Source organism: Myxococcus qinghaiensis (assembly GCF_024198215.1).
Classification (GTDB): Bacteria; Myxococcota; Myxococcia; order Myxococcales; family Myxococcaceae; genus Myxococcus; species Myxococcus qinghaiensis.
The window spans coordinates 1-197,656 of the sequence record NZ_JAKCFA010000024.1 but is presented as its reverse complement, the minus strand read 5'-3'; the positions used below and the strand labels follow the sequence as shown (position 1 = coordinate 197,656).

Here is a 197,656-nt window from a genome sequence, read left to right as displayed (position 1 = left end):
CAGGGAGCCAGCGGGCCCTGTCGCCGGTGCGGTAGAGGCGGGAGCCGGGCGTGTCGCTGAAGGCATCGGGAATGAAGCGCTCGGCGGTGAGGTCCGGGCGCGCGCGGTAGCCACGGCCGAGGCTGGGGCCAGCGATGAAGAGCTCACCCGGGACGCCGACGGGGAGGGGCTGGAGGGAGTCGTCGAGGACGTAGAGGCGGGTGCGAGCCAGGGGCTTGCCGAGCGTGACGGGCCGCTCAGGCGAATACACCGCGCCGGTGACGCAGATGGTCGTCTCGACGGGCCCGTAGGTATTGATGAGCCGGGTCTGCGTGAAGGCCAGTGCTTGGATGAGTGACTCGGGAAGGACCTCTCCACCCGAAATCAACACGCGCAGGTGGCGCAGGGCTTCGAGTGCACCGGGCTCCTCGATGGCGGTGGCGAGCGAGGAGGGCGTGGTGGAGACGTGGGTGATGCCGTGCTGGAGGATGTCACGGCCCAGGTTCAGGGGGCCGACCGGGCGCAGCACCACGCGAGCGCCACGCGTGAGACTGAAGAGCAGTTCCTCCATGTGGATGTCGAAGGAGACGCTGCTGGACGCGGCCCACGTCGCGCCGGGCGCGGTGTCATAGAGCGCATCGAACGCGGCGAAGCCATGGACGAGGTTGCGCTGAGTCAGCTCCGCGCCCTTGGGTTCACCGGTGGAGCCCGAGGTGTAGATGACATACGCGAGGTGGTCCGGACGCGCGGGCGTGGGGAGCGCGAGCACGGCGCCGGGCTTCGCGGCGTCCTCGGGGCGCACGAGGGGAATGTCGAGCGAGGCACCCTCGAAGAAGGACTCACGAGAGACGAGCAGCCGCGCACCGGACTGTCGCAGCAACGAGGCGCGACGGGCGGCGGGATGCGAGGGCTCCAGAGGGAGGCAGGCCGCGCCGCTCAAGTGGATTGCGAGCAGGGCGACGACGGAGTCCGCGGAGCGCTCCAGGCACAGACCCACCACCGTCTCCGGCCGAGCACCGAGGGCCGCGAGATGCGAGGCGAGCTGAGACGCCCGAGCGATGAGCTGGGCGAAGGTGAGCGAGCCCTCGGGAGTCACCAGCGCGACGGCGTCAGAAGTCCGCGCGGCGGAGGCGACGAGGAGCGAGGCGACAGTGGCCTCTTCATCGAAGGGCTGCTGTGCCGAGTGGAACCCGTGCACCACCTGCTGGCGTTCCTCTGAACTCAGCAGGGACAGCGCGCCCACGGAGTGCGTCGGCGCCTCCAACGCCTGCTCCAGAAGACGCACGTAGTGGGACAGCATCCGCGTCCCGCTTGCCTCCGTGAACAGCGAGGTGTCGTACTGGAGATACAGCTCGAACCCCTCCGCGTCTTCGATGACGGAGAGGCTCAGGTCGAACTGGCTGGTGCCGTTGTCGACGAAGCGCGGCCGGGTGGAGAGTCCCGGGAACTGTCCCTCCCCGGAACGGTTCATCCGGTTCAGGTCGAACAGGACCTGGAAGAGCGGCGTCTGGTGGAGATTGCGCTCCAGGTGGAGCGCTTCGATGACGCGGTCGAACGGGACCTGCTGGTGAGTGAACGCCTCCAAAGACGTCGCGCGGACGTGGGACAGCAGGTCGGCGAAGGACGTGCTGGCGCTCACGCGGGTGCGGAAGACGACGGTGTTGATGAAGAGACCGACGACGTCCTCCAGCGCGGGATGCGCGCGGCCGGAGACGGGAATCCCGACGCACAGCTCGTCCTGCCCGGAGTAGCGCTGGAGCAGCGCGGCGAAGGCGGCATACAGCGCCATGAACGGCGTCACCTGCTGCAGACGGCACAGGGTGGCCAGGGCTTGCACCAGCTCGGGGCTCAGCCTGTGCGGCGGGCAGAACGCGCCTTCGTCTCCGCGCACGGCGGGGCGTGGCTTGTCGAGCGGCAGTGCCAGCGCCGAGGGCGCTCCCTCGAGCCGTTGCTTCCAGTAATCGAGGTGGGCGTCCTCACGAGCACGCACGGCGGGCGTGCGCTGCCATGCGGCCACGTCCGCTTGCGTGAGCGTCACCGGGGGAAGGGCGGGCTCTTCGTGCTGGCTCAGGGCGGAATAGGCCACGGCCAGCTCACGCAGCAGGATGTCGACCGACACGCCGTCGACGAGGAGGTGGTGCAGCACGAGCAGCAGCACATGGTGCTCGGCGCCCAGTCGGAAGAGTCGGAAGCGATAGAGGGGCCCTTCCGCGAGCGGGAAGGCACGGCTGGCTTCCTCCCGGGCCCGGATGCGCAGGGCTTCGTTGGCATCCACGTCCGTCGAAGCGAGGTCCTCCTGTTGAAGCACCTGCGACGGAAGCGGACTGACCCGCAACATGGGCCGACCGTCCTCGGGGACGAAGACCGAGCGCAGCGAGGCATGGCGCTCCAGCAACAGCCGGAGCGACGACTCGAGGGCGGCGATGTCGAGAGGGCCCTTCAGCTCCATCGCCTCCGGGATGTGGTAGGCGCGCAGCGAAGGCTGGAGCTCGTGCAGGAACCAGAGCCGCTCCTGCGCGAACGACGGGAGCGGGGGCTCGCCGGCGGGACGAGGCGTCGGCGCGGGAAGCGGCAACGCGCGGTCCATCGGATGCGCCGAGAGGACGCTGGCGAGCGAGGCGACGGTCGGGGTGGAGAAGAGCGTTGCGAGGGGCAGCTCCACTCCGAAGGACTGTCGGATGCGAGCCACCAGCCGGGTGGCGCTGAGCGAGTGGCCTCCCAGCGAGAAGAAGTCCGCGTTCCGGTGCACCTTCTCCACGCCGAGGACCTGGCGGAAGAGGAGCGCGAGCAACTCCTCGGCGGGGCCTTGAGGGGGCTGCTGGTGCTCGGTCTCGTCGGCGTCGGGCTCGACGGGGAGCGCGGCCAGGGCCTTGCGGTCCACCTTGCCGCTGGTGTTGGTGGGCAGCGAGTCCAGCGCGCGCATGCGCGAGGGGACCATCGCCTCCGGCAACAGCTTGGACAGCGCCTGACGCAGGGCGCGGAAATCAGGGGACGCGACCTCCGTCACCAGGTACGCGACCAGCTCCATGTCCCGGACGCTCTGTCGCGCGATGGCGGCGGCCTGCCGGATGCCAGGAAGGCGCAGCAGGGCGGCCTCGACTTCCTCCAGCTCCACTCGGACGCCGCGAATCTTGAGCTGGAAGTCCGTGCGGCCGAGGAAGGACAGGGTGCCGTCTGGCATCCAGCGCGCCCTGTCACCGGTGCGATAGAGGCGCGCGCCGGGAGTCTCGCTGAAGACATCGGGAATGAAGCGCTCGGCGGTGAGGTCCGGGCGCGCGCGGTAGCCACGACCCAGGCCCTCGCCGCCGATGAACAGCTCGCCCGGCACGCCCACGGGCAGAGGCTGGAGCGCGTCGTCGAGCACGTAGAGCTGGCTGCGGTCCAGTGGCCGTCCCAGGCTGACGGGGCGCTGGGGCACGCACACATCCACCGCGACGCAGACGCTCGTCTCGGTGGGACCATACGCGTTGACGATGCGGGTCTGCGTGAAGGCGAGCTGCCGCACGAGGGAGTCGGGCAGGGCCTCGCCACCCGTGACGACCACCCGGAGCTCGCGGAGGGCCTCGGGCGCACCGGGCTCCTCGAAAGCGGTGGCGAGCGAGGAGGGCGTGATGACGATGTGGGTGATACCGTGCTGGAGGATGTCGCGGCCCAGGTTCAGGGGGCCAACGGCGCGCATCACCACGCGAGCGCCACGCGTGAGGCTGAAGAGCAGCTCCTCCAGATGCATGTCGAAGGACAGGCTGCTGGACGCACCCCAGGCGTGGCCCGGAGCGGTTTCATAGAAGGCATCGAAGCTGGCGAAGCAGTGGACCAGGTTTCGCTGGGTCAGCTCCGCGCCCTTGGGCTCACCGGTGGAGCCCGAGGTGTAGAGGACATAGGCGAGGTGCTCCGGGCGCGCGGGAGTGGGGAGCGCGTGCACGGCACCGGGCTTCGCGGCGTCCTCGGGCCGCACGAATGGAATGTCGAGTGGCGCGCCCTCGAAGAAGGACTCGCGCGAGATGAGCAACCGCGCGCCGGACTGGCGCAGCAGCGAGGCACGACGTGCGACGGGATGCGAGGGCTCCAGCGGGAGGCAGGCCGCGCCGCTCAAGTGGATGGCGAGCAGGGCGACGACGGAGTCCGCGGAGCGCTCCAGGCACAGGCCCACCACCGTCTCGGGTCGAGCGCCGAGGGCGGCGAGGTGTGAAGCGAGCCGCGAGGAGCGGGAGTCGAGCTGCGCGAAGGTGAAGGAGCCCTCGGGGCTCACCAGCGCGACGGCGTCGGGCGTGCGCTCGAAGGAGGCGCGCAGCAGCGTGGCGAGGGTGGCCTTCTCATCGAAGGGCCGTCGCGTCGCATTGAAGTCGCGCACCACCTGCTGGAACTCCGCGCGCTCAATCAGCGACAGCGTGCCGATGGGCTGCTCGGGCGTCTCCAGCGCGTGCTCCAGCAGTCGCTCGAAGTGGCCCAGCATCCGCTCGAGCGTGGTCGCGTCGAACAGCTCGGTCCGGTAGCGGAAGTACACCTCGAGCCCATCGCGCTCCTCCGCGACGGAGAGGCTCAAGTCGAACTGGCTGGTCCCGCTGTCGACGGGAAGGGCTCGGGACTGGAGCGTGGGGAAGGCAGCCGGGAGCGGGTGCTCCATGCGGCTCATGTCGAACAGGACCTGGAACAGCGGGGCGTGGCTGAGGCTGCGCTCCACGGGGAGCGCCTCGACGACGCGCTCGAAGGGGACCTGCTGGTGGGAGAACGCCTCCAGCGAGACGGTGCGCACGTGGGCCAGCAGGCTCGCGAACGAGGCTCGCGGGTCCACCCGGGTGCGGAGCACGACGGTGTTGAGCAGCAGGCCGACGACGCCTTCGGTGGCCGCGTGGGAGCGGTCGGAGACGGGAGTGCCCACGCACAGCTCGTCCTGACCGGAGTAGCGCTGGAGCAGGGTCGCGAAGGCGGAGTACAGCACCATGAACGGCGTGACGTGATGCTGACGGCACACGTTGTTCAGGGCGCGGTGCAGCGAGGCGCTCAGCCGGAGATGACGACTGAGGGCGCCGCTGTCGCCCAGGACGGCCGGACGGGGCCGGTCCGTGGGGAGCGCGAGTCGAGACGGTGCTCCCGCGAGCTGCTGCTTCCAGTATTCGAGGTGTGCCTCCTCACGGGCGCGCACGGCGGGCGTGCGCTGCCAGATGGCGATGTCCGCCTGGGTGAGGGTGACGGCGGGCAGGGCAGGGACGTGCTTCTGACTGAGCGCCTCGTAGGCCACGGCCAGCTCATGCCGGAGGCCGTCGAGGGACACGCCATCGACGAGGATGTGGTGCAGCACGAACAGCAGCACGTGGTGCTCGGCGCCCATCCGGAAGAGGTGGAAGCGGTACAGCGGTCCCTGCGTCAGGGAGAACGGCCGGATGCACTCCGCGGTCAGCCGCTCCCAGGGCAGGGCGGTGTCTCCCTCTCCTGTCGCTTCCACGCTCTCCACTTCGAGCACCCGCGCGGGGATGGGCTCGATGCGTGGAGCAGGGCGGCCTTCCTCGGTACCGAAGAGCGTCCGCAGTGCGGCATGGCGCTCCAGGAGCAGTCTCAGCGCGGCGTCCAGGGCGTCCACGTCCAGCGGGCCGCGAAGCTCGACGGCCTCGGGGACGACATAGGCGCGCAGGTCGGGAAGCAGCTGGTGGAGGAACCAGAAGCGCTCCTGCGCGAACGTCGGCAGCAACGGAGCGTCGGGAGGCTTCGGCGTCGGAGCCGGAAGCGGGGTGCTCTGGGCGTCAGCGCCGCGAGCGAGGATTGCCGCGAGGGCGGAGATGGAAGGCGAAGCGAAGAAGGAGGCGAGAGGAAGGTCAACGCCGAAGGACTGACGGATGCGGGAGACGAGACGGGTGGCGGAGAGGGAGTGGCCACCGAGGGAGAAGAAGTCGGAGTCGCGAGAGACGGAGTCGAGGCCGAGGACCTGGGAGAAGAGAAGGGAGAGGAGCTCTTCGGTGGGGCCGCGAGGAGGAGAGAAGGACTCGGCGAGAGGGAGGGAGTCGGGGAGGGGAAGGGAGGCGAGGGCCTTGCGGTCGACCTTGCCGGAGGAGGAGAGGGGGAGGGAGTCGAGGACGCGCAGGAGCGAAGGCACCATGGCGTCGGGGAGAGAAGAGGAGAGGGACGAGCGCAGGGCGCGCAAGTCATGGAAGGGAGAGTCGAGGACGAGGAAGGCGAGGAGGGAGTCGCGAGTGGCGGGGTGGGGAATGGCAGCGGCGTGACGGACGCCGGGGAGGCGAAGGAGAGCGGCCTCGACTTCCTCGAGCTCGACGCGGACGCCGCGAATCTTGAGCTGGAAGTCGGAGCGGCCCAGGAAGGAGAGGGAGCCGTCAGGGAGCCAGCGGGCCCTGTCGCCGGTGCGGTAGAGGCGGGAGCCGGGCGTGTCGCTGAAGGCATCGGGAATGAAGCGCTCGGCGGTGAGGTCCGGGCGCGCGCGGTAGCCACGGCCGAGGCTGGGACCAGCGATGAAGAGCTCACCCGGGACGCCGACGGGGAGGGGCTGGAGGGAGTCGTCGAGGACGTAGAGGCGGGTGCGAGCCAGGGGCTTGCCGAGCGTGACGGGCAGCTCGGGCGAGCACGGCGCGGACGTCACACAGAGGGTCGTCTCCGTCGGACCGAAGGCGTTGGTGAGCCGGGTCTGCGTGAAGGCGAGCTGCTTCACGAGTGCATCGGACAGGGCTTCGCCACCGGTGACGACGACCTTGAGCGTGCGAAGCGCCTCGGGCGCACCGGGCTCCTCGAAGGCCGTGGCGAGCGAGGAGGGTGTGATGACGATGTGGGTGATGCCGTGTTGGAGGATGTCTCGGCCCAGGTTCAGGGGACCGACTGGCCGGAGCACCACGCGAGCGCCGCGCGTGAGGCTGAAGACCAGCTCCATGATGTGCATGTCGAACGAGAAGCTGCTGGAGACAGCCCACGTCGCGCCGGGCGCGGTGTCGAGGAAGGCGTCGAAGCTGGCGAAGCCGTGGACAAGGTTCCGGTGTGTGAGCTCGACGCCCTTGGGCTCGCCCGTGGAGCCAGAGGTGTAGAGGACATACGCGAGGTGGTCCTGACGCGCGGGCACACAAGGCGCGAGCGCGGCGCCGGGCCGGGAAGCGTCCTCGGGGCGCACGAGGGGGACAGGAAGCGCGGTGCCCTCGAACAAGGCCTCGCGGGAGATGACCAGTCGCGCGCCGGACTGTCGCAGCAGCGAGGCGCGACGGGCGGCGGGATGCGAGGGCTCCAGGGGCAGACAGGCCGCGCCGCTCAAGTGGATGGCGAGCAGGGCGATGACGGAGTCCGCGGAGCGCTCCAGGCACAGGCCCACCACGGCCTCGGGACGGGCGCCAAGGGCGGAGAGGTGCGCCGCGAGCTGTGTGGCCCGCGAGGAGAGCTGGGCGAACGTGAGCGAGGTGTCGGGCGTCACCAGCGCGACGGCGTCCGGAGTCCGCGTCGCGGTGCTCAGGAACAGCGAGGCGGTGGTGGCCTCCTCGTCGAAGGGCCGCTGCTCCGAGTTGAAGTCCCGCAGCACCTGCTGGCGCTCCGCCTCCGTGTGCAGCGGAAGCTCCCTGAGCGCGGACGTGGGCGCATGCAGCGCGTTGCCCAGGAACTGGAGGTAATGGGTGAGCATCCGCTGGACGCTGGAGTCGTCGAACAGCTCGGTCCGGTAGCGGAAGAAGAACTCGTATTCCTCCTGGACCTTGTGGACCGTGAGGTGGAGGTCGAAGGCGCTGGAGCCCGGGCCCAGGTGCAGCGCCCGGGGGGTGAGCGTGGGGAACGCCGACGCGAGCGGATGCTCCACGCGGCTCATGTCGAACAGGACCTGGAACAGCGGCGAGTCGCCGTGGGTGCGCTCGACCTGGAGCCTCTCGACGACGCGCTCGAAGGGGACCTGCTGGTGGGAGACGGCCTCCAGCGAGGTGGTGCGCACCTGCGCGAGCAGGTCCACGAAGGAGGCACGCGCCTCCACCTTCGTGCGCAGCACGACGGTGTTGATGAACAGGCCCACGACGTCGTCGGCGGCGGGGTGCGTGCGGCCGGAGACCGGGGTGCCCACGCACAGCTCGGCCTGACCGGAGTAGCGCTGCAGCAACACCGCGAACGCGGCGTAGAGCACCATGAAGGGCGTCACCTGATGCTGCTGGCAGACGGCATCCAGGGCCTGTCGGAGCGCGGGTGTCAGCCGGTGCCTCGGAGTCGCCGCGCCCCGGTCGCTCACGACGGCCGGTCGGGGCCTGTCGGTGGGCAGGGACAGCTGGGAGGGGGCTCCTTCGAGCTGGCGCGTCCAGTACTCTAGGTCCGTGTCCTCGCGGACCTTCATCTCCGGGTTGCGCTCCCAGGCCACCAGGTCCGCGAAGGTGAGCTCGGGCTCGGGCAGGAGGGCGCGTCGCTGTCCCGCTGGAGCGGCATAGGCCTGCCCCAGCTCACGGAACAGGATGTCCAACGACAGCCCATCCATGACCAGGTGGTGCAGCACCACCAGCAGCACGTGGTGCTCGGGCGCGAGCTGGAACAGCAGGAAGCGGTAGAGCGGTCCCTGCTCCAGGGAGAAGAGCCGGGAGGCCTCTTCCCGCAGCCGCGCCCAGGGCAGGCCCTCTTCTCCGGAGCCCCGCACCTGCTCGACGCGCAGCACGTGCGCCGGCACCGGCTGCTCGCGGGGGACCGGATGTCCCTGATGGGAGACCACGAGCGTGCGAAGCGCGGGGTGCCGCTCCAACAACAGCCGCAGGGAGTCCTCCAGCGCCGCCACGTCCACCGGGCCCCGGAGCTCCACGGCCTCGGAGTGGATGTACGCGCGCAGCTCCGGCTGCAGCTGGTGCAGGAACCACATGCGGTCCTGCGAGGCCGAGACGAAGCGCGGCGCCTCTTTCGGGAGGCGCGTCGGCTCGGGCAGCAGGGGCAATGCGGAGCGGGAACGCTCGGCGACTTCGCGGGCGAGCTCCAGGACGGTGCTCGTTCCGAACCGCGCACTGAGCGGCAACCGCACGCCCAGGGTCTGCTGGATGCGGATGATGAGTCGCGTCGCGCTGAGGGAGTGTCCACCCAGGTCGAAGAAGCTCACGTCTCGCGCCACGTCCTGGCGGCCCAGCACCTGACCGACCAGGTGCGTGAGCATCTCCTCGACGAGGCCGCGAGGTGCTTGTCCCGCGGGGGCCTGGAGTCCGTCCTCCTGGGCTGGAACCGGTTGGGTGGCGACGGCTCGACGGTCCACCTTTCCATGGACCGTCAAGGGCAGCGCGCCGCGCACCACCACCTCGGAGGGCACCATGAACTCGGGCAGGCGCTGACGCAGGTCCGCGCGAAGCTGGCGGGGCTCGATGCGCAGCCCCACCGCGGGCACCACGTGGGCCACCAGTCGCTTGCCCGATGAAGGGTCGGCGACCGCGAGCACCACGGCGTCGCGTACGGAGGGATGGGCGCGCAGCGCGGCCTCGACTTCGGGCAGCTCGATGCGGAAGCCGCGCACCTTCACCTGGTAGTCCGCGCGGCCGAGGAACTCCAGCACGCCGTCCTCCCGCCAGCGCACCAGGTCGCCCGTGCGGTACATGCGCGCGCCAGGGACGCCGTGGAAGGGGTCCGGCAGGAAGCGCTCGGCGGTCAGCGCGGGCTGCTCCATGTAGCCCCGCGCGAGCCCCTCGCCGCCGACGAACAGCTCGCCGGTGGCTCCGATGGCGACCGGCTCACCGTCCTCGCCGAGCACGTACGCGCGGACGTTGTCGATGGGGCGGCCAATGGGGAACGTCTTCGCGGCCTGGGCGGACGCGGTCGCGATGTACGAGGTGGCGAAGACCGTGGTCTCCGTGGGGCCGTACCCGTTGATGACGGGAATCCCCAGCGTGTCGATGACCCGGCGCACATGGGTCGCCGCCACGATGTCGCCACCGGCGAGGAGCTGCTTGACGGGGCGCAGCAGCTCCAGGTGCTCCTCCACCACCTGGGAGAACAGCGCCGACGTCAGCCAGAGCGTCGTCACGCGGGCCTCGCGGACCACCCGTGCCAGCTCCTCCAGCGACGGGACTCCCGGAGTCATCACCACCAGCCGGGCCCCGTGGAGCAGCGCTCCCCAGATTTCGAACGTGGAGACGTCGAAGGAGAGAGGCGTCATCAACAGCTGCGTCTCGTCCGGCCCGAAGCGCGCGTAGCTCACGCCCAGGTGGTTGCGCAGCACGCCCTGGTGCGTCGTGCCGACCCCCTTGGGCCTGCCGGTGGAGCCGGACGTGAAGTCCACGTAGGCCAGCGAGTCCGGCAGCGCTCGGAACGGTGGGGCGTGAGGGGCCGGGCTCTCCAGCGAGAGGTCCTCCAGCACCAACAGTCGCGATTGCCCGACGGGCATCCGGGAGACGAGCGCGCGTGTGATGATGATGACCTGGGGCCGGGCGTCCTCCACCATGGCCGCCAGTCGCTCGCGCGGGTACGACGTGTCCATCGCGACGTAGGCGCCACCGGCCTTGACGATGGCGACCGCGGAGATGATGACCTCCAGCGAGCGCTCGACGGCGAGCCCCACGCGCACGTCGGTGTCCACGCCCGATTCGCGCAGCTTCAGGGCGAGCACGTTGGAGCGCGCATCCAGCTCGCGGTACGTGAGCCGGCTGTCTCCGAACTCGACGGCGACCTTGTCCGGGAAGCGCTCCACCACCAGGGCGAAGACCTCCGGCAGCGTGGAGTCGCGAGGGTACTCGGACGTCGTCGCGTTCCACTCCACCAGCACGCGCTGGCGGTCGGACTCGGGGAGCCTCGCGGGCGGAATGAAGGTGTTCTCGCGTTCCGCCGGCCCGACCTGCGCGGGCCCGGAAGTCGTCTGCTCCGGGAGGGGGGACTGACCGGGGAGGACGGAGTCAGGGGGAGTGGTCATGTGAAAGGGCGTCAGGGGCTACAGCCGGAGGCGGAGGCTCATGCCGGCTCGAAACATTCCCAGGTCCGTCGCGGGGAGGGCCGCCACGGAGGGGTCGGGTTGGAAACGGAACTCACCGCCGCGAGCGCCGAAGGGCGCCTCGACGAACGCCGCGACGTTCACGTTGTTGCGCACGAAGCCGAAGTCCAGGCGGCCCAGGAACGACGGGTCCCCCAGGTTGCCGAGCACGGTGAGCGTCCACGACGGCTCATAGATGCTGCGGCGGGTGACGGTGATTTGACCCAGGCCATACGTCCGGCCGAAGTACAGGGCGCGGTAGTCCCCGGTCGACTGGACCCACGTGAGCAGCCGTCGGTCGTCGTCGCCCAGCTGGTTGTAGAAGCCCTCCGCCCGGAGGACGGTGCGGTAGAGGTCTCCCATGCGCAGCTCGGCGGCCACGCCCGCGCTGGCCTGCACCTGCGTGCCCGTCACGGTGCGCTCGACGAAGCTCCCCTCCGGCGTGGACCGCCACAGCCGGGTGTCCGAGTCGCGCACGAAGGCGACCTCGGCGTTGAGGTCCAGCCTCCCGATTCCCAGCGAGTAGTCCAACCCGTAGCGCGGGCGGCGCCGCTCCAGGAAGGACGCGGAGGCGATGAGCTCGCTGGTGCCGAAGGCGATGTCTCCGCGCACCGCGCCGCCGTAGCGCGCGCGAGGGAGCGCGCCGGTGACCCCGGTGTCTTCCAGGGTCGCCGTCGCATACCCCCACAGGTTCGCGCGCAGCGACTCGAAGGGCACGTTCACCTTCACCATGTCCACGCCCTGGCGCAGGTCGAACACGCCGAGCGGATCCGGGTTGGGGGAGCGCAGGAAGTCGGTGGTGTTCCAGATGCGGGAGCTTCCCCACTTCACATGCTGGCGTCCGGCCGTGACGTAGACGCTGTCGAAGAGGCCGAAGTAGAGCCACAGCTTGTCCAGGCTCGTCCTCGGCGTGGAGAGCGTCGGGTCCAGCGGGTCATAGACCAGGCGGCCCACCACGTAGGCCCGGATGTCGTCCTGGGGCCTGAAGTCCAGGTAGACGTCCACGAGCCCCGGGAAGTACGGCTGCGCGGCCGTGGTGGCGTCCGTGGCCCGCTGGGACACCACCATGTCCGCGCGCTGGAAGTAGAACCCGCCGAGCGTCAGCACCTCGGGCTGCACCGGGTCCGCGAGCCGCGGCGCCTGCGTCTCCTCGGGCTCGTTCAGCGGGCGCGGTCCCTGCGTCGTGTCGCTGTCCGCGGTGGGACTCGGCGCGCCTTCGCCGCTGTCCATCATCGCGGGACGCAGCAGGTCGCTCGAGCTCGAGCCGGTGTCCGCGCTCGGGACCTCCACGCGTGCCACCGTGAGCTCCGGGACGACGGGGGACGTGGCGATGGGCTCCACGGCCACGGTCTCCGAAGGCGCTTGCGACGCGGTGGTGGGAGTCGCTTGAGCGAGGCCGTCGTCGGCGGGCGTGTTCGTGCTCGCGCGCGGCTCGGGGCTCGCCGTGGGAGCCTCCTGCATCAGGGGTGGCTCCACCGGAGCGATGCGCGCCTGACGCGCTCGCGCGGCGGGGAGGTACGTCAGCGCCTGGAGCTCTCCGCGCGCGAAGAACACCGCGAGCCCGCGCGCGACATAGTGGAGGTAGGGCTCGTTGGTGGCAGAGAGCCTGACCTCGTGACACGGCTTCTTCGCGCGGCCTCCGCCCTGGCACGCGGGGCCGAACATCCGCTCCACCGCTTCGCGAGACGGCGCGGGGGAGGGATACACGTCGAGGCGGCGCAGGCGCTGCGTCCTCTCATCGACGTGGAAGTCCGCGCGCACGGTGCCCGACGGCGCCGAGTCCGCGTCATACGTGAGCACGCGCGCGCCGCCGGCCGAGTGTCGCCGCGTGGGCTCACCGAAGCGGCTCAATACCTGCTGCTCGGTGGTGGCGCCCGGGCGCACCTGCTTCCAGACCTCTGCTCCCGCTGTGCCTCCAAGCAGGAGGCAAAACACAAGCAAGGCGCGGGTGAGCGGGGCTGGCATGGGGGAGCCGCACTCTAGCCTCCTCTTAATCAATGTCGCGAGGCACCCACCCCACCAGATTGCCTGTCAGGGCGTTACGTTTCATGAACACACCGGCCGCCGAGCCGTTCACGCATTGCGTGAACACACCCGCCGCGTGTTGACACCTCGCCTGGATTCCCACGAGCATGGCAACCCCTTTGCTGCGAGTGCCAGGAGGAGTCATGGCTTCGGAAGCGTCAGAGTCGGTCCAGTCGCCCAACACGTCCACGGTGGTCTCCGAAGCGGCTGCTCCCTCTGCGGAGCCCGCCGCCGCCGCTGTCTCGGCGGCCCCCGAGAAGCTCGATGAGATTGAGGAGATCGACTTCTTGCTCGAGGAGATTGAAAGCAAGATCGCCCCGCTCGCCCTCGCGTGAGCACCCCCGCCATGCCGCGCCCCTATGAGGAGGCGCTCGCCGCGTTCTGGCATCCGGTCGCCTTCTCCCGCGAGCTGAACGAACGGCCGCTTGCCTTCCGACTGCTCGGAGTGGATGGCGTGGTCTGGCGGACCGCGTCAGGCGTCGCGGCCACGCAGCGCTATTGCGCGCACCGGGGCGCGGACCTCTGCGACGGCGAGCCCGTGGGAGAGGGGCTGCGCTGCGCCTTCCATGGCTGGACGTACGGGGTCGATGGTGGCTGCGTGAGGGTGCCCTCGCAGCTCTCGGCGCCCATCTCCCAGAAGGCCCGGCTCGCCGCGTACCGCTGCGCCGAGCGCTACGGGCTCATCTGGGTCTGTCTGTCCGCGACGCCGTCGGCGCCGCTGCCGGAGTGGCCGGAGCTGGAGGACGGGGCCCTGGCCACCGTGGCGTTGCCGCTGCTGGACTGGGACGTGTCAGCGGGGCGGATGATGGAAATCGTCCTCGACGTGGCGCACCTGTCCTGGGTGCACCGGGGGACGTTCGGCAACCCCGAGCAGCAGGAGGTGCCCGCCTATGACGTGGAGCGGCACGCCTCCGGGCTGAGGACCCGCATCGTCTACCCGGCGCTCGGACCGAGCATCGGCGGGGCGCCCCCGCGCGTGGACAAGACGACGCTCACCTATGACGTGACGTTGCCCTTCTCCGTGCGGCTGGAGTTCAAGCCGACGCTCTTCTACACGCACACCGTCTACGCGGTGGCACAGCCGCTCTCGGAAGAGAAGATGCGGTGCTTCTACTTCTGCTCGTACCACCCGAAGATTCGCAACTTCGGGGAGATGTTCGTGAAGTCGGAGCTGGCCATCCTGGAGCAGGACCGGCGCATCGCCGAGGGCCAGCGTCCGAAGGCGCACCCGCTGGGCTTCGACGGGGAGGTCCACGTCAAGGCGGACCGGTTGCCCATCGAATACCGCCGCGCCATGGCGGCGCTGCGGCTGGGTCAGGCGCCAGACGACCCTAGGATGGAGTGAGAGCGCTCATGCATGCTGGCGGAGTGGGGCGGCTGGGTGCCGTCGTCGTGCTGACGCTCTTGTGGGGGCCCGCGTGTCGTCAGCGCGAGGAGGCCCCGAAGCCAGTGCCTCCCTCCACCCCCAGCGTGGTGGCTCCCACGGCCGCCGTCGTCCCGGACCTGGCGAAGGCCACGGAGCGCGTGCCCCGGGGCCGCTATCTCGTGGAGGCGGTGCTCGGCTGCGGCGCCTGCCACACGGCCCGGGACTACTCCCGCTATGGCGGCCCCGCGAAGGCCGAGCCGCTGGCGGGCGACTGCTTCGGCGAGGGGCATGGCATGCCCGGCCGGGTCTGCGCGCCCAACATCACCTCGGACCCCGAGCATGGCATCGGCCGCTGGACGGACGAGGAACTGCTGCGGGCGCTGAGGGAGGGCCGGGGCAGGGATGGCAGGACCCTCTTCCCCATGATGCCGTACTCGGAGTGGCGGTCCCTCTCCGACGAGGACGCACGCGCCGTGGTGGCGTTCCTGCGCCAGGTGCCACCCGTCCCGCGCTCCGTGGAGCGCACGCAGCTTCCCGAGGCGCTGGTCGCCCAGCTGCAGGGCCTGGCCAGCGCGTTGCCGGGACCCGTGCCCCCTCCGGGCGGGGACGTGGTCGCCAGGGGCCAGTACCTGGCCACCGTGGCCCAGTGCTCCTTCTGCCACGGAGGGCTGGAAGAGACGCCCGTGCCCTTCGCCGGCGGACTCCCCCTGCCCACCCCTTTCGGTGAGGAGAAGGCGCCGTCGCTGCGCCCCGAGGGCGCCATCATCAAGGGGGGCGAGGACGCCTTCGTCGCGCGCTTCACCGCCTGGAAGGACGTGGCCCCAGCCCCCAGCCGCCGGGGTCAGGTCAACAAGCTGGCCATGCCCTGGTCCCTCCTCGCGGGACTCCACGAGGACGACCTGCGCGCCATCTACCGGTACCTGAAGACCCTGCCCCCGGTGAGCGCGCAGATCGCGACTCCCCCGGCCGCGAGCCCCCCCACTGTCGGGAAGTAACGCAGCTGACTGTTGGCGTATTGGGTGGAGGGCCTATAGGATTCTCGGGTTCTCATTCGCTAGAAACCCGCCAGCCGATACAGCGAAGAACGGTACCGGCCTGGCACGAGTCCTCATGAAATCGCCTTTCAAGTCGCTGCTCCTGACGCTCCCGGTGCTGGCGCTCATCACAGGCTGCAACCTGTTCGATACGTCCGACGCGGAGGGTACGCGCGGTCGCGGCGCGACGGCCTTCGACCCGTACGACAGCTCCGCCTCGGGTGCCATCTCCCTGTCGCTGCTGTCCTTCAAGGGCTGCGCGATCCTGCCCAACGGTGAGCCGGTCACGAAGGGGGGGCTCGTCCTGCCCAGCTACCCCGACACGTGCCTCAACCTCAACACGGCCATCCCCCTGAGCAGCGCCATCCCCCCCGTGCCTCCTTCGGCGCGGATGAACGTGAAGCCGGGGGAGCTGTACTTCCTGCGGGAGTTCTCCGCGGTGGACCTGGCCCACGACGTCCACACGGACTACAACGACCGACGCACTCCGGCCGCCTGGGCGCGCATCCAATCGGACTTCAAGGACCTGGACTGGAGCGGCCTGACGGTGGGCCTCGACGACTGGAAGGTCCTGGACCCGGGAGCGATGCAGCGCGAGACGTTCTATGAGAACGCCGCCTGGATGAACTCCGACACGGACACGCTGCTCCTGGAGGTGCTCGACGCGGACGGCAACGTGCGCACCAGTGAGACCTACAAGCGCAGCGATTTCATGGCGGAGAACGCGGCGACGGGCCACACGCGCGTCTCCTTCGCCGTCACGGGCCTGGCGCCGCCGAAGTTCGCGGACGACCCCGTCCCCGTGGTGGCCGCGACGCGCGAGGCCATCAACTACCTCACCACGGTGAAGGTCTCGTTCGCCAACTCCACCAACCCCTTCAAGTCCTTCACCATGCCGGACCTCCGGGGCGAGGGGCTCATCCGGCTCACCTGGAGCCTGATGCCCCTGAAGCCGTTCCTGTTTCCGGTGACCTTCGTCCCGGAGAACGAGCGCCCCGACTCCTGCTTCGAGATGGGCCCCAACGGCCTGCCCACCGACGTGGCCGTGCGCTGCGGCTTCGGCCTGAAGCAGAGTGTCGTGGTGGCGCCGCCGCAGAACGGCCGCTTCCTGCTGCCGGGAGAGTCCCTGGACTTCGTCGTGGCGCTGCAGGACGGCGACGGCCACGCCCTCCACCCGCGCGACACCATGCCGAGCTTCAACGACTACATGGGGGACGGCTCCAACGGGCTCGCGTACTTCAACAGCAACATGCTCATCAACTGGCGCGACACCAGCGCCTCCGAGTCGGGCTTCAAGGTGGTGGGACCCCTCCAGGACCTGAAGGTCGTCAACGGCGCGCATACGCCGCCGTACTTCGCGTTCCCCACGGGTGTCGAGCCGGCGTACTACATCCATCCCGCCGCGGCCTACCGTCCCGGTGGCAAGTCCCACCGCCCCAGCACGCGCTACACCGTGGAGCTGCCGCCGGACGCGAAGCCCGGCACGTATGCCCTGCTCCTCAAGGGACACCGCAACTACATGGGCGAGCGGCTCAACCGCCTGGACCCCTTCTTCTTCCAGGTCGGTCAGGCGGAGCCCACGAAGTACCCCAACACGATTGGCAACTGCCAGGTGTGCCACAACGGGCCCAACTCGCTGAGCAACCTCCACCACGGCGTGAGCGTGGACCACGTGGAGACGTGCAAGGTGTGCCACTACGACGAGTCGGTGGGGCACGTGTCGGACTTCATGCACCGCATCCACGTCAGCTCGCGCAAGTACGCCCAGAACAAGGGTGACTGCACGCTGTGCCACCTGACGCGTGAGAGCACCCTGCGGCCCAGCCTCATCGCCTGTGCTGGCTGCCATCCGGGCACGCATGGCAACGAATACAAGAACCTCGAGTTCGAAAACCTCGCGTCCGCTCCCAACATCTACGGGAACTGCGCCAACGCGTGCCACGTGACGACGCCCCCGGCCGAGCACGTGCTGCCCCTCCGATGATTCCGAACAGGACCGCCATGAAGGCCCGCTCCCTCACCGCCACCTTCCTGCTCGCCGCCTCGCTGGGCGGATGCTCCGACTCCGAACCCATTCCTCCCGAGGAGGGGACGAACGCTCCCATCGGAGAGCTGCCCGAGCGCCGCGCCACCGTCTCCGGCGTCGTCTATGACCCCGAAGCCTTCTTCCTGACGGTGCTGAACTTCCCGGGCGAGGAGACGCCGCCGCCCGCCCTCTTCGAGGACACGCCGTACCTGCTCTTCTCGGCCATTCCCGGCGCGACGGTGCGGCTGGCTGGCAGCGGGGGCTCCGCGGTCTCCAGCGGCGCGTCGTCCTTCGCGGGCATCTGGCAGGTGGAGGGTGTCCCCCTGGATGCCACGACGCCCTATCTGGCGGAGGCGATTCCTCCCGCGGGGCCGGTGGAGTTCTTCACGGAGGGCGCGCCCTTTCCGCTGCCGCCGGCGACGCACTACCCCACCACGTACCTGCGTCCCATCCAGGTCAACGTCAACGAGTGCACCTCCCAGACGGCGCCCATGGTCGGCAGCGCGGGCGCCCTGGACGCGGTGGCCCAGTACCTGACGGGCGAGGGCACGCCGACGACGGTGGAGCAGTTGCTCGACCCGGCCCGGACGGGCGGCGTCGTCCTCTTCTGGGTGCATCCGCCCAGCTTCTTCTACGACTACTTCGTCATCCCGCTGGACAGCGTGGTGGGTGAGACGAGCGCCGGCACCTTGTTGTCGGTGAACTGGGCGCCTCCTGGAGTGGGGCCGCCGGGCCAGTCGCCCATGGGCTTCTTCGCGTCGCCGGACCCGACGGGCTTCTTCGGCTACTACGCGCTGGTGTTGCCTCCGGGGCTGACGACGCCCGTGACGGTGACCTTCAGGGACACCTACGTCCCCGCGCCGGAGGAGCCTGCGGGCCCGTACCCGCGCCCCCTGGTCATCTCGCCCGTCACGGTGCAGCCGCGTCCCGGTGTCTCCGTGCAGCGCGTGTTCGCGTATCCCGACCCCAACCTGCCGGCTCCTCCGGTGGACCCGCTCGAGGACCTGCCGCCGCCGCCGCTGGATGAGCGCTGGCTGTGCCAGCCGTAGACGGATAAGGCGACAAGCGCGCGCTCAGCGCCAGGGACGGACGGTCAGCCCGCGGAAGCGCACCGCGGGTTGTCCGAAGGACACGGGCAGGGCGCCGTGGTCCAGCTTGCGACAGCCGCGCGTGGCGAAGAGGTTGCGCGAGTCGGCGCCCACCGCGTCGATGGAGGCCAGGGCCTCCAGGCCGTTGCCGGCGAGGATGCCGGGTGACACGCGCTGGCCCACGCGGCCATCTCGCACCTCGCGCGCCTCCACGATGTAGAAGCTGAAGTCCCCCGACAGCAGGTCCATGTGCCGGGGCGTGAGGTGCTGGACGAGCAGGCCGTGAGGCACTCCGGCCAGCACCGATTCCAGGTGGCCTTCGTGAGGCTCCACGCGCGTGTGGGCCATGCGCGGCAGCGGCGGATGGCGGAAGCCCACGCGTCGACCGTGGCCATTGGGGATGTGCCCCAGCAGCCTGGCGCTGCGCGCGTCGAGCATGGGCGAGCCCACGACGCCTTTGTTCAAGAGCGGCACGGACTGGGCCGCGTGGCCCTCGTCATCCCATTGAAAGCCGAGGGCGCCGTGTCCGTCGGTGGGGTCGTCCGACACGGAGAGCCAGGGGCCAGCCACGCGTTGCCCCAGTCTGCGCGCGAGGTACGAGCCTCCGCGTGCGACGACGTCCCCCTCCAGTGGATGCCCGCAGACTTCATGGAAGAAGCAGGCGGAGGCGGCGCCCGGAGGAAAGACGATGGGGAACATCCCCGTGGGACAGGGGATGCCGGGGCTGGACTCGCGCAGCTCGCGCGCCAGTCCGTCCACCAGGGACTCCAGGGTCGGAAGCGCCGCGTGCAGGTGGTTCAGGTCTGGGAAGGCGGTGGCGCGCCAGGCATCGAGGACGCCACTGTCCGTCGTATGGAAGGTCTTCACTTCGAGGATGGCGTGGCGGGAGTCCTGTCGCACGGCGCGTCCGTCGTCGAAGCACAGGGTGCGCCGCTCGACTTCCCGCAGCAGCACGTCCAGGTGCGTGGCTCCGGCCGCACGGGCGGTGTCGACCAGCCTGCGCGTGACTTCCGTCGCCAGCGCCGCCGTCGTCTCGAGGACCGGAGTCGGGTCGAGCAGCTCCCGCGCACCGGTCCTCAAGTCCCCGGGCACGCCGTGGACGGGGAGGGTGCCATCGACCAGGACTTCCCACGTGTGCTCGACGCCGCCGTCCACGGTGAGGGCGTGGGACAGGCCCTGCTCCTGGTGGAGGGCCTGGACGCGCGTCCCCGAGCGGGAGTGGGCGACCTCGGTCGCTTCCCGATGCTCCACGAACCAGCTCGACGTGTTGGGCTTCTCGACGGGCACGTCGCTCCGTTCTACCACCGTCGTGGCGAGGGGCCGAGACCCACGCCGGGAATCGCGCGGCGCCCACGGACGGTCCACCGGGGAGATGGGGCATGATGGGGACGCGTGAGCATCGGCAACGGGCATGGCGAGCGGCGTGACGAAGCGAAGGTGACGGCGCCGCACGTGCTGGCCGAGGCGGCGCGCGATGTGCTGGAGGGTTTTCGTCGGGCGCATCCGAGCCTGGAGGCCGAGCTCTTCGTCGTCGTGGAGGGGAAGCTGACGCTGGAGCTGGAGGCCGCCACGGGCGCCTTCGCCGCGAGCCAGGGCGTGGCGTGCTCGGTGGCGGCGCGGGTATGGGACGCGCAATCGCGTGGCTTCGTGTCGGGCCCCGTGCGGGGTCGCGAGGACCTGGAGCGCTGGCTGGATGCGGCGGTGCGAGGAGTCGCCGCTGGGTCGCGGCCCCCTCCCATTGGCTTCCTGACGGTGACCCCGCTTCCCGCGTGGAAATGGGAGCCCTCCGTGGAGCGGGCGCGGAGCGAAGCCGCGCGGCTGGTTCGGACGGTGGTGCCCTCGGGCACCGTGGTGCAGGCGTTGGTGTCCACCCATCGCACCACGTGGTCCGCGTTGCTGCGAAGCAGCGGTGGTGTGGTCGCGCACGTGGAGGACAGGGAGGAGGCCTTCGTGCGCTGCGAGACGTCTCGTGGCGCAGTGGTCGATGCCGTGGCGCGAGCCCCAGGACAGGACGCGCTGGAGCTGGAGTCCCTGCGCGAGCGTCTCCTGGAGGCAGTGGCGGCGCTGGAGGCTCCGGCGAAGCCACGCGCGCGAGACTCCGCGACATCGCTCATGGAGGCACCGGCGCTCCTGTCGTCTTCCGAGGAGCCAGTATCGGAGGTCGCGGACCCGACGTTGCCACTGGTGCTGCGTCCCGCCGTCGCGGCTCCGCTCGTCGCCGGCCTCTCCTGGCTGCTTCGCGGAGATGTGGCCGCCGCGACGCCGGGCCTGGCGCGCGCCGTGGGGAAGAAGGCCTTCCCCTCCGTGCTCTCCGTGGAGGATGACCCGCTACACCCCCAGGGGACACGGCGCCGCGAATGGGATGACGAAGGTCGTGAGGCGCGCGCGGTGCGGCTCGTGGACGAGGGCCGCCTGCTGGGCTTCCTCCACTCGGAGCAGACCGCGACGCGCCTCGGCGCGCAGCCGTGTGGCCGCGGACTGCGCGAGGGCGCCTCCGAGCCGTCCGCCACCGCGCTCAACTTCTTCATCGTCCCACGCGGCGACGCGCTGCCCGCGCACTACACGGAGCTGGTCGCCCGCGTGGAGACCTTCACGACGATGCCCCGTCCCGGGCGCGTGTCCCTCATCGCCGGAGGCTGGGAGGTGCGAGAAGGACGTCGCGTCCGTCGCATCGCCCCCATGTCACTGGAGCTCCCGGTGCTGGAGACGTTCCGGGCGCTCAGGGGCGTGGGCGCCGACCTGACGTTCTTCCCCACCGCCGAGGGCTGCGGCACACCCACCCTGGTCCTTCCTCCCCCATCGGAGTGAAGCCCGCCCGGCCTGCCCGGGCGAGAGGTGCGGCCCCCGCGTCTCGGTCCAGGAGCCCGTCGCCAGCCGCTACCGGCGAGCCATGCGGCGGGCGATACTGCATTCGCTCCGCGCTTCGACGCACGGGACCCGAGCGCCAGGGTGTCGCTCGAGGAGGAGATTCGAGATGGGGTCGGATTCATCGTCCGCGGCACGTGCCACGGGCTCGGCGGAGCGCGGCGTGGTGGCGCTGTGGCCCGCGAAGCAGACGGAGCTGGTGGGTGACTCACGCGTGCTGCGAGCGCTGCCCCGCGTGGAGCTGCGACGCGTGGGGCCCTTCGTCTTCTGCGACCAGTTCGGCCCCTCGCCCGCCGTCCCAGGTGCGATGGCCGTGCCGCCCCATCCCCACGTGGGACTCCAGACGGTGACGTACCTCTTCTCGGGGGCCATCCGTCACCGCGACTCGCTGGGCACGGTGCAGGACATCCACCCGGGCGATGTGAACTGGATGACCGCGGGACGCGGCATCGTCCACGCCGAAGACGTGGACTCCAGCCCGGGCGCCGCGCCGCTGCACGGCATCCAGACGTGGGTCGCCCTGCCTCGCGCGCAGCGCCAGGTGGACCCCGCCTTCGAGCACGTCCCCTCGTCGCGACTGCCCCTGGTGGAGCACGAGGGCGCGCGCGTGCGGGTCCTCGCGGGACGGCTCGGCGAGGCCCTCTCCCCCGTGCCCGCCTTCCATCCGCTGACGTACCTGGACGTCGAGCTGGAGGCGGGCGCCTCCGTGTCCCTGCCGGTGGAGCCCACGCACGCGCTCGCCGTCTACGTCGCCGAGGGTGACGTGGCCGTGGGCCAGACCTCCGTGGACAAGGGCGTGCTCGCGCACCTGGACGAAGGCGCGCCCACGTTGTCGCTGCGCTCGGCGCGAGGCGCACGGGTGATGGTGCTCGGTGGCGAGCCGCTGCCGGACCCCCTCGTCATCTGGTGGAACTTCGTGGTGGACAGCGTGGCCGAGGGCCGCGCGCGTCTGGCGGACTGGGAGGCTGGACGCTTCCCGCCGCTCGCTCCCTGAGCAGCCCTGGCGCCGGGCCCTCGTACCCGAGGGCCGAGGCCCCACGACCCGAATCCAGTGCATGCTGCGCCCCGCACTCGGGAGGACATGGATGTCGGGTCAGTCGTTGGCGCTGAAGCTGCTGGAAGGCGCGAGGGAGTGGGCGAAGCGGCTGCCGTCCACGCTGTCTGGAGACCTCGCCGTGGACGTAGGGGGCAAGCGGCTGCGGCTGTCCCACGTGCGCGTGGAGGCCGTGGTGCGCCAGCTCCTCGTCAAGGTGAAGCACCTGGAGCTGCGCCATTGGGAGGCGCGTCCGGAGCTGTACGACATCCGCCTGTCGGTGAAGGGCTGGAAGCTGCGCGTCGAGACGACGCTGGAGCGCGTGGAGTTCGCCTCGGGGCGCTATCGGCTGTGGCTGCGCACGCCGGGACGCGTGGAGCTGGAGGAGTCGCGGGGCGCGTCGTCACTGGTGATGGGGGTGTTGCGCGCGGGGGCCGGGCGCTCCGCCGTGCGCGCCCTCGCCGAGCGACTGCTGCCTCCCGGCATGCGCTGGGACGGGCAGGTGCTCCAGGTGGAGGGCAGGCTTCCTCCCGAGGGAGTGCTGTCCGCGAAGCTCTTCGAGAACGCCTCGCTCGCGATGAGCGTGGAGCACGTGGAGGAGGGACTGTGGCTGGGCGCCGAGGCGTGGCCCGGCCTGCTGGACTTGCTCCAAGCGCTGTTCGGCACGGAGCTGCCGCGCACGCCACCCGGGACATGAACCGCGGCCCTCGCGGCTACTCGTCGTCCTCCACCTTCAGCTCGCGTTTGGCCATCTCCATCACCGTGGCCATGGCATGGAACGCCAGCCCCATGCCCCAGCCCAGTGCGGGCCAGTGCACCCACCAGCCAGGGCCGGAGAAGAGGTCTATCAGCGTGAGCCCGCCGATGACGATGGTGTAGCTGAGGCCGTGCGTCGCGAGGCCCAGGAGCTCCTTGCGGTCCTTGCGCTGGTTCTGCTCCTTCTGGGCGCGGGAGACCAGGGCGACCTCCACGGCCGCCTCGCTCAGGCCCATCTCCCGCGCCATGGCGAGCACTTCCTCACGGGTCAGCGTCCGCGCCGGCTCGCGACTCGCGAGCGCATGAGCGCTGGCCTCGCGGATGATCTCCGCGGCCTCCCGCTCGGTGAAGTGCGTGGGAGGAGCCTTCTGTCGGGTGTCCGCCATGAGCCCCGGACAGTAATGCTTCGCCCGGGCCCGCGTCGATACACCCGGGCGGCGCCCGCGAACCTCAGCCCCCCTTCTGCGCCGACTTCGGAGGCTGGTAGGCGCCGGGCACCGAGCGCGCGGCGATGGCCAGCCGGTTCCACGCGTTGATGGTGGCCACCGCGCCGGTGAGGTCCGCCAGCTCCTTGTCCGTGAAGTGCGGCTTCACCGCCTCGTGTACGGCGGCGGACACGTGGCCGTGCTTCAAGTCGGTGACGGCCTCCGTCCAGGCCAGGGCCGCGCGCTCCCGCGCCGAGTAGTAGGGGCTCTCCTCCCACGCATCCAGCCCATAGAGGCGCTGCTCCGTCTCGCCAATGGCACGCAGGTCCTTCCAGTGCATGTCGATGCAGTACGCGCAGCCGTTGAGCTGCGAGGCGCGCAGCTTGATGAGGTGCAGCAGGCCCACCTCCAGCCCGCACTGGTGCAGGTACTTCTCCAGCCCCATCATCGCGGTGTAGATGCCGGGGGCGACCTTCGCGGTATCGAAACGCTGGGCTTCCATGGTCTTTCGTCTCCTTCCGAGAGGGACCTCGTGTCCCCATCGCTGAGGCGTGAAGTAACCGGGGCGGTCATCCCGCGCGAGGGCCACTCGCGCACCGTTCGATGGTGCCACTTCGGGCCCGCGTGGGGGCCACTTCCCAGTCAGACGAGGCAGGGCTCTGTTCAGCTCAGGGCGCGCGCGATGAGGCGCACACCCTCTTCGATTTCCTTCTCGGGCACACACGCGTAGCCGAGCAGGAGCGCCCCGGGGCCCGAGGACTCGAGACGGAAGGCGGACAGGGGCATCGTCATCACCCCGGCCTCGATGCCTCGCGCGGAGGCCTGGCGGTCATCCACGCCCTCCGGCAGCCAGCCCACCAGGTGCATGCCCGTGTGGAGGGGGGACACGTCCAGCCGCCCCCGCAGCTCGCGCCGGGCCGCTTCGACGAGGGCCTCCTGGCGGTCGCCGTACAGCACGCGCATGCGGCGCACGTGGCGGCTGAAGTGGCCCCCATCCAGGAAGTCCGCGAGCACCGACTGCTCGACGATGGGCGTGTGGCCGTCGGCGAAGCGCCGCGCCGCGCTGAAGGCCTCCACCAGCGACTCCGGCACCACCAGGTAGCCCACCCGCAGCGCCGGGGACACCACCTTGCTGAACGTGCCGATGTAGATGACCCGCGCGTCCGGCGAGAGCCCCTGGAGCGCGGGCAGCGGCCGGCCCACGTAGCGGAACTCGCTGTCGTAGTCGTCCTCGACAATCCACGCATCCGAGCGCGCGGCCCACGCGAGCAGCGCCTGCCGCCGCGCCTCGCTCATCGCCACGCCCAGCGGGAAGTGGTGGGCCGGGGTGACGATGGCCAGCCGCGCGTCGGGCCGCAGCCGCATGCCGGCCTCCACGTCCAGGCCCTCGGCGTCCACGGGCACCGGCACCAGCGTGGCGCCCGCGGCGATGAGCGCGCCCCGGCTGGCGAAGTAGCCCGGGTCCTCCACCCACGCGGCGTCGCCCGGGTCCAACAGCACCTGCGCCGCCAGGCTCATCGCCTGCTGAGCGCCGTTGACGATGATGACCTGCTCCGGGACACACCGCACACCCCGCGACGTCGCCAGGTAGTCCGCGACGGCGCGCCGCAGGGGGCCATGGCCCGCGGGCTCCGCGCGCTTGAGCAAGTCCCCCCACGAGCGCCGCCAGCGCGTGTGCAGCAGCCGTCCCCACAAGTCACTGGGGAAGGCATCCACCGACGGCGTGCCCATGCGGAACGCCATCCGACTGGCGGGGATGCCGGGCGCGGCGATGCGCAGGTCCGTCAGCCGCGCCACCGCGAGCCCGCGCTGGGAGATGCCCGGCGTGTGCTTCGGCGCGGCCACCTGCGCCCGTGCGTGTCGCGAGGCATGCAGCCGCTCCGGCAGCTCCTTCGCCACATACGTGCCCGAGCCGGGCTGGCCCTCCAGATAGCCCTCCGACAGGAGCCGCGAGTACGCGTTGAGCACCGTGTTGCGGGACAGGTCCAACTGCTCCGCCAGCGCGCGCGTGGACACCAGCCGCATGCCCGGGCCCAGCCTCCCGGCGACGATGGCCGCGCGCAGCGCCTCCACCAGCTGCGTCTGGAGCGAGCCGCCCGAAGTGGCGTCCAACACCAGCGAGGTCGCCGCCATGACCGCCGGCCGCTTGCGCGACCTCCGCTGGCGGGCCGCTCCCTTCACGCCGGGTCTCGAGGGCGTCATGCCCCGCGCGCCCCAGCGCTGGAGGATTCACACCGGTGATGTTTGGAATCACGAGCCATCACTGTTGGAAACATCCGCAAGCAGGTTACGTGACGGCCTTGGTCCGAGTCGCGGCCGGGGTCCGCCCTGGGTCCGGCGGCCTGAAGCAGGAGAAGGGGGAACGTCATGCTGGGGTGGCCCTGGTTTCACCTCATCGTCGCGCCGCCGCGCGCCAGAATCGAGGAGGGAATGCGCGCACGGCTCTTGCGCGTGGCCGAGCAGCTCGTCCGGGAGCGGGGCCTGGAGGCGCTGACGCTCGCGGCCGTGGCCCGCCGCGCGCACGTGGGACGCGGCGCGCCGCGCTACCACTTCGGCTCCAAGCGCGGACTGCTGGACGCGCTCTCCCCACGGACGCGCCGTTGAGTCCTTCACAATCGGGGTGGACGCCGTGCCCGGGTCCAGGCATGACGGGGGCCGCCCGGAAACCAGGGGGGGCGCGGGGGTGTTGCCCGCCTGCCCGTGGGCGCTCTGTCAGAGGCTGGATGCGGGGTCTTCTCACCTTCCGGAATACAGCGGAGGGGAGCGCCCACCGTTAAACTGAAACGAGAATTGTTCGGGTAGCTCGTGCGTTGTTCCGCGCGGGGTTGGGGTAGGTTGGTTTTTCGAGGCCTGGATGTGATGACAGAGGCCTCCTATCAGGCTAGAGGCAGTCCGGCACCCCAGGTTCGGGGTGGAAGGCGGCCTCGACTGCCGCAAGACGAAAGAAGACGCATATGGCGACTGGTTCCGTGAAGTGGTTCAACGACGCGAAGGGCTTTGGCTTCATCGCGCAGGATAATGGCGGCCCTGACGTGTTCTGCCACCACACCGCCATCCAGGCGGACGGTTTCCGGACCCTGGCCGAGGGTCAGAAGGTGGAGTTCGAAGTGCAGAAGGGGCCCAAGGGACTCCAGGCCTCGAACGTTCGTCCGATCGGCTGAGCGCGTCCGCTCCAGCACTCATGCCCGGTCTCCTTTTGAGTGAGGTCGGGCTTTTGCTTTCAGGAGGGAGGCGACATGCAAGGAAGGTCGACGAAGCGTCAGAAAGAGCAGGCGCGCAAGCAGCATCAGCAGGAAAAGGATGCCAAGCGCGAGCAGCGCAAGAAGGACAAGGGGGACAAGACGCCCCGCCAGCCTGGTGAAGTGGACCCGGACATCGCGGACATCATTCCCGGTCCGCAGCCGGTTGTGGAGTACTAGGTCCCCACCGCAGTCGGGCCCACCACGAAGCACCGTGGTGGGCCTTGTTGTATCCCGTCTCCGGGGTGACGCCCTGGGTTCCCCGAAAGCTCACCGGTGGATAGTCGCGAGCGTCGCCCGTCGACAGGCGCTTCGGGTCCGGGCTACGCGTCGTCCCCCATGCCACTTTCCGGGCATGTGGCGACGCAAAGGTCGCGACAGGGAGGATGCCGCGTATGGCGACGGGTACCGTGAAGTGGTTCAACGACGCGAAGGGTTTTGGCTTTCTCGCGCAGGATGACGGCGGCGCTGACGTGTTCTGCCACCACACCGCCATCCAGACGGATGGGCACCGCACCTTGACGGAGGGGCAGAAGGTGGAGTTCGACGTGCAGAAGGGGCCCAAGGGCCTTCAGGCCTCGAACGTCCGCCCTATCTAGGGAGTGACGCGGGGGCCTGTCTGCTCCACGGTGCTGCAATCGCTCGGGGAGCCGGAGCGTAGCAAGGCGGTCATCCCTACCGCCCCACCGCGCTCCCCATGCTGCGAATCTCCGCTGTCTCGAAGTCGTATCCCAATGGGGTTCGAGCCCTCCAGGGCGTCGACCTGACCATCGAACGAGGACTCTTCGGCCTGCTCGGGCCGAACGGCGCGGGCAAGTCCACGCTGATGCGCATCCTCGCCACGCTGCAGGCGCCTGACTCCGGGCAGGTCGTCTTCGACGGGCTGGACGTGCTCGCCCAGCCGCAGGCCCACCGGCGGCACCTGGGCTACCTGCCCCAGGACTTCGGCGTGTACCCGGGAGTGTCCGCCGTGGAGCTGCTCAACCACCTGGGCCTGCTCAAGGGCCTGACGCGCGCCAAGGAGCGCCGGGAGCAGGTGGACGCGCTGCTGCACCTGACGAACCTCCACGCCCACCGCAAGAAGGCCGTGAGCGGCTTCTCCGGCGGCATGCGGCAGCGCTTCGGCATCGCCCAGGCGCTGCTGGGCAGCCCCCGGCTGCTCATCGTGGACGAGCCCACCGCGGGCCTGGACCCGGAGGAGCGCCAGCGCTTCCACAACCTGCTGGGCGAGGTGGGGGAGCACGTCGTCGTGTTGCTCTCCACGCACATCGTCGAGGACGTGCGCCAGCTGTGTCCGCGCATGGCCATCCTCTGCGACGGGCGGGTGCTGTGCGAGGGGGCGCCCGAGGCGCTGGTGGCGTCCCTGCAAGGGCGGGTGTGGCGCAAGACGGTGGAGAGGGGGACGGTGGAGCGCTACCGCGCTGCGTTCCCATTGTTGTCCACGCAACTGCAGGCGGGCCGCACGCGCGTGCACGTGCTCGCGGACGCACGGCCGGAGGAGGGCTTCGAGCCGGTGGCGCCCGACCTGGAGGACGTCTACTTCTCCACGCTGTCCCACCGGCGCGCGGCGTAGGGCAAGGACACGCCATGCTCCGGGGCATCCTCCACTTCGAGTGGCGCTACCAGACGCGCCAGGCCGTCTTCTTCGCCGCGTCCGCGTTCTTCCTCGGGCTGGGCGTCCTGTTCGTCGCCACGGGCTACGGCGGTGACGGTCTCCACGTGAATTCGCCGTACAGCGTGGCGCAGTCGCTGGGCCTGTTGTCGCTCACGTCCCTCTTCGTGCTGGGCATCTTCTGCGCGAACACCGTGCAGCGCGACGCCGAGCACCGGATGACGGAGCTGCTCTACACCACGTCCGTCACCCAGCGGGACTACCTGCTCGGCCGCTTCCTGGGGGCGCTGCTGGCGACGCTCGCCGTGTTCGCCGTGGCGGCGCTGGCGCTGATGGTGTCGCCCTTCGTGGTGGAGGTGGCGCCCGAGCGGCTGGGGCCCCTGCGCGTCGCGAGCTACCTGTGGGCGATGCTGGTGCTCGTGGTGCCCAACGTGGTGTTCGCCGCGTCGCTGCTGTTCGCCGTCTCCGCGCTGTCGCGCAGCACGCTGGCCAGCTACGTCGGCGGCATCCTCGTGTATGCGCTCTACATCGTCGGCGCCATGTGGGCGGACTCTCCGCTGATGGCGGGCGCGACGCCGCAGACGCCGGAAGCCCTGGCGCGCGCGGCGCTGTTGGACCCGTTCGGCCTGTCCGCCTTCTTCGAGCAGACGCGCTACTGGACGGAGGCCGAGCGCAACACGCGGCTGCTCTCGTTGACGGGCCACCTGCTCTGGAACCGGCTCCTGTGGCTCGGGGTCGCCGCGTGCGTGCTGGGCCTGGTGCACTGGCGCTTCTCCTTCCGGAGCGCGGCGGTGAAGCCCCGGCGGGACGAGCGCTCCCCGGAGCTCGAGTCCACGGCCGCCTCCCCCTACCGGCCCGTCGCCGTGGAGGCCGCGTCCCAGGCGGGCTCGTCGTGGGCGGTGCTGGCCTCCGCGACGCGGCTGGAGCTGCGGCACCTCTTGCGAAGCTGGCCCTTCCTGGCGCTGCTGGCGCTGTGGCTGTTCATGGTCGGCATGGAAATCGTGACGGGCGCGGGGCGAGGGGAGTACGGCACGCGCCGCATCCCCACCACGGGCCGGGTGCTGGAGAGCATCTGGACGCCGCTGTCCCAGCTCGGCACGCTGGTGCTCATCTACTTCGGCGCGGAGCTGGCGTGGCGCGAGCGCATGGCGCGCTTCGACGCGCTGCTCGACGCGACGCCGGTCTCCAGCATCGTCTTCGTCGTGTCCAAGCTCGCGGCGCTGGTGGCGTTGGTGGGTGTGTTGACGGGGACGCCCATGGTGCTGGGCGTGCTCTTCCAGCTCGCGCGCGGCCACCCGCTCCTGGAGCCGGGGCTCTACCTGTCGCTGTTCTACTTCGCGGGGCTGCCGCTGGTGCTGTTCGCGGTGGCGGTGCTGTTCATCCAGACGGTGAGCCCGCATCGCTACGTGGGCATGGTGCTGAGCCTGCTGCTGGCCATCGTCGCGGGCCAGGGCGCGGGCTGGGGGCTGGAGCATCCGCTGACGCGCTTCGGAGCGGCGCCCGTGCTGTCTCACACGGACCTGAATGGCCATGGCCCGCTGACCGCGTCCTTCACTGCCTTCATGGTGTACTGGAGCGCCTTCTCCGCACTGCTGGCCCTGACGACATGGGGCCTGTGGCGGCGCGGACTGGCGCCCCGGCTGGCGGCCCGCCTCCAGGCGCTGCCGTCGCGGTGGGGGAGAGGTGGCCTGGCCTGCGCGGTGGCGTGTGGCGCGGTGCTGTTGGGCACAGGCGGGCTCATCCTCCATGACACCTACGGCCTGAATGGCTACGAGTCCCGCGACACGTTCTCCACGTGGCAGGCGGACTACGAGCGCGCGTACAAGGTCCACGAGGCGCTCCCGCTCCCCAGCATCGTCGCGGTGAAGTCCGCGGTGGACCTGTTCCCGGAGGAGGGCCGCTACCGCGTCACCGGCACGTACCGGCTGGAGAACCGGACGCTGTCGCCCATCGACACGCTGTGGGTCGCCGTGCCCCGGAGCGCGCGGCCCGTGTCGCTGGCGCTGCGCGGCGCGGAGCTGGTGGCGCATGACGAGCGCTTCGGCATGTACCGCTTCAAGTGGGCGTCGCCACTGCTCCCGGGCGACGTGTCGGAGCTGTCCTACGACGTCACGCGGGAGGAGCGGGGCGTGAGGGCGGGGGACTTCGAGCTGGCACTGGTGGAGAACGGCTCCTTCATCCGGGAGACGGAGGCGTTCCCCACGCTGGGCTACCGACGCACGTACGAGATGGGCAACCCGGCCCGGCGCAGGGAGTTCGGCCTGCCGGAGATTCCGAGGATGCCCCCGCTGGATGAGAGCGGCGCCGCGCCTGCGCATGCGGCCCAGACCTGGCACACCCTCGACGTGACGGTGTCCACGGTGGAAGACCAGACGGCGATTGCGCCGGGGACGCTGCGCAGGGAGTGGCGCGAGGGAGGTCGGCGCTACTTCCACTACGTCGTGGACCGGCCGATGACGCCGATGTTCGCCATCGTCTCCGCCCGCTATGCGGTGGAGCGGACGCGGCACCAGGGCGTCGACGTGGAGGTGTATTACCACCCCGCGCACCCCTACAACGTGAAGGCGATAGTGGCCGCGATGACGCGCTCGCTCGATGACTTCGGCGCGCGCTTCCACCGCTATCCGGACACGCAGCTGCGCGTGGTGGAGATTCCCTCGTACTGGGACTTCGGCGCGCTGGCGATGAGCCAGGTCATCTACTTCGTGGAGGACCGGGGCTTCCTCACGGACATGAGGGGAACGGATGCGGTGGACCTGGTGACGCGGCGCACGGCGCACGAGGTGGCGCACCAGTGGTGGGGCCACATGCTGGACCCGGCCACCGTGGAGGGCGCGACGATGCTGGTGGAGTCGCTGACCAAGTACTCCGAGCAGCGGGTGCTGGCGGGCCTGCACGGCGAGCGCTCGCTCTTGCCCGTGCTGGCGTTCGACCGGGACCGCTACCTGGTGGGACGCGCGGAGGAGGTGGAGCACGAGCCACCGCTCTACAAGGGCACGGGCCAGTCGTACCTCTACTACGGCAAGGGCGCGCTGGTGATGAACGCGCTGCGGGACTTGCTGGGCGAGGCGAAGCTGGACGCGGCGCTGCGCCACCTGCTGCATGCGCAGGGGCGGGAGAGTTCACTGACGACGTTGGACCTGCTGGACGCGCTGCACGCGGAGGCGTCCGCCGAGCAGGTGGTCCTCATCGACCAGTGGTTGAAGGAGGTCGTCCTGTACGACTTCAAGGTGGAGGCCGCCACGGTGGAGGCTCGGGCGGATGGGCGCTTCCAGGTGACGGCCTGGGTGACGACGTCCAAGCACGCGCGCCGGGGGAGCGAGGATGTTCCTTTGCCCATGGATGAGGCCCTGGACGTCGCCGTCTACCGCGAGTCCCCGCGAGATGGCTCCGGAGAGGACGCCCCGCTGCACGTGGAGCGCCTGCGCTTCCAGGGCGCGTCCACGCAGGTGTCCTTCGTGGTGGCCGAGCGCCCGACGTACGTCGGGGTCGACCCGTTCTTCCTGCGCATCGAACGCGAGCGCGGCGACAACTTCCGGAAGCTGGAGGAGCGGCGGGAGGCGTCGGCGTCGCGTTAGTCGAGCACGGTCCGCTCTCCAGCGAGGCACGGGCCGTCCCTGCGTCGACCGGAGCGACGAGGATGCCGCTCCGGCCGACGTGACGTCACCTGGAACTCAGGCGACCTTCTTCTCGCGCAGCTCGCGCCGCAGAATCTTGCCGACGTTCGTCTTCGGCAGGTCCGTGCGGAACTCGATGTGCTTGGGCCGCTTGTAGCCGGTGAGCTGCTCACGGCAGAAGTCCATCAGCTGGGCCTCCGTGAGCGACGGGTCCTTCTTCACCACGAAGAGCTTCACCACCTCGCCGGAGTGCTCGTCGGGGATGCCCACCGCCGCCACTTCCAGCACGCCGGGGTGCATGGCCACCACACCCTCGACTTCGTTCGGGTACACGTTGAAGCCGGACACGAGAATCATGTCCTTCTTGCGGTCGACGATTTTGGTGTGGCCGCGCTCGTCCATGATGCCGATGTCGCCGGAGCGGAAGAAGCCGTCGGGGAACATCACCTTCTCCGTCTCGTCCGGACGGTTCCAGTAGCCGGCCATGACCTGCGGGCCGCGGATACAGATTTCGCCCGACTCGCCCATCGGAACGTCGTTGCCGTCCTCGTCGCGGATGGCGATTTCAGTGCCCGGGACCGGCAGGCCGATGGTGCCCGAGTACTCCGTGGCGATGGGCGTGTTGCTGGTGGCCACCGGAGACGTCTCCGACAGGCCGTAGCCCTCGATGAGCGGCACGCGCGTGGCGGCGAACCACTTGTCCGCCACCGCCTTCTGCACCGCCATGCCTCCGCCGTTGGAGACCATCAGGTGGGAGAAGTCGAGCTTGCTGAAGTCCGGGTGGTTGACCAGCGCGTTGTAGAGCGTGTTCACCGCCGGGAGGATGTGGAAGGGCTGCTCCGACAGCGTCTTGATGAACGCCGGGATATCGCGCGGGTTGGGGATGAGCACGTTCATCGCGCCCATGCGCATGCCCATCAGGCCGCACACGGTGAGCGCGAAGATGTGGTACATCGGCAGCGCGCAGATGATGTTCGCCTGCTCGATGTTCCGGCCCTTCATCGCGGGCTGGAGCCACGCCTCCACCTGCAGCAGGTTGGCGATGACGTTGCGGTGCAGCAGCATCGCGCCCTTCGACACACCCGTCGTGCCACCCGTGTACTGCAGGAACGCGATGTCATCTCGCGTCGTGGTGGCGGGGGTGAGCGTGCGCGTGCCGCCCTCGGCCAGCACCTGCTTGAAGCTGGTGGCGCGCGGAAGCTGGAACGCGGGCACCATCTTCTTGACCTTGCGCACCACGAAGTTGACCAGCGTGCCCTTGAAGCCGCCCAGCAGGTCGCCCATCGTCGCGACGACGACGTGCCGCACCGGCGTCTTCTCCAGCACCGCCTGCAACGTGACGGCGAAGTTCTCCAGGATGAAGATGGCCTGGGCGCCGCTGTCCTTGAGCTGGTACTCCAGCTCGCGCGGCGTGTAGAGCGGGTTGATGTTCACCACGATGTAGCCGGCGCGCAGGATCGCGGCGATGCACACCGGATACTGCAACACGTTGGGCATCATGATGGCGACGGTGGCGCCCTTCTCCAGCCCCCGTGACTGAAGCCACGCGCCCACGCGCCGCGACAGTGCGTCCAGCTCCCGATACGTGATGAACTTGCCCATGCACTTGAAGGCGGGCCGGTCCGCGTACTTGGTGAACGACTCCTCCAACAGGTGCGTCAGCGTCGGGTACTGCCGGTCATCGATTTCCGCCGGGACTCCAGGCGGATAGTGCTTCAACCAGGGCTTCTCCATCGGGCTCGCCTCCAAGGCGCGTGTCGTTGATGGGTTGGGGGACGCGGATGGTATCCCGATTGCGCGCCAGTCCAGCCCCCGGGTCGGCGGATGTTCGTTGTCTGCCTTTGCCGCGCTGCGGCATGGAGGCCCGCGCCGAGCGTCGTCAGGTGCCGAAGGCGCGCGTGACTTCCGCCTGGACGATGCGGTCCACGCGGTAGTGCCTGCGCTCGCCGCTGCGCACGTCGAGTGCGTCCAGGCGAGTCTCGTGTCGGTCCATCACCACCGAGACGATTCGCACCTCTCGCGTGGTTTCCAGGAAGTTGCCGTCCACGTAGGTGATGCGCAGCGGCTGCTGCTCGAACCAGGCGCGCTCAATCGCCGCCCGGACGGACGCCTTGCTGGGCAGCGACGGCACGCCGAGGAAGGACAGCTCCTTGAGCCTGTCGAGCAGCTCGCGCTGCGCGGACGTGGAGAGGGCCGCCCGCACCTTGTCCAGCGCCGACTCCAGCGTCCCGGTGAAGGGCAACAGCCGCATGTCGATGGCGAAGCGCCCCAGCGCCACCAGCAGTGCGGCCTCCCGCGCCGTGAAGTTCACCGGCGGCAGGCTGTAGCTGCGGTCCAACGCGTAGCCGCCGCCCCGCCCGCGCTCCGCGGCCACCGGCATTGACGCGGCGCGCAACGTGTCGAGGTCCCGGTAGATGGTGCGCACCGTGACGCTGAAGCGCTCCGCCAGGGTCTCCGCCGTGACGCCGGTGCGGCGGCCTCGGAGGTACTCGGCGAGGGCGAAGAGTCGCTCGGTGCGTTGCATGGGGGTGATAACTGACATACCGCTGACAACCGTGGGCGGCAAGCTGTGAGGCATGATGAGCGGCATGTTGGAGGACGAGTGGCTGTGGGGCTGGGACGCGACACCGGGCATCGTCTCGGTGTGGGCGGAGCCCGACGGCCGCGCCTTCGTCTGGCGGCGGATTCCCGGGACGGGGGAGCTGGTGCGCGAGGACGTGCGCTTCCGGCCCTGGCTGGTGCTCTCCAACCTTGAAGACCTGGACCACCTGGGCGCGCGGCTCCGGCCGGAGCGCGAGGGTTATGCGCCGGGCCGGGTGACGTTCCAGGAGCTGTCGGGGCCTGGGGTGCTGCGCTTCCTGGTGCGCGCGGAGGACGGGCGGGCGCTGGCGGCGGACGTGCTGCAAGGCGCTTCGCGGCGGCTGGGGCGTGCGTACTCCAACCTGCGGGACCTGGGCCCGAGCACGGTGTTGTCGCTGCCGCCGGAGGAGCAGTACCTCACGGCCTCCGGGCGGACGTACTTCCGGGGGCTCGGCTTCGGCGAGCTGCACCGGCTCCAGTTCGACCTGGAGACCACGGGGTTGGACCCGGGCAAGGACCGCATCTTCCTCATCGCGATGCGCGGGCCGAAGGGCGAGCTGGAGGTGCTGGAGGCGCATGGACAGGGTGACGCGGCGGAGGCGGACCTGCTGCGCCGCTTCGTCGAGCGGGTGCGCGAGCTGGACCCGGACGTCATCGAGAACCACAACCTGCACGGCTTCGACCTGCCCTTCGTCGCGCGGCGCGCGAAGCTGCTCAACGTGCCCGTGTCGCTGGGGCGCATGGGAGGCCCGGGGCTGCGGCACCGGCCCTCCGCGCGAGGCTCGGCGCTGGGGCGCGGCGCGGAGCGCAACGCGGACTCGATGCGGCGCGCGCGCTACACGGTGCCCGGGCGTGAGTTCATCGACACGATGGACGCGGTGCTGCGGCACGACTTCTCCGCGCGAGACTTGCCGGGCCACGGGCTGAAGGCCGTCGCGCGGCACTTCGGCATCGCCGGCCCTGCGCGCGAGTACATCCCTGGCGCGCGCGTGCACGAGGTCTTCCAGACGGACCCGGAGCGGGTGCGGCGCTACGCACGCGACGACGTGGGCGAGGCGGAGGGGCTGGCGCGGCTGTTGGGTGGCGCGGCCTTCGCGCTCGCGCGCATGGCGCCCCGTCGCTACGAGCGACTGGCGGACGCGGGCGCGGCCACCGGGGTGCTGGACCCGCTGCTGGTGCGGGCGTACCTGCGCACGGGGGCGGCGCTCCCCGCGCATGAGGACGGGGATGGCACGTCGCACAACGGCGCGGCGCTGCACCTGTTCGCCACGGGGGTGGCCCGGCGCGTGGTGAAGGCGGACGTGGCCAGCCTCTATCCGTCGCTGATGCGCGAGTACCGCATCGGCCCCAAGCGGGACAGGCTGGGCGCGCTGCTGGCGATGGTGGACCGGCTGGTGGACCAGCGGCTGGCGGCGAAGAAGCGGGCGCGCGCGGCGGCGCCGGGCTCGTCCGAGCGACACGAGAACGAAGCGCTCTCCGCGGCGATGAAGCTCGTCGTGAACTCGGCCTATGGCTATCTGGGGGCCTCCGGGCTGACGCGCTTCTCGGACGTGCATGCGGCCAACGAGGTGACGCGGCGCGGGCGCGCGGTGCTGGCGCTGCTGTGTCGCGAGTTGGACCGCCGGGGTGTCACGCTGCTGGAGGCGGACACGGACGGCGTGTACTTCGCGGTGCCGGAGGACTGGCGCGAGGAGGACGAGCGGCGCGTGGTGTCGGAGGTCGCAGCGCTGCTGCCCCAGCGCGTCCAGCTCGAGTTCGACGGGCGCTACGCGGCCATGCTCTCGCACGAGCCGAAGAACTACGCGCTCCAGTCCTATGATGGGACCTTGCACCTCAAGGGCGTGGCCTTCCGCTCCAGCCGCGCGGAGCCCTTCGGTGAGGCCTTCCTGCGCCGCGCGGTGCGGTGCCTGCTGGCTGGAGACGTGGTGGGAGTCCGGGAGGTCTACGTCTCCACGGTGTTGGCGCTGCGCAGGCGCCAGGTGCCGACGATGGAGCTGGCCTCGCACGTCCGGCTGACGAAGGACTCCGCGCAGTACGGCGCGCTGCGCGAGCGTCGCCGCGAGCTGCCCTACGAGGCCATGCTCGCCGCTGGCAGGAAGACCTGGGTCTCCGGAGAGCACGTCCACGTCTACCGCGCGGTGGGGGGACGCGCGGGGCTGTTGCCGGAGCCGGAGCCAGATGACATCGGAGGCGGGCCGGCGGATGCGGTGGAGGCGCCGCGCGACTACGACGTCGAATACTACGTGCGGCTGTTGAAGGAGACGTTCGCCGCGAGGCTGGAGCGGGGGTTGACCCGGCTCGACTTCTCCACCGTCTTCGACGACCCGGGCCAGCCGTCCCTCTTCACGCCCTCGCTCGCGGATGCCAGGCCCATCCTCACCGTGGTGGCGAAGCCGCCGGAGGATGAGACGCAGGAGGCCGCGCGGACGGACGAGTCCTCAGGGGCGCCGTAGGTTGATGTGCCTGCTCGGCGCGGTGCGCTGGCATCGAGCGCGCGCCGCCGAGGGGCGCGGGTGACACATGAGCGCCGAGGACCTCACCCGGTGCTTTCATCCCTGCGCGGGGCTGTCGATGAAGCGGCGCGGCGACTTGAAGTCTTCCGTTGCTGCGCCGAGCTGTCGATGAAGCGGCACGGCGACTGGAAGTCTTTTGGTGCTTCCCTTGCTGCGCGGGGCTGTCGATGAAGCGGCGCGGCGACTGGAAGTCTTCCAGCGAGCGCTCCGGCGCCGCATCCGCGAGTCGGGCCCGCGGGACGCCTGACGTTCGAGTGCGTCGCGGTGTTCAGAAGCCGGCCTCTCGTGGAGTGGGGACATTGAATCCGTGAGGGCCGTGCTGCAGAGCTGACGCGTCCGGGAGGTCAGGTCCACGGGGCATCGGAGGGGAATGGGATGCGGCCCGCATCGATGGTCGACGCACCGGCTCGCGGCATGCCGCTGATGCTCCTGACGGCAGGGGACCTGGCCGGCACCCTCGTCTTCGCTGTCGAGGGCGCGCTGACGGCGGCCCGAGCGGGGCTCGACGTCTTCGGCGTGCTGGTGCTCGCGTTCGCCACGGCGCTGGGCGGTGGGCTCGTGCGGGACGTACTCCTCGGCGCGGTGCCACCGCTGGCGATTCGCGACTGGCGCTACGCCACGACGGCGTTCGGCGGGGGCGTGCTGGTGGTGCTGGTGAGCGGCCCCTTGGGGCAGGTTCCTCCTACGTTGTCGCTGGCCCTGGACGCGGCGGGGCTCGCCCTCTTCACGGTGACGGGCGCGAGCAAGGCCCTCTCCTTGGGCGCCCCCGCGCTGACGGCCTTGTTGCTGGGCGCGATGACAGGCGTGGGGGGAGGAACGATTCGCGACCTGTTCTTGGCGAGAGTCCCGCTGGTGTTGCGCGCGGATGTGTATGCGGTGGCGGCGCTCGTGGGCGCGGGTGTGCTGCTCGTGGCCCGGAGGGTGGGTGCGCCCGCCGTGCTCGCGGCGAGCCTGGGGGCCGTGGCCTGCTTCGGCTTGCGGATGCTGGCGGTCCTCCTGCACTGGCGTCTGCCATCCGTACCGGGGCAATGAATGAATGACGGTGCGAGGCCTTCCCGTACAGGCTTCCGCGCTAGAGTCCCCGGGTATGCGAGAGAAAGACCAGCAGTATGTGTTGGATTGGATTGCCATCCAGGAACTGGTGGCGGAGTACGGGCAGGCCATCGACTTCGGCAAGGACACGGGGGACTGGAGTCGGTGGGCGAATGTCTTCACGCCCCAGCTCACCGCGGACTACAGCCGCTTCATGGGAGGCGAGCCCATCCAAATCACTCGCGAGCAGGCCGCCGAGTACGGCCGCGTGGCGGTGGGCGCCTTCAGCCGCGTCCAGCACGCCACGGCCACCACCGTGAGGATTCACTTCAAGAGCGCCACGCAGGCGCAGGTGATGGCCTACGCGGAGGTCGCCCACTACTTCACGCTGGGCGGCGTCCAGCAGGAGTGGACCATCGTCGCCCGCTACACCCACGACGTGGAGAAGACGGCCGAAGGGTGGCGCATCCAGAAGGTGCTGCTGGACCCCGTCCACTACCGGGGCAACCCGCTGGGCCTGGAGATGGTGAAGGGCAAGCGGCTGACGTGAGTCGCTACGTCCCCGACTGCTTCGGCTCGCAGACGTGGCAGAGCCGGAGGGGGCGCTGGGCATCCCAGCGCGCGGGGTAGTCCTCGCAGCGCTTCTCCGCCCTGGCGTCCAGCGCCCGGGCCACGTCCAACAGCGAGCCTCCATTGGTGGCCTTTGTCTCGGCCAGCTCCTGGAAGTCGCGCTCCGTCGCGTACCAGAACACGCACAGGCCCGGGCCCTGCTTCACCAGGCCGTGGAGGTACTGCTGCCAGCCGAAGCTCAGCGCGTCCTCGCCCGTCGTCTTGCGCAGCCCCGCGTTCATGAAGTTCATCAGCGGCCAGTTCGCGGACACGAGCCCACCGAAGTCGGCGTGCTCTCGCGCGAGCGTCGCTTGGATGCGACTCCAGCCCTCGCCATCCGCGAGCGGGATGAGCGTGCGCCACGGCGCCTTGCCGGACCCGCGCTCCTGGAGGCTCTCCTCATAGGGCGCGACGGCCTTGTGCAGGTTGAACACGCCGACGCCGACCAGGACGGCCAGCGGCACGAGGCCCGGGTGAACCGGTCTCCCCTGACGCCGCCGTGCCCACCGTGAGAGCGCCTGGGCCAGCACCGTGGAGACCAGGACCAGCGTCGCGCACAGCACCAGCACGGCGCCGTGCAGGTGGTACTTGATGAGGTAGTACTCCCGACTCGTCACGAACCCCAGGCAGAGGAGCTGCACCAGGCCGCTCACGGCGCCGAAGAGGCCCGCATACAACGCCAGGCGTGTTCCGGTGTCGCCCAGGGCCAGCCCCATGCGCCTCGCGGCCAGCGGGAGCAACAGCAGTCCCAGGGCCAGCACCAGTTGTCCCCGCAGCATCGCGTGGAAGCGAGGCGCGACGATGCCGCCCGTCACCGGAATCAGCGGGAGCAGCTTCCAATAGGCGAAGAGGGCCGCGAGCCCCAGTCCGACGGCCAGGATGCGCAGTGCCATCCGGGCGCGCCGTGCATGGGGCACACCCATGGACTCGACGCCCGCCAGCACCGCGGTGACGAGGAGCACGTCGCCCAGGTTGAGCCCGTAGGTGTAGCGGTGGAGGACGACGGCGAAGAGCAGGGCTCCGATGCGCAAGAGCCGCGAGGTGAAGAACCCGAAGAGCATCCAGCCCAGCAGCGTGGGCACCAGTCCGAACAGGTGGGCGTAGAAGCCCTCGGCCTGGTGGTAGTGGAGCATCGGGAAGAGGATGGACGTCCCCGCCAGCAGGCCCGCGAGCAACAGCCACGGCGCCACGCGCGCGCCCGGCACTCCCGCTTCCTCCTGACGGTGGTTCATCGCCAGGAGCGCCGCGAGCATGCAGAGCGTCAGCAGGAAGGGGATGGCGTAGAACCCCGCCCGGAACGACTCGAAGGCGTTGAGGCCGAAGAAGACCTCCAGCCAGTGCGTGAAGGCGTAGAACGACACGAACTGCTGGTAGGTCTCCGGAGCGTTCTCGACGAACGCGCGCCGGAGCGCGACGTGATTGCCCGCGTCTCCACCGCCCATGGACATGAAGCCGTCGAAGGCGGGGGCGTAGAGCGCCTGGAAGGTCGCCAGCATGAGGCCCCCCAGCACCAGCAGCGCAGGGAGGACGTGCCACCCGCGCCTCACCTGGAGCCCTCCCGCGAGCGCGGCCAGGACCACTCCACCCGCGAGCAGGATGACCGCCAGCCCCAGGGAGGCGGTGATGCCCAGGCGCAGCGCCGCGCGGAAGACACCGGACAGCAACAGCGCCAGCACGGGCAACAGCGCCAGCACCAGCCAGGTGGCCGGGCCGGGGGATTCGGAGGGCGAGCCGCGAGTGTCGAGGCTGCTCAGCGCCCGGGTGAGCCGCTCGCGAAACGTCGCCATCCGCTCAGCCTCCCACCAGCGAGCGGACGCGCAGCCCCAGCAGCGCGGTGGTGACCTTGACCATGAACCGGATGCTCTTCAGTCCACTCAAGCTGGAGACGCCCTGGGTGCGCGGCGTCATCTCCACCAGGACCTCTTCGATGCGCAGGCCGCGGAGGGCGAGCAACGCGATGGACTCGGGCTCCGGATATTCGTCCGGCATCGCGCGCAGCAGCTCCTGCACGGCCCGCCGCGAGTAGACGCGGAAGCCGGAGGTCGGGTCGCTCACTCGCGCCTGCCGGCCGAACAGGCCCAGCACGAGCGTGACGAGCATTCCACCCGTGCGCCGCAGCGGGGTGGTGCTGCGCAGGGGATTGGACACCGCGTTGGCCGTGGGCTCCGGCGGCACGAAGCGTGAGCCGATGATGAGGTCCGCGCCCCGCTGACGGGCGAGCGCCACCAGGCGGGGAATCTCCTCGATGGGGTGCTGGCCGTCGGAGTCGCATTGGACGACCTGGTCCGCGTCCAGGACCCGCGCGAGCTTGAAGCCCGTCAAGAGCGCTCCGGCCACGCCGACGTTGGTGCTGTGGGTGACGTGGCCCAGGGGCGCGAGCGTGGCGAGCAGGCGAGGCGTATCGTCCAGGGAGCCATCGTCCACCACGCAGAAGGCGAAGCGCTCCTCACCGGTGCTTCGGGATTCGAGCGCGGCGAGCCGGGGGAGCACCTCCGGCAGCGAGCCGGCCTCGTTGAAGCAGGGCAGGAGGATGAGCACCTTGCGTCCCTCGCCAGCCAGGTGCCGCGCGGCCTCCTTGGGGAACTGCTGGGCGGCGAAGCTGGTGGTGAGCTCGACAATCTGTCGGGAGAAGCGCCGGTTCTCCGCCTGCTGCTCCACCATCTGGAAGAACAGGAACATCATCATCCCGCCGAGCACGAAGTTGCTGACGAGCTCGATGCCCAGCACCCGGATGACCGGGCGGAACAGGTCGGGATTGATGACGGTGGTCAGGAGGAACAGCGCCACCAACCACCAGATGAGCGAGTTCCTCGCGGGAAGTCGATGCCCGAACTGGGAGAAGAGGATGGTGAAGAATCCCGCGGTCAGCAGGATGACGAGAAAGGACATGCGCTCCCCGAGCCCTAGCTAGGTCTCTCCGCCCCGGCCCGGCAAGCGATTTCTGGCCCAAGGTCGAAGGGGGAGGGACGCCCCTGCGGAAGGGAATCCAGGACGCCGCCAGATGACCCGTTCCACGGGCTGGGTCCGTATGGGGGCGCGGCGATGGTTGGCGGACGTTTCCGATGCGGGCCTCGCTCGTCGTGTCGCTCCTCCGGACGTCGTGCCGGGACGCCCGTGCTTTACTCCCGCCGTTCAGGCCGTCCCCGCCAAGGAGCAGGAACCGGTGAAGAAGCTCGTCAATGAGCCCAGGGCCGTCGTGAGGCAGATGCTGGAGGGATTCGTCGCGCTTGCTCCAGGGCAGGTGTTGCTCGACGACGAGACGGTGGTCATCCGCGCCGACACACCGGCCGACCCTCGGCAGCGCAAGGTCTCCGTCATCTCCGGTGGCGGCAGCGGACATGAGCCGGCGCACGCGGGTTATGTCGGCGCGGGCATGCTCGACGCGGCGGTGGCGGGGGACGTGTTCACCTCGCCCAGCACCGACGCCGTGCTCGCCGCCATTCGCGCGGTGTCAGGCCCCGCGGGCTCGCTCCTCGTGGTGAAGAACTACACCGGAGACCGGCTCAACTTCGGCCTCGCCGCCGAGTTGGCTCGCGCGGAAGGCATCCCGGTGGAGGTCGTCGTGGTCGCCGATGACGTCGCCCTGCGCGACACCGTCGAGCCCGCGCGACGTCGCGGCATCGCTGGCACCGTCCTGGTCCACAAGGTGGCGGGAGCCGCCGCGGCAGCGGGGCTGCCCCTGAAGGACGTGCTCGGAGAAGCCCAGGCGGCCTCGGCGGAGCTGGGCACCATGGGCGTCGCGCTCGGCCCGTGCACCGTGCCGGCGGCGGGCCGTCCTGGCTTCACCCTGGGCGACGACGAAATCGAGCTGGGCCTGGGCATCCACGGAGAGCAGGGCGTGCGCCGCGCGCCGCTCCAGGCCGCTGATGCCCTGGTGGAGTCGCTGCTCGCCACCATCCTGGAGGACCGGAGCTTCGGCGCGAGCACCCGCGTGGCCCTGCTCGTGAACGGACTGGGCGGCACGCCCCCCATGGAGCTGGCCATCGTCACGCGCCGCGCGCTGACCCTTCTCGGCGAGCGCGGCCTGCGGGTGGAGCGCGCGTGGACCGGGACGTTCCTCTCCGCGCTGGAGATGCCGGGCTGCTCTCTGTCCGTGCTGAAGCTGGATGACGCGCGCCTGGGCTGGCTCGACGCGAAGACGACCGCGCCCGCCTGGGGAGGCGAGGGCCGGCTCGCACCCGCGCGGCCTGCTCGGCCCGTTACCGCCACGCCGTCCGCGCCTCCCACCCAGGAGCCTCGTCAGCCTGGAATGGAGCGCGTGAGGGACGCCGCGCTCGCCGTCGCCGCCGCCTTCGAGGCGAGTGAAGTCCGCCTGACTGAACTCGACAGCGCGGCGGGAGATGGCGACCTGGGGCTCAGCCTGTCGCGCGGCGCGGCGGCGATTCGCGCCCTGCCCGAGTCCTCGTGGACGACTCCCTCACGGGCGCTCACGGCCATCGGCGATGCCCTGCGGCGTGCCATCGGCGGAAGCTCGGGGCCGTTCTACGCCACCGCGTTGCTGCGCGCCGCGCGCCGGCTCTCCGAGGGCTCCACCGATGCTCCGGCCTGGGCGGACGCGTTCGTCCTCGCCGTCGACGCGGTGGCGCAGCTCGGCGGGGCCAGGCCCGGAGACCGCACGATGCTGGATGCGCTCAAGCCCGCGGCCGATGCCTTCGCGCGAGAGCTGAAGGCCGGAGCGCCGACCGCCGAGGCCTGGGCCGCGACGGTGCGCGAAGGAGCGCGGGGCGCGGAGGCCACAGCGGGCATGCAGCCCCGGCTCGGACGCGCCAGCTACCTGGGGAGCAGGGCGCTCGGTGTGCCCGATGCGGGCGCGGCCGCCGTCGTCGTCTGGCTGAAGGCGCTCACGCCCTTCATCGGATGAGCGACGGGGGGTTGCCCTTCGCCGGAGCCTGCTCCGGCGTGCCGCCGATGGGGCGGACGGCTTCCCTGGCACGACGGGGCGGACGCCAGCCGAGCGACACCCTCAGATAGGGCGCCGGGCCCGTGGACTGGAGCATCCCCAGCTCCACCCGGTCCCGGTTTTTGTCGAGCAGCGCATAGTCGTTCAGCAAGTCGAGCCCGATGGACGAGCTGACCCAGAGGTTTCCACTGCCCAGGCGCGCATTCACCGTGGGGCCGAAGCGCAGCGCCGTCTCACGGATGTACTGCGGCATGGGGCCCTGCCCGTCATACGGGATGCGCGAGCGGAAGACCTGCTGGTCGAACATGCCGGTGATGCCCAGCTCCACCCCGTCGCCCACCTTGTACAGCATGGCGAGCCGAGGCAGACCCACCTCCAGGATGTACGGCCCCTTGCGGTAGGCGAAGGCCAGCATGGGGATGACGGGCGTGGCGTCGAACGGATACAGCGCCACCAGGCCGAACGTCAGCCTCACGTCCGGGTCTCCACCAATCAGGTAGTTCGCCATGGCGAAGCCCACCCACGAGGTGTCCAGTCCGAAGTCGAAGGAGCTCTTGAAGTCCGTGCGCGTGTTCGCCACCGCGCCCGTCACCAGCATCCACCGGGGCGAGAGCGGACGAATCAGCGTGAGGCCGAGCTGGAAGCGATGGAACTGCCGACCCAGCTCCTCCTCCGACACGTCGGCCAGCGGACCGTGCTGCTCCAGTCCCATGAAGCGCGTCTCGTAACCGAAGGAGGGCACGAGCACCGTGCGGCCCAGGAACAGGGGCGGGAGGGGGATGCGCAGGTCCAACTGCCTGCGCTCATCCAGTCTGCCGCCCTGTGAGCCAATCTCGGTGCCGCGCGCGAAGGTGACGCCAACGTAGGCCCGGTCCTCCGTGGTCTGCGCGACCGCCGCATGGGCGAAGAGCAGCGCACAGGCAAGCAGCGCGCCCCGAGCGCTCACACTCCCGAGCGTCGAAACCCTTGGGACAGTCCTGGTCGATGCCACGCGGACCTCACACCGTTTTCCCGGCCGAGTCCCCAGTATACCCGGAGCCGGGCGGCCGAGGCTTCCCAGGGAGATCCGGCCCGGACATTTCGCTCGTCAGCTCCCGGGTGGACTTCTAGCCTGTGAACATGACGCTCTTCGAAAAGTTGCTGCAGGAAGGCTCGCTCCACGCACAAGCTGGCTCGGCCGGCAAGCGAGCCGCGCTCAAGGCGAAGCTGACACCGTCCGCCGAAGTGAAGCAGGTGGCGCAGGGCCTGACCCTCTCCGAGGGCCAGGACCAGACCTTCGACGCGAAGAGTGTCACGGTGAACGGCAACCTCATCCTGGAGGACCAGGGCCGCCTGCTCGTCGCGGGAGACCTGGTGGTGGAGGGCAACATCATCCACGAGGGCTTCGACTACTCGCTGCTCTTCGTCGGCGGCTCGCTCAAGGCCCACAACCTCCTCTTCCACGGAGAGATTGTCGTGCTGGGGGACTTCTCCCTCCAGGGTGTGGCGTGGACCTACTACAACGACTACTCCACCTACGCCGACACGCTGTCCGCCCGGCTCGTCGTCTCGGATGACCGCGAGGACGCCATCGACAAGGTGCGCGCGGACCATCACCTCATCGGCCACTCCAGCGAGATTGGCCCCCAGTTGAGCAAGCTGCTCGCCAAGGGGCTGGTGGATGAAGAGGGCGAGTGGTCCTACACGACGCTCGCGAAGAAGCTGAAGCGGAAGGAAGCACTGCTGCCATGACGTGAGCGTGCCGATGTGTCGCGCGGCTCAATGACTTGCAGGAAAAGCGCGAAAGCGTGCGCCATCTGGGGACCTCCCGTGTCCCGAGGGTAACCCCCTCTTCATCCCCCCGGATGAAGCGCCCCTCGAGGTCGACCGATGCGCATCACCATGGAGTTCGCCAGGGCGCGGCTCGCCGCGTTCTTGTTGGCACCCCTGCTCTCGATGTCGTGCGCGGGAGGCGCCCCGGACGAGTCGCTTCCCACCGAGGACGGAGCACCCGAGGCGGGCGTGTTTCCCACGGCGCCGGAAGCCGACCTGGTTGCCGCCGCGGCACCCTCGCTGACGACGGTGCTCGTCGCGACGGGCGCTTCGTGGCGCTACCTGGACACAGGGGTGGACCTGGGCACGGCGTGGACGGCGACGGGTTTCGCGGACGCGGCCTGGGCAGCGGGAGCCTCGCCGCTGGGCTACGCGGAGACGGACCTGGCCACGTCGGTCTCCTACGGCGCCAACGCCACCAACAAGCACATCACCACGTACTTCCGGCACGCCTTCACCGTCGCGGACGCGGCGCGAGTCCGCGAGTTGTTGGTGCGGTTGCAGCGGGATGACGGCGCCATCGTCTACCTGAACGGCACGGAGGTCTTCCGCAGCAACCTGCCCGCTGGAGCGGTGGGCTACCGCACGCTGGCGCCCGCCACCATCGCGGTGCCCGCGGAGGAGCAGACGTGGGTGAGTCAGGGCATCGACGCGGCGGCGCTGCGCACGGGGACGAACGTCCTCGCGGTGGAGCTGCACCAGTCGGCGGCGAACACGTCCGATGCGCGCTTCAACCTGGAGCTGAGCGCCACGCTGGCGCCCGCGCCGACGCCCATCTCCGAGTGCTACCCGTTCGACATGCCGACGACGGCGGTGCTGCGCGCGGCGCCGAAGAAGGTCTTCGGTTTCTATTACCCCATCTTCCCCATCTCCATCGACAACGCGCAGCCCGCGTCGGACTACTGGACGGGCTGGATGACGCCCGAGTCGCGCAACGGCGAGTACGCGAACATCGGCGGACTGATGCGGGACAGGCCGTTGCCCCGAGCCCCCTGGGCCGACAGCGCGTGGCGGCAGCGTGACTTCGAGACGGAGGTGCGCCGCGCGATTGCCTCCGGGATGGACGGCTTCATCTACGAGCACCCGTACCGCGTCTCGTCGGACACGCGGAACAATCAGCTCACCGTCATGCTCGCGGCGGCCGCGGCGGTGGACCCGGAGTTCCGCATCGTCCTCAGTCCGGACTTCCCCACCGAGGCCACGGGCACCACGGATGGACTGGTGTCGATGATTGCCTCCGTGGCGCAGCACCCGTCCGTGCACAAGCTCAACGGGGCCATCGTCCTGGCCAGCTTCAACCCGGAGCGCAAGTCGGTGTCCTTCTGGACGGAGCTGAAGACGCGGCTCGCGGCGCAGGGCATCCAAGTCACGTACTGGCCGCTGCTGTCGTACACGGGCGACGTGACGAAGTATGCGGAGTGGAACAACCTGGTGACGGGCTTCTCCACGTGGGGCGAGCGCACCGCGCAGTCCGGGGAGAACATGCGCCGCTGGAGCGTGGAGTCGCACCGCCGAGGCAAGCTGTGGATGTCCCCCGTCGCGTTCGAGGACGTGCGCCACAAGCTCACCGACAGCGAGAACAGCAGCCGCGTGTACTGGGAGGCGCAGAACAGCCTCGCGTTCCGCACGCAGTTCGAGAAGGCGATGGAGGGCGACGCGGACTGGATTACGTTGCTGACGCTGACGGACTACGGCGAGTCGTGGATGACGGCGTCCCAGGAGCGCGGCTACGTCATCATGGATTGGATTGCGTACTACACGACCTGGTTCAAGACGGGGCAGCGCCCCACCATCGTCCGCGACACGCTCTATTACACGCACCGTCGGCACCGCACGGACGCGCCCTACAACGCCGCGAAGCAGACGGCGCGCGCCATGAAGCTGCGGGGCGGGGTGGCCGCGTCCAACCAGGTGGAGCTGCTCGCCTTCCTCAAGGAGCCGGGCCGGCTGGTCATCACCCAGGGCACCGACGTGCGCACGCTGGACGTGACGAGCGCGGGAGTGACGGCCTTCCAGGCTCCGCTGGTGCCCGGCACCACGCCTGTCTTCGAGCTCCAGCGCGGCGGTGTCACCGTCCAGCGCCTGGAGAGCAAGACGCAAATCCTCGCGCAAACCGTCTACCAGGACCTCATGTATCACGCGGGCGGTGGACGCTCCTGCGCGCGGCCGTGAGCATCGACGCGCCACGGCCCGGACGGTAGGGTCCCTGGCGTGAAAACGCGTTACGGCTTCATCGACACGAAGGGGGAGCTGGTCATCCCCAGCCCCCATGGGACTCCCTTCACCTTCAACGAAGGCCAGGCCCGCATGCCCGCCGGCGATGGCTGGGTCTTCATCGACGTGAAGGGACAGACTTCGCTGAAGGTGACGCGCGCCTTCAGCGGCTTCAGCGATGGACTGGCCCTGACGGACGAGGGCTTCATCGACGTGAAGGGCACGCTCGTGTTGCCGGTGGAGTTCAAGGCGAACTTCACGAAGTACGTCGTGGCCGGGGCCACCTACGTGAATGTGGGGCGCTTCGGCTCGGGGCTCGCGCCGGTGATGCGCGCGGGGGCGAAGGCCTCTGACTCGTACATCAACAGGAAGGGCGAGGTGGTGCTGGACGGGTTCGGCGGCGGACTCGCCCGGCCCTTCGTCGACGGCAAGGCGCACGTCGTCCTGAAGAAGAGCCCTCCGGGCGAGGAGAGCCGGCTCATCGACCCCAAGGGCCAGTGTCTCGCCAGCTTCGACTTCAAGACGATGGGCCGCTTCTCGGACGGGCTGGCGCTCGTCATGAAGGGCAAGAAGTTCGGCTTCGTGGACGAGTCCGGCGCCTGGGTGCTGGAGCCCGGCTTCTCGAGCTGGGACGAGTGCCTGACGGAGTGCGCGTTTCGCGAGGGACTCGCGCCCGTGAAGGTGAAGGGTGTCTATGGCTTCATCGACCGGAAGGGGGCCATGGTCATCGAGCCCCGCTTCCAGGCGGTGAATGGCGCGTTCTCGGAGGGGCTGGCGGCCGTGAAGCAGGACGGCAGGTTCGGCTATCTGCGCGCGGACGGAAGCTGGGCGGTGACACCCCGCTTCGCCTCCGCCCAGCCCTTCTCCCACGGCCTGGCCGTGGTGCTGAACGACTGACGGCGCGCGCTACAGCGACGGCGTGTCGGTGCCCGTGGTCAGCAGGTGCGCGGGCACGGGCGTGGCGGTGGCCACGTTCCAGCTGTCGGGTCGGCCCGCCACGTCACCGGTGGGCCTCACGCCATTGCCCAGCACGCCCGTCTTGTTGCGGCCCCAGGAGTAGATGGTGCCGTCCGTGGCGGTGGCATAGCCGTAGAAGGACTGCGCCGTGTTGTGCAGGGCCTTGAAGGTGACGCCCGGGGCAACCTGCACGGGACGGAAGACCATCTTCTGGTAGTTGGACCAGTCCCAGCTGTAGGGCGTGTGGTAGGTGGCGAAGTCCAGCATCACTCCGTTGCCCACCTCGCCCATCGCGCTGTCGCCCCAGCCCCACAGCGAGCCGTCGTCCAGAATCACGTGCGTGGCATGGCCACACGCGGACACGTGGACGATTTTGCGCGAGCCGAACTCGGGGAACGACAGTTGGACTGGGGTGGCCTTGGGAATCCAGCCGCCCGTCGGACTGCCGATGCCCAGGAAGGTGCCCTGGACGCCCCATCCCCACAGGCTCCCGTTCTCGTCCAGCGCCACCGCCCAGCGGCTGCCTCCGGCCGCGAGCTCCTTCACCTTCACGGGGATGTTCAGCGGGTTCGGCTGCGCATAGCCCGCGAAATTGCCCGTGCCCAGGTTCTCCGCGGCGGACCCTCCGCCCCACGCCCACGCCTTGCCGGTGTCATCCAGCGCGAAGATGGTGTTGTCGTTGGTGGTGAAGCTCGTGATTCGCACGCCCTGCGGCAGCGGGACGCGCGTGGGGCGGGTGATGTTGCGCGGCGCCTGGTTTCCGTCTCCCGCGATGCCCAGCGTATTGCCAATCGCCGTGCCGCTCATGCCCCAGACCCAGACGGAGCCGTCCGCCTTCAGCGCCATGTTGAACAGCAGCGCGCTGCGCACCGCGACGACGTTGTCGAACACCGCGCCGGTGGAGTCCTGGAGGATGAGGTACGGCTGGCCGTTGTTCGGCGTCGTCGTGCGGTTTGGGTAGTCGTTCGTGGTGCCGTCGCCCCGCTGACCGTAGAGGTTCTGTCCGAAGGTCCAGACGCGTCCCTGGACATCGAGCGCGAGGCTCTGGAAGCCGCCGCCCGCCACGTCCTTGAAGCGCAGCCCCTGGGGCAGGGCGATGTCGATGGGCGGGACCTGGTTGTACGGGTTGGAGTGGCCCACGCCGAGCTGGCCCGCGCGGTTGGAGCCGATGCCCTTCACGCGGCCATCCACCAGGTAGAACAACTGGTACTCGGCGGTGGCGATGCGGGTCAGCCCCGCGAGGCTGTCACCCGCGTCGGCCGGGCCTCCACCCGCGTCCGGTATCCCCGCATCCTGCGTTCCGGCGTCGCTGACGGACGCCACTCCGAACTCATCTTCGGGCGACTCCTCCTTTCCCGAGTCACCCGACGACCCGGAGCACCCCAGGAGGACCACCGCGAGCGAGACGAAGAGCGTGCGTGATAGTGACATGTGTCTATTGTCACTGAATTGCTGGAGGTTCGCCAAAAACAGTTGCCGGATGGGGGCTGGATTGCCTGCTCACTCATGTGTGCGGGCCTGCCCGTCAGAGGGGAGACGGGCATGGATGTGAAAGCCGGCGCGAGTCCGTGTACCTTGAGGCCATGTCACGCGGACGCGGTTGGATTTTATGGGTGGCGGCCTTCGCCTACTGGACCTTGCAGGGGCTGGCGGCCTCCAGTGAAGCGCACTCCGTCCGGGGCGTGTCCTGGTCTCATGCGCTGCTCACGGATGGCTTCGCCACCGCGCTGTGGGCGCCCATCACCGTCGCCGTCGTGTACTTCGGCCTGCGCTTCCCCTTCGAGCGGCGTCGCTGGCGCTCTCGCCTCGCCCTGCACGTGGGCGGTGCGCTCGCCGTCTCGTTCTTCCGTGCCACCGTCATCTACTCGCTGGACCCGTACTTCCACTGGTACGACGCGCCCCCCGCCTACACGGCCGTGCTGGAGCATGCGCTGCTCTACAACCCGTTCATCTATCTGACGCTCCTGGGTGTGGCGCACGCCATCTACTACGCGGAGCAGGTCCGGTTGAGGGACACGCAGCTCGCCCGCGCGCAGCTCCACGTCCTCAAGTCCCAGCTCCACCCGCACTTCCTCTTCAACACGCTCAACTCCATCTCCGCCCTGGTGCACCGGGACCCGATGGGCAGCGAGCGGATGATTGCGCGGCTCAGCGACTTGCTGCGGGGCACGTTGGATGCTGCGGGCCGCGAGGAGGTGACGCTGCGGGACGAGCTGCGCACCTTGCAGCTCTACCTGGACATCCAGGGCGTGCGCTTCACGGACCGGCTCCAGGTGAAGCACGAAATCGAGCAGGACACGCTCGGTGCCCACGTGCCGCACCTGTTGCTCCAGCCCCTGGTGGAGAACGCCATCCAGCACGGCATCGCCCCGCGCTCCGCTCCGGGCACGGTGACGGTGTCCGCCCGGCGCGAGGGCCCGGCGCTGCTCCTGGAGGTCCGCGACGACGGCGTCGGCCTGCGCGAGTCGACGGCCCCCAAGGCCTCGGGGAGTGGCAAGGGCCTGTGGATTACGCGGGAGCGGCTCGTCCAGCTCTACGGCCCGGACCATCGACTGGAGCTGCGGGGGCGCTCGGAGGGCGGGGCGTTGGTGTCCCTGGCCATTCCCTTCCGGACGGAGCCCGCGACGTGACGCCGCCCATCCGCGTGCTCATCGTCGACGATGAGCCCCTGGCGCGGGAGCGGCTCAAGGAGCTGCTCGCGGACGAGGCGGACATGACCGTCATCGGCGAGTGTCGCGACGGCGTCGAGGCCATCGCCGCCATCGGCAAGGAGCGCCCGGACCTGGTGCTGCTGGACGTGCAGATGCCGGAGCCCGACGGCTTCGGTGTGCTGCGCGCGGTGGCCCAGGAGCGGCAACCGGCGGTCATCTTCGTGACGGCGCACCGGGACTTCGCGGTGCAGGCGTTCGAGGCCAACGCGCTCGACTATCTGCTCAAGCCCTTCGACAGGGAGCGCTTCCGCCTCAGCCTCTCGCGGGTGCGTGAGCGCCGCCGCACCGGGGCCACGGAGCTGGACGCGGACCTCATCGAGCGGCTGGACGCGCTGTCGCAGCGCCTGCCTCCCGCGTCGGAGCCGTACGCGACGAAGCTGGTGGCGAAGGTGGGCTGGCGGATGCGCTTCCTGCGCGTGGAGGACATCGACTACCTGGAGGCGGAGGGGAACTATGTCTCCGTCCACCTGGGCAAGCAGTCGTACCTGGCGCGCGAGACGATGAACGCGCTGGAGGCGAAGCTGGACCCGAAGGACTTCGTGCGTGCGCATCGCTCGCTCATCGTCCGGGTGGACCGCATCGAGGAAGTGGAGCCGCTGCCTCCTGGCGAGTTCGTGCTGACCCTGCGGGATGGGACGAAGTTGACGTCAGGACGGAGCTACCGCGCCCGGCTCCAGCGGGCGTTGGACCTGCCCTCCTGAGCGGGGTGGGGCGGCGGTTCCACCGTTCGCCCCAGGACCTCCTCCGTTCGTCACAACTCCATCGCGAGTCTCGGGAGGCCGGGCGACTGTGTCTCCATCACAAGGAGACGTCGCATGAATCGTTTCATCGCTGGGAAGTCGTGGTCTCTGGGCCTCTTCGTCGCCATGTCCTCCATGACGATGGCGTGCGCCGCGCAGGAGCCGGAGTCCGCCAAGGTGGCGGAGGCGCTTGGTGCGCATGAGGTGTCCAGCGACTCGCTGCGGTTCCTGACCTGCCCCGCGGGCGGCAGCATCTTCGCTCCGGGAGAGGTCTCCCTGCCGGACCGCTCGGAGTACCGGCTCACCCTCTCCGCGGACGGCAACACGGCGTACTACCACGTGGATGCGGCGGAGGCGCCGTTCCAGGCCATCTACGAGACGCACAAGGTGAACGGCCACTTCACCCCGGGGCAGCTGGTGTCCTTCTCCGGCACGTACCTGGACACGGACCCGTTCCTCACGCCGGATGGCAACTCGTTGTTCTTCTCGTCCACCCGTCCCGTGACGGGCACCGAGGAGCGCGCGGACTCGGACCTGTGGGTGGTGCACAAGCAGGCGAATGGAAGCTGGGGCACGCCGCAACACCTGGGCCCCAACGTGAACTCGGACCGTCAGGAGCTCTACGTCAGCGCGACGCGTGATGGCACGGTGTACTTCGCCAGCGGCACGTTCGACTCGGACTTCAACATCTACCGCGCGGAGCGCCGTGGCCCCGGCTATGCGCCCGCGGAGAAGCTGGGCACGGGCGTCAACAGCCCGGACTATTGGGAGTACAACTCGCACATCTCCGCGGACGGCCGTGTGCTCATCTTCGCCTCGCTCAACCGGCCGGAGGGCCATGGCCTGGGAGACCTGTACGCGAGCATCAACATCGGGGGCCGCTTCACCAAGGCCATCAACCTGGGCCCGGCGGTGAACACGGAGAAGGATGAGTTCCACCCGTCGCTGAGCGTGGACGGGCGTCACCTCTACTTCGTGCGGCAGACGTGGAACCCGTTCGTGCCGTCGGACTTCTACGGGCTCGACACCTATTGCCTGTTGTTTCAGTGACGGCCGGGGAGCCCGCCGCCCGGGGCGGCGCTCCTCTGACGTGAAGCAAGGCGGGGCGGGCGGGGAGTGGCGCAGGGGCACTCCACGCTCGCCTCGCTGTTTCATTGCCTGTTGGAGTAGAGGCGATGCTGCCCGATGCTGAATGCAGGGTGATGGGACAGGTGTCTATCGGGAAGCGCGCTTCCCACGCGCGGCCGCTGCCTGGGCGGCGTACTGCCCGGGCGCGCGACCGACGAGCGCCTTGAAGTCCCGGATGAAGTGCGACTGGTCGAAGTAGCCGAGCTGGAGCGCCAGGCTCGCCATGTCGGGAGCATCGGGTCGCGCGAGCTGCTCGGCGGCCTCATGCAGGCGATAACGCTGGATGACCCACTTGGGGCTCACGCCCACGGCCGCGCTGAATCTCCGCTGGAGGTTGCGCGGCTCCAGCCCCGCGAGCGCCGCCACCTGCTCCATCCTCGTGAGCGTCGTGTCCACCGCGAGCCGCTCCACCAAATCCCTCAGCCGGGCAATGGACTCGGGCATGAGCGGCAGGCGGGGCCGCAGGAAGTCCTCGGCCAGCGTCATGCACCGGCGCACGTCCGGCTCCGCGAGGATGGCGTCCTTGAGCGCGATGCTCTCCCGTCCGAACACGGACCGCAGGCTCACCGTGCGGTCCGTGAGGCGCGACAGCGGGGCCTTGAGCCAGGGCTGGAAGGCCGCGGGACGGAACTTGATGCCGAACACCCGGGACTGGCCCTGCAGCCTGCGGCGGAACCGGCGCGACTGCACTCCCGCGATGCGCGCCTGTCCCCGCTCGAACACCACGTGCACGCACGGGTGGGGCAGGGTCTCCGCCAGCAGCGGCGGCTCCCCGCGCAAGTCCCAGCGCACCGTCCAGAAGTGCTGGACGAAGGCCTCCAGGTCAGCCGAGGGCGCGAAGCGCTCGTGCGCAATCCTGCCCTCGGGGGCGGGGCGCTGAAGGACTCCACGGGGCGCATCGATGCGAGGGCGACTCACCGGCGCGCATTCTGTCGGCGTGTCGCGTTTTTGCAATCGGCGGCGCGCAGGCACCGGTATTGGATGGGCCACTCGATGAGGGGCCATCCATGATGAAGGCCAGAACGATGATGTGGACGTGGGTGCTCGGCGCCGTGCTCGCTCAGGGCTGCGCGGGCAGTCAGGCCACGGTTTCCCCACGGACAGGGAGCGAGACGAACATGACGAAGCGTGTGCAGGGACCCTTCGACGTCAAGGTGAAGCCCCTGGCGCCGGACGAAGGCGCGGCGGCGACGCCCATCGGCCGGATGTCCATCGACAAGCGGTACCACGGCGACCTGGAGGGCACGGGCGTGGGGCAGATGCTCGCGACGATGGATGACGGCAAGTCGGGCGCCTACGTCGCGCTGGAGCGCGTCACCGGCAGCCTCCAGGGCCGCAAGGGCAGCTTCTCCATCCATCACACCGGCCGCATGACGCGCGGCGCACCCGAGCTCTCCATCCTCGTCGTCCCCGACTCCGGAACGGATGAGCTCAAGGGGCTCACCGGCTCGATGCAGATTCAAATCGACGAGAAGGGTGGCCACACCTACGTGTTCGAGTACGCGCTCCCCGACGCGCCCTGAGTCCCGCGCCTGGGCCGCTCAGCGCAGGACGGAGCGGCCCGCCTTCAGCTCCTGATGGAGCGCATCGCCGAGGACCACCTTGCCGTCCTCGCTGAGGACATGGTCCTGGAGCACCGTCTCGAAGTCGCCGATGACGGCCTCCGGCTTCACCTCGCGCCATGTCTCGTCGTCGGAGATGAGCGTGCCCACCTCGAACGCGCCGAACTCCACCTGGTGTCCATCTTCGATGAACACCTTCGCGCTCAGCTTCCCGCTCACGCCCAGGGTGTCCACGTCGAACGAGTTGGCGTAGAGCACGTTCTCCACCGTGAGGTTCCCCGTCACGCGAACCTCCGAGCCGCAGACCATGTCCCGCGCGCTCAGGTTCCCGAGGACGTACACCTTGGAGAAGTCGTCCTCGTTGTAGAACTGGTCCGCGAGGCAGCCCGTCACCGTCAGGTTCCCCACGACGATGACGACTTCGTTGGGCTCCATCTCGAAGTCCCCCTCGACGGTGAGGTTCCCCTGGCGCAGCAGGAACTGGAGGTGGTCGTCGTCCTCGCTGAACGGCGTGTCGAGGAGGCTCTCCAGAATCATGTTCGCGCGCGCACTGTCGATGGGGTCGAAGTTGTCAGCCATGCGAGGCAATCTAACGACTGCCCCCGAGGCCTCAAGCGCTCCGTGGCGTCACCTCCTTCACGGGCAGGGTGAGTGCTGGACTCTCAGCGCTCACTCGCTTCGCAGGGCCACTTGCGGATCCACCCGGGTGGCCCGGTGCGCGGGCAGCCAGGTGGCCAGCAGGGCCACGATGGCCACCAGCAGGGACAGCGAGCCGAAGACGACGGGGTCCGTGGCGCTCACGCCGAACAGCAGGCTGGACAACACGCGCGTCAGTCCCCAGGCACCGAGGAGTCCCAGCGCGACCCCCCCGAGCGCCAGCCGCAGGCCCTGGCCCAGCACCATGCGCAGCACGTCCGAGGCCTGCGCCCCCAGCGCCATGCGGATGCCAATCTCCCGCGTGCGCTGCCGCGCCGTGTACGCCATGACGCCGGACAGGCCCACACTGGCGAGCAGCAGCGAGAGGACCGCGAACACCGCCACGAGCACTGACACGAAGCGAGGCCGCGCGGTGGACTCCGCCACGCGCTGCTCCATCGTCAGCGTCACGCCCACGGGCAGGTCCTTGTCCAGCGAGGCCACGACGGAGCGCACCGCGGCGGCCAGCGCCATCGGCTCGCCCTCCGTCCGGGCGACGAAGGACATGAGGAAGAGGGAGCGCTGGAGCGCGGGCAGGTAGGCCTCCGGTCGGGTCTCCTTGGTGAGGCCGTCGTACCGCACGTCGCCCACCACGCCCACCACCGTGAGCCAGGGCGTCTCCGCGTCCCCCACGCGAATCCGCTGGCCCACCGGGTCCATCTTCGGGAAGTGGAGCCGCGCGGCCGTCTCGTTCAGCATCACCACGGGCTGCGACTTGCTCGTGTCGGTGCTCGTCACGTCCCGGCCCTGGCGCACGGGGATGCCCAGCGACTCGAAGTATCCCGGCGTGACGACCTGGAAGCCCACGCTCGCGCGCTCCTGGGGAGAAGGCGCCGGACGTCCCTCGATGTCCAGGTCGAACCAGATGTTGGCGCCTCCCAGCGGGAGGTCCGTCACCGCGCCCGCGCTCCGGACGCCCGGGAGCGCCGACACGTGCTCCACCACCTGCTGGAAGAAGGCCCCCTGTCGCGCCTCGTCAGGGTACTTCTCCTTCGGCAGCTCCAGGGTCCAGGTGAGCACGGATTCCTCGCGGAAGCCCGGGTCCACGTCCTGGAGGCGCGACAGGCTGCGCAGCAACAGTCCCGCGCCAATGAGCAGCACCACCGCCAGCGCCACCTCGCCCACCACGAGCGCGCCGCGCGAACGGCCGCCGCCCACGAGCTTTCCTCCACCCGCCTGTCGCAACACTCCGTCGAGGTCCGGACGCGAGGCCTGGAGCGCGGGCAGCAGGCCAAAGAGGAGCCCCGTGCCCAGCGACATGCACAGCGCGAAGGCCAGCACCCATCCGTCCACGCGAACCTCGTCGAGCCGGGGCAGCTCCGCCGGCACCAGGCTCAGCAGGCTGTCCATTCCCCAGACGGTGAGGAGCAGGCCCAGCGCGCCCGCGAGCAGGCCGAGCAGCACGCTCTCCGTGAGGAGTTGACGCATCATCCGTCCGCGTCTCGCGCCCAACGCCGCGCGCACCGCCATCTCCTGCCGCCGCGCCGCCGCGCGCACCAGGAAGAGGTTGGCCACGTTCGCGCAGGCGATGGCCATCACCAGCCCCACCGCCGCCAGCAGCACCCACAACACAGGCCGCACGTCGCCGAGAATCTGCTCGCGCAGGGGCACCAGGGTGATGCCGGAGTGCAGGTTGCTCGAGGGGTACTCCTGCTCCAGCCGCTGGGCGACGGCGCTCATCGCCGCGCTCGCGCGCTCCATCGTCACGCCGGGCTTCAGTCGTCCGAGCACGCGCAGGTAGGTGGTGTCTCGGGACTGGCTGAGGTCCAGCGTCCCATCCGAGCCGAGCTGCGGGATGTCGTGCGACGGCGCGGGAACCCAGAGCTCGGGTGCATCGGCCGGCGTGGACGTCTGCGGTCCGATGCCGGGCAGGGTGAATCGCTCCGGCATCACTCCGACGACCTGGTAGCCGCGGTCATCGAGGCGCACGTCACGACCGATGATGCGAGGGTCCGCGCCGAAGCGGCGCTTCCACAGCGCGTGGCTCAGCACCACGACGTGGCGAGGCCCTGTCTCCCCCTCGACGGGTTGAAACGCGCTGCCCAGGGCCGCCGGCACGCCGAGCACCTGGAAGTAGTTGGCGGACACGCTGGCGCCGCGCAGGCGCTCGGGCGTGCCATCGCCTGTCAGGCTGAGGCTGAGGCGGGAGAACGCCGCGAGCTCGTCGAACACGTCGCCCTGTGCGCGCCAGTCGAGGAAGTTGGCGGGCGCCACGGTCCACCGAGGGGTGCTCGGCATCCGCGTCCAGGCCAGCACCAGTCGGTCCTGCTCGGGGAAGGGCAGGGGCGACAGCAGCACCGCGTTGACCACGCTGAAGATGGCGGTGTTCGCCGCGATGCTCAGGGCCAGCGTGAGCACCGCGACGAGGGTGAACGCCGGATGCCGGGCGAGCATCCTCAGGGCGAGGCGAAGGTCTTGGGTGATGTCGGACAAGGCCCCTCCGGGGCGAAGGCTGCGGCTCCCCGCACGAAGCAAGGGTCGAGCCATGCCTCTTCTCCCAGGGCGCGTCGAGTGAAGGCCCGTGCTCGCCGCGTGTCGGGTTGCCCGACCCTGGGAAGTGGCTTCCCAGTTCCGGAACACCGGGTCAGGCGGGTGGCGGAGGCGGTGTGATTCCGAGCGACTCCTGCGCCAGCGCGAGCGGGTCTCCCAGCTCCGGCCGGGCGCCGCGCTTCGCGAGGGCCTTGGTCAGGGCCGCCAGCTTCTTGGCGAGCCAGGGCTCGAAGGGGCCCTCCTCCCGCAGGGGCAGGCTGTCCTCCACGAGCCAGATGACGAGGGAGTCAACCTGCTCGCTCTTGCCGAAGCAGTAGCCGTTGACGTCGTTGCGGTCCTCGGACGCGAACATCAGGAAGCGGTAGACGTGATGGCCCGCCTCTCGTTCCCAGCGCACCCGGTCCCAAGCGCGACCCGGCTCGCCCATGCCTTGTGACTCCCGTGCGCGCCAGCGGGGTGGCAGGAAGGCCAGGCCCTTCTTGCCGGTGTTGAGCCAGCCATAACCCACGGCCTCGACGAAGCGCTGATACGTGTCCGGCAGGAGCCCCGTGACGTCGGGGACCTGCTTGAAGGTCAAGTGCAGGGGCTCCAGGTCCACCGGGTACTGCCCCGTGGCGCGCGGGCCCAGGGCCTCTCGGAACTGCTGCTCCAGCGCCCGCCAGGAGACCTCGAGCGGGACGGCGGGAGCCGTCGACGCCTTCTTCGAGGGGGAACGAGGGGCCGCGGTCTTCTCTTGCGCCATGGGGTCCTGGCTCGTGGTGGTGGCCCCGATTCCCTACCGCCCCGTCCATGGACCAGCAAGCGTCATGAAGAGGGCGGCTCCGCGAGGATGGGATGCACGGACGGCCGATGCCTCACCGGCAGTGATGAGCGGAGGGGATTCCGCCTCGACTCGCGCCTCGGTGAGGCGCGTGACGCTCAGCGCAGGACGCGGGTGAGGACCGCGAAGTCGTCCTGGCCGTGTCCCGCCTTCAAGGCCGCCTGGATGAGGGCGTCCATGGCGCGAGGGATGCCGTCGTGGATGCCGCGCTCCTCACACAGGTGCAGCAGGTGCTGGAACGCGACGTTGTGCGTCTCCAGGGTGGCCAGGGTCGCCTCGTCGGCGCCCAGCGTGTCCTTCTGGACGCGGGCGAGCACGTCCGCCACGGCGCCGTCGACGACCGGGGCGAGGGCCTTGGCGAACGTGGCCAGCGTCGCGAGCGGGAGCTTCTCCGCGCGGCAGATGGCCACGGCCTGCAGCACGCCGAACAGGGAGCCCCACATGTGGACGAGCAGGGCGCTGTCGAGCGCGGACGCATGGCCCACGTCCTCGCCCACGTGCTGCGTGTTGCCTCCGAGCACCAGCAGCGTGGACCGGTGTTTCTCGAACAGCGCGGTGGGGCCCGCGTACAGGAGCGTCCCCTCGGGCAGGCCGATGAAGTCCGGCGTGCCCATGATGGCTCCGTCCAGGTAGTCGATGCCGTGCCGCCGCGCCCAGTCCGCCTGCTCACGCGCGAGGGCAGGGGAGCCGGACGTCAACTGCACGAGCAGCTTGCCTCGCAGCGCCTGCGTCACCTCGTCCTGCCGGAGCAGGTGGTCGCTGGTGTCGTAGTCATTCACATTCACCACGATGACGTCGGAGGTGTGCACCGCGTCCCGCACGCTCTCTGCGATGCGCGCGCCCAGCGCCGCGAGGGGCTCGGCGCGGGCCCGCGTGCGATTCCAGACCGTCGTCGCGTGTCCGCTCTGGAGGAAGGCCCTGATGAGCGCGGAGCCCATGCGGCCCGTGCCGATGACACTGATGGATGGCTTCATGTTGGTATGTCTCCCTGTCTCGAATCAGAGCTGCGAGAGGCCGCCGTCGACGGGCAGCTCCGCGCCGGTGGTGAATGTCGCCTCGAAGCCGAGGAACAGCGCCGCGCGCGCCACCTCCTCCGCGGAGCCGATGCGCTTCATCGGTGTGATTTCCGCGCCCTCCTTCTCGAAGGCCACCACCTCTTCGGGCGTGGCGCCGCTGACGCCCAGCGTGGGTGTCTTGGTGAAGCCGGGGCTCAGCGCGTTGACGCGGATGCCCCGGGGCAACAGCTCCGAGCCGAGCACGCGCACGAACGAGCGCACCGCCGCCTTCGCGCCCGAGTAGGCGCTCATGCCCGGGTGACCGGACTCGTCCGCCACCGAGGTGGTGAAGACGAACGCCCCGCCTTCCCGGACGTGAGGCACCAGCCGCTGCGCGGTGAAGAACGCGCCCTTGGTGTTGATGCCGAACGTCTCGTCGTACTCGGCCTCCGACACCTGGTCGAAGGGCCGCAGCTTCGCGTAGCCCGCGTTGATGAGGACGAAGTCGACCGCGCCCAGCTTCTCCTTCACGAGCGAGGCCAGCGCGTCGATATCGCGCAGGCTCGCCGTGTCGGAGCGCACCACGTGCGCCCGGGGGCCCAGCTCCTTTCGCGCCGCGTCCAGTCCCTGCTCGTTGCGCCCGGTGAGCAGCACCTCCGCGCCCTCCGCGAGCAGCGCCTTCACCGTCGCGAGCCCGATTCCCGCCGTGCCTCCGGTGACCACGGCTTTCTTCCCTGAGTACCTGCCCATGTCCATGACTCCCGACCGCCTGCCTGGAGGTGGGGCCGCTCGCGCCCACCTCGCGTTGGATGTGGGAGAGGAATACCGACGGCCTCCGCGCGGGTCGCGCACGCGCGGATGTTTCGGGAGCACGAAAAGCCGGTGCCCCCTATATTCGGGGGCCATGAGCGAGCACGCGCGCCGACGTCCTCGAATCAGCCTCGGTGTCGAGCTGCGGGTGACGAGTGTGGGCGACGTGCTGCACGCCGCCAGCGCGGACCACTTCATCAGCATCCATTCAGGCAAGCCCGTCCGCGTGGCCTGTCACTCCAGCCGGATCAGCTCTCTGCGCACGCGCGGTGATTTGAACCTGATGCCCGCCGGCGTGTCGGACACCTGGGTGGAGGATGACGCGAGCACCGCGGTGGACCTGCGGCTGCCCCACTCGCTCTTGCGGATGGCCGCCGAGGACATGGGGTTGGACCCGGACAAGGTGGGGCTGGAGGAGCGCCACCACTTCCGCGACGAGCAGATTGAGCACATCGCCTGGGCGCTGGAGGCGGAGTACCACGCGGACTTCCCCAACGGGCTGCTCTACCGGGAGAGCCTGGGGCTGGCGCTCGCGGCGAGGCTCCTGGCCAGGTATCGGACCGAGGCCGAGGTGCGTGGTGGACTTCCCGCGTCCCAGCTCCAGCGGGTCATCGAGTACATCGAGAACCACCTGGACGAAGACCTCGCCCTCGCGTCACTGGCTCGCGTGGCGGGAGTCAGCGCGTCGCACTTCAAGACGCTCTTCAAGCGCTCCACGGGACTACCCGCCCACGAGTACGTGATTCAGCGCCGGGTGGAGCGCGCCCGCACCCTGCTGCTGCGCGGGGAAATGCCCACGGGGCAGGTCGCGCTGGAGGCGGGCTTCTCCCACCAGAGCCACATGGCCCGGTGCATGCGCCGGGTCCTGGGAGTGACACCGGGCGCCATCGTCCGCTCGCGCGCGTGATTCCGCGTTGCCCGTGACGTGAGGGGCGGCTCGACCTGCTGCGTCAGGCCCGAAGGTCAGGGGGCCTCGCGGAAACCTGACATACTCCTGTCACTGACAGGGTCCATAACTCCCTCCATCAACACGCCGCACCGAGGAGAACCCTGCCATGAGCGAGACCGCCCCCCAGAAGTCCCCCACCCTCAAGACGTACGTCGGCGGCTGTCACTGCGGCGCCGTGCGCTTCGAGGCCGAGTTCGACCTCTCCGCGCCGGTGAACCGCTGCAACTGCACCGTCTGCACCAAGATGGGCGGCACGACGACCTCGGTTCCGCCCAGCCAGTTCCGCGTCACCAAGGGCGAGAGCGAGACGAGCGAGTACCGGGTGGGTGACAGCCCCAACTACCGCCGCTTCTGCAAGCACTGCGGCGTCCAGTGCTACGGCGGAGGCTTCGTCGAGGAGATGGGCGGCCACTTCCGCTCCATCAACCTGGGCTGCCTCGACGGCGTGGATGTCTCCAAGCTCACCGTCCAGTACTGGGATGGCCGCTACAACAACTGGGAGGCCGGCCCGAGCAACCAGCCGTTCCCGCTGCGCGCCACCGCCTGAAGTCGCCACCTTGAGCGTGTCGCCCCCGCGGAGGGTGACACGCTCGCGCGGGCCCGCGTCAGCGGCGGGCCACCGACTCCTCCATTCCGCGCAGGATGAGCTCCAGGCCGCGTCGGAACTCTTCCTCGGGGGCCATCTTCTGGGCGCGCCGCGCGGTCTCCCGGAGCAGCGGATACGTGGTGACGTCCAGCTCCGCGAGCGCGGCGGTGCCTTCGCCGGACAGCGAGCCCAGGTGCGTCAACTGGACGGCGCCGAACACGTAGCTCACCAGCGTGCGGAACGCGATGACGCGCGCCGTGCCGTCGAAGCCGCCCTCCGTGAGCAGCCCCAGCAGCGCCTCCGCCCACGCGAGCGTTCCCGTCGTGGAGTGGCGGCGGGTGAGCAGCAAGGGCGCGACGGCGGGGTGCTGGAGCACCGCTTCCCGCACGCGCGTCATCAACCCCATCACCCGCGTCGTCCACTTCACGCTCGATGACGGCGCCGGCAGCTCGATGCCGCGCATCACCGTGTCCACCACCAGCGACTCCAGCGCCTCGCGGCCCTCGACGTAGCGGTACAGCGACATGGTGCCCATGCTGAGCGCGCTCGCCACGGAGCGCATCGTCAATGCGTCCAGCCCCTCCCGGTCGATGACGGTGAGCGCGGCGGCGGCGATGCCTGACGGAGTGAGCGAGCGGGGACGGGGCATTCGGTTGACAGCGTAAGGGGCACCTTCTTAGTTTAGGAGTACAACGTACGCCTACGCTGGAGGAAAGATGTCGGTGCGTCCCGAAGGCAGGAAGTTGTCCATGGGGGACCGGTTTACCGCGAGGGAGCTGGAGACGATTTCCGGCGGGAAGGTCCGCATCCCCGAGCCGGGCCTGACGGTGCATCTCCAATTCCGGCGCTTCGCCGGGTGCCCCATCTGCCACCTGCACCTGCGCTCCCTGGCGCGGCGGCACGAGGAGCTGAAGGCGGCGGGGCTTCAAGAGGTCATCGTCTTCCACTCGAGCGCGGAGGAGCTGCGCACCTATGAGGGGGCCCTCCCGTTTGCCATCGTGGGGGACCCTCAGCGCCGCCTCTATCGGGAGTACGGAGTGGAGGCCGCGCCCCGGGCGCTGCTGAATCCTCGGGTCTTTGGCGGGCTGGTCCGGGCGCTCGTCAACGGCTTCGGGGACTTCTTCACGGGCCGGCACCCGGCGCCACCGGTGCTCCCGGCCGGAGGGCGCCTGGGGCTCCCCGCGGACCTCCTCATTGGCGGCGATGGGGAAATCCTGGCCGTGAAATACGGCGAGCATGCGGACGACCAGTGGTCCGTGGACGAACTGCTGGCCCTCGTCCAACCCGCTCCAGCACGTCCCCAGCCCGTCCCCGGGCAGTGATTCCAAGGGGTTGCCCGCAGAGACGGGAAGTGTGTGCGTTTTCCTCCCACGGAGACACAACCCTGGGCTCGCAAGAATCGAGAATACCCACGTAAGCCGCACTTCAACCTCTGGGCACCCCCACCATGAAGATTCGCGCCGACCTCCCGAAGCTTCCCGTCACGCGTCCCGCTGACTCGCGCCCCGCCGCCGCCACCGAGGTGAAGAACACGGCCGTGGGCTTCGCCGGGGGCTCTTCGTTCGAGGCGCCGGTGCGTCCCGCGCAGGTGAAGCCGGCCGCCCCGCTGGCCCCGCCGGTGAAGTCCGGCCCCGTGGCCCTGGACAGCGAGGCCAGCAAGGCCGCCATCCAGTCGACGGTGGACTTCCTCCAGAAGCAGGGCGCGCCCACCGTCTCCCAGCTGCTCGCCGGCAAGCCGGGCGTCAACGCCGCGGACTTCGCGCCGCGCGCGGTGGAGCAGGACGACCTGGGCATGACGCACGTGCGCATGGACCGCAAGAGCGAGGGAGTGCGCGTCTTCGGCGAGCAGGTGGTGAGCCACCTGACGGCGGACGGCAAGGTGGACAGCGTCACCGGCGACGTGGCGACCATCCCCGCCGGCCTGGGCAAGAGCCCCACCAAGCTGTCCGAGAAGGACGCGCTGGCCGTGGCGCAGAAGGAGTTCGGCGGCGCGACGGACCGCAAGCCCGTCACCGAGCGCGTCATCTTCAAGGACGCCAGCGGCGAGTACCGCGCCGCGTACCACGTGCAGCTGAGCAACACGACCGACCTGGGCCCGGGCAAGGACCCGCGCCGCATGAACTACCTGGTCGACGCGAACACCGGCAAGGTGCTGGAGCAGTACAACCAGATGGGCGGCGTGGGGAACCACGCGCACGGCGCCGACCATGCGCACGCGAAGAAGCCCTCGCTCGTCGCCACCGAGCCCACCACGCCGGGCGCGGAACCCACCACGACGGGCAAGGCGGACGACACCACCCAGTACAGCGGCAAGGTGGAGATCGGCAGCACCCAGACGAAGGACGGCAAGTACGCGCTGGAGGACAGCACGCGCGGCGGCGGTGTGGTGACGCGTGACGCGCTCAACCGCAACCCGGACACCGACTGGACGACCAACGCCCCCATCACCGACGACAACAACGTCTGGGGCGAGAAGACCGACTCCGCGCGCAACAAGGACGCGGTGGACGCGCAGTACGGCGCCCAGGCGACGTACGACTTCTACAAGGACGTGCTCGGCCGCGACTCCATCGACGGCAAGGGCGAGAAGCTCATCTCCGACGTGCACGTGGGCAAGGACTTCGCCAACGCCTTCTGGGACGGCGAGAAGATGAACTACGGCGACGGCGACGGCGACCAGTTCGGCTCGCTCACCACGCTGGACATCGCGGGCCACGAAATCACCCACGGCCTCACCGAGCGCACCGCGGGCCTTGAGTACCGCAACGAGTCGGGCGCCCTCAACGAGGCGTTCAGCGACATCATGGGCGTGGGCGTGGAGTGGCACGCCAGCCAGACGAACGACGCGGTGAAGTTCGACTGGACGGTGGGCGAGGACACGTTCACCCCGAACAACGGCGACCCCACCGACGGCCTGCGCGACTTGAGCGACCCGTCCAGCGACGGCATGTCGCCGGACCACTACTCCAAGCGCTACAAGGGCACGCAGGACAACGGCGGCGTGCACATCAACTCGGGCATCGCCAACAACGCCTTCTACCTGCTGTCCGAGGGCGGCAAGAACCGCACCTCCGGCACCGAGGTGAAGGACGGCATCGGCATCGAGAAGGGCCTGAAGATCTACTCCCGCGCGCTGAGCTTCTACATGACGCCGCAGACCAACTTCGCCCAGGCGAAGGAGGCCACGTACAAGGCGGCGCAGGACCTCTACGGCAAGGACTCCGTCGAGGCCGCGAAGGTGCTGGAGAGCTGGGCCGCGGTGGGCGTGAAGTAAGGCCTGCGGCGTTCGTTTCATCCCCGCCGCGCTCGAGCCACCCGCTCGCGCGGCGGGAGTATTTCCTCGCGCCAGGTGTCCTGTCGTGGTTCCTCCTCGGACCTGGCAGGGCATTCCATGGACGACCCCGCGAACTTCGTGCTGCTGACGTGTGTGGCGACGCTGGCCGTGCTGCTCCTTTTCGCCGCCGGCCGCTCTCCCCTCCAATCGCCGACGGTGGGCAGGGGCTTCCTGCATCTCTGCCTTGCCCTGGGGCTCGCCGGCGTGACGGCCACCCTGTTGTCGGTGACGGGCGTGCTCCCACGCACGCCGGCCGTTCGACTCGCGGCTCGGGTCCTGCTCTTCCGTGGCTGGGTCGTCATCGGCGTCTCACTGGCCGCGACGCTCGTCGCCATCGCGGTCCAGGCCCGGCGGCACACCGCGGGTTCGAAGTCAGGCGCCCATGCCTTCCCCCTGGCAGCGAGGGACTCCATGGTGCTCGGCCTCTGCGTCACGGTGGCCGCCGCCCTCCTCTCGGTCGAAATCGGGAAGCTCACGCACGATGCGGACATGCGGCGGTTCTTCGTGGCCTCGGGGCTCCCTGTCTGGCTGCACTACTCGACGGTGGCCCTGGAGCTCGCGGGTGCGGTGGGATTGCTGCTGCCCAGGTGGCGGCGGCCGAGCGCCGCGGGCCTGTTGCTCATCATGCTTGGAGCCATCGGCACGCACGTGCGCAATGGCGACCCGCTCTCCGACTCGCTGGAGGCCATTCACCTGCTGGTGATTCTCGCGGGCATCCTCGTGCTCACCGGCTCGACACGCCCGCGGGCCTCCACGTCGACCTCGCCGGGCACCGCGCACGCGGCGAACGAGGATGAGGCCCAGGGAGCTGGCCGCCACGGCGAAGCCCGCGAGGCGCAGCTGTGAGCCGATGACTCCGGCCACGCCCACCGTCACCCCGAGCAGCGACAGGTACGCGGCGATGCACAGGGGACACTTCGGGATGAGCGTGGCCAGGAGCCCCAGGGCCAGCGACACGCCAGGCCCGCCCATGGTGGGGCGGCGTGTCACCGGGTCAGCGGCCATACTGGTCTCGCAGGCGCACCCAGTGCATCGGCCAGGGCAGTCCGCCCTCGTCACGTCCCTTCGAGACGAGGTCGAGCACATGGTAGGCCGTGTTGATGACCTCGATGCCGCGCCCGTACGTCCCATAGGTGTGGAAGACGTCGCCGCGTTCGTCCTTCGCGAAGGCGCTGATGCCCGGCATGTCTGAGTTGGACTCCCGCAGCGGTCCGTAGTTGTAGACGGCTTCGCCGCGCTCCAATTCCTCCGGGCTGAACGACACGTTGAAGTCGAAGTTGAAGGTGTTGGCCTGGGAGGACAGCCACTTGAAGCGCCAGCCCATGCGCTGCTGGAACGCCTGCAGCTTGGGCGGGGCCGCGCGGGAGATGGCGACGAAGCTCACGTCCCGCTGCGCCAGGTGCTCGACGACTCCGTTGAAGGAGTCCGCCCAGAACGAGCAGTTCTTGCAACCCACCTCCCACTCTGGCGCGAACATGAAGTGGTAGACGACGAGCTGGCTTCGGCCCGCGAAGAGCTGCGCCAGCGTCTCCTGTCCGTCGGGGCCGTCGAACACATAGGGCTCGGCCACGCGCAGCCAGGGAAGGGCGCGGCGGGTGGCGCTCAGCTCGTCGTTCATGCGCATGAGGGCCTTCTCCCTCGCCAGCAGCTCCTTGCGTGCGGCGAGCCACTCACTCTTCGATTCCGTCATGACGGGTGTCATGTGATTCCTCCCGGGGGTTGGGACTCCAGACGTAATGGGCACGAGGCGCGGGCCGGGAGTAACAAAGGCGACGGGCTTCCCAACGCCGGTGGGGTGCTGGAGGATGCGCGGCATGGATGCGCTCGTCACCAGGGCGGCACGAGCACTTCGTGAGGGAGACCCGCTCGGTGCGCTCCAGCGTGTGGCGCTCCGGGAGGACGCACCGGCGTTGGCCCTGAGAGGGGTCGCGATGGCGCAGCTGGGCGAGTTCGCCAAGGCCACGCAGCTGTTGAGGCGTGCCGCGCGCGCCTATGGCTCCGGAGACGACCTGGCACGGGCGCGCTGTGGCGTCGCGGAGGCGGAGGTGGCGCTCGCGTCCCGCGACTTCGAAGGGGTGGACCTCCTGCTCGTCGAGGCGCTTCGAACCTTCGAACACCACGGTGACTCCGAGAACGCGCGCTACACGCGCCTGTTGCAGGCACGGCATGCCCTGGTGTTGGGTCGGGTCGAGGCGGCCGAGCAGGTGCTGGCCGGGCTCGACTCGCGCGGTGTGTCTTCGATGCAGTCGTCCCTCGCGCGGCTGCTGTCGTTCGAGGTGGCGTTGCGTCGGGGGAAGATTCACGCCGCCCGCACCGCGCTCGAACACGCCCGCGTCGCCGCCCGGCAGGCGCGCATCCCCGCGCTTGGCGCCGAGGTCGAGCAGGCGGCCCGGGTGTTGAGCATCCCCGCCGCGCGCGTCGTCGTTCGGGGCGAGGCGCGGCCCGTCATGCTCGACGAGGTCGAGTCGCTGCTCGGCTCGGAGCACCTCGTCGTGGATGCCTGCCGTCGCGTGTTCCGCTCGGGCTCGCGGGTTGTATCGCTGTCCACGCGCCCCGTGCTGTTCGCGCTCCTGCGGGTGCTGGCCGAGGCCTGGCCGGGTGACGCCTCTCGCGACGAGCTCGTCTGGCACGTGTTCGGGGCGCGGCGGGTGAATGCCTCGCATCGCGCGCGGCTGCGCGTGGAGCTGGGGCGTCTGCGCACGCAGTCGCGCGACCTGGCGGACATCCAGGCGACCCCGCGTGGGTTCGTCCTGGTTCCCCGGCGTCCGGTGGAGGTCCGGGTCCTCACTCCGCCTGTCGAGGGGGCGGGAGGGGCCGTGGTGGCGCTGCTCGCGGACGGTGAGCACTGGTCCACCTCCGCGCTCGCGCACGCGCTGGGGGCGAGTCAGCGCACCGTGCAGCGGGCGCTCGCCGCGCTGGAGGAGGCCGGACAGGTCCGAGTGCTGGGGCGTGGCCGCGCGCGACGCTGGGTGGCTCCTCCCGTCAGTGGTTTCACGACGACCTTGTTACTCCCCACCTCGACTTTCCCTGGTTAGAGCGGACCCGAGGGGCACGGGAAGGAGCGCGGACATGGACAAGACCGGGAGCGAGGTGGAGGAGACACAGCCAGCGGAGGTCCTCCGGGAGTACGGCCCGTTCGAGGGTGCCTCGCGCGTCCACGGCGTGACGTTCGACGGCGCGCATGTCTGGTTCGCCAGCGATGAGACGCTTCACGCCTTCGACCCGGTGAGTGGGGAACCCGTGCGCACCCTCGCCGTCGCGTGTGACGCGGGGACCGCCTTCGATGGGCGACATCTGTTCCAGCTTGGCGGAGGGCGCATCCGGAAGATCGACCCCGAGACGGGACAGGTGTTGAAGACGCTCCCTGCTCCGGGCAATGGCAGTGACTCGGGGTTCACCTGGGCCGAGGGCTCGCTGTGGGTGGGCGAGTATCGCGGCCGGAAGATTCATCGCATCGACCCCGAGACGGGCACCATCCTGCGCACCATTGAGTCCACCCGCTTTGTCACGGGCGTGACGTGGGCGGAGGGCGAGCTGTGGCACGGCACCCTGGAAGACGGCGCCAGCGAGCTCCGTCGGCTCGACCCGGCCGACGGCCGCGTGCTCGTCAGGCTCACGTTGCCCGAGGGGATGAGCGTCACCGGGCTGGAGTCCGACAAGGGCGACATCCTCTACGCGGGCGGCGGCACGAGCGGCAAGGTGCGCGCGGTGAAGCGGCCCCGACGCTCGCGCCGCTGAAGAGGGCCCCCGCGGGCCACACGGGGCTTCGAGACAACCCGCACCCTCCAGGTGGAGCGGGCGGCTGCCCGTCGGCCTGCCCCTCTCCCGGAGACGACGCCCTTCCGGGCGGGTGACGCCATCTCACATCCCAGTGACGCCTTCACCGTGCACCACCGCGAGGAGAGACACATGCCCCTGCATGGCAAAGATGAAGTCCGGGACCGCCTGAACGATGACGTCTACGCCTCCCCGGACCTGTCCGTCCCGATGCCGAAGTATCGCATCCCGGACGAGGAGCACAGCGCCGAGCACGCCTACGCCGTCGTGCACGACGAGCTGCTGCTGGACGGCAATTCCCGGCAGAACCTGGCCACCTTCTGCCAGACCTGGTCCGAGCCCCAGGTGCACAAGCTGATGGATGAGTGCCTCGACAAGAACATGATTGATAAGGACGAGTACCCGCAGACCGCCGAAATCGAGACGCGCTGCGTGAACATGCTCGCCGACCTGTGGCACGCGCCGCACGCGGCCAACACCATGGGCTGCTCCACCACTGGCTCCAGCGAGGCGGCGATGCTGGGCGGACTCGCGCTCAAGTGGCGCTGGCGCAAGCGGCGCGAGGCGGAAGGCAAGCCCACCGACAAGCCCAACCTCATCTGCGGGCCGGTTCAAATCTGCTGGCACAAGTTCGCGCGCTACTTCGACGTGGAGCTGCGCCAGGTGCCGCTGGCCCAGGGCTGCATGGTGATGACGCCCGAGGAGGTGCTCAAGCTGTGCGACGAGAACACCATCGGCGTCGTGCCCACGCTGGGCGTCACCTTCAACCTGCTCTACGAGCCGGTGCAGGAGATCGCCGCCGCGCTGGATGGCCTCCAGAAGCGCACCGGGCTGGACATCCCCATCCACGTGGACGCGGCCAGCGGCGGCTTCCTGGCGCCCTTCATCCACCAGGACGTCGTCTGGGACTTCAAGCTGCCGCGCGTGAAGTCCATCAACGCCTCCGGCCACAAGTTCGGCCTCACGCCGCTGGGCTGCGGCTGGGTGGTGTGGCGCGACAAGGAAGACCTGCCCGAGGAGCTCATCTTCCGCGTGGACTACCTGGGCGGCGAGATGCCGACCTTCGCGCTGAACTTCTCGCGGCCGGGCGGGCAGATTGTCATCCAGTACTACAACTTCCTCCGGCTGGGGCGGGAGGGCTACCGGCGCTTGCAGCAGTCGTGCTCGGACACGGCGAACGTCATCGCGAAGGCCATTGAGCAGATTGGCCTGTTCGACATCGTCTACGACGGCCGGGGCGGCGTGCCCGGCGTGTGCTGGAAGCTGAAGGACGGCACGAATCCGGGCTTCACCCTCTACGACCTGGCGGACCGGCTGCGTGAGCGCGGCTGGCTGGTGCCCGCGTACCCCATGCCCGCCAACCTCGAGGACCTGGTGGTGCAGCGCGTGCTGGTGCGCCACGGCGTCAGCAGGGACCTGGCCACGCTGCTGGTGACGGACCTCATCGCCTGCATCGAGCACTTCAAGCGCCACCCGGTGAGCGCGCCGATGACGCGGGAAGAGGCGTCCGGCTACCACCACTGAGCGACTGTGGGCGGGAGCGTGTCGCGACGGGCACGCTCCCTCCCCTGTTTCTACGGTGCGTCGTGGCGCTGGAGGAACCGGGTGCGCATGAAGTCGATGTACCGCGCCTCGGAGGTCTCTCGACGGGCCTGGACGAGCGGTTCGATGTCGCGCGTCGCCACGTAGCGCAGCCGGTCCGTGCCGTCGGTGGCGGCGTCGTAGATGGCCTGGGCCACGTCCTCGGACGAGGCCAGCCGGGTTGCGCGCAGCTTCGCGAAGATGTCATTCACGCCGGAGACGAAGGAGGCGTAGTCCGGGGGCGGGGTGGCGCGGCCCGCCTCGGCGCCCAACCGGTCGCCGAACTTCGTGGTGGTGACGCCGCCGGGCTCGATGATTTTCACGACGATGTTCTGCGAGAGCAGCTCGTAGGAGAGCGCCTCGGAGAAGCCCTCCAGCGCGAACTTGCTGGCGCAGTAGAGGGAGAGCATCGGCAGGGTGAAGACGCCGGCCCCCGAGCTGATGTTGAGGATGACGCCGGCCCGGTTCTTCCGGAAGTGCGGCAGCAGGGCCCGCGTCACCTCCATCACCCCGAAGACGTTGACGTCGAACTGCTCCTGGACCTTCTCGCGGGGAATCGACTCGAACACGCCGAAGAGGCTGAAGCCCGCGTTGTTGATGAGCGCGTCGATGCGCCCGAAGCGGTCGATTCCGGCGGCGATGGCTTCGTTGATGCTCTCCGGCTCCTGGACGTCCAGCCGAGTGACGAGCACGTCGTCCAGCCGGTTCAGCTCCGTCTCCGAGGCGGGCGTCCGCATCGTCGCGACGACGTTCCACCCGTTGCGCGCGAACAGGCGCGCGGTGTCCTTGCCGAAGCCCGAGGACGCTCCAGTGATGAGTACGGTCTTCTTCATGGCTCTTGCTCCCACCCGTGAAAGTTCCTGGGTGAGGGCAATGTAGCGGCGGCTATTGTTGAGGCCATCCACTGGAACCGGCATGCCTTGATGCAGGAATTCGAACAATGCCCAAAGCGGGTCTCACCGAGCTGAACGCCGTCGTCGCCGTCTCGCGCCACAAGAGCTTCCGCAAGGCGGCGGCCGAGCTGGGCATGTCTCCGTCCGCGCTGAGCCACGCCATCGCCACGCTGGAGGCGCGCATGGGCGTGCGACTCTTCAACCGCACGACGCGCAGCGTGTCGCTCTCCGAGGCCGGGCAGCGGTTCCTCTCACGCGTCCAGCCCGCGCTGCGGGAAATCTCCGAGGCGATGGAGAGCGTCAACGAGCTGCGCGACTCTCCCACGGGCACGCTGCGCTTCAACACCTCCGAGGGTGCGGCCCAGCAAATCCTCACGCCCATCCTCCTGGAGTTCCTGGAGCGCTACCCGAGCATGCGCGTGGAGGTGGTGACGGACGGGAAGCTGGTGGACATCGTCGCCGGGGGCTACGACGCGGGTTTCCGGCTGTCGGATGCCGTGCCCCAGGACATGGTCCGTGTCCCCTGTGGCCCGCCCCAGCGCTTCGTCGTCGTCGGCGCTCCCGCCTACTTCCGGCGCCATCCCAAGCCCACGACACCCCACGAGCTGACCGAGCACGACTGCGTGCGCTACCGCTTCGGCAGCGGCGCGTACTACCACTGGGAGTTCGAGAAGCGGGGACAGGCGCTGTCCGTGGAAGTCACGGGCCGGCTCTCGCTCGACAACGCCAACCTGATGCGGGAGGTGGCCTTGCAGGGCAGGGGACTGGCCTATGTCACCGAGTGGGCCGTGAAGGCGGACCTGGCGGCGGGACGGCTGGTGCGCGTGCTGGAGGACTGGACGCCGCCGTTCCCTGGCCTCTGCCTGTACTACCCGAGCCACCGGCTGGTACCCGCGGGCCTGCGCGCGTTCATCGGCGTGGTGCGCGAGGTGGCCGCGAAGTCGAAGCGCGGCGGGTAGGGCGCGCGCGCTTCAGTGCTGCGCGACGGTGGCCTCGGCGGGGACGGGCGTGCCGGCGTTGCGCTGGACGCGGGGGAAGAACAGGCCCGCGACGAAGGCTCCCACCGTGAAGAGGCAGATGAGCCAGAAGTTCACGGTCAGCCCCGACGTCAGCGCGCCGCTCAGGGTCCTCAGCATCCCCTCCGGAACGGCGGAGTGGCCGTGCTCGGGGCTGAGCAGCGCGTTGGCGGCCTCGATGGGAATGTGCGGGTCCGCCAGCAGGCGCGACACCATCACTCCGCCCATCAGCCCCACGCCCAGCACGCCGCCGATGGTGCGGAAGAACATGTTGCTGGCGGTGGCCACACCGCGCAGCTCCCAGCCCACGCTCGTCTGCACCGCGATGAGCAGCGCCGTGGACGCGAAGCCCAGGCCGATGCCGAACAGCGCCATCGACACCTGGAGCGCGAGCAGGGGTGCGTCCTGCTTGAGCAGGAGCGCCATCAACGTCGTTCCCACCACCGTCAGCCCCAGCCCTCCGACGATGAGCGGCCGGAAGCCCACGCGCAGCAGCAGCTTCCCCGCGAACACCGCCGCCAGCGGCCAGCCGACAATCATCGGCGTAATCATCCCGCCCGCCACCGTGGCCGAGCTGCCCAGCACCGCCTGCACGTACAGCGGCACGTACGTCGTCGCTCCGAACATCGCCGCGGAGAAGAGCGCTCCGGCGATGGAGGAGATGGCGATGGCGGGGGACTTGAAGATGGCCATGGGGATGACGGGCGCGGCGGCCCGAAGCTCCACCTGCACGAAGGCCACCAGCAGCACCAGCGCGGCCGGCAGGGCCCACAGGTTCATGCCCACGCCCTGCACGCCGAACAGCAGCGCCACCACGCCCGCGCACAGCAGCGCCGCGCCCGCGTAGTCCAACTGCTGCGGCTTGCGCTGCACCCGCTCGTGGAAGAAGGTGACGATGAGCACGAAGGTCAGCATCCCCACCGGCACGTTGATGAAGAAGATCCAGTGCCAGCTCAGGTACTTCACGATGAGCCCGCCCGTGAGGGGGCCCACCAGTCCCGCCACGCCCCACACCGCGCTGAAGGCCCCCTGCACCCGGGCCCGCTCCTCCATCGTGTACAGGTCTCCAATCATGGTGAGCGCCACCGGCTGGATGGCCCCCGCGCCCAGGCCCTGCAGTGTCCGGAAGGCGATGAGCATCCCCATGGTGGACGCCAGCCCGCTGGCGATGGAGCCCGCGAGGAACAGCCCGATGCCGAACAGGATGATGGGCTTGCGACCGTACAGGTCCGCCAGCTTCCCGTAGATGGGCACCGTGATGGTGGAGGACAGCATGTACGCGGTGAAGACCCACGCGTAGCTCTGGATGCCACCCAGCTCTCCCACCACGGTGGGCATCGCGGTGGACACGACGGTCACCTCCAGGGCCGCCATGAAGAGACTCAGGGCCAGGGCCACGGTGGTGAGGGGACGGTGGGTATTTCGCATGGTGTCCGGCGTCGAAGAGGCCGCCCACTTCTAATGGGAGCCCTCCGGAGGTGCCAGCATCAATCATTCCGCGTACTTGGAAAGACCAGGAAAATCGCAAACCCCGTGTCGATCTGAGGGGTCCTCATTCGTCGCCGCTGCAGAGCGGCGATTGAGCGCTCGGTGCATGGCCCGGGGGGGCCCGACGTATCCATCCTTTTGAACGTCCGGGAGTTTTCATGAAGAGGACATCAGGCATCGTCTCGATGGTCGCCGTCGTCGTGTTGCTCGTCGCCATCAGCCAGCGGCCCGGCACGTTCCGGGTCGAACGCAGGGCGAACATCCAGGCACCCGCCGAGGTCGTCTTCGCGCTGGTGAACGACTTCCAACACTGGGAGCAGTGGTCGCCCTGGTGGAAGCTGGAGCCCACCCAGCAGGTCTCCTTCGAGGGCGCGTCCTCGGGTGTGGGCGCCGTCTACGCGTGGCGGGGCGAGCGGACGGGTTCGGGGCGGATGGAAATCGTGGAGAGCCGCCCGAACACCTCCGTGCGAATCCGGCTCGACTTCACCGTGCCCATGCGGGCCACCAACACCACCGAGTACCTGCTCACCCCCACCGACGAGGGCGTGACGCTGACGTGGGTGATGACCGGGGAGAACACCTTCGCCGGCAAGGCCCTGCAGCTCTTCGCCAGCATGGACGAGGTGATGGGCCGGGACTTCGAACGGGGCCTGGCCGACCTCAAGAGCGTGGCGGAGGCCCGGCGCGGTGTCTCCGCCCCTTCCGTGGGTGAGGCCGGGTTTCACGGAGACGCCCTCAACCGCGACGCCGCCCCGGACGTCGTCGTCGCCCGGGACCCGCACTTCCCGCACGAGTAGCGCCCGGTCGGGTGGGAGTCAGTCCCACGATGTGGGGCGCGCGGATATCAGCCGTGGATAACGTGTATTTGTTTTCAGGTTGATGCTGTTTCAGCGGGCTCCGGCAGTGGCTGTCACATGCCTCAAGCAACCTCGAGGGCGTGTGCTCGATACTGATTCTGGATTTCTCCAGACAACGGCCGAGCCATGCCCACCCGGATTCCCCCACCGAGCCGTCCCGCCTCTTCCTCCACGTCCCGTTCCACCGAGTCCGAGTCGCCGCGTCCCGCGTCCAGTGGGAAGGCGGCTGGCGCGCGCGGGCCGGCGGTGAAGGACTTCTTCGACGACGTCCGGCAGACGCGCAACGCGGAGGCGCGGCGTGCTCCGGCGGACCATGGGCCCGCGGGGAGAGACCTGGTCCGCAAGGATGGGAGCCTCGTCGCCGAGCTGCCCCGGGCCACCGCCGTCCCCATGCCGTCCCAGCCCTCCAGCCGTCCGGGCATGGGCGCCATCCCCTACGACGGAGGCACGACGTTCCGCGTCTGGGCGCCCAACGCCCAGCGGGTGCAGGTGGCCGGTGACTTCAGCAACTGGGAGTCGGTGGAGCTGAAGCGCGAGCCGAGCGGCAACTTCTCCCTGGACGTCCCCGGCGCGAAGGCCGGCGAGCAGTACCAGTACGTCATCCAGGGCAAGCACGGCGACTGGCGCTGGAAGGGAGACCCGCGCGCCAACGACGTGACGAACTCCACGGGCAACTCCGTCATCGTCGACCACAAGTCCTACGAGTGGAAGCACGACTGGGAGTTCAAGATGCCGGCCTGGAACGAGGCGGTCATCTACGAGATGCACGTGGGCACGTTCAACGACTCCCCTGGCTGGGGCCCCGGCAACTGGCAGAGCGCCATCGACAAGCTGGACCACCTGAAGGATTTGGGCATCAACGTCGTGGAGCTGATGCCCTCGGCGGAGTTCGCCGCCGACTTCAGCTGGGGCTACAACCCCGCGTTCCCCAACGCGCCGGAGAGCGCCTACGGCAGCCCCGAGGACCTCAAGCGCTTCGTGGACGAGGCGCACAAGCGCGGCATCGGCGTGGTGATGGACGTCGTCTACAACCACCTGGGGCCCAGTGACCTGCCCCACTGGGACTTCGACGGCGAGACGTACGGCAAGGGCGGCAGCTACTTCTACACGGACTGGCGCGCGAAGACGCCGTGGGGCGACACGCGCCCGGACTACGGCCGCCCGGAGGTGCGCGACTACCTGCGCGACAACGCGATGATGTGGCTGCGCGACTACCACATGGACGGCCTGCGGCTGGATGCCACCAAGGAAATCAGACAGGCCAGCGGCGCGGACAACCCGCAGGGCTGGCAGTTGCTCCGGGACATCAACGACGCCGTCAACCGCGAGTTCCCGCAGAAGATCATCATCGCGGAGGACCTGGGCAACGAGGGCGGCCTCACGCATCCGGATGGCGCCAACTTCGACACCCAGTGGGACTCCAACTTCGTGCACCCGGTGCGCACGGCGCTGACGGCCTTCTCCGACGCGGACCGCGACATGAACGCCGTCGCCCGCGCGATTGGCTTCAAATACAACGGCAACGCCACCCAGCGTGTCATCTACACCGAGAGCCACGACGAGGTGGCCAATGGCAAGCAGCGGCTGCCCAGTGAAGTGGGCGGCTGGGATTCCGGGGGCTACCACGCCAAGAAGCGCTCGCTCATCGGCGCCGCGCTGACGATGACAAGCCCTGGCATTCCCATGCTCTTCCAGGGCCAGGAGTTCCTCGAGGACGGCCACTTCCAGGACGGCGACCCGCTCGACTGGCAGAAGAAGGAGTCCTTCGCCGGCATCAACCAGGCGTACACGGACCTCATCAAGCTGCGGCGCAACTGGAACGACAACACCGCGGGCCTGCGTGGGGAGAACGTCAACGTCCACCACGTGAACAACAATGACAAGGTCATCGCCTTCCACCGCTGGGACAAGGGCGGGCCGGGCGACGACACCATCGTCGTCGTCAACTTCGGCGGCAAGCAGCTCTCCGACTACGAGCTGGGCCTGCCCTCCGACGGCACGTGGAAGGTGCGCTACAACAGCGACTGGCAGGGCTACTCCGGCGACTTCGGCAACGCGCAGAGCTTCGACGTGGGCGGCAAGTGGAACGGCAAGGACGGCCTGCCCGCCAGCGGCTCCCTCAACAACCTGGGCCCCTACAGCGTCGTCATCCTGTCGCGGGACAAGTAGGCCTTCACCCGGCGCCCCAAGGGCCGTGGCCACCGGTAGCCTGTAGCGCTGTCGCCTCACGTGCGGTGCCCGGAGCCAGCGGTCTCCATCCTGGACGCGCCCCGCAGCGACACCGTGGGGCGCGTCCCGTCACTTGAGCGACAAGGGGGAGGAACCCCTGGGCAATGTCGTGCCCGCCCCGCATCCGGCACAACCGTCGCCATGGTGGGAAACACGTTGGTGGTGGTGGCGCGCCCGGAGTGGGTGTCGGGCGGTAGACCTTCGTGGTCGACCTTCAAGGTGACGTTGCTGAACCTGTCGGACGAGGTGGTGGTCAATCCCGTCATCTCGTTCAAGGTGGGAGCGGGACAGGTCCTCCAGAACAACTACGGCCTGGTCTGGAGTCGCAGCGGAGAGGTTGTGTCCGGCACCCTGGTGTCCGAGCGCAACGTCATCCCGCCGCGCGCCGCGAGCGAGTTCCGGCTGTCGGTGCGGGGCCAGGCCCAGGGCCGGCTTCCCTTCGACTTCACCGTCAACGGGCGCCCCGCGGACCCGCCGCTCGACACCGAGCCGCCCACGACGCCCAAGCGGGTGCACGCCACGCTGGTGGGCTCCCGGCTCATCACCGTGGGGTGGGACGCGTCCACGGACAACGTCGCCGTCGCGGGCTATCGCGTGACGTACTCGAAGCAGGGCGGTGGCGAGGCCTGGACGCTCATGACGAGCCGGCCGGCCATCACCTTGATGGGCTTGTCAGCGGGGTGCGAGTACCGAGTCTCGGTGGTGGCGCTGGACCTGGCCGACAACGCCTCGGCGCCCTCGGAAGTCGTGAAGGTCCGCACGGCGGCGGCGCTGCCGGACGCGGGGGACTGGGACGTGCCCCGGGCTCCCTTCGTGGACTACACGGCGTGGCCCACGCCTCGCGTGTCCGCGTACGCAAGGCAGTCCGGCCTCGACGGCGTCTTCCTCGGCTTCCTCGCCGTGCGGCCGGCCGGTGACAGGTCGGCGTCCTGGGGCGGAAGCACCCTGCTCGTGGACTCGGAGGATGGCCAGACGTACGCGGGGGACGCGACGGTCTCCGACTACGGCAAGTTGGATTTGGACGACTTCCGGCGCGGCGGCGGCACGGTGGTGCTGTCCTTTGGCGGTGCGTCCAACGTGCCCCTCGAAGCCGTGGAGACGGACGTGTCCAGGCTCGTCACGACCTACGCGGCCGTCTTGCGCAACTACGGCGTGCGCCACCTGGACTTCGCCTTCGAGGGCGCCTTCCTCCACGACGACGAGGGCCAGGTGCGGCACCTGGCGGCCCTCTCCCAGCTGCTCTGCGTCCATCCCACGTTGAAGCTCTCCTACACGCTGCCCGTCGCAGGTGCGCCGGGCGCACTGGCCGGGTTCAACGACGGGGGCGTGAGGTTCCTCCAGCGGCTGTCCTCCGCGGGCCTCGAACCGGCGCTCATCAATGGGCGGATGATGGAGTTCGGACCTTCGGCGCCTTCGGACGTCCTCGAGTGCTGTCTGCATGCGCTGCGGGGCATGCACGCGCATGTCGCCGCGGCCTTCCCTCAATGGGATTCGGACAGGGTCTGGCGGCGGCTGGGCGCCTGTCCTTTGTTCGGCCGCCACCCGGATGGCAGGGAGTTCACCCCGGAGCATCAGCGCGGACTGGAGGCCTTCGCGCGCGAGCATGACCTGGGCTGCGTGTCGGGCTGGGGGCAGGGTGCGAAGAGCCCCGGCACGGAGCGCGCCACGGGGTAGCGGTGACGAAGTACGACGCTCGTCGTTGACAACATACGATTGCAGTCGTACTTTGGCCGCATGACGACGGATGCCATTCCCACGGAAGTGGAGCTCGCCATCCTTGGTGTGCTCTGGAAGCGCGGTCCGAGCACCGTGCGAGACGTGCACGAGGCGCTCGGACGCGAGGACGGCAAGAGCGCGGGCTACACCACCACGCTCAAGCAGCTCCAGGTGATGTCGGCCAAGGGGCTGGTGAGCCGTGACGAGAGCGCGCGCAGCCACGTGTACGCCGCGAGCGTCGCGGAGGCCCGCACCAAGCGCCAGCTGGTGAAGGACCTGCTGGACCGCGTCTTCGGCGGCTCCTCGGGCGCGCTCGCCGTGCAGGCGCTGTCGCTCAAGCCCGCCTCGAAGGAGGAACTGGAAGACCTTCGCCGGCTGCTGGATGAGGACAAGGGGAGCAAGCGATGAGCCCCGCCTGGCTGATGGAGGAGTGGGGGCGCGCGGTGGCCCTGTGGCTGGCTCATGGCGTGTGGCAGACGAGCGTCATCGTCCTCATCACGGGTGTCGCGCTGTGGTTGCTGCGGCACCGCTCGGCGCGCGCGCGTTATGCCGTGGGGTGTCTGGCTTTGGCCGCGCTGGTGCTCGCGCCCGTGGCCACGCTGGTGCTGTCCTCTCCGGCCTCCACCCCCGTGGCGCGGGCGCTGGTGGCGGCGCAGAGCGAGCGCCCGACGTCCATCGTCGTGGACTCCCAGCGGCTCGCGGGGGGCGCCCTGCCGAGCCCGTCTTCCCGGGCGATGCCGGAGCCCGCGCCGGAGTCCTTCCTCACGCGCTGGCCCCTCGTGTTGGGCGGGCTCTGGCTCGGCGGCGCATGTGTGGCATTGCTGCGCCTGGTCCTGGGCTGGCGGCGGCTGACGCGACGGCTGGTGCGGCCCGCGGCGCCCGCCTCCTCGGCGCTGAGTCTGCTGGTGTCGCACGTCGCCGGGCAGCTGGGCCTGCGTCGCGCGGTGAAGGTGCTGGAGTCCGCCTTCGCGCCGTCTCCGCTGGTGTTGGGGGTGGTGCGCCCGGTGCTCGTGCTCCCGCGCGGCATGCGTGAGCGGCTCTCCCCGGCGCAGCTGGAAGCAGTGCTGGCGCACGAGCTGACCCACGTGCGGCGCCACGACACCGTCGTCAACTTCGTGCAGTCCCTGGTGGAGGTGCTGTTCTTCTTCCACCCCGCGGCCCGCTGGTTGTCCGCCCAGGTGCGGCTGGAGCGCGAGCACTGCTGTGATGACGCGGCGGTCGGCTTCTGCGGCAACGCGCGGCTGTACTCCAGCGCGCTGTTGGGGCTGGAGGAGCTGCGGCAGGAGGGCCCGGTGGTGGCGCTGGGCGCGGGCACCCAGCCCCTGGCGGAGCGGGTGCGGCGGATGCTCGGGCAGGCGCCACGGCGCGAGGTGCCTCGCAAGGCGCGACTGGCCGGCCGTGTCGGCGTGGTGCTCGCGGTGCTGGTGGCCTCCGGCGCGGCCTGGGCGTGGGAGGTGCCCGAACCGCTGTCCACACCCGCGCAGCCGAGGGCCGGGCTCTCGGCGGCGGTGTGCTCGCGGGCTGTCTACCCGAAGGACTTCACCGCCATCACGACCCACGAGAGCGGTGGGAGGACCATCCGCAACCGCATCTCCGTCTCCCGCTGCGGTCGCATCCGCCTGGAGGCCGAGAATGGCCGTGCCCGACTGGTGATGCTCTATGACGTCAACAGCCGGGAGCGGGTGTCCCTGGATGTCAGGGAGCGCGACTACTACGTGATGCCCCATCCGGGAGACCTGGGGCTGCCGCTGCACCTTCCGGGCGGCTGCTCGGAGCGTCAGACGGACTGCCAGCTCCAGGGGGAGGAGGTCGTGGAGGGACGACTCACGCGCCGGTGGCGCCGCGTCCATGCGCCGCACGACACGGTGACGCAGTGGGTGGACGCGGAGCTGGGCTACGCCATCCGCGAGGAGTCCGACCTCTTCGGCACCCTGCGCGTCTCCAACATCCAGTTCATCGAACCGGACGCCACGCGCTTCGTCATCCCAAGCGACTACCAGGAGAACGTCTCGCCGTAGCGTTCGCCGTCGACGGTCCGCGACACCCGGACGCTGGAGCGTGGGAGCGTGGCTCCCCGCTTCGGCTCCGTTCCCTCCCGAGCACGTGAGCGCCGCCGCCTTCGGGGTGAGCGCGCCGATGCCAGGTGGGCGCATCGCCCCCTCCATTCCGATGTCCCTTCACGGCGGATGTGCCGGGCCTTCCAGGCCCGGTGCGTCCCGGCCGAGCACCCGTCGTCCACCCCGAGGTCCGCGTGAAAGTCCTTCGTCTGTTGTGGCTCGTGCTTCCACTCGCGTGCGCCAGCTCCGGCGCTCCGCGTGTTCCCTCTCCTGCGGCCGCTCCCGTCGACAAGGTGGCCCCCGCCGTGACGACCGCCACGGTGGAGGGCCAGGTCCAGAGCGCTGCTCACACACCCGTGGAGGGCGCGGTGGTCGCGCTCATTCCCGCGCGTGAGGACTGGAATCCGGACCGCTCACCTCCCGCGGCCCGCATGCGCACGGGGCCGGATGGCCGCTTCCACTTCGACGGCCTGCCTCCTGGTGAGTACGGCCTCACCGTCAGCGCGACGGGCCACGAGGCGGCCTTCCTCATGGACGTGAAGCTCGCGGCAGGCGCTTCCCCGCGTCGACTCGAGGTGGTGCTCGCCCCCTCCGCGCACGTCCTCCGGGGCGTCGTGAAGTCGGAGTCGGGCAAGCCCGTCGCGGGCGCCTGGCTGCACCTGGGCCGCTACAGCGACTTCCTGGGGGACATGCTCTACGTCCAGGCGGATGCGCGCGGGGCCTATGAGGTGGCCCTGCCCGTCGGCGGGTATGGGGTGGCCCTCCTCTCCGAGGGCTTCATGCCCACCGGGCGAGACCTGCAGGTCTCCGCCGAGAGGTCGGTGACGGACCTGGACTTCACCCTGCGGCCGCTGCCCGAGAGCTCGCCGCCCTCCGCGGAGGTCGTGTCGTGGGTGAAGCAGTCGCTGGTGCCTCTCGCCACCGTGGAGGCGGGCCATGGGTTCGCCGACCTGCAGCCGCTGAAGCAGGTGCTCGGCGGAGCCCGCGTCGTCGCCCTGGGGGAGGCGACCCACGGCACCCGCGAGTTCTTCCAGCTCAAGCACCGGATGCTGGAGTTCCTCGCCACGGAAATGGGCTTCACCGTCTTCGCCATCGAAGCCAGCTTTGGAGACTCGCTCGCGCTCAACGAGTACGTCCTCACCGGCAAGGGGGACCCGGCGAAGGGACTCGCGGGCCTGGGCTTCTGGACCTGGGACACCGAGGAGGTGCTGGCCCTCATCCGGTGGATGCGGGCCTACAACGCGGACCCGAGCCATCCGAGGAAGCTCAAGTTCTACGGCGTGGACATGCAGGGCACCGCTGCCTCCGCGCGGGCCCTCGTCGACTTCTTCGAGCAGGAGGACCCAGCCTTCCACCAGCGCCTGCTCGGACCCATGGCGCCGTTCCTCGACGAGAAGAAGGGCCCCGAGGCGCGCTCGGTGGAGACCGGGAAGCAACTCGCCGGACTCGTCGCGGAGGTCGACGCCCGCTTGCGGCGGCTGCCCGTCCGGAAGCGCTCGGAGAATGCCCGGGCCCTGGCAGCCCGCCACGCGCGCGTGCTGGGCCAGCTCGCCGAGGTTGTCGTGGCCCCGCTTTCGAGCAATGACCTCAGGGACCGGGCGATGGCGGAGAACGCGCGCTGGGTTCTGGAGCACGAAGGCCCTGAGGCCCGGATGGTGCTCTGGGCGCACAACGGCCATGTCGGCACCTCGGACCGTGGCGGCTCTCTGTCCATGGGCCAGCATCTGCGCGAGGCCCTGGGCTCACGGATGTATGTCTTTGGCTTCGTCTTCAACCAGGGCTCCTTCCAGGCCGTGCACCTGCCGAGCGAGCCGAACGAGCCGCGACGGGGCGTCATTCCCCACACCGTCCCGCCCGCGGAAATCGGCTGGCTCGATGGAACCCTCGCGCGGGCACAGGTGTCGGCGTTCGCCCTGGATTTGCGAGGCCTTCCCCAGGAAGGCAGCGTGTCTGATTTCTTCGTGCAGCCCCGGTACACGCGCAATTACGGGGCCGTCTTCAGCAAGGACATCCAGCCCCGGGTCGTCCGGGCCGCCGGGGCGTATGACGGGCTGCTCTTCGTGGACCACACCCAGGCGGCAATCCCCACTCCCACGGGACGGCGCCTTCCTCCGGGGCAGCAGGCCCAGGGAGCTCCTTGAGCCGGGTGTTTTCGCCGCCATGTCTCGCTTTTCGTAAGACATTCCTGGAGCACACCCGTTGATGCGGTGAGTGGAGCCGTCGCGGCTCCGGTCCGGCGTGCCTGTCGCGCGCCGGTCCTCATCAACGGGAGTCCGAATCATGCTGAAGAAGGTCGTTGTTTCCTGGTGCCTCCTGGTGAGTGGTGTGTCCCTGCTCGCCGCGTGTGACGGTGCGCAGAAGAAGGCGGAGGTCATCGACTCGCACGGTCCTCCCGGCACGGTGGTGCTGCTCATCGAGCGTGAGGGCGGCGAGGGCCCCTATGTGGAGGGGACGCAGGAGCGCTTCAAGGTCACCGCCTCGGGGGAGTCCTTCAAGGCGGTGCGCTGGAGCGCCAACGCGGGCGCTGTCGCGGCCGAGGCGGAGCGCGTGACGTGGACGCTGCCGGAGGAGGGGACCGCGTCGCTGTCCGTCTCCGTGGAGACGACGTCGGGGAAGACGGCGGAGGGCCTGTTCAACTTCAACGTGGTAGCCGCCGCGGTCGCGCCGGGGACGGCGATTGACGCCGGGCCGGACGTGACGGGCGTGCTCTGCGAGCTGGCCTTCGACACCGCCGGCAAGGGGCACCTCGTCTACACGAACGAGACGCACAAGGGCCTGTGGTACGCGACGTGGGATGGCACCACGTGGACGACGGAGCAGATTGACGGCCCGGGCTTCAACAACGGCGGCACCTACGTCCTGAACTGGAACATCGCCCTGACGCTGGACGTGGCGAGCGGGACGCCGCACGTCGTCTACCTCAAGGGGCCCGGCCTGCCCGGTACGACGGCGGCGAACTGGCGGATGACCTATGCCACGCGCGTCAACGGCAGCTGGGTGCGCGAGGAGGTGGACCCCGCCAACCGCACGTCCTACACGCGCGTCAGCGTGGCGCTCAATCCGAACCAGGGCCTGCAGCCCGTCGTCGTCTTCAGCGATGGCTCGCTCGGGACGGGTGTCCGTGTCGCCACCCGGACGGCGCCTGGCACCTGGGGCATCGCCCAGCACAACACCGCGATTCTCATGGGCGACGTGAACTTCGACGCCTCGGGCGCGCTGTACATCCCCTACAGCCCGGGCTCCGGCACGGAGTCCTACGTGGGGGTGCGGCCCGGCGTGGCCACGGACATCTTCCAGTTGGAGGGCGTGAATCGGAACAACACCCTGTGGCTCTCCGCGGTCTGGGGGCCGAGCCAGCACCTGCTGCTCCTGTCGAGCGGCGCCCTCGACGGCACCAGGAGCGCCCTGCAGGACCTCACGGTGAAGGCCCCGTTCACGACGAGCACCCTGGTCGCCTCGCCGGTGGACTTCGAGAACGACGCGAACGACCTGACCTACGGCGGAGGCAAGCTCTTCATCGCCCAGCGCCATGCGACGACGCTGGAGCTCATCACCCCGGATGCGCGCGGCTACTGGACGTACACCCAGCTGGGCACGGTGCAGGAGGGCTCGCGTCCGAGCGTGGCGGTGCGCCCCACGGACGGCACGGCGCACGTCTGCTACCAGCGCGACGGCAAGGTGAGCTTCCAGTAGGCCCACCGGCAACAGCGGGACGGGTCGCCAGCCTCGATTCGCGGGCTGGCGTGCCCGGGGCTCAGGCGTGGGGAATCGACGCGGTCGGGTTGCCGGGCGTCATCGCCGTCCTCGGCACCTTGAAGGTGAAGGCCGAGCCCTTCCCCGGCTCGCTCTCCACGTGGATGCTCCCGCCGTGGGCCTCGACAATCTGCTGGGTGATGAAGAGGCCCAGGCCCATGCCTCCGTAGTTGCGCTCGGAGACGGCGCGCACGAAGCGCTCGAAGATGCGCTGCTGCTGGGTGGGCGCGATGCCGATTCCCTCGTCCTTCACGGTGAGGACGGCCACCGTGTCATCGGCGCGCAGGCACAGGAGGATGGGCTTTCCCGCGCCATACTTGATGGCGTTGGTGAGCAGGTTCGTCACGGCCTGGTCCATCCGCCGCCGGTCCCACATCCCCTCCACGCCAGGGGGCGTCTCCACGTCCAGGTGACACCCCGCGGCGGCGGCCTGGGCGCCGTAGCGCGTCGCCACGTCATGGACCAGGGCGGCCAGGTCCAGGCGCGCGGGCTCCAGCGGGAGCCGGCTCACGCTGATGCGCGAGACATCCAGCAGGTCGTCGATGAGGTCGGCCAGCTTGCGCACCTGCCCGCCCGCCGAAATCAACTCCCGGACGAGCCGCCCGTCCGCCAGCAGCGCCTCCGGGTTGCTCTCCGCGAGGCGGCGCAGGGAGGACAGCTTCAACTGGAGGGGCGTGAGCGGCGTCTTCAGCTCGTGCGAGGCCACGGACAAGAACTCGTCGCGGGCGAGCAGCGCCTCGCGCAGCCGCTCCAGCTCCCGCGTCTCCTCCGCCTGCTTGCGCTGGGTGAAGTCCCGCGTCACCTTGCCGAAGCCGCGCAGCTCCCCGCTCTCGTCGAAGAGGGCGGTGATGACGACGTTGGCCCAGAACCGCGAGCCGTCCTTGCGGATGCGCCAGCCCTCGTCCTCGAACCGGCCCAGCCGGATGGCGCACTCCAGCTCCCAGGCGGGCTTGCCCCAGGCCACGTCCTCCGGGGGGTAGAAGACGCTGAAGTGCTGGCCCAGGATTTCGTCGGCCAGGTAGCCCTTGATGCGCTCCGCCCCCGGGTTCCAGCTCGCGATATGGCCGCGCTCGTCCAGCGTCAGGATGGCGTAGTCAACGACGCTCGAGATGAACAGCCGGAGCTGATCCTCCGTGTCGCGCTTGGAGTGGTCTCTTTGCGAGTAGGTGATGCCTCCGTCACCGGTGTTCAGGAGGTCGTCGTGGTCGTCGCCCAAGGTGCCCCTCTTCTCAGCCACCTAGGAGAACACGTCAGTGTTGGCTTGCAAGCGGGAGTCTCGCTCTTTCGTCCAGTAGACGAAGGCCCCGTTTCCTCCGGAGGCGGTGGACGGGGCGCCAGCCCCCCTGTCCGGCGGCCTGGGTCGGACAGGGGGTGAGGGCAGGCGAGGGAGCCTCAGCTCACCGCGCCTTCGCTGAAGGCCCGCTCGATGAGCGCCTTCATCGGGGCATGGGCGGGCAGGGTGCCGAAGCAGTTGCCGTGCGCGCCGCCGAGCCGGGACTCGCAGAAGGCGTCGGCGACCTGGCTGTTTCCCGCGCGCAGGAGCAGGGAGGCCTGGAGCGCCAGGGCCAGCCGCTCGACGACGAAGCGCGAGCGCGTCTCCAGCGTGGCGGTGTCCGAGAAGTCCTTGGCGATTCGCGCCAGCTCCGCGTCGAGCGCGGGGTGGCCGCCCTGGGCCGCCATCAGCTCCTGGAACAGGGCCTCCCGGCTGGCCGGCTCACGGGTGGCCGCGCGCAGCACGTCCAGACACTGGATGTTGCCGCTGCCCTCCCAGATGGAGTTGAGCGGCGCCTGCCGGTACAGCCGCGCCAGGTTGGACTCCTCCACGTAGCCGGCGCCGCCCAGGCACTCCTGCGCCTCGTTGACGAAGGTGGGGGCGCGCTTGCAGACCCAGTACTTGCCCACGGCGGTGGCCATGCGGGCGAAGGCGGCCTCGCGCTCGTCGCGGTGGCTTGCGTCCACGGCGCGGGACACGCGCGCCGTCAGCACGGTGTGGGCCTCCGACTCGAGCGCCAGGTCCGCGAGCACGTTCATCATCAGCGGCTGCTCGATGAGCCGCCGGCCGAACGCCTTGCGGTGCCGCGCGTGGTGGATGGCCTGCACCAGCGCCTGACGCATCAGGCTGCTGGAGCCAATCATGCAGTCCTGGCGCGTGAGGGCCACCATCTCCAGGATGGTCGCCACGCCCCGGCCTTCCTCGCCGACCATGAAGGCCACCGCGCCCTGGAACTCCACCTCCGAGCTGGCGTTGCTCCAGTCCCCCAGCTTGTCCTTGAGCCGCTGGATTCGGATGGCGTTGCGCGTGCCCTCCGGCGTGAAGCGCGGCAGGAGGAAGCACGACAGGCCCCCCTCGGCCTGGGCCAGGACGAAGAAGGCGTCGCTCATGGGCGCGGAGAAGAAGAACTTGTGCCCCACCAACGCGTAGGGATTGCCCGGACCGCGCGCTCCCAATTGGTGCGCGCGCGTGCTGTTGCTGCGCACGTCGGAGCCGCCCTGCTTCTCCGTCATGCCCATGCCGATGGTGACGCCCTTCTTCTGCTCGGCGGGCTGGAAGCGCGAGTCATACGACGTGGACGTGACGAGCGGCAGCCACTTCTCCGCGAGCCCCGCGTGCGCCCGGAACGTGGGCACGCATGCGTACGTCATCGTCAGCGGACAGCTGGTCCCCTGGTCCGCCTGGTTGTGGAGATAGGAGAGCGCCATGCGCGCGACGTGGGCGCCCACCGTCTTCTCGTGGCGCCACGCGAAGTTGGGGATGCCGTGGGCGACGGCCGCCTCCATGATGCGGTGGTAGGCCGGATGGAACTCCACCTCGTCCAGCCGGTTGCCATAGCGGTCGAAGGGCTTGAACTTCGGCTTGTTCTCGTTGGCGGTGAAGCCCAGCTGCATCAGCTCGCCGCCCACCAGCGGGCCGTACTTCGCGATGTCCGCCTCCGCCCAGCTCCCACCCTCGCGTGCCACGGCCTCGCGCAGCGGGAGGTCTGTCTTCCAGGCGTCGTACACCAGGGGGGGCGCCTGATTGGTGACTTCATGGGTGACGAAGGTCGTCGCGATGGGGTCGGAAGAACTCATGGCGCGAGGATAGGCGAGCCGTCCAGGCTGGCGCGAGCGCGACGTCCGCGCCGGAGCGCCCCTGCCAGGCGCATGCCCCCGAGTCCCGGCCGTCCCCGCGGGACTCATACGTGGCGTGAGCGGGGGGGCGCCAGGGCGTCAGAAGTTCAGCGTCACCACCACCGTGTCGGAGTAGGCGCCCGCCACGACGCTCTGCTGGGCGGGAATGCGGCCGTAGATGGTGACGGTGATGTCCTCGTCCAGCGGGGGGACGACCGGGCCGTAGCGGGACGTGCCTGAGAGGCCGTCTCCCCAGATGCTCAGGTAGGTGGCGTCCAGGAAGAGGTTGTATTCGAGAGGGGTGGAGGACGGGCCCTGCAGGTGCCGAGTCGCGTAGGAGCCGGAGCTGCCCTCGCTCAAGTCGATGGTGATGGGCGTGGTCTGGACGGCGGTGCACCGGAAGGTGACGCTCCCCGTGGAGTCGAGTGGCAGCGGGGGGAGGCTGGTGTAGTTGAGGAAGCTCGGACCCACCACCGCGCGAATCTCACAGGCCGCCCGGGCGCTCGCGGGTGCCAGCCCGCACAGGCCCGCCAGCATGAGCGCCTGGGTTCTCGTCGTATCACCGCCCAGTCTCATCCACGCACCTCACGGTTCCCAGGTCGATGACCTTGTCCGCGAGCGATGGGATGTCCAGCGTCGCGACGCATTGTCCCCCGGTGTAGATGACTGTCGCTTCGTGTCTTCCCGCGGGGAGACCCACCAACTCGAACTCGCCATTCCTCCCCACCGGGGAGCTGAAGTGCTCTTCCTCGAAGTCGACCCGGAGCTCGCCCAGGGCGGGCGTGCGCTTGGCCGCGTCGTCGGCGAGCACCAACTGCCCCCGGAGCGCGCGCACCACGTCCAACTGGAAGTCGAGTACCACGCCGCCGCGACGCCATGGCGCCGCCACCTTCTCCGACGTCCGGAGATAGACTTCCAGCGGCAGGTCCTCGTCTGTCAGCGACACCCGGTTCGCACCATAGGACTGGAGCCGCGTCACCATCAGCTCGCCCCGCTCATCCGTGCGTCCGATGAGATGGTTGTCGAGCCGCACGCCGACGCCTTCCACGCCCTCCACCCGCACCAGCGCATACCCCTGCTGATTCACCGCCCGGGTGGGACGCAGGCGTCCGCCGAGCGCCACCAGTCCGCCGGACACCTCGGCCGCGCCGACCCACCTGCCCTCTCGCCACTCCATACCGGCCCCATAGCGGCCCACGTTCGTCTCATACTCGACGCGGCCGAGGGCCTGTTCGTAGCGGCCCACCTGGCCCTGGACCTGGAAGCCCAGCCCGCCCTCCACCGGCACCCCCCGTGAGACATTCACGGAAGTGGTGCCGCCGTCCCGGTTCTGGCTGTGGCCCACCGTGCCCGTCGTCCTCGGGTCCAGGATGGCGACCAGGTTCAGCATGCCTTCCAGCGTGGAGGCCCCCAGGAGCCGCTGGCCCCGGCTGGCGGAGAACGAAATCAGGGTCCGCTCGGTCAACTGCGCGGAGGTCGACGCGCTCAGCCACGTGGTCCAGCCGCGGTTCCTCCAGCGTGTCACGACCGCCTGTCCGCCCACGCCCACGCGGCGGCCCAGCGAGGCGAAGAGGTTGCCGCCCACCTCCACCAGGGGGTGCGGCCCGGCCGGGGTGAGGTTGGCGTGGGCGTAGTGCGCGCTCATCGCCCGGCTGAAGACGGAGCCCCCCCACTGCCGCCCCTGGACGGCGTACGCGGCGCCGGCCGCCACGCCGGTGCGTCGCTCCGAGCGGCTGATGGACTGGGAGACCTCCATCTGTCCAATCGGAAGCTGGAACCACTGCATGGCTCCGGTGCTGAGCAGGTCGGGCGACAGCTCCAGCCGTACGCCCGGTGTCCACCAGGGGGTTGTCCCCATGCGGAAGGTGCCCAGCAGCAGCGGTCGTCCGTAGTCGAAACTGCGCGAGTTCAGCGACTCGCGCTCGATGCCCAGCGACAGGTGATAGTCCGCCACGCCGGGCGCCAGCAGCTGCGCGCCCAGCGAGTACGACGTATTCACCTCGCTCACGCGACCGAAGGCGTCGCGCACGACGTAGCGCGCCGTCCCATCGCCCCGGGGCATGGTGAGGTTCTCCAGCCGATAGGGGCCCGGGGGCAGCTCCGTGCGGCGCACCAGCCGGTTGTTGACATAGACCTCCAGCGTCGAGGGCGTGGTGACGTCGCCCGCCAGGTCCTGCACCGGGTTGCGCACGAAGTAGGGGTTGAGTTCGAAGGAGCGCATGACGTGGAGGCCCGCCACCACCGCGCCGCCTCCGAGCACGCCGCCGTAGCCGGTGGCCTCGCCCGCGAGGACGCGCACCATGGCCTCCGGAAAGTCCACCGACAGTTGCGTCAGGCCCCGCAGCGGCGCCGCGCCGGGGTTCCACCGCCCCTGGGTGGTCAGCAGGCCCCTTCCCACCGACGCGCCGACCTCGCCGAACAACGCCAGGCTCGCGTTGCGCAACTGGGCCGCGTAGTTGACGAACCCGCTCGGAGTTCCGGAGACGGCGTAGCCCGCGGGCGGCCTGGGGCCCAGGTCGACGCGGGTCGCCACGAAGGCGGAGGGCGGCAGCTCGCAGCGCAGGGTGGCGGTGCGCTCGTCGAGCTTGAAGCTGCCTCGGGGCGCCAGGGATTGAAGCGAGACGTAGGTCTGACCATTGATGACCTCGACGTCCGCCCCGAGCCGTGCCAGGTCGACCCCCCGGGACTCCAGCGCGATGATGGGTATCAACACGTCGTCTCCCCTCACCAACGGGTAGGTGTCCCCCTGGGGAACGCCATTCAGGGTGAGCTCGACGACGATGGGGATGGGGGGCGCGGGTTCGGACGCTCGCGCGTTTGGAAGCCCGAGGGCCAGCGCCAGGGCCAGCGCCGCCCGCGGCCTCGCCAGGAGTCGTCGGTTCATGGCGGGGACAAAGGCTTGCAGGGCTCGGCCGCGGTGATGGGGCCGGCGTGGCGGAACACGCCCTGGTCCGTCTCCACCTCCAGCTCCAGCGAGCGAATCTGGCGACACTTCTCGGCGCTGGCATCCAGGGCGAACACTTGCGAGTCACCCGCGAGCACGTACCAGCCCGGCTTCTGTTGCTCGACCAGCTTCTTGCCGCGGGCATCCAGACCTCGCACCCGCGTGTTGCGGATGAAGAAGTTCACGGTGCCCGGGTTCTTCACGCGGAAGCGGAACTGCGACTGTCGCAGGTCGACATCTTCCAGACGGACCCGTGACTCCTTCTGTTTCGGTGCGGCGAACACCGGAATGGAGACGCGGGTGAGAATCTTCAGCCCCATGACGGAAGGCCTTGGCGCGAGCGGTGGCAGCTCCTCCACGACGAGCCGGTACGCCCGCTCCTTGTCGCGAGGCGCCGAGGAAATCCCTACCCGAATGGGACGGGACTCCCCCGGCTCCAGCGTCAACATCGACGGGAAGAAGAAGACTTCCTTCGTCGGTTCCAGCTTCATGCGCCCGTCTTCGTCCTGGGCCCAGGTATGGACCGAGGCCTGGAAGCGTGTGGTCTCCAGGCTTTGATTCTTCACGGTCACCACCACGCCCCTGGCTCCCGGCGCCAGTTCGACACGAACAGGATTGACCTCGAGCGAGGCGGCCTGCCCTGGCGTGGAAACAATTCCTGTCAGGGTGCCCAACAACCCCAGACAAAGACTCCGGAAGAAAGGACGGATGCGCATGATACCCCCGGCTACGACTTCAGAAGGTGATGGTGGCGACGACCGTGTCGATGTAGCTGCCGGCGGGAACGTTCTGACCCAGCGGCACGGTGCCGTAGACCGTCACGTCCTCGGCCTCGCCGGTCCCGGTGTACGGCAGGCCCGTGGGCTCCGTGTTGCCCCAGATCTCCAGCCGCGTGGTGTCCTGGTACAAGTCGTAGGACAGGTAGTCGGCGGAGAGCGTGTTGAGCATCCGGCGCGCTGGCGCCGCCTCCGTCGAGCCCGCGTCGGGGTTGGCGCCCTGACCCAGGGTGATGACGGCGGTGCCCGCCAGGGTGCACGTCACGGACAGCGTCCCCGAGCCGATCAGGTCCACACCGGTGGGGGAGTTGACGCCCACCGGGTCGTAGGGCCCGAAGTCGAGCGTGCCAGACTCGATGGAGCACGCGGACGCCACGGTAGCGGTCACCGTCAGGGTGGCCGTATCGGTCTGCGCGGCCGCGTTCGATGCGAAGGCCAGAGTCGCCGTAACCGCGGCGGCGGTGAGGATGCCTTTGATTGCTTTCACTTGAACTGCTCCAACTGTAGAAGACCGGTGAAGCCCGGTCGGCATTTGGTGACTGCAGATTGGGAGCCAGGATCACGAACGCCAAGGCAACATCGGCTCGGTTTGGGCTGCTTCACGTTGCATGTGTGTGTCGGCCGCCAGTTGGCGACGCCGGATGGAATATGTGTTTTATTTCAGGTGGCCGACATGCCCTGGCAGGGCTCCCCCTCGGCCCGGTGGGGTGATGCCCTGGGAGGCCGAGGAGGCCCCGCGGGTGCGGGGCATGAGGGGCATGGGATGCCCACTCAGGGAAACCGCGTTCCCTGAGTGGGCATCGCCTGTCTTCCGCTACGGAAGGAAGGCGCCCTTCACCGCGTCGAGCGGAGGATTGGCGCCCGTCACCGGGTTGGTGCAGCCCTGGTTGAGGCTCCAGATGATGGTGCCGCCGAAGCCGTTGGCGCGCGCCCAGGCGCCCTTGGCCGCAATCGCTTGCGGCGAGTCATAGGAAATCCAGCGCACGGTGCCATCCACCACCGGCGTGGTGAAGGTCACGTAGCTGGACTGCGCCAGGGAATCCCAGCGGTACGTCCCACCCTGGGCCGTCAACTGGAGGATGCGCGCGTAGGTGAAGTCATTGTCGCTGCCCACGTAGTCCGACCAGTCGGTATAGGGCTGATAGGGACCGGTGATGTGGCGCCAGGCCATGCCATAGAATGGCAGCCCCATGCCCAGCTTGGCCCTGGGGATTCCCGCGCCCACCCAGGCACTCAGGCTGGAGGCCACCGAGGTGGGGTGGGCGCTCGTCTCCGCCGTCAGCGCGGAGGAGTACCAGGACGTCCAGCCATCCCAGGGGCCCGTCATCTCGTAGGTCATGACGTTCATCTGGTCCAGGTACGGCACCAGGTTGGTGAACCACGGGTCGGCGTCCTCGGGGAAGTTGGCGTTGACCCAGCCCATGGGGAAGGTGAGGAGCATGCCGGGCCGCGCCGCTCGCAGCTCCCGCACCAGCGCGAGCAGGAAGGGCTTGTCGGCGGCCTCCACCGGCTCCCAGTCGATGTCCAGGCCGTCGTAGCCGAAGCTGTCCATGGCGGCCAGGAGGTTGCGCACGAAGCGGGCGCGGTTGGCATTGGATGCGGCGCCTACCCAGCCGTCATGTTCTCCGGCGCCGCCCACCATGATGAGGGCCTTGCGGTTGGCCGCGTGGGCGCGCGTGGACAGGGTGCGGGCGATGGCGGGGCCGTTGTCATTGTCGAACTGGGTGTTCACCGTGCCGTCGGGATTGGGGGTGACGCGGCCGACCATGATGTGGGTCATCGCGCTGAAGTCGACCTTCTCCGGCGGATAGAGGTCCGCGTTCCAGCCGGTGTAATAGCCAGACACCCACAGCCCGCCAGGCGGCGGCGGGGTGACCCTGATGGGCGCCGTCGCGGACTTCGTGGGGTCCGCGACGCTGGTGGCCACCAGGTGATACGTGCCTGGCTGCCTGGGCGCGGTGTAGCGGCCCGAGGCGGTGACGGAGCCGCCCGCTGGCCCCTCGCGCACGGACCAGGTCACCGCCGTGTTCGCGGTCCCCGTCACCGTGGCGATGAAGGTCCGGGAGGTCCCTCCCGTCATGGAGAGGGAGGCGGGGTTGAGGGTGACTGTCACGGGGGAGGGGACGCTCAGTCCCTCCACGCGCAGCTCATCGAAGTAGAGCGTGGGCAGCGTCACGCCGCGCCCCTCCTGGAGCACGAGGCCCTTGATGCGGGCCCCCGGGGGCGCGAGCGCGGAGAGCGGCACGTTGCAGGTCACCCAGGTGTTGGCCTGGATGCGTCCCCCGGAGCAGCGCGCTCCCAGGTCCGTGCCGGCGGTCAGCACGTCATCCGCGAAGGCGCGGACCTTGACCGCCGCGCCCGTGCCACTCGTTCCGCCGTGCACGCGCAGGATGAACACGGCGCTGGAGTCGGCGACGCGGGAGGGCGTGTAGAAGAACAGGGCCTCCTCGGCGCCCATCGTCGCGGAGATGGAGTGCCTCCCCCCCGACACCGGCGAGGTGGCCACCAGGGAATGTGTCGTCCAGGAGGCGTCCACCCAGGGCGACGCCATGGAGTCCTCGTAGATCCAACTCGTGGCGAACGCGTCCATCTCCGAGGCGTCGGGAAGCTCCGGCTCCGTCGCGCCCGCACCCGCGCTGCAAAACAAGGCCATCCCCAAGGCCATCCAGCCCATCCACCGCGACATCATAGGTGCTCCTCTCGAGACCCATCCGGCACCAGGCTCGCCATGTCTCGGGCGTGGCGGAATTCCAGAGGCTCCGAGGCCTGTCCGGGATGGACGGACCCCGGCCCAAGCTGGGTGCGCCAGGCCCCTCGGTAAATCCCGACTGGGGTACCGGGAGGAGACCCATGAATCGACACCTCGGGGGAGCGCTTGTCGGAAGGGAATCAGACCCATCCCCCACGGACCCGGGTGCGAGACGGACCGACGCGCGCCCTTCCAGGGGGTTGGACACCGCGTCAGGGGATTGTCAAAGCGGGTGGACAGTCCTGGCCATGAGCTGGCCGTGCGTCACTCCACGGCTCATCCTGGCGTGCCCCCTGCAAGGAGGTCTCCGAGGCCTGGCGGGCACGGCCGACTTCTTCGGCGCCATGGGTCAGCCGGGCCGCGCGTCGGCGCTCTACGGCAAGGCGACGCTGGGCGTGGCCTTGCTCAAGAGAGTCCGCCTGAACCTGACGAAGGTCGTCCTGGGGCCGGAGAAGCTGCGCGGCCCCTGGATTGGGTCGCTCGCGGTGTCGCCGTCGCCGGCGCTTCACCGCAGCAGGGAGCGGGGCGTGGGCTCCAGCAGCAGGGACTCGGGGGCCGCCTTCAGGTGCTGGAGCAGGGCGGGGCGCACGGTGTCCGTCCAGCGGCGTGAGCGGGCCAGTTGCTCGACGTGGGCCTGGTACTTCTCCCGGCTGGCGAACACGGTGAACGCGACGAGCACGTGTTCTCCCTCTCGCACGGGGAGGGCGGGGAAGGTGTTCGGGGCGGACTCCGTCTGGAACAGGGCGAGCGGCGCGCCGCCCGTCTCGCGCAGGACGGGCACGAGCTGTTGCTCGACGAAGCGCAGGAACCCGGCGTCCAGGGGCGCGTCACGGTGGAGCAGCGTGACGCGGACGACGGAGTCCGGTGTCGAGGCGCTCCCCTTGTCGGGCCGTGGGGAGCTCGGCGGGGGGAACCCTCGACTTCCGGCGAGGGGGCGCAGCAGCAGCACGTTCGTCGCGTCCAACATCGTCGCGTTGGCCGCTTCGCGATGGGCCTTCCACACGGGGCCGCCGTAGAAGCGCTTCAAGGTCTGCTCGCGCGACACCATGTCCGGGAAGCCGCGCACCCAGACGAAGCGCTCGGAGCGGGCCGAGTCCCGGAACTGTCCGACGAGGTGAGCGCCCTCGGCTTCCTGGCTCTCGATGAACTCCCGCTCGAACAACTCGATGAGGACGTCGCGCTGGCCTGGGCGCAGCGTGTACTGCCGCAGCTCCAGCACGGCACAGCAATCACGGGAAGCGGGCTTCACGGCGGAGGCTCCTGTCGGAGGTGTCCGCGGGCGCGCACCCGCCTCGCACGTGAGCAGCAACAAGAGCGTGAAGAAGAGCGGTCGCATCGGGCCTTCCGGTAGTGGGTATCGGAAGGCACCGTAGGGGCCATCTAGGACAGTTCCGGTCCTGATTCGGACCGTGGGGCCCGCACCCGTCTCAGGGCACGTAGGCGATGCAGTCGATCTCCACCAGCAGGCCGGCCTCGGGGAGCGCGGCCACCTGCACCGTGGTGCGGGCGGGCCGGTGCCCGGCGAACACGCGCTCGTAGACGGCGTTCATCCGGGAGAAGTCCTTCATGTCGACGAGGAAGACGCCGCAGCGCAGGACGTGCTGGAGGCTGGAGCCACCGGCCAGCAGGATGCGCTCCAGGTTGCGCAGGACCTGCTCCGTCTGCGCCTCGATTCCCTCGGCCTGCTTCCCGGTGGCGGGGTCCGTGGCCGCCTGTCCGGACACGAGGAGCAGCGAGTCCAGCCGCATGCCCGGAGAGTAGGGGCCCACGGGCTTCGGCAATCCAGGCGCGGTGACGGGCTGGTGCTTCGTCGCGGTCATGGTGCTCCTCCAGGAAATCCAATGAGGCCGCAGCCTGCCACTGTGTCCAAACCTCCAGCGTCCTTTTTTCGAGGCGTCGGCCAGGACCCGGAGGGGTCAAAGCGTGATACAGCCGGATGTAACACGCGCACGCTCGCCCGTCGTGGAGTCCCCCGCGCGTCAGCCCGTGCCACACGCACGGGTGTGGAGGGTGACAGATGCAGTCGAGATGCGTCTCGCAACGCCTGGTCGTGGTGCTCTGCTGTGCCTTTTTCGCCGCGTGCGAACAGAAGCGCGACCTGCCGGACTCGGCGCAAGCCGTGGCCCTGACCCGAGCCTATTTCCCGGAGCTGACCCCGGAGGAGGCACCGTCGAAGGTCTACTCCTCCTCGGAGGTTCCCCTCACCGTCGCGGATTCCCGCGCCCTCACGTCGCGGCTCTCCGGGAGCGGGACGCTGGAGCTGACGACGCGGGGCCTGCTCTTCCGCATCGAACAGGGGGCTTCCGCCGATGACGCCGGGGCCCTGCGCCGCGAGCGCACGGAGGTCTTCGCGGGCCCCCGGCACTTCTGGTTCCCGGTGGGTGCTTCCGCCGAGGTGAGCCAGGGCTGGCGCTCCTCGCGACTGGAGGAGGCATGGGTGGTGGATGGCTCCGAGCCGCTCCACCGCGCGGAGTACCACGTCACGCTGCCGCCTTCGGTGACGCGCCTGCGGGACGTGGGCGAGTACGTGGAGTTCCTCGACACCGACGGGCAGCCCGTCCTGCGCTTCCATCCGTCCGAGGTGCGCGATGCGCGGGGCGAGTCCCGACGCGGCGTCACGCGACTGTCGGGCGTGCGCGCGTCCTCGGTCGCGAACGTGTTCGACGTCGAGGGTGTTCGCGTGAGTCTCTCCACGGAGGTGGCGCTCGCCGGACTCGCCGCGCCGCTGGTGGTGGACCCGGCCTGGTCGTCGACGGCCGGCATGGCGACCCCGAGAGCGCAGCACTCCTCGCTGCTCCTGACGGATGGCACGGTCCTGGTGTCCGGAGGGGTCAACAGGCTGGGCTTCGTGTCCACCGCGGAGCGGTTCGACCCGGAGCGTGGGACCTGGGCCTCCGCTGGGAGCCCCGGCATCCAGGGCAACATCACCGTGGGCGTGATGCTTCCCACGGGACGGGCGCTGGTGATGGCGGACGGCAGTACGACGGGACGCATCTACGATGCCCAGACGAACACCTGGACCGCCACGGGAGCGATGTCCGAGACGCGCAGCCTGCCATCGGCCACCGTGCTGCCCTCGGGCAAGGTGCTTGTCGCCGGTGGCTCCAACCTGGCGACGGCGGAGCTCTACGATGCGGTGACCAACACCTTCACGCCCACGGCTTCCATGGCGGCCATCCATCGCGCCCACACGGCCGTGTTGCTGAGGGCTGGACGGGTGCTGGTGGTGAGCGGCTTCAGCAACGTCATCCCGGGCGAGGTCCCCGAATGCGAGCTGTATGACCCCGTCTCCGAGACATGGTCTCTCGCGGCGCCTGCCCTGGTCCCTCGGCACTACGCGACGGGGACCCTGTTGCCGGATGGCCGGGTGCTGCTCGTGGGAGGCTTCGCGGCGGGAGGGGTCACCACCCACGCGGAACTCTATGACCCCGTGGCCAACACGTGGACCGCCACGGAAGCGCTCGGCTTTCCGCGCAATGGCCACTCCGCCACGCTGCTTCCCAACGGCCAGGTGCTCATCGCGGGCGGCGCGGACGCGGCTCGCAATACCCAGGTGGTCTCGGAGCTGTATGACCCCGCGACGGGAACCTGGAGCTCGGCCGGGTCGATGGCGGTGGGGCGTGAGAACCTGATGGCGACGCTGCTGCCCACGGGCCAGGTGCTGGCCAACGGTGGTTACTCCTCCACCCCGAGCCTCACCTTCTACGCCGACGCCGACGTCTATGAGGCGTCCAGCGATGTCTGGGCCCCTGCCGGCAATCTCGCGGCGGCCCGTGCCTCCAAGGCGGCCGTGCTGTTGCCCACGGGGCAGGTGCTCGTGGCAGGGGGACGCGGTCCGGGAGGCGTGCTCGCGACGGCGGAGCGCTACTCGCGCGCGAGCAACACCTGGGCGCCCGCTGCATCCCTGGGGACGGCGCGCGAGCGGGCCACGGTGAGCCTGTTGCAGTCGGGCCAGGTGCTCGTCGTCGGCGGTGCCGATGGCGGGGGCGCGCTGGCTTCGGCCGAGCAGTATGACGCCACGGCCAACGCCTGGACGCCCGCGGGCTTGCTGGCCACGGCTCGCGATGGACACACCGCGACGGTGCTCGGCTCGGGACAGGTGCTCGTGGTGGGAGGCGCGGGCTCGGCGTCGGCGGAGCTGTATGACCCGGCGGCCAATGCCTGGAGCGCCGCCGCATCGGCCTCCACGCCGCGCTCGGGACATGCCGCCGTGTTGCTCCACGACGGCCGTGTCCTCGTGGCGGGTGGGCAGAACGCGGGAGGGCTGCTGGCCTCGGCGGAGCTGTATGACCCGGTCTCCAACACCTGGGCTCCGGCGGCGAGCCTCGCGCAGGGGCGCGAGTCCTTCACGCTGACGCTGTTGTCCTCGGGCCGCGTGCTGGCGACGGCGGGCTCCACGCTCGCGGCGGAGCTGGCCTCGGCGGAGCTGTATGACCCGGTCTCCAACACCTGGACTCCGGCGGGCCCGCTCACGGGGGCGCGCGCCTTCCACTCCGCGGTGCTGCTGCCGTCGGGCCGCGTGCTCGTCGCGGGAGGCCAGGGCGCTGGAGGCGCGGTGCTCGACACCGCGGAGCTGTATGACGGCACGACGAACACCTGGAAGCCGGCGACGAACCTCGGTGGACCCAGGGCGCGCTTCGCCGCCGTGGTGCTGCCCACGAGCGAGGTGCTCGTGCTCGGGGGAGAGTCCGCGGCCAATACGTGGCTGGCGAGCTCCGAGCTGTACGAGGACACGGGAGCGCAGCCCGCCTGGCGCCCGGTGGTGACGGGGCCGGACGAGGGGCTGCGCGCGTGCCCCATCCGCGTCACCGGCACGGGGTTCCGGGGCATCTCCGGGGCCAGCTCGGGCGACTACAAGGACTCCGCGACGAACTTCCCGCTGGTGCGGTTGCAGCGCGTGGAGGGAGGCCGGCTCTGGAGCCCGCCGGGGACGGACCACTCCGACACGGGCGTGACGGTGCCCATTCCCGCCAGCGCGACGCCCGGCACCTATGTGCTCTCCGTCTTCGCCAACGCGATTGGCGGCGGACGGACGCTGACGGTCCTTCAGAACACCGCGCCGGTGGCGCAGGTCCAGACGCTGGATGTGCTGCGCGACACCTCGGTGAGCGTGACGCTGGTGGCCACGGATGCGGAGGCGGGAGCGCTGACCTACGTCATCGTCACGCCGCCCGCGAATGGAACGCTGAGCGGCACTCCGCCCGCGCTCACGTACACGCCGAATCCCGGCTACGAGGGACCGGACAGCTTCACCTTCGTGGCCCGGGACTGCGGACTGGAGAGTCCCGCCGCCACGGTGGCGGTGAACGTGGTCACCGACCCGCCGCCCGTGCTGACGTGCCCCGCGAACCAGACGGCGGAGGCCCAGGACGCCTCCGGGGCGGTGGTGACGTATGAGCCCGCCATCGCCACGGACCCGGGAGGGCCGGACCCGGTGGTGACGTACTCGCCGCCGTCGGGGAGCAGGCTGCCGCTGGGCGAGACGACCGTCACGGTGACGGCGGTGGACTCGACGAACCATCAGTCCACGTGCTCGTTCCAGGTGACGGTGCGAGACACGACGGCCCCCGCGGTGAGCTGCCCGGAGGACATCCGGGTGACCCTGGATGAAGCGGGCGGCACGGAGGTGACGTACGCGCTGCCCACGGCGACGGACTCCGTCTCCGGGCCCGCGACCGTCACCGCGTCGCCGGAGTCGGGCTCGCGCTTCTCGCGAGGCCAGACTCGCGTCACCGTCACCGCGACGGACGCGGCGGGGAACTCGGCGCAGTGCTCGTTCGAGGTCTCCGTGCAGGCCCGCGTGGTCTCGATTGCCGGAGGTGGCTGTCAGTCCTCGGGGGGCGGCGCGAGCGCGGCGCTCGTCGTGCTGTCGGTCGTCGCCCTCTGGGCAGGCCGCCGTCGCGGCCGGGAGCGAGCCACCCCGTGAGCCTCCTGAATCCTCTCATGCGACTCTTCAGCTCGAAGGACCTTCCCTTGCGTGAATCGGCACGGACTTGTGTGCTCGTCGCGGCGCTGGTCGCCACGGGCGCCTCGGCGCAGACGCTCTCCAGCCCCCTGGTGGCGTTCGACGCGGAGCGCCTGCGTCTCAGCCCCGCCGCCACGGACTCGTTGATGGTGGACACGGGCCGGGTGCTCTCGGAAGGGGGCTATCGGCTCAGCCTCCTCGCCAACTACGAGCGCGGCATCCTCTTGTTGGAAGGCAGCGACGGGAGCGAGCACTCCATCATCCACTACCGGACCTCGGCCTGGTTGATGGGCGCGTGGTCTCCGGTGGACCGGTTGGAGGTCTCCGCCCGGCTGCCCGTCATCATCTCGCAGGGCGGGCACGGCGCGAACCAGTTGGAGGGTGTCGCGGAGCCCTCGTCCGCGGGGCTCGGGACGCCCGAGGTGGGCGCGCGCTACTCGCTGCTGCGGCGCGAGGAAGGTGCGCCGTTGTCCCTCGCGGTGGGGCTCGACGTGGGGCTCCCGGGTGGACGGGCGAGCGCCTTCGGACGGCAGGAGCACTGGGCGGGGCTCCAGTTCTCGCCGCGAGTCTCGCTGGGGCGCGAGGTGGGGATGTTCGCGCTGGGCGCGAGCGTGGGCGCGAGGATTCGCTCCACGGAAGTGGAGCCGGGCCGTGACGTGGGCACGGAGCTGGAGCAGTCCGTGGTGGTGGCGACCCGTGGCGACGGCCTGCGCGCCGAAGTGGCCCTGCAGGTGGCGGAGTCGCTGGTGCATCCGGACGTGGCGGTGGAGCTGCTCGGCGGCGTGCGGTTGCCCATTGGCATGGGCTTCGAGCTGAACGCGCTCGGCGGGCATGGCTTCACGGACATCCCGGGGACGCCCTCATGGCGTCTGGGCGCGGGAATCGCGTGGGCGCACAACCCGCCGCGCGAGGATGTCTGCAAGGGCGGACGCAAGCACTCGCCCGAGCAGTGCCCGGACTCCGATGATGACGGTGACTCCGTGCTGAACAAGTCGGACCGCTGCCCGCTGGAGGCGGGGTCGCCGGACAACGCGGGCTGCCCGGACCGCGACTCGGATGGCGATGGCGTCGTGGACCGGCTGGACAAGTGCCCGAACCAGGCCGGGAGCGCGGAGACGAACGGCTGCCCCGACTCGGACGGCGATGGCGTGGCTGATTCCGAGGACAAGTGCCCGAACGAGAAGGGCACCGTGGAGAACCAGGGGTGCCCCGCGCCCGCGAAGGACTCGGATGGCGATGGCGTGCCGGATGACTCCGACAAGTGCCCGGACGAGAAGGGGACGGCGGAGAACCAGGGCTGCCCCGCGCCCGCGAAGGACTCGGATGGCGACGGCGTGCCGGACGACTCCGACAAGTGCCCGAAGCAGAAGGGGACCGTGGAGAACCAGGGGTGCCCCGAGCCGGAGAAGGCGCCGACGGAGGAGCGGCTCTCGCTGGCGGACCGTCGCATCACCTTCCAGGTGGGCCTCGCCCAGATTGAGGGTGAGGGTGCGAAGGTGCTCGACGACATCGCCGAGCAGCTGAAGGCACGGCCCGACGTCGCGGTGCGAATCGAAGGACACACGGACAACACCGGTCCGGAGGAGCTCAACCGCACGTTGAGCCAGGAGCGCGCGGAGGCCGTGCGCGCCTACCTCATCCGCCGAGGTGTCGCAGGCTCGCGGTTGGAGGCCAAGGGCTTCGGTCCGGCCCAGCCCATCGCGTCGAACGACACTCCGGAAGGCCGCAGCGAGAACCGCCGCGTGGAGTTCGTCATCAAGCGGTGAGCCGGAGCGCAGGAAGTCGCGGGGCCATGTGCCCCGCGACCCGCTGGGGCTGAGCACTCGAGTTGCCGTGCTCGGCCCCGGCGGACCGTGAGGAGGCGGGATGGACCGGCTGGACGTCATGCGGTTGTTCACGCGCATCGTGGAGCGGCGCAGCTTCACGGTGGCCGCCCAGGACCTGGAGCTGCCGCGCTCGACGGCCACGCAGGCCATCAAGCAGTTGGAGTCCCGGCTGGGCGTGCGACTGCTCCAGCGCACGACGCGGCATGTCCGGCCGACGCTCGATGGAGAGGCCTACTACCGACGCTGCGTCACCATCCTCGGCGAGGTGGAGGACGCGGACTCCGCCTTCAGCGGCGCCAAGCCCCGAGGGCCGCTCCGGGTGGATGTTCATGGCACCCTGGCCCGGCACTTCGTGCTGCCCGCGCTGCCTGGGTTCCTGGCCGAATACCCGGACCTGAAGCTCCACCTGGGAGAAGGGGACCGGCTGGTCGACCTGGTGCGGGAGGGCATCGACTGCGTCCTCCGCGCGGGAGACCTCCAGGACAGCTCCATGGTGGGACGGCGCGTGGCGCTGCTCGAAGAAGTCACCTGTGCGAGCCCCGCCTATCTGGCCCGGCACGGCACGCCCACGAATCTCGAAGAACTCGAAGGCCACGTGGCGGTGGGGTTCATGTCCTCCGCCACGGGCGCGGTGCTGCCACTGGAGTTCATGGTCGACGGCGAGCCGCGAACCCTCACCCTCCCGGCGACCGTCACCGTGGCGGGAGCGGAGACGTACGCCTCGGTGGCGAAGCTGGGGCTCGGGCTGATTCAGCTCCCGCGCTACCACGTGGAGCAGGAGCTTCGGGAGGGGACGCTCGTGGAGGTGCTCCCCGAGCATCCGCCGTCACCCACGCCCGTGTCGCTGCTCTATCCCCAGAGCCGCCAGCTCTCGCCCCGCGTGCGCGTCTTCATCGACTGGCTCACCCGGGTGTTCGCGAATGCGTCCTCGGTGGCGCGCGCCGTCGAATAGCGTGACGGAGACTCGGGTACTGACTGGCCCCGTGACTCGCCCGGCTTCGCGGCGTGAAGAGGGCCCGGCCTGAACGAGCGCCGGGCCATCCAGGTGCACGCGTCACCGACGCGCCCGCCTCACTCGCAGGGGTTGCCGTTCAGCGTGCAGTTGAAGGGCTGCCCCAGTCCGGTGGTGGTGAAGCCGAACTCCTTGCTCGCGCCGGCCTTGATGACGGTGTTGTGGCTGACGGGAAGGAACGTGTAGTGGTTCCCGTTGCGCGTCATCGTGGAGGAGAACGGGTTCTGCGCCGTCGTGCCGGCCGGCAAATCGAACTCCAGCTGCCACCCGCTGACGCTCGTCGTGCCCAGGTTCTCCACCGTGTACCGGCCCGTGTAGCCATTGGACCAGGAGGAGCTCACGGCGAAGTGGGCGACGAGTCCGGAGGCCGCCGCCGGGGCCGTGGTCGCGATGACCGCCGCGCTCGGCGCCGACACGTTGCCCGCCGCATCCCGCGCGGTGACGGTGAAGGAGTACGCCGTGGCCGGGCTCAATCCGAGCAGCGTCACACCCAGGCCCGCCGTGGCGGCGGCCACGTTGCCGCCGAGCCAGACGGAATAGCCGGTGACGCCCCGGTTGTCGGTGGCCGCGTCCCAGGCCAGGGTGACGCTGGTGGACGTCACCGCCGTCACGCGGAGATTGGAAGGAGCGCTCGGCGGGGTGGTGTCGGGAGGAGGAGGCGCGCCGATGCTGACGAGGAACAGCGACGGTGCCGAGTCCGTCCTCGTGGTGTCCACGCCATGGCCTCCGGAGTAGTCGAGCGTCTCCGCGTGCGCCCAGTCGGCGATGGGCGTCCCGTTGATGTCCAGGTGCTTGTACGCCGAGCCGGACCAGCCGAACTGGTAGACGCGGGAAGGCTCCGAATAGAAGTCGGCGTAGGGGGCCGTGTCATTGCCCACCTGCTTGCGCAGGACGTTGTTGAAGAAGACGTTCTGCGGCCCCGTGGCGCCGGACCACTTCACCGCCTTCTTTCCGGCGCCCCACCAGATGGGATACCAGTTCGAGTCATCCGGGCCGCCGCCGCCTTCCTCGCCGCAGTGGGAGTTGCAGTTGCCGGAGCGGTGCGCGTACGGGACGGCGCTGACGTTGCGCTCGAAGAGGTTCCTGCGCTCCCAGCCGCCGTGCAGGTTGAGGTCGGAGTCGAAGTCGTTGCCGATGACGACGTTGTCGGACGCGGACCACTGGAAGGTGAAGTGCCGCAGGTTGCGTGACGTGTTGCCGGCGTAGAGCGAGTCCCAGACGCGGGAGCCTCGGAAGTAGCCGTTGCCGCCCTTGCCCTTGTTCCACGCGCCGTCGAACACGTTGTCGACAATCTGGAGGTTCTTCGCCTCCTCCGTGACGATGGGATGCGAGCCCGTCATCTCCGCGCGGATGCCGCGCACCCAGGAGTCCGCGGCCCACTTGAAGACGATGCCGTGCATCTCGTACGCGGGCGCCAGGTTGCCATAGTTGTGGAGCGCGGCCGACGCGCTCACCCCCGGCACCTCCTGCGTGAAGTACAGGTTCTCGATGCCGACGCCGACGATGGGGTCGACGAGCGGAGCCGCCTTGGAGTCGTACACCGTGCCGTCGATGGAGGCCGAGCCATCCGAAGTCGACGTCACCGGCACGTCGTACTCCAGCGGCTTGTCCAGGGTGAGCGTCCTGTTGCCCGAGTCCACGGCGACGATGCGGAAGAGCTGCTGACGCATGTGCAGGTTGGACAGCGCGTGCTCGGTGGGCAGCGCCTGCTGCTCCGCGTAGAAGGCGCGCGAGTTGGCGGCGCGGATGTTGACGAGCCTGCCCACGGCCAGCGCGGAGGAGTTGGTCGCCAGGTACACCACCGTGTCGCCGGTGCGCGCGGCGAAGCCCGTCTCGCCCGGCTTCGCGCGGAGCTTCACGCCGGCCTTCCAATGGACATTCACGGTGCCTTCGAAGATGTCGGCGCGGTTGGCGGGGGCCGTCTCGTAGTCGTCGTCGTACGCCGTGTGGACCTGGCGCGACTGCACCCGGAACAGGCCCCGGCCGGGCCACAGCCAGCCGCCCTTGCCCTCGCCGTGCGTCATGGTGTCCTCGTCCCAGTCACCCCCATCCGACGTCAGCGTGTCGTAGCGGGTGTTCACATCGGGGCGGAACACCAGCTTCGTGCCCGTCACCGGAGAGGAGCCCGCACCCCGGATGATGACGTAGCTGGCGTCCACGCTGAGCTGACGGGACACGTCGAGCTGGCCCGCGGGCAGTGAGAGCAGCGAGAGCTTCGTGAACGAGGCGCCAGGGGTGCACACCGTACGCAGGGAATCGAGGGCGGCCTGGAGGCCCGCGGTGTCGTCCACGCCATCATTCGGAATCACGCCGTGGTTCGCCGCCAGCTCCGCCGGTGTCACCCGGCACGCCGCGTCCGGATTGATGTCCGCCTCACCTGGCAGGTTCTGCCCGCCCCGGTAGCCCGCCTTGGACCAGTCTGGTAGCCCGGCGATGGGTGCGCGCCGATTCGACGGCGACAGGTCCAACACCGTCTGGGCCCAGCCAGGCGTCGAGCCCAGGACCGCCACGGAGGAAAACGTCAACAACACCAACCGGAGCAGGCCGGTTCTTTGAGTGAGCATGAACATCTCCAGTCGCGGATGTCTGTGTGGCAGGTGTTTCACCCCTGATAATGATTTATCCGAGATTGGCTTTGTATGCTCGAATAACAGCTTTGTCCCGTCCGACTCCCGGGCGGCCAGAAAGGCCCCACACCCATGAAGTCCTTTTCGCTGCGTGCCGCGCTCTGTGTGTTGTCCGTCGTCGCCGCTCCCGCCGCCTTCGCGTGGGGCAGCACCTATTCCATCCCCTTGTTCGAGTCCCGGATGACGGCGGCCCGTGCGAGCGGCAGCACTGGTGGGACGACGGTGGTGCGCTCGGAGATGAAGACCGCGCTGGAGGCGTTCCTCAGCTCCGACGACGGGCAGACGGATGCCGCCGAGTACACCTATCTCGCCGGCAAGGTCGCGAGCCCCACGTTCCTCGCGGGCATCGACACCTCGGCGCGGGACTACCTGCTCCGCTATCACGAGCTGAATGACGGGGCGGCGACCTCCTCCCCGCTCGACGTGGCGTCACCGGCCCAGACGCCCGCGCAGATTTTCGGCGCGAGCGGCCGCCTGGCGAGCAACGCGTGGATTCAGGAGGGTGGCCTCTTGGATGACGAGGGCGTGGTGAACCAGACGACGCTCATGTGGACCTATTACGGCTACTTCGGTCCGCAGCCGTCCACCTTCGCTCCCGTCACGTACGCGGAGCTGAGCGCGAAGCTTGGCTCGACGATTTTTGGCCAGGCGCCGAGCGCGGCCGAGGTGAACGGCGCGCTCGCCTGGCTGAGCGCGAACGCGGGAACGGGAGCCCGCTACTATGTCGCGTCCTGGCATGACTCCTACGGCCGCACGGGCCCGGGTGACATTGGCGGCTACGTGGTGGTGTCGGTCAACCCCGCCCGCGACTCCGTCCGCTTCATCGAGGTGATGACCTGGTCGGACTAGTGACTCACGCGACGGCCACGTAGGCGGCGACGGCGACCATGCAGGCGCCGAACGTCCAGCCCTGGATGCGCAGGGCGCGCTCGGAGCGGAAGCGTCCCAGGATGAGCTTCCCTCCGTAGACCCAGGGGAAGTGGCACGCCACGCAGACGACGAGGAAGGCCGCGGTGAGCTGCGCGGCCTGCGAGAGCATGCCTCCCTCCGGGTTCAGGAACTGGGAGAACATCACCACGATCATCGAGTGAATCTTGGGGTTGAGGGCCACCGTGACGAGGCCCTCGACGAAGCCGAGCCGCTCCGGCTCCTCCGTCGTTGCGGAGGACGGGCTGGAGGCGCGGAAGAAGCCCCAGGCGAGGTAGAGCAGGTACGCGACGCTGCACCAGCGCAGGAGGTCGTGCAGCGCGGGAATCCCTTGCAGCACGCGTCCCAGCCCCAGGCCGTAGAGCAGACAGAGCGCGACGTTGGCCACCTCGAAGCCTGTCCAGAACGGCAGCGAGCCCCGGATGCCGAAGCGTCCGCCCGCGGTGGCGAGCACCGTGTTGCCGGGCCCGGGACTGAAGACCATCGGCACGGTGTAGCCCAGGAACATCACCCACACTTCAGCGGGAATCATGGCGAAAGCCCCCACGCGCCCCCTGTCGTCGTGGTGGGGCGCGAGCCACCACACAAACTCCATTTCGAGTCGGTCACCCAGCGAGCTATCCTCGCGCGCTCGATAAAGGGAGCTCATCGAGCATGCGCCGCATTCCACCGCTCGGCGCCCTGCGGGCCTTCGAGGCCGGGGCGCGACACCTGAGCTTCACCCGCGCCGCCATGGAGCTGCGCGTCACCCAGGCGGCCATCAGCCACCAGGTGCGCCAGTTGGAGGACTGGCTCGGCGTCTCCCTCTTCGACCGCCGGGGACACGCGCTGACGCTGACGGCGAAGGGGCAGGCGTACCTGCGCGAGCTGACGCCCGTGTTCGAGCGCCTTTCGGAAGCCACCACGCGGCTGTACGAAGCGGAGCAGGGGCCCCTGCGGCTCACCGTGCTGCCCTCGTTCGCCTCGTCCTGGCTCCTTCCCCGCCTGGAGGGCTTTCGTCGGCTCCATCCGGATATCGAGCTGCACCTGAGCAGCGCGTCGGAGCTGTGGGACTTCCTGGACGACCGCTTCGACGTGGGCATCCGCTCCGGGCTGGGACGGTGGACGGGGCTGAAGGCGGAGCAGCTCGCGCCGGAGGTGCTCGCGCCCGTGTGCAGTCCGGCGCTCGCCAGGAAGCTGCGCTCACCGTCGGACCTGGCCAAGGTGCGGCTCCTCCATGACACGCCGAAGGATGGGTGGCGCCGCTGGCTGGAGGCGGCCGGCGTCGACGGCGTGGACACCGGCAAGGGCTTCGCGTTCAACGACGCGGGGCTGGTGCTCCAGGCCGCGCGACAGGGTGATGGCGTGGCGCTCGGGCGATTGCTGCTCGCCGCGGATGACCTGAAGGCGGGCCGGCTGGTCCAGCCCTTCACGCAGGTGTTGCCCAACGACTTCGGCTACTGGCTGGTCCACCCCCGACCCCTGTCGAGCCGCCGGGACGTGGTCGCCTTCAAGACCTGGCTGCTCGCCGAGGCCCGGGCCACGTCGAAGGCCCTGGGGCTCCTGCCAGAAGTCGCTCGGAGGCGGGAGTAAACCGCCTCGCGCCCGGTTACCCTCCCTCGGAGGAGATGACCCTGCGCCTCGATAAGACATCTTCCGTTGTAGCTGTCATCTGGTTGCTGGTGCTTGCCCCGGAGGCCCGCGCCACCGATACGGTGGGGATTCGCAAGGCGGGAGAGCTGGTGGTGGAGACCGGAACGACGAAGACGCCGTCCGGCGAGACGCTCCGCTACGAGCTGGGCACCTTCTATGTCCCGGAGAACCGGAGCGCGAAGCGAAGCCGCGTCATCGGCATCGGGTTCGCTCGCATCCGCGCGGCGAAGCCCACCAGTGCTCCGCCGGTGTTCATCCTTCCGGGAGGCCCGGCGCGCTCGTATCTCAACGCCTTCACGGACCACGACGACGCGGCGAAGAGCCAGCTGGAGGGAATCCTTCCCTACCGGGCCGTGGGTGACGTGGTGGTGGTGGACCAGCGGGGCTACTCGCCGCGCGGGGAAATCCTGACGGTGTCCCGGCGGACGCTGTCGCTCGGGCAACCGCGCTCGCTGGCGGCGGATGCGGAGGCGATGGTGACGCTGGCCCAGGACGCGGTGGCGGCCCATCCCGACAAGGACCTGTCCGGCTACAACCTCGTCGAGTACGCGGAGGACGTGAAGGCGCTGAGCAAGGCGCTCGGCTATCGGCGGATTTCGCTGTCGGGACAGAGCTTCGGCTCGCAGTGGAGCCTGGCGGTGATGCGGCTGCATCCCGACCTCGTGGCGAGGGCGCTGCTCTCGGGCGTCGAGCCGCTCGACAACAGCCATGACATGCCTTCGCACATCTTCGCGTCCCTCCAGCGCATCGCCTGGGATGCGGACCGCTCTCCCGCGCTCCAGCCCTACCTGCCCCGGGGCGGAGTGATGGCGGCAGTGCGCGCGGTGCGGGAGCGCCTCTCCGCCGGGCCCATCGAAGTCACGGTCCAGGACGCGAAGACGGGGACGGCGCGAACGGTGGCGCTCGGCCTGGAGGACTTCCAGGGCTCACTGCTCCGGCCCGCGGCGTCCTGGCCCGCCTTCGTCCTCTCCCTGTACTACCGCCGCTATGACGACTGGGCGCGCGAGGTCCTCTCGGAGCGTCAGGACGTCGAGTCACCCGTCCGGCTCATCGCGCCACTGATTGACAGCAGTCTCGCGGTGTCCGCCGAGCGCCGACATCTGTTGAAGACCGACGCGGGCCTGGAGCTGCTGGGCGCCGTCGACTTCGACGCGCTGATGGCCTCCGAGGAGGCGTGGCCGACGCCCGATATCGGTGACGGGGTGCGCCTCCCGGTGCAGAGCCCGATTCCCGTGCTCATGTTCCACGGAGACTGGGACACCTCGACACCCCTCGAGAACGCGCTGGGCCTGCTGCCCTGGTTCGCCAACGGTCGCGTCGTCCAGGTCCACCGGGGCGCGCACCACACGCGGGCTCCCGTCTTCGCGAAGTACCCGGAGCTGCTGGCCCAGGTGGTGAAGTTCCTCAAGACAGGCGACACCCGCGGGCTCCCGGCGCGCGTGGAGCTGCCCGTGCCCGCCTTCCAGCCGCCCCCATTCCCTCCGCCCGGGCAGTGAGGGCTTGGAGGCGCGTGGCTACTGCGCGGAAACCGCTCCCGGGGGACAGTGGATGCCCACGGGCGTGGACCAGAGCTGATGTTCGCTCGTCTCATCGCTCGCGAAGAAGTAGACGCGTGAGCCCAGCCGCGCGAAGCCGCCCGGCGAGGAGCCCCAGATGCCGGGGTTGATGTCCGCGAGCTGGCCCGTGGTCGCTGGCGTGCCTCGGGTGAACCAGGGTTCGGTGAACAGGCCATCCTGCGAGGCGCTGAAGAAGACGGTGCCCTCATCCGTGGCGAAGAGGGACGAGTCGACGTCGTCGCTCAAGTCCAGCGGGTGATGGAGCAGCTGCGTCCCATCCGCCGTCCCATCCGTCGCCCACAGCGACACGTCCCGAGGCAAGGGGCCGGTGCCGCCAATGGCCAGGGTGAAGTAGAGCCTGCCTCCGGAGCTTGTCGTCCGCTGCAGGTAGGGCATCGCGTCCGGCAGGTTCGCGTACGGGTTGGGCAGGGTGGTGATGCGCGTCCTGCCTCCGCCGCTCAGCGAGACGCGCTCGACGTGCAGCCGCTTCGCATCCGTGGACTGCGTGGCCAGGTAGACGGATGAGCCCAGCACGCCGACCAGACTGGTGGACCGGCCGAACGACTCCAACCGAACGGTCCCCGCGGCGGTGCCATCCGTCTTCCACACCTCGTCGTTGGGACCGTCGTCCAGCACGAACAGTCCCAGGTTCCCCTCCCGCGCCGCGTGGTGGACGTAGGTGTGCCGCGCGTCCAGCCGCTTGACGGCGAACGACCCGGCGGTGGTGCCGTCGGTGCGCCAGAGCGTGGTGCCATGGGACTTCGACGACAGGAACAGGTGAAGCGCCGAGCCCACCTTCAGCGAGGTGAAGCGGACATCGACCTCCGACGGAAGCACGGCCACGCGATAGGTGCCGGTGTCGGTGCCATTCGAGCGCCAGACCTCGCGTCGCATGAAGACGGGGGCGGGGACCGCCACGTTGCGGACGAAGACGAGCAGCCCGTTGAGTGAGGTGAGGTGTTGCAGGGAAGCGCCCTCCATGCCGGGCGCCAGCTCCTTGACGAGCCGGGTTCCTCGCTCCGTCCCGTCACTGACCCACAGTTCGTTCCCGGTGGCGGTGTCATCCAGCTCGAAGAAGACCTGGTCGCCCACGGCCACCAGTCCACCCAGGCGGGGCGGGCCGCGCATGGACGGCGGAAAGGCCTTCACCCGCATGGTCCCGGAAGACGTTCCATCCGTGCGCCAGAGGACGGCGCTGCCGTCGTGGAAGTTGGTGCCGAAGTAGAGCGCTTCATTCGACTGGACGAGCTGGTCGGTCCCGAAAAGCTGTCCACTGATGATGACGGGGCCCCTGCCTGGAGGCGTGATGACTCTCAGGCGCGAGGCGACCCCGGTGGGACAAGCCCATTGCTTGACGTCGCGTCCATCCGCGCCCGGCTGCATCTCTTCGGTGCTGGGGGGAACTCCACACCCCGCGAGTGCCAGTCCGAACAGGACCCATCCATGTCTTGCCCGCATGTCTTCTCCTCCCTGGCCCGGAAAAAAATGGCACGGGAGGGTGGGGTGCCTGACCTGGACTGCCAACGTGCGCTTCAGGGAGGGGCCCGCGTTCACAATCCGCCTGCCGCGTCTCCTCGGGGCGCCGCCCTGGTGCGTGGTCGCGCCCGGGGCCGCGCGACTCACCAGGCCGCGCCGCTCAGGCTGCTCTCGCGGAGCAGACCGTCCGGCATCACCGTCAGGAAGCGGCGCGCCGCCGGGTGCCACGCCGTGGGCACCACGGTGGGGTCCTGGTGGAGCTGCTCTCCCGTCTCCACGTCCCACACGGAGGTGCCCTGGTCCTTCGCGCTCGCCAGCAGCAGGTTGCCATCGCACCTGAACTCGCCGCGCGGTCCGGGGAACCAGCGCAGGAGCTTCCCGGTCTCCACGTCGTGAATCATCGCGGCGTCGAGCAAGGCGTCGGCATCCCCGCCGAAACCCCAGAAGGCCAGGGCGCGAGGGCCCACGAAGCAGCGCGGGCCATCCCAATGGTAGGTGCACTCGCGCAGGTGCTTCAGGGAGGGGCCGTCCTCGGACTCCCACACGTTCTCGTGCACCCAGCGCCGCAGGGAGAAGGTCGTCAGGATGCCCAGCGGGTGCCAGACCCAGCCATCGTCCACGAGCCACGCCTCGTCCGGGGACACCGTCAGGCCGCAGTGGAAGTAGTCGCGCTCGTGGCGGGGCATGGGCTCACCGGGCCTGCCCCGTCCCCCGGGCTCGCGCGGCGTCAGCAGCTCCCCCGTGGCGGGGTCCGACAAGTCCAACCGATTCCAGGTCGACGCGTGGGCGAGGAGCGTCCGGGTGCCGTCGCGGAAGAAGGCCACGGGAAACTCGCAGCGCGTCTCATGGTACGAGCCCCGGTCCAGCGTCATCGTCACCCTGCCGGTGGCCAGCTCCAGGACGAGCCCCCGGGCGCCGTGCAGGTTCACCACCGCGGCGTAGCGCCCGCAGGGGGAGACGTGCAGCGCGAGCCTGGCGGAGAGGTCGAGTGTCTCCGCGCCCACGGACCCCAGTCGCGCAAGCGAGCCTTCATCGAGGTCCAGGCGGAGCAGCTCGCCGTGCGCGTTCACCGCGAGCCACAGGGAGCCCGGCAGGGAGCCCAGCGCGGTGATGGCCCGAAGTGACTGGCCCGCGAGCGGGGGGAGTGACTGCTCCCGGTGCTCGAAGTGGAGCCCCGTGGTCCGGGTGCGCACCTGGGGGCGTCCGATGATGCCCATCAACGCGGAGCTGTGTCCCAGCCTCACGTGCTGGCAGTCGACGCAGATGCTCTTGAACTGCTGGCCGGGCAGCGCCACCCGCGCGCAGTCCTGACAGAGCAGGTCGTGGTGGACGCCCTGCCCCGTGAAGCGGACGTGGTGTCCCGCGTCGTCGTCGTCCAGGAGGTGGACACACCAGTGTCCCGCGTGGGGTGCGGCATGGCCACAGGCGAGCTGGTTCATCGGCGTCCTCCTTCGGATGACTTCAAGTCGAGACGGCCCCGTGGACCGCGGGCCGCTGCGTGTGTGGCTTGACGGAGCCGGCCAGGCACGGAGGGCCGTCGAGCGGGCGGGTGGCTCGGGTTCCTGGCATGAAGTAGCGCCTCACGAAGTGCCCCCTGGCTGCTCGCCTCGCGCGAGAGCTGCCCGGCAAGGTACCCGAGGCAGCTCGACTGCGCATCCGACGCGAGCGCTGGGTCGCTCATGAAGCCCGTGACTCACTTCGCCATGACGACGCTGCTGTCGCGGTCCGACGATGTGAGCGCGGGGTGATTGGGAAACGTCTGTTCCCAGCGGACGAGGTCCGGCGGTTCAGCCGCCCGCGGGCCCGGCGTTGGCACCTCTTCCCGCGCCGTGGCCGCGCGCTTCAGGAGCGCGGAGGAGGGGGCAGGTGCGCTTGTGCGTGGACGTCGACAATCTCGACGTTGCGGAAGTCCTGGCAGGCCTGCCGGAAGCCGAGCACGTACTTGAGCGAGCGCGCCTCCTGCGTCAGCTTGTGCCACCACCTGCGCAGCAGGCTGGGACCCGGGGCCGCGGGCAGCTCCTGGCCGCTCTCGTTGAGGTCCAGGTAGTGCGTCGCCGTGCGGCCCAGGCCCTCGAACTCGTGCTCGAGCCCGCGCGTGTGCTGGCGCAGCTCCGGTTCGAGCCGCTCATGCACCGAGTCGGTCATCAGCACGTACTCGGACACCGGGACGTCGTTCTTCAGCATCCGGTGCACGAGGATGACGTCGACGCCCGCCAGCTCGGTGAGGTGCTTCACGCGCTGGAAGGCGACCTCGCCCGAGTGCGCCACGAACTTGAGCGTCAGGGCGCCCACCTGCATGCACCCGTCGCACTTGCACATGCGGTCGACGATGAGCCGCTCGCGCCGGGCGAGGAAGGCACGGCGGAGGTTGGCGACCTGCCGGGCGAAGGCGGAGCAGTCGTCTCCGACGGCGTAGAAGAACGCCGCGTCCCCTTCGAGCTTCGCGAGCTTCAGCTTGCCGGAGGCATCGATGAGGGCCTCCAGCAGCTGCGCCACCGTGTCCTGGGCGTGCGCGAGGCTGAACCGGTGGTGCTTCATGAACCGGGTGTAGCCACCGATGTCCGCGATGAGCAGCAGCGCCTTCTCTGTCGCCATTCGCGCGTCAGCGTATCGCAGGGGTGCCAGTCAGGCCACCCCGCACCCGCTTGAGGGCTAGCCGCTCACGACGACGTCGGCCTTGGCCTTCTGCTTCTCCGCCCAGGGCAGGTAGTGCTGCTCCATGAACTCCGCCTTGAAGTCCCGGTACGAGCTGATGGCTCCCAGCCAGGACCAGCCGCGGATGAAGTGCCAGGCGGGGTCGAACTGGTGGGGCAGGAAGCCCGCGCGGGCGCCGTGCGGGTACAGGTGGTGGTTGTTGTGCCACTCGCCCGTGATGAGTCCCGGCCAGAGCTGGTTGATGGACTGGTCCTTCATGTTGAAGTCCACGCCGTCGCGGCGGCGATCCTTGCCGCCTCCGTGCCCGTCGTAGTTGAACGTCCGCACGCCCACGGCCCACACGCCGGACCAGCCGAAGAGCGCCAGCGCCAGCCCGTGTCCGCCGATGAGGAAGAACAGGCCGTACCAGACCGCCCAGTTCGCCAGGAAGTGCGCCACCGTCCAGGCGGGGTGACAGAGCGAACCCCACTTCTGGTACTGCTCATAGCTGTTCACGTGGACGCCCGTGTGCTCCACCAGCTTGCGCAGCTGCGAGTAGTCCTTGGCGCTCAAGTCCCTGCGGATGCCCTGGTGATTCACATCCGCCAGGAAGCAGTAGAGCCAGCCCGCCTTCGCGTTGTACGGGTCCCCCGGCTGCTCCACGCGGGCGTGGTGCACGTGGTGGGAGACGACATACGCCTCTTCCGAAATCGTCTTCACCACCAGGTTGCGGCACAGCTCCCGGAAGAACGCGTTCTTGAACGTGAAGGCGCGGTGCGTGGAGTAGCGGTGGTACCAGATGGTGCCGTGCGTCCCCAGAATCACCATGCTGTAGATGAAGCCCGCCAGCAGCAGCCACCAGCTGAAGTGGTGGGTGAAGAAGAGCGCGAGTGGGATGCCGAAGCCCAGCGTGGTGACCCAGGCGATGAGGGCCAGCCAGTTCTTACGCGTGCGGAAGATGTTCAGGCGCGTAAAGAACTCCGAGAAGATCTCCCGATGAGTCGGCACATAGAGCGCGCCGTTCTTTTCGTAGCCGTAGCTCGGAGGATCGAGGATGCGGTCCAGAAATGACATGAATTCCCTGAGCAGGCGGCGGGGGGCGCGTGAACTTTCGCGGAGTTTCTCATGAAACGCCGGTGGCGGCGCGAAGTGCTACCCGACATTTCTGTCACGGGAGTCCGTGACGCCTCCGCGTGGGCGGAAGAATGGGCTCCCAACGGAGTGGAACGGGGCTCGAGGTCGCGCAAATCCTGGCGGTCCCCGTCGACCCTGCCCCTGCCTGGTGCGCGGGTGTCAGCGAGGGGCAGCACCGTTGGTTGCCCTCGATGACCGCGAATCGCTTGCTTGCTCGTCCGCATGGACGCGAGAACCTCCGGGCGAAGCGCCTGTCGCTACCGTCGACGGAGCTCCTGGTCCACGTCCTCGCGAAGGCGGTGCAGGGCCTCCGCGAGCGGGTTGTCGGAGCCCACCCGAATCCAGGCGCGCGGGCCCAGCAGGGCTTCCAGCTCGACGAAGGCCTTCAGCACCCGTCCGGGCTCCAGGGTGTTGACCCGGACCGAGAGGCTGTCGTTCCCGGGCGTCGACTCCACGCGGTCGTCCACCGTCAGGTACGGGCGAAGGTGAGGGATGACGTCGGGCGGTCCGCGTTTCGGCTGTGAGAAGTGGCCCCTCACGATGACGCGCTTGCTGGTGAGCATGAGCGCGGTGCCACCCTGGCGCTGGGCCAGGTAGCCGAGGCGGGGTCCGAAGTGGTCCTCCTCCAGCAGCACGTGCGGGCCCGCCACCGTGACGTCGCCGCCCAGGTCCTTCGCATACCGGGCCGCCGCCTCCGCGGACTTGAACAGGACCCACAGGCGCAGCCGTCCCGTTTGAGGGGCGCGCGAGGCGAGGCGTTGCTCGAGGCGAACGTCCTTGGGGACATCCACCAGCTCCGCCGCGACGGCCGCGCCGTTCGCCAGGGCGAGTGCCTTCAGCTTCGCCACCTCCGTCCCCAGGGACTCCTCCTGGTCAGGGATGCCCCAGAAGTCGACGAGCCCGTGGAGCTGGTTCGCATGGCGGAAGAAGGCGCCGAGCTGCTCCTTCTCCAGCACACGCTCCAGTGCCCCGAGAGCAGCGGCGTCCTTCACGCCGAACACGGTCGCCAGCGCGAGCCGCCCATGGCCGTGAATCTCCGAGTGGACCATGCGCCCCTTGCGCTTCCACAGGAGGGTCCGCAGCGCGGGGAAGTCATCTCCCAGCGTCATGTCCGTGTACAGCATCACCACGCGACCCAGAGACGTCATCACCTCCGGCGCGACCTCCTGCTCGCCCACGGGGATGCCCTCCGCCGCGAGCAATTCCTTCCATCGCTCGGGGTAGGCGTGACCTGACTTCCAGTCCGGCAGGAGCGCGTCGAGGTACGCGGTGGCCTCGTCGGTGGTCTCGAAGCGGCCCACGAGCACGCAGTCGCCGCTGTTGTTCCCGGAGAACCCGCGCCACACGCGAACACCGTCGGACAGCGCCTCCGCCTGGGGCGTCCCCGCGCGTGCACAGCCCGCCAGCGGCGACGGCGCGGACAGCACGTCACGCCGCCCGTTCCAGCCCGCGAGCACGTCCTCGGCCGAGGTGATGGGCAGTCCACCGCCCTGGAATGAGCAGGCCTTCAGCCGCCGGTCCGACGTCAGGGTGACGAAGTCGAGCCCCGCGCCACAGTCACCGCCGAAGAGCCGGGGGACCTCCGTCAGCGTGTCCCCGAAGCAGACCGACAGCCGCGTGCGCAGCGGGCTCTCCGCGAGCACCTCCGTGAGCCGCGCTTCCTCCTCGCCACTGAGTCGGAGCTTCGCGTCGTTGCCGACGTAGCGCAGGAGCGCGGCATCGCGACAGCCCAGCGCATGGAGCGTGCGGAGCTGTTCCGGCAGCGAGGGCAGGCGCTCCGGCGTGGCGAGGATGTTCACCCCGAACGTCTGTCCCGCGCGGGCGAGCCGCTCGACGCAGGCCTCCCAGTCGTTGTCGTCGTAGAGCGACACGCGGACCTCGCCCAGGTGGGGCGCGAGCCTGGCGAGTCGCTCGTCGGAGAGCAGCGTCCCGTTGGTGGTGAAGTGGAGGGCGAGCGGCGTCTCGTCCGACAGCCGCCGCACCAGCTCATCGAACCCGCGAAACGCCAGGGGCTCGCCGCCGCCGAAGGAGACCTCCAGCGTGCCCGCGCGGGCCAGCCCCGCCAGCACGTCGAACGCCGAGTCCACCGTCCACTCGCTCCGCGCCTGCTGCTCTCTCGAGCAGAAGGTGCACGCGAGGTTGCACGCGTTGGTGATGCCGAAGAGGACCAGCCGGGGCGCCCTTCGGCGCAGGTGGCGTGTGGGAGGCGCATCGACCCGGACGTTCGTGCCCGTCTTCCGGTGGAACCAGAGGAGGGCGCCATCGAGCGCGTGCGGGCGCCAGTCGGAGTGCGGCTGCATGGAAATGACCTCGAAATCGCGGCGCCGACGCGGCCTGTCATGATCCAACCCACACCCCGCAAACCCCTAGAATCATGGGAAGTCTGGAGGTGGGCTCGTGGCTCTCAGCCTACAAGAAACAACCGGGGTTCCGGGCCCGATAACTCCTGAGTCAGCCGCAGTCCGGCCGCCCACACCCCCCGAGGTCCCACCCATGGGTTTCAGGATCCCCAGCTTCAACGACGTTCGGAAGACGGTGACGAGCACCGTCAACGACGTGAAGGACACGGTCGTCGACAAGGCGGCCGACGTGAAGAAGGCCGTCGTCGACACGAGCAAGGACGTCAAGAAGGCCGTCGTCGACACCAGCAAGGACGTGTTCGAGGACGTGAAGCACAACCCCGTCACGGACGCCTTCAAGAAGGCCATCACCGACCCGAAGGACCTGGCGCGCGACGTGTTCCAGACGGGCCTGCGCACGGCCTACCACGGCGTGCAGAAGGTGCTGCCGGACGGCGCGGCCGACCAGCTCGTGAAGGCGGCCGAGGGCGGCATGGATGGCCTGGCCAAGACGTCCGAGCTGCTCCTGGGCAAGGACTCCTCCGTCACCCAGAGCCTGAAGACGCTGGGCCGGGTGGACCTGGAGGGCATCACCCGGACGACGGACCCGGTGACGGGACAGAAGCTCCAGGGAGACTGGCCCAAGCTGTGGGGGACGTGGCTGCTGGAGGAGAAGCCCAAGGACCTGGGCACCTGGGACAAGGACAAGAATGGCACCGAGCGCGTCACCGTGCGCGACAACGCGTACACCGACGACCTGGCGGGCCGGCCCCACCAGCAGCAGGTGACCGAAGAGTTCTTCAAGATGTACCCGAATCCGAAGCCGGGCGATGTCTTCCCTCCCAAGGACGCCACCAAGGAGCAGAACGACAAGGCCCTGTACCGCTTCACGGGCCCGGGCACCGACGAGAAGAGCAAGGAGAAGTACACCTCGCTGGAGTGGTTCATCGGCTCGTACCGCACCGAGGTGAAGTGCACTGGCATCGACGAGAAGACCGGCAAGCCGAACCTCTCGTACGAGGTCGTGAACAACTCCCACATGGAGTCCGGCACCCGCGTGCCGGCCAGCTTCCAGGAGAAGGGCCTGCCTCCGGCGCTCGTGCAGGACCGCCAGCGTGAGACGGGCCTGGGCGTCGGTGGTGACTGGGTTCAGCGCTACCAGTGGACCAGCACCGGCGTGGACAACCCCACGAAGTAGCCGTCCCGTCTCCCGTTGCTGACGAAGGCCCGGTGGTCGCTCCCAAGCGGCTCCCGGGCCTTCTCTCTTTCACGCGGGGGCCGTGGGTGGGCGGACCGCACGTCTGGCTCTGCTCGCGGAGCGCCGAGGTGACGCAGGGCGCCGTGGGTCGCCGACGGAGGGAGTGACTTCCCGCGTCACATCGTGTCCCCCGGTTTTTCCCACGCGTCAGGAAACATTTTCGGCTGATTCGCGAAGATGTAGGCATCCCCCTTCAACACGAGGCGCTGTCATGGCCGGTATCTCCTCTGTGAACAGCAGCGCCGCCGAGTCCGCCCGTCGTCGCGCGGAGGCAGCGCGCGTCGCGGCCCAGCAGCAGCCACAGCAGACGGCGACCGCGTCCAAGCCGAAGGCGAAGCCGGTGGAGCTGGCCTCCACCTCCGCGTACGAGGGGCCTCGCAAGACGGGCGCGGAGAAGCTCACGGGGGAGAAGGCCCCGCCCGCCGCGAAGGGGCCGCTGGACAGCGCGCCCGCGGACCCGAAGGCGCGCGCGACGTGGTGGAAGCAGCTCTCGCCCACGGAGCAGATGCAGGCGGTCAGCTCGGACCCCAAGAAGGTCGGCTCCATGGACGGCCTGCCGGCCTCCGTGCGCGACACGGCGAACCGCACGCAGCTCAAGAACGAAATCGCGCAGCTCAGCGCGGAGAAGTCGCCGTCGAAGGAGCAGCAGCGCCAGCTGGAGAACGCGCGGGCCGTGCAGGCGCAGCTGGACCGGACGGCGAAGGAGGCGGGCTCCGCGCAGCTGCTCATCTACGACTCCACCTTCGTGAACAGCCAGGGCCGCGCGGCCATTGTCGCCGGCAACCTGGACACCGCGAAGCACGTGTCCGTGAGCGTGCCGGGCCTGAACTCGGACGTGCGCGGCTCCATGGACAGCATCACCAGCGAGTCGCTCCGGCTGCACGAGGCGTCGGGCGCGGCGAATGGTGAGGTCGCGACGGTGGCCTGGATGGGCTACGACGCGCCGGGCTTCCATAACGTGGCGTCCGACAACGCCGCGGAGAATGGCGCGAAGCTGCTGGCCGCCGACGTGGCCGGCATCCGCGCCAGCCGCGAGGGAAACCAGCCGCACCTGACTGTCATTGGCCACAGCTACGGCAGCACCACCGCCTCCATCGCCGCCGACAAGAACGGCCTCCAGGCGGATGACCTGGTGCTCATCGGCAGCCCTGGCGCCGGCAGCGCCAGGTCGGTGAAGGACTACGACGGCCCGCTCGCCAACGGCCACGTGTGGTCCGGCTCGGCCAGCCGCGACCTGGTGTCCTGGCTCAACGGCAGCAACCTGCCTGGGGACCCGCTGGGACAGGACCCGTCCGAGAACAAGTTCGGCGCCAACCGGTTCACCGCGGAGGCGAAGGACCGCGGGAACAACAGCAACATGGGCGACCACTCCAAGTACTACAACGAGGGTTCCGAGTCCCTGGCCAACATCGCGGACATCGTCACCGGGAACTACGGCGGCGTGGACCGGGCTCAGCAGCGCTACGGGGAGCATGACTGGTGGAAGGGCAACCGCGTCATCGACCCCGAGGTGAAGCGCGCCGTGGAGTGAGCCGGGTGTAGAGCGGGCCCGGGGTCCGCTCCACCGGCATCCATCACAGAACATCGTCTTCGCGGGACCGGCCGGAGCACTGGCGGGTCCCGCTTGTCTTGAGTGGACCTGGGAAGGTCGTGCATGCGCTTGTCGAACGTGGTGTTGAAGGGCCCTGACGTGGGCCCGCGGTTGACGTCTGTCGAAGTCGCGCAGGGCAGTCTGGTGAACGGGCGGGAGCGGGTGCTCGTCAATGCGTCCAACACGAATGGACAGCTCGGCTCGGGGGTCTCCGGCGCCATCCGCCGGGCGTGTGGCGCGGGCTTCCAGGAGCACATCCTCGCGGCCTTGAACGCGCGCTTCGGCGGGCCCATGGCGCCGGGCGAGGTGCTGGTGACGGAGGCGGGCGCGCACCCCACCGCGAAGTGGGTGGCCCACGTCGCGGTGATGGACTACCGCGAGGGCATCCACGGGGGCTCGTTCCCGGACACGCAGCGCATCCGCGACGCGTGCGCGCGGCTGTGGGCGGCGCTGGAGCAGGTGGAGGAGGAAGACCTCTCCGTGGCCATGGTGGCGCTGGGCGCTGGCACCGGAGGGCTCTCGCTGCGCGAGTCGGTGGAGCTGGCGTGCTCCACCCTGAGCGAGCACCTGAAGACTCGCGAGCAGTCGCGGCTCGGGCGGGTGGTCTTCTACGGCTACAACCTGCCGGAGTACATCGCCACCGTGGACGTCGTCTCGCGCCACTTCACGCTGCCGGAGGGCTCGGTGTCGCGGGAGGTGCTGGACTTCGTGGAGCGCAGTCGCGAGCAGGAGCGGCAGGGCAGGTAGCCGCCTCTTCGCCCGCGCTAGCCGAACCGCTCGCGCAGCGCCGACGCGTGGCTCCGGCTGAGTGGCAGCGGGGCCTCCAGCCCGCGCAGGTAGACTTCACCTCCTCCGCTCAAGCCCCGGTCCACGCGCTCGACGAAGGTGAGGTTGACCAGCGCGGAGCGGTGGATGCGCGCGAAGGTCCGCTCCGGCAGCCTCAGCTCCCACTCCTTGAGGGGGCGCGGCGATAGCGTGCGCTGGCCGTCCGCCGTGACGAGCTCCACGTAGTCGCCCGCGCCGCATAGACAGACGAGCTGCTCCACCCGCACGAAGCGCGACTTCGCGCCGTTCTCCAGGAACAGCACGTCCGCCTCGGTGAGCTTCGGGCGGGTGGGCCCCTGCGTGGGCGCGGGCTTGCCCTGCTCCCGGGCCACCAGTCTCTCCACGGCCCTGGCCAGCCGGTCCGGATGCACGGGCTTGAGCAGGTAGTCGAGCGCGTTGACCTCGAACGCCCGCAGCGCGTGCGTGTCGTGGGCCGTGACGAAAATCACCTGGAACGGCCGCTCGGGCAGGCGGGCGAGCAGCTCGAAGCCGCCCTCTCCGGGCATCTGCACGTCCAGGAACAGCAGCTCCGGCCGCAGCTCCTCGATTCGCGCCAGCGCGGACGTCACGCTGTCCGCCTCGCCCACCACCTTCACGTGGGGAGACGACGACAGCAGCTCGCGCAGCTCGACTCGGGCGAGCCGCTCGTCATCCACGAGCAAGGCGCGCAGGGGCGTCATGCGATTCCTCGGCGAGTATCGGGGTCCATTCCATGGCGGGGAGCTCGACGACGATGTGGACCCAGCCGTCCGTCTCCGACGTCTCCAGCTTCGCGCGCTCTCCGTAGAGGTGGGACAGCCGCTCGCGCACGTTGCGCAGGCCGGTGCCCGTGCCCTGGGGCCCCAGCTCGCGGGTCGCGGGCGCCCACGTGCCGGTGTTGTCCACCTGGATGCGCAGCACGTCCTTCACCCGCGTCACCCGCACGCGCACGCGCACCGGTAGGACGCCCGCGGCCAGGCCGTGCTTCACCGCGTTATCCACCAGCGGCTGGATGAGGAAGGCGGGCACGGTGAGCTGCTCGGTGCCCGGCTCCACGGAGAGGCTCGCGTCCAGCTTCTCCTCGAAGCGCACCGACTCGATGCTCAGGTAGCTGCGCACCATGGCCAGCTCCTCCTCCAGCGGGACCTGTGGGGCGTCCCCCTTCTGGAGCGAGAAGCGCAGGAAGTCCGCCATCTCCGTCACCATGCGCCGCGCCCGGGCGGGGTCCTCTCCGATGAGGGCGCGCACGGAGGTGAGCGCGTTGAACAGGAAGTGCGGATGCATCTGGTGCCGCAGGGACGCGAGCCGCGCCTCCTGCGCGAGGGTGTCCGCGCGCAGGGCCCGCTCGCGCTCCTCCTGCCACGCGCGGGCGTGCTTGATTCCGAAGTAGAGCCCGCTCCAGCCCAGCAGCGTGACGCCGTACTCCAGCGAGAGCCGGGGAAGCGACATCTGGTGCCGCTGCCAGTCGTACGTGGGATAGAGCCAGACCGCCCACAGCTCACCCAACACCGCCCAGAGGGCTCCGAATGCCGCGCTGGTGACCATGGCCCAGAGCGTCTGCCGCCGGAAGGTGCTCGGGAAGAGGGGCCGGTAGAGCAGCCTCATCACGCTGGTGAGCGCCAGCCCGTACAGCGCGCGGTGCGCCTTGGCCACCACCAGGTGCAGCGCGCCGCCATCCGCGTTGATGGCGGGATAGAAGGTGATGATGAGCAGGAGGGCGTAGAGCCCCCAGCCCCCGAGCTGCAACTTCCAGAAGGCCGGCGCGGGGGCGGGGCGGTGTTCCATGCGCGGCAACCTACCAGAGCGGCCCCGGCCCGACGACACAAGCGCGGAAGGACACAAAGGCTCGTCTGGCTGCCCTCACGTCTTCAGCATGTTCTTCAGGAGGGGGCCGAACGCGCGCATCTCCTCCACCGTGCCCAGCGTCAGGCGCAGGGCCGACACCTCCGCGGAGATGGGGACGTCGGGTGTCGTCGTCAGATGGAAGCCATGGGGCGCGAAGCGCACGGGCAGGTCCAGCTGCTTCGCGGTCAGCGGTATCCAGAGGAAGTTCCCGTGGCCTCCGACGTACTTCATCCCCAACTCGTCCAGCACGCGCGTCGTGACTTTGCGGGACTCAGCGGTGAGCTTGCGCATGCGCGCGAGGAAGAGCGGGTCCTGGAGGCTGGCCAGCGCGGCCATGATGGCCGTGGGGTTGGGCAGGGCCATCCGCAGCCCGGCCAGTCGCTTGACGACGTGGGGCTGGGCCAGCGCGTAGCCCACGCGCATGCCCGCCAGGCCATAAATCTTGGAGAAGGAGCGGGTGATGATGACGTTCCGTCCCGCGCGCACCTGGTCCACCATGGACTGGCCCGGCGCCGGCTCCAGGTAGTTCAGATACACCTCGTCCACCAGCACGGTGGCGCGAGGTGCCACCGCTTCGCAGAAGGCGCGCAGGCGCACCGGGTCGACGACGGTGCCCGTGGGGTTGTTGGGATTGCACACGGAGACGAGCTTCGTGTCCGCGCCCACGAGGGCCTCCATCGCCGCCAGGTCATGCGTCAGCGTGGCGTCCAGGGGGACGCGGTGCACCTTGCCTCCGACGCGCTCGGCATAGTCTGCGACGACGGGGAAGCTGGGCCTGGCGCACACGACGCCGCCTCCACCCGTCGCGTACTCGGCGGTGACGAGCGTCAGGGCCTCGAAGGAGCCGGCGGTGACGAGCACGTGCTCCGGCGTCAGGCCCTCCTGCTCGGCGATGAGGCGCGTGAGGGCGGAGATGCTGTCGGACGAGGCGTAGCGGCTGCTGAGATGCAGCGACTCACGGATGGCCCGCTGGGCGCCCTCACAGGGGCCGTAGCGGTTCTCGTTGAAGAAGAGGCGGATGGGGTCCTTGAGCGTCGCGCGCTGGGGGGCGGCGGCCTGGACGGGCTGGGGGCGGAGCGCGAGTCCCGCGGTGGTCGCCGCGACACCGGCGAGGAGGGCCCTGCGGGTGGGAAGGAATTGGGGCACGGTCGATTCTCCCGGCGCTGAAGGGGTGTGGGGCACAGCGCGGGGAGGATGTTAGGGCTTGACGCGGTGCGGGGTGGTCCGCGTGCCAGCCCAAGCACCTTTTCCCCGCCATTCCCCGACAATTGAGAATCGGAGGTCGCACCATGCCTTTTGAGCACGGCGGTCGGATTGGTCCCAGGGTCGTCCCGCTGCTCCCCAAGCCGCAGCCGCCGCCTCCGGTGGCCGAGGCGAAGGCCACGACTCCGTCGACCGCGCCCAAGGGCTATTCCCAGACGGACAGCTTCCAGGCGAACACCGTCAGCGCGAAGTCCGCCGAGTCCTCCACGCCGGTGGACAACACCTGGTCCAAGGGCCAGCCGCTCTCCGAGGCGCGCAATGCGCATCGCACCAACACGAAGCAGGAGTTCGAGGCCGCGCTGAACAGCGGCGCGAACTGGTTCGAGGGGGATATCCGGAAGGAGATCAACAACGACACTCCGGAGATGCGCCACGACAAGGGCCACGAGGATGGAGACAACCTCACGCTCAACGAGTGGCTGACGATGGGCAAGGAGTCCGGGCGCGGCCTCAAGCTCGACATCAAGGAGGGCGACCAGATTCCGGCCGTCCTCGACGAGCTGGAGAAGGTGGGCATCTCCGAGGACAAGCTGATGCTCAACCTCGGCTTCGGGGACATGCAGAAGTACGGCGCCGAGATTCGCGAGCGCTTCCCCAATGCCATCCTCGCCATCAACCCGCCCACCGAGGGACAGGTGAAGGGGGCGGATGCGCAGAAGATGGTCGACCTGGCGAAGGAGCTGGGTGGGCCCGTCACCTTCGTGGTGCGTCACGACAAGCTGACGGATGACGCCATCAAGACCTTCCTGCCCGCCGGCACCGTCTCGGTGTGGGGCGACTCGAAGGACCCGGTGAAGGCCGCCGAGGACCTGAAGGCCCGAGGCGTCAACGGGATGATCGACATCGCGGGGCCACATGGGAACAACTGGGGTGACGCGGCCAGCGCGGTGAAGAACTGGCTCAAGACTGGCTGGGACAAGGTGTTCTAGGCGCTGTCCCCGCGCTCAGCCCGCTTCGACGCGGTCGCAGTAGGCGTCGAACGCCTTCTTCCAGGCCGGGCGAGCGATGCAGCGCCTCTGGAAGGCGAGCACGTTGGGGTAGTCCTTGACGATGCTCTCGTCGGTGCCGGCGCCCAGCACATGCGTCAGCAAGAGGTCCGCGACGGTGAACTCGTGGGTCGCGACGAACTCCCGGCCCGCGAGCCAGCCGTCGAGCTGCTTCAGGCGCATGCTCCCCCATTGGTGAAGCGCATCGCTTCCCGGGGAGCCCTTGCCGCCGCTGATATCGACGAACCACGCGCTCAGGAGCGGGACTTCAATCGAGTTCAGCGCCGCGACGCACCAGCGCAGCACCTGCGCTTCGCCGGCGAGGTCGCGCGGCATCAGCTTGCCGCTCTTGCGGGCGAGGTAGAGCAGGATTGCGCCCGACTCGGTGACGACCACGCCGTCGTCGTCAATCACCGGAATCTGTCCGAATGGATTGAGCGCGCGATACGCGGGCGTATCGAGGTCGTGCCGCGGATGATCCATCCCCACGATTTCATACGGCAGCCCCATCTCCTCCAGCGCCCACAGCACGCGCAAGTCCCGGGTCTTGCCGCGGGCCATCTTGTTCACTCGGGAGAAGCCGTAGACCTTGAGCATGCGCGCATCCTACTTCGCGAGGATGAATCTTCCAGGTCGCGTGAGCCACCGACGGGCTCCGCGGGTACCCTCCTCGGACTCTGGAATCTGCTGCGGGCCTTGGGCGTGTTCCTATTCCAGTCAGCGCCAAGGGAACGCGTGGACGGCGAGCGGTGTCAAATCCGCCCGCGTCTTCCTGGCATCGCGGCCACGCCAGAGATGTGTCGCTTTGCCGCGCCGCCGCGTGGCGTGCCACGCTCCGGTCATGGTCTTCAACACGTGCAAGGGCTTCGGGGCGACGCTGTGCGGCTTCGCCTCGCGATGGGCCGCCAGCTCCTGGCTGGGATGGAGCCTCTGCCTGCTCGCGCTGCCCGGCGCGGTGCATGCCCAGACGGAGCCGCCTCGAACGTCTGGTGTCACCTCTCCCAGTGAGCGCTTCGTGCGCGCCGCGCGAGAGGTGTTGGGCGTGCCCTATGTGCTGGGCGGGCGACTGCGTGAAGGTGGAGCGGGCCTCGATTGCCAGGGCGTGTTGTTCTACGCCGCCGAGCGCGTGGGACGCTGTGGCTGGAAGTCGTTCTCCGTGCTGCCCACCGTGGCGGTGCCCTCGGCGGAGCTGGGCGCCTCGGTGTCGGGCCTGTCGCCCGTGGCCTCCTCGTCGCTCGACGTGACGCGGCTGCTGCCCGGCGACGTGCTGTGGCTGGTGGGGTTCGACGCCAATCCGGCCGAGCCCGCCATCGGCGAGCTCTCAGGTCGCCCCGTCTGGGTCTGGCATACCGGGCTCTACAGCGGCAACGGGCGCTGGGTTGTCGGGGACCACTTCGCGGGCGAGGTGGTGGAGGTGGACCTGGTGGCCTACTTGAAGGAACACGCGGACACCTACTCCGGCCTGGTCGCGACTCGGATGGAGCAGGGCCCCCGCCCCGGTCGCTGTCGCCAACATGCGCCCATGCGGAAGCCGTCGTCACCTCCCGCGCGGCCCCACGGAAGGCCAGGAGAGTAGGACTCGCGTGCCGTGCGGCTCCAGGGGACGGATGGACAACTCCCAGGAGAACCGACGCGCCAGCCGCTCCACGAGCGACAGGCCGATGCCGAAGCCCTCGTGCTCGGGTTGTACGTGTCCGAAGCCCACGCCCGTGTCGCGAATGCTCCAGCTTCCGGGGGCCACCTGGATGACGATGCGTCCCTGGCTCGTGTAGTCGAGCGCGTTCTTGATGAGGTTGCCCAGCATCACCCGCGCCACGGCTCCCGGGAGTGGCGCGAGGACCTCGTCCGAGGCCTCGATGACCAGCTCCACGCCGTCGTGTTGGCGACGGTCCCCGTACAGCGCGGCCAGCTCGCGGGTGATGCCCACCAGTCCGCACGTCTCGTCGGAGCGGCCCGCGCGGGCAAGCCAGAGGATTCCCTCGGTCAGCAGGCCCATGTGGCGCACCGCCTGGCGCAGTCGCTCGAAGGTCTCCCTGTCCGACGGCGGATCCAGCTCCAGTATCTCCACCGCGCCCTGGGCCACGGCCAGCGGGGTGCGCAGCTCGTGGCTCGCATCACGATTGAAGGCGCGCTCCCGCTCCAGCAACTCCTGGATGCGCAGGTCCCTGGCACGCAGGGCCGCCGCGAGCAGGTGCACTTCGGCGATGCCGCCATCTTCTTCCGGGCTCGGAGTCGCATCCGCCCGCACCCGTGACACGAGCTGCTCCAGGGGACGGCTGAGCCGCCTCGCGACGAAGCGGGAGAGCAGCGCGGCGCCCAGCAGGGCCAAGAGGGCGCTGGTCACCAGCAATCCGGCCGTCCGTTGGAGGTGGCGGGTGGTGCTCGTCAGCGCCGTGGTGTCGAAGACCACGTAGCGCGTGAGCCCTCGGGTCGCGTCCGGGCGCACCGCGACATGGAAGTGTCCATGCTCTTTCGTGAAGACCTCGCGCTCGCTCCGGGGCGCGTCCTCCGGCAGCGACTCCCCGAGCCACGGCGGCAGGCTGGCGTGGCCCACGTAGGTCGTCATTCCGGATGGGACGACGCTCGGTGCGTCCGGGCGGCGGTCCGCCTCGGTGGCCACGAGCCGGTCGAAGATGGCGTCCTCGAGGTCGTAGCTGAAGGCGGTGAAGAAGGCTCCCATCAGGACGAGCGCGAGCGCGGCGGACAGCGCCATGGCGCCCAGGAGGAGGCCTCGGACCGACCTAGTCTTGGGGCGCATCCAGGCTGTAGCCCTCGTTGCGCCGCGTGGTGATGGAGGGACTCATTCCCAGCTCCGCGAGCGCGCCTCGCAGGGCATAGACATGGGTGCGCAGCGCGCTCGACTCCGGTGCTTCGTCTCCCCAGAGCTGGTGGGCCAGCTTCTCCGTGGAGACGGGCTTGGGCGCGGCCTCCATGAGCAGCTTCAGGATGAGGGCCTCCGTCCTGTTGAGGCGCACGGTGCGCTCACCCAGCCGGGTGAAGCCGGTATCCGGCTCCAGGGTGAGTGCCCCCACCGTCAGCCGTCGTCCGCTCGGAGGAACGGGGCGCCGCGCCAGGACTTCCAGGCGCAGGCGCAGCTCCCGCAGGGAGAACGGCTTCACGAGGTAGTCATCCGCGCCCGCGCGAAAGCCCGCCTCCTTGTCATCGAGCGTGTCCCGCGCGGTCAGCATCAGGATGGGCACCAGCCGGGGTGCGAGCTCCCGGTAGCGCTGACACAGCTCGATGCCGTCCAGGCCCGGCAGCATCAGGTCCAGGACGATGACGTCGTACTCATGGCCCAGCGCGAGCGTGAGTCCCTGCGGCCCGGTGGTGGCGAAGTCCAACTGGAAGTCCGCGCCCAGGAACCGGGCGATGTTCGCCTGGAGGTCGCGGTTGTCTTCGACGATGAGCACTCGCATGGGGATGCCCGGGGGCGGGCAGGGGGCCTTGGAAGGAGAGGGCCGCAGGTTATCAGTCGCCGCGTCAACCGGAGGTCAACCGCGCGTTGACGCGTGGCTGACGTCGGAAACCGCAAGGTGGCGGGCCTCTCACTTCGAGGAATCCCGACATGACCCGCCTGCTCTCGCTGTACCTGCTGCTGCTGTCCGCTTCCCTGGCCCACGCCGCCGACCCGGTGGCGCCGCTGGAGGTCCGGGGCTCGGACGGAGAACGCATCCCCACCGTGGTGCTGGAGCCCGAGGGCGGCGCGGCGAACCCGCCGGTGGCCGTCCTCCTGCACGGCCTCACCCGCAAGAAGGAGGACTGGCTGTCGGACGCGGCCCCGACGCATGGTGGAGTGCTGAAGGACACGCTGCTGCGGGCCGGGTACCGCGTCTATCTCCTGGACGCGCGACGACACGGCGAGCGGGCGACCCCCGAGGCGAAGCCGGGTGCGCTCGCCAAGCAGGCGCACCGGGGCGAGCCCGGGCCGTATGTGGCGATGGTCGCCGACACCGTCAAGGACGCCCACGCACTGCTCACCGCCGTGCTGGCGAAGGGCAAGCCGCCTCGGGTGCTCGTCGCCGGGTACAGCATGGGGGCCCAGGTGGCGCTGCTGCTCGCGGCGCGTGAGCCTCGCGTCACCCACCTCGTCACGATGGTGCCGCCCCACATCGACCCGACGATGGAGGAGATTGCTCCCTCGCGACACATGGCGCGGATTCAACAGGACTGGTTGCTGCTGACGGCGAACCAGGACGACTTCGCTCCTGTCGCGGACAGCAAGGCGCTGTTCGACGCGGCCCCGTCTCGACGCAAGACGCACAAGACCTTCGACAGTGGCCATGCGCTCCCGCGCGAGTACCTGGACGAAGTGAGCCGCTGGCTGCAGCGGGTCAGCGGCCGTTGAAGAACGCGGCCTGTTGAAAGCGCAGGCCCGCGAGGACCTGCTCCACCCGTTGCGCGGAGAGGGTGCCGATGAACTCTCCCAGCCGGGTCTTCTCCACGGAGGACACCTGGGAGACGACGATGACGCTGTGCCTGGGCAGGTTGCCTTCACCCTCGTCGAGGAGCACGTTGCCCGGCTCGTTCGCGCGCTTCAGGTTGGACGTCAGCGCGCAGACGACCACGGTGTGGATGCGCGAGTGGTTGAGGACATCCTCCTGAATCACCAGGTGGGGATGCACGATGGGGGGAATCGACCCTCGCGCCTCATCGGACTCCATCCAGTAGAGGTCGCCTCGGTGGAGAGGCCGTGGGGGCCGGGGCTCTTGCATGGCGTTCTTGTATCCCTCCCGATGGAGCGTTGTCCCCGCTTCAGCTCAGGCGTGCGAGCAGGGCGTCCAGCTCGCCCGTGAGCTTCGGGGACTTGAGCGCGCTCTTGAGCAGCCGGGTGAGGGGCTCGCGCTCGTCTGGCGTCGCGGCACTCAGTCGAGGTGCCCACTGCGTGCCCAGCTCCTCGGCGAGCTTCCTCTGCGGACCCGGGTGCGCGAGCAGCCAGGCGCGCAGCTCCGTGACGAGCGCCGAGTCGGGGACTGCCGGCGCGGGCTTCACCTCGACGCCCGGCTTCGTTCGTCCGTTCAAGACGGCGTCGAGGTGGTCCCACGCATCGAGCAGACTCCAGGCCCCCCGCGTCCCAGCGCCAGTGTGAGCGCACAGCGTCAACACGCGCTCCACGTTGCTCTCCGTCCGGTCCGACAGCGCGAGCGCCGCGGCACGCGCGAGGATGCGACCGCGTCCCTCGGGCGTCGCGAAGTCGAGGGCGCGCTCCGTCCACCCTTCCAGCGAGACGTGTCGCAGCAGCTCCCGCGAGCCACGCACTCCCGCCTGTAACGCCTCCATCGCGGAGCGAAGCCCTTCACCGCCTGTCGTCCGCCCGCCAGCGCGTTCCAGGGCCCAGCCCATGACCTTTCCTCGCTCCGCTTCGTCGAGGCGCGCCGCGAGCTGCCCCGGACCCGGGTAGTCCCAGGGCCAGGTCACGCCCTGTGCCAACAGGTCGAAGGGAATGCCAGGGCGTCCCTTGCGCCGGTCCTGCCGCACGCTCTCCAGGACTCGCTGGAGCAGCGCGGAGTCACGGGTGCCGCTCGCGACGCGGCGCCAGTCGACAGCGAGAGTCTCCCAGCGGAGTGTGCCTTTGGCGATGCGCGCCTCAGCCGCCGCGAGCGCCATGGCTTGCTGGGCCTCGAAGGACTCCATGTCGGAGGAAGGGGACATCGCCTGTTCGAGCACCTCACGAGGCAGGCTCCGCCACCGGGCCTCGAGGTCCTGAAGCCTCGCGGCGAGCCAGGCGTGGACGTCGGGGGAGGCGAGCGGCAGCGGCTCGGTGGGACCCACCGGTTGGGTGCAGACGAGGTCCTGGTGGTACTGGCCGACGCTCGGGCCATTCTCGCCCACGAAGCGGGCATCGAGCGCCCAGGCCGGCTCGAGGTCGCGCTCCGTGGTGAACAGCATCCACTGCTCCGCGCCAGGCACGCCGTTGAGCTCCGCCAGCTCCAGGTGACGGTCGTGCTCGTCGAGCAGCCGCACGTCGCTCAGCAGGCGCAGCCCTGGGAGTGTCTCGCCATCATCGGACTCCACGGGAGCGGCCCAGACGATGCCGCGTGCTTCGAGCAGCTCGCGCAGGTCTCCGGTCAGCTCGAACCCGCGCCGCCAGAACGCGGCCTCGTAACGTTCGAGTTGTTCGCGCGAGAGGGGCTCACCGCCATGGAGTGCGCGGAGCCCCGCCTGTGTCTGGCGCTCGCTCCACGCATCCCACAGCTCGACGATTCGCGACATGGTGCGCTCTCTCCGGGTCCACCGTGGAGCGATGTCCCACACGCCCCAGGCACCGAGCTTCGCCGCCGAGGCCTCCCGAGGCCACGGTGAAGTGGGCGGGGAGATGCACATGTGGTCATTCCGGGAGCCATCGCGGCGTTTCGTTGCGCTGACACGTCAACGGACACGTCAAGACCCGCGAGGGCGGCTCCTGACACACCCGACGCGCGCTTCAATCAGGCTTCGCTCCCCTGGAGTGGGTACTGGCCTGGTTGTTGCTCTCGCGCCGTGCGCAGCCATTGCTTCCCCCGAAAGCGATAAGCCCCCCATGAAACCAGCTCTGAAGTTCGCGAACCTCGCGGCCCTGTGTCTGGGCTTGATGTCCGTCACCGCCAGCCCCCCGGCCGGTGCGCAGCCCCTCCCCGCGATTGCCCAGGTCCCGCCGAGCCCCCCTCCCGCGCTCCCCGCCGGCACCAAGGTGACCTGTACCCAGGGCCCCGGCACGGGGGCCGCCTCCGCCACCTGTCCGGTGCTCAAGTACGACGGCTACACGTACTGGGCGCTCTGCTATGGCGACAACCGCATCGGCATGGTCATCGCGGCGTATGACGCCACGGGTGCGCTCGCGGCGCAGTGGGAGAAGCCGGGTGCGCGGTATGTGTATGGCATCACCGTGAACCCCGCGAACAAGACGGTGACGTTCGCCGGGCAGACGGACGCGAAGATAACGATGACCTGGGACGAGCTGGTGCCGCCCCCCGTGGTCGTCCAGGTTCCTCCCGCGCCGACGCCCGCGATTCCCCCGGGGATGAAGGTGACGTGCACGCAGGGGCCCGGCACCGGAGCCGCCGCCGCCACGTGCCCGGTCATCAAGTGGAAGGGCTACACCTTCTGGGCCTACAGCTACACGGACAACCGCGTGAGCATGGGCATCGTCGCCTACGACGCCCTGGGCAGGATGGTGGCGCAGTGGGAGAAGCCGGGTGCGCGGTATGTGTATGGAATCACCGTGAGCACCCTGGACAAGACGGTGACGTTCGCCGGGCAGACGGACTCGAAAATCACCATGAAGTGGAGTGACTTGCTGGCGGCTCCGGCGCCGCAGTGGGTGCTCCAGCCGGGGCCCCAGGGCGCGACGCTCAAGCAAATCTCAGTGGGGAACGCGAACGCGGTCTGGGGGCTCGACACCGCGGGCTTCCACTGGAAGTGGACGGGCGCGGCCTGGCAGAAGATGGGCGGTACGGTGGCGAACATCTCCACGGCCTCGGACGGGACGCTGTGGGCCACCAATCCGGCGGACTCGCTGCGCGTGCTGAAGTGGGACGCGACGGGCAACAAGTGGACCTGGAACGTGCCCACGGGGATGAAGCAGGTCACCGCCATCAACGCCAACACGGCCTGGGGCCTGGACAACGGCGGCTCGCTGTTCCGGTGGACGGGCTCCGCGTGGGAGAAGAAGGGCTGCTGCGTCAGCCAGCTCTCCGTGGGCGCGGATGGCGAGCTGTGGGCGACCAACCCCCCGGACGCAAACCGAGTGCTCCGCTGGGACGGCACCAAGTGGACCTGGAACATCCCCGCCGGCATGACGTTCGTCTCCGTGGGCAACGCGAAGAACATCTGGGCGCTGGATGGCTCCGACCAAGTCTACCAGTGGAGTGGGACGGCCTGGCAGAAGGTGCCCGGTGCGCTGCGCAACATCTCCGCCGCGGGGGATGGCTCCGTGTGGGGACTCAACGCGCAGGGCCTCGTCTACAAGTGGCAGTGACGGACGGGTAGGGCGCGTGGACACGTTTCACGCCCGAGGGAACGGATGGACGGGCCAGGGGTGTCTCTTCGAGTCACGCCTGGAGGTCCACCGTGTTGTCCCTCGTGTTGCTGAGCCTGCTGGCCGCGCCTCCCGCAGTGGAGGTCGAGGTCTTCGTCCCGCTGTGTGACAACGCCTTGATTGAGTGCGGCCGTGCACCGGCGGGCGCCCCTCGCGCCCTGGACACGAACCTCTACTGGGGCGCGATGTATGGGGCGGAGCGGTTCCTCTCACGGGCCCCGGGCTTCAAGGTGGTGAGCCGCGAGGCGGGGCCGGAGGACTCCGCGGTGTTGCGTGTGCTCGTCCTGGAGCGGACGGCCGCGAAGGGAGAGCGGCCCGTGCGGCTGCGGCTCCACGCCTATGCGGGCGACCGGATTGATACCGCGCTGGAGGACTTCCTGCGTGCGGCGGCGGGCGCGAGCCGGGCCGACCTGCTGGTGTGGGCCGGGCATGACCGGCTGATGGACCGCGCGCCTCCTCCGGTGGAGTCTCCGCCGGGGGCCTCGCCCAGGCCTGTCGTCGTCCTGGCGTGCATGAGTGAGCAGTACTTCGGCCCGGTGCTGAAGACGCTGGGCTCAAGCCCCATCGCGCTCACGCGAACGTTGATGGCGCCCGAAGCCTATCTGCTGGAGGCACTGGCCACCACCGTGGCGCGGCATGGGCCCACGGAGGCCACGGCCATGCGCAGCGCGCTCGTGGAGGCCTATGCGCGCTATCAACGCATCTCCCACCGCTCCGCCAGCTCGGTGTTCTCCAATCCGAAGCAGTCATCGTCGGGCGCCGCGCCTCGGTGAGGCTCACGACCTCCAGGCGGGAATCCCGGCGAACAGCGCGGAGCGTGAGCAGGGCCTCGGCGGACCCGACTCACCGCTCGCGGAAGAGGGCTTCCATGTTGTTGCCGTCCGGGTCGAACACGAAGGCGGCGTAGTAGCCCGGCGGATAGCCTTGCGCGGTGGAGCGGAGCCCGGGAGGCCCGTTGTCGGTGCCTCCGGATTTCAGCGCGGCCGCATGGAAGGCGTCTACCTCCGCGCGGCTCCGGGCCGCGAAGGCCGTGTGTTGCTTCACGCTGTGCGGATGGAAGCGGTCAATCCAGAAGACAGGATAGTCGACGCCGTAGCCGACCGCATCGCGTCCATCGCTCTCGGGAAGCTGCGCGACCCGGCGCATTCCAAAGGCGCTCAGCACCGCATCGTAGAAGATGGCGGAGCGCGCGACGTCCGCGACACCGATACCCGTGTGGTCAATCATGGTGCCAAGGCATAACACCCCCGGGAAACTCACTGTGCGGCGACGAGGGCGCCACCTGGCCTGGGCAGCTCTGCTGGAAGAACATGCCGATGGTCAATGGCACCAGGTCCGCGGGGTCCAAGGAGCACATCGCCTCGGACCCCGGCCAGGTCCGCGCCTGCGCCATCGGCGTGACCGTCCAACAGGGAAGTGCGCTTTCGCGTCAGCGCCCGGCCTGGGCCAGGAACTCCGCCGTCGGAACGAGGCGGGCGTAGCCCATGCCGAGCGCGGCGAGGAACGCGGCGTGGACATCCGGCGCGGAGACCTTCTGGCCGTTGAACTCCAGGGCACGGGCCGCGCAGGCATCCGGGAGCACGGTGACGGTGTAGCCCTGGTCCGCCGCCGCGCGCACCGTGGCGTCCACGCACATCAGCGTCATCATCCCGGTGACGACCAGGTGCTTCACGCCCAGCGTCCGCAGGCGCTCCTGGAGGTCCGTCTCCCGGAAGCTGTTGGGGAAGTGCTTGAGCACCACCGCCTCGCCGGGCCGGGGCTCGACGCGGGAATGAATCTGGGCCCCTGGCGTCCCCGGCAGGAAGAACGGAGCCCCTGGCTGCGGTGACTCGTGACGGACGTGGATGACCGGCACACCCCGCTCGCGGAAGAAGTCGAGCGCCGCCCGGGCCTGCGTGGCCGCCGCGTCGGTGCCGTCCAGCTCGAACCGGCCTCCGGGGAAGTAGTCGTTCTGGATGTCGATGAGCAGCAGCGCGGCGTTCTCCAAAGGCTTGTCCATGGGGTTCTCCTCCATCCGTGGTCGTCCGTTGTCCGGCTGAATATCCAGACGTCGCTTCCGGCGGCAGTGCTCGGATTGACAAAGTCCGGGCGGAAACCGACAAGCGCACATGGCCGACAGGTCCTCGTCCCTCCACATCGCGGTGCTGGCCCTGGAGGGCTGCGTGGCCTCCAGCGTGACGGGGCCGCTGGACGTGTTCGCCATGGCCAACCTCCTGTGCCGTGAGCAGGGCCGGAGCGAGCCCTTCACCGCCGAGCTGGTGGCCGCGCGAGCAGGCCCCATCCGGAGCTTCCACGGCCTGGAGCTCGCCGCCGCGCGGGTGCCGGCCCCGTCCGAGCGCTTCGATGTCGTCTTCGTCCCCGCCGTCATCGGCGACCTGGGGGGCAGCGTGGCCGACCCTTCCACGGCCGACTGGCTGGCGGGCCAGCACGCCCGGGGCTCCACGCTGGCGGCGGTGTGCGCCGGGGCCTTCCTGCTCGCGAAGACAGGCCTCCTGGACGGGAGGGAGGCCACCACCCACTGGGGGCTCGCCCAGGACTTCGTGGCGCACTATCCGCGCGTGGCGCTCAAGCCGGAGCTGCTGCTGGTGGACCACGGCGACGTGCTCACCGCGGGCGGCGTGACGGCCTACCTGGACCTCTGCCTGCACCTGGTGGCGAAGCACGCCTCGCCGGAGCTGGCGGCGCTGTGCGCGAAGATGCTCCTGGTGGAGCCGGGCCGCAGGTTCCAGGCGCCCTATGCGGTGCACGCCGTGCCCCGGGGCCACGGGGACGAGGCCGTGCTGCGCGCCCAGGAGTGGCTGGAGGCGCACCTCGTCGGCCCGGTGAGCTTGGCGGGCGCGGCCGTGGCGGCGAGCCTGGGAGAGCGCACGCTGCTGCGCCGCTTCCGCAAGGCCACCGGCGACACCCCGCTGGATTACGTCCAGCGCCTGCGAATCGAAGCCGCCCGGCACCTGCTGGAGACCACCCCCCGCACCGTGGAGGACATCTCCCAGGCCGTGGGCTACGCGGAGACCACCTCGTTCCGTCGCCGCTTCAAGGCCCGTACTGGCCTGACTCCGGACGCCTACCGGCGGCGCTTCGCCCTGCGCTGAGCCAGGGTGGATGCGTGCTTTCCTCGGGAAGCAGCCCTCTCAATCCTGACACTCCGCTGTCAGCGAGGTGGGGGAGGGTGGAGGACATTCTCGGAGGTCGAACATGGGGAGTCCCGCGGAAGTGGTGAAGGCGTACTTCGATGCGTGGAGCGAGAAGGACGAGGCGAAGCTGCGCGCCACGCTCGCGCCCGACGTGAGCTTCGTCGGCGCGCTCGGCACGGCGGAGGGGGCAGAGGCCTGCGTGAAGGGCCTGGTCAACGGCATGTGGAAGGTGTCACCCCAGGTGACGGTGCTGCACCGCTTCGTGGACGGTGCCGAAGTCCTGACCTGGTTCGAGATTCAGCCCTCGGAAGGCGCCCCCCTGCCGGTGGCGAACTGGAGCCACGTCGAGGATGGGCGCATCTCCCGCATCCGCGTGACGTTCGACCCGCGCCCGCTCCTGGCGAAGCGCTGACGAACGTCGTCGGGCCCGGGCCCTGTCCTCACTCCTCCTGGGTGAGTGGCAGGGCCGGGATGTCCTTCACCGTCGTGTGGTGGTTCACCCGCGTGCCCAGGATGAAGTTGGGCCCGAAGGGGAGGAAGGAATCCGCGCCGGCGTAGGCGGTGAAGAACAGGTCAGCGCCCTGGGCCACGTCTGGCAGGTACTCCTGGGGCTGGTCGCCCTGGGAGATGGCGAAGCCCGTGGGGTCCCACACGTCGCCGTCTTCACCCAGCCGCGCGCCCCAGACGCGGTGCGGGCCGCCTCGCGTGTCATCCCAGACGACCAGGGACTTGGAGTTGTGGTGCGCGAGGCGCGGGACGGTCTGCTCCCCGATGGCGGTGGAGATGGGAATGCCGTCCGGGTCCTCCACCGTGCCATTCCCATGCACCCGGGCTCCGAAGATGTCCGTGTCGCCATCGCGGTTGTCGGACCAGACCACGTGGTAGCGGCGGCCCGACCACGCCACGTCCGGCGTCAACTGGGCGCCGGGGGCCATGGCGATGGGAAAGCCGACATCATCGAGGATGGTGCCGTTCTCCTTCACGCGGTTGCCGTAGATGTCCTCTTTCCCCGCGCCGGCCCCGCGCTCGTCGGACCAGACGACCAGGAACTCCTTGCGGCTGTTGTTCCACGCCACCGCCGAATCGCCCGCGAAGTTGTAGGCTGGACTGAGCGTCCGCTCACTGTCCGCGATGACCTCGGCATGCTTCGTCACGCGTCCGAAGAAGATGACCGTCTCCGCGTCACCCGCGATGGTGAACGTCACCAGACACAGCTTCGGGGAGCAGGCGATGGCCGCCGGCCCGAAGGACTCGTCCGTCTGGATGACCCGGAACTCGGGGCCGACGACAGTGCCATCCGGCTTCACGCGCACGCCGTCGATGCCGTCCGACGTCTCCCAGACGACGAAGAAATGCGTCCCGTTGAAGGCGATGCCGGGTCGTCCACTTCCGACGGGACCGTCGCCCAGGTTGAGGCGGATGCCTTCGGGGTCCAGGAGGGTGCCGTCCGGCTTCACGCGGGCGCCGTACACTCCGCCCTCGCGCACGTCGTTCCAGACCGCGAAGAACTTCCCTCCCCCATATGCCACCGCCGGTCCACGGCGACCGAGCGGTGCGGGTGAGGGCCACTTCCGGCTCCACTCACGCGCCTGGGCCTCCCCATCGGCCTTGGCCTCCACGGGTGCCAGGTCCTTCGGGGGCGCCGCCTCCTCCTGGCCGGGGGCCATCTGACAGCCCGCGAGCAGGGCCCCGAGCAGCATCACCCCACGGCCTCCGGCGATGCCGGACCTTCCACTCCGCCTCATGCGTCTCTCCCCTGTGAGACGCAAACCTGACGTCTCCCAGGGGCCGTGCCATCTACCCGGAAGGAGCGGTCCCGGATGCGCGGCCAACGTGCGCATCGAGCCCTCGTCCGGGGGGCGACCTCCGGCTGTCCCACGGAGTCGAAGCTCCTCCAGGACAGCCGGGGCGGCGGGCCGCTACTCGACGGAGGCGACCTTGTCGTCCTTGTCGAAGGTCACCTTCACCTTGACCAGCTTGCTCTTCCAATAGGTCCAGACGGTGGAGTTGAACGACGGCGTCTCGTGCGGCGGCGGCGGTCCCCACGCCATGCGCACGGCGGTGCGGGACATGCCAGTCACGACCTCCGACGCGGAGACCTTCTTGCGGTCCTCGGCCGACAGCGCCTCCAGCTTGGGGGCCTGGTCCTCGGGGGCGAACGCGGCCTGGAACAGCGCCCAGGTGTCAGCGCCCGAGCGCGAGTCGTTCTCGAACACGAACTCCTTGCCCGTCTCCACGACCTTGAACTTCACCTTCGAGCTGCCCTTGTCCAGCACCTCCACCCGGGTGTTGAACGGGAGGATGGGGCCCTTGAGGTAGTTCACCCAGGACACGGTGTCGTCGTCGAAGTGGAAGTTGGCCGTCGCGTGGTGGAAGACCTTCTCGGACGGGGCCGGAGCGGGAGCGGCCACCGGCGCGGGCTCGTCACCGAACGACACCACCTTGCCGTCGGCATCGAAGATGACCTCGAACGTGGAGAACTTCGAGCTCCAGTAGGTCCACGTCTTGCTCTCCAGCGACAGCGTCCGGTGCGGCGGCGGCGGGCCCACCGTCAGCAGCACCGCGTCCCGGGACATGCCACGGGCCAGCTCACCCGCCTTGACCTGCTTCTGCTCCTCCGGCGTGAGCGCGGCGATGCGCGCCGCGGGGTCCTTCGCGGAGAAGAAGGAGGGGAACAGCGCGGCGGCGTCCTTGCCCAGGCTCTTGTGCGAGACGAACTTGAACTCGGCCCCCGAGTCGACCACCCGGCAGCGCACCTCGTCGTCGCTCCGCTTGAGGACCTCCACCTTCGTCCCCACGGGCAGCGACAGGCCCTTGCCGCGATAGTTCACCGCGGAGAGCTGGTTCTTGTTGAGCAGGAGGTTGGCCTGGGAGAACAACACCTCGGCCTGGGCACTGAGGGTCGTCAGCAGCCCCAGTGCGAGCAGGGTGCTGAGCGCGTTCTTGCGATTCATGCGGTGGATGAGCCTTGGATGAAGGAGGGGCGTGCTTCTAGGCGTCCCTCCCTGTGTTTGCCAGCCTGGAGGGCGCCGCGCCTGATGACGGCGGTCATCAGCCCCTTGTTCACGGTCATCAGCGGCGGCTCCCGGACGCGCTCCGAGGCCAGTGGAACCTCTTGAAATCAGGTCGCTCCAGGGCCGCGCCCCGCCACGGGGAGGCTGGCACACCGGATGCTCTAGGGAGCCTCGTCACCGACTCCCTCCAGAGGCGCTCCCCCATGAAGCTCCGCTCCAAGCCGTCTTCCGTCCTCTCCCCGTCCTCCTCTTCGTCGTCCTCCCGCTCCCGGAGCAACAGCGCGCCCCCGAAGCTGGAGACGAGCACGCCCAAGGCACCGGAGAAGACGCCCGCGAAGACGCCGGAGAAGAGCCCGCCGCGGACGACCGAGTCGGCCGGAGGGCCTTCCCAGCCGCGCCCGTCGCCCGCGGAGCTCCAGGACGGCAGGAACAACCTCAAGCCCACGGACCATGGCGTGGTGCACCCGGACCTCCAGGGCATCCGGACCCGCCGCGACAGCAACCAGACGGGCGCGGACTTCGCCGACTTCACCCAGGACGCCCGCAACTCCACGCACCGGCTCACGAGCCGGCCCGAGGGCGGCCGGATGATGACGGAGCTCAACGACAGGACGTCCGCGGTGAACCCCGGCGCCATCGGCACCCAGCGCAACCCGCTGACGGTGGCGGACCTCTACTCGGGCCGCGACGCCTCGATGCCCATGTCGCACGCGCCCCGGCACAACGGCACGCTCGACTCCCTCCGCCCCGCGTACCGCTACGAAGGCCAGCCCGGCACGGGCACGGCCAGCCGCATCAACTACAACGAGAACGACCCGGGCCAGCGCTTCAACAGCCTGGGCCACGAGTCGGTCCACGCCTGGCGCGCGGCCAACGGCGTGCAGGTCAGCCCCCTGGCGGCCAGCAAGCACGCCGACGCGCCTGTCTTCCAGCAGTACCCGACGCACTCCGCCAACATGAAGGAGACCGTCGAGGACCGCCTGCGCCTGCGCGAGGAGTTCGAGACGGTGGGCCTGAAGCCCACGCCGCACACGCCCGCGGGCTGGGCCCCCACCGAGAACAAGATTCGCGCGGAGCACGGACTGCCGGCCCGCCAGGACTACTCGGGCATGCTGCCGGACGGGAAGAACTCCAACGACGTCAACTTCAACAACTACGACGTGGGCTCGGACAACCGGAACCGGTTCCAGAAGATGCTGGGCACGCCGTCGCCCTTCGGGAAGATTGTCGGTGACCTGGAGGGGTGAGCCCGAAGGCCGCTGCCCTTCCAGGCGGAGGGCCGCGGCTTTGTCTAGCGCGGCGCGGAGCTGCGCGCGTGGCGGGGCAGGCTCACGATGAACGTGGTGCCCTTGCCGGCCTCGGACCGCACCTCGATGTGCCCGCCGTGCGCGTCGACAATCGACTTCACGATGAACAGGCCGAGCCCCACGCTGCGCCCCGTCTTGTCCACGGTGCCCGTGCCCCGCTGGAAGGGCTCGAAGAGGGCGGAGCGCTGGTCGGCGGGGAGGGGCGCGCCCTCGTTGTGCACGCTGAAGGTGACGTGCTCGCGGTCGCCCCGGGCGGCGACGAGGACGGGCGTGCCGGGCTCGCCATACTTGAGGGCGTTCGTCACCAGGTTCTGGAGCACCTGGGAGAGCCGGTCTCCGTCCCACAGGCCCAGCCCGTCGCCGCTCATCTCCACCTTCACCCGGGCGGAGGGGTTGGCCGCCTCCACCTCGTCCACCATGGTGCGCAAGAGGGAGTGGAAGTCCGTGGGGTTGCACTCAATCCGGATGCCGCCGCCCATCCGGGCCTGCGTGAAGTCCAGGAGCTCATTCACCATCCGCACCGCGCGCGCCGCGGACGAATGGATGCGCGCCGACGTCTTGCGGACATTCGAATCCAGCCCGTCCTGCTGGTTCAGCCGGGATGCCCCCATCAGGATGGCGCCCAGGGGATTGCGCAGGTCATGGCTCACGATGCCGATGAGCTGCTGCTCGAACTCGGCCTGCTCCCGCTGCTGCTGGGCGGAGCGCTCGCGCTCCTTCGTCAGCCGCCGCTCCGCGGTGATGTCCTGGAGCAGCGCGACATAACCCCCCGCGGGCTGCCCCGCCTCCCGGTGCGCGATGAAGGTGACCCTCACGTCACGCGTGCCGCCCAACCGGTAGGGCACGTCATGTTGCTCGAAGGAGAGGTCCTCTCCCGCCAGCCCCCGCTTCACGTAGGGCCCGAGCACCTCGTAGGCGGCGTCCCCGACGACCTCCCGGATGGACCTGCCCCGGAGGCTGTCCTGGGCGATTCCGAACCAGTCCTCGTACGCCTTGTTGACCCGCCCGTAGGTCTCCTCTGGGGTGACATACGAGACGAGGACGGGAATCGCGTCGAGCAGGATGCGCAGCTCGGCCTCGCTGGCGCGGACCTTCGCGTCGAGGGCCTCGTTGCGCAGCTGTGTCTTGCGCTGCTCGGTGACATCCCGGAAGACGAGCACGACGCCCGTCAGCTCGCGGGTGCCCACGCGGATGGGGGCGGCGCTGTCCTCGATGGGGACCTCCGAGCCGTCCTTGCGCAAGAGCAGCGTGGGCCCGATGAGCCCCTGGACCGTGCCGCGCGTGAGGACGCGGCCTACAGGGTCCTCCACGAGGGCCCGGGTGGAGGCGTCGATGAGCCGGAAGACGTCCGTCACGGGGCGCTGGCGTGCCTCGGCGTCGCTCCAGCCGGTGACCCGCTCGGCCACGGGGTTGAGGAAGGTGATGTGCCCGGCCTGGTCCGTGGTGATGACCGCGTCGCCGATGCTGGAGAGCGTCGTGGCCAGATACGCCTCGCGCTCGCGCAGTTGCTGCCCCTGGGCCCGGATGCGCAGCAGGCCGCCCACGCGCGCGAGCAGCTCCGCGTCGTCGTAGGGCTTGGAGACGTAGTCGCTGGCCCCGGCCCGCAGGCCCTCCGCGAAGTCCGCGTGGGCTCCCCTCGCGGAGAGAATCAGGATGGGCAGGGTGACGTCATCATATTGCTCGCGCACGTAGCGGCACGCATCCAGGCCGGAGACGCCCGGCAGCTGCCAGTCCAGCAGGAGCACGTCGGGAGGAGGACCCTGGTGGAGCCGCTCGAGCATCGCCTCTGCGTCGCGGAAGGTCTCGACCGCGTGGTCCTTCGACAACAGGGCCCGGGCCCTCTCCAACTGCATGGGGCTGTCATCGACCATCCACACCCGCGCGGAGTCCGCCCCAGGCGGGGAGGCACTCGCGAGGCGGGAGCCGTGGAGAGGTGGGTTCACGAGGGAAGGGGAGGACTGACGCGCCCAGGAGAAGGCGCGGCCGTTGCGTTGCGTAGCACGGATGGCGAGGCGCCGTGCGAGCGGGGCGTTCCTCGGTGAAGTCGTGCACTGACAGTGGACATCCAGCTCGTCTGGCCACCCTCCGTCCGGGCCCGCATGAAGTGCTCCCGGCGAATCGTCCTTGTCGCTCGATGATGGGATGCGAAGGGGACTCGCGCAACCCGGGTCACCGTGTTCATGAATCTGGACATACGCTGGGTCCTTCCTGGAGGTTGAACGCACGTGACAGGACCCGAGAAGCGACTGGAGCCCCTGCCCTCGGTGGCGTGGCAGGGCGTGGGCGTGGCCCTCTACCGGCATCAACAGGTCCGCACCGAGGAGCACCAGCATCCGGAGTTGCAGTTGCTGATGCCACTGGTGCGCCGGCCCCTCCAGGGGCGCTGGCGGCCCACGGGGCGAGCGGTGGACCAGCGGGTCGCGAGCGAGGAGGTCGGCGTCGTCAGCCCTGATGTGCCCCATGCCTTCGCGTGGGAGGCGGGGGCGCAGGTGGTCTCCTTCTTCCTTCACCCCGAGCGGCTCGCCGCGCTCTCCGGGGAGGCCGGTTCGGGGCGAGGACTGAGGGCCGTGGGGTCCTCGTGTCTGAGAGACCCGGTGCTGCGCGAGCTGCTGCGCGCCAGCGGGGAGGCGCTGCGCGAGGGCCTGCCGCCCGCCCGGCTGGAAGTGGAGGCGCTGGCCACGGTGGTCGGGTTGCGGTTGCTGCGGCTGGACGGGCAGCAGCGGCGCGGTGGGCCCCGGGCGGTGGGCCTGCCGACCTGGCAGCTCCGCCGCGTCACCGACTTCGTGGAGGCGAACCTGGACGGCGCGCTGGGGCTGGAGGCGCTGGCGGGCGTGGTGGGGCTGAGCCCGTCGCACTTCGCCCGGAGCTTCAAGCGGGCGACGGGCAGCACACCGCACCGCTTCGTCCTGACGCGCCGGCTGGAGCGGGCCCGGGAGCTGCTCACCACCACCGCGCTCCCCTTGGGGGACGTGGCGCAGGCCACGGGGTTCTCCAGCCAGAGTCACTTCACGGCGCTGTTCCGCGCCCGCCATGGAGCGACTCCCGCGCGCTTCCGCTGCGCGAAGCGGGCGTGAAGCAGCGCACGATTGTGACAAGCGGCGCCGGAAGCCGATAGACGCCGCCGCCCGTCGTGGATGAGGGTGCGCGCCATGCAGCCTTCTTCTTCGCCGTCACGCAGGGGGGTGGACGCTCGACTCGCCCGTCGCCTGGAGCTGGCCCAGGCCGCGCAGAATCGCGGCGCCACGCCGCCCTCCGGTGTCCTGGAGGTCGCCGGGGGCCTGGCCCTCTTCAACGGTCCGGACTCGCCCCTCACCCAGGCGCTCGCGCTGGGAATGGAGGGGCCCGTCAGCGCCGAGGACCTGGACCGGGTGGAGTCCCATCTGGGCCAGGGCGGCGGCCTGCTCCAGATAGACCTGCTGCCCTTCTCCCATCCCACGCTGGCCCAGGGACTGGCGCAGCGGGGCTACCAGGTGGGCGAGTTCCAGCAGGTGCTCATGCGCGAGTTGCCGGGAAGTCCCACGCCGCCGACAGGCGCGGAGATTCGTCCCCTCCGTTCCGGAGAGGCGGAGGTCTTCGCTCGCACGGTGGCCCGGGGCTTCCTCGGACGGGAAGAGGTGTCGGACGCGGAGGCCTCGCTCATGCTGGGCACGGCGACGATGCCGGGCACCACCTGCTTCCTCGCGCTGGTGGACGGAGAGCCCGCGGGCGGTGGCACCGTGGCCCTGCATGACGGCGTGGCGACGCTGTCGGGGACGTCGGTGCGCGAGCGCTTCCGTGGCAGGGGGCTGCAGCAGGAGTTGATTGCCACGCGACTGGCGTGGGCCGTGGGCCAGGGATGCACGCTGGCGGCGAGCAGCACCCTGCCCGCCAGCGCGTCTCAGCGGAACATGGAGCGCCTGGGGTTCTTCATCGCGTACCCCAAGGTGGTGATGGTGCGGCAGCGCGCGTAGCGCCCGCCCCGCGGCGAGCGCCTCCCCATGGTCTCCCAGGGCATGTCACGGGAATTCCTGGCTCTTGGGAACGGAGACCTGCTCCGGGCGGCTGGCGGGGGGACGCCCACCCGGGGGTAGGATTGTCGGCACCCATCCCCATGCGACCTACGACGACCGCCCCTGGCTTCCTGCGCAGCTACGTGCTGCCCGCTCTCTGGCTCTTCGCCCTCCCGCTCTTCGGCCTCTGGTTCACCGGCCATGCCACCTCCAGCGTGGACGGGGACGTGCTCGCGTCCATCGAGAAGCAGGTGGGCCAGGATGCCGAGCTCACCGAGGAGCAGCGGGCGGAGACCCTGGCCTTCTTCCGCGCCGTTCCCGCCTCGGCGGCCTGCCTCAGCACGGATGCGGAGCTGGCGAACTTCCGAAGCAACCTCAGCGAGGTGTGCAAGGACGTGAAGCAGTTCGACTGGATGCACACCCTGGCGCTGGGCCTGCTGGCGTTGGGGCTCGCCACCACCGTGATTGCCCTGCTGTGTGGCCTGGCCGCGTTCGTGTCCCGGCCGTTCCAGTTCATCAGCTTCGTCGTGGGGTGGAACGTGCTCCGCGTCACGGGCGCGCTCCAGGCGATTGGACAGGGCGGCCTGGCGGTGTGGCTGTCCTACTGGGTGACGGCGCTCTGGTTCAATCGCTATTCACCCAAGCTCATCGGCGTGGTGGGCATCCTGGCCGCCATGGCCATCTTCCTCGTGGTGGTCGCCATCTTCCGCCGTCCGCCCATGGACTTCGAGGTGGAGGCGGAGGTGCTGGAGGAGTCCAAGGCCCCGGAGCTCTGGGCGCACGTGCGAAGGCTGTGCGCGCGGCTCGATACGCCCCCGCCGGACCACATCCTCGCGGGCATCGACGCCAACTTCTTCGTCACGGAGAGCGACGTGCGCGTCGGCGGACAGACGCTCTCCGGCCGGACGCTCTACGTGAGCCTGTCCCTCTTGCGCCTGTTGGAGCAGTCGGAGGCGGACGCGGTGCTCGCGCACGAGATGGGGCACCTGCTGGGCGGGGACACGGGCCACGGCAAGCGGCTGGCGCCGAGGCTCGCGCACTTCGCCCAGTACCTCCAGACGCTGCATGAGGGAGGCCTGACGCGGCCCATCTACCACTTCATGCTGGCGTACCGCGGGCTCTTCGAGCTGTCGCTGGGGCGCAGCCGGCGCGCGAGCGAGCTGGCCGCGGACCGTCTGGCGGCGGGCATCACCTCCGGTCGGGACATCGCCCGCTCGCTGGTGAAGGTGGGCGCGTACGCGGGCTTCAGGGAGCGTGTGGAGGCGGACCTCTTCTCCCGTGACGAGCGGCAGCAGTCGGTGGCCATCGCCCATCGCGTCGCGCTCGGCTTCGCGGACTACGCGCAGTCGGATGCCGTGCATGGGGACCTGCACGGCTCCGTGACGCCGCACCCGTTCGACTCCCACCCGCCGCTCTCCGCGCGGCTGGAGAACGTCAATGCGCGGCTGGCGCCGTCGGACATGGCGCAGGTGCTGCTGGAGCCCGTGACGTTCTCCTGGGTGAGCACGATTCAAGAGGCGGAGGCCATCGAGGCGCGGCTGTGGGGCGCCTACGAGGCGCGCTTCTCGCAGGCCCATGACCTGGTGCTCGCGTACCGCTACGTGCCGTCCAACGACGAGGAGCGGCAGCACGTGGAGCGGCACTTCCCGCCGCTGTCCTTCGAGGGCAAGGAGGCCGGGCAGGAGGCGACGCTCGACTTCGCCCAGGTGGGCTGCTCGGAGTGGGAGGCGCCCGTGCTGCTCTCGGAAGTGACCCACGCCAGCACGGCGGACCGCATGTTCAAGAAGTACCTGGACCTGCAGGTGACGACTGAGGGGCGGTCCAAGGAGAAGCGCTCGCTCTGCTTGAGCAAGCTGAAGGACCCGGACGCGCTGCTCAGGGCCTTCGAGCACTACCTGGGACGCTGCCGGGCCATGAAGGAGCACCAGGCCCGCTCCCAGCAGGCCGCCTGAGGCTGTCGCGGAGGCCCGGGGGCGGACCTCGGGTCATGATAGATGTCTGCCCATGAACCTCACTGTTCAGTGGATGACAGGCTTGGGCGTGGCGCTGCTGGTGTCTGGCTGTGGTGGGAGCCGGAGCCACGCCAGGGTGGACTTCTCCAAGATGGGGCCGTCCATCAACTCCAAGCGCTATGCGAACCTGGAGAAGCTCGCCGCGAAGGACCTCAAGTGCGACGCGGAGCTGACGCCCACCTACCTGGGTGAGAACCAGTACCAGATGAGTGGGTGTGACGCGGCCGGCACCTATGAGCTGCGCTGCATGATGGGGCAGTGCTCCTGGGTGCCCGACGTGAAGGCTCGCGCGGAGTTCGACCTGGGCTGCGCGAGGGCGGAGCTGGCGACGACGCGGCTCGACAAGCACACCGCGGGCGTCACCGGCTGTGGCAAGCGCGCCACCTACCGGCTGCTCGGCTCACGCTATTCCCTGAGTTGGGTCCTGAACTCCCAGGTGAGCCAGGACGAGGCGCCGCCGCCGCCCGCGCCGGAGTCCACCGGCGACGCGGCGCCTTTCTGAAACCTGGCTCAGCCCTTGGACAGGGCCGCGAAGTACGCCTTGAGCGACTCATCCGCGGCCTTGCGGTACTCGGGGAGGCGGCTCTTCTCGGCGGCGGCCAGCGCCTCCTTCAGCCGGGGCGCATCGAAGTCCTGGGTGTAGGCGGGCGTGCCCGGCTGATGACGCCAGGACTCGTCGAGGCCGCCCGCGTCGACCGGGTCGAACCCCAGCTCGTCCACCAGGCGCATGACCTTCGCCCGTGCCTCGGCCGGGTCACCGGAGACAGGGAGCGCGACGCGCCCCGGGGTGCCCTTCGGCGCGCCCTTCTCCGCCAGGGACTTGGAGTAGATGTTATTGAACACCTTGATGACCGGCCGACCCAAGTGCTCGCCGACCCACGCGCTTTCGAGCTGGCCCGCGGTGAGCGCGGGAATGTCGCCGTCGCGGATGGGGTAGTAGTTGCCGGTGTCGATGACGACCACATCGGCGGGGACGCCCTTGAAGAGGTCCTTGGGCAGGTCCTGCACCGCGCGCTGGGGGATGGTGACGACGACGACCTCTCCCGCGTGCGCGGCCTGCTCGACGGTGCCCGCCGTCGCGCCAATCTCGGCCGCCAGCTCCTTCAGCGTGTCGGGTCCGCGCGAGTTCGCCAGCACGACCTGGTGGCCCAGCTTCACCCACTTCCTCGCCAGCGCCGAGCCGATGTAACCCGCGCCGATGATTCCAATCTTCATGCGTGACTCCGTTTGGTAGAGGACCGGCGGGGGAAGGGTCCCGCCATCTGGCCCTGGTGATAATCGCCCCCGCGCGAGCGCGCTCGTTAGAGAAGGAGGCCCGCGGGCTCGCCCGCCGTCGCGGAGTTGTTTCATGTGCTGGGGGGGATGCTCTAGAACCCGGCTCGCTCGGCACCACCCGGGAGTTCGACCACGTGAAGGCGGATGCGCTGTTCAGTGGAGCCGGGGAGATGGCCACCCGGATGCGCGAGCTGGACTGGGCCGCCACGTCCGTGGGGCCCGTGGAGGGCTGGCCCGGCTCGTTGCAGGTGCTGGTGAAGACCCTGCTTCACTCCCGCCACCCCATGTTCCTCTGGTGGGGGCCGGAGCTCATCCAGTTCTACAACGACGCCTATGTCCCCAGCTTCGGCCGGGGCAAGCACCCGGCGGCCCTGGGGCGGCCGGGCCGGGAGACGTGGCCTGAAATCTGGCCCATCATCGGCCCGCAAATCGAAGACGTGATGCGCGAGGGGAAGGCCAGCTGGAACGAGGACCAGCTCGTCCCCATCTTCCGCAACGGCCGCATCGAGGACGTCTATTGGACCTACGGCTATTCGCCGGTCTTCGACGAGTCCGGAGCGATTCAGGGCACGCTGGTGGTCTGCACCGAGACCACCGGGCGCATCTTCAGTGAGCAGGCCCTGCGGCGCGGCGAGGAGCACCTGCGCCGCGTGGTGGAGTCCTCCGGTGCGGGCACGTGGGAGCTGGAGGTCGGCGCCGGGAGGATGACCGCGGATGCGCGGATGACCACGCTCTTTGGCCTCCCCGCGCGGGAGGAGTTCAGCCTCGCTCAAGTCCTGGAGCGCATCCACCTGGAGGATGTGGAAGAGGTGCGCGGGAGCATCGCCGCCGCGCTCGCGGGGGCCGCGCAGGGGCAGTACCGGCGGGAGCACCGGGTGGTGGCCGAGTCTGGCGCGCGGCCTCGCTGGGTCGAGGCGCGAGGGCAGGTCTCCTTCGACGCGGAGGGACGGGCCACCCGGCTCATCGGCACCACGCTCGACATCAGCGAGCGGAAGTGGGCGGAGGACGAGGGCCTGCGCGCGCGCCAGGAGCTCCAGGCCTTCCTGCTGCAGGCGCCGCTCGGCATCGCCATCCTCAGCGGGCCGCGTCATGTGTTCACCTTCGTGAACGCGCCCTTCATGTCCATGCTGTTCAGTGGGCGGCCCGTGATGGACCTGCTGAACCTGCCCGTGCGGGAGGCGTTGCCGGAGCTGGAGGGGCAGGGGTTCTTCGAGATTCTCGACAATGTCTATCAGTCGGGCCAGAGCTTCCACGGCACCAAGCTGCGCGCCTCCATGGTGCAGGCGGATGGGTCCGCGCGGGAGATGTTCATCAACTTCACCTATCAGGCGAAGCGGGACGCGGCCGGGCGGGTGGATGGCGTCCTGGTGGTCATCTACGAGGTGACGGACCAGGTCAACGAGCAGAAGGAGATTGAGCAGCTCGCGGCGAACCTCCGCGCGGCCATCGTCGCCCGGGACACCTTCCTCGGGGTCGCCTCGCACGAGCTCAACACGCCGCTGACCACGCTCAAGCTCCAGACGCAGATGAGCAAGCGCGTCTTCTCCCGTCAGGGCCTCGTCGGGTTTTCGCCCGCGCGCTTCGAGAAGCTGCTCGACACCACGCTCCTCCAGGTGGAGCGCCTGGCGCGCCTGGTCAATGACATGCTCGACGTGTCCCGCATCAGCTCCGGCAAGCTGACGGTCGTCCCGGTGGAGACCCACCTCTCCGACCTGGTGCGGGAGGTGCTGGCCCGCTTCTCACCCCAGTTCGAGGCGGCCGGCATCCTGCTGGAGCAGCGACTGGAGGAGGGACTCCAGGTGATGCTGGACGCCGCGCGAATCGAGCAGGTGCTGACGAACTTCATCATCAACGCCATCAAGTACGCGCCCGGCAAGCCGGTGCACGCGACGCTGGAGCAGCGGGGGAGCTGGGTGAGGTTCAGCCTCCGGGATGAAGGCCTTGGCATCCCCGCCGACCAGCACGAGCGAATCTTCGTCCGCTTCGAGCGCGCGACGTCCGCGAGCGAGTCCAGCGGGTTGGGGCTGGGGCTCTACATCTCCAAGCAGCTCATCCACGAGCACGGCGGAAGGATTTCCGTCGAGAGCGCCCTTGGCGAGGGCGCCACGTTCAGCTTCGAGTTGCGCCGGGACGCACCCGAGGGCCGCCCCGGGCCCGTGGCTCACGTTCAGTGAGGGCCTCGCGCTAGGATTCGAGTGCCCCCTGCCTCGCGCTGGTGTGTGAGGGGAGGGCTTCCCCGAACGGGAGTGGTGAGAGCATGGCCGCGGTGATTCTGGAAGCCCGCTGCGTGGCCCCCTTCGTCGTCCGGGTGCGCTTCAGCGACGGGCAGGAGGGTGAGGCGAGCCTCAAGCCGTGTCTCTTCGAGTGGGAGCCCGCGCGCGTCCCGGACCTGACTCCCCAGCTGCGTGACTGGCTGCGCTCGCCGGAGAACTTCCAGACCGTCCGCGTGGACCCGGAGTCAGGCACGCTGGCGTGGGGAGACGCGCGTCCGTTCAGCGCGTCCGTGGTGTACTGGCGGGTGGAGAAGTACCGGATGAAGGTGACCCTCCGCTCGAAGGAGGGCGCGGTGCTCTCCACGCTGCTGCTGGGGGGCCGGCACGAGGTCTGGTCCAAGCCGCTGACGGTGGGGCGGGCTGACACCAACGTCATCGTCGTGGACCAGGACGGCGTGGCCGCGTACCAGGCCCAGGTGACGGTGGGCGGAGGTCACCACCCATGCTTCTTCATCGAGGCGGTGGAGGGCGTGACGATTGTCGGTGGGAATCGTCTGGAGACGCCGGGCCAGCGCTGTCGGGTCTCCGCGCGGGAGCCGCTCGTGCTGGAGATGGGGGCATGTCTGGTGGACATCGACTGAAGTCATGCCCCCCCCGCGCCGCGTGGGACTACGACGCCACGGGGGTGAGGCAGTAGAGCGTGGTCGTCTCGCGCGAGCGCGCCATGTGCAGCGGGTCCGAGGTGTCCTTGGCCTTGGAGTGCCGCGCCGCCGTGGACTTGCTCCACTTCACCGTCAGGCCGCACCGGGTGAACTGCTCCTGGAGCCAGCCCTGGGGACGCAGGCCCAGCAGCACCGCCAGGTCCGACAGGAGGAGCAGCCCCTCACCTCCGGGCGCGAGCGCGGCGGGGAGTCCCTCCAGGAAGCGCTTCAGGAACTGGCTGTCCTCGTCGAACACCGCGCGGTCCACGCGATTCTTGGGGGGCTCGGGAATCCACGGGGGATTGCACACCACGAGGTCCGCCTTCCCCTCCGGGAAGAGGTCCGCTTCGGTCACCTGGAAGGTCTTGCGCAGCCCCAGCCGCTCCGCGTTCTCCCGGGCGCAGGCCACCGCGCGCGAGTCGCTGTCCGTCGCCTGCACGGACGAAGCGCCCCGCTGGAGGAGGAGGAACGAGAGCACGCCCGTCCCGGTGCCCACGTCGAACACGCGCTGGCCCTTCAGCTCGGGGAGCCAGAGCAGCAGCTCGATGTAGTCGGTGCGCGTGGGCAGGTACACGCCGTAGTGGGGGTGGATGAGGCCGGTGAGGCCGGGCACCGCCAGGCCCTTTCGCCGCCACTCCGCGGCCCCGAGCATGCCGAGCAGCTGCTTGAGGGGGACCACCGTGAACTCCGTCTCGGGCTTTCCCCAGACCTGTCCACACGCCAGGGCCACGTCCGGTGCCCGCGCGAGCGCGAGCCGGTAGTCGCGGTCCAGCGACACGACGATGCGTGACAGCGTCTCGTGCTCCAGCTGCCGTGCGCGACGCTCGGCCCGGAAGGCCTCCAGGGGAGTGCGGGCGTTCGACGCTCGCTCCAGCCTGCGACCCAGCGCGCCCAGGAGCTGCTTCGCGTTGTGGAAGTCGCCCGAGTACAGCAGGAACTCCCCATTGCGGACCCGCTTGAGCGCGGTGTCCGCGCTGAGTCGGTCATTCACCGCGTGCAGCCGGGCGGGCGAGGGCTCGTCGCTCTCCGAGCGCCAGGTGAACGGGGCGCCAGCGGGGAGCGGGGTCGCGGGGGCAGCGGGCGCGACGGGGGCCGGTCCCTTGGGCGGGGGGGCGGTTCGGGTGGGACGGGGCATGGACCCGGGGGGTAGCACGTCCGCGTCCCATCGTCGCGCCTGGGGTGAGGGGCCTACAGGGTGTCGGCGCCCTGCTCGGGGGCCGCGCCCATGACGTCGGCGTGGATGGCCGCCAGCTCCGCGCGCGTCCGGGCCTGCTGGATTCGCACGGCGACCTCCTCCGAGACGGGCTGGGGCAGTCCCTGGAGGGTCTGGGCCCGCAGGTCGGCGGTCGCGGGGGCGCCCATCCGCAGCGTGAGCGCGCCAGCGACGGTGTTCCGGTGCTTCTCGTGAAAGGACTGCTCCTCGGGGCCCTGCATGTCGAAGTACCACTGCGTGTTGCCGGCGGCCCCCGTGTAGCGGTTGTAGTTCTCGAGCGTGACGCTGTCCGCGCCATCCCGGGCAATCACCGCGGCGAAGTGGAAGCTCCACATCTGCCCGTCTTCCTCGGTGCGGTCCCGACTTGGGACGATGGCGTAGGACTCGCCGGGCTCCGGACGGGCGTGGGCGTTGACGCCCACCTGCTGACTCCGCGCGTCCGTCACGTCCGCCGCCTGCTCCATGTAGCGTGCCGACACCGCGTCGCGTTCCTGTCGCAAACCAGCCCTGAAGTAGTCCTGCAGCAGGTAGGACCACGCATTGACGCTGCGTGGCTCACCCTGCTCCTGCCCATGCTGGGCGAGGAACGCTCCGAACATGTTCGCGAGTCGTTGCTGGACCCGGGGCTGTCTCTCATTGGAGTCCTCGAAGTGCTCCCTCAGGAGCGCGATGCGCAGGTTCTTCACGGGAATCGCTTCCGTCAGGGCGGCGCTGGCCTTTCGCACGCTGTCTGTCTCGACGTCCACGCCGCCGAACGAGAACTGGAAGCTGGCCGCACCCTCCTCCTCATCGGCGAGGGCCCGCTGGTCCTCGATGAGGTCCTGGGGGGTGACGTTGGCATTGTCGGCCAGGTGCCTCGCGATGACGTTGAGTACGTCCAGGTTGCTCGGGTCGGTGGTCTGCTCCCCCAGGCTCACCGCACCGCCGGCGCCAGCCTGGTAGATGGCGTGGATGTTCCCCGTGCCCATCACCTGCTTGGCCACGTCGATGCACTCGTTGACATCGAAGAGGGGCTGCGCGGGATTCCGAGGCACGGGCGTCACGGCCTGCATGCCCGCGAGCGGCGCCGGTGCCGCCTGTCCGGCCTGGAGTGCTACGCGGGACTCGGTGGCGGCGAGGATGAGGTTGGAGCGGTTGATTTCGGCGGGCGTGGCGTAGAAGTCCTTGGACTCGGCCTGGTCCTGCACGGCGAGGGTGCGGTGCTCCGAGACGCGGTAGCCGTCCTCGACGGTGAAGCGCTGGACGACGGGGCCGTTCCCGGCGGGCGCGGCCTGGCGCGACTGGAGCGCGCTGGCCTGGGCCTTTCGGGCCACCACGCGGGGGCTCTGGCTGACGTCCTGCTGGCGCTGGAGCAGGGACTGGACGGCGGGGCGCTGGTTCAGCTTCCGCTGAAGGGCCTGGTGTCGCTTGCCCGAGGGCGTCTCGATGCAGGCGGCGGGGGCCTCGCTCGTGCCGCGCTCCTCCCAGGCGGCCTTCGTGGACGTGACGTCGCTCTGCGGCCTCTCGTGGGTGTTCATGGCGTCGCGCTCCGGGCGTGACGCCAGCTTAAGAGGGCGGGGTGCGGCGCTGAACGCCTCGGCACGTCCTGTCCGGGGCGCGCGGGAATCCTCCCCCGCGGCGCCCGTGGACCGCTCTCACTTCTTCCGACGTCTGGGGGCCGGCTGCGCCAGCGCGGGATGGCCCCGGCGGACGAACGCCGTGAGCTTCTCCACGTCGATGGCGTCGATCCACGGCGCCTCGGCGTCGGCCTCCTCGCCTTCTTCGTCTTCGAAGACCTCGTCGGCGAAGACCTTCAGCAACCTGGGTGAGAGGGCGTCGCGGACGCGCGGGTCCGTCTCTTCGATGAACGCGTGCGGCTGCGTGCTCCGGATGTGCTTCGCGTCCCCGGTGACGAGCCGGGCCTTCACTGCGCCGTGCACCTTCACCGCGTGATAGTTCGTGTAGACGAAGGGCGCGCGGACGTCGCCGAACACCTCGCAGCAGGCGTCGTTGTCGACGAACAGGATGGACTGGCTTGCGACCAGGTCCCCGTGCACTTCCAGGAACCCGGTGGAGATGACGTCCCGGGCCCGCAGCGAGCCGGTGACGATGACGACCGACTCCGGGTCGAGCGAGTCCTCGTAGCGCCCCTTCACGGTGAGGTCGCCTTCGACGATGAGGAGGCCGATTCGGGGTCGGCGCCCGGTGACGAGCTCTTCGAGGCTGACGCGGCCCACGTGGTGGAGGATGTCGCTGTCGGCGCGGTCGCCCGCGACGCGCTCCTCGATGAAGCGCTTCGCGGCGCGCAGGGTGCTGGACTTCGCGAACTTCCCTCGGGCGTGCTTCCTCAGCAGCGCCAGCGTCGACTGTTCGGTGAGGGTCCCCGCGCTGAAGCGCAGGGCCTTCGGGAGCAGGTGCTTCTTCGTGCCCATCATGCCGCCACGATACCGCACGGGGACCCCATCCCGATGCGGGTTCACGGTGGCCCCCGTTCGACTTCGCGGGTTCTACGCGCCCGCGCCGCGCACGAGCCGCAGGACGACGACGAAGTGGAGCAGCGCGCCGACGATGGTCAACGCGTGGAACAGCTCGTGGTAGCCGAAGACGCCAGGGCGGAGGTCAGGGCGTTTCAAGGCGTAGGCGATGGCTCCGGAGGTATAGGCGACGCCACCCAGGAGGATGAGCGTCAGCTCGACGCCGCCGAGCGCGGCTCGCACCTCGGGGAGATAGGGCACCAGCGTCCAGCCGACGGCGAGGGCGAGGGCGGCCGTGAGCACCTTGGGGGCATGCGCCCAGAACAGCGACTTCACGACCCCCAGCAGGGCGCCGCACCAGATGGCGAGCAGCAGGCTGTCGCCCGCGGCGCCGGAGAGTCCAATCAGGGCGATGGGCGTGTACGTGCCGGCGATGAGGATGAAGATGGAGGCGTGGTCCATCTTCCGCATCCAGGCCCGGGCGCGAACGGACCAGTCCACGCGGTGGTAGGTGGCGCTGACCGAGAACAGCACGACCAGGCTGATGGCATACAGCCCGGCGGCGGTGGCGGTCCGGAGCGTGGGTGCCATGGAGACCAGCACCGCACCGGCGCCGAGCGCGCCCACGGCCGCGAACTGGTGCAGCACGCCACGCAGCTTCGGCTTCTCGACGACGGCCTCGGTGGTCAGGACGCGCCCCCGGCAACCACGAAGCGGGCGCCAGGGGACCGCGCGAGGAGGCCAGGTTTCTCCAGCAGCGCGAGGGCACCGCTTCCGTGGCGTGGAGGAGATGCGACAAAGCCCTTGGCGCGGTGCGTGATGAACATGGGTGCATCAGAAGCACAGTTGCCCTGTCAGAAGCGAGCGGCGCACCCTTGCACACACGTCCGCGAGCCGAGGGGGCTCGTCACCGTCACGCGGAGGTGACTCCCGGGTTCACCAGAACTGCCACGTCAACGCCGGGGTGATGCCATTGGTGGAGCACACCAGCTCATCCACGTCGGTGCCCCGGCAGCACGGCTTGCGGCTGTAGAGGGGCGCGCACGGCTGCCCATGGTACGGGCTGCATGAGGGCAGCTCGCTGCACGTGACGGACTGGGAGACCGCTCCGGACTCCTGGAGCACGGCCTCGGAAGGGATGTCCGATGACGGCCCGCCGCAGCCCAGCAAAGAGAGACATGAGAGCGCCACCACCACCGCAAGCGAAAGCTTCATGAGAAGTTCCTATGCAGGACCGCGGGTGCGCTTCGGGTCCTAACATGAATCCCGAGACTTCCGGATGAGGTGGTTGGCACGTGAGCGCTTCCGGCGATTTCGCCGTGACTCACCGGAGGTTTCCCGCAGACTCGGGGGATGGCAACCCAGCAAGAAATCGCGGCCTTCATCGCCGCCGAGTTTCCGCAGACGCGAGTGCGGATTCTCCAGGTCGGGGACCGCTCCGCCACCGTGGCCCATGAAGTTGGAGTCGCGGAGCTGCGGCCTGGTGGCACGGTGTCCGGTCCGGTGCTGATGGCCACCGCCGACGTGGCGCTCTACGTCGCGATTCTGGGAGAGATTGGCATCGTCCCGCTCACCGTGACGACGAGCCTGAGCTTCAACTTCATGCGCAAGCCCTCGGCGGACCGGCGCATCCTCGGCGTGTGCAAGCTGCTGAAGCTGGGGCGGACGCTGGCGGTGGGCGAGGTGTCGCTCTACTCGGAAGGACTGCCGGAGCCCGTGGCCCACGCGGTGGGGACCTATGCGATTCCGCCCATGGACAGGGGTGGCGCGGGCGCCTGAGTCATCCGGGTGGCTCGTGTCACCGCGCCGAGCGAAGCGCGCGAGGAGAGCCACCACCGAGCTTCTTCATCAGCCGCCGGAGCGTGCTCGCGTCCTGGTAGCCGACCTCCGCTGCGACGTCGTCGATGCTCAGGTGGGTTGCCTGGAGGAGCGCCTGGGCCCGCCGCACCTTGACGCTGTGGACGAGCGCGAGGGGACTTCGGCCCGTCGCGCGCCGCACGTGGCGCGACAGCGTCCGCTCCGTCATGCCGAGGCGAGAGGCGAGCTCGGCGACGCCCGGGGGATTCGGGAAGCGCGCCTCCAGCTCCGAGGTGATGCGCGCAATCAGCGCGTCACCATTCGCGAGCAGCTCCGGCGCGATGAACTTCGCCTGGGCCTGCCGTCCGTCGAGCAGCATGGCGCGCGCGAGGAGGTCGACCAGTCGCGCGCCGCAGCGCTCGCGAAGCAGGTGCAGCATGAGGTCCGCCTGAGCGAAGGCGGCCCCGGCGGTGATGATGGGGCCATCCGCGCAGACCATCGCGTTCGAGTCGACCCGGCATTGTCCCTCCAACTCGGTGAGCAGGCCCGCGAGCCACCAGGTGGTGGTGGCCCGGCGTCCGACGAGGACTCCTGCTTGTTGCAGCAGGAAGACGGCGGTGCACGAGGCGGCGACGCGTCCTCCCCGCGAGACGTGGCGGGCGATGGCCTTCGAGAGCTTCGTGGCATCCGGTCTGCCGAGGCGCGCGCGCACGGCGGCGGCGTTCGTCATCCCGAGCCCGGGGATGACCCAGGTCGTCTCGTCATTGCGAGCCATCACTCGCAGGCGCGACGTCTGGAGGCTCACGCGCTCCGTCAGGGGGACCTGGCCTCCGTCGACCGAGCACACCTCGAACTCCAGTGACTTCGCCCCCAGGGAGCGCGCGGCCCGCAGCATGTCGAGCGTCGCCGCGACGCTGGTCGCGAAGGCTCCCTCCAAGACGATGATGGTGAAGGACATGGTGTCTGAATCTGCCCGAAAATCGTCATTTCCGACACTGGCTGACATGAGCGGGCGGGTGGTCTTCTGCTGGAGAAAGGACGCGAACGCCCATGACGACCCGAGCCGTTCCTGCCGCGCGCAATCTCGAAGAGGACGATGCCCTGGAGGATTTCCAGCACCGCGAAGTCACCCTGCGCGAGGAGACGCGGAAGCTCTACACGGCGGGAGCGGGTCCGGCGGTCATCGTGATGGCCGAGATGCCAGGCATCAGTCCGCGTGTCGCCCGCTTCGCCCGCTGGGTGAGGGACGCCGGCTTCAGCGTGTGGATGCCGAGCCTCTTCGGCAAGGACGGCGCGGTCCCCACCGCGAAGGAGGGCAGGGCGGTCTTCGAGCGCGCGTGCATCAGCAAGGAGTTCCGGGCGCTCGGCGCGAACCAGTCCAGTCCCATCACGCTGTGGTTGAGGGCGCTGGCCGCCCAGGCGCATGCGGAGTGTGGCGGTCCGGGAGTGGGCGCGGTGGGGATGTGCTTCACGGGCAACTTCGCGCTGTCGATGATGCTGGAGAAGGCGGTGCTGGCACCGGTGCTGTCGCAGCCGTCACTGCCGCTCGACGAGCCCGCCGGAGTGAATATCGCTCCGGAGGAGCTGGAGCGCGTGCGGCAACGGCTGGTGGACGAGGACCTGACCGTCCTGGCCTATCGCTTCCAGGGGGATGCCTTCTGTCGCGCGGAGCGCTTCGCCGCCTACCAGCGGGCCCTCGGAGAGCGCTTCCAGGGGCGAGTACTTCCGGACAGCGCGGCGGGGCCGAAGTCCGAGCGCCCCGACGACTTCTTCCGCTTCATCCCCACGCCTCACAGCGTGCTGACTGTCCACGTCGTCGACGAGGAGCACGCGCCCACCGCCGCCGCGCGGGATGAAATCCTGGCGTTCCTCCGGCGCCGGCTCCTGGGTCGCTAGGGCGCCCCGCGCGCGCGACGAAGCCCACTCGCCAGGCCCCGGCGTAGCAAGATCACGTCTTGTGATCCGCGCGCGAGGCGAAGCCCCCTCGCCGGGCCCCGGTGTCGCAGGAGCGCGTCATGACCCGCGCGAGAGGCGGATTCCGCTCGCCCGGCCCTGGCGAAGCGAGAGCGCCCTTTCCACGTCGCCAGGATGAACAAGCCAGGCGACCCCAGTTGGACCGCTGCGCGCAGAGCCTCCGGCTCGTGAGCTTTTCGGTGGGCTCCGCTCGCACGACATCGAGGCCGCCCGGAAAACCCTCGGGCGACCCCGCTCACCTCACTTCGCCACGGTGGGCGGCGATGGTTTCTCGGTGACGACCGAGACCTCGCCATTCTTCAGCTGAAGGGTGTGCGTGCCGCCGAGGGTGTAGCGCTGGAACTCCTCCAGCGTCTTCGGCGAGTACTGGACGGAGGCCTCTCCGTCGGCCTGGAAGACCACCGTGTAGCTCGCGCTGCGCGAGGTCCGCTCCTGTCCACCCTTGGGCAGGGGCTTGAGTGGACGCAGCTGCACTTCGGCCGGCCAGCGCGTCTCGAGCGTCTGCCCGTTCACCCTCACGCGCCGGTCCTCGCTCCACGCCCACTCCTTCCAGGTGAACCACGGCGCCTCGTGGGGCACGCTCCGGTAGCGCGGCTCCTTGCGAGAGCGCCGCTCGTCGACATAGCGCGGCTCCTTGCGCGTCTTGGTCACCGAGCAGTAGCGCGTGGTGCAGCGCTTCTCCCCACCGGTGCAGGTGGTCTTGCACGTGGCGAAGCCGTTCTTGTTGCTCGTGCAGTCCTCCTTGCACTTCTTGGGAGTGGTGGAGCAGTCCTCGCCGCACGCCTCTTTGTCGCGGTAGGTCTCCGTGGTGTACCCGGACTGCTTGCGCTCCGTGTAGTAGACGGTCTCGTAGCCATTGAGGACCTGCTCGTCATGGTGATGATGCTTGCCCCGGGCCTTCACCTGGAAGGCGTCCTCGGGACGGTCCTCGGCGAAGCCCTCGCGGTCCACTGCATGGCGGCGCTCCACCGTCACGGTGTGCTCCCAGGCGACCTCCTCGACCTGGAGGCGCTGCGTCCACTCGGTGATTCGCTTGAGCCCCGCATCGCCAGGCTCCGAGGGTCCCGACGTGGACGTCCCCGCGTTCAGCCAGATGGGGCAGCAGCAGCCGAAGAACGCCACGATGAGGACGAGGAAGATGCAGCCGCGCCGGGACTTCTTCTTCGCGGTCGGAGCCGGGGGCGCGTCGGACGTGGCGGGGCCCGGAGGAGGTGAGGCGCCGCAGTTCCGGCAGCCGCCGTCCAGGGCGCGCTGGTCGCTGTCGCAGTAGGCGCAGCGCCAGTGGGGACCGGCGGTGGCCATTCGCAGGAGCGCCGCGTCGGTCACCGTCACCGCAGAGGCCGTGTCCTCCGGCATCTCGTACGGCTCACTGCCGTCCTTGGCGTTCTTGCACTGCTGACACACCAGGTGACGGCCGAGGTTGCGGTGCTGACAGCTGGTGCACCGCCAGAACATCTCGATATGCCGCTCCGACATCCGTGGTTTCACCTCTCGGGTTCGTACCGCGCGCGGCCCTATAGCATGAGCGATGACGGGCGCTCTGAATACTGAAGCAACTGCTTGACCATTGCGGCTTGGGCAGCCAATACTGAAGCAAATGCTTCAGCATTCCTCCCTGGACCAGGTCTTTCATGCGCTGGCGGACCCGACGCGGCGGGCGATGGTCGAACGCCTCGCTGGCGGGCCGGTGTCGGTCAGTGACCTGGCCGCACCGTTTCCGGTGTCGCTGTCGGCCATTGGCCAGCACGTCCACCTGCTCGAATCGAGCGGGCTCGTCCGCACCAGCAAGGTGGGCCGGGTCCGCACGGTGGAGCTGGCGCCGGACGTGCTGGCCACCGCCGAGCAGTGGTTCGCGAGTCACCGCTCGCGCTGGGAGCGTCGTCTGGACCGGCTCGGGTCGCTGCTCATGGAGCCGGACGAAGAGCCCGAACCCCCCACGAAGTCACGCCGGAGAAAAAAGTCATGAGCCCGCCCGTCATCCACAAGAGCTTCACCCTGGAGCGCACCTATCCCACGTCTCCGGCGCGCGTCTTCAAGGCCATGTCGGACCCGCGCAAGAAGCGTCGCTGGTTCGCCGAGGGCGAGGGCTTCATCGTCGACAGCTACTCGCTGGACTTCAAGGTGGGCGGCTTCGAGCGCACGCGCTTCCGCTTCGGCGACGGTCCGGAGATGACCAACGACTGCGTCTACCTGGACATCGTCGAGAACACGCGCCTCGTCTTCGCCTACTCCATGACGTACGGCGGCGCGCCCATGTCGTCGTCCCTGGGCTCGATGGAGTTCCTCCAGGTGCCCTCGGGGACCCTGCTGCGCCTCACCGAGCACACGGCGTTCGTCGACGGCAAGGACGGCTCGGAAGGGCGCAGGGAGGGCACTCGCGAGCTGCTCGAGAGCCTGGCCCGGGAGCTCGAAGCGCATCCCGAGTAGAGTGCGCGCCGGGCGAAGTCGTGCCCGGTGGGGTGCACGTCATGGGTGGGAAGACCAGGCCGCCGGCCCTCGGTGGACTGGCCGCGGCCTTCCAGAAGGCGGGCCTGGCCACGAAGGAGCAAGCCGAGCGAGCCGAAGCCGAGAAGCAGGCCCTCGCGCAGAAGGACTCCCGGGCCGCGCTCGGCCCTACCGGCCCGGCCCTCGACGGCAAGAGCAGCTACCAGGAGCAGATTTCCTCGGTGAACGCGTGGTTCGCCGAGCACCTCCGAAGCGCGCCGGACCTCGCCGCGCGGCTGGCGGGTGAGCGGACCCAGGCGGTGGTCATCGAGGGTGTTCCGGCGACCCGCGCGGAGCTGGAGGCCGCCGAGCGCGAGCTGGGGTTCGCGCTGCCTCCGTCGTTCGCGGCCTTCCTGCTCGAAGTGGGCTCGGTCTCCTTCCTCAATCCATGGCTCGACGCCACCACGTCCGTTCGTCGGGTCGTCGCCGCGAGCGCCTCGCTCGAAGCCGACGTCGCGTTGACCGCCGAGCGCTTCCTCCAGGCCTCGGCGGCGGAGGGCCTCACGCTGGCTTCGAAGGCTCCGAGGCACCTGCTGCACGTGGGAGAGGAGCAGGGCGCGGAGGCCGTCTTCGCGCTCTGCTCACGCCGGGACGCCGCTGGAGAAGCCCCCGTGTTCCTGCGCCATCATGACGAGCCGGACGTGCTGTACCATCCGGCCTCCCATTTCCGGCAGTGGTTCAGCGAACGCCTGATCCGCCTGAAGGAAGAACTCCAGCTTCGATGACGGACCCATTCGCGGGGAGGCCAGCGGCGATGACCGAAGAGCGCAGGCGGACGGACAGGGCATCGCGCATCGTCAAGGCCGCCATGACGCGGGCGGCGAACTGGCGCGGGGATGCGGGGAAGGGCGGCTGCCCACACAGGCCCACTGTGTCCGCGACGTTGGCTACAAGGCTTCGCTGAGGAGGCGAGGGGGCGTTCTGTTCGGCGGCGGGCGCTGGGGCGTAGGAGCTGCGTACCAGGGGGCGCGAGAGGCCGGAACAGTTCGTGGGGTCGATGTGTTACATGGACCTTCGGTACCAGGCAGGCGATGGCCGCGGCGGGCTCCTCCCAGCGCGACTCCAGACTCCACCGATGGTGCCCCTGGCGGCGTGGTGAAGGCGGGTGGACGTTGTCGCACGCGACGAAGGCGAAGTTTCTCGGGTCAGGGCTCTTTCTTCAGGACTTACAGGCGCGGGTGGAGCTCTACCTGGGAGCGAGCGGGCGCTCGCCTCGGGACCTGCCGTGGATGTACGTGAAGACAGCGGTCATCCTGGCCTGGTTCGCGGCCTCCTATGCGTGGCTCGTCTTCGGCGCCTCGGGGCCCTGGGGCGCGCTCGCGGGGTGCCTGTCGCTGGGGCTGGCCATCGCCGGCGTGGGGTTCAGCGTCCAGCATGACGCCAACCACGGAAGCTATTCGTCGCGCCGCGGCATCAATGAATTTCTGGGAGGAACGCTCGATGCCATCGGCGGCTCCTCGTACGTGTGGGGCTGGAAGCACAACATCTTCCATCACAGCCACACGAACGTGGTGGGCCTGGACGAGGACATCGACATCCAGCCGTTCTGCAGACTGGCGCCGGGGCAGAAGCTGCGGTCGGGGCATCGCTTCCAGTTCGCCTATATCTGGCTGCTCTACGGGCTGCTGACCTTGAAGTGGCACTTCGTGGACGACTTCAAGGACCTGGTCAGAGGGAGCGTGGGGCAACAGAAGATGCCGCGCCCCAACCGGCGGAAGCTGGCGGGCGCCGTGGGCGGCAAGCTCCTGTTCTATGGCTGGGCCCTCGTGCTGCCGTGGTTCTTCCACCCGCTCTGGCAGGTCGTGCTGGGCCATGTGCTCACCTCGTTCGTGCTCGGGCTGACGCTGGCCACGGTGTTCCAGATGGCGCATTGCGTGGAGGAGGCGGACTTCTCCGTGCCACCGGAAGGCGGCACGACTTTTCCTCGCGACTGGGCCACGCATCAGGTCTTGTCGACGGTGGACTTCGCACGGGGCAACCCGCTGGTGAGCTGGTACCTGGGGGGACTCAACTTCCAGGTGGAGCACCACCTCTTCCCCAGGGTGTGTCACCTGCACTACCCGGCGCTCTCTCGCATCGTCGAGGAGACCTGTCGTGAGCACGGCATCCGCTACCGTGCGAACGAGAGCGTCGGTGCGGCATTGAAGAGCCACGTGCGGTGGCTCAAGCGGATGGGGCAGCCTGCTGCCATCGAGGGCGCGGTATGAGTGACGAGACGGAGAAGGTGCGGTACGGGCGGGCGCAGAAGTTCAGGCTTTCACCCAAGGGCACGGAAGCCGTGGCGGCGTATACCGTCATGATTGAAGCAGCCAAGGCCGGCAGCGGACGCGCCCAGTTCGACGCGGCCCGCGCCACCTGGGGGGCCTCGCTCGGGCTCGCCGCGGAGGACGGGCTCTTCCTGGTGGAGTTCGAGGCAGGCGGGAGGACCGTCTCCGAGGCGACGCACAGCCTGGAGGGCTGTGACATCTCCGCGAAGGTGGTGAAGGAGGCGGTCGACCGGCTGTTGAAGTGCGGCATGTTGGAGCCGCTGCCAGCGCCTCCGCCGAAGGTCGCTCCTCCCCGCCGCTACTGGTAGGCCCGTCAGGCTGACCGAGCCGGGGCGTGCTCGATGACGGCAGGCTCCGACGGGTGAGGGGTGGCCTGCCGCTCGCGCAGGGCCTTGCCGAGTCGGGCGGAGAGGCGGACCGTCGGCGCATCCACGAAGCGCGCGAAGAGCGTGGAGGCCCCGAAGGTCGTGACGAAGACGGCGAGCGTCGCGAGCGCCGCGCGACCCTGATACGCGATGCTCGCGGGCAGATACAGATAGACGTACACGCCCACCGAGGACAGCAGCACGCTGTGCAGCAGGTACATGGAGAAGGACTTGTCCCCCAGCCAGACCAGCGGCCGGGAGGACAGCAGCCGTGACACGGGGTTGTCGCTGAGGATGGCCCAGACGAGCGGCACCGCTCCCAGGGACGGATAGAGGAGCGGCCACTCGAGCTTCAGCCCGGCCGCATCGAGCGTGTGCGCGACCTTCACCATCCAGAGGTACGGGCCGCTGTACCAGTGATAGCCCCCCAGGTAGAGCCCCACGAGCAGCGCGAGCGCGAGTCCCACGGGGCGCACGCGCAGGTCCTTCCAGCGGTGCAGATAGGCTCCCGCGAGGAACAGCGCGTAGAAGATGCCGTCCGTCGAGTTGATGCAGAGCAGCGCCAGGGAGGCGACCACGGCCATCCAGCCGCTGCCCCGGAAGCGTCCGAACAGGGCCAGGAACGCGAAGAGCATCAGCGAGCCGAGGAACTCGGTCCGAATCGTCCAGAGGATGTAGTTGTAGGACGCGTTGCCGAGCAGCAGGGAGCGGTAGAGGCCGTCCCACCAGGCCTCGAGGAACGAGGGCTGGAACAGGTAGACGTTGCCCAGGAAGCCTTCCCTCAAGTCGCTCCGGGCGACCGGGAACAGGTCGAGCTTCATCATCCCGTAGCAGAGGAGGATGGAGACGAGCACGGGCGGCATCAGCCGGACGTACCGCTTCACCGAGGCCTCCTGCAGCGAGACGATGTCCCCGTCCTTGAAGAACTTCCGGGTCAGCACGTAGCCGCTCATCACGAAGAAGACCGAGACGGAGAACGTGCCGTTGTAGATGACCCGCAGCGGGCTGTTGAAGAGCAGGGACTCCCAGGCCCCCTTGCGCTGCGCCAGCTCCCCGAGCTGCAGGTACGGGAAGAAGGTGAAGAAGCAGTGGGACAGGATGACGGTGAGGGACGCCAGTCCGCGCAGCCCCTCGAGTGAGAGGGTCTTCCCTGCCACGGGGAGCGGCGCCGGGCGGGGCTCGTCAATGAGCGCTGGGGGCGGCGCGGAAGCGGCTTCCGCGGGGGCGTGCTGAAGGGGTGCCATGACGGTGTCGGTGCGTGGGGATGCCAGGTGTCTGGCATGCGAGCGCCGCAAGATACCACCAGCCTGGAGCCACGGATGGCTCGGGGAGTGAAGTCGGGCGATTCCAGCGCCTCCCTGCTCTCCGAGCTTCGCCTATCCTCGGACAAGGCCCGGTTCGCCGGGACGCCGACGAAAGGACACGTCATGCACCGAGGAGCCTGCCTTTGCGGAGCCATCACCTTCGAGGTGACGGGAGCGCTGCCGCCGCCGGATGCCTGTCATTGCTCGCAGTGCCGCAAGCAATCAGGACACTTCTGGGCGTCCACTGACGTCCCCCGCGCCGCGGTGACCATCCACGGCGCCGACAAGGTCACCTGGTTCCGCTCGTCGGAGAAGGTGCGGCGGGGGTTCTGCTCCACCTGCGGGTCGGTGCTCTTCTGGGACCCGATTCACCGGGACTGGATGGGCATCGCCATGGGGGCCTTCGACTCGCCCACCCACGTCCGGCTGGCGAAGCACATCTTCGTGGCCAGCAAGGGTGACTACTACGAGCTGGGGGACGGCGTGCCCCAGCATGAGCGATAAGGCCCGAGAGACTCCCATGCGCCTCTTCCCACACCCCTTCGCCGCCCTCGTCGTCCTCACCACGCTCAGCGCCGCCGCCCAGGCGCCCTCGTCCCCGGTGGGGCCCGTGTCGCCCACCACCGGCCTGGTGCTGCGCGACGACGTGGTGCGCGCCCTCATCCAGGAGAGCTCCGGTGACCGCATCCATGATGGGGTGCAGCGGCTGGCGCTCCTCGCTCGCGACAATGTGGGCGGCTACACCGAAGCGGCCCTGTGGACGAAGGCCGCCGCCGAGGCCGCGGGGCTGAAGGACGTGCGCCTGGAGCCGATGAAGCAAGGCCCCCAGTGGCGCGCCACCCGGGGCGAGCTGTGGGTGGCGGGCCCCCAGCGCTACCGGGTGACCTCCCATGCGGACCTGCCCATGTCGCTGGCGATAAAGAGCGGCAGCTTCGAGGGCGCGGACCTGGAGCTGGTCGACGTGGGCACCGGCACCCAGGATGCCGAGTACGCGGGCAAGGACCTGAAGGGCAAGGTGGTGCTCACGCGCGGCCACCCCAGCGCCACCCTGCGCAGGGCGGTGACGAAGCTGGGCGCGGTGGGCGTCGTCTCCTCCTATTCGACGCCGCCGTGGAACCTGCCCCATCGGCTGGACGGCGACTTCCCGGACCAGGTGGGCTGGGCCATCGTCCCGCCGGGGTTGGTGCCCAAGGGTCAGCCCGCGCCGTTCCTGTTCATGGTCTCCGACCGCCAGGGACGGGAGCTGCGCGCCCAGCTGCTGGCGGGCCCGGTGAAGGTGGACGTGAAGGTCGCCACCGAGGAGTCCCCGGGGCACTACAGCATCATCAGCGGCGTCATCCCGGGCACGCGCGCCGGCGAGGAGGTGGTCCTCACCGCGCACCTGGACCACTACAAGCCCGGCGCGGATGACAACGCCTCGGGCACGGCCACGTTGCTGGAGCTGGTGCGCACGTACACCACGCTCATCCGTCAGGGCGTGCTTCCTCCGCCGGTGCGCACGGTGCGCGTGTTGTGGCTGCCGGAGTTCGAGGGCACCCGGGAGTGGTTCGCCCTCCACGGCGCCGACCCCGTGCGGCGGGCGGCCCACTTCAACTTCGACATGCTCGGCGCGAGCCTGTCCCGTGCCCACTCGCGCTTCCTGGTGTCCTATACGCCGGACTGGAATGGCAGCTTCGTGAACGCCGTGTCCGAGTCCACCGTGGCCTTCATGAACCGCTTCAACGGGGTGACGTATCCGCCCCGGAAGGACTTCCGCATCGGCTCGGTCACCGGCTCCAGGGACCCGCTGGATGCGCACCTGGACCGGTACAGCCGGGGCTCGGACCACCAGCTCTTCAATGACCACGGAATCCCAGGCGTGGCCTTCTCCACCTGGCCCGACGACACCTACCACACGAGCGGAGACAGGCCGGAGCTCGTGGACCCCACCCAGCTCCACCGCGCCGCCTTCGCGGGCCTGGCCTCCATCACCGTCGCCGCCTGGGCGGAAGGGCCGGGCGCGCTGGACCTGGCGCGACTGGTGGCGGTGCACGGCGCGCGGCGCGTGGCGGAGGACGAGTTCAGGGCCCGCAGGGATTTGGTCTCGACCCCCGCCACCGGCGTCGCCGGCATGCACCGGCTGGCCCGCGCGGTGGTGCGCGCCGCCTACCAACGTGAGCGCGACGCGCTGCTCTCCTGCGTGCAGCTGGGCGCTCCGGCCAAGGCCGTGCGGGCGATGACGCAGTCACTGGAGACGGCGGAGGCCCAGGCGCTGGGGCGCGTGGACGCGGACAGCAAGGCGCGCGGAGTGTCGCTGAAGGAGCCCGCGCCCTCCGAGGCGGAGCGCCGCGCCCGGGCCTTCGTCCCGCGCCGCGTGAAGGGGCAGGAGCTGGCGTCCTTCGACGAACTGGTGACCCGGGCGGCCCCCGGGGACCAGCCCCGCGTGGCCACCGTGCAGGCCGCGCTGCGCGAAGCGACCACGGCCCTGCGGGAGCGCGGCGAGGGCGAGCTGCGCTTCTACCAACTGCCGGATGCCCTCGCGAGCTACGCCGACGGCAAGCGCTCCGTGGCGGACATCCGCGACGCGGCCTATTCCGAGTACGGCCACGTCTTCCCCGTGGAGGCCCTGATGGACCTCTTCGGGTTGCTGGAGCGGGGCGGCATCATGACGACCGCCCGCTGAGTCCGGCGCTACAGGGAGAGGCGCTTCTTCGTGAAGGTGAGCCCCGGCGTGCCCAGGTCCTGGAGCCACGCGGGCGGGGGCTCCGCGATGAGCGCGGCGGTCATCGTCTCGAGCCATTGCGCGAAGGACTCGAAGTCCGGCGTCGCATCCTCCGGCTTCAGCCAGGCGCCCGTCGCCAGCACCCGGGCGCGAGGCAGCTCCGCGTGGTGGTAGTAGACCGGGTACTCTCCGCCCGCGCGGGGAGCGCTCACGTCGAAGCACCACACGGCCTCGCCCTCCGCCTCCGCGAAGCCGACCAGGTGGTTGGTGGAGAGGTCGACGCCGTCTTCGAGGGTCACCCCCTCCGGCAGGTGGACCCAGTCCTCGTTCGCCTTGCCGAGCGCGTCCGCGTCGTAGAGCTTGAACCCCCGCTCCCGTCCCACCGCCGGAACGTGCCGCGTGGCCGACCTCAAGCCCGAGCCCAGGGCCTCGCGGTAGCCAGGAGGAGGGGTCCACTCAATGACACCGAAGGGCGGAGTGATGGCATCCACCAGGGACTCGGGTGCAATCGGGGCCCCGGTCTTCACCTTCACGGACTTCGACTGGCGCAGCGCTTCGAGCATCGCGGAGACGTGTTTCATTCGCGCGGACGCTACAGCGCTCCCTCGGGGGAAACCAATCACGATGGGACTTCGCGCGGCTCCCTCAGGCAATGACCGCCGCCCGAGTACGGTGTCGGAAACTTCGCGCCGCGCTGAAGTCGAATTCCTTGCAGCCCGTCGGACGGGTGGGCGACGTCAGAGGGAGACGTTAGGGTCCGTTCGCGCTGGGTGATTCGTCCTGGCATTTCCCTTCAGTAGAGGTCTCCTGATGCGTTTTTCAGTCCTGAGGCGCGCGCTGCGCACCGCCTCCTGTTGCCTCGTGGGTGCGTGTTCGCTGCTGACCGCCTGTGAGTCCAACGACACTCCGCCCCGGCCGATTCCGCGAGACACCTCGCCGCGCACGCTGACGCTGCTGCAGACGAGCGACCTGCACACCAACATCTTCCCGTGGGACTACTTCACCGGGAAGCCCGACGCGAAGCGCGGCCTCGCCAAGGTGGCCACGCTCATCAAGCAGGAGCGGGAGAAGAACCCGGACTGCACGCTGCTCGTCGACACCGGCGACACCATCCAGGGCACGCCGCTCGGCACCTACCATGCCCTCGTGGACACCTCGTCCCGGCACCCCATGGCCGTCGCGATGAGCGAGCTGGGCTATGTCGCCATGGCCGCGGGCAACCACGAGTTCAACTACGGCCTCGACGTGCTCAACAAGTTCAAGAGCGAGGTCAACTTCCCCCTGCTCGGCGCCAACGTGCGCAACAGCGCGGACGGCTCCGAGGCCTTCACGCCGTACGTGCTCACGAAGGTGTGCGACGTGACGGTCGGCATCCTCGGCCTCGTGACGCCCGGCGTGGCGACGTGGGAGCGCGCGGAGAACATCCCCGGCCTGCGCTTCGATGACCCGCTGGAGACGGCGAGGGTCTACGTGCCGAGGCTGAAGGCGGCGGGCGCGGACGTGGTGGTGGTGGCCATCCACAGCGGCCCGGACAGGCAGCCCGTCGGCAGCGCGAGCAACCCCGACTCGTGGCTGGCCGACTACGCGGATGACTCGAAGTGGGCGGACCGGGGCAACCTCCCCGGCGAGAACGAGGCCGTGCAGATTGCCCAGGGCGTGGTGGACGTGGACGTGCTCCTCACCGGCCACACCCACCAGCCCATCCCGAAGATGCTGCTGAAGAACCCGGCGGGCCGCGAGGTCCTCCTCACCCAGCCCAACCGCTGGGGCAGCCACCTGGCGGACGTCCAGCTCCAAGTCACCTGGAGCGGGGAGAAGTGGGCCGTGGACGCCCATGACGCCCGGCTCCACGCCGTGGACGAGCAGGTGGCGGCGGATGCCGTCGTCACGCAGGCCACGCAGGGCTACCACGACGCCACGGTCGCCTACGTGAACCAGAAGATTGGCACCACCACCCAGGCCTTCCCCGGGGGCTTCGCCGGGCGCTACGTGGACAGCCCCCTGGGGGACCTCATCAACACCGTCCAGGAGGAGGCCGCGCGCGAGGCCGGCTTCGACGTGGACCTGTCCCTGGCCGCGCTCTTCACCAACGATGGGGCGCTGCCGGCCGGTGACGTCACCCTGCGCGACGCCTACAGCATCTACATCTACGACAACACGCTGTACGTGATGGAGATCAACGGCTCCATCCTCCGGCGCGCGCTGGAGATGAACACCCTGTACTTCGCCATGCTCGACGCGAACAACCTGCCCGCGAGGCCCGAGGGCGCGAAGGCCACCTCGCCCGTGGTCGCCGACTACAACTGGGACCTCTACTCGCGCATCGAGTACGGCTACGACCTCACGCGGCCCGCGGGCTCCCGCCTCACCCACCTGCGCTTCCGGGGCGCGGACGTCACGGACGACCAGGTCTTCATCGTCGCCATCAACAACTACCGGGCCGGAGGCGGAGGCGGGTACTCCATGTTCAAGGAGGGCCGCGTGCTGTGGACCTCCGCGGACGGCGTGCGGGACTACGTCGCCCGCTACATGCAGGCACACCAGGGCCTGGCGCCGGAGGCGGTGAACGTCTGCAACTTCTCGCTCGTGCCGGACCTCTACACCCCGTACTTCGCGGCCTCGCTCGGCGCCGCTAAGTGTGCACCCGTGAACTGAAGGACGCGCACCTGGCGTGGGGCCCGTCGGGGGGACGGGTGCTGCCTGCCCGGCGGCGCTCGCCCCCTCGGTTGGTTCCAGGGTGAATGACCTCGGGGGTCCCGAAACCCGACTTGCGTCCGAGTAATCCCCGACTGGCGGCGATGACAAACCGCGAGACGAGGAAAGTCGCGCTGATACTGGAATATTCGGCCCGCAGCGGGAGCTCGTGGGGGTGGGTGGAGGCAAGAAGTGCGAAGGATGACGTGCGTAGGGGTGGACATCGTCCGAGCCGAATGCTTAGGCTGTGTCGTCTTGTAGGGTTGATACTCTGTGGGGCCGGACGGCGACTCTCCCTGTCCGCGATGAAAGAAGAACAAGGCAATGGCAACCGGTACCGTGAAGTGGTTCAACGATGCGAAGGGCTTCGGCTTCATCACCCAGGACGGCGGGGGCGAGGACCTGTTCTGCCACCACACGTCCATCCAGGCGGACGGCTTCCGCTCCCTGGCCGAAGGCCAGAAGGTGGAGTTCGATGTCGCCCGGGGCCCCAAGGGCCTGCAGGCTCAGAACGTTCGCCCGATCTAAGCCCCTCGTCATCCTGACGACTTCGTGATTCACCCAGAAGGTCCGGTCCATCAAAGGGTCGGGCCTTCTGTATTTTCAGGGCCTGCCGCATGGAGCGCTTCCACTCCATGGGCAGGGGCTCCGCGGAACAGCGGAGTGGATGACGCCCGCCTCGGTCCGGCCTGCGCCTCGAAGGGGCTGGCCTCTTCTTCAAGAGGCCGCGGCGGTGTGCTTCCTCGCGGTGGTGCGCGGCGACCTGGTCGTCGGAGGCGTTGGCGGCCACGAGGTCGCCCTCCTGTACCTCGTCAGCTCGGTGCTTTTCCCGACCATCGGGCCCGGGCGCTCCATGGTGGAGACCTGGCCGCGGAAAGCAGCTCGCCGGCGCGTGAGCGCGCGGGGCGCGGGCCTTTGTCCTCGGGCTCAGCGCTTCGTCGGAGTGTCCGCCGTGCCACGCTTGGGGCGCGATGTGGGAAGCCACGATTTCGACAGCCGTCTGTCTGGGATTGATTGAGGGAGGAACCCAATGTCTGGCGTTCCTTCCTCGAGAGGGGCACTCCGTCATGATGAAGCGATTGCCGTTCGTGGTCATGCTGGGCCTGGCTGCATCCCTGGTTGCCTGTGGCGGCGCGATGGACGAGGGCGCGCAAGAGCAAGAAGTCGTCTCGGCTCAGCCTGGACAGGACGACGCCAACGTCTCCGTGGAGCAGGCGCCGGGGACTGTCAGTGCGGCGGCGTATGGCTGCTGCGCGTGGTGCTGGAATCGCGCGCGCTATCACCTGGTCGAGGGCGTCGTCTCGAATTGTACCCAGCGTGCCAGTGACTACTGCGCCGTCGGCGACCGCGGTGGCCTCTTCGACGCGGCGTGGGGCGACTGCGCGCCGTAGTGCGCTCGTTGCGTTCTAGCTCCCTCCCGTCTGCGCACGGCTCACGGGCGAACGCGCGGAGACGGGAGGGGGATGAGCTGCGCCTCGATGAACCGGCGCAGCGCCTCCGCCATCTTGAGGTGCGTGGCGGCGGACGGGTGCCAGTCCTCGGCGACTCCGTCGAGCTCGGGAACCTGCTCGGCCATCTCATGGCGATACACCCGGACATCCCCCTGCCGCTGTCGCTCGGTGACGACGTCCGTGAGCCAGTGCCCGACATGGACCGATGATGGCTTGTCGGTCCCCTCGGTCTCCTTGTGGCCGTCCGTCATGCTGCCCAGCGTGCAGATGATGTGGGCCCGAGGGTGCAGCGTCCGGAGGCGCTGGAGGAACGCGCGGTAGGCCGACTTGAACGCGGCCTCATCCGGAAGGTATTGGGTGGTGCCGTGGCCGGCGAAGGTGTCGTTGGTGCCGGCGTTGACGACAATCACGTCGGGCGACGCTTGGGAGAAGTCCCAGGGGACGGCGTGGTCCGGGACGGCCAGCTCGTAGAGGGCAGGTAGCAACCCCGATGTGGATGCATCCAGGTTGCGATAAATCCCTCGGCCTGAATAGCAGACGAGGACGGGCTCCGCGCCCAGCGAGAGGGCGGTGAGCCAGGCATAGCCGCGCCGGGGATTCTGGTGCGCCGAGGTGAAGGTCGGCGCGCGCCAGAACGGCGTCTGGGGGATGCCGGAGACCTCGGTGCCGTAGCCACAGGTGATGGAGTCTCCGATGAACTCCATCACCGGCGCCGTGCGCGCGGGGGGCTCCTGGAGCTCGCCATGGACCTCCAGCGCCACCAACTCGCTGGAGCCCACCGAGGACTCGGTGCGCTTGACCAGCTCCACCGTGTGCGGCCCCACGGCCAGGCCGGTGGCGAGGACGTACGTCGGCTGGTCGCGGTGCACCGCGAGCGGCTGGGGCGCCGCGCCGTCAATCGAGACATCGAAGTAGTTGGTCCCCACCTCGCCGCCCAGGCCCGCGTCGTGGAGCTTCATCCGGAGGGCGTCACCCCAGAAGCTCGCGCGAATCGTCACCCCGGGATGGGAGAAGACGACGCCGGTGGCGGAGCGGTACGTCCGCCCGGTGTAGCGCACCCGCCCATCCGCGGCCGGAACGCTCACCCAGGTCAGGGATTGCGAAGGCAGAGGCCTGGGCGTCCCGCAGGCGGCCACCGTCAGGCCGATGACGACACACACCATGACGAAAGGCCGCAGGACTGTGCTTCCTCGCGGGACATGCGGGCTCATCCACATACACGCCATGCGTACCACGTTGGGGGAGGCCGGGCAGAGGCTCGACCCGCGTCACTCGCGGGCCGAGGGAGCTGCACTGCTCAGCAGTTTTCGGGGAGGTAGACGGCGAAGTCCGTCTTCTGGCCGACGACGCGCAGCGTGTGGCCACAGCTGCAGTCACCATGGCCGACCTGCACGCTGTAGGTCGCGTCGCTGTAGTACGTGACGAAGGAGAAGCCTTCACAGAAGGGCAGCGCGTCCTCGCGCGTGCCGAGCGGGGCCTCGTCCACCGCGTCGACACCGCCGCAGCCCGCCAGCATTCCCACCGCCAACACTCCGCCAATGATGCTCTTGCGCATGTGAAGCCCTTTCGAGGAAGACATCCGGGATGTGAAGCTTTCCCAGAATACCGGGCTTCTTCCTTGAAAGGGCACTCAGGTCAGCGCTTCGGCTTGTAGCGCAGCCAGACCAGGTCACCCGCGCGCTTCTCCAGGGAGACCAGCTTGAGGTGGCGGATGGGCCCCTTTCGCTCGCTCGCATCGAAGAGCGAGGGCGTGCCGATGGAGCCATCCGCGATGGGGGCGACGAGCACGCTCAGCTCGTCGATGAGGTCCGCGGCCAGGAAGGAGCCGTTGATTCTGCCCCCGCCCTCCAGGAGCAGCTTCTTGATGCCGAACTCCCGGCGCAGCTTCTCCAGCACCCGTCGGAGGTTCAGCTTCGCCTTGCCGCCAAACAGGTAGGAGACGCCCCGGGCCTGGAGGAAGGCCAGGTAGTCGTCGGAGACCTGCTCGGTGAGGACCGTAATCACGTGCTCCTCATCGATGGAGGCCGACTTCCAGGTGAGCTTGCCCGAAGGGTCCAGCGCGATGGCGTAGGACTCGGCATCGCGTCGCGCGATGAAGTCCTTCCTGGGAATCGGCTGCGCTCGCTTGCGTGAGGGAACCCGCGCCTTCCCGGCGTAGGGCTCCATTGAAATCCGGCCAATCATCCACGCCTCCGCGTCGAACGTCTCGGCCGTGCGCTCGTACTCGGCCAGCATGCGGGAGGAGAGCTTCCAGTGTTGGGTGACGATGCGCCCGTCGAGCGATGGGACCATGTGGCAAATCACGTACGGGCGTTTCGCTTCACGCATGGGCGGCTCCTCATGAGGGGGCGGTCGGCAGGGTAGCGCGTCTCCGGCGAGGCTCGCCGCTCAGCGCCCTGTCGTCTTCTCCAGCGTGTCGGGGTAGCGGGCGCCCTGCACGGTGATATTCGAGGCCGCGTCGGTGAGCTCCTGGAGGTCCTCCGTCGTCAGCACCAGCTCGGCCGCGCCCAGGTTCTCTCCCAGCCGGTGCAGCTTGGTGGTGCCGGGGATGGGGACAATCCACGGCTTTTGTGCAAGCAGCCACGCGAGGGCAATCTGCGCGGGCGTCGCCTTCTTCCTCGCGGCGACCTTGTTGAGCAGGTCGACCATGGCCTGGTTCGCCTTGCGCGCCTCGGCGGTGAAGCGCGGGACGATGTTGCGGAAGTCGTCCTTGGCGAACGAGGTCGTCTCGTCGATCTTCCCGGTCAGGAAGCCCTTGCCCAGCGGGCTGAAGGCCACGAAGCCGATGCCCAGCTCCTGGAGCGTCGGCAGCATCTCCCCCTCGGGCTTTCTCCACCAGAGGGAGTACTCGCTCTGCAGCGCCGTCACCGGCTGGACGGCGTGCGCGCGCCGCACGGTCTGCACGCCTGCCTCGGAGAGCCCGAAGTGCTTCACCTTGCCCTCGCGAATCAAGTCCTTCACCGCGCCCGCGACGTCCTCGATGGGCACGTTCGGGTCCACGCGGTGCTGGTAGAAGAGGTCGATGGCGTCGACCTTGAGTCGCTTGAGCGACGCCTCCGCGACCTGCTTGATGTGCTCGGGCCGGCTGTTCATGCCTGCCTGCTTCCCGTTCGCGTCGAGCTCGAACCCGAACTTGGTGGCGATGGCCACCTGCTCGCGGAACGGCGCCAGGGCCTCACCCACCAGCTCCTCGTTCGTGTACGGGCCGTAGACCTCGGCGGTGTCGAAGAACGTGACGCCCTTCTCGACGGCCGCGCGGATGAGCGCGATGCCTTGCTCCCGGTCCACCGCCGGGCCGTAGCCGAAGCTCATTCCCATACAACCGAGGCCCATGGCAGAGACCTCGAGGTCGCTCTTTCCAAGCCTGCGCTTCTGCATGACGGTTCCTCCCTGCGTGGATGTCTCCTCGAGAGATAGGACCCGCCTCCGCACGGAACCAGGGGCCTCGGAGTCCATGGGCTTGTAAGGCCCGCTTGAAAATGGGGCGGGGGAGCACCGCGTGGGCCTCGAACCGGGCCGGCCCACCCTGAGTGCGGGTGGACGGTGCATGCCGCGGAGCGGCACGTTCGAGCACCTCACGGAATTCCCAGAGGGGCTGCCTGCCGGCGCAGGGCTGGAGTACAAACGGGATGACGGGACGCTTGAGCGCAAGCCCCCTCTGATGTGAGCCCCGCGCAGAAGGACCTCAAGACATGAACGCAACCCGGTGGTTCGGACTCGCTTCTCTGACCCTGATGATTGCCTCGAGCGCCCTGGCCGAGGACAAGGCCCCCGCCGCCGCGGAGGCGAATGCCGCCGTCGGCCGGTGGACGACCATCGACGACGAGACCAAGAAGCCCAAGTCGGTCATCGTCATCTCCGAGGAGAACGGCAAGCTCGTCGGAAAGATCGAGAAGCTCTTCCGCGACCCGAAGGAAGAGCAGAACCCGGTCTGTGACAAGTGCCAGGGCTCGCTGAAGGACCAGCCCATCATCGGGATGACCATCCTGCGCGACCTGAAGAAAGACGACGACGAGTGGAACGGCGGGACCATCCTCGACCCGGCGAACGGCAAGACCTACAAGTGCAAGATCGCCGTCGAGGACGGCGGCAAGAAGCTGAAGGTTCGCGGCTACATCGGCATGTCGCTGCTCGGCCGCACCCAGCACTGGGTCCGCGCCACGGAGTAGCACTTCACCTCGTGTGCCGGGGTGGACTCCTCGTTGAGGGGGAGTCCACGCCACGCGGCGCGCGAGTCAGCGGGCTTTTCGTGGCCTCACCCGCCGCCGATGCCCGCTCCGCTCCGCAGCAGCAGGGCCGCGCGTTTGATGGCGGCGCGGATGCGGACATAGGTGCCGCAGCGGCAGACGTTCTCGCTCATGGCGGCGTCGATGTCCGCGTCGGTCGGGTGGGCGTTCTTCCTCAGCAGCGCGACGGCGGCCATGATCTGCCCCGGCTGGCAGAAGCCACACTGGGCCACGTCCTCGTCAATCCAGGCCTGCTGCACGGGGTGCAGTCCCTGGGCGCCCAGCCCCTCGATGGTCATCACCTCGTGGCCGGAGAGGCTGCCCACCGGGTGGATGCAGGGGCGGAAGGCCTCGCCGTCCAGGTGGCTGGTGCACGCGCCGCACACGCCCACGCCGCAGCCGTACTTGGGACCCCTGACGCCCAGCACGTCGCGGAGCACCCACAGCAGGGGCAGGTCCGCGGGCGTCTCCACCGTCACCATCTGACCATTGAGGATGAATTGATGGGCCAGCATGGTCAGACTCCCTCGTCGAGGATGGGGAAGCGGGTGGGCATGGTGCCGGTGGCTCGGGCCACGGCGTTGGCCAGGGCCGCCGCGGCGCTGGGGTAGCCCAGCTCTCCCACGCCGCCCACGCGGTCGTCCGAGCGGACCAGGTGCACCTGGATGTCGGCGGGGACGTGCTTCATCCGCAGCCAGCGGTAGTCCGCGAAGCTGCCCTCGCGCACCGCGCCCGAGTCGATGTGAAGCCCCGCGCTCAGCGTGGTGGACATCGCGTCCACCGCGGCGCCCTGGAGCTGGGCCTCGACTCCCTTGGGGTTGATGGGAAGGCCGACGTCCGCGGCGATGACCACGCGCAGCACCCGAGGCGTCCCGCTGGTGACGTCCACCTCGATGAGGTGGGCGATGGCGCTCTCCCACTCCTCGAGCACGGCGACGCCCTGGGCGACTCCGGGTGGCAGGGCCCGGCCCCACTGGCCCACGGATACGACCTTGTCGAGCACGGCCCTGAGCCGGCTGTTGGAGGGGAGCCGGGAGCGCCGCAGGGCCACGGGGTCGACCTGGAGCTCACGGGCGAGCTGGTCGACGAACACCTCGTTGGCCACGCCCACCTGGCTGGTGAACACCGAGCGGAAGGAGGCGGTGGGGATGGGGATGGGGACTTCACGCAGCTCGTGGCTCGCGAGGCCGAAGCGGTAGGGGATGCGCTGGGAGATGGCGAAGAACACGGCGCTCGTCGCATCGGGCAGGGCCTCTCCGAGCAGCGCGGTGAGCACATCGCCGAAGCCGTGAGGGAGCTCCACGGTGGGAATGGCGGCGCGGTGGTGCCAGCCGAGGATGCTTCCGCCCAATCCCAGGTGGGCGAGGATGCGGTGGTGGCTGGCGGGCCGGAAGTGGCCGTGGCGCATGTCGTCGTTGCGGCTCCACATCAACTTCACCGGCTGGCCGATGGCGCGCGAGACGAGCGCGGCCTCCACGGCGGCCTGGTTGAAGAACCTGCGACCGAAGCCGCCACCGGCGCGGGTGACGTGCACCGTGACTCGCTGGGGCGTGAGGTCCCAGCCGAGCGCCCGGGCGACCTCGCGCTGCGCGTACTTGGGGTCCTGGGCCCCCAGCCAGACCTCGGCCCGGGTGCCCTGCACGTGGGCCAGACAGCTCTGCGTCTCCATGGGTGCGTGCGCGAGGTAGGGGAAGTCGAAGCGTCCCTCCACCGTCCGCGTCGTGAGCAGCGGAGGCAGGGGACGGGGGCCTATCGCATCCCGCAGGCGGGAGCGGATGTCGACGTCGGAGAGCGTGCTGGCCGGGCCCGGCGTCCAGGAGACCTGGAGGGCGTCACGCGCCGCGAAGGCCTGGGCGAACGTCCGCGCCACCACCGCGACACCGGAGGCCAGGGGCACCACGCCGACCACTCCTGGCATCGTCCGGGCCACGCCGTCGTTGAAGGACTGGACCGAGCCGCGCAGCGTGGGAGGCCTTGCCACCACCGCGGGCAGCGCCCCGGGGAGGTCCAGGTCCAGGGCGTAGCGCGCCGCGCCGGTGACGATGTCCAGCGCGTCGATGCGCCCCGTGGGCCGACCCACGACGGTGTACTGGCTCTCCGGCTTGGGCCGCGTGGAGACCAGGGGCAGCAGCACCCGCGCGGCCTCCTCCGCCAGCTCGCCGTAGCCGAGCCGCCGGCCATCGGCAGCGTGCACCTCGCCATGGGAGGTGGTGAGGGTGGGGGCGAGCACCCGCCAGCGGAGCGCCGCCGCGGTGACGAGCCGCGCGCGGGCCTCGGCCGCCGCGGAGCGAAGCGGGCCCGTCAGGTAGCGCATCGTCGAGGACAGCCCGGTGAGCTGGATGAGCCAGCGTGGGTCCGCATCCGCGCTGCGCACGTCGACCGCGTCGAGCGCCACGTCCAGCTCCTCCGCGACGAGCATGGCCACGGCGGTGGTGATGCCCTGGCCCATCTCCGTGCGAGGCAGCGTGGTGACGACGCGACCGTCGAGCTGGAGGGCGATGTAGAGGCTGAGCGGAGTCTCCGCCCCCGCCACGGGCGCTTGGGCCGCGTCCGCCGCCGGCACGTCGAGTCCCAACCGTGCGGCGATCATCAACGTGGGGGAGGCCACCACCCAGGTCAGGAACCCGCGCCGGTCCAATCCGCCAGGAGCCGCTGTGTCTGCTTCGAGCGCATCCGCCATGGCCAAAGCATGACACACGCAGAGGACGTGTCCCAGGCGGACCCCGCTCCCCCTTCATGGGCTGACAGGCTCGGCGTTCGGACGACGACACCCGTCGGAGACGTCCCAGGGCGGAGGTGTCGAGCGCGCGATGCAATCACTCAGGTGGGATTCGGTTTCAGGGGATGATTGTCAAACGGCGAGCAGTGATACATCGGGTGTATTTTTCCGTGGATGGGAGCATGCGGCTGCCTGGACGCCAGAGGCAGGAACTTGATAGGATTGCATTTGTCATATCGATACTTTTTACAAGGAGCACACGATGATGCTGACCCGTTGGGTCGTGGGGATGTCCGCGCTGCTGGCCTGCGCTTGCGGTGGAGCCCCTGAGCAGTCCGCGGAGGGCGAGGCTACCGCCGACGTGAGCACGGTCGAGCAGCGCTCGGAGCCGCCCGGTGGTGGGGAGCGATATGGCGAGCACCGGACCTATTACACGAACGCGTCCAAGACGACCTGGGCGGGCGCGTGGCACTACGACTGTGCCGGGTACATCACCCAGTCGGGTCAGGTGACGCCGTACTACACGGACATCCGGTTCATCTGCTCGTAGTCGCTCGGCCAGCGCGCGGGAGCGCCTGAGCGCGCTCCCCGCGATGTCGGAGTCTCCACCGGGCTGCTGTTCACACTTGGCCACCCCGCTCAGCCGCGCGAGGCCAGTTCGTCCGGCGCGTGCACGTGGATGCGCGTACCCGAGGCTCCCTGGCCGAGGCCGGGCTTCAGCACCTGCTGGCCATCGTAGTGCCCTCCGTTCTGCCTCCGGAACGCGATGGGCGCGTCGGTGAACAAGCCGTCCAGTCGCGCCTTGAAGGCCTCCGCGATGGGATGCCACTCCTCGGCTTTCAGGCGGTCGACCTGATACGCGGTGAAGGGCGGCAGCACCTCCATGCCGGGATAGAAGAGCACCCCGTGCTGGATGGGGAAGAGGAGGTCGTCCACGGCTCCGTTGACGCCGCGCTCGGAGTAGTGCGGCGCGCGTCCGCCCATGGTGACGGACAGCATGGCGCGGCGGCCCGCCAGCGTGCCCTCGCCATAGCGGTCTCCCCAGCGCTCGCCTTCATGCACCCCCACGCCATAGGCGAAGCCGGCGGCGAAGACGCGGTCGACCCAGCCCTTCAGGATGGCGGGCATCGAGAACCACCACAGCGGAAACTGGAAGAGGACGGCCTGGGCCCAGAGCAGCTTCTCCTGCTCGGCCGCGATGTCCGGGCTCTGCGAGCCGTCAGCGAAGGCGCCCTTCGATGCCAGTCGGTACGTCAGCTTCTCTCCCGCCTGATGGTGGAGGAAGTCACCGCCATCGGCCGTCGCCTTCCAGTCCATGGCGTAGAGGTCGGAGACGCGCACCGAATGGCCCCGCGCGGTGAGGTGGCTCACGGCCAGGTCCTTCAACGCGCCATTGAGCGACCGCGGCTCCGGATGGGCATAGACAATCAGGACGTTCATGGGGTGGCCCTGGTGGTGGTGGTCACGACGACCTTGCCCAGGTGCTGTCCACTCGCGAGGTGCTCCCAGGCAGCGCGCGCCTCGTCGAAGGGGAACACGCGGTCGATGACGGGCCGGATGCCGGTGCGCTCCAGCGCTGCGACGAAGCGCTCGAACATCGACACCGAGCCCACGTAGACGCCGTGCACCGTCTGCCGCCGGTGGAAGACCGAGTGCAGGTTCACCTCGCCGCGCCCACCGGTGAGCACGCCGAGCATGCTCATGGAGCCGCCGTAGCGCAGCGCCAGCGAGGACTGGTCGAAGGTGGCCTGGCCTCCGACGTCCACCACGAGGTCCACGCCGCGCCCGCCGGTGATCGCCTTCGCGCGCTCGCCCCACTTCGTGTCGGCCCGGTAGTCGATGACCTCCTCGGCGCCGAGCTCCCGCAGCCGCACCGCCTTGTCGGCGCTGCTCGACGTCATCAGCACCCGCGCGCCCGTGGCCTTCGCCAACTGCAGCGCGAACACCGAGACGCCGCCCGAGCCCTGGAGCAGCACCGTCTCACCCGGCCTGAGCGAGGTCACCTCGAACAGCGCCTGCCACGCCGTCAGCCCGGCACACGGGAGCGTCGCCGCCTCCTCGAACGAGTACCCCGCCGGCATCCGCACCCAGCTGTGCTCGGGCAGCACCACCTCCTCGCGGAGCATGCCATCCGCCCCGGAGCCGCCGAGCGCGCTGGCGTGGTGTGCGTCACTCAGCTCGCCGTCCACCCAGTGGGGGAAGAAGCTGGCCATCACCCGGTCGCCTGCCTTCCAGCGGGTGACGCCCGAGCCGACTTCGATGACCTCTCCCGCGCCATCGGAGACGGGCACGCGCGGTGATTTGAGGCTCTTCTCCGCGCCCTTCGCGATGAGCACGTCGCGATAGTTGAGCGACACCGCGCCCACGCGCACCTTTACGTCACGCTCGCCCACGCTCGGCGAGGGACGCTCGGCCTTCGTGAGTGAATCGAGCCCCGGCCTCGGCTGCAGTTCCCATGTCTTCATGGTGCAGACGTACGATTCAGGTTATTTCTTCGCAAGTACGCACAAGTTTGATGAGTACGAACAAAAAGGGAACCATGGCTCGGAAACGTGACGACGACTCGAAGACGAACTGCGCCGTGGAAGCGTCCCTTGGCGTCATCGGCGGACGGTGGAAGGGCGTGGTGCTGTACTGGTTGCTCAAGGGCACGCACCGCTTCGGGGAGCTGCGCAAGCGGTTGCCGAACTGCAGCCAGCGCATGCTCACGTTGCAGTTGCGCGAGCTCGAAGAGGACGGGCTGGTGAAGCGCACCGTCTACGCCGAGGTGCCGCCGCGCGTGGAGTACGAGCTGACCGCCTTTGGCCGCTCCCTGGAGCCGGTGCTGATGGGCCTGCGGGAGTGGGGGGAGAAGTACAAGCGCCGGCTGCAGCGTGCGGCATGAGGGCGCCGTGAGGCGGACGGGGCGGGCTGACTTCCGTATGACAATGGGAGTCTGTACGAGAATAGGTGAGGTGGCGGGGCGCTATGATGGGGGGCATGGGGAAGAACTTCGTGGGCGTGAACAAGCTGTCCATCGTCAACGCCGACTCTGGAGGGACGACCATCGCGTTCCCCGATGTGTGCAAGACGCCCAGCCCAGCGGGTCCTGTCCCCCTCCCGTATCCAAACATTGCCCGTTCGGCGGACACCGCGAAGGGCTCGAAGGAGGTCACCGTGGAGGGCAAGCCCCTCTGCCTGAAGGACTCGAACTTCTCCACCAGCACCGGCGATGAGGCCGGCAGTGCGGGCGGAGTGGCCTCAGGGAAGACAAAGGGCAAGGCCGAGTTCGTCAGCTATTCCTTCGATGTCTCTATCGAGGGAAAGAACGTGCCGCGTGCCTTTGACCTCATGCTTCACAATGACAAGAACACCCCGCCGTTCCCCGTGCTCCAGCCACCCGTCATCGCCATGGACGAACAGGATGGGAAGCTCAAGTGTCCCTGTTGCGGAGACCCTCGGTCCTGACGGAGCACATTCTCCCTATGGCGAAGGACTCTCCCAGACACACCGCGCCCTCCCAGACCGAGGAGGAGGAACGCCCCATCCACGGGATGCGTATCGGCTGGGTGGCGGGCATGGACCCGGACGGCTCGGTCCGGGTCGACTTCGTGGGCAACCGGCACGGGCCGCTGCTGGCTCGCACCACCGTCCCGCTCGAACCTGAGCAGTGGCGTGAGACCGTGCGCGAGCGCAGAGAGGTAACGCTCTTCTTCGACGACGGCAGGCCCTCACGCCCCGTCTTGACGGGACTGCTCCTGCCCATGCCTCCCACGCCCCTGCTCGACGCGGTGCTGGCACAGCAACTCCCCGAGTCGCCCCGGGAGGCTCAGGTCGACGGCCGGCGTGTCCTGCTGGAGGGACGCGACGAGGTGGTCCTGCGGTGTGGCAAGGCCACCCTCATCCTCCGCTCTGACGGTAGGGTCATCCTCCGTGGGGTGGAGGTGCTCACCGAGGCGGAAGGCGTCCACCGCATCCGTGGCGGGAAGGTGAAGATCAACTGACGCGGGTTGCTAGAGGTCCAGCTCCTCGGGAAACGGCTCGGAGGAGGGTTGGAAGGCCTCCGCGGGCATGAAGGGCAGGCGCGACCTCGCGGGGATGTCCCACAGGCCGGCGAGTCGGACCAACGCGAGGCCTTCCACGAAGATGGAGGCCTCCGTCATCGCGAAGTACGCATCGAGCGAGTCCTGGCGCCGGTCGGCCTCGATGTCCTCCTCCCACTCCCGGGTGAGCACCTTCAGCGCCTTCCAGAAAGCGTCGGCGTCCTGGTGCATGAGCGCGGTCAGGGCATCGAAGCGGGCGGAGGGCTGCTCCAAGCAGCGCTCGAAGGCGGCCAGCCGGACCTCATCCGGTTGCCGCTCCAGCAGCGGTCCGGAGAGCAGGTCGAAGTAGCGGAAATCCTCCTCGGGTTCCATCCTCCGTGCCCAGGGAGTGTCCAGCTTCGCGGCAATGGCGTGGGCCAGCGGCAGTTGGTTGAGCGCCAGCGCATCCAGCAGGGGCTGTGCCCGGGACTTACAGAGATAGTACGTGTCCAGTCGGGGATGGGCGGCGCGCTGGTCCAGCAGCCAGTCGTAGCGGCGGGCACTCTCGAAGAGCGAGTGCTGGAAGCCATCCACGTCCAGGTCGATGAGCAGCAGGCCGCAGCCGAGCTGTCGGGTGCGTGCGCAGATGTCCAGCACCGTGGCCGCGTCCGGGCCGTCCTCGCGCAGCCGCTCCAGGCCGTCCTGGATTTCCTCCTCGAGATTCCCCAGCGTGATGTCCAACTCGAGCATGCCCATGGGAGGCTCCTAGGGAAGGGGCTCGCCCATGGCGGCGACGCTGATTCCGTCGCAGCCGGCGGCCCTCAGTTTCTCCAGCAGGTCGGAGCGGATGAGGATGCGGTTCTTCAGCTCGTCGAGCCGGAAGAACAGGGCGTCTTTCGGCACCTTGTCCTCCAGCACGTACAACTTGCTGAGGCTGGTGCTCACCACCTTCCGCTTGGTCGGGTAGAGGTCGTACTCGGAGCGGTCCCAGTCGAAGCAGTCGAAGCACTGGAGGGCGTTGGCGATGAAATAGGGCTCGGGGACCTTCTTGCGCTTGCGGTCCTTGAGGGTGAAGGGCAGGAACTCCACCTGCTCGGGTCCCAGTCCCGCCTGCTCCATGATGCCCCTGGCCTTCTCGGAGATGAGCACCACCTTGTGGATGTTGTCGATGAAGTCGGTGACCATGTCGCCGCCCTTCTTCGACAGCGTGAGGTCCAGCTTGGGCGGGTATTTATCTCCCAGCGCGACGCCCTCGTTCAGCATCCAGTAATCGTCGAAGGTGTCATCGAGATTCTCGATGACGCCCACGCGGGCGTCATTGTTGATGACGAAGATGGAGTACTCATGACGTGCCATGTCCTGACCTTGTTCGCTCACGAGGGCTGGACCCGGCCGATCTGCCTTCCTGTCGGCATGGTCTTGATCTGCTGGAGAATCTTCTTGGAGACGGCGTCGAGCTCGACCGCCACTTCCTCCGTATCCTCGCAGGCCTTCGTCTTCATGGCCTTGTCGAGATTCCGCTTCACGTCCTTCAGCATGTCCTTCATGGACCTGGAATAGGCGGAGTGCTTCTTCTGACCCCAAGGACAGTGCGCCGGCAGCTCGACAATCTTCGAGACGGAGGTCTCCTGCGGTAGCAGGACGATGTTGTTCGGACCGTTGATGTTCCACTTCGAGGCACAGAGGATTTCGACCCGGCGCCTGGTCTTGTCGTCGTTGCCGCAGACGAAATCCAGGAGCGCGCCCTGCGGAACCAGGTGGTGGTAGTTGTGGTGGTATGGGTACCATGCTCCGTAACCCTCGGCGGGCCCGTTCTTCACCTTGAAGGTAGGCTGTGGCCCCTGCATGTATTTCCTGGGGACGTGTCCGACCGGGAGCGTGTAGCCGTAGTGCCATCCGTCCTTGTCGAGGCTCAGCCACTTGATGGACCCGCCGAAGCGGCCCTCGAAGCGCTTGCGGAAGGCCTCCCGCCCCTCGCTCGTCTTCCGGGCGGTCCGCGCCTTGGCCCGCACCTCTCGCGAAATCTTGGAGGTGAGCTTGAGGTCACCGCGCCTGCGATTGTCGCCCGAGACATCCAGGACGTAGCCCAGCGCCACGGCATTCTTGCGGTGGTCCTTGTTGTACATGTCCTGGCGGCCGGCGCTCACCTTGTAGCCGTTCATGGCGTAGTGGCAGGCGGTCTTTCCATATCCACCCGAATGGCGCCAGATGCAGCCGGTCGTGTCGTCCTGATGGTACTGCTCCTTGAGGTTCCAGGAGACGTGCTTCTTCTTTCCCATCGTGACCTCCCGCATGCCTCGCCCGAGGACGCTCAGGCCCGGGAGAGCCGCGCGGCCGCGAACTCTCCAGAGTCTGAGCTGGACCAGACGAGGGCTTGGTCTCCGTGAGCATACCCTCTCACGAACCCCTGGAGCGCGGCGCACACCGAGATGAGCCCACTGGCCGCTCCGGTGTCGCCCAGGCACTCGGCGGGGACGTGGAGGTAGGCCTGTTCCAGCGAGTGTGTCTCCCGGAGCATCGATTGCGCGAAGCCCCACTCCAGGGCACGCGAGTGTTCGCCATTGACGTCGCCGTAGATGTCTCCCACTGGCGGAGCACCCGCGGGCCAGGCCAGACGGATGGTCTGGGCCAGAACGCGTCCGGACTCCGCGCCCTGGCGGGCCTCCCCTGGTGCCCGCCCCGTGCCCATCGCGGCCAGCGTGCCCAGTACGGACGCCTCGCGCCGCCTCGCCTCGGTGCTGGTTTCCAGCAGCATGGCGGCGGCCGCCTCGCCCGGCATCAGTCCCATGGGGTGCTCCGGTGTCTTCAGCCGTCGCCGGCTGGCGAGCCACTGGAGGGTGTCTTCCTCCACCAGGCTGTCGATGCCCAGCACCAGGACCCGTTGGAAACGACGCTCCTGGAGGAACTGGGAGGCCTGCTGGAGGGCGAGCAGACCCGAGGCATGACCCGCTTGAATCACCGAGACGTTCTGGACGGGGAGCGCCAGCCCGGCATGTCGCAGCAACCGCGAAGGGAGCTGCTCGGCGATGAACTCGTCCTGAAAGTCGAAGTCGTCCCGTCGGGTGGAGGACAGGCAGAGCAGCAGCGCTGTCTGTTGGAAGGAGGCGGTGGTGCCTCCAGAAAGCTCCGCCGGACGCAGCACGTCCTCCAGTGCCAGTGCCCCCAGCTTGATGAGTCGGGCCAGGCCGGGGAACCCGTCCACCAGCCCTCGCAGAGGGTGGCCCGTGGCCACGGCCGTGCCGGGCTCGTCCAGTTGGAGGACCTGGAAGGGGAGGGGCCGGGGCCGGACGATGCGCGCGCGGAGCGAGGCACAGGATTCGACTGCGCCATGGCCGATGGCACTCACCATTCCCATCCCCGTGAGGACAAGCGCGCCATCTGTCCGTGCGCGGGCCGCGGGGCGGGCCGCCGGCTGGGGGCGTGGTGCGGAGGGCGGTGGTGCCCAGCCTTGCATCAACTCGCGGAACCGACCGGCAGGCACCCGCCCGAGGGCGCCACGCAGCCGTTCCAACTCCCGCAGTTGACGGGCCGCGAGGAGCCCGGTGTCGAACTGGCACCGTCCCCCCGTGCGAATCGCCAGCTCCAATGCCAGCACGGGCCGGCGGCGCATGGGTGCCTGCTTCAGGAACTCGAGGAGCCGCTCGGGACTCCAAGGGCTGCCGCCCATGTATCGCTCGGTGGACTTGAAGCGGGAGCGTGCCTCCGTCCACCATGCCTCGATGCGGCCGGCGTCGGGAAAGGGCAGGTCTCCCTCCGGACTCTCGGCCTCCGCGTCCTCGACGGGAGGCAGGACGAACCCGGGCTCCAGCGGCAGGCCGGTGATGGCCGCGAAGGCCTCCGCGGCCACGGGTGCTGTCGCCTCGTCTCGAAGCCAGGGCCGCAGCGCCTCGATTGCCGCCAGTCTTCCACTGAAGCCGAGCGCCCAGAGGGCATCGCGCCGGGTCTCGTGGGCTTCGAGCCCCCGCAGCAGTGGCTCGAGGTCCTGTCCGGAAGCCCCCAGTGCCCAGGCCACGGCCACGGGCTTCCATGATTCCGTGGGGTGTTTGATGGCCTGCTCGTACTCATGCCACGCCTCTGGCAGCCCGAGTATCAATCCGGTCTCCAGGGCTGCGCCGCGCACCGCGAAGTCTCCTGCGTGGAGCGCCTGACGCAGGGATGCTTGCTGAAGCAGGTTGGGAAAGTGGCGGGCCGCGCGCAGGGCGGCGCATGCCAGGTCCGAGTCCTCGCCCGCCACGAGCGGGTCCAGTCTGCCGGGAGGCGGGTGCCGCCGGGCCACGAGGACCTCCAGGAGTGCGGCCCGAACGGAAGAGCCGGAGCGGTCGAACATGTCGAGCAGGTGAGGTTCCAGGCCCGCACGGGAGGTGAGTCGGAGCGCTTCTCGGAGCCCCTCTCGCTGGTGTGGCTCCCCTTCTTGTACGACGCCCAGGACGGCTTCGCTCCAGTCCTCCTCCATCCCGAGCAGCGCAAGCCCTGCCGCGAAAGACTCCTCCCGGCTGTCCGCGGAGAGTCGGGGAAGAAGCAGGCCTCGGGCAACCCGTGGGCCGCCCAACGCCAGCGCATCCACGTGCGCCAGCATCCGCTCCTCCGGGCCGTCCGCGACCTCCTGGGGCGTGAAGAGGGGGGAAGAGAGGCTTTCCTCCCACCGCTTGAACAGGAAGGCGGCCTCGTCCAGGTGTTCCTCCGCGATGTCCCAGTGGAGCGGAGGCGGAGTTGTAGGGCGTGACATGGCGAATGGGATGCTAACCGTTAGCGGACACGCCCGTCCGAGAGCGTCTTGCAATTCTTCATCATGAGAGGGAATACCCTCCGACCATCGACGAGTACCGGACGCATCCGTGAGCGCCGCTTGTGTGCCCGCGCGCTGGCAGCGCAAGGTGGGGGCCCGGAAAGGTTCTCGGCGCTTCGTTCCACATGCACGTCTTCGAAATCATCATCGCGATGCTGCTCGCGGGGGCGGGCCTCACGGTGCTGTCCCGCCGCATCGGGACTCCCTACCCGGCGATGGTGGCACTCGCCGGGGCGGGTCTGGCGCTCGTCCCCGGTACGCCGACGCTCGACCTGGACCCCGAGCTGGCGCTCACGCTCTTCGTCGCCCCCGTGCTGCTGGATGCCGCGTTCGATGCGTCTCCTCGCGACCTCCGGGCCAACTGGCGCGCCGTCACGGGGCTCGCCATCGGAGCGGTCGGGCTCACCGTCCTCGTGGTCTCGGTGGTGGCGCGCCTGCTGGTGCCGGACATGTCCTGGGCCGTCGCCATCGCGCTCGGAGCCATTGTCGCGCCTCCCGACGCGGCGGCCGCGACGGCGGTGCTCAAGCAGCTCCGCCCGCCGCATCAGCTCCTCGTCATCCTGGAGGGAGAGAGCCTCTTCAACGACGCGAGCGCGCTGCTAATCTATCGCCTCGCCGTCGGGGCCGCGCTCGCGGGGACGCTGTCACCGGCCAGCGCCGTTCCATTGCTGCTGGTCGTCACGGTGGGCAGCGTGGCGCTCGGGTTCGTGTTGTCGCATGTGGTCCTCCGGGTGAACGCGCGCATTCAGGACGTCGCCACGGCGGTGGTCGTCCAGTTCTGCGGGACGTTCGCCGTCTGGATGCTCGCGGAGCGGCTCCACCTCTCCGGCATCCTCACCGTCGTCGTCTTCGCGATGTTCCTGGCCCGGCGCGCCGCGGATGTCGTCCCGGCGCGCGTCCGCCTCCCTTCCTACGCGGTCTGGGACTTCGCGGTGTATGCGCTGAACGTGCTCGCCTTCATCCTGGTGGGCTTCCAGTTGAAGGAGATTCTCCTTCGCCTCGATTCGCCCACGTTGCTCAAGTACCTGGGGGTCGCGGCGGCCGTGTGCGTCGCGGCGATGGTCGCGCGCATCGTCTGGGTCTCGACCGCCGCGGCGCTGGGCCGCTGGCTGCGCCGTCCGACCTTGAAGGGCGCGCCTGGGCGGAGTGACGGAGTCAGCCTGTCGAGGCGCTCAGCGGCGGTCGTCGGGTGGTGCGGCATGCGAGGGATTGTGACGCTCGCGGCGGCGCTGGCGCTGCCTTCAGGCGGGGCGGACGGGCCAGCGTTTCCTCACCGAGACCTGGTCTTGTTCACGGCGTTCTTCGTCGTGCTCGCGACGCTCGTCGTGCAGGGGATGACGCTGCGTCCGCTCATCAACCTGCTCCACCTCGAGGATGACGGCTCGGTGGAGCGTGAGGTCCAGCTCGCCCGTGCCGAGACGTTGCGTGCCGCGCTGGACGCCACGTCCGTGCAGCCCGGCGAGGAGCTGTCGAGCCTGCTGCGCAGGCGCTACGAGGTCCTGCTCCGGCGCGCCGAGGCGGACCTCACCCGTGGCGACACCCCGCCACCTGGGAGCGCCTCGGGTGACGGTCGTTCGTCGGATGCCGAAGCGGATATCGTCCGCAGGGTCACCTCGGCCGAACGGCAGCGGCTCCTCGCGCTGCGGGCGGACGGCACCATCGGAGATTCGGCCTTCCAGCGCATCGAGCAGGAGCTCGACCTGGAGGAGCTGGAGCTGCAGCAGCTCACCGGCATGCAACCGCGGTGAGACAGGCCGAGCAGGGCCCGGGCCTCCGCCTCAGTAGTTCCAGGCGGTGCAGTCGGTCGTCGTGCGCGTGACGAACTCGGCCAGCGTGCGCAGGTTCCGGACGAACGTGCTCGTGTCGAGATAGTCACCCGGTGTGGAGCCACTTCGCGGGCCGCTCGGGCTGTAGGTCGTGAGCCACTTCTCGTTGTTCACCGTCGCGTCGACGGCCTGCGCCGTGTCGGCGCGGAGCTGCTGGCACGTGCGCTTCATCACCGTCGTGTCGCTCGCCAGCCGGTTGTACTCCGCGCGGAGGGCGGCGAGCTGGGAGGGGGTTTCCCAGCCGTAGTTCTGGTAGGTCGGCGGGGCCTGGGAGAACCGGACCGGATAGCCGCCGGGCTTCACCGTGAAGAAGCCGAGGTTGGCGGGAGCGGTGTCGTCCAGTTCGATATAGCGGTGGATGAGCGTGTCATTCGCGTGGTCCACGGTCTCCAGATAGGCGAGCGCGGTGCCGACGGCGTCGCGGTTCGCCGGCACGCTCGGGTCCAGCTGGTAGAGGCGAAGCAGTGCCCACATGACGTCCTGGCTCTCCTGTCCGGCGATGGCCGGGACCTCCCAGTTGCGCGCCCAGCGCGGCTGCATCTGGATGTCATATTGCTGTGCCCAGGCGGGCTGGGGCTGCGGCAGCTGCGCCCGGCGAAGGAAGCCTCCGAACGCGGTGCGCATGGCCTGATAGGTCGTGGCTCGCGCGGGATAGATGTCCTGGGCCCAGTTCAGCATCTCCACGAAGGCCGTCGCGAGGTTGTCGTTCAGCGTCGGGTCATCCCAGTACTCGTGGGTGTAGCTATTCGCGTAGCAGTGGGCCAGGCCACACGAAGTCCCGATGGAGGGGGGATAGCTGGCCGTCAGCGCCGGCCGCGCGGCGACAGGACCCGCGAAGCCCTGGGGAAAGCCGCCATGCGTCGGGAACTGCGAGGTCTCCATCCGCGCGCGGGCATAGGACGAAGACTCGGAGATGGCCGTGTTCGCGAACCCGAGGAGCAGGTCCGCGCGCATCATCGCGATGAGCGCGTTCTGGGTGGTCTGGTCGTCGTAGGTCGTCGTCGTGCAGCCACCGCAGCCGCAGTTCGCAGTGGTGTGGCGGTAGCACGCCGTCAGCGTCGGAGTCGCCTTGAAGTCCGCGTAGAGCCGCCAGCCTCCCGACTTGACCTGTCCATGGCGCAGCGCCATCGCCGCGTCCGTCGCATAGGTCTTGAGTGCCGGGGTGGCCGGGTCGGCGAGGGCGGCTTCGACGAACGCGACGACCACGTCCGACGTGCCGGGCGACTGAATCATGATCTGCTCGTCGTCGAGCCGGATGTCGCCCCAGCGCTCGCTCAGGTCATTGGCATTGTGATGCCACGCATACCCGCCGTGGCGCGCCACCTGGTCGTGGAAATACTTCGCCGCGTTCCGCATCCGGCCGAGCGCCTTCGCTCGGAGCGGAGTCGAGGCCGCCTGGGCCGCCTCGCCCGGCAGGGTCGCTTCATCGTCCTGCTCAGAGGCCAGCGGTGCGCAGGCGAACGTCGAGAGGAGCGGGAGGAGGAGCACGAGCGCGGAGGGTCTTCTCATGCGCGCCACGCTAGCGGATCAACTGTTGAGCGGCGAGGTGCTGGGGAGGGCTGGCACCGGGAGCGATGGACGTGTCTCGGTATGGGCCATCCGCCGGAGCGGCAGGACGAGCGACCTGGGCCTGGAGTTGGAGCCCTCCGGGGCGCCGAGTCCGAGTGCTGCCATGTTCAAACTCTCTTGGGACGGGAACTGTGCTCGACTCTCCTACTCGTCGTAAGGCAGGCCCGTCCCGGGTCTGTCACCGGGCGGTGGGTGGATGTCACACGGGTTGGCGCTCATGACGTGGCTGGATGAGAGGCGGAAGATGCAGGGAGGTCACATCATGAAGCGTGTCATCACGAGGACCGCGGTCCTCCTGCTCGTGGGCAGCCTGGGCGCCTGTCGATGCGGGGAGCCTTCGGTCGAGGCCGGGCTGCGGGAAGCCCAGGTCTGTTCGACGCCAGGGGAGGGTGGGGCCCTGTCTCCCTGTCCCCAGCTCTGCGACATGGTGGCGCGGCTGCCCTCGCCACCGCCCGCGGAGGGGCTGGCGCGTGACATCGTCTCGACGGCGCTGGACGTGAAGCTTGGTGCGCTGCGCGGCACGGCGACGCTCCAGGTGGGCGAGTCGAAGGCGCCGGGGTTGTCGCTGAGGGTGGGCTCGCTCCACATCAACGGCGTGCGGGGACGCTGTGGCGACCTGAAGTACACCGTGAAGGACGGGCGGCTCGACATCGGCGTGCCGGAGTGGGCGACCACCGTCATCGTCGACTACACGTTCGCCGCGACAGCGAAGACGGATGGGTACCGGCACACCGGGACGACCTATACGTGGCCGGCCTTCTGCGAGAACCTGTTCCCCTGCCACCCTTCACCGGACGACGGCACGAAGTTCTCGCTGCGGCTCGGAGACCTGCCGGAAGGGCAGGTGGCGGTGTACCCGAAGCAGGTCGCGGGCGACGTGCCGGCGTACATGCTGGGATGGGCCGTGGGGGCCTACACGGAGCGGCCCCTGGGCGTCACGCGCGCGGGGACGCAGGTGTCCGTCTGGTATCTGCCGGGCGAGGAGGAGGCCGCGCTGGCGGGCACGCTCCACCTGCGCGACGCGATGGACTTCTTCGAGACCCGCTATGGAAAGTATGTCTTTGGCGACAAGGCGGGCTCGGTGTCGGCGAACTGGGGGCCCCAGGGGAAGGGTGGCATGGAGCACCATCCGTTCTGGCACGTGGCCTCGCAGTCGATGGGGGACCGCCTGGTGCATCACCACGAAGCGGCGCATGGCTGGTATGGGAATGGCGTGCGCATCCAGTGCTGGGAGGACTTCGTGCTCTCCGAGGGGACGACGGACTACCTCACGGCCCGCGCGGTGGGCGCCACCGAGGGCGAGGCCGCGGAGGCGAAGCTGTGGGAATCGCGGCGCAAGGACCTGGAGAAGCTGGTGGCCAGGCGCGACACGGTGGTCCTGCCGGACGCCACGTGCAATGCGATTGAGATGAGCACGCACCCGCTCGCCTCTCCACTGCCCTATCTGAAGGGAAGCCTCTTCTTCCACGAGCTGGAGAAGCAGGTGGGCAGAGCCGCCCTGGATGGAGTGCTGGCGCGCTTCTACCGGCTCCATGTGGGCAAGGCGGCGCGCATGCAGCAGCTGCTCGACTTCGTGAAGTCGGAGACGGGTCATGACCCCGGGCCGCTCGCGCAGGCGTGGCTGCGAGGGCTGGGCATCCCCGGCGCTCGTCCCCTGACGTCGGGACAGACGCCGTGAGGGCGAAGGGCCGCCGGTCGGGCATTCTCCACCCACCCGGCAGGCTGTCTTTCCCTTCCTGATGTGCTGGGGAGAAGTCCCGCTTCTCCCCTATGCTCCAGGTCCCCTCCGGGAAAGGACCTGTCGTTACCATGCAAGAGCGTTTGGCGGGCACGTCGATGCGGGCCATGAGCCTGGGATTCGGTCTGGTCGCGGCCAGCATGTTGACGGCCCAGGTGGTGCTCTCGCGCCTGTTCGCGGGGACGATGACCTACTACTACGCCTTCATGCTCATCTCCCTGGCGATGCTGGGGTTGGCCTCGGGTGGGCTCCTGGCGCAGCTGGCCCAGCGCTTCTTCACGCCCGAGCGGATGCTGCGCCATGTGACGGTGCTGAGCCTGCTGGCGGGCATCTCCGGCTTCGTGGGCGTCCTGGGGATTCTCGCCCTGCTGCCCCACGTGAAGTTCGGCGGCGCCTTCCGCGTCTACGCGCAGGAGTTCTGGACCCTGGCGGCCATCTTCTGGTGCGCCTTCCCCTTGTTCCTCTTCGGCGGGCTCGTCGTCTCGCTCGTCCTGTCGCACAACCGTGAGCGGTTCCACCGGCTCTACGCGGTCGACCTGGTGTTCGCCGCGCTGGGGTGCATCGTCGCGGTCTTCCTCCTGGATGTGAGCACGCCCGTGGAGGTCATGCTCGGCACGGTCGTCATCCTGCCGATGGTGGCGGCCGTCCTGTTCGCGCTGGCCGGCGGACTGCGCACCACCGCGCTCGTGTCGCTGGGGCTCACCCTGGCCTTCGTGGTGCTCGGGACGTTCCTTACGCAGGTCCCCGCCATCGCCAGGCCGCCGCACGTGAGCTGGCTGGGGGCGCCCACGGTGGTCTCCGAGTGGAACTCCATCTCCTCCGTTCGGGTGCACCCCACCAACTTCTTCACCTGGTCGCTGAGCGGGAACTACACCGGACGGAAGTTCCGGATGATGGACCTGCTCATCGACGGCCTCGGGGGGACCCAGATTGTCGAGTTCAATGGCAACCCCGAGTCGCTCGCCGCCTACACCTATCTCGACCACGACCTGACCGCGCTTGCGCACAAGCTGGTCCCCGCGGAGGGACGGCAGCTCATCATCGGTCCGGGCGGTGGCGTGGACGTCCTCCAGGCCGTGCGCAAGGGCCGCAAGGACATCACCGCGGTGGAGATCAACCCGCTGGTGGCGCGGGTGGTGAATGAGGACCTCGCGGCCTTCTCCGGCCGGCCCTACTACCTCCCCGGGGTCGACCTGCACATCGAGAACGGGCGGACGTTCGTCAAGCGCTCCCGGGAGCTGTGGGACCTCATCACGCTCACCTGGGTGGATACTGGAGGGAGCGCGACGGCGTTGGCGTTCAGCGAGAACTACCTCTACACGGTCGAGGCCTATCAGGATTACTTCCGGCACCTGACGCCGAATGGCTACATGGGCTTCCTGCGCGCGCTGGGCTCCAGCGAGGTGGTGCGCATCGACTCGATGCGGGGCCTCACCGTGGCGCGCGAGGCGCTCGAGAAGCTGGGCATCCAGGATGTGGGCAAGCACATGCTGGTCGCGGCCGTGGCGAGCCCCCACTTCTCCCGCCCCATGTGCTTCGTGTTGGTGAAGCGCTCGCCCATCACCGCGGCGGATGTGGCGACCACGCGAGCGCATCTCGATGCGATGGGGTTCCAGGCGCTCTGGATGCCGGACGGCTCGCTCGACGTGGCCTCCATCCCCAAGCCCTTCACGGGCTGGGGACGGTTGATTCACGACATCATCACCACCCCGGACCCGGCGCGGTTGTGGGCGGAGGGTCCGCTGGACATCGCCCCCGCCACCGACAACAACCCGTTCTATTTCGTGGAGCGCGCGGGTCCCTCGCGGGCGGCTGGCATCGGTGTGGTGGAGTTGCGGCGCCTTGTCTTCATCCTGCTGGCGCTGGTGGTGCCCTTCCTGGTGCTGCCGCTCTTCCAGTTGGCCCGGCAGACCGGGAGGCTGGGCACGTCGGGCTGGGCCTCGCTCGCCTACTTCTCGCTGTTGGGCGTGGCCTTCATGCTCGTGGAGATGGAGTTCTTCCACGTCTTCGCGATGGTGCTGGGCAGCCCCACCATCACCTTCGCCACGGTGCTGGCCAGCATGCTGGTGGCCAGCGGGGTGGGGAGCCTGCTCGCGCAGCGGCTCGCCCGTGCGCGGCCGGTCATCACGGCGGGGCTGTTCCTCGCGCTCGTCGCGGGGCTGGGGGCGTTCCTGTCCTTCAAGGGCCCGGTGTTGGAGGGCGTGGTGGGGCTGCCGCTCTCCACGCGCATCCTCGTCACGGCGGTGCTCATCGCGCCGCTGTCGTTCCTGATGGGGATGCCCATGGCCCTGGGCATGACGCTCATCAGCGGCCGGAGGGATTTGGTGCAGTGGGGGTGGGCGCTCAATGGCGCGTTCTCCGTGCTGGCCAGTGCCGCGGCCATCTTCGTGGCCATCCACTTCGGAACGGCCGTCACCTTCGGCCTGGGCACCGCCTGCTATGTGGGCGCGGGCGTCCTGGTCTGGGTGATGCGTCGGACGCAGGTCCCCGAGGCCGAGGACAAGTCGCCGCCGCTCGATGGCGAGGGCGTGGGGCATCCTCCCGTGCAGGACGTGGCCATGCCCGTGGCCCAGTCCCAGTCATAGCGGGGCCCGCGAGCGCCTCGTCGTCGAGTCTCCCCGCCGGGTCAAACCCTCCAGCGCCATTCGAGGCCGCCGGGCAGCGCGGCGGCGGCGAACTCGAGGTGAAGGACGCGTCGGTGGCCCGGCTTCACGGCGGGCGAGGAGGCGTGAAGCAGCAGCGGATGGAACGCGAGCACGTCGCCGCGCCGCGCGAGGCAGGTCATGGCGGGGATGCGCGACTTCCTGTCCTCGATGTCCGCCTCGCTGAGTCGCCCTTGGAGGTGGGTGCCGGGCAGGACGCGCACGGGCCCGTTTTCCTCGCCGCAGTCATCGAGGTGGATTCGCAGGGCGAGCATGCGGGTGAGCAGGGTGTCCGGCGCGAGGGCGTGGGTGACGCCCTCCTTGTGGGTCCAGGGCCCGAAGCCCGGCGTCTCACGCCGCTCGCGCAAGGCAATGGTGAGGTCCTGGTGCCAGCGCACCTTCCAGTTGGCGTCGGGCGTCTTGTCGAAGAGCAGGGCCCGCGCCACGAAGCAGTCCTCGCCAAGCACCATCTGCGCGAGCGAGCGGACCCCCGCGCCTTCGGACGCGGCGGAGATGACGGCCGGTACATCGAGGACGTTGCGTTGGCCTCCTCGCCTGTGGGTGGGCTCGTCGCCGCTCGACGGGGGAAAGGCACGCTCCAGCATCACCAGAAGTTCCGGCGATGCGGCCTGGGGCATGAGCGCGACGCCGTCGTGTCGCAGGCTCTCGGTGAAGGTCTTTCGCCGGTCCATGAGGTCAGCCAGCCATACCTCCGCAACGCTGTCCAGGGACGCGCGGCGACGCTACAGCTCCGGGAACCTCGCCTTGCACAGGGCCCGGGTCTCCGCGATTTCCCGTGCGAGTTCGTGCTGGTTCCGCATGAGGCCTTCTCTCCTTCCGTGCGCGCAGCCAGCTCCCAGGATGGCACGCTGGCACCAGGCGGTTCACCAGGTGTGGCTCCTCGGCATGGGCCCGAGTCCAGGCCTCGCGCAAGGCTGATGTACACTGCCGCCCTCCTGGAGGCTGGATGCATCCGAAAAGACTTCACCGGTTCCCCTCGACCAAGGTGTTCTCGCTGGCCGTGGGTTTCGCGCTCGCCTGCTCCGTGGGTTGCTCGGGCGATGACGCGTCAGACGTGGACGTGCCCAACCCGTTGACCAACCCCAAGGACGGCCCACCCGCTGGCAATCCGAACGCGGAGGCCACGTGCGGCGTGCCCGCCGAGGCAGGCCTCGCCAACGTCTCCAATCCCACCACCGTCGTCGGGACGGGAACACCGGCGAGCTGCACCAGCGCGGCCTTCATCGACGCCGTGGCCCGGGGCGGAGTCATCACCTTCGACTGTGGACCGGAGCCGGTGACGATTACGCTCGACAGGACGGCGAAGGTCTTCAACGACAAGGGACCGGACATCGTCATCGACGGCAAGGGGCTGGTGACGCTCAGCGGAGCGGGCAGGCACCGCATCCTGTACATGAACACCTGCGACCAGAAGCAGGTGTGGACGACCTCCCACTGCGACAACCAGGACCATCCCCGGTTGACGCTCCAGAACCTCACGTTCGTGGATGCCAGCTCCAAGACGGAGTCGGAGTTCGACGGAGGTGGCGCGGTCTGGGTGCGCGGCGGGCGGGTGAAGGTCATCAACTCCCGCTTCTTCAACAACGCGTGTGCCGATGTGGGGCCCGACGTGGGTGGCGGCGCGCTTCGAGTGTTCAGCCAGTACAACAACCTGCCCGTCTTCGTGGTGAACACGACCTTCGGTGGCAAGGAGGGCTACGGCGGGGTCTGCTCCAACGGGGGCGGCATCAGCAGCATCGGCGTGTCGTGGACCCTCATCAACAGCCTCTTCTCCCACAACCGGGCCATCGGAAACGGCGCGAACCCCGCCGGTCCAGGCACTCCAGGCGGAGGCAGCGGTGGCGCCATCTACAACGACGGCAACACGATGACGCTGTCACTCTGCGGCACGCGCATCGAGCACAACGAAGTCAACGCCCACGGCAGCGCCATCTTCTTCGTCAGCAATGACCATTCGGGCAACATCCGCATCGACCGCTCGGTCATCCAGAACAACCGGGGTGGCTCCTGGTACGTGACGTATCCGCAGATTTCCAATCACACGGACACACCCATCACGGTGACGAACTCCACGATTGAATGACAGACCTACAGCTGCTCCCCGCCGCCATGCCTGTCATGGCGTCCGAAATCTGTCTATCCTGGCAAGGCAGCACGGGCCTTGGAGCCAGGAGAAGCGCATGCGAGTGGCAATCATTGCCGGACTGATGGCGGTGGGACTGATGGCGGGCTGTGGTGGCGCGGAAGGAGGAGAGGAACTCGTCAGCCAGGAAGACCCGGGGCAGGTCGAGCAGGGCGTGACGCGCGCGGAGTGCATCAACACCTGTGATTCGTGGTGGTACCAGTGCCTCTACGGCGGTGGCGGCACCCCGAGGTACACCTGTGACAGCAACAGGGCGTACTGCATCTCCCAGTGTCCCCCGGCCTAGGGACAATGCTGATCAGTTAGGTAGCCCTTGCATGGGGCTACCAAGCTGGTTGAGGGTGTGGCGATCTCGCTCTTGGAGATCGCTACATGGGGCTGGCTCAGGCCGTCCAGGGCGCCGCGTTGGTGGCTCC

161 protein-coding genes are annotated in these 197,656 nt (G+C 69.4%); 86 read left to right on the top strand and 75 right to left on the bottom strand.

Going from position 1 to position 197,656, the window contains the following annotated elements:
* Window positions 1–10,807, bottom strand: a 10,807-nt coding sequence (locus tag LZ199_RS36055; protein ID WP_253998320.1) for a non-ribosomal peptide synthetase, incomplete at its 3' end; no start/stop codon positions are given.
* A gap of 18 nt (window positions 10,808–10,825) precedes the next feature.
* Window positions 10,826–12,829 carry a hypothetical protein gene (locus tag LZ199_RS36050; protein WP_253998319.1) on the bottom strand — a complete coding sequence of 668 codons (2,004 nt, stop codon included), beginning with the start codon at window positions 12,827–12,829 and terminating at the stop codon, window positions 10,826–10,828.
* Window positions 12,830–13,032: 203 nt separating this feature from the next.
* Between LZ199_RS36050 and LZ199_RS36045 the strand changes: the two genes are divergently transcribed.
* From LZ199_RS36045 to LZ199_RS36025, 5 genes are all read left to right on the top strand, one after another.
* Window positions 13,033–13,224: a Xan family putative trans-acting RiPP leader peptide gene (locus LZ199_RS36045; RefSeq protein ID WP_253998318.1), complete on the top strand. Its 192-nt coding sequence runs from the start codon at window positions 13,033–13,035 to the stop codon at window positions 13,222–13,224.
* Between the two features lie 11 nt (window positions 13,225–13,235).
* Window positions 13,236–14,234, top strand: a complete 999-nt coding sequence (locus tag LZ199_RS36040; RefSeq protein WP_253998317.1) for an aromatic ring-hydroxylating oxygenase subunit alpha — start codon at window positions 13,236–13,238, stop codon at window positions 14,232–14,234.
* 8 nt (window positions 14,235–14,242) lie between these two features.
* The gene (locus LZ199_RS36035) at window positions 14,243–15,250 is read left to right on the top strand and encodes a c-type cytochrome (RefSeq protein ID WP_253998316.1); all 1,008 of its coding nucleotides are present in this window, start codon (window positions 14,243–14,245) and stop codon (window positions 15,248–15,250) included.
* A gap of 115 nt (window positions 15,251–15,365) precedes the next feature.
* Window positions 15,366–17,273: a hypothetical protein gene (locus LZ199_RS36030; protein ID WP_253998315.1), complete on the top strand. Its 1,908-nt coding sequence runs from the start codon at window positions 15,366–15,368 to the stop codon at window positions 17,271–17,273.
* Window positions 17,274–17,290: 17 nt separating this feature from the next.
* Window positions 17,291–18,364 (top strand): hypothetical protein, encoded by a 1,074-nt coding sequence (locus LZ199_RS36025; RefSeq protein ID WP_253998314.1) that lies wholly within the window; start codon window positions 17,291–17,293, stop codon window positions 18,362–18,364.
* Window positions 18,365–18,388: 24 nt separating this feature from the next.
* Here LZ199_RS36025 and LZ199_RS46830 read toward each other — a convergent pair whose 3' ends face one another.
* The gene (locus LZ199_RS46830; RefSeq protein ID WP_253998313.1) at window positions 18,389–19,690 is read right to left on the bottom strand and encodes a TldD/PmbA family protein; all 1,302 of its coding nucleotides are present in this window, start codon (window positions 19,688–19,690) and stop codon (window positions 18,389–18,391) included.
* Between the two features lie 105 nt (window positions 19,691–19,795).
* Here LZ199_RS46830 and LZ199_RS36015 point away from each other — a divergent pair, with 105 nt between their 5' ends.
* From LZ199_RS36015 to LZ199_RS36005, 3 genes are all read left to right on the top strand, one after another.
* Window positions 19,796–21,211 (top strand): metallopeptidase TldD-related protein, encoded by a 1,416-nt coding sequence (locus LZ199_RS36015; protein ID WP_253998312.1) that lies wholly within the window; start codon window positions 19,796–19,798, stop codon window positions 21,209–21,211.
* Window positions 21,212–21,377: 166 nt separating this feature from the next.
* Window positions 21,378–22,262, top strand: a complete 885-nt coding sequence (locus LZ199_RS36010; protein WP_253998311.1) for a pirin family protein — start codon at window positions 21,378–21,380, stop codon at window positions 22,260–22,262.
* Between the two features lie 91 nt (window positions 22,263–22,353).
* The gene (locus tag LZ199_RS36005; protein ID WP_253998310.1) at window positions 22,354–22,998 is read left to right on the top strand and encodes a hypothetical protein; all 645 of its coding nucleotides are present in this window, start codon (window positions 22,354–22,356) and stop codon (window positions 22,996–22,998) included.
* 16 nt (window positions 22,999–23,014) lie between these two features.
* On the opposite strand, the gene LZ199_RS36000 is transcribed toward LZ199_RS36005, so the two are convergent.
* The 3 genes from LZ199_RS36000 to pdxR form a co-directional block, all read right to left on the bottom strand.
* Window positions 23,015–23,443, bottom strand: a complete 429-nt coding sequence (locus LZ199_RS36000; RefSeq protein ID WP_253998309.1) for a 2TM domain-containing protein — start codon at window positions 23,441–23,443, stop codon at window positions 23,015–23,017.
* Between the two features lie 64 nt (window positions 23,444–23,507).
* The gene (locus tag LZ199_RS35995; protein ID WP_253998308.1) at window positions 23,508–23,984 is read right to left on the bottom strand and encodes a carboxymuconolactone decarboxylase family protein; all 477 of its coding nucleotides are present in this window, start codon (window positions 23,982–23,984) and stop codon (window positions 23,508–23,510) included.
* 161 nt (window positions 23,985–24,145) lie between these two features.
* On the bottom strand, window positions 24,146–25,684 hold the full coding sequence (gene pdxR / locus LZ199_RS35990; RefSeq protein ID WP_253998307.1) for a MocR-like pyridoxine biosynthesis transcription factor PdxR: 1,539 nt from the start codon (window positions 25,682–25,684) through the stop codon (window positions 24,146–24,148).
* A gap of 165 nt (window positions 25,685–25,849) precedes the next feature.
* Here pdxR and LZ199_RS35985 point away from each other — a divergent pair, with 165 nt between their 5' ends.
* The 6 genes from LZ199_RS35985 to LZ199_RS35960 all read left to right on the top strand — a co-directional run bounded on the left by LZ199_RS35985 (window position 25,850) and on the right by LZ199_RS35960 (window position 31,911).
* Complete coding sequence (locus LZ199_RS35985; protein ID WP_253998306.1) at window positions 25,850–26,086, top strand: helix-turn-helix domain-containing protein; 237 nt, start codon at window positions 25,850–25,852, stop codon at window positions 26,084–26,086.
* A gap of 350 nt (window positions 26,087–26,436) precedes the next feature.
* Entirely contained in the window at window positions 26,437–26,643 is a 207-nt protein-coding gene (locus LZ199_RS35980) for a cold-shock protein (RefSeq protein ID WP_141643684.1), read from the top strand.
* A 75-nt stretch (window positions 26,644–26,718) separates the two neighbouring features.
* Complete coding sequence (locus LZ199_RS35975) at window positions 26,719–26,901, top strand: hypothetical protein (protein WP_141643683.1); 183 nt, start codon at window positions 26,719–26,721, stop codon at window positions 26,899–26,901.
* Between the two features lie 215 nt (window positions 26,902–27,116).
* Window positions 27,117–27,320, top strand: a complete 204-nt coding sequence (locus LZ199_RS35970; RefSeq protein WP_253998305.1) for a cold-shock protein — start codon at window positions 27,117–27,119, stop codon at window positions 27,318–27,320.
* Window positions 27,321–27,418: 98 nt separating this feature from the next.
* Complete coding sequence (locus LZ199_RS35965) at window positions 27,419–28,294, top strand: ABC transporter ATP-binding protein (RefSeq protein WP_253998304.1); 876 nt, start codon at window positions 27,419–27,421, stop codon at window positions 28,292–28,294.
* Window positions 28,295–28,308: 14 nt separating this feature from the next.
* Window positions 28,309–31,911 (top strand): ABC transporter permease/M1 family aminopeptidase, encoded by a 3,603-nt coding sequence (locus LZ199_RS35960; RefSeq protein WP_253998303.1) that lies wholly within the window; start codon window positions 28,309–28,311, stop codon window positions 31,909–31,911.
* A gap of 96 nt (window positions 31,912–32,007) precedes the next feature.
* Here the strand turns inward: LZ199_RS35960 and LZ199_RS35955 are convergent, their stop codons facing one another.
* Window positions 32,008–33,684, bottom strand: a complete 1,677-nt coding sequence (locus LZ199_RS35955; RefSeq protein ID WP_253998302.1) for a long-chain-fatty-acid--CoA ligase — start codon at window positions 33,682–33,684, stop codon at window positions 32,008–32,010.
* A gap of 145 nt (window positions 33,685–33,829) precedes the next feature.
* Window positions 33,830–34,474 carry a helix-turn-helix transcriptional regulator gene (locus tag LZ199_RS35950; RefSeq protein ID WP_253998301.1) on the bottom strand — a complete coding sequence of 215 codons (645 nt, stop codon included), beginning with the start codon at window positions 34,472–34,474 and terminating at the stop codon, window positions 33,830–33,832.
* 55 nt (window positions 34,475–34,529) lie between these two features.
* Here LZ199_RS35950 and LZ199_RS35945 point away from each other — a divergent pair, with 55 nt between their 5' ends.
* The 3 genes from LZ199_RS35945 to LZ199_RS35935 all read left to right on the top strand — a co-directional run bounded on the left by LZ199_RS35945 (window position 34,530) and on the right by LZ199_RS35935 (window position 38,625).
* Window positions 34,530–36,983, top strand: a complete 2,454-nt coding sequence (locus tag LZ199_RS35945) for a DNA polymerase domain-containing protein (RefSeq protein WP_253998300.1) — start codon at window positions 34,530–34,532, stop codon at window positions 36,981–36,983.
* A 435-nt stretch (window positions 36,984–37,418) separates the two neighbouring features.
* Window positions 37,419–38,075: a trimeric intracellular cation channel family protein gene (locus LZ199_RS35940; RefSeq protein WP_253998299.1), complete on the top strand. Its 657-nt coding sequence runs from the start codon at window positions 37,419–37,421 to the stop codon at window positions 38,073–38,075.
* Between the two features lie 55 nt (window positions 38,076–38,130).
* Window positions 38,131–38,625, top strand: coding sequence for a nuclear transport factor 2 family protein (locus LZ199_RS35935; protein WP_253998298.1), 495 nt, complete (start codon window positions 38,131–38,133; stop codon window positions 38,623–38,625).
* A 4-nt stretch (window positions 38,626–38,629) separates the two neighbouring features.
* Here LZ199_RS35935 and LZ199_RS35930 read toward each other — a convergent pair whose 3' ends face one another.
* Together LZ199_RS35930 and LZ199_RS35925 are read right to left on the bottom strand one after the other, a co-directional pair.
* Complete coding sequence (locus LZ199_RS35930; RefSeq protein ID WP_253998297.1) at window positions 38,630–40,471, bottom strand: hypothetical protein; 1,842 nt, start codon at window positions 40,469–40,471, stop codon at window positions 38,630–38,632.
* Window positions 40,472–40,475: 4 nt separating this feature from the next.
* Window positions 40,476–41,573 carry a DUF2304 family protein gene (locus LZ199_RS35925; protein WP_253998296.1) on the bottom strand — a complete coding sequence of 366 codons (1,098 nt, stop codon included), beginning with the start codon at window positions 41,571–41,573 and terminating at the stop codon, window positions 40,476–40,478.
* 274 nt (window positions 41,574–41,847) lie between these two features.
* On the opposite strand from LZ199_RS35925, the gene LZ199_RS35920 reads away from it, so the two are divergent.
* Window positions 41,848–43,545 (top strand): dihydroxyacetone kinase family protein, encoded by a 1,698-nt coding sequence (locus LZ199_RS35920; protein ID WP_253998295.1) that lies wholly within the window; start codon window positions 41,848–41,850, stop codon window positions 43,543–43,545.
* On the opposite strand, the gene LZ199_RS35915 is transcribed toward LZ199_RS35920, so the two are convergent.
* A complete protein-coding gene (locus tag LZ199_RS35915; protein WP_253998294.1) occupies window positions 43,535–44,530 on the bottom strand; it encodes a hypothetical protein in 996 nt (331 codons plus the stop codon). The two genes, LZ199_RS35920 and LZ199_RS35915, sit on opposite strands and share 11 nt — an antisense overlap.
* A gap of 173 nt (window positions 44,531–44,703) precedes the next feature.
* On the opposite strand from LZ199_RS35915, the gene LZ199_RS35910 reads away from it, so the two are divergent.
* The 3 genes from LZ199_RS35910 (at window position 44,704) to LZ199_RS35900 (ending at window position 48,507) form a co-directional block, all read left to right on the top strand.
* Window positions 44,704–45,315 carry a hypothetical protein gene (locus LZ199_RS35910; RefSeq protein ID WP_253998293.1) on the top strand — a complete coding sequence of 204 codons (612 nt, stop codon included), beginning with the start codon at window positions 44,704–44,706 and terminating at the stop codon, window positions 45,313–45,315.
* A 138-nt stretch (window positions 45,316–45,453) separates the two neighbouring features.
* Window positions 45,454–47,568 carry an endo-1,3-alpha-glucanase family glycosylhydrolase gene (locus LZ199_RS35905; RefSeq protein ID WP_253998292.1) on the top strand — a complete coding sequence of 705 codons (2,115 nt, stop codon included), beginning with the start codon at window positions 45,454–45,456 and terminating at the stop codon, window positions 47,566–47,568.
* Between the two features lie 39 nt (window positions 47,569–47,607).
* Complete coding sequence (locus tag LZ199_RS35900) at window positions 47,608–48,507, top strand: WG repeat-containing protein (protein WP_253998291.1); 900 nt, start codon at window positions 47,608–47,610, stop codon at window positions 48,505–48,507.
* Window positions 48,508–48,516: 9 nt separating this feature from the next.
* On the opposite strand, the gene LZ199_RS35895 is transcribed toward LZ199_RS35900, so the two are convergent.
* The gene (locus LZ199_RS35895) at window positions 48,517–49,998 is read right to left on the bottom strand and encodes an RCC1 domain-containing protein (RefSeq protein ID WP_253998290.1); all 1,482 of its coding nucleotides are present in this window, start codon (window positions 49,996–49,998) and stop codon (window positions 48,517–48,519) included.
* A gap of 152 nt (window positions 49,999–50,150) precedes the next feature.
* Here LZ199_RS35895 and LZ199_RS35890 point away from each other — a divergent pair, with 152 nt between their 5' ends.
* The 3 genes from LZ199_RS35890 to LZ199_RS35880 all read left to right on the top strand — a co-directional run bounded on the left by LZ199_RS35890 (window position 50,151) and on the right by LZ199_RS35880 (window position 53,068).
* Window positions 50,151–51,197: a sensor histidine kinase gene (locus tag LZ199_RS35890; RefSeq protein ID WP_253998289.1), complete on the top strand. Its 1,047-nt coding sequence runs from the start codon at window positions 50,151–50,153 to the stop codon at window positions 51,195–51,197.
* The gene (locus LZ199_RS46825) at window positions 51,194–51,979 is read left to right on the top strand and encodes a LytR/AlgR family response regulator transcription factor (protein WP_253998288.1); all 786 of its coding nucleotides are present in this window, start codon (window positions 51,194–51,196) and stop codon (window positions 51,977–51,979) included. Before LZ199_RS35890 ends, LZ199_RS46825 begins: the two co-directional genes overlap by 4 nt.
* A gap of 114 nt (window positions 51,980–52,093) precedes the next feature.
* Entirely contained in the window at window positions 52,094–53,068 is a 975-nt protein-coding gene (locus tag LZ199_RS35880) for a TolB family protein (protein ID WP_253998287.1), read from the top strand.
* Window positions 53,069–53,233: 165 nt separating this feature from the next.
* Here LZ199_RS35880 and LZ199_RS46820 read toward each other — a convergent pair whose 3' ends face one another.
* Window positions 53,234–54,064, bottom strand: coding sequence for a DUF6597 domain-containing transcriptional factor (locus LZ199_RS46820; protein ID WP_253998286.1), 831 nt, complete (start codon window positions 54,062–54,064; stop codon window positions 53,234–53,236).
* 89 nt (window positions 54,065–54,153) lie between these two features.
* On the opposite strand from LZ199_RS46820, the gene LZ199_RS35870 reads away from it, so the two are divergent.
* Window positions 54,154–54,669 (top strand): DUF3224 domain-containing protein, encoded by a 516-nt coding sequence (locus tag LZ199_RS35870; protein ID WP_253998285.1) that lies wholly within the window; start codon window positions 54,154–54,156, stop codon window positions 54,667–54,669.
* A gap of 18 nt (window positions 54,670–54,687) precedes the next feature.
* On the opposite strand, the gene LZ199_RS35865 is transcribed toward LZ199_RS35870, so the two are convergent.
* The 5 genes from LZ199_RS35865 to LZ199_RS35845 all read right to left on the bottom strand — a co-directional run bounded on the left by LZ199_RS35865 (window position 54,688) and on the right by LZ199_RS35845 (window position 60,459).
* Complete coding sequence (locus tag LZ199_RS35865) at window positions 54,688–55,287, bottom strand: hypothetical protein (RefSeq protein WP_253998284.1); 600 nt, start codon at window positions 55,285–55,287, stop codon at window positions 54,688–54,690.
* A 90-nt stretch (window positions 55,288–55,377) separates the two neighbouring features.
* Window positions 55,378–57,837 (bottom strand): ABC transporter permease, encoded by a 2,460-nt coding sequence (locus tag LZ199_RS35860; protein ID WP_253998283.1) that lies wholly within the window; start codon window positions 57,835–57,837, stop codon window positions 55,378–55,380.
* A 151-nt stretch (window positions 57,838–57,988) separates the two neighbouring features.
* The gene (locus LZ199_RS35855; RefSeq protein ID WP_253998282.1) at window positions 57,989–58,636 is read right to left on the bottom strand and encodes a hypothetical protein; all 648 of its coding nucleotides are present in this window, start codon (window positions 58,634–58,636) and stop codon (window positions 57,989–57,991) included.
* A 176-nt stretch (window positions 58,637–58,812) separates the two neighbouring features.
* The gene (locus LZ199_RS35850) at window positions 58,813–59,688 is read right to left on the bottom strand and encodes an NAD(P)-dependent oxidoreductase (protein ID WP_253998281.1); all 876 of its coding nucleotides are present in this window, start codon (window positions 59,686–59,688) and stop codon (window positions 58,813–58,815) included.
* 24 nt (window positions 59,689–59,712) lie between these two features.
* Entirely contained in the window at window positions 59,713–60,459 is a 747-nt protein-coding gene (locus LZ199_RS35845; protein WP_253998280.1) for an SDR family oxidoreductase, read from the bottom strand.
* Window positions 60,460–60,613: 154 nt separating this feature from the next.
* On the opposite strand from LZ199_RS35845, the gene LZ199_RS35840 reads away from it, so the two are divergent.
* Both LZ199_RS35840 and LZ199_RS35835 read left to right on the top strand, forming a co-directional pair.
* The gene (locus LZ199_RS35840) at window positions 60,614–61,426 is read left to right on the top strand and encodes an AraC family transcriptional regulator (RefSeq protein WP_253998279.1); all 813 of its coding nucleotides are present in this window, start codon (window positions 60,614–60,616) and stop codon (window positions 61,424–61,426) included.
* 148 nt (window positions 61,427–61,574) lie between these two features.
* Window positions 61,575–62,015 carry a GFA family protein gene (locus LZ199_RS35835; RefSeq protein ID WP_253998278.1) on the top strand — a complete coding sequence of 147 codons (441 nt, stop codon included), beginning with the start codon at window positions 61,575–61,577 and terminating at the stop codon, window positions 62,013–62,015.
* Between the two features lie 58 nt (window positions 62,016–62,073).
* Here LZ199_RS35835 and LZ199_RS35830 read toward each other — a convergent pair whose 3' ends face one another.
* The gene (locus LZ199_RS35830) at window positions 62,074–62,703 is read right to left on the bottom strand and encodes a TetR/AcrR family transcriptional regulator C-terminal domain-containing protein (RefSeq protein WP_253998277.1); all 630 of its coding nucleotides are present in this window, start codon (window positions 62,701–62,703) and stop codon (window positions 62,074–62,076) included.
* Window positions 62,704–62,803: 100 nt separating this feature from the next.
* On the opposite strand from LZ199_RS35830, the gene LZ199_RS35825 reads away from it, so the two are divergent.
* The 3 genes from LZ199_RS35825 to LZ199_RS35815 all read left to right on the top strand — a co-directional run bounded on the left by LZ199_RS35825 (window position 62,804) and on the right by LZ199_RS35815 (window position 66,234).
* Entirely contained in the window at window positions 62,804–63,376 is a 573-nt protein-coding gene (locus LZ199_RS35825; protein ID WP_253998276.1) for a peroxiredoxin-like family protein, read from the top strand.
* Window positions 63,377–63,501: 125 nt separating this feature from the next.
* The gene (locus LZ199_RS35820; RefSeq protein WP_253998275.1) at window positions 63,502–65,328 is read left to right on the top strand and encodes a M4 family metallopeptidase; all 1,827 of its coding nucleotides are present in this window, start codon (window positions 63,502–63,504) and stop codon (window positions 65,326–65,328) included.
* A 117-nt stretch (window positions 65,329–65,445) separates the two neighbouring features.
* Window positions 65,446–66,234, top strand: a complete 789-nt coding sequence (locus tag LZ199_RS35815) for a DoxX family protein (RefSeq protein ID WP_253998274.1) — start codon at window positions 65,446–65,448, stop codon at window positions 66,232–66,234.
* 148 nt (window positions 66,235–66,382) lie between these two features.
* Here the strand turns inward: LZ199_RS35815 and LZ199_RS35810 are convergent, their stop codons facing one another.
* Window positions 66,383–67,078: a DUF899 domain-containing protein gene (locus tag LZ199_RS35810; RefSeq protein WP_253998273.1), complete on the bottom strand. Its 696-nt coding sequence runs from the start codon at window positions 67,076–67,078 to the stop codon at window positions 66,383–66,385.
* Between the two features lie 124 nt (window positions 67,079–67,202).
* Here LZ199_RS35810 and LZ199_RS35805 point away from each other — a divergent pair, with 124 nt between their 5' ends.
* The 3 genes from LZ199_RS35805 (at window position 67,203) to LZ199_RS35795 (ending at window position 70,689) form a co-directional block, all read left to right on the top strand.
* Window positions 67,203–68,423 carry an HTH domain-containing protein gene (locus LZ199_RS35805; protein ID WP_253998272.1) on the top strand — a complete coding sequence of 407 codons (1,221 nt, stop codon included), beginning with the start codon at window positions 67,203–67,205 and terminating at the stop codon, window positions 68,421–68,423.
* Between the two features lie 34 nt (window positions 68,424–68,457).
* On the top strand, window positions 68,458–69,126 hold the full coding sequence (locus tag LZ199_RS35800; protein ID WP_253998271.1) for a Vgb family protein: 669 nt from the start codon (window positions 68,458–68,460) through the stop codon (window positions 69,124–69,126).
* A 171-nt stretch (window positions 69,127–69,297) separates the two neighbouring features.
* Window positions 69,298–70,689: a glutamate decarboxylase gene (locus tag LZ199_RS35795; RefSeq protein WP_253998270.1), complete on the top strand. Its 1,392-nt coding sequence runs from the start codon at window positions 69,298–69,300 to the stop codon at window positions 70,687–70,689.
* A gap of 50 nt (window positions 70,690–70,739) precedes the next feature.
* On the opposite strand, the gene LZ199_RS35790 is transcribed toward LZ199_RS35795, so the two are convergent.
* The gene (locus tag LZ199_RS35790; protein ID WP_253998269.1) at window positions 70,740–71,579 is read right to left on the bottom strand and encodes an SDR family oxidoreductase; all 840 of its coding nucleotides are present in this window, start codon (window positions 71,577–71,579) and stop codon (window positions 70,740–70,742) included.
* Between the two features lie 107 nt (window positions 71,580–71,686).
* Between LZ199_RS35790 and LZ199_RS35785 the strand changes: the two genes are divergently transcribed.
* Window positions 71,687–72,598 (top strand): LysR family transcriptional regulator, encoded by a 912-nt coding sequence (locus LZ199_RS35785; RefSeq protein ID WP_253998268.1) that lies wholly within the window; start codon window positions 71,687–71,689, stop codon window positions 72,596–72,598.
* Window positions 72,599–72,610: 12 nt separating this feature from the next.
* Here LZ199_RS35785 and LZ199_RS35780 read toward each other — a convergent pair whose 3' ends face one another.
* Window positions 72,611–74,083 carry an MDR family MFS transporter gene (locus LZ199_RS35780; RefSeq protein WP_253998267.1) on the bottom strand — a complete coding sequence of 491 codons (1,473 nt, stop codon included), beginning with the start codon at window positions 74,081–74,083 and terminating at the stop codon, window positions 72,611–72,613.
* A gap of 218 nt (window positions 74,084–74,301) precedes the next feature.
* Here LZ199_RS35780 and LZ199_RS35775 point away from each other — a divergent pair, with 218 nt between their 5' ends.
* The 7 genes from LZ199_RS35775 to LZ199_RS35745 all read left to right on the top strand — a co-directional run bounded on the left by LZ199_RS35775 (window position 74,302) and on the right by LZ199_RS35745 (window position 84,695).
* A complete protein-coding gene (locus tag LZ199_RS35775; protein ID WP_253998266.1) occupies window positions 74,302–74,940 on the top strand; it encodes an SRPBCC family protein in 639 nt (212 codons plus the stop codon).
* 186 nt (window positions 74,941–75,126) lie between these two features.
* Window positions 75,127–77,169: an alpha-amylase family glycosyl hydrolase gene (locus LZ199_RS35770; RefSeq protein WP_253998265.1), complete on the top strand. Its 2,043-nt coding sequence runs from the start codon at window positions 75,127–75,129 to the stop codon at window positions 77,167–77,169.
* A gap of 201 nt (window positions 77,170–77,370) precedes the next feature.
* The gene (locus tag LZ199_RS35765) at window positions 77,371–78,903 is read left to right on the top strand and encodes a fibronectin type III domain-containing protein (RefSeq protein WP_253998264.1); all 1,533 of its coding nucleotides are present in this window, start codon (window positions 77,371–77,373) and stop codon (window positions 78,901–78,903) included.
* Window positions 78,904–78,963: 60 nt separating this feature from the next.
* Entirely contained in the window at window positions 78,964–79,353 is a 390-nt protein-coding gene (locus LZ199_RS35760; protein ID WP_253998263.1) for a BlaI/MecI/CopY family transcriptional regulator, read from the top strand.
* Complete coding sequence (locus LZ199_RS35755) at window positions 79,350–80,963, top strand: M56 family metallopeptidase (protein ID WP_253998262.1); 1,614 nt, start codon at window positions 79,350–79,352, stop codon at window positions 80,961–80,963. The genes LZ199_RS35760 and LZ199_RS35755 overlap by 4 nt, the downstream gene beginning before the upstream one ends.
* A gap of 344 nt (window positions 80,964–81,307) precedes the next feature.
* Window positions 81,308–83,143, top strand: a complete 1,836-nt coding sequence (locus LZ199_RS35750) for an erythromycin esterase family protein (protein WP_253998261.1) — start codon at window positions 81,308–81,310, stop codon at window positions 83,141–83,143.
* Window positions 83,144–83,282: 139 nt separating this feature from the next.
* Window positions 83,283–84,695, top strand: coding sequence for a hypothetical protein (locus LZ199_RS35745; protein WP_253998260.1), 1,413 nt, complete (start codon window positions 83,283–83,285; stop codon window positions 84,693–84,695).
* Between the two features lie 61 nt (window positions 84,696–84,756).
* Here the strand turns inward: LZ199_RS35745 and LZ199_RS35740 are convergent, their stop codons facing one another.
* The 9 genes from LZ199_RS35740 to LZ199_RS35700 all read right to left on the bottom strand — a co-directional run bounded on the left by LZ199_RS35740 (window position 84,757) and on the right by LZ199_RS35700 (window position 96,152).
* On the bottom strand, window positions 84,757–85,971 hold the full coding sequence (locus LZ199_RS35740; protein WP_253998259.1) for a PAS domain-containing sensor histidine kinase: 1,215 nt from the start codon (window positions 85,969–85,971) through the stop codon (window positions 84,757–84,759).
* Window positions 85,972–86,147: 176 nt separating this feature from the next.
* Window positions 86,148–87,824 (bottom strand): isovaleryl-CoA dehydrogenase, encoded by a 1,677-nt coding sequence (locus LZ199_RS35735; RefSeq protein ID WP_253998258.1) that lies wholly within the window; start codon window positions 87,822–87,824, stop codon window positions 86,148–86,150.
* Between the two features lie 138 nt (window positions 87,825–87,962).
* Window positions 87,963–88,439 carry a Csu type fimbrial protein gene (locus LZ199_RS35730; protein ID WP_253998257.1) on the bottom strand — a complete coding sequence of 159 codons (477 nt, stop codon included), beginning with the start codon at window positions 88,437–88,439 and terminating at the stop codon, window positions 87,963–87,965.
* A complete protein-coding gene (locus tag LZ199_RS35725; RefSeq protein WP_253998256.1) occupies window positions 88,423–90,747 on the bottom strand; it encodes a fimbria/pilus outer membrane usher protein in 2,325 nt (774 codons plus the stop codon). The genes LZ199_RS35730 and LZ199_RS35725 overlap by 17 nt, the downstream gene beginning before the upstream one ends.
* Entirely contained in the window at window positions 90,744–91,523 is a 780-nt protein-coding gene (locus tag LZ199_RS35720; RefSeq protein WP_256569674.1) for a fimbrial biogenesis chaperone, read from the bottom strand. Before LZ199_RS35720 ends, LZ199_RS35725 begins: the two co-directional genes overlap by 4 nt.
* Before the next feature lie 19 nt (window positions 91,524–91,542).
* A complete protein-coding gene (gene pru / locus LZ199_RS35715) occupies window positions 91,543–92,070 on the bottom strand; it encodes a fruiting body development fimbrial-like coat protein PRU (RefSeq protein WP_253998254.1) in 528 nt (175 codons plus the stop codon).
* A 327-nt stretch (window positions 92,071–92,397) separates the two neighbouring features.
* Entirely contained in the window at window positions 92,398–94,269 is a 1,872-nt protein-coding gene (locus LZ199_RS35710) for a glycoside hydrolase family 18 protein (RefSeq protein WP_253998321.1), read from the bottom strand.
* A gap of 568 nt (window positions 94,270–94,837) precedes the next feature.
* The gene (locus tag LZ199_RS35705) at window positions 94,838–95,581 is read right to left on the bottom strand and encodes an NIPSNAP family protein (protein ID WP_253998253.1); all 744 of its coding nucleotides are present in this window, start codon (window positions 95,579–95,581) and stop codon (window positions 94,838–94,840) included.
* A 178-nt stretch (window positions 95,582–95,759) separates the two neighbouring features.
* Entirely contained in the window at window positions 95,760–96,152 is a 393-nt protein-coding gene (locus tag LZ199_RS35700) for a RidA family protein (protein WP_163868848.1), read from the bottom strand.
* Window positions 96,153–96,349: 197 nt separating this feature from the next.
* On the opposite strand from LZ199_RS35700, the gene LZ199_RS35695 reads away from it, so the two are divergent.
* From LZ199_RS35695 to LZ199_RS35685, 3 genes are all read left to right on the top strand, one after another.
* Entirely contained in the window at window positions 96,350–100,258 is a 3,909-nt protein-coding gene (locus LZ199_RS35695; protein ID WP_253998252.1) for a kelch repeat-containing protein, read from the top strand.
* 17 nt (window positions 100,259–100,275) lie between these two features.
* Window positions 100,276–102,063: an OmpA family protein gene (locus tag LZ199_RS35690; protein ID WP_253998251.1), complete on the top strand. Its 1,788-nt coding sequence runs from the start codon at window positions 100,276–100,278 to the stop codon at window positions 102,061–102,063.
* A 100-nt stretch (window positions 102,064–102,163) separates the two neighbouring features.
* The gene (locus LZ199_RS35685; protein ID WP_253998250.1) at window positions 102,164–103,075 is read left to right on the top strand and encodes a LysR family transcriptional regulator; all 912 of its coding nucleotides are present in this window, start codon (window positions 102,164–102,166) and stop codon (window positions 103,073–103,075) included.
* 119 nt (window positions 103,076–103,194) lie between these two features.
* Here the strand turns inward: LZ199_RS35685 and LZ199_RS35680 are convergent, their stop codons facing one another.
* Entirely contained in the window at window positions 103,195–105,699 is a 2,505-nt protein-coding gene (locus LZ199_RS35680; RefSeq protein WP_253998249.1) for a cellulose binding domain-containing protein, read from the bottom strand.
* Window positions 105,700–105,834: 135 nt separating this feature from the next.
* Between LZ199_RS35680 and LZ199_RS35675 the strand changes: the two genes are divergently transcribed.
* Window positions 105,835–106,611, top strand: a complete 777-nt coding sequence (locus LZ199_RS35675; protein WP_253998248.1) for a hypothetical protein — start codon at window positions 105,835–105,837, stop codon at window positions 106,609–106,611.
* A gap of 4 nt (window positions 106,612–106,615) precedes the next feature.
* Here LZ199_RS35675 and LZ199_RS35670 read toward each other — a convergent pair whose 3' ends face one another.
* Window positions 106,616–107,221: a LysE family translocator gene (locus LZ199_RS35670; RefSeq protein ID WP_253998247.1), complete on the bottom strand. Its 606-nt coding sequence runs from the start codon at window positions 107,219–107,221 to the stop codon at window positions 106,616–106,618.
* A gap of 122 nt (window positions 107,222–107,343) precedes the next feature.
* On the opposite strand from LZ199_RS35670, the gene gcvA reads away from it, so the two are divergent.
* The gene (gcvA, locus tag LZ199_RS35665) at window positions 107,344–108,261 is read left to right on the top strand and encodes a transcriptional regulator GcvA (RefSeq protein ID WP_253998246.1); all 918 of its coding nucleotides are present in this window, start codon (window positions 107,344–107,346) and stop codon (window positions 108,259–108,261) included.
* A gap of 35 nt (window positions 108,262–108,296) precedes the next feature.
* Window positions 108,297–109,817, top strand: coding sequence for an alpha/beta hydrolase (locus tag LZ199_RS35660; protein ID WP_253998245.1), 1,521 nt, complete (start codon window positions 108,297–108,299; stop codon window positions 109,815–109,817).
* A gap of 18 nt (window positions 109,818–109,835) precedes the next feature.
* On the opposite strand, the gene LZ199_RS35655 is transcribed toward LZ199_RS35660, so the two are convergent.
* The 5 genes from LZ199_RS35655 to LZ199_RS35635 form a co-directional block, all read right to left on the bottom strand.
* Entirely contained in the window at window positions 109,836–111,335 is a 1,500-nt protein-coding gene (locus tag LZ199_RS35655) for a hypothetical protein (protein ID WP_253998244.1), read from the bottom strand.
* 161 nt (window positions 111,336–111,496) lie between these two features.
* Window positions 111,497–112,792: a WD40 repeat domain-containing protein gene (locus LZ199_RS35650; protein WP_253998243.1), complete on the bottom strand. Its 1,296-nt coding sequence runs from the start codon at window positions 112,790–112,792 to the stop codon at window positions 111,497–111,499.
* 403 nt (window positions 112,793–113,195) lie between these two features.
* Window positions 113,196–113,948, bottom strand: coding sequence for a DUF2652 domain-containing protein (locus LZ199_RS35645; RefSeq protein ID WP_253998242.1), 753 nt, complete (start codon window positions 113,946–113,948; stop codon window positions 113,196–113,198).
* Window positions 113,949–114,005: 57 nt separating this feature from the next.
* Complete coding sequence (locus tag LZ199_RS35640; RefSeq protein ID WP_253998241.1) at window positions 114,006–115,061, bottom strand: fatty acid desaturase; 1,056 nt, start codon at window positions 115,059–115,061, stop codon at window positions 114,006–114,008.
* Between the two features lie 317 nt (window positions 115,062–115,378).
* Window positions 115,379–117,421, bottom strand: coding sequence for a radical SAM protein (locus tag LZ199_RS35635; RefSeq protein ID WP_253998240.1), 2,043 nt, complete (start codon window positions 117,419–117,421; stop codon window positions 115,379–115,381).
* 193 nt (window positions 117,422–117,614) lie between these two features.
* On the opposite strand from LZ199_RS35635, the gene LZ199_RS35630 reads away from it, so the two are divergent.
* The 3 genes from LZ199_RS35630 to LZ199_RS35620 all read left to right on the top strand — a co-directional run bounded on the left by LZ199_RS35630 (window position 117,615) and on the right by LZ199_RS35620 (window position 121,056).
* Complete coding sequence (locus LZ199_RS35630; RefSeq protein WP_253998239.1) at window positions 117,615–118,658, top strand: hypothetical protein; 1,044 nt, start codon at window positions 117,615–117,617, stop codon at window positions 118,656–118,658.
* Window positions 118,659–118,929: 271 nt separating this feature from the next.
* Window positions 118,930–120,249 carry an alpha/beta hydrolase gene (locus LZ199_RS35625; RefSeq protein ID WP_253998238.1) on the top strand — a complete coding sequence of 440 codons (1,320 nt, stop codon included), beginning with the start codon at window positions 118,930–118,932 and terminating at the stop codon, window positions 120,247–120,249.
* A 123-nt stretch (window positions 120,250–120,372) separates the two neighbouring features.
* Window positions 120,373–121,056, top strand: coding sequence for a macro domain-containing protein (locus LZ199_RS35620; RefSeq protein WP_253998237.1), 684 nt, complete (start codon window positions 120,373–120,375; stop codon window positions 121,054–121,056).
* Window positions 121,057–121,073: 17 nt separating this feature from the next.
* Here the strand turns inward: LZ199_RS35620 and LZ199_RS35615 are convergent, their stop codons facing one another.
* The 3 genes from LZ199_RS35615 to LZ199_RS35605 all read right to left on the bottom strand — a co-directional run bounded on the left by LZ199_RS35615 (window position 121,074) and on the right by LZ199_RS35605 (window position 124,104).
* A complete protein-coding gene (locus LZ199_RS35615) occupies window positions 121,074–121,814 on the bottom strand; it encodes a LytR/AlgR family response regulator transcription factor (protein ID WP_253998236.1) in 741 nt (246 codons plus the stop codon).
* Window positions 121,783–122,898, bottom strand: a complete 1,116-nt coding sequence (locus LZ199_RS35610) for a sensor histidine kinase (RefSeq protein WP_253998235.1) — start codon at window positions 122,896–122,898, stop codon at window positions 121,783–121,785. Before LZ199_RS35610 ends, LZ199_RS35615 begins: the two co-directional genes overlap by 32 nt.
* Window positions 122,899–122,973: 75 nt before the next feature.
* Window positions 122,974–124,104 (bottom strand): pyridoxal phosphate-dependent aminotransferase, encoded by a 1,131-nt coding sequence (locus tag LZ199_RS35605; protein WP_253998234.1) that lies wholly within the window; start codon window positions 124,102–124,104, stop codon window positions 122,974–122,976.
* Between the two features lie 143 nt (window positions 124,105–124,247).
* Between LZ199_RS35605 and LZ199_RS35600 the strand changes: the two genes are divergently transcribed.
* On the top strand, window positions 124,248–125,150 hold the full coding sequence (locus LZ199_RS35600; protein ID WP_253998233.1) for an FAM151A/B family protein: 903 nt from the start codon (window positions 124,248–124,250) through the stop codon (window positions 125,148–125,150).
* A gap of 15 nt (window positions 125,151–125,165) precedes the next feature.
* Here LZ199_RS35600 and LZ199_RS35595 read toward each other — a convergent pair whose 3' ends face one another.
* The gene (locus LZ199_RS35595; RefSeq protein ID WP_253998232.1) at window positions 125,166–125,804 is read right to left on the bottom strand and encodes a glutathione S-transferase family protein; all 639 of its coding nucleotides are present in this window, start codon (window positions 125,802–125,804) and stop codon (window positions 125,166–125,168) included.
* A gap of 244 nt (window positions 125,805–126,048) precedes the next feature.
* Here LZ199_RS35595 and LZ199_RS35590 point away from each other — a divergent pair, with 244 nt between their 5' ends.
* Window positions 126,049–126,783: an NlpC/P60 family protein gene (locus tag LZ199_RS35590; RefSeq protein WP_253998231.1), complete on the top strand. Its 735-nt coding sequence runs from the start codon at window positions 126,049–126,051 to the stop codon at window positions 126,781–126,783.
* On the opposite strand, the gene LZ199_RS35585 is transcribed toward LZ199_RS35590, so the two are convergent.
* The gene (locus LZ199_RS35585; RefSeq protein ID WP_253998230.1) at window positions 126,745–127,965 is read right to left on the bottom strand and encodes a sensor histidine kinase; all 1,221 of its coding nucleotides are present in this window, start codon (window positions 127,963–127,965) and stop codon (window positions 126,745–126,747) included. The two genes, LZ199_RS35590 and LZ199_RS35585, sit on opposite strands and share 39 nt — an antisense overlap.
* The gene (locus tag LZ199_RS35580) at window positions 127,949–128,623 is read right to left on the bottom strand and encodes a response regulator transcription factor (RefSeq protein ID WP_253998229.1); all 675 of its coding nucleotides are present in this window, start codon (window positions 128,621–128,623) and stop codon (window positions 127,949–127,951) included. The genes LZ199_RS35585 and LZ199_RS35580 overlap by 17 nt, the downstream gene beginning before the upstream one ends.
* A 149-nt stretch (window positions 128,624–128,772) precedes the next feature.
* Between LZ199_RS35580 and LZ199_RS35575 the strand changes: the two genes are divergently transcribed.
* Complete coding sequence (locus LZ199_RS35575; RefSeq protein WP_253998228.1) at window positions 128,773–129,552, top strand: alpha/beta hydrolase; 780 nt, start codon at window positions 128,773–128,775, stop codon at window positions 129,550–129,552.
* On the opposite strand, the gene LZ199_RS35570 is transcribed toward LZ199_RS35575, so the two are convergent.
* Both LZ199_RS35570 and LZ199_RS35565 read right to left on the bottom strand, forming a co-directional pair.
* Window positions 129,539–129,919, bottom strand: coding sequence for a type II toxin-antitoxin system PemK/MazF family toxin (locus LZ199_RS35570; RefSeq protein WP_256569673.1), 381 nt, complete (start codon window positions 129,917–129,919; stop codon window positions 129,539–129,541). The two genes, LZ199_RS35575 and LZ199_RS35570, sit on opposite strands and share 14 nt — an antisense overlap.
* A gap of 40 nt (window positions 129,920–129,959) precedes the next feature.
* Window positions 129,960–131,417, bottom strand: a complete 1,458-nt coding sequence (locus LZ199_RS35565) for a hypothetical protein (RefSeq protein ID WP_253998226.1) — start codon at window positions 131,415–131,417, stop codon at window positions 129,960–129,962.
* A gap of 307 nt (window positions 131,418–131,724) precedes the next feature.
* On the opposite strand from LZ199_RS35565, the gene LZ199_RS35560 reads away from it, so the two are divergent.
* On the top strand, window positions 131,725–133,161 hold the full coding sequence (locus LZ199_RS35560) for a tectonin domain-containing protein (protein WP_253998225.1): 1,437 nt from the start codon (window positions 131,725–131,727) through the stop codon (window positions 133,159–133,161).
* 92 nt (window positions 133,162–133,253) lie between these two features.
* Entirely contained in the window at window positions 133,254–133,994 is a 741-nt protein-coding gene (locus LZ199_RS35555; protein WP_253998224.1) for a hypothetical protein, read from the top strand.
* A 70-nt stretch (window positions 133,995–134,064) separates the two neighbouring features.
* On the opposite strand, the gene LZ199_RS35550 is transcribed toward LZ199_RS35555, so the two are convergent.
* Window positions 134,065–134,448 carry a VOC family protein gene (locus LZ199_RS35550; protein ID WP_253998223.1) on the bottom strand — a complete coding sequence of 128 codons (384 nt, stop codon included), beginning with the start codon at window positions 134,446–134,448 and terminating at the stop codon, window positions 134,065–134,067.
* 202 nt (window positions 134,449–134,650) lie between these two features.
* Complete coding sequence (locus tag LZ199_RS35545) at window positions 134,651–135,220, bottom strand: cysteine hydrolase family protein (RefSeq protein WP_253998222.1); 570 nt, start codon at window positions 135,218–135,220, stop codon at window positions 134,651–134,653.
* Between the two features lie 109 nt (window positions 135,221–135,329).
* Here LZ199_RS35545 and LZ199_RS35540 point away from each other — a divergent pair, with 109 nt between their 5' ends.
* Complete coding sequence (locus LZ199_RS35540; RefSeq protein ID WP_253998221.1) at window positions 135,330–136,313, top strand: GlxA family transcriptional regulator; 984 nt, start codon at window positions 135,330–135,332, stop codon at window positions 136,311–136,313.
* Window positions 136,314–136,416: 103 nt separating this feature from the next.
* Window positions 136,417–136,767, top strand: coding sequence for a nuclear transport factor 2 family protein (locus LZ199_RS35535; RefSeq protein WP_253998220.1), 351 nt, complete (start codon window positions 136,417–136,419; stop codon window positions 136,765–136,767).
* Window positions 136,768–136,795: 28 nt separating this feature from the next.
* On the opposite strand, the gene LZ199_RS35530 is transcribed toward LZ199_RS35535, so the two are convergent.
* A complete protein-coding gene (locus LZ199_RS35530; protein ID WP_253998219.1) occupies window positions 136,796–138,100 on the bottom strand; it encodes a hypothetical protein in 1,305 nt (434 codons plus the stop codon).
* Window positions 138,101–138,274: 174 nt separating this feature from the next.
* Window positions 138,275–139,309 (bottom strand): PH domain-containing protein, encoded by a 1,035-nt coding sequence (locus LZ199_RS35525; protein WP_253998218.1) that lies wholly within the window; start codon window positions 139,307–139,309, stop codon window positions 138,275–138,277.
* Window positions 139,310–139,572: 263 nt separating this feature from the next.
* Here LZ199_RS35525 and LZ199_RS35520 point away from each other — a divergent pair, with 263 nt between their 5' ends.
* On the top strand, window positions 139,573–140,616 hold the full coding sequence (locus tag LZ199_RS35520; protein ID WP_253998217.1) for a M91 family zinc metallopeptidase: 1,044 nt from the start codon (window positions 139,573–139,575) through the stop codon (window positions 140,614–140,616).
* Between the two features lie 44 nt (window positions 140,617–140,660).
* On the opposite strand, the gene LZ199_RS35515 is transcribed toward LZ199_RS35520, so the two are convergent.
* Complete coding sequence (locus LZ199_RS35515; protein ID WP_256569672.1) at window positions 140,661–142,547, bottom strand: hybrid sensor histidine kinase/response regulator; 1,887 nt, start codon at window positions 142,545–142,547, stop codon at window positions 140,661–140,663.
* A 354-nt stretch (window positions 142,548–142,901) separates the two neighbouring features.
* Between LZ199_RS35515 and LZ199_RS35510 the strand changes: the two genes are divergently transcribed.
* The 4 genes from LZ199_RS35510 to LZ199_RS35495 all read left to right on the top strand — a co-directional run bounded on the left by LZ199_RS35510 (window position 142,902) and on the right by LZ199_RS35495 (window position 147,179).
* On the top strand, window positions 142,902–143,750 hold the full coding sequence (locus tag LZ199_RS35510; protein ID WP_253998215.1) for an AraC family transcriptional regulator: 849 nt from the start codon (window positions 142,902–142,904) through the stop codon (window positions 143,748–143,750).
* Between the two features lie 75 nt (window positions 143,751–143,825).
* Window positions 143,826–144,626, top strand: a complete 801-nt coding sequence (locus LZ199_RS35505) for a GNAT family N-acetyltransferase (protein WP_253998214.1) — start codon at window positions 143,826–143,828, stop codon at window positions 144,624–144,626.
* A 140-nt stretch (window positions 144,627–144,766) separates the two neighbouring features.
* Entirely contained in the window at window positions 144,767–146,617 is a 1,851-nt protein-coding gene (locus LZ199_RS35500) for a M48 family metallopeptidase (RefSeq protein WP_253998213.1), read from the top strand.
* 52 nt (window positions 146,618–146,669) lie between these two features.
* Window positions 146,670–147,179, top strand: coding sequence for a hypothetical protein (locus LZ199_RS35495; RefSeq protein WP_253998212.1), 510 nt, complete (start codon window positions 146,670–146,672; stop codon window positions 147,177–147,179).
* Between the two features lie 8 nt (window positions 147,180–147,187).
* Here LZ199_RS35495 and LZ199_RS35490 read toward each other — a convergent pair whose 3' ends face one another.
* Entirely contained in the window at window positions 147,188–147,892 is a 705-nt protein-coding gene (locus LZ199_RS35490) for an NADPH-dependent F420 reductase (protein ID WP_253998211.1), read from the bottom strand.
* A 194-nt stretch (window positions 147,893–148,086) separates the two neighbouring features.
* On the opposite strand from LZ199_RS35490, the gene LZ199_RS35485 reads away from it, so the two are divergent.
* Both LZ199_RS35485 and LZ199_RS35480 read left to right on the top strand, forming a co-directional pair.
* Window positions 148,087–150,126, top strand: coding sequence for a sensor histidine kinase (locus LZ199_RS35485; RefSeq protein ID WP_253998210.1), 2,040 nt, complete (start codon window positions 148,087–148,089; stop codon window positions 150,124–150,126).
* Between the two features lie 83 nt (window positions 150,127–150,209).
* Window positions 150,210–150,806 (top strand): FHA domain-containing protein, encoded by a 597-nt coding sequence (locus tag LZ199_RS35480; protein WP_253998209.1) that lies wholly within the window; start codon window positions 150,210–150,212, stop codon window positions 150,804–150,806.
* Between the two features lie 28 nt (window positions 150,807–150,834).
* Here LZ199_RS35480 and LZ199_RS35475 read toward each other — a convergent pair whose 3' ends face one another.
* The 5 genes from LZ199_RS35475 to LZ199_RS35455 form a co-directional block, all read right to left on the bottom strand.
* Window positions 150,835–152,001, bottom strand: coding sequence for a methyltransferase (locus tag LZ199_RS35475; RefSeq protein ID WP_253998208.1), 1,167 nt, complete (start codon window positions 151,999–152,001; stop codon window positions 150,835–150,837).
* Window positions 152,002–152,054: 53 nt separating this feature from the next.
* Window positions 152,055–153,596, bottom strand: a complete 1,542-nt coding sequence (locus LZ199_RS35470; RefSeq protein ID WP_253998207.1) for a hypothetical protein — start codon at window positions 153,594–153,596, stop codon at window positions 152,055–152,057.
* A gap of 117 nt (window positions 153,597–153,713) precedes the next feature.
* The gene (locus LZ199_RS35465) at window positions 153,714–154,511 is read right to left on the bottom strand and encodes a polymer-forming cytoskeletal protein (protein WP_253998206.1); all 798 of its coding nucleotides are present in this window, start codon (window positions 154,509–154,511) and stop codon (window positions 153,714–153,716) included.
* Window positions 154,512–154,565: 54 nt separating this feature from the next.
* Window positions 154,566–155,222, bottom strand: coding sequence for a PAQR family membrane homeostasis protein TrhA (gene trhA, locus LZ199_RS35460; RefSeq protein ID WP_256569676.1), 657 nt, complete (start codon window positions 155,220–155,222; stop codon window positions 154,566–154,568).
* A 246-nt stretch (window positions 155,223–155,468) separates the two neighbouring features.
* Window positions 155,469–155,747 carry a hypothetical protein gene (locus LZ199_RS35455; protein WP_253998204.1) on the bottom strand — a complete coding sequence of 93 codons (279 nt, stop codon included), beginning with the start codon at window positions 155,745–155,747 and terminating at the stop codon, window positions 155,469–155,471.
* 138 nt (window positions 155,748–155,885) lie between these two features.
* Between LZ199_RS35455 and LZ199_RS35450 the strand changes: the two genes are divergently transcribed.
* A complete protein-coding gene (locus LZ199_RS35450) occupies window positions 155,886–156,311 on the top strand; it encodes a PaaI family thioesterase (RefSeq protein WP_253998203.1) in 426 nt (141 codons plus the stop codon).
* A gap of 19 nt (window positions 156,312–156,330) precedes the next feature.
* On the opposite strand, the gene LZ199_RS35445 is transcribed toward LZ199_RS35450, so the two are convergent.
* Entirely contained in the window at window positions 156,331–157,287 is a 957-nt protein-coding gene (locus LZ199_RS35445) for a GlxA family transcriptional regulator (RefSeq protein ID WP_253998202.1), read from the bottom strand.
* Window positions 157,288–157,379: 92 nt separating this feature from the next.
* Here LZ199_RS35445 and LZ199_RS35440 point away from each other — a divergent pair, with 92 nt between their 5' ends.
* A complete protein-coding gene (locus LZ199_RS35440) occupies window positions 157,380–158,225 on the top strand; it encodes a dienelactone hydrolase family protein (RefSeq protein WP_253998201.1) in 846 nt (281 codons plus the stop codon).
* A gap of 318 nt (window positions 158,226–158,543) precedes the next feature.
* Here the strand turns inward: LZ199_RS35440 and LZ199_RS35435 are convergent, their stop codons facing one another.
* Window positions 158,544–159,779 carry a hypothetical protein gene (locus LZ199_RS35435; protein ID WP_253998200.1) on the bottom strand — a complete coding sequence of 412 codons (1,236 nt, stop codon included), beginning with the start codon at window positions 159,777–159,779 and terminating at the stop codon, window positions 158,544–158,546.
* A gap of 121 nt (window positions 159,780–159,900) precedes the next feature.
* On the opposite strand from LZ199_RS35435, the gene LZ199_RS35430 reads away from it, so the two are divergent.
* The 5 genes from LZ199_RS35430 to LZ199_RS35410 all read left to right on the top strand — a co-directional run bounded on the left by LZ199_RS35430 (window position 159,901) and on the right by LZ199_RS35410 (window position 163,362).
* Window positions 159,901–160,269, top strand: a complete 369-nt coding sequence (locus LZ199_RS35430) for an ArsR/SmtB family transcription factor (protein ID WP_253998199.1) — start codon at window positions 159,901–159,903, stop codon at window positions 160,267–160,269.
* A complete protein-coding gene (locus LZ199_RS35425; protein ID WP_253998198.1) occupies window positions 160,266–160,730 on the top strand; it encodes an SRPBCC family protein in 465 nt (154 codons plus the stop codon). Before LZ199_RS35430 ends, LZ199_RS35425 begins: the two co-directional genes overlap by 4 nt.
* Before the next feature lie 41 nt (window positions 160,731–160,771).
* The gene (locus LZ199_RS35420) at window positions 160,772–161,512 is read left to right on the top strand and encodes an SMI1/KNR4 family protein (protein WP_253998197.1); all 741 of its coding nucleotides are present in this window, start codon (window positions 160,772–160,774) and stop codon (window positions 161,510–161,512) included.
* A gap of 453 nt (window positions 161,513–161,965) precedes the next feature.
* Complete coding sequence (locus LZ199_RS35415; RefSeq protein WP_253998196.1) at window positions 161,966–162,994, top strand: fatty acid desaturase family protein; 1,029 nt, start codon at window positions 161,966–161,968, stop codon at window positions 162,992–162,994.
* Window positions 162,991–163,362: a hypothetical protein gene (locus LZ199_RS35410; protein WP_253998195.1), complete on the top strand. Its 372-nt coding sequence runs from the start codon at window positions 162,991–162,993 to the stop codon at window positions 163,360–163,362. The genes LZ199_RS35415 and LZ199_RS35410 overlap by 4 nt, the downstream gene beginning before the upstream one ends.
* A gap of 5 nt (window positions 163,363–163,367) precedes the next feature.
* Here the strand turns inward: LZ199_RS35410 and LZ199_RS35405 are convergent, their stop codons facing one another.
* Window positions 163,368–164,576, bottom strand: coding sequence for an acyltransferase family protein (locus LZ199_RS35405; RefSeq protein ID WP_253998194.1), 1,209 nt, complete (start codon window positions 164,574–164,576; stop codon window positions 163,368–163,370).
* Between the two features lie 270 nt (window positions 164,577–164,846).
* Between LZ199_RS35405 and LZ199_RS35400 the strand changes: the two genes are divergently transcribed.
* Window positions 164,847–165,227 carry a GFA family protein gene (locus tag LZ199_RS35400; protein ID WP_253998193.1) on the top strand — a complete coding sequence of 127 codons (381 nt, stop codon included), beginning with the start codon at window positions 164,847–164,849 and terminating at the stop codon, window positions 165,225–165,227.
* Between the two features lie 16 nt (window positions 165,228–165,243).
* Window positions 165,244–167,385 (top strand): M28 family peptidase, encoded by a 2,142-nt coding sequence (locus LZ199_RS35395; RefSeq protein ID WP_253998192.1) that lies wholly within the window; start codon window positions 165,244–165,246, stop codon window positions 167,383–167,385.
* Between the two features lie 8 nt (window positions 167,386–167,393).
* Here the strand turns inward: LZ199_RS35395 and LZ199_RS35390 are convergent, their stop codons facing one another.
* Window positions 167,394–168,005 (bottom strand): hypothetical protein, encoded by a 612-nt coding sequence (locus LZ199_RS35390; RefSeq protein WP_253998191.1) that lies wholly within the window; start codon window positions 168,003–168,005, stop codon window positions 167,394–167,396.
* Between the two features lie 229 nt (window positions 168,006–168,234).
* Between LZ199_RS35390 and LZ199_RS35385 the strand changes: the two genes are divergently transcribed.
* The 3 genes from LZ199_RS35385 to LZ199_RS35375 all read left to right on the top strand — a co-directional run bounded on the left by LZ199_RS35385 (window position 168,235) and on the right by LZ199_RS35375 (window position 171,509).
* Complete coding sequence (locus LZ199_RS35385) at window positions 168,235–170,079, top strand: bifunctional metallophosphatase/5'-nucleotidase (protein ID WP_253998190.1); 1,845 nt, start codon at window positions 168,235–168,237, stop codon at window positions 170,077–170,079.
* Window positions 170,080–170,442: 363 nt separating this feature from the next.
* Complete coding sequence (locus tag LZ199_RS35380) at window positions 170,443–170,646, top strand: cold-shock protein (protein ID WP_141640366.1); 204 nt, start codon at window positions 170,443–170,445, stop codon at window positions 170,644–170,646.
* Between the two features lie 539 nt (window positions 170,647–171,185).
* Window positions 171,186–171,509: a hypothetical protein gene (locus LZ199_RS35375; protein WP_253998189.1), complete on the top strand. Its 324-nt coding sequence runs from the start codon at window positions 171,186–171,188 to the stop codon at window positions 171,507–171,509.
* 41 nt (window positions 171,510–171,550) lie between these two features.
* On the opposite strand, the gene LZ199_RS35370 is transcribed toward LZ199_RS35375, so the two are convergent.
* The 4 genes from LZ199_RS35370 to LZ199_RS35355 form a co-directional block, all read right to left on the bottom strand.
* Window positions 171,551–172,780 (bottom strand): SGNH/GDSL hydrolase family protein, encoded by a 1,230-nt coding sequence (locus LZ199_RS35370; RefSeq protein WP_253998188.1) that lies wholly within the window; start codon window positions 172,778–172,780, stop codon window positions 171,551–171,553.
* Window positions 172,781–172,866: 86 nt separating this feature from the next.
* Entirely contained in the window at window positions 172,867–173,124 is a 258-nt protein-coding gene (locus LZ199_RS35365) for a hypothetical protein (RefSeq protein ID WP_253998187.1), read from the bottom strand.
* A gap of 80 nt (window positions 173,125–173,204) precedes the next feature.
* Entirely contained in the window at window positions 173,205–173,897 is a 693-nt protein-coding gene (locus LZ199_RS35360) for a RibD family protein (protein WP_253998186.1), read from the bottom strand.
* A gap of 60 nt (window positions 173,898–173,957) precedes the next feature.
* Entirely contained in the window at window positions 173,958–174,947 is a 990-nt protein-coding gene (locus LZ199_RS35355; protein WP_253998185.1) for an aldo/keto reductase, read from the bottom strand.
* A gap of 314 nt (window positions 174,948–175,261) precedes the next feature.
* Here LZ199_RS35355 and LZ199_RS35350 point away from each other — a divergent pair, with 314 nt between their 5' ends.
* Window positions 175,262–175,738 carry a DUF2147 domain-containing protein gene (locus LZ199_RS35350; protein ID WP_253998184.1) on the top strand — a complete coding sequence of 159 codons (477 nt, stop codon included), beginning with the start codon at window positions 175,262–175,264 and terminating at the stop codon, window positions 175,736–175,738.
* Between the two features lie 86 nt (window positions 175,739–175,824).
* On the opposite strand, the gene LZ199_RS35345 is transcribed toward LZ199_RS35350, so the two are convergent.
* Complete coding sequence (locus LZ199_RS35345; protein WP_253998183.1) at window positions 175,825–176,310, bottom strand: (2Fe-2S)-binding protein; 486 nt, start codon at window positions 176,308–176,310, stop codon at window positions 175,825–175,827.
* 2 nt (window positions 176,311–176,312) lie between these two features.
* The gene (locus tag LZ199_RS35340) at window positions 176,313–178,475 is read right to left on the bottom strand and encodes a xanthine dehydrogenase family protein molybdopterin-binding subunit (protein ID WP_253998182.1); all 2,163 of its coding nucleotides are present in this window, start codon (window positions 178,473–178,475) and stop codon (window positions 176,313–176,315) included.
* A gap of 301 nt (window positions 178,476–178,776) precedes the next feature.
* Here LZ199_RS35340 and LZ199_RS35335 point away from each other — a divergent pair, with 301 nt between their 5' ends.
* The gene (locus tag LZ199_RS35335) at window positions 178,777–179,064 is read left to right on the top strand and encodes a hypothetical protein (RefSeq protein WP_253998181.1); all 288 of its coding nucleotides are present in this window, start codon (window positions 178,777–178,779) and stop codon (window positions 179,062–179,064) included.
* 89 nt (window positions 179,065–179,153) lie between these two features.
* Here the strand turns inward: LZ199_RS35335 and LZ199_RS35330 are convergent, their stop codons facing one another.
* Complete coding sequence (locus tag LZ199_RS35330) at window positions 179,154–179,954, bottom strand: NAD(P)H-dependent oxidoreductase (protein ID WP_253998180.1); 801 nt, start codon at window positions 179,952–179,954, stop codon at window positions 179,154–179,156.
* Window positions 179,951–180,979, bottom strand: coding sequence for a zinc-dependent alcohol dehydrogenase family protein (locus LZ199_RS35325; protein WP_253998179.1), 1,029 nt, complete (start codon window positions 180,977–180,979; stop codon window positions 179,951–179,953). The genes LZ199_RS35330 and LZ199_RS35325 overlap by 4 nt, the downstream gene beginning before the upstream one ends.
* A 74-nt stretch (window positions 180,980–181,053) precedes the next feature.
* Here LZ199_RS35325 and LZ199_RS35320 point away from each other — a divergent pair, with 74 nt between their 5' ends.
* From LZ199_RS35320 to LZ199_RS35310, 3 genes are all read left to right on the top strand, one after another.
* Window positions 181,054–181,398, top strand: coding sequence for a winged helix-turn-helix transcriptional regulator (locus LZ199_RS35320; protein WP_141640352.1), 345 nt, complete (start codon window positions 181,054–181,056; stop codon window positions 181,396–181,398).
* Between the two features lie 95 nt (window positions 181,399–181,493).
* Complete coding sequence (locus tag LZ199_RS35315) at window positions 181,494–181,961, top strand: DUF4150 domain-containing protein (protein ID WP_253998178.1); 468 nt, start codon at window positions 181,494–181,496, stop codon at window positions 181,959–181,961.
* 17 nt (window positions 181,962–181,978) lie between these two features.
* Entirely contained in the window at window positions 181,979–182,497 is a 519-nt protein-coding gene (locus LZ199_RS35310; RefSeq protein ID WP_253998177.1) for a DUF6484 domain-containing protein, read from the top strand.
* Between the two features lie 9 nt (window positions 182,498–182,506).
* On the opposite strand, the gene LZ199_RS35305 is transcribed toward LZ199_RS35310, so the two are convergent.
* Genes LZ199_RS35305 through LZ199_RS35290 form a run of 4 tightly spaced genes read right to left on the bottom strand, consistent with a single transcriptional unit; the run spans window position 182,507 to window position 187,241 of the window.
* The gene (locus tag LZ199_RS35305) at window positions 182,507–183,271 is read right to left on the bottom strand and encodes a hypothetical protein (RefSeq protein WP_253998176.1); all 765 of its coding nucleotides are present in this window, start codon (window positions 183,269–183,271) and stop codon (window positions 182,507–182,509) included.
* Window positions 183,272–183,280: 9 nt separating this feature from the next.
* Complete coding sequence (locus LZ199_RS35300; RefSeq protein WP_253998175.1) at window positions 183,281–183,871, bottom strand: imm11 family protein; 591 nt, start codon at window positions 183,869–183,871, stop codon at window positions 183,281–183,283.
* A 17-nt stretch (window positions 183,872–183,888) separates the two neighbouring features.
* Entirely contained in the window at window positions 183,889–184,794 is a 906-nt protein-coding gene (locus LZ199_RS35295) for an AHH domain-containing protein (protein WP_253998174.1), read from the bottom strand.
* A 32-nt stretch (window positions 184,795–184,826) separates the two neighbouring features.
* The gene (locus LZ199_RS35290; RefSeq protein WP_253998173.1) at window positions 184,827–187,241 is read right to left on the bottom strand and encodes a TIGR02270 family protein; all 2,415 of its coding nucleotides are present in this window, start codon (window positions 187,239–187,241) and stop codon (window positions 184,827–184,829) included.
* A gap of 185 nt (window positions 187,242–187,426) precedes the next feature.
* On the opposite strand from LZ199_RS35290, the gene LZ199_RS35285 reads away from it, so the two are divergent.
* Window positions 187,427–189,049 (top strand): Na+/H+ antiporter, encoded by a 1,623-nt coding sequence (locus tag LZ199_RS35285; protein ID WP_253998172.1) that lies wholly within the window; start codon window positions 187,427–187,429, stop codon window positions 189,047–189,049.
* Between the two features lie 30 nt (window positions 189,050–189,079).
* Here LZ199_RS35285 and LZ199_RS35280 read toward each other — a convergent pair whose 3' ends face one another.
* Window positions 189,080–190,636 carry a hypothetical protein gene (locus LZ199_RS35280; RefSeq protein ID WP_253998171.1) on the bottom strand — a complete coding sequence of 519 codons (1,557 nt, stop codon included), beginning with the start codon at window positions 190,634–190,636 and terminating at the stop codon, window positions 189,080–189,082.
* A 322-nt stretch (window positions 190,637–190,958) separates the two neighbouring features.
* On the opposite strand from LZ199_RS35280, the gene LZ199_RS35275 reads away from it, so the two are divergent.
* Together LZ199_RS35275 and LZ199_RS35270 are read left to right on the top strand one after the other, a co-directional pair.
* Window positions 190,959–192,374, top strand: a complete 1,416-nt coding sequence (locus LZ199_RS35275; protein WP_253998170.1) for a M1 family aminopeptidase — start codon at window positions 190,959–190,961, stop codon at window positions 192,372–192,374.
* A gap of 131 nt (window positions 192,375–192,505) precedes the next feature.
* Window positions 192,506–195,019, top strand: a complete 2,514-nt coding sequence (locus LZ199_RS35270; protein ID WP_253998169.1) for a spermine/spermidine synthase domain-containing protein — start codon at window positions 192,506–192,508, stop codon at window positions 195,017–195,019.
* A gap of 41 nt (window positions 195,020–195,060) precedes the next feature.
* Here LZ199_RS35270 and LZ199_RS35265 read toward each other — a convergent pair whose 3' ends face one another.
* The gene (locus LZ199_RS35265; RefSeq protein WP_253998168.1) at window positions 195,061–195,768 is read right to left on the bottom strand and encodes a phytanoyl-CoA dioxygenase family protein; all 708 of its coding nucleotides are present in this window, start codon (window positions 195,766–195,768) and stop codon (window positions 195,061–195,063) included.
* Window positions 195,769–196,043: 275 nt separating this feature from the next.
* Between LZ199_RS35265 and LZ199_RS35260 the strand changes: the two genes are divergently transcribed.
* A complete protein-coding gene (locus LZ199_RS35260; RefSeq protein ID WP_253998167.1) occupies window positions 196,044–197,180 on the top strand; it encodes a hypothetical protein in 1,137 nt (378 codons plus the stop codon).
* A gap of 97 nt (window positions 197,181–197,277) precedes the next feature.
* Window positions 197,278–197,526 carry a hypothetical protein gene (locus tag LZ199_RS35255; protein WP_253998166.1) on the top strand — a complete coding sequence of 83 codons (249 nt, stop codon included), beginning with the start codon at window positions 197,278–197,280 and terminating at the stop codon, window positions 197,524–197,526.
* The last annotated feature ends 130 nt before the right edge of the window (window positions 197,527–197,656 follow it).

Coding starts and splice junctions, on each gene's coding strand:
- LZ199_RS35575 (WP_253998228.1), top strand. CDS start 128,773: ATGACCCGCCTGCTCTCGCTGTACCTGCTGCTGCTGTCCGCTTCCCTG.
- LZ199_RS35970 (WP_253998305.1), top strand. CDS start 27,117: ATGGCGACGGGTACCGTGAAGTGGTTCAACGACGCGAAGGGTTTTGGC.
- LZ199_RS35995 (WP_253998308.1), bottom strand. CDS start 23,984: ATGGAAGCCCAGCGTTTCGATACCGCGAAGGTCGCCCCCGGCATCTAC.
- LZ199_RS36010 (WP_253998311.1), top strand. CDS start 21,378: ATGGGGTCGGATTCATCGTCCGCGGCACGTGCCACGGGCTCGGCGGAG.
- LZ199_RS35815 (WP_253998274.1), top strand. CDS start 65,446: ATGGACGACCCCGCGAACTTCGTGCTGCTGACGTGTGTGGCGACGCTG.
- gcvA (WP_253998246.1), top strand. CDS start 107,344: ATGCGCCGCATTCCACCGCTCGGCGCCCTGCGGGCCTTCGAGGCCGGG.
- LZ199_RS35580 (WP_253998229.1), bottom strand. CDS start 128,623: ATGCGAGTGCTCATCGTCGAAGACAACCGCGACCTCCAGGCGAACATC.
- LZ199_RS35630 (WP_253998239.1), top strand. CDS start 117,615: ATGGGTTTCAGGATCCCCAGCTTCAACGACGTTCGGAAGACGGTGACG.
- LZ199_RS35335 (WP_253998181.1), top strand. CDS start 178,777: ATGATGCTGACCCGTTGGGTCGTGGGGATGTCCGCGCTGCTGGCCTGC.
- LZ199_RS35765 (WP_253998264.1), top strand. CDS start 77,371: ATGGTGGGAAACACGTTGGTGGTGGTGGCGCGCCCGGAGTGGGTGTCG.
- LZ199_RS35865 (WP_253998284.1), bottom strand. CDS start 55,287: ATGGCTGACAACTTCGACCCCATCGACAGTGCGCGCGCGAACATGATT.
- LZ199_RS35395 (WP_253998192.1), top strand. CDS start 165,244: ATGCGCCTCTTCCCACACCCCTTCGCCGCCCTCGTCGTCCTCACCACG.
- LZ199_RS35820 (WP_253998275.1), top strand. CDS start 63,502: ATGAAGATTCGCGCCGACCTCCCGAAGCTTCCCGTCACGCGTCCCGCT.
- LZ199_RS35940 (WP_253998299.1), top strand. CDS start 37,419: ATGCGGCCCGCATCGATGGTCGACGCACCGGCTCGCGGCATGCCGCTG.
- LZ199_RS35660 (WP_253998245.1), top strand. CDS start 108,297: ATGACCCTGCGCCTCGATAAGACATCTTCCGTTGTAGCTGTCATCTGG.
- LZ199_RS35330 (WP_253998180.1), bottom strand. CDS start 179,954: ATGAACGTCCTGATTGTCTATGCCCATCCGGAGCCGCGGTCGCTCAAT.
- LZ199_RS35545 (WP_253998222.1), bottom strand. CDS start 135,220: ATGGACAAGCCTTTGGAGAACGCCGCGCTGCTGCTCATCGACATCCAG.
- LZ199_RS35570 (WP_256569673.1), bottom strand. CDS start 129,919: ATGCAAGAGCCCCGGCCCCCACGGCCTCTCCACCGAGGCGACCTCTAC.
- LZ199_RS35840 (WP_253998279.1), top strand. CDS start 60,614: ATGAGCGAGCACGCGCGCCGACGTCCTCGAATCAGCCTCGGTGTCGAG.
- LZ199_RS35270 (WP_253998169.1), top strand. CDS start 192,506: ATGCAAGAGCGTTTGGCGGGCACGTCGATGCGGGCCATGAGCCTGGGA.
- LZ199_RS35310 (WP_253998177.1), top strand. CDS start 181,979: ATGGCGAAGGACTCTCCCAGACACACCGCGCCCTCCCAGACCGAGGAG.
- LZ199_RS35835 (WP_253998278.1), top strand. CDS start 61,575: ATGAGCGAGACCGCCCCCCAGAAGTCCCCCACCCTCAAGACGTACGTC.
- LZ199_RS35370 (WP_253998188.1), bottom strand. CDS start 172,780: ATGAGCCCGCATGTCCCGCGAGGAAGCACAGTCCTGCGGCCTTTCGTC.
- LZ199_RS35790 (WP_253998269.1), bottom strand. CDS start 71,579: ATGAAGAAGACCGTACTCATCACTGGAGCGTCCTCGGGCTTCGGCAAG.
- LZ199_RS35635 (WP_253998240.1), bottom strand. CDS start 117,421: ATGCAGCCGCACTCCGACTGGCGCCCGCACGCGCTCGATGGCGCCCTC.
- LZ199_RS36035 (WP_253998316.1), top strand. CDS start 14,243: ATGCATGCTGGCGGAGTGGGGCGGCTGGGTGCCGTCGTCGTGCTGACG.
- LZ199_RS35745 (WP_253998260.1), top strand. CDS start 83,283: ATGCTGAAGAAGGTCGTTGTTTCCTGGTGCCTCCTGGTGAGTGGTGTG.
- LZ199_RS35785 (WP_253998268.1), top strand. CDS start 71,687: ATGCCCAAAGCGGGTCTCACCGAGCTGAACGCCGTCGTCGCCGTCTCG.
- LZ199_RS35825 (WP_253998276.1), top strand. CDS start 62,804: ATGGGGGACCGGTTTACCGCGAGGGAGCTGGAGACGATTTCCGGCGGG.
- LZ199_RS35455 (WP_253998204.1), bottom strand. CDS start 155,747: ATGAAGCTTTCGCTTGCGGTGGTGGTGGCGCTCTCATGTCTCTCTTTG.
- LZ199_RS35450 (WP_253998203.1), top strand. CDS start 155,886: ATGGCAACCCAGCAAGAAATCGCGGCCTTCATCGCCGCCGAGTTTCCG.
- LZ199_RS35380 (WP_141640366.1), top strand. CDS start 170,443: ATGGCAACCGGTACCGTGAAGTGGTTCAACGATGCGAAGGGCTTCGGC.
- LZ199_RS35490 (WP_253998211.1), bottom strand. CDS start 147,892: ATGAAGATTGGAATCATCGGCGCGGGTTACATCGGCTCGGCGCTGGCG.
- LZ199_RS35955 (WP_253998302.1), bottom strand. CDS start 33,684: ATGGAGAAGCCCTGGTTGAAGCACTATCCGCCTGGAGTCCCGGCGGAA.
- LZ199_RS35325 (WP_253998179.1), bottom strand. CDS start 180,979: ATGAAGACATGGGAACTGCAGCCGAGGCCGGGGCTCGATTCACTCACG.
- LZ199_RS35305 (WP_253998176.1), bottom strand. CDS start 183,271: ATGGGCATGCTCGAGTTGGACATCACGCTGGGGAATCTCGAGGAGGAA.
- LZ199_RS35375 (WP_253998189.1), top strand. CDS start 171,186: ATGATGAAGCGATTGCCGTTCGTGGTCATGCTGGGCCTGGCTGCATCC.
- LZ199_RS35965 (WP_253998304.1), top strand. CDS start 27,419: ATGCTGCGAATCTCCGCTGTCTCGAAGTCGTATCCCAATGGGGTTCGA.
- LZ199_RS35275 (WP_253998170.1), top strand. CDS start 190,959: ATGAAGCGTGTCATCACGAGGACCGCGGTCCTCCTGCTCGTGGGCAGC.
- LZ199_RS35590 (WP_253998231.1), top strand. CDS start 126,049: ATGGTCTTCAACACGTGCAAGGGCTTCGGGGCGACGCTGTGCGGCTTC.
- LZ199_RS35620 (WP_253998237.1), top strand. CDS start 120,373: ATGCGCTTGTCGAACGTGGTGTTGAAGGGCCCTGACGTGGGCCCGCGG.
- LZ199_RS36005 (WP_253998310.1), top strand. CDS start 22,354: ATGTCGGGTCAGTCGTTGGCGCTGAAGCTGCTGGAAGGCGCGAGGGAG.
- LZ199_RS35390 (WP_253998191.1), bottom strand. CDS start 168,005: ATGAAACACGTCTCCGCGATGCTCGAAGCGCTGCGCCAGTCGAAGTCC.
- LZ199_RS35950 (WP_253998301.1), bottom strand. CDS start 34,474: ATGCAACGCACCGAGCGACTCTTCGCCCTCGCCGAGTACCTCCGAGGC.
- LZ199_RS35480 (WP_253998209.1), top strand. CDS start 150,210: ATGGCCGCGGTGATTCTGGAAGCCCGCTGCGTGGCCCCCTTCGTCGTC.
- LZ199_RS35675 (WP_253998248.1), top strand. CDS start 105,835: ATGAAGTCCTTTTCGCTGCGTGCCGCGCTCTGTGTGTTGTCCGTCGTC.
- LZ199_RS35845 (WP_253998280.1), bottom strand. CDS start 60,459: ATGGGCAGGTACTCAGGGAAGAAAGCCGTGGTCACCGGAGGCACGGCG.
- LZ199_RS35830 (WP_253998277.1), bottom strand. CDS start 62,703: ATGCCCCGTCCCCGCTCGCTCACTCCGTCAGGCATCGCCGCCGCCGCG.
- LZ199_RS35440 (WP_253998201.1), top strand. CDS start 157,380: ATGACGACCCGAGCCGTTCCTGCCGCGCGCAATCTCGAAGAGGACGAT.
- LZ199_RS35340 (WP_253998182.1), bottom strand. CDS start 178,475: ATGGCGGATGCGCTCGAAGCAGACACAGCGGCTCCTGGCGGATTGGAC.
- LZ199_RS35535 (WP_253998220.1), top strand. CDS start 136,417: ATGGGGAGTCCCGCGGAAGTGGTGAAGGCGTACTTCGATGCGTGGAGC.
- LZ199_RS35645 (WP_253998242.1), bottom strand. CDS start 113,948: ATGGCGACAGAGAAGGCGCTGCTGCTCATCGCGGACATCGGTGGCTAC.
- LZ199_RS35855 (WP_253998282.1), bottom strand. CDS start 58,636: ATGGCGCAAGAGAAGACCGCGGCCCCTCGTTCCCCCTCGAAGAAGGCG.
- LZ199_RS35550 (WP_253998223.1), bottom strand. CDS start 134,448: ATGATTGACCACACGGGTATCGGTGTCGCGGACGTCGCGCGCTCCGCC.
- LZ199_RS35300 (WP_253998175.1), bottom strand. CDS start 183,871: ATGGCACGTCATGAGTACTCCATCTTCGTCATCAACAATGACGCCCGC.
- LZ199_RS35650 (WP_253998243.1), bottom strand. CDS start 112,792: ATGAACCAGCTCGCCTGTGGCCATGCCGCACCCCACGCGGGACACTGG.
- LZ199_RS35475 (WP_253998208.1), bottom strand. CDS start 152,001: ATGCCCCGTCCCACCCGAACCGCCCCCCCGCCCAAGGGACCGGCCCCC.
- LZ199_RS35890 (WP_253998289.1), top strand. CDS start 50,151: ATGTCACGCGGACGCGGTTGGATTTTATGGGTGGCGGCCTTCGCCTAC.
- LZ199_RS35255 (WP_253998166.1), top strand. CDS start 197,278: ATGCGAGTGGCAATCATTGCCGGACTGATGGCGGTGGGACTGATGGCG.
- LZ199_RS35420 (WP_253998197.1), top strand. CDS start 160,772: ATGGGTGGGAAGACCAGGCCGCCGGCCCTCGGTGGACTGGCCGCGGCC.
- LZ199_RS35850 (WP_253998281.1), bottom strand. CDS start 59,688: ATGAAGCCATCCATCAGTGTCATCGGCACGGGCCGCATGGGCTCCGCG.
- LZ199_RS35905 (WP_253998292.1), top strand. CDS start 45,454: ATGCGCATCACCATGGAGTTCGCCAGGGCGCGGCTCGCCGCGTTCTTG.
- LZ199_RS36030 (WP_253998315.1), top strand. CDS start 15,366: ATGAAATCGCCTTTCAAGTCGCTGCTCCTGACGCTCCCGGTGCTGGCG.
- LZ199_RS35595 (WP_253998232.1), bottom strand. CDS start 125,804: ATGCTCAAGGTCTACGGCTTCTCCCGAGTGAACAAGATGGCCCGCGGC.
- LZ199_RS35760 (WP_253998263.1), top strand. CDS start 78,964: ATGACGACGGATGCCATTCCCACGGAAGTGGAGCTCGCCATCCTTGGT.
- LZ199_RS36040 (WP_253998317.1), top strand. CDS start 13,236: ATGCCGCGCCCCTATGAGGAGGCGCTCGCCGCGTTCTGGCATCCGGTC.
- LZ199_RS35410 (WP_253998195.1), top strand. CDS start 162,991: ATGAGTGACGAGACGGAGAAGGTGCGGTACGGGCGGGCGCAGAAGTTC.
- LZ199_RS35585 (WP_253998230.1), bottom strand. CDS start 127,965: ATGCGCCCCAAGACTAGGTCGGTCCGAGGCCTCCTCCTGGGCGCCATG.
- LZ199_RS35975 (WP_141643683.1), top strand. CDS start 26,719: ATGCAAGGAAGGTCGACGAAGCGTCAGAAAGAGCAGGCGCGCAAGCAG.
- LZ199_RS36000 (WP_253998309.1), bottom strand. CDS start 23,443: ATGGCGGACACCCGACAGAAGGCTCCTCCCACGCACTTCACCGAGCGG.
- LZ199_RS35265 (WP_253998168.1), bottom strand. CDS start 195,768: ATGGACCGGCGAAAGACCTTCACCGAGAGCCTGCGACACGACGGCGTC.
- LZ199_RS35495 (WP_253998212.1), top strand. CDS start 146,670: ATGAACCTCACTGTTCAGTGGATGACAGGCTTGGGCGTGGCGCTGCTG.
- pdxR (WP_253998307.1), bottom strand. CDS start 25,684: ATGACGCCCTCGAGACCCGGCGTGAAGGGAGCGGCCCGCCAGCGGAGG.
- LZ199_RS36050 (WP_253998319.1), bottom strand. CDS start 12,829: ATGCCAGCCCCGCTCACCCGCGCCTTGCTTGTGTTTTGCCTCCTGCTT.
- LZ199_RS35695 (WP_253998252.1), top strand. CDS start 96,350: ATGCAGTCGAGATGCGTCTCGCAACGCCTGGTCGTGGTGCTCTGCTGT.
- LZ199_RS35810 (WP_253998273.1), bottom strand. CDS start 67,078: ATGACGGAATCGAAGAGTGAGTGGCTCGCCGCACGCAAGGAGCTGCTG.
- LZ199_RS35735 (WP_253998258.1), bottom strand. CDS start 87,824: ATGAGTTCTTCCGACCCCATCGCGACGACCTTCGTCACCCATGAAGTC.
- LZ199_RS35700 (WP_163868848.1), bottom strand. CDS start 96,152: ATGACCGCGACGAAGCACCAGCCCGTCACCGCGCCTGGATTGCCGAAG.
- LZ199_RS35930 (WP_253998297.1), bottom strand. CDS start 40,471: ATGGCGACGTTTCGCGAGCGGCTCACCCGGGCGCTGAGCAGCCTCGAC.
- LZ199_RS35360 (WP_253998186.1), bottom strand. CDS start 173,897: ATGCGTGAAGCGAAACGCCCGTACGTGATTTGCCACATGGTCCCATCG.
- LZ199_RS35985 (WP_253998306.1), top strand. CDS start 25,850: ATGCTGGGGTGGCCCTGGTTTCACCTCATCGTCGCGCCGCCGCGCGCC.
- LZ199_RS35730 (WP_253998257.1), bottom strand. CDS start 88,439: ATGAGACTGGGCGGTGATACGACGAGAACCCAGGCGCTCATGCTGGCG.
- LZ199_RS35680 (WP_253998249.1), bottom strand. CDS start 105,699: ATGCTCACTCAAAGAACCGGCCTGCTCCGGTTGGTGTTGTTGACGTTT.
- LZ199_RS35355 (WP_253998185.1), bottom strand. CDS start 174,947: ATGCAGAAGCGCAGGCTTGGAAAGAGCGACCTCGAGGTCTCTGCCATG.
- LZ199_RS35540 (WP_253998221.1), top strand. CDS start 135,330: ATGGCCGACAGGTCCTCGTCCCTCCACATCGCGGTGCTGGCCCTGGAG.
- LZ199_RS35880 (WP_253998287.1), top strand. CDS start 52,094: ATGAATCGTTTCATCGCTGGGAAGTCGTGGTCTCTGGGCCTCTTCGTC.
- LZ199_RS35295 (WP_253998174.1), bottom strand. CDS start 184,794: ATGGGAAAGAAGAAGCACGTCTCCTGGAACCTCAAGGAGCAGTACCAT.
- LZ199_RS35800 (WP_253998271.1), top strand. CDS start 68,458: ATGGACAAGACCGGGAGCGAGGTGGAGGAGACACAGCCAGCGGAGGTC.
- LZ199_RS35670 (WP_253998247.1), bottom strand. CDS start 107,221: ATGATTCCCGCTGAAGTGTGGGTGATGTTCCTGGGCTACACCGTGCCG.
- LZ199_RS35500 (WP_253998213.1), top strand. CDS start 144,767: ATGCGACCTACGACGACCGCCCCTGGCTTCCTGCGCAGCTACGTGCTG.
- LZ199_RS35710 (WP_253998321.1), bottom strand. CDS start 94,269: ATGTCGCGGTGGATGGGCTGGATGGCCTTGGGGATGGCCTTGTTTTGC.
- LZ199_RS35430 (WP_253998199.1), top strand. CDS start 159,901: ATGCTTCAGCATTCCTCCCTGGACCAGGTCTTTCATGCGCTGGCGGAC.
- LZ199_RS35515 (WP_256569672.1), bottom strand. CDS start 142,547: ATGGTCGATGACAGCCCCATGCAGTTGGAGAGGGCCCGGGCCCTGTTG.
- LZ199_RS35600 (WP_253998233.1), top strand. CDS start 124,248: ATGCCTTTTGAGCACGGCGGTCGGATTGGTCCCAGGGTCGTCCCGCTG.
- LZ199_RS35780 (WP_253998267.1), bottom strand. CDS start 74,083: ATGCGAAATACCCACCGTCCCCTCACCACCGTGGCCCTGGCCCTGAGT.
- LZ199_RS35725 (WP_253998256.1), bottom strand. CDS start 90,747: ATGAACCGACGACTCCTGGCGAGGCCGCGGGCGGCGCTGGCCCTGGCG.
- LZ199_RS35625 (WP_253998238.1), top strand. CDS start 118,930: ATGGCCGGTATCTCCTCTGTGAACAGCAGCGCCGCCGAGTCCGCCCGT.
- LZ199_RS35530 (WP_253998219.1), bottom strand. CDS start 138,100: ATGAGGCGGAGTGGAAGGTCCGGCATCGCCGGAGGCCGTGGGGTGATG.
- LZ199_RS35345 (WP_253998183.1), bottom strand. CDS start 176,310: ATGCTGGCCCATCAATTCATCCTCAATGGTCAGATGGTGACGGTGGAG.
- LZ199_RS35960 (WP_253998303.1), top strand. CDS start 28,309: ATGCTCCGGGGCATCCTCCACTTCGAGTGGCGCTACCAGACGCGCCAG.
- LZ199_RS35770 (WP_253998265.1), top strand. CDS start 75,127: ATGCCCACCCGGATTCCCCCACCGAGCCGTCCCGCCTCTTCCTCCACG.
- LZ199_RS35425 (WP_253998198.1), top strand. CDS start 160,266: ATGAGCCCGCCCGTCATCCACAAGAGCTTCACCCTGGAGCGCACCTAT.
- LZ199_RS35560 (WP_253998225.1), top strand. CDS start 131,725: ATGAAACCAGCTCTGAAGTTCGCGAACCTCGCGGCCCTGTGTCTGGGC.
- LZ199_RS35615 (WP_253998236.1), bottom strand. CDS start 121,814: ATGACGCCCCTGCGCGCCTTGCTCGTGGATGACGAGCGGCTCGCCCGA.
- LZ199_RS35655 (WP_253998244.1), bottom strand. CDS start 111,335: ATGCGGGCAAGACATGGATGGGTCCTGTTCGGACTGGCACTCGCGGGG.
- LZ199_RS35935 (WP_253998298.1), top strand. CDS start 38,131: ATGCGAGAGAAAGACCAGCAGTATGTGTTGGATTGGATTGCCATCCAG.
- LZ199_RS35350 (WP_253998184.1), top strand. CDS start 175,262: ATGAACGCAACCCGGTGGTTCGGACTCGCTTCTCTGACCCTGATGATT.
- LZ199_RS35385 (WP_253998190.1), top strand. CDS start 168,235: ATGCGTTTTTCAGTCCTGAGGCGCGCGCTGCGCACCGCCTCCTGTTGC.
- LZ199_RS35945 (WP_253998300.1), top strand. CDS start 34,530: ATGAGCGGCATGTTGGAGGACGAGTGGCTGTGGGGCTGGGACGCGACA.
- LZ199_RS35290 (WP_253998173.1), bottom strand. CDS start 187,241: ATGTCACGCCCTACAACTCCGCCTCCGCTCCACTGGGACATCGCGGAG.
- LZ199_RS36025 (WP_253998314.1), top strand. CDS start 17,291: ATGAAGGCCCGCTCCCTCACCGCCACCTTCCTGCTCGCCGCCTCGCTG.
- LZ199_RS35870 (WP_253998285.1), top strand. CDS start 54,154: ATGATGAAGGCCAGAACGATGATGTGGACGTGGGTGCTCGGCGCCGTG.
- LZ199_RS35925 (WP_253998296.1), bottom strand. CDS start 41,573: ATGTCCTTTCTCGTCATCCTGCTGACCGCGGGATTCTTCACCATCCTC.
- LZ199_RS35505 (WP_253998214.1), top strand. CDS start 143,826: ATGCAGCCTTCTTCTTCGCCGTCACGCAGGGGGGTGGACGCTCGACTC.
- LZ199_RS35400 (WP_253998193.1), top strand. CDS start 164,847: ATGCACCGAGGAGCCTGCCTTTGCGGAGCCATCACCTTCGAGGTGACG.
- LZ199_RS35260 (WP_253998167.1), top strand. CDS start 196,044: ATGCATCCGAAAAGACTTCACCGGTTCCCCTCGACCAAGGTGTTCTCG.
- LZ199_RS35980 (WP_141643684.1), top strand. CDS start 26,437: ATGGCGACTGGTTCCGTGAAGTGGTTCAACGACGCGAAGGGCTTTGGC.
- LZ199_RS35520 (WP_253998217.1), top strand. CDS start 139,573: ATGAAGCTCCGCTCCAAGCCGTCTTCCGTCCTCTCCCCGTCCTCCTCT.
- LZ199_RS35775 (WP_253998266.1), top strand. CDS start 74,302: ATGAAGAGGACATCAGGCATCGTCTCGATGGTCGCCGTCGTCGTGTTG.
- LZ199_RS35805 (WP_253998272.1), top strand. CDS start 67,203: ATGGATGCGCTCGTCACCAGGGCGGCACGAGCACTTCGTGAGGGAGAC.
- LZ199_RS35755 (WP_253998262.1), top strand. CDS start 79,350: ATGAGCCCCGCCTGGCTGATGGAGGAGTGGGGGCGCGCGGTGGCCCTG.
- LZ199_RS35525 (WP_253998218.1), bottom strand. CDS start 139,309: ATGAATCGCAAGAACGCGCTCAGCACCCTGCTCGCACTGGGGCTGCTG.
- LZ199_RS35895 (WP_253998290.1), bottom strand. CDS start 49,998: ATGTCACTATCACGCACGCTCTTCGTCTCGCTCGCGGTGGTCCTCCTG.
- LZ199_RS35365 (WP_253998187.1), bottom strand. CDS start 173,124: ATGCGCAAGAGCATCATTGGCGGAGTGTTGGCGGTGGGAATGCTGGCG.
- LZ199_RS35910 (WP_253998293.1), top strand. CDS start 44,704: ATGACGCTCTTCGAAAAGTTGCTGCAGGAAGGCTCGCTCCACGCACAA.
- LZ199_RS35280 (WP_253998171.1), bottom strand. CDS start 190,636: ATGAGAAGACCCTCCGCGCTCGTGCTCCTCCTCCCGCTCCTCTCGACG.
- LZ199_RS35435 (WP_253998200.1), bottom strand. CDS start 159,779: ATGTCGGAGCGGCATATCGAGATGTTCTGGCGGTGCACCAGCTGTCAG.
- LZ199_RS35685 (WP_253998250.1), top strand. CDS start 102,164: ATGGACCGGCTGGACGTCATGCGGTTGTTCACGCGCATCGTGGAGCGG.
- LZ199_RS35795 (WP_253998270.1), top strand. CDS start 69,298: ATGCCCCTGCATGGCAAAGATGAAGTCCGGGACCGCCTGAACGATGAC.
- LZ199_RS35610 (WP_253998235.1), bottom strand. CDS start 122,898: ATGGAACACCGCCCCGCCCCCGCGCCGGCCTTCTGGAAGTTGCAGCTC.
- LZ199_RS35285 (WP_253998172.1), top strand. CDS start 187,427: ATGCACGTCTTCGAAATCATCATCGCGATGCTGCTCGCGGGGGCGGGC.
- LZ199_RS35320 (WP_141640352.1), top strand. CDS start 181,054: ATGGCTCGGAAACGTGACGACGACTCGAAGACGAACTGCGCCGTGGAA.
- LZ199_RS35470 (WP_253998207.1), bottom strand. CDS start 153,596: ATGAACACCCACGAGAGGCCGCAGAGCGACGTCACGTCCACGAAGGCC.
- LZ199_RS35565 (WP_253998226.1), bottom strand. CDS start 131,417: ATGTCGCGAATCGTCGAGCTGTGGGATGCGTGGAGCGAGCGCCAGACA.
- LZ199_RS35445 (WP_253998202.1), bottom strand. CDS start 157,287: ATGTCCTTCACCATCATCGTCTTGGAGGGAGCCTTCGCGACCAGCGTC.
- LZ199_RS35315 (WP_253998178.1), top strand. CDS start 181,494: ATGGGGAAGAACTTCGTGGGCGTGAACAAGCTGTCCATCGTCAACGCC.
- LZ199_RS36045 (WP_253998318.1), top strand. CDS start 13,033: ATGGCTTCGGAAGCGTCAGAGTCGGTCCAGTCGCCCAACACGTCCACG.
- LZ199_RS35690 (WP_253998251.1), top strand. CDS start 100,276: ATGCGACTCTTCAGCTCGAAGGACCTTCCCTTGCGTGAATCGGCACGG.
- LZ199_RS35720 (WP_256569674.1), bottom strand. CDS start 91,523: ATGCGCATCCGTCCTTTCTTCCGGAGTCTTTGTCTGGGGTTGTTGGGC.
- LZ199_RS35640 (WP_253998241.1), bottom strand. CDS start 115,061: ATGTCATTTCTGGACCGCATCCTCGATCCTCCGAGCTACGGCTACGAA.